Raw genomic sequence first — 230,686 nt, forward strand, 5'->3', positions numbered from 1 at the left:
AGCCTGCTTCCTGAAACGCACAAAGCAGCAGAGCAATTGCTCAACGACCTTCGTTGAACGGAGCGCCCGCCATTCGATTTGCCTTAGGGGTTGAATACGATGGGGGTGCCTTTCGTGGGTGGCAGCGATCCGACGAATCTGTGCCTTCTGTTCAGGCAGCGCTTGAAGACGCGCTCTCGAAGGTTGCAAATCAGCCGATTTCGGTGACCTGCTCAGGTCGAACAGATGCCGGCGTCCACGCACGTTGCCAAGTGGTTCATTTCGATTCGGACGTGCGGCGTGACGCGCGTGCTTGGCTGTTGGGCGCCACCGCAAACCTGCCAAGAAGCGTGGCCGTCGCTTGGTGCCAGCCGGTTGCGTCGGATTTCAATGCGCGATTTTCCGCAGTGCGTCGACGCTATCGCTATAGCTTGCTCAACCGACAGACGCGGCCGGGCTTCATGTCCCAGTATTTGGCTTGGGAATTGCATCCATTGGATGCAGACGCGATGCATTTGGCCGCGCAAGCACTTGTCGGCGAGCATGACTTCAGTAGCTTTCGTAGCTCGCAATGCGAAGCACCACATGCACGGCGATTTCTGTCGAATATTTCAGTGACGCGTGAAGGTGAGGTGTTGCACGTGGACGTTGAAGGCAATGCCTTCTTGCACCATATGGTGCGCAATATCGTGGGTGCGTTGTTAGAGGTCGGAAAGGGACGCAAGTCAGTGAACTGGCTCGGCGAGTTGCTGGACATGCGTGATCGGACGCAGGGCGGGGTCACAGCGCCCGCGTGTGGATTGGTGTTCATCGGGCCGCGCTATTCTGAAAATTGGAACTTGCCGGAAGAGGTCACCACGCGTGAGATCACTTTTTCGTACCCGAACGCTGTTTGACGGATTTATGCGTCCAGGCGACGTACGCCTGGCGGGCGAACTGGGCGCTGACGCCGTCTCTTTTCATTTTGGTCAAGACAGCGCACATGCCGTCCGTGTGGAGGCCGCGCGCAGCATGCGACAGGCCATCACGCCGCTGGTGGGCTCAGTGGCTTCCTTTTCCGACAATACGCAGCAAGAAGTTCGCGAGATCATCAAACAGCTCAGGCCGAACTTGGTCATCTTTTCCGGGCGTGAAGAGGATGCGTTTTGCCGTGCCTTCGGTATTCCATTTCTGAAGACCTTTGAGCAGGCGCTGTTGCCGCCTGGTACAGATGGCAAGCTCCTGCACGCCAGTTTCCCAAATGCCGCCGGGTTCGTATTTCGCGCCAGTGGTCCTCCGAGCAGTGCGTCACACTCCAGCTGGAAATGGCTGCCGCAAGAGCTGACGAAGCCCTTTCTGCTTTCCGGCGGGTTTAGAATCGACGAGTTATTCGAGGTCATCACTACGATCGAGCCGTGGGGCGTTGTCGTTTGTGACGAAATCGAAACGCAACATGGCTTCAAAGATGGCGAGTTGATGCGCGAGGTGGTCTTTGAATCACGCCGCGCAGATTGCCATGAAGTCCAAAACGCCTGTGAAAGTTCACTTCCGGATCTGAAAAAATGAGCGAAAACGAAACCACCCAAACCGAAACAAATGGACAAGAAGGCGTTGCATTGGATCCGCAATTCTTCACTGCGACGAATGCCTACTTGGAACTTGCCAACCAGCAAGGGCAGTCATTCGGTATGAAGCGCGTGAGTGCGGCCATTTTGTACGCGGCGGCGCGCTATAACTCGCACGCCTATATTGGTTATGAAACCAATCCTTCAGCCAACAAAGAGGCGTTCATCGAGTACATGCTTGATTTGTACCGCCGGATGTTGGAAGAAAATGTCGACAACCTGATCGAGAACATCGAGGCAGGTGCCACGGCCCCGCAGGCCTGAGCTCAATTGGACTTGCCCGACACGTCGGCTAGACTGTCGGGCTCTCTGGATCGAAGTATTCCATGTCCTGGCTGAAACGAATTACAACCACACGTATACGTACGGATGCAGGTGGCGAAGCCCGCAAGCGCAATGTCCCAGAAGGCCTTTGGGAAAAGTGCGATGAATGCGGTGCCGTCCTGTATGCCCGTGAATTGGAAGAAAACTTGCAGGTGTGCCCAAAGTGCGCGCATCACATGTCGATTCGCGCACGTGCGCGCCTGCACGCGTTCTTGGACGCGGGTCCGTTGAGGGAGATTGGCAGCGATCTGCAACCCGTTGATGTCCTGAAATTCAAAGATCAAAAGAAGTACGCAGACCGTATCAAAGCGGCGCAAAAGAGCTCAGGTGAATCTGAGGGGCTGATTGCGTACGCCGGCCATCTAAAACGCATGCCGATCGTGGCCAGCGCATTTGACTTCGGTTTTATGGCGGGTTCGATGGGTTCGGTTGTGGGCGAGCGTTTTGCATTGGGTGTGGAAGAGGCCATTCGCCTGAACGCACCGTTTGTCAATTTCGCAGCCAGCGGCGGCGCACGCATGCAAGAGAGCCTCTTCTCATTGATGCAAATGGCGAAGACCTCCGCAGCACTCGCACGTTTGCGCGCGCAGGGCCTGCCTTATATCTCTGTGTTAACGAATCCGACCACGGGCGGTGTCTCGGCGTCCTTGGCAATGTTGGGCGATATCAATATCGGTGAACCCAAAGCGCTGATCGGATTTGCGGGTCCTCGCGTGATCGAACAAACCATTCGCGAAAAGCTACCCGAAGGCTTCCAGCGCTCGGAATTTTTATTGGAGCACGGCGCCATCGATCAAATTTGCGATCGCCGTGAACTGCGTGACCGCATTGCGTCTCTTTTGGCCATGCTGGGCAATAAGCCGGCACCTGCTGAGGATGAGGAGACATTGGCTTGAACAGCCGCAAGTGGTTCGGTACAGATGGAATTCGTGGGCGCGTAGGCGCACATCCGATTGCTGCCGACTTCGTCTTGCAACTCGGCAATGCCTATGGACGCGTGCTGAGCGAGCAACATCACGCGCGCGGCAACTGGCGCAAGCCAGTGGTGGTCATCGGCAAAGACACACGCATCTCGAACTATATGTTCGAGGCGGCACTTGAGGCCGGCTTGGTCGCGGCAGGTGTTGACGTACAACTCATGGGTCCAATGCCGACACCTGCCGTATCGCATCTCACGCGTTCGCTACGCGCAGACGGCGGCATCGTTATTTCTGCATCACATAATCCGCATTTTGATAATGGGATCAAGTTCTTCAACGCAGACGGCGAAAAGATTGATGACGCGATGGAGCTCGCCATCGAAGCCGCGATTGAAACGCCGTTTGCCACGGTCGAATCCGAAAAGCTGGGCAAGGCCATCCGTACACGCGACGCGATTGGGCGTTATGTCGAAGCGTGCAAAAACTCGATCGCGAAGGGTGTGGACCTGTCAGGCATGCATGTGGTGATTGACGGCGCCAATGGTGCGAATTATCAAATCGGCCCGATGGTGTTTCGTGAGTTAGGCGCGCGCGTCGATGTACTGGGCGTGGAACCTGACGGCACCAATATCAATGCCGGTGTTGGCTCAACCCACCCGGAGGCCCTGGCTGAAAAAGTTGTGATGTTGGGCGCGGAACTCGGTATTGCCTTTGACGGCGACGGTGATCGCGTCGTTTTGGTTGATGGCTCAGGCGCAGTACGCGACGGTGACGACATCTTGTACGTGCTTGCGCGTCATTGGAAGCGCCAAGGTCGTTTGAGAGGGCCCGTCGTCGGAACCTTGATGACCAATTTCGGTTTCGAAAAAGCATTGGGCGAGCTGGGCATACCGTTCATGCGTTCCAACGTCGGTGACCGCTATGTCCTGCGAATGCTGCTTGAGAACCAAGGGGTTCTTGGCGGTGAAGCATCAGGTCACGTGCTTTGCTTGGATCGCTCGGCAACGGGTGATGGCATCATCGCCGCATTACAGGTCTTGGAAGCTTTGCGCGAATCGGGTGAAACACTCGTCGAAGCCTTGCACGGTTTGACGAAAGTGCCGCAGAAAACACGCAATGTCCGAATCGACAACGCAAAACAAGTTGTTGCGCGCGAAGAAGTCGTGGCGGCTCTTGCGCATGCCAGCAAACAAGTCGAGGGTAGGGGGCGTGCCTTCCTTCGACCTTCCGGCACCGAACCTGTTGTTCGCGTGACTGTGGAAGCGGACGACGCACGATTAGTCGAAGAAACCCTGCAAGCATTAGCCGCCATCGTCGAAAGTGCACATTGAGCAAGTCATGAGCCAGAGTCCGATTCCCACCTTTGATATCAGCGAATACACGGGCACAACGGATCCCGCTGCGCGCGCCGCATTCGTCAAAAAATTGGGCGATGCATACCGCGAGTGGGGTTTCGCGGGGATTCGCAATCATGGTATTGCCGCCGCCTCTATTGATGCGGCCTATGACGTATTCAAAGCCTTCTTTTCGCTGCCGGATGCAGTCAAACAGCAATACAAGGTGCCGGGTTCAGGCGGTGCACGCGGCTTTACGCCATTTGGTATTGAGACTGCAAAAGGCGCGACACATTTTGATTTGAAAGAGTTCTTTCATATCGGCCGTGAAATTCCGCGTGACTCGAAGTACGCCGAAATCATGCAGCCCAATGTGTGGCCTTCCGAGCTGCCCGAATTCAAAACGATCGGTTATGGCCTGTACGAATCCTTGGATTCGTTGGGCAATGTGGTGTTGGAAATCCTGGCGACTGATCTGGGTCTTGCGCCTGATTTCTTTGTCGAGCGTACTTACTCCGGCAACTCCATCTTGCGTCCGATTCACTACCCGCCGATTCCTGACGGCGATGTGCCGAATGTTCGTGCAGGTGAGCACGAAGACATCAACCTGATCACGTTGTTAGTGGGCGCGAGCGCCGAAGGTCTTGAAGTCAAATCACGAAAGGGCGAATGGGTTCCCTTTACGGCGGATGCTGACACCATCGTCGTGAATATCGGTGACATGTTGCAACGGATGACCAATCACGTCTATCCGTCGACCACGCATCGTGTCGTCAACCCGAAGGGTGCCAACGCGCGTGCACCGCGTTATTCGACGCCATTTTTCTTACATCTCAATCCGGATGCATCGGTGGGCGTGTTGCCTTCCACGATCACACCGGACAACCCGAGTCGGTATGCCGAAGCAATTACGGCGAATGAATACCTGATGGAACGGTTGCGCGAAATCAAACTCGTTTAAGGATCACTTTTATGCGTCAGAAAATTGTTGCCGGTAATTGGAAAATGAACGGCAATCTGGCTTCCGCGCACGCGCTGATGAAAGACCTGGCAGGCATGCCGGGGAACGTCCAAGCCATTGTCTTTCCGCCGTCGGTGTACTTGCCGGGTTTGATTCAGGCGTTTACGGGCGGAGCCATTGCGCTCGGCGCACAAGATGTCAGCGCGCATCAAAAAGGCGCGTATACGGGTGAAATTGCCCCGGACATGCTGTCGGATATCGGCGCGACACATACCTTGGTCGGCCACTCCGAACGTCGCGAATACCATGCCGAATCGAACGCGCAGGTCGCTGCGAAGTTTGCCGCGGCAAAGGCTGCCGGTATTGTGCCCGTGCTGTGTGTCGGTGAAACCTTGGCCCAGCGCGAAGCTGGCGAAACCGAATCGGTGATTCGCGATCAACTGAACGCCGTGATCGAACAGGTTGGCGTCGCGGGTCTGGACGGTGCGATCGTGGCCTATGAGCCGGTTTGGGCAATCGGCACCGGTAAAACCGCGTCACCCGAGCAAGCGCAGGCGGTTCACGCGTTCATTCGTGGCGAGATAGCTGCCTTGGATGGTAGAATCGCCGCCTCGCTCCCGATCCTGTACGGCGGTAGCGTGAAGGCCGACAACGCCGCCTTGCTGTTCTCACAGCCGGATGTCGACGGCGGCCTCGTCGGTGGCGCCTCTTTGGTGGCGCAAGATTTTCTAGGCATCGCGGCTGCTGCAGCTGCGTTGTAATGTTTGGATGACTGCTTAATGTTGATTCTTGTTCTCAATATCTTGTACGTGCTCATCGCTGTGTCGATGACCGTTCTGATTCTTCTGCAACGCGGTGCAGGTGCACAGGCAGGTTCGGGCTTCGGCGCGGGCGCCTCCGGCACTGTGTTCGGTTCGCAAGGTTCAGCGAGCTTCTTGTCGAAAAGCACGAAGTGGCTGGGTGTTAGCTTTTTCGTGCTTACGCTCTTGATGGCTTGGATGAATGTTAAACGTCCGACGGACAGCGTTAACGGCGCGCAAGGTAGCGTGATGGCGAATGCCCCCGTTGCCGCACCGGTCACGAATACGCCGGTAAAAACGGACAACGCAGTACCGCAAGCACCTGCGTCTTCAGCAACGCCTGTTCCGCAAGCACCTGCAACAGCAGCGCCTGCACAAAACACGACGCCAAACGCTGAAAATACAACGCAAACGCCTTCGCAAAAACCTTAATACGGTTTACACTTATGCGCTCGCATGGCGCGTCAAAACATCATGCGAAAAAGATTGCCCAGGTGGCGGAATTGGTAGACGCACTACCTTGAGGTGGTAGCGGCTTAGGTCGTGGGGGTTCGAGTCCCCCCTTGGGCACCACTCTATGGCGCTCCGGACACTATGTCCGGAGCCGCCACTCAAAGACAGAAGGGACCGACGGATCGTGCTCGCCGAATACCTGCCTACACTTTTGTTCTTAATTGTTGCGATCGGTATCGGCATTGCCCTGATCGTTCTCGGTAATCTTCTGGGGCCTAAAGCGCCTTCAGCTGAAAAACTGTCTCCTTACGAATGTGGCTTCTTGCCCTTTGAAGACGCGCGTCTGAAATTCGACGTCCGCTACTACTTGCTTGCCATTTTGTTCATCGTGTTCGATCTCGAAATTGCATTCGTTTTTCCGTGGGCATTGGTGTTCCGTGACCTTGGCATCTTCGGTTTGATCGAGATGGGCATCTTCCTGACGCTGTTGTTCATTGGCTTTATCTATGTTTGGAAGCGAGGAGCCCTGGAATGGGAGTGAGTCACACGCCGTTCTTCAATCCGTTGCCGGAAGGGCGCCTTGACGACTTGTTGCGTCCGGAAGGCGACAACCCTGTCATGCAACAAGGCTTTGTCACCACCAGCATGCACGCGCTTTGGAACTGGGCGCGCACGGGTTCGATGTGGCCGATGAGTTTTGGTCTCGCATGCTGCGCGGTTGAAATGATGCATTCGGGTGCGGCACGTTTGGATCTCGACCGTTTCGGTGTGGTGTTCCGTCCGAGCCCGCGTCAATCCGACGTCATGATTGTTGCCGGCACCTTGGTCAACAAAATGGCACCGGCTTTGCGCAAGGTGTACGACCAAATGCCTGAGCCGAAGTGGGTCATCTCGATGGGTAGCTGCGCCAACGGTGGCGGTTACTACCACTACTCGTATTCGGTTGTGCGCGGTTGTGATCGCGTTGTGCCTGTGGATATTTATGTGCCGGGCTGCCCGCCGACCGCAGAAGCGCTGATCTACGGCATTTTGCAACTCCAAAAGAAGATTCGGCGCGACACTGTTTGGGGCGAACGTAAAAATGCCGCCGACACTCGCATCGTTACGGCGCGTTGATCTGATATGACCCAGACCATTGAACAATTCGCACATGCACTGCGCACGGCATTTCCGGACGCGACCGTTGACGTTGCGCTTCCGCGCGGCGAAGTCACGCTGAGTGTGTCTGCCGCAGCCTGGTACAAGACCAACGAAGTGCTGAAAAACGACTTTGCGTTCGAGCAAGCCATGGACATCTGTGGTGTGGATCACCTCGGCTATGGCGAAGGCGAATGGGATACCGACGTTTCGTCGCAAGGCTTCAGCCGCGGCGTGGATGCGATGGGTCCCGGACGTTTCTCTTGGGGCGAGTTCCCGACGCATACGGACCTACATTCAGGTGAAGAAATGCCTGATGAAGTCCGCGCAAAGCGCTTCCAAGTCGTGCTGCAGTTGTTGTCGATTTCAAACAATCAACGTCTGACGGTTCAGTGCTTCTGTGAAGATGCGCGCATGCCGACCGTCGACTCACTCACATCGATTTGGCAGGGTCTCAATTGGTTTGAGCGTGAAGCTTTCGATTTGTTCGGCATCATTTTTGTCGGACACCCGGATTTGCGCCGAATCCTCACCGACTATGGTTTTGTCGGCCATCCGTTCCGCAAAGACTTCCCGCTGATCGGAAACGTGGAAGTGCGTTATGACGCAGAGAAGGAACGCGTCATTTACGAGCCAGTGACTTCAGTTGAACCCCGTGTCGGCGTTCCGCGCGTCATCCGTGACGATGCACGTACGGTCACCGCCATTGGCGAAAGCAAGGATCTCAAAATTGCATCGCGTATTGGGCCTGCCGGAGAAATGAAATGACCGCAAGTTCAATTCAATCGGGTCCCGCGGGCGTCGCGTTAGCCAGCAATGCAAAAGAAAAGATGCAAGAAATTCGCAACTACACGATGAACTTTGGCCCGCAACATCCGGCCGCTCACGGCGTGTTGCGTTTGATTCTCGAAATGGATGGTGAAATTGTCCAGCGTGCAGATCCGCACGTGGGGTTGCTCCATCGCGGTACTGAAAAGCTCGCGGAATCCAAGCCGTTCAATCATTCGATTGGCTACATGGACCGTCTCGACTACGTTTCGATGATGTGTAACGAGCATGCGTATGTCGGTGCCATTGAACAGCTGATGGGCATCACGCCGCCGGATCGTGCTTTGTACATCCGCACGATGTTCGACGAAATCACCCGCGTCTTGAATCACTTGATGTGGATCGGTTCCAACGCGCTCGATCTGGGTGCGATGGCCGTCTTCCTCTACGCATTCCGCGAACGCGAAGAATTGATGGACGCCTACGAGGCAGTGAGCGGCGCGCGCATGCACGCGACTTACTATCGTCCGGGCGGCGTCGCACGTGATCTTCCGGACACCATGCCGAAGTACCACGAATCGCCCTGGCGCAAGGGCAGCAAATTGAAGGCTTTCAACAAAGCGCGCGAAGGCAGCTTGTTGGATTATCTCGAAGATTTCACCAAGACTTTCCCAAGCCGCATCGACGAATACGAAACCTTGTTGACGGACAACCGTATTTGGAAACAACGCACAGTCGATATCGGCATTGTCACGCCAGAGCAAGCGTACCAATGGGGTATGTCGGGTGCCATGTTGCGGGGTAGTGGTATTGCATGGGATCTACGTAAGAAGCAGCCGTATGCCAAATATGCAGAAGTCGATTTCGACATTCCGGTTGGCAGCAATGGCGATTGCTATGACCGTTACTTGGTGCGTGTCGCAGAAATGCGTCAATCCAATCGCATCATTGCGCAATGTATTCAATGGCTGAAGGCCAACCCGGGCCCGGTGTTCGTTGACAACTACAAAGTTGCGCCGCCGCGTCGTGAAGAAATGAAAGACGACATGGAAGCATTGATTCACCACTTCAAGTTGTTCTCTGAAGGGTATTCGGTGCCGGAAGGTTCGACCTATTGTGCTGTCGAAGCGCCGAAGGGCGAATTCGGCGTCTACATGGTGTCTGACGGTGCGAACAAGCCGTTCCGCGTCAAATTGCGCGCGCCGGGTTTTGCACATTTGTCGTCCATGGACGCCATTGTCAAAGGCCACATGTTGGCCGACGTGGTGGCAATGATCGGTACCTATGATTTGGTGTTTGGTGAGGTGGACCGATGAAGGCCACAGGTAATTTTGAAAACGCGCGTCATGTCGACCCAATGGTCGCCCTGACCGACGCTACGCGCGCACATATTGATCACTGGCTGTCTAAGTTTCCGGCAGACCGCAAACGCTCTGCTTTGTTGCAAGGTATTTTTGCCGCGCAAGAACAGAACAACGGTTGGCTGACAGACGAGCTCATCGCTGCCGTTGCACGCTACCTCGGCTTGCCGCCGGTGTGGGCCTACGAAGTGGCGACCTTCTATTCGATGTTCGAAACACAACCTGTGGGCCGCAACAACGTGGCGTTCTGCACCAATATCAGCTGCTGGTTGAACGGCGCTGAAGACTTGGTCGCACATGCGGAAAAGGTCTTGGGCTGCAAGTTGGGTGAATCGACCGCAGACGGTCGTGTTTACCTCAAGCGCGAAGAAGAGTGCGTGGCCGCATGCTGCGGCGCGCCGGTTGTTGTCATTAACGGTCATTACCACGAGAAGTTGACGCCTGAAAAAGTCACGGCGTTGCTGGAAGGGTTGAATTAAGCATGGCGCACGCAAGTCACTATTCCGAAGGTTACGGCCCGGTCGGTCCGGCACCTGAAGAGCACAACGTCGTACGAACCACTTTGCATTTCGACAAACCGTGGGCGTATGAGAACTATTTAAAAACGGGCGGCTATAGCGCATTGCGCAAAGTGCTCGAAGACAAGATGGTGCCGTCTGACGTCGTTGAGATGGTCAAGCAGTCGGGTCTTCGCGGCCGCGGCGGCGCTGGCTTCCCGACCGGTCTGAAGTGGAGCTTTATGCCGAAGGGCGAAGGCCAGAAATACATGCTGTGCAACTCGGATGAATCCGAACCCGGCACCGCGAAAGACCGCGATATCCTGCGCTACAACCCGCATGCCGTCATCGAAGGTATGGCCATTGCGTGTTATGCAACGGGTTGCACTGTGGGCTACAACTACTTGCGCGGCGAGTTTCACCACGAGCCCTTCGAGCATTTTGAAGAAGCCTTGGCGGAAGCCTATAAGAATGGCTGGTTGGGCAAGAACATTTTGGGCAGCGGTATCGACATCGACATCTACGGTGTCTTGGGTGCCGGCGCCTATATTTGCGGCGAAGAAACCGCATTGATGGAATCGTTGGAAGGTAAGAAGGGTCAACCGCGTTTCAAACCGCCGTTCCCCGCGGGCTTTGGCTTGTACGGCAAACCGACCACGATCAATAACACTGAAACCTATGCATCGGTGCCGGCGATTATTCGCAATGGTGCCGAATGGTTTGCCAACTTGGGTAAGCCAAACAACGGCGGGCCGAAGATCTTCTCGGTGTCGGGTCATGTGAACGCCCCGGGCAACTTCGAAATTCGTTTGGGCACCACGTTTGCAGACTTGTTGAACATGGCCGGCGGCGTGCGCAATGGTCACAAGTTGAAGGGCGTGATTCCGGGCGGTTCATCGATGCCGGTCTTGCCGGCCGACACCATGATGGATATCACCATGGACTACGACGCGCTGCAAAAAGCGGGTTCGGGTTTGGGTTCGGGTGCCGTCATCGTGATGGACGAAACGACATGTATGGTGCGCGCTTGCCATCGCATTGCACGCTTCTACTTCAAAGAAAGCTGTGGTCAATGCACCCCGTGTCGCGAAGGAACGGGTTGGATGTACCGCTTGCTGTCTCGCATGGTCAATCACGAGGCCACGATGGATGACTTGCAAATGTTGAAGGCATCCGCAGGTCAAATCGAAGGACACACCATTTGCGCATTTGGTGAAGCCGCTGCCTGGCCGGTGCAGGGATTCTTGCGTCACTTCTGGCATGAATTCGAATACGCGATTGTGAACAAGCGTTTCTACGTCGATGACGAACGCGCAGGTACTTTGATCAAAGCGCAGGTGGCCGCATGAGCACGCCTCCGTCACCCGTGAATCCGAACTTGCCACCTGACCACGTCACCGTGTTCATCGATGGCCAAGAGTTGGCCGCGCCCAAGGGCTCGATGATCATCATGGCAGCGGATAAGGCCGGCATTCCTGTGCCGCGTTTCTGCTACCACGAAAAATTGCCGATCGCGGCGAACTGCCGTATGTGCATGGTCGACACCGAAATGGGTGGACGCATGGCACCGAAACCGTCGCCTGCGTGTGCCACGCCGGTCGCAGACGGCATGAAAATCTTTACCCGCAATGATCGCGCTTTGAAGTTCCAGCGTGACGTGATGGAGTTTTTGCTGATCAATCACCCGCTGGATTGCCCGATTTGCGATCAGGGCGGTGAGTGTGAGCTGCAAGACGTTTCGGTCGGCTATGGCCGTTCGGTCAGCCGCTATTCGGAACGCAAGCGTGTCGTTGCCGACGAAGACATGGGCCCGTTGGTCGCCACGGAAATGACGCGTTGTATCCAATGCACGCGGTGTATCCGTTTCACCGCTGACATCGCCGGCACCTACGAACTCGGTGGCATGCAACGCGGCGAGAACTTGCAAATCGGCACCTATGACGGCAAGCCTTTGACCACCGAACTTTCCGGCAACGTGATCGACGTGTGTCCGGTCGGTGCGCTCACCAACAAGGTGTTCCAATTCCGTGCGCGTCCGTGGGAATTGGTGGCGCGTGCGTCCATCGGTTATCACGATGCCATGGGCAGCAATTTGTTCTTGCATGCCAAGCGTGGCGAAGTGTTGCGTGCTGTACCGCGTGACAACGAACTGGTCAACGAATGCTGGCTTTCAGACCGCGATCGCTACTCGCATCAGGGTCTGTACGCCGAAGATCGCGCGACGTCACCCATGGTGAAAGACGCCAATGGCGAATGGCGCGACGTCAGCTGGGATCAGGCCTTCGAAGCAGCGGCTGCGATTCTTGAAAAACATGCGGGCGACGATCTGGGTGTGCTTGCGCATCCGTCGACCAGCAATGAAGAAGGCGAGCTGCTCGTTCGCATGGCGAATGCGCTCGGCACCGGCCACCTTGACCACCGCATTCAAGCGCGTGATCTCGGAGACGGTGCACAAGCAGAAGCGTTCGGTATGTCGATTGCAGACTTTGAATCCGCAGACCACATCGTGATCGTGGGTTCGAATATTCGGCATGAACTACCGCTGCTGCACCAACGTATCCGCAAGGCGGTTGCGCGCGGCGCCAAAGTCCATGTTGTGAATCCGGTGGACTTTGAATTCACCTTCGAAGTTGCACAGAAGTCGATTGTTGCGCCCTCTCGAATGGCCGCAGTCTTGTCAGGCTTGAATATTGAAGCCGCCAATATGCCGGTTGTTCTCCTGGGTCATGTGGCTGAAAGCAGCGCCTACGCCAGTGAGTTGCGCGCTGCAGCGCGCGCATTCGCTACGCGTACACATGCCAAGCTGTGTCGCGTTCCGCAGGGCGCAAACGCGGTCGGTCTGGCCCGTGCGGGTGTGTTGCCTTCAGGCAAAGACGCGCTGCAAATGTTGTTGGAGCCGCGAAAGGCGTATGTCATTTACGGCATCGAGCCCGGTCTGGATTTTGCAGATCCTGGTTTGGCGGGTAGGGCGCTCGGCCCCGCGAAAGTGATTTCGTTTAGTCATTACGCCTGTGCGTCAACGCGCGCAGCTGCTGATGTGATTCTGCCAATCGCGTTGTTGCCGGAGCTCGAAGCTACGTTGACCAACTTGCAAGGCGATGTGCAAGGCACAGAGCCGTCCGGCAAGTTGCCTGGCCTCGCGCGCGAAGGCTGGCGTGTATTGCGCGCCTTGGGCGGTGGTTTGGGTTGGCAGGGTTTCACGTTCAACGACTTGGCGGGTTTGCGCGCAGGCTTTGAAACACGTGCGACTTCGCTCAATTCAGGTGGCGCTTTGTCGAACGGTCAAGGGGGCCTTGAAGTGGCGACAACAGATGCGATTTACCGCGTCGATGCCGTCACCCGCCGTGCGCAAGCATTGCAAGCCCATCCGCTGACACGCGAAGCCGAAGTGACGATGAATCCAGTGACGGCAGCCGCCGCAGGTTTGGTGGAAGGCGCGATTGCAAAGCTGAGGACCGGCGCTGGCACGGCCGCACTGCCTGTGCGTCTGGATGCAGCCGTTGCGCAAGGTGTCGCATGGGTTGAACGCGGCTATGGCGCCACGACACCCTTGGCGACGTCGCATGCAGAGGTAGGTGCCGCATGATGCAGTTCATCGACCCGATCCGGGACTTGTTCTTGTCCTTCGGCACTGTTGGTTTGATCGCTTGGATCGTGCTGAAGATCCTGTTGATTGCCGTGCCTGTGATTATTGGCGTGGCAATGTATGTCGTTTGGGAGCGCAAGCTCATTGGCTGGATGCATGTGCGCCACGGGCCGATGTATGTCGGCATGGGCGTGTTTCAGGCATTCGCCGATGTTTTCAAACTTCTGTTCAAGGAAGTCTTGAGCCCGGCAAAATCCAATCGATTCTTGTTTGTATTGGCGCCACTGATTGGCCTCGCACCTGCGTTCGCGGCATGGGCTGTGGTGCCATTCGATACCAAGCTCGTATTGGCCAACGTCAATGCAGGCCTGATGTATTTGCTCGCCATGACCTCGTTAGGCGTGTACGGCACGATCTTGGCCGGTTGGGCTTCTAACTCGAAATATGCATTCTTGGGCGCAATGCGTTCGGCCGCGCAAGTGGTCAGCTATGAAATTGCCATGGGTTTTGCACTTGTCGGCGTGTTGATTGCCGCAGGCAGCTTGAACCTGACGGATATCGTCATGGCGCAATCCGGCAGCAAGGGTCCGTTTGATTGGTTCTGGTTGCCGTTGTTGCCGCTCTTCATCGTGTATTTCGTATCTGGCGTTGCCGAAACCAACCGCGCACCGTTCGACGTTGTGGAAGGCGAGTCGGAAATCGTTGCCGGTCACATGGTCGAATATTCCGGTGCACAGTTCGCGCTGTTCTTCTTGGCCGAATACGCCAACATGATTCTCGTGAGCTTCCTGACCGCATTGTTCTTCCTCGGGGGCTGGCTGAGTCCGTTCCAAGGCTTGTATGCGGGTCAGGTGCATTGGCTGGTCGACTGGATTTGGATGGGCGGCGCGCCGTGGTTGTTTGTGAAGGCGTTCTTCTTCATGAGTTGCTTCATTTGGTTCCGTGCTTCATTCCCACGTTACCGCTACGACCAAATCATGCGTTTGGGCTGGAAAGTGTTTATTCCGGTTGCCTTGGTTTGGATTTTCGTCACTGCACTGATGGCGTACTTCAACGTGTTTGTGCCGTTCAAGTGAGACTGACATGAACCGAATCATTTTCACGCTGAAAAGTCTATTTCTCATCGAGCTCTTCAAGGGCTTGTGGCTGACGCTTAAGTATCTGTTCCGTCCGAAGTACACGGTGATGTACCCGATGGAAAAGACGCCGCAGTCACCGCGTTTCCGTGGCATCCATGCTTTGCGCCGTTACCCCAATGGCGAAGAGCGCTGCATTGCCTGCAAATTGTGTGAAGCGGTATGCCCCGCACTTGCAATCACGATTGACTCTGCGCCGCGCGAAGACGGCACACGTCGCACCACGCGATATGACATCGATTTGTTCAAGTGCATCTTCTGCGGATTCTGCGAAGAAAGCTGCCCGGTGGATTCGATCGTCGAAACACACGTGTTCGAGTATCACTTCGACAAACGCGGTCAAAACATCTTGACCAAACCGACATTGCTCGCCATCGGTGACCGCCTCGAAGCGGAAATCGCAGAACGTCGCGCCATTGACGCGCCTTATCGCTGAGGAACGCATGGACTTTACGCTCATCGCTTTTTATGCATTTGCAGTGTTAGCTGCAGCCGCCGCGCTCGGCGTTATTTCGGTGCGCAATCCGGTTGTAGCTGCCTTGCTGCTCGTCTTGACGTTCTTCTCGGTCGCTTGCACCTGGATCATTGCGGGGGCCGAATTCCTCGGTGTTGCGCTGATCGTTGTCTACGTCGGTGCCGTGATGGTGTTGTTCTTGTTCGTGGTCATGATGTTGGATTTGAATGTCGCGCCCTTGCGCGAGGGATTCGTCAAGTTCTTGCCTGTCGGATTGGCCGTGGCTTTGATCATGCTCGCCGAAATGCTGACCTTGATTGGCGTGCGTTCAAACCTGGTGCCGTTCAAAGAAGTCGCAACAGACATGCCGAACGCAGTTTGGCTTGCCCGCACGCTGTTCACTGATTTCCTGCTGCCGTTCGAAGTAGCGGCGGTTATTTTGACGATGGCGGTCGTCGCTGCCGTGATGTTGACGCTGCGTCGTCGTCCGGGCATCAAGCACCAAGTGCCGTCTGATCAAGTGCGCGTGAAAGCAGAAGACCGCGTTCGCATGATCAAGATGCAGGCCAGCGAGAAGCGTGTGATTTCAGAAGATGCATCGACAGAGGAGGGTGCGCCATGACCGCACTAGGCTTGGGCCATTATCTGACATTGGCCGCCGTGCTGTTTTGCATCAGCGTGGGTGGCATCATCCTCAACCGTAAAAACGTCATCATTTTGCTGATGTCGATCGAGTTGATGCTGCTGTCGGTCAACATCAATTTCGTCGCATTTTCGCGTTATATGAACGATGCCGCAGGGCAAGGGTTCGTGTTTTTCATTTTGACGGTTGCAGCGGCGGAAACGGCTATCGGCCTCGCCATCCTTGTGACCTTGTTCCGTAATCGCCGCACGATCAACGTGGCTGAACTCGATACCTTGAAGGGCTGAACATGACGGGTACTGAAATCACGTTGTCGCAACCGGTTCTGGTCGCCATTGTTCTGGCGCCATTGTTGGGTTCGATCATCGCCGGCCTTTTCGGAAAGTTCGTCGGACGCACAGGCGCGCATGTGGCGACCATTGCGGGCGTTGCACTGAGCTGTGCCTTGTCTATTTCTGTCTTGTGGCAGTTGCAGCACGGCGCCGCAGTGTTCAACCAGAACCTCTACACCTGGTTCGACATTGGTGGCATTAGCGCACACGTCGGCTTCTTGGTCGACAACCTGACGGCGATGATGATGGTCGTCGTCACCTTTGTGTCGCTGTTGGTCCACATCTACACGATCGGTTACATGCACGAAGACGCGGGCTATCAACGCTTCTTCAGCTATATCTCGCTGTTTACGTTCTCGATGTTGATGCTCGTGATGAGCAACAACTTCCTGCAGCTCTTCTTCGGCTGGGAAGCCGTGGGCTTGGTGTCTTACTTGCTGATCGGTTTCTGGTTCAAGAAGCCGACCGCTGTGTTCGCCAACCTCAAGGCCTTCTTGGTCAACCGTGTGGGTGACTTCGGGTTCTTGCTGGGTATCGCGGGTGTCCTGTATTGGTTGGGCACGCTCGATTACGCACAGGCCTTTGCGAAGTCCGGGATGCTGACGAGCCAGGTGGAGATTTTTGCCGGTCACCCATGGTCGATGGCCACCGTGGTCTGTATTTGTCTCTTCATCGGTGCAATGGGTAAATCGGCACAAGTGCCCTTGCACGTGTGGTTGCCGGACTCGATGGAAGGTCCGACTCCGATCTCTGCATTGATCCACGCCGCGACGATGGTCACGGCAGGCATCTTCATGGTGGCGCGCATGTCGCCGCTGTTCGAGTTGTCGCAGACAGCACTGAACTTTGTACTCTTCATCGGCGCGACCACTGCGTTCTGGACGGGTTTGATCGGTATCGTTCAAAACGACATCAAGCGCGTCGTCGCTTATTCGACCTTGTCGCAGTTGGGTTACATGACGGTGGCCTTGGGTGTCAGCGCCTATTCGGCAGCTGTGTTCCATTTGATGACCCACGCCTTCTTCAAGGCGCTGTTGTTCTTGGCGGCAGGTAGCGTGATCATCGGCATGCACCACGAACAAGACATGCGCAAGATGGGCGGTCTCCGTAAGTACATGCCCATCACGTACTGGACCTCTTTGATCGGCACGCTGGCACTGGTCGGTACGCCGTTCTTCAGCGGTTTCTATTCGAAAGACACGATCATTGAAGCCGCCGCGGAGCATGCACACGTCAATGGCGGTGGCATTGCGCTCTACGGTTATTGGGCGGTTTTGCTTGGCGCATTCGTCACGTCGTTCTACAGCTTCCGTTTGCTCTACATGACCTTCTTCGGCAAGGAGCGCTTCCGCGATTCGCATGACGACCATCACGCGCATTCGGATGCTGCGCATCATGATGACCATCACGGCGCGCACGAACCGCACGAATCACCTTGGGTCGTCACGTTGCCGCTCATTTTGTTGGCCATTCCTTCGATCATCGTCGGTTTCTTCACGGTTGGCCCGATGTTGTATGGCACGGGTTTGAGTGGTCAGCACACTGGTCCGTCCTTCTTTGAAGGCATCATTCGTATGCCGGCCGAGGGCGCGATGGCGAAGTTGGGCGAAGAGTTTCACGGTGCTGTTGCGATGGCTCTGCATGGATTTACCGCAATGCCGTTCTTCTTGGCGCTAGGCGGTTTCCTGCTCGCCACGTTGATGTATGTGTGGAAGCCGGAACTGCCTGCGAAGGCTGCCAAGGTGTTCGCACTTCCGATTCGAATCCTCGAAGAGAAATACGGCTTCGACAAACTATGGATCAATGGTTTTGCTGGCGGCAGTGTCTGGCTCGGCAGAGTCTCGCGTTGGTTCGACAGTCAAGTCATCGACGAGCACGGCGTGAATGGTGCTGCGCGTGATGTCAAAGACTTGGCCACCCTTATCCGTCGCGGATCAACCGGTTATCTCTATCAATATGCGTTTGCCATGATTGTGGGCCTCATTCTCCTGTTTGCTTGGTTGATCAAGGAGGCCGCATGATGAATATGCCGCTTCTTAGTTTGCTTATTTGGTTGCCGATTCTCGGTGGCTTCGCAGTGTTTGCCTTTGGCGCGCGCGCGAACGCTGCGCGTTGGTGCGCGATCTTGGTGGCAGCTACGACGCTTGCGCTCAGCTTGCCGCTCTATGTCGGTTATGCGCAGGGCCTTGGCGGCATGCAGTTCATCGAGCAGCGTGCCTGGATTGATGCCTGGAACATTCAATACCACTTAGGTGTCGATGGCATTTCAATTGCCCTGATCATTCTGACCACGATCACGTCGTTGCTGGTGTTGATCGGTGCGTGGGGTTCGGTCGACAAGAAGGTCAATCAGTACTACGGACTGTTCTTGATTCTTGAAGGCCTCATGATCGGCGTATTCAGTGCGCTCGATGCCATCTTGTTCTACGTCTTCTTCGAAGGCATGTTGATCCCGATGTTCATCATCATCGGTATCTGGGGTGGACCGCGTCGCGTGTATGCGTCGATCAAGTTCTTCCTGTACACCTTCCTTGGCTCATTGTTCATGCTGTTGGCCTTGATCTACCTCTACATCAAGGGCGGTAGCTGGCAGTTGCAAGACATGTACGCATTGCCGCTGACGGCGACGGAACAAACGTGGTTGTTCTTTGGCTTCTTGGCAGCCTTCGCCGTCAAAGTGCCGATGTTCCCAGTGCACACATGGCTTCCGGACGCGCACGTTGAAGCGCCGACCGGTGGTTCCGTGGTGCTTGCGGCCATCATGCTGAAGATCGGCGGCTACGGCTTCCTACGTTTCAGTCTGCCGATTACGCCGGATGCGAGCCATGAGTGGGCTTGGTTGGTCATTGCGTTGTCCTTGATCGCAGTCATCTACGTCGGCTTGGTGGCATTGGTGCAAGACGATATGAAGAAGCTCATTGCTTATTCGTCGATCTCCCACATGGGTTTCGTGACGCTCGGTACCTTCATTGCGCTCAGCATGATTCGCGATCAATCCAATGTCGCGGGTGCACAACTTGCCGTGCAAGGCGCCATGGTTCAAATGATTTCCCACGGCTTCGTGTCAGGCGCGATGTTCTCGTGTGTCGGCGTCCTGTATGACCGTGTGCACAGTCGAATGATTCGCGACTACGGTGGGGTGGCTAACACCATGCCGTGGTTTGCGGGCCTTGTTGTGCTGTTCGCGATGGCGAACTCCGGCTTGCCGGGCACGAGTGGTTTCGTTGGCGAGTTCATGGTCATTCTGGCCAGCTTCCAACACAACCCGCTGATCGGCTTGGGTGCGGCGCTGACCTTGATCATCGGTGCGGGTTACACGCTGTGGCTCGTGAAACGCGTGATCTGGGGTGAAATCGGTAACGCCAACGTCGCTGCACTGAAAGACATCAACGCACGCGAAGTCACGGTGCTGGTCGCATTTGCGGCGGGTGTGCTGATTTTGGGCATCTGGCCAAAGCCGCTGACCGACCTGATGCAGCCCGCCATTGAACATCTCGTGACGCTGATCTCGAGCAGCAAGATTCCCGGACCGTAATGATGCAAACAAACCTTACAACCTTGAATCCCGCTGAACTGATGCCGCTGTTGCCAGAATTGGTTTTGGCAGGCGCTGCATTCGTCTTACTGATGCTGGACGTCTTCCTTGGACCCAAGCGTCAAGGGCTCGCGCACTGGCTGGGATTGATCGTCCTCTTGGTCGTCGCCGGTCTGGTTTTGTGTGGCGTCGGCGGGCAGGGCATCGTGTTGAACGATATGTTCATTCGCGACAACGCAGCGGATGTCATGAAAACCGTGATCTGCTGCGTGAGCGCACTGGCATTTGTTTACGCGTGGCCTTACCTCAAAGCGCGTGGTCTGTATCAGGGTGAAATTTCAATCCTGATGTTGCTTGCGACACTCGGCATGATGCTGATGGTGTCGGCCGGTAGCTTGGTGATGATCTACCTTGGCTTGGAAATGCTCGCGCTGAGTTCCTATGCATTGGTTGCATCGGACCGTGACAATGCCGTGGCCGCGGAAGGCGCGATGAAGTACTTCGTGCTGGGTGCGCTGGCGTCGGGTATGTTGTTGTTCGGTATGTCGCTCATCTATGGTGCTGCGCATTCGCTCAACTTGGCGGAGATTTACGCCGTCGCTGGTAGCAACAGCCAGCCGGGCCTGCTTTTGGCCGGCGCTGCATTGTCGATTGCGGGTATTGCCTTTAAGTTCGGTGCCGCACCGTTCCATATGTGGTTGCCGGACGTCTACGAATCCGCACCGACGCCGATCACTTTGTTCATCGGTTCCGCGCCGAAGATTGCGGCATTGGCGATGCTATGGCGCTTGCTCGAAACGGGTCTCGGCTCGATGGGCAACCAATGGCATGTGATGGTCGCGGGCCTGGCGGCATTGTCACTGATTGTCGGTAACTTGTTCGCCATCATGCAGACGAACTTGCGTCGTATGTTGGCCTACTCGACGATCTCGCATATGGGTTATGTCCTCACTGCGGTCGCGGGTGGCGGTTCGGAAGGGTACAGCTCAGCGCTGATTTACACGGTGTTCTATGCACTGATGACGACCGCGTCTTTCGGCTTGATCGCCTTGCTTGCACGTGATGGCTTCGAAGCGGACAAGATCGACGACTACCGTGGCTTGCTGCATCGTTCGCCGTTTACTGCCTTCATGATGCTGTGCGTGATGGCCTCCTTGGCAGGCATCCCGCCGTTCGTTGGCTTCTTCATCAAGTTGTCCGTGCTTCAAGCGGCCATCAATGGTGGATTCATGTGGCTGGCTCTGGTCGGTGTCGTGATGGCGGTTGTCGGTGCGTTCTATTACTTGCGCGTCATCAAAGTCATGATGTTTGACAGTGCAGAAGGCGCGCCTGAAATGAAGATCACACCTTCGCCCGCTTATGGCGTGATCATTGCGATCAATTGCGTTGGTCTGTTGGTAGCGAGCGTTTTCTACCAGCCGATCATGGCGTGGTGTGTAGGTGCCTTTGCATAATCGTTGCGCGCATTCATACGCTTGCGCGATTTTGGATTGGATGTTAAAGTCTCCAACTTGCTGCGGGGTGGAGCAGTCTGGCAGCTCGTCGGGCTCATAACCCGAAGGTCGTAGGTTCAAATCCTACCCCCGCTACCAAACATGCAGCATTTGGCACGGCAACCTCAGGGTTGCCGTTGCTTTATCAGCGACGCGTTGGGCGCGCTTGCCCGGGATTTTGGCGTTTGTTACAATCCTCGGGTGAATCCGGTATGCCTGTGCTAGGCATACCACCGAAATCCAGTTTCTTGGAGCGGGCCCATCGGGGCCTTTTTTGTTTTTTGAGGATTCGAAACCATGACACGATCGGATCAGTTGCAGACATTGCTCGCACCCACGGTGGAAGCATTGGGTCTGGAACTGTTGGGCATCGAGTACCTGCCGCAGCCCGGCGGGTCGCTGGTGCGCCTCTATATCGATGCCGATGCGAAAGGCGTTGCTGAAGGCAAGGGCGTCGGCATTGAAGAATGTGAAGCCGTCAGCCGCGAGGTTTCGGCACAATTGGACGTCGAAGACCCGATTACCGGGAACTACACCCTTGAAGTGTCGTCCCCAGGCCTTGAACGCCCCCTGTTCACGCCGGCGCATTTTGCGCGCTTCGTGGGCGAGAGTGCGAAGGTCGGGTTAAAGCTTCCGCAAGACGGTCGCCGTCGCTTTACCGGCCGAATTATTTCCGTCACCGGCGAAACCCTTCTGTTCGAAGTGGAAGGCGCGGGTGATTTTGAAGTGCAGCACGACAACATTGATAAAGCCAAACTTGCGCCCAATTGGGCAGCGCTGGGGTATGCACCCCAAGCGCCCAAAGGCGCAGCTAAACCCAAACAACCCAAACACAACGTCGGCAAGAAGCCGTCCAAGTCGGAGTAATAGATGAGCAAGGAACTTTTGCTGGTCGTCGAAGCAGTCGCAAACGAAAAAGGTGTGCCCGAGCGCGTGATTCTCGAAGCCATCGAGGCGGCACTCGCATCGGCCGCCAAGAAGCGCTACGTAGATCAAGACGTTTCCGTGCGCGTTGCCGTCAATCCGAAGGATGGCAGCTACGAAACCTTCCGTCGTTGGGAAGTCGTTGCCGATGACGTGGTCATGGAATCACCCGATCGCCAACTGCGCTTGATGGATGCCATCGACGAAAGCGAAGGCGCCGAAGTGGGTGATTACATTGAAGAGCCGATCGATAACGCAGAATTCGGCCGTATTGCTGCACAAGCCGCCAAGCAAGTGATTGTTCAACGCGTGCGCGAAGCTGAGCGCATGCAAGTCGTTGATGCCTGGAAAGACCGCGTCGGTGAATTGGTGACCGGTACCGTGAAGCGCGTCGAGCGCGGCAATATCTATGTGGATCTCGGCGGTAACGCTGAAGGCTTCATTGCCAAAGACAAAGGCATTCCGCGTGATGCCTTGCGTACCGGTGATCGCGTGCGCGGTTACTTGTACGACGTCCGTAGCGAACCGCGTGGTCCGCAGTTGTTTGTTAGCCGTGCCGCACCTGAATTCATGATGGAGCTTTTCCGCTTGGAAGTGCCGGAAGTCGGTCAGGGCTTGGTTGAAATCAAGGCGTGTGCACGTGATCCCGGCGATCGCGCCAAGATCGCTGTGCTTGCGCACGACACCCGCACCGACCCGATCGGCGCCTGTATCGGTATGCGCGGCTCGCGCGTACAAGCGGTCACCAACGAACTCAATGGTGAGCGCGTTGATATCGTCCTTTGGAGCGACAACGTCGCCCAGTTCGTCATCAATGCGATGGCCCCAGCTGAAGTGCAGTCGATCATCGTTGACGAAGACAAGCATTCAATGGATTTGGCAGTCACCGAAGAAAAGCTTGCGCAGGCCATTGGTCGTGGCGGTCAGAACGTCCGTTTGGCAAGCCGCTTGACCGGCTGGCAATTGAACGTGATGACGGCTGATCAAGTGCAAGCCAAGTCCGAAGCTGAACAAGCAACGGCACGTCAGTTGTTCATGGAAAAGCTCGAAGTTGACGAAGAAATCGCAGGCATCTTGGTCACCGAAGGCTTCAGCACAGTGGAAGAAATTGCCTATGTGCCGGTTGGCGAATTGTTGGCGATTGAAGGCTTCGACGAAGACATCGTGGAAGAATTGCGTGCCCGCGCACGTGATGCCTTGTTGAACGAAGCGCTTGCGGCCGAGGAAGGCTTGGAAGATGGTAGTCCGGCTGAAGATTTGTTGTCTTTGGAAGGCATGGACGAAGCCACCGCTTACGTGCTCGCATCACGCGGTGTACGCACACGCGACGACTTGGCCGAGCTTGCTGTGGACGAAATTACAGATATCGAGGACATGGATGAGACGCGCGCTGCTGCGCTGATCATGGAAGCCCGCAAACATTGGTTCGAATGAACATGTTCATCATGTTCTGATTACTCAATTCCGGCTGCCGTCAGGCGCCAACTAAAACGGAAAACGCATGTCGCAAAACACCACCATTCGCAAACTCGCCGAGTTGGTTAACAAGCCGGTTGAGACTTTGCTTGTGCAGCTTGCTGAAGCAGGCATGCCCTTTGATAGCGCAGATCAAGAAGTGTCCAGCGACCAGAAGACCAAACTTCTGGCGTACTTGAAAAAAACGCATGGACGCGGTGAAGCTTCCGGTGGTGCCAATGTGGCGCCGAAGAAGATCACATTGTCGCGCCGGAAAGTTGAGGAAATCACAGTCGGCGGCGGCAAGAACAAGTCGACCGTCGGCGTCGTCGTCCGCAAAAAGATTCAGCTCGGTCCGACCGCGGAAGCGAAAGCAGCGGGACCGGTGAGCGACGAGCAGGCAGAGATCCAACGCAAGCTCGATGAATCGAGGCAGCGCAATCTTGAAGAGCAACAGCGCCTGGCCGAAATGGACCGTGAGCGTCGCGAAGCAAAGATGGCAGAAGAGGCCAAGCTAGAAGAAGCCAAAGCCAAAGCTGACGCCGCTGCGGCGCAAGCTGCCTTGGAGGCTTCCGAAGCGCGTGGCAAACGCAGCGATAGCGAAGCACCGAGCGCAGCGCGACCGAAACCGGCGGCGACACGTCCGGCGCCTGCGAAGAAGTCGACACGCGACGATCGCACATCCACGCCGGCCAACAAGGCGCATCGTGGGCGTGGCGACAATGCCATGGTCTCGACGGTTGAAGACGATGACAGTGCAGCACGTTTCGCCGGCAAGTTGCACCTGACTGCGCAAGATCGCGCGCGTCGTGGTGGTGCGGCACGCGGTGGCAAACAAAAGGCACACCGTCCGGAGCAAGTGCGCACCGGCTCGGGCGACCATGGTTTCCAACGTCCTACCGCACCGATCGTGCGTGAAATCGCCTTGGGCGATGCCGTTACCGTGTCAGATCTTGCACAGAAGTTGGCTTTGAAGGGCGGCGACGTCGTCAAGGCTTTGTTCAAGATGGGCGTCATGGCGACGGTCAATCAATCGATCGATCACGACACGGCGGCTTTGGTGACTGAAGAACTGGGTCACGTCGCAACACGTGCTGCGGACAATGACGCTGAAAGTGATTTGCTGGCACATGTGGAAGACGTGAACGATGGTTCCCTGACCCCGCGTCCGCCGGTTGTCACCATCATGGGTCACGTCGATCACGGCAAAACCTCCTTGCTCGACTACATTCGCCGCACCAAGGTGGCTAATGGTGAAGCGGGTGGCATTACCCAGCACATTGGCGCCTATCACGTGGAAACGCCGAAAGGTGTGATCAGCTTCCTTGATACGCCAGGCCATGCTGCATTTACCTCTATGCGCGCACGTGGTGCGAAGCTGACAGATATCGTGGTGTTGGTTGTGGCTGCGGATGACGGCGTTATGCCGCAAACGATCGAAGCCATTCAACACGCACGTGCAGCCAAAGTGCCGTTGATCATTGCGATCAATAAGATGGACAAGAGCGATGCCAATCCGTCCAACGTCAAGAATGAACTCTTGACCCACGAAGTGGTGGCGGAAGATTTTGGTGGTGATACGCAGATGGTCGAGATCTCGGCCAAGACGGGCCAAGGCGTTGACGATTTGCTGGATGCCATTAGCCTGCAATCCGAAGTGCTTGAACTGACGGCAGTTGCAACAGGCCGCGCACAGGGCATCGTGATCGAATCGACGCTTGATAAGGGTCGGGGTCCGGTCGCCACCGTGTTGGTGCAACGTGGCGTCCTCGAGAAGGGCGACTACTTGGTCTGCGGCGTGCAGTATGGCCGTGTCCGCGCCTTGTTCGATGAGACAGGTAATAACGTCGCTGCGGCGGGTCCGTCCATTCCGGTGCAATTGCTCGGTCTGTCCGGCGTGCCGGATGCGGGTGATGATTTTGTCGTAGTAGCGGATGAGCGTCTTGCGAAAGACGTGGCACAGCAACGTGATGCAAAACGTCGCGAAACACGTTTGGTTGCGCAAGGTGGCAACCGCATGGAAGACATCATGGCGCAAATGGGCGAGGGCGCTTCGCAGCAAACGCTCAACCTCGTCGTCAAGGCCGACGTCCATGGCACCTTCCAAGCATTGCGCGAAGCATTGACGGGTCTGTCCAACAACCAAATTCGTATCAATGTGATCGGCGGCGGCGTAGGTGGTATCACCGATTCCGATGCGCAGTTGGCGGCCACTTCCAAGGCTGCGATCATCGGCTTCAACGTGCGTGCAGACGCAACCGCGAAGCGCACGATTGATACGCACGGATTGGATGTTCGTTACTTCTCGATCATCTACGACGTCATCGACCAAGTGAAGCAAATTGCCTCGGGTGTGTTGGGCAAGGAAATTCGCGAAGAGATCATCGGTACGGCAGCCGTGCAGCAAGTGTTCCGTCACTCGAAGTTCGGCTCCATTGCCGGCAGCGTGGTGATCGAAGGCGTGATTCGTCGCGGCAAGCCTGTGCGCGTGTTGCGCGACAGCACGGTGATCTTCGAAGGCGATTTGGATTCTTTGCGTCGCTTCCAAGAAAACGTCGACGAAGTGAAGCAGGGTACCGAATGCGGTATCGGCGTGAAGGGTTACGATCAAGTGCGTCCGGGTGACCAGATCGAATGCTTCGAACGCATTGAAGTGCAACGTACACTCTGATGGTCGGTCGCAAGTCCTTCCATCGAAGTGACCGCGTCGCGGCGCAATTGCGCCGTGACGTCGGCACCTTGGTGCACAACGCCATGCGCGAATACGGACTCCCTTCGGTCAGTGTTTCGGACGTAGAAGTCACGCGTGATCTCGCGCATGCGAAAGTATTTGTCACCGCGTTTGAAAAAGACTCTGCGCTTGAAACTTTGAAAGCACTGCAACAGCTTTCAAAAGAACTGCGCAAGTCGCTCGCGCACATGATGAAGTTGCGTCATGTGCCCGAACTGCATTTTTTCTATGATGAATCTCTGGATCGCGGCGAGCATATCGAGACACTCTTGAAGCAATTGCCGACCGCGGACCTGTCTGAAGAAGACGAAGGCACGGCGGACGGGGACGACACGTCCCATTGAGTAAATTGCTGGCGGTTTTGGCGCACGTTGCGTCTACAATCGGTGCATGACGCAGTCGCCGCGACGCCCACGCTTTCGACCATTGCACGGCATCTTGCTGTTAGACAAATCGCGTGGGCCAAGTTCGAATCAAGCCTTGCAGCGCGTCCGGCATTTGTTTCAAGCCGAGAAAGCGGGACACACCGGTTCATTGGATCCGTTGGCCACCGGTCTGCTACCTATTTGCTTTGGTGAGGCCACCAAGATTGCCGGCGGTTTGCTCGGTGCTCGCAAAGCCTACGAGACGGTTGCGCGCCTGGGCGTTGTGACCGACACCGATGATGCAGAAGGCGAAGTGCTTCGTACCTGCGAGGTGCCTCCTGTCACCCTCGATCAAATCCAAGCAGCACTGTCCGAATTGACCGGTCATTTGCAGCAAGTGCCTCCCATCTATTCCGCATTGAAGCGTGGGGGTGAGCCCCTCTATGTCAAAGCGCGGCGTGGCGAAAAGATCGAAATCGCGCCAAGAGCCGTCGATGTGCATGCTTTCGAATTAGTCGGAGCGGGTGACCTTCTGGAAAATGTGCCGCTGTTACGGCTTCATGTTGAGTGTGGCTCCGGTACCTACGTACGCAGCCTGGTGCGCGACTTGGGTGAAAAGTTGGGCTGTGGCGCACACGTTGCTGAATTGCGCAGGCTTTGGGTCGACCCCTTCCGTGAGCCGCGCATGTGGACCTTCGAAGCCCTGCAAGACATGGTGGAGCGTGGCGGACTACAGACGCTGGACGCCTGCCTGCTGCCGATCGAGACGGGGCTGACGGCATGGCTTGAAGTGTCCGTTCAGCCGTCGCAGGCCTTGGCTTTGGCGCGCGGCCAAGTTGTTCACGGTGCCTTTCCAAACCCTGGTGAAGTGGCGATCTTCGATCGAGCCGGCAAAGCCCTGGGCCTCGGGCTGGTGGACGAAACCGGTGCGCTTCGCCCAAAACGCCTGTTCATTTGGACGGCTCATTTAGCCAAGCCCGATCCGACATTAAGCGCAGGCATGTGACACGGGCGAACGCCTTGACGTACAATATGTCCGCCCATGCATAACGCATGGGCATTTCTTTCACGGCGATATGCACGGTGTCTGGCTGCCGAACCAGGTTCCTGTGATATGCGCATCTAAATAGGGTTAGTAAGGCAATGTCAATCGACACCAGCAAGATCATTGAAGACAACAAGCGTGGCGCCAACGACACCGGTTCGCCGGAAGTCCAAGTCGCGTTGCTCACCGCTCGCATCGAAATGCTGACCGGTCACTTCAAAGTGCACAAACAAGATCACCACAGCCGTCGCGGTTTGTTGAAACTCGTCAACACGCGTCGTAGCTTGCTCGACTATCTGCACCGCAAGGACGCAGAAAGGTACAAGGCTTTGATCCAGAAGTTGGGTCTGCGCCGCTAAGCCAATATCAACCGCGGCCTTATGGCCGCGGTTTTATTTTTGCAATACCAAAATTCGCACGGGCAGGGGCTCGGCGAAAACCATGAAACCAAGGATCAAACCATCGTGGCAAAAATCACCAAGAGCTTTCAGTACGGCGGTCGCACCGTCACCCTAGAAACCGGCGAAATCGCACGCCAAGCCGGCGGCGCCGTCATGGTTTCGGTGGATGGCACGGTTGTGCTCGCCACGGCAGTGTGTGCAAAGTCGGCTCGCGAAGGCCAAGACTTCTTCCCGCTGACCGTTGACTACCAAGAGAAGTTCTACGCAGGTGGTCGCATTCCGGGTGGCTTCTTCAAACGTGAAGGCCGTTCGACTGAAAAAGAAACCTTGATCTCGCGCTTGATCGATCGCCCGATCCGCCCGCTGTTCCCCGAAGAATATAAGAACGAAGTCCAGATCATTGTGACTTTGATGTCATTGAATCCGGAAGTGGAAGGTGACATCCCGGCATTGATTGGTGCCTCGGCTGCATTGTCTTTGTGTGGCTCGCCGTTCCAAGGCCCGATCGCTGCGGCCAAGGTCGGCTACGCAAACGGCCAATACATTCTCAACCCCAGCGTTGAACAACTGAAAACCTCTGAGCTCGAATTGGTGGTTGCAGGCACGCAAGACGCCGTATTGATGGTTGAATCGGAAGCCAAGGAATTGTCCGAAGACGTGATGCTCGGTGCTGTGATGTTTGGCCACCGCGAGTCGCAAGTCGTCATCAATGCCATCAAGGAAATGGTCGCCGAAGCCGGCGTCCAAGCCTCCGACTGGGCCGCACCGGCGAAGAACGAATCGCTGATCAGCGAACTCGCCAGCGCCATTGGTGATCGCATGAAGCATGCTTACTCGATCATCGAGAAAGCAGACCGTCGCTTGACGCTCAACTCGCTGCGCAAAGAAATCTCCGATCTGTTGAATCCGAAGGGCGAGGCCGCTGGCTGGACAGCCGGCGACGTTGGCAAAGAATTCGGCGAGCAGGAATACAGCACGATGCGTCAATCCGTGCTGCAAACCAAGAAGCGCATCGACGGTCGTGGTTTGACGGATGTCCGTCCGATCTCGGTCAAGGTCGGCGTGTTGCCGCGCGTGCACGGTTCGGCATTGTTCACCCGTGGCGAAACGCAGGCCTTGGTTGTGACCACGCTTGGTACGGCACGTGATGGCCAAATTATCGATGACGTCGCCGGTGAGTGGAAAGAGAACTTCATGTTCCACTACAACTTCCCGCCTTACTCGGTTGGTGAAACGGGTCGTTTCGGTGCGCCGAAGCGTCGCGAAATCGGTCACGGCCGATTGGCTAAGCGTGGCGTCCTCGCCATGATGCCGACGCTGGAAGCGTTCCCGTACACGGTTCGCGTCGTGTCTGAAATCACCGAATCGAACGGCTCGTCTTCGATGGCTTCGGTGTGTGGTTCCTCGCTCGCCTTGATGGACGCCGGCGTGCCGGTGAAACGTCCGGTGGCAGGTATCGCCATGGGCCTGGTCAAAGAAGGCACTGACTATGTCGTCTTGTCGGACATCCTGGGTGACGAAGATCACTTGGGCGACATGGATTTCAAGGTTGCCGGTTCAGAAGCAGGCGTGACCGCCTTGCAAATGGACATCAAGATTCAGGGCATCACCGAAGAAATCATGAAGGTTGCTTTGGCGCAAGCCAAGGACGGCCGTTTGCATATCCTCGGCGAAATGGCCAAGGCACTCACGACCGCGCGTTCGGAACTCTCCGAATTCGCACCGCGCTTGCTGACGATCAAGATCCACCCGGACAAGATCCGCGAAGTGATCGGTAAGGGCGGCGCCACGATTCAAGGCATCACCAAGGAAACCGGCACCCAGATCGATATCCAAGATGACGGTACGATCACCATCGCTTCGGTCAACAATGCCGCGGCAATGGCTGCCAAGACGCGCATTGAACAAATTACGAGCGATGTCGAGCCGGGTCGCGTCTACGAGGGCAAGGTTGCCAAGATCATGGACTTCGGTGCATTCGTTACGATCTTGCCGGGCAAAGACGGCCTGGTGCACGTTTCGCAAATCTCCAACGAACGCGTTGAAAAAGTCAGCGACAAGTTGAAAGAAGGCGATATCGTCAAGGTCAAGGTGTTGGAAGTCGACAAGCAAGGCCGTATTCGCCTGTCGATGAAGGCGCTCGATGAAGAGGCTGGCGAAGCGCCTGCTGCTGAGTAATCGAAAGCATTCAACTGTTCCGGAAAAGCGGGCCTACGGGCCCGTTTTTTTTCCTCTTGCATATATACAATAACGTTGTATATCCGTGGTGCGTCCAATGCTCGATAAGAAACAAGACGAAGTGCTCTCTGAATTCCGATGCCAGTTGGCCGGCTTTCTGCGGTTCAGTGAATCTGCAGCCAGAGAAGCAGGTCTGACGCCCGCACAGTATTTGCTGCTATTGCATCTCTGCGGCTTTCCGGATCGCGACTGGGCCACCATCGTTGAATTGGCCGATCGCCTACAAGCCAGTCATCAATCCACCGCGGCGTTGGTGAAACGATGCGAGGCGCAGGGCTGGGTCAAGAAGCGGGCAGGTCGCGGCGATGCACGTTTCGTCGAAGTGGCGCCGATGCCAAAGGCCAGACGTGCAGTCGCGCGTGTTGCAAGCCATCACGCAGAAGAGCTTGCGCAACTCGGCGCCGTCTTTGACGCGGCAACACGCGTGGCGGCGATGGATCGATCTAACGAAAAGAAGGGGCGTAAGCCATGAGAGGTCGAGATTTTGCAAGAAACGATCGCTTGCCATGGCTTGCTTTGTTCGCTGTTGTCATCGGCGTTCTAAGTACGATTGGTGCATGGGTCTTGCTGAGCATGATCCGCTTTTTTACACAGCTGTTCTTCTTTCAACGACTCAGTTTCGACGAGGTTTCGCCAGCAACCAATACGCTGGGCGCGTGGGTCATCCTTGTCCCCGCACTCGGCGGGTTGATTGTTGGGCTCATCGCACGCTACGGCAGTGAAAAGATTCGCGGCCATGGCATCCCTGAAGCTTTGGAAGCCATTCTGTTTGGTAAGAGCCGGATGTCGCCCAAGGTGGCCGTCCTGAAACCCTTGTCTTCCGGGATTGTGATTGGCAGTGGCGGCCCGTTTGGTGCTGAAGGGCCCGTCATCATGACCGGTGGTGCAGTGGCCTCCCTATTGGCGCAAGCGTTTCACTTGACTGCCGCCGAACGCAAAGCCTTATTGGTTGCGGGTGCATGCGCAGGTATGACGGCGGTGTTTGGTGCGCCTATTGCTGCGATTCTGTTGGCAGTAGAACTGCTCCTCTTTGAACTCCGACCGAGGAGTCTGCTCCCCGTCGCTGTTGCGTGTGCCGTGGCTGGATTCTTGCGCCCCCTCTGGGCACCGGCAGCGCCGCTGTTCCCAATGCAAACCCCACCGGTTGAAACGCTGGCCATCTTCTCGAGCATTGTGGCGGGCTTGGCCTCAGGCGGACTCTCGGCGCTGATGACCCGTCTGTTGTATTGGGTTGAAGACGGCTTCGAACGTCTACCTCTCCATTGGATGTGGTGGCCCGCCATCGGTGGTTTGGTGGTCGGCTTGGGCGGATGGCTGGAGCCGCGCGCGCTTGGCGTCGGCTATGACGTCATCGCCGATCTGTTGGCGCACCACTTGCTGCTCAGCACCGTGGTCGCGCTACTTGCGGTGAAGGCCATTATTTGGGCGGTCGCTTTAGGTTCGGGTACCTCAGGCGGCGTTCTGGCCCCCTTGCTGATGATTGGTGCCGGACTGGGCTACCTGATCGGCCCTTGGCTGCCAGGGGGCGATCCCCGCCTATGGGCTTTGGTATGTATGGCGGCCACATTGGGTGGAACCATGCGTGCGCCCTTGATGGCTATTCTCTTTGCCTTCGAACTGACCGGAAACAGTCATGCACTTCTGCCGCTAACCTTAGGCTGCGCTACAGCCTATGGGTTTTCGGTCCTGGTGATGCCGCGTTCAATTCTTACCGAAAAAATCGCACGCCGCGGACTGCACGTCTATCGAGAGTACGGGGTCGATCCTTTGGAACGTAGCTTTGTCGACGAGGTCATGACGCGAGACGTTGTCGCGATTCCGGCGGATATGCCTATTGAACGCGCACGGCAGACTTTCTTCGGCGCACATCAAGCCCATCGCGGCTATCCCGTCGTAGATGGCGAAACCTTAGTGGGTCTGATTCGACGTGATGACTTTAAAGATGCAACGGAAGGACACGTCCGTGATCTCCTGCACGGCGTGGGACCGGTTGCGCTGCTGGGGGAAACCTGTCGATCGGTCGCTGCGCGCATGGCGGCGACAGGCGTTGAGCGACTTCCCGTGATCGACGCGCAGGGCAGTCATGCATTGGTCGGCATCGTGAGCCGAAGCGACTTGTTAGATCCCGCGCGTGACACACACGAAGATGAAATGCCGCGCGAGCGTTTCTTTGGCGGATCTGGTGCTTAGTCGAAGTTGAACACGCCTTCTTGTGCGAAGGCGACACTCAGGGTGCCGGCGCCGATATTGATCAATCCAGTGAGACTCATCATGGATTCGAGCAGGGTGACGCCGTTGTTCAAACAGGCTTGCTTGAGGCTGGCATAGCCCGGCATGTTGCGCATTTCGTCCAAGTCGCCGCCATAGGCTAAGGACACGACGGGCGTAAGCAAGCCTTGGCCAACCGCGCGCGTTGCGTAGTTCAACATCTTTTCGCAGGCGGGTTCAAAGCCGCGAAGCTTTGCCACAGGCTTGGTCATACCGCGATTGGCATACAGCAATGGCTTGATATCGAGGGTCGTACCGAGTGCGGCGCTTAGCAGACTGACACTGCGATCGCCCTTGGCGCGGCCGCGGTTGCGAATGTAATAGAGATCCGGTGTCACCAAGAAACCATGCGTATTGGCAATCACACGGTCGATTCGATTACGAATCGCCTGCGTCGATGTGCCGTTATGACGCAATTGAATGGCTTCCCATGCAACAACGGCTTGTCCGGTAAATAGCGTGCCGGTATCCACCACACGCATATTGAAGGGCGTCGCAAAACCCGCGGCTTCGCGTGGCGCGTGGTATTCGCTAAGGATCTTGAAGCTTGCCTGCACACAGCGCTCGTAGATCGGGCTACGCGACGCCGTAATGGTCTGAACCATCACGTAGTCATAGTCGACGACGAGCTTGGTCAGGAACAATTCGGAAATCTGCTCAACCGTATAGGGAATGGTTTCGGCCTCGGCTGCATCTTTAGCGATCCCGCTATCCAAGAACTGTTGGCTAACCACGTCTTGGCGACTGTCGTTGATGACTTGTTCGCCAATTCGAACCGCAATTGGCAGCACGACGACGTTTTCTTGATCAATGATTGATTGCGGTAAATCGCAGCCCGCGTCGACAACGTATCCAATGCGCATGGTCAGGTACAAGCTCGGTGAACAGTTAGGTAAGCGTACCCTGTTTTGCGCATGAAAAACCCATATAAATACGGAGTTTTTGCATCCAGGTCGTCTCAGAAAAAGTCTGCTTTTGTGCTGCAGAGCGGCAATTTAGCCGTCGAATAATTGCGCGATGTAGCCGGGGTCGGAAGAGGCGTCCTCTTGAAATCCGGAGACACCCACGCCAACCAATCGAAACAGTGTCGACTCGGGTAGGGCGACGCGCTCGCAGAGTGATACAGCGCGCGCGTACAGTGCGTCTGCATCAACAGGGAAGGGATGTTCTGTCAGCGATCTCGTCAAGGTACGAAACTGCGCCGTTTTTAATTTCAAAACTACTGTGCGCGCATGTCGACCCGGATGACGCTGAAGTTCACGTTGGTAGGCTTGCCACGTTTTGATTGAGAGCGCGCGGATCGCGTCATTGCATGCACCCAAAGGCACATCGACCGCGAATGTGTCTTCACTGGAGATTTGCAGTGTCGGTCGTTCTGGCACGACTGCGCGATCATCGATGCCATGCGCCAATTCGTGCAACCTCTTGCCCCACTTTCCAAACTGCGCTTCGAGTAGTTGCGCATTTGCAGCACGAATATCGCCACACTTTTTGAAACCCAATTTCTGCAAGTGAGCATCCGTCACTTTTCCCACGCCGGGCAAACGCGCCAACGGAAGATCTGCAAGGAATGCCTCGACTTGGTGTGGTTTGACGACGAACAAACCATCCGGCTTGTTGATGTCACTCGCGATCTTCGCAATGAACTTATTCGGTGCGACACCCGCAGATGCGGTGAGTCGCGTTTCTTGTTTGATCTCTTCCCGGATTTGCGCCGCGATATGTGTGGCACTGCCAAGATCGCATTTGGGACGCGTGACATCGAGGTAAGCCTCGTCCAACGACAACGGTTCAATCAGATCCGTGTAGCGCGAAAAGATCTCACGAATCTGTTGCGAAACAACTTTGTATCGACTGAAGTCCGGTGGCACAAACACCGCGTCCGGGCACAACCGCTCAGCGCGCACGGCTGGCATGGCAGAGCGAACCCCAAACACCCGCGCCTCATAACTCGCCGCGCAGACCACGGAACGACTACCGCGCCAAGCCACAACAACGGGGCGCCCTTTGAGTTCCGGTGCGTCCCGTTGCTCGACCGATGCATAGAAGGCGTCCATGTCGACATGGATGATTTTCCTTTGCAACGGGGGTTCGGCAACGTGCATGGATGCAATTTTCGCAGGCACATGCACATTGCGCGAGGGATCCATTCAAATTTCGTCGAATGCCTTCAATTCATCCAAGTTCTTTTGTGCTTTGACCAAGGTGCCCCCGGTGACAGCATCTTCCATGGCGCGGCGGAGGCGCGGTCGCGCAGGGTCACGTGACCAGCGATGGAACCACGCAGTAGCCATCAAGCCTGCGACGCCGACTGCAACGGTGATCCACAGTGATCCACCCATACGTGCATAGAAGTCCACTTGGCCTCGCGTCAGCACATCGGCCAAGGTCGCCATAAAGGGAAGCCAGAACAACCACCAGGCCAGACCGACCACCATGCCACCGATCACATAGGCTTTTCGGCTGCGAGCAAGCTTCTCTTGGAGTTCGAGTACGGGCTGGCTTGCATTCAAACCTGCGAGCTGCCCAAACAAAATGCCGGCGGCAACGATGCAGGCAACACCATATGTATGCACGATGATGCCCGACCACATGAGCATGCTGCCGTCGCGGTGCTGCGTCCATCCAGCCACGCCGAGCGCGATCATCAGCACACCAAAGGCCATTTGGAACACCTGCCCCACATACAACGGCCATAAGGCGCGCTTGAAGTGGTTGGCTTTGCGCCTACGCAGTGCTGATTTCTCTTCCTTCTCGTCCTTTGCCAAGCGCGCGGTCAGTGCGTTCAACGCGTTCTTCAATTCGTCCAGTTGTAGATCTTGGTTGGCAATCATGATTCAGGTCTCCGATGCTGCAGAGAAAAGGGTTTTCAATCTCTGTTTGATGCGATTGAGTTTGGTGGCGACATTCGATTCGGACATGCCCAGCACTTCGCCAATGTCGCGGTGACTCAAGTCATCGAGGTGCATGATGAGCAGGGCGCGATTAAAGACGTCGAGTGCATCCAACGCGCGATTCAGGCGCTGCATGCTTTCATTCACGCGTTCGCTGTCTTCGGGCGCAGCGACGTCGTGCGCGGTCGGATCGAATGCGACGTGGTGCTTTTGTATGCGGGTCTTGCGACGAACTTCGGAGATCGCAACGTTGAGTGCGACGCGATACATCCAAGTCGAAAAGGAGCGCGTCGCGTCGTACATTGGCCATGCCGCCCAAAGTGAGGCCCGGATGTCCTGCGCGAGATCCGCGCGATCTTCCGGCGTCCAGGCATAGGTCGCGGTCACTTTGTGCAGAATGCCGATGTGCGTGTTCAGTAAGCCTAGGAAGGCGGCCTCTGAAGTGTCCGGTGGATCATGGGTGAGCGAAGCGCCTGTCATGCGTTGTGTCCAGTAGGTTTAAAGAGTGATTCGCTCGAGATCGCGAAATATCACAGCCCCGACGACCGGGCCGCGACGCGAACTTGGCTATCCTGTGCAGACTGGCGAATGGAGCCCACTATGCAGGACACCCCAAGTAAGCCCCGTCACTTCTCCATGTTCCGTGATTTTCATCTGGCGGACTGGTTCACGCTCGGGAACGCGTTCTGCGGCACAGGTGCTGTCTTCGCCGCGATGCGCTATCTGCAAGAGGGCAATGTGCGCGATCTCTTGATTGGCATGGCACTGATTCCCTTGGCCTTCATCTTGGATGCACTCGATGGTCGAATCGCGCGTTGGCGCAACGTCTCTTCATCTTTGGGACGCGAACTTGATTCGTTAGCGGACGTGATCTCTTTTGGTGTTGCGCCAGCCGCGCTGGCTTATGCCTGTGGCTTACAAGGGGGCTGGGATTGGGTGGTGTTGAGTTACTTCGTGTGCTGCGGTGTGAGTCGATTGGCGCGTTACAACGTCACTGCAGAGGCGCTCTCTGGCGCCGAAGGCAAGGTCAAATATTTTGAAGGCACGCCCATCCCTTCGAGCTTGGTGTTGGTTGTGATGCTAGCCGTTGCTGCATGGCAAGGGGCGATTGGCGACAACGTGTGGTTTGGCAAGATCGTTCTTGGTCCGTGGCAATTCCATCCGTTGGTGATCGCGTTCGCTGTGTCGGGCTCATTGATGGTGAGCAAGACCCTGCGCATTCCGAAACCTTGAGCTGGTTTGGGTCGTCCATCCAGTGTCATTATTCAAGTAATTCCAAGGAGTAATTAGCAATGAATCCGCAATGGCCCAACGATTTCGAAAGCCTCGGCCGCCACTATATGGAAGCGTGGCAAAACATGATGCGCGGCGCGATGTCCGGCCAAAATGTACCGCCAACCGGCTTTGCAGGCATGGGCGGTTGGCAGGATCCGTCTCAAGCATGGACGCGTGCGGCTTCTCAATTTGCAAACCCGGAGAGCATGGCGGCGATGCATCGCTTTAATGCACAGTCCAACGGCTGGTATGCACAGATGCACGAGTTGGCTGCGAAATTTGCCGATCAAGGCGCAACGGCCAAAGCGGTGGCAGAAGAGTGGCGCCGAATGCTGGAAAACAGTTCGGGGAATGTCATGGCGGATGCATTGAAGAACATGCAATCCGGCGGTAGTCAGGGTTTCGATGCGTGGTATTCGTCGGTGGAGCCGATGTTGAATGGCTGGAAGCGCGAATTTTCGGCATGGTTGAATGTGCCGACCTTCGGCCTTGCGCGAGAGCACCAAGAACGTCTGCAAAAGTTGATGCAGGCGCAAATGGACTATCAAGAAGCACTGTCCACACACAATGCGTTACTCGGCAATTCCGGTGAAACAGCGATGAAGTATTTCGAGGCCTTGCTCGAAAAGCAGGGCGTGACCGGCAAGCCGATCACCTCTGCACGCGGCCTATTTGATACTTGGGTCGACGCGGCAGAACAGGCCTATGCGAAGGTGGCACTCTCGCGTGAATATCGCACTGCCTACGCCAATATGGTCAACGCTCAGATGCGTTTGCGCGCGGGCGTGCAGCGCGAAATCGAACAGGCCTGTGACGCCTTAGGTATTCCGACGCGAACGGAAATGGATGCTGCCCATCGCAAAATCGCAGAGCTCGAACGTGCACTGAGGCGCGCGTCAACGTCTGCGAGAACGGAAGATGCCGAACGTAAAGTCGCGCCCAAGAAGTCAGCGGCCAAGAAAGCCCCTGCGGCGAAGAAGGCGGCCAAAAGGACAGCTGCGCGTAAAGCCCCGGCAAGCCGTAACTCAGCCAGGAAGCGCACATGAAAAACACGTCACCGATTGATATCACGGCGGAAGGCATCGCCGACGAAGTCGCGAATGTGCAGGCCAAGCTCGGTGCAAGTTTTGGCACTTTGCGAAACGTCGATAACTTCGACTACGGCGCATCAGACAAAGAAGAAGTTTGGCGCGACGGCAAAGTTGTTTTGTACCGCTACACGCCGGTGCGAAAGACACTCGCACGTATCCCGATTCTTGTCAGTTATGCCTTGGTCAATCGCCCCTACATGATCGACTTGCAAGACGATCGATCTTTGGTAAAGGGCTTACTTGAGCGCGGCGAAGACGTCTACGTGATCGATTGGGGCTATACAGATCGATCAGACAAGTTTCTGACCTTGGAGGACTATATCCAGCGCTTTTTGAATGGCGCTGTCGATTTCCTGCGCGAACGTCACAAGGTCAATGCGATCAATCTTTTAGGTATTTGTCAGGGTGGCGTTTTTTCTTTGTGCTATGCCGCGCTCAACCCTGCCAAGGTCAAGAACCTGATTACGATGGTGACGCCGGTCGACTTCCAAACCCCGGACAACATGCTGTCAAATTGGACGCAAGAATTGGATGTCGATTTGTTTGTCGACACCATGGGTAACATTCCTGCTGACGTCATGAACTATTCGTACCTGATGTTGAAGCCCTTCCGACTCAATATGCAGAAGTACGTTGGCTTGGTCGATATTCTCGACAATCCCAAAGCGGTGACTGACTTCCTGCGCATGGAAAAGTGGATTTTCGATTCACCAGACCAAGCGGGCGAAGCGTTCCGTCAATTCGTGAAGTTGTTCTATCAAGGCAATGGCTTTGTTAACAAAGACGTGGATATCGGCAATCGCCCGGTGGATCTCGATGATGTGACCATGCCAGTTCTGAACATCTATGCCGAGCAAGATCATTTGGTGCCGCCGGACGCGTCACGCAAAATGAAATCACTGCTCGGCACGCGTGACTACACCGAACTCAGCTTCAAAGGCGGGCATATCGGGATTTACGTCTCGAGCCGCGCGCAAAAGGAAGTGCCAGAGACGATCCATCATTGGTTGGCGAAGCGCGCCGTCTAGTTGCCATGGATACACGCCTCGTTTGGGCACTCAAATGTTTGGGTGGCATTTGGACGTTACCTAACACGGCCATTGGCTTGATATTGGGAAGTGCAGGTCTCCCATTTGGTGCGCACATGCACCTAAGCACACGCGAGTGTGCCTTGGTATTTCATGGCTGGCCATGGGGGCCGGGTGGTGCGATCACCTTTGGCAATGTCATCGTGCACACCGGCAATTCACTGGATTCGCCTTGCCTTACCTACGCGACGCGCGCGGGTCGTGCACAAGAGGCGCACATCCGCTTGGGTGATCACGAGCGCGCCCACGTCTTTCAGTACATGGTGTTGGGTGTGCTGTTCTTGCCGGTGTATGGATTGTGTGGGGGGGTCAGTGTGCGCAATCCATTTGAACGCGCCGCAGACCGATATGCCTTGACTGGCCGGGGTTGGTGGCCATTGGGTCGAATCCGCGTTTAAGTCGCCTGCGGCAGAATCTCTTCCACGCGTTCCGGTGGGCGACACAGTCGTGTGCCTAGTTCGGTACGCACAAACGGACGATTCAAAAGGCGAGGGTGGCTCGCCATTGCCGCGATCAGAGTTTCCGGATCCGCGTCCGCAAGGCCGAGCGCGTCGAACTCTGCCTCTTTGCTGCGGATGGCATCGATGGGGGTCAGGCCTGCCTCGGCAATGAGTGCGCGCAGGGTATTGGCATCGGGCGGCGTCGCCAAATAGTCGATGACCTCAATGTCCGCCCCATGCGCCTGGAGCCGCGCCAATGCGCCGCGGGAATTGCTGCATTGGGGGTTGTGGTAAATCGTCGCCTTCATTTTTTGCCCTTAAACGTGCCAATCCAGTCAGTTTGGGAAGGAAAGCTATGCAGGACAAGGGTTTCCATCGCTATACTTCAAGATCATCTATCTTCAATGTGTCAAATCGCTTGTTGTTTCAATGGCTTGCGTAACTTGGCTCATCTAACTTCTAACGTTTCGCATGCGGAGCGTTGACTGAGTGTTGAATGCGTCTTTCTACTATTAAGTTGGCTGGTTTCAAATCCTTCGTCGATCCGACGACCCTGCATCTGCCGGGAAACATGACCGGCGTGGTCGGACCCAACGGGTGCGGTAAATCCAACATCATCGACGCCGTGCGCTGGGTGATGGGCGAATCATCCGCCAGCCGTCTGCGTGGCGATAATGCAACCGATGTGATCTTCTCCGGTTCGACGGCACGAAAGCCTGTCTCTCAAGCCACGGTCGAATTGATCTTCGACAATTCCGATCACGCCATCACGGGTGAGTACGCGAGCTTCAACGAAATCTCGGTCAAACGCACGGTAGGCAGAGACGGCCAAAGCAGTTACTTCTTGAACGGCACACGCTGTCGTCGTCGCGACATTACGGACTTGTTCTTGGGCACCGGCTTGGGCCCGCGCAGCTATTCGATTATTGAACAAGGGATGATCTCCCAAATCATCGAAGCCAAACCGGAGGAACTGCGGGTTTACCTAGAAGAAGCTGCAGGCATTTCCAAATATAAAGAACGCCGCCGCGAAACTGAAAACCGCATCCGTCATACCCGCGAGAATCTGGATCGACTCGGGGACTTGCGTGAGGAAGTGGGTAAGCAACTCAATCATCTTGCGCGCCAAGCTAAGCAAGCAGAGCAATACACCGCGATCCAAACAGAAAAGAAGAACAAAGAAGCGGAATGGAAAGCTCTGCAGTTCAAGACATTGGATTTGCAGCTCTCAACGCAACGCAGCGCGCTGCTCGCGGACGAAACTCGACTGGAGCAACTCATCGCCGAACAACGCGAGGCAGAGCGTCAGATTGAAACCGGGCGCATTCGACACCAGGAAGCTGTTGACTTGCACGCCGCGGCGCAAGCTGAGGTCTATCGCGTCGGCGGACAGCTCGCCCGGTTGGAACAACAAATTCAGCACCAGGCTGAAATGCAGCAGCGCTTGCATTCCGCGCATACGGAAGCACAGGGGGCTTTGGGCGAGCTCATCGCGCATATCACCAATGACGCGTCAGCGCTCGAAAGCCTTCGCGAAGAATTGGCGGCGAATGAACCGGCTTTGGAAGCCCTGCGTGCGACTGACGAGCTGAAGCAAGCCGAATTGCGTGAAGTCGAATCGCAACTGAGCGATCTTCAACAACAATGGGATGTGCACCAAGCCGCGCAGGCCGAAGCGGCGCGCGCCGGTGATGTTGAACGCACGCGCGTGGATTATCTCGACCGGCAGGTGCTGGAAAGCGAGCGTCGTCGTGAACGCTTGAATGAAGAGCGTGGCAGTTTGGATCTCGACGCACTCGCAGCTGTGCTCGCAGAGCACCAAGCGCGACACGACGCTGAGAAAGCGTCGCTCGAAGACCTGCAGTCTGAGATGGAAGCTCGCAAAGAGACGGTGGCGAAGCTGCAAGAGCAACAACGCGAACATCAGAACACCTTGTCTGAGCTACGCAAGCGCATTCAGCAATCACGTGGCCGTCTTGCGTCGCTAGAAGCGCTGCAGCAATCTGCGCTTGGACAAGAACAAGGTGCGGCGCTGGCGTGGTTGCAAGCGAATCAGCTGGCTTCCGCTGCACGTGTGGGCGAACGACTGAACGTCGACGCGGGCTGGGAGAACGCAGTTGAAATTGCGCTTGGCCGCATGCTTGAAGCCGTATTGATTGATCGCCCGGAACATCTGATCGATGCACTGAGCGCGCTGACCGAAGGCCATGTCGCATTGGTTGACGCCGCCGAAGGGCGCGCCGAATTTGCCTCGACGTCTTTGGCAAACAAAGTACGCGGGCCGGGTGCGGTCTTGGAACTCTTGGCGAGCATTCATGCGGTCGAATCGTTGCAGGACGCAAAAAATCTGTTGCCCACGCTGCCCAAGGGTGCTGTTTGCATAACGCGTGCCGGTGAACGTGCGGGCAAGGGTTGGGTTCGCATCGAGCGCCGCTCAGGTGCGGAACAAGGTGCGCTACTGCGTGAGAGCGAAATTCAGGCACTGCGCACGAGCTTGGAAGAAGACGTTGCGCGCGAAGAAGCGTTGGAGCAACAGATTGCAGAAGCCAAGCAGCGCGCATTTGAAGCAGATCAGGCACGTGAAGAAAGCCAGCGTGCGCTCTATATCGCACATCGGAGCGTGTCCGAACTGGCCGGCGCCATGCAGGGCCAGAAGAGCCGCGTAGAAAACACCGGCAATCGCATCGCGGCGATTGATCAGGAGCTCGCCCAACTCGTACAAAGTCGAGGCGAAAGCGAGCAGCAAAGCAAAGCTTCGCGCGCGGCGCTGGAGACCGCTGTTGAGCGAATGGCCGAACTTGAGGCCACGCGTAAGCAATTGGAAGAAGCGCGTCGCGCCTTGAGTGCGAAGCGAGACGCCGCACGCGATGGCGCGCGCGCAGCGCGTGAAACCGCACATGCCTTGGCCCTGTCAGTGGAAACACAGCGGACGCGACTGAGTGCGTTGAGCCAAGCCTTGGAACGCATGGGCCAACAGCGTGGGCAATTGGACCAACGCTTGGATGAACTCTCGCAACAACTCAATGTTGATGTCGATCCCAGTGTCACGCTTGAAGCCGATCGCCAAGCGGTATTGCAAGCACGTGTGCAAGTGGAGCAGGCCTTGGCCGAAGCGCGCTCAGCCATGAATGGAATTGAGCATGAATTACGTGAGTTCGAACAAACGCGTCAACAACGTGAAGTTCAATCGACGCAGCAGCGCGAAAGCATCAGTGAACGCAAACTTGAACAACAAGCACTCTTGTTGGCCAGTGAACAACTGAAAACATTTGTTGTCGAAGCGGGCTTCAATCTGGAAGACGTTGTCAATCAACTGGATGACGCGGCAGATGCCGATGTTTGGGGCAAGCAGGTCGCGGAACTCGAAGGCCGTATGCGTCGTTTGGAACCCGTCAACCTTGCGGCGATTTCCGAACATGCAGAAGCGGCGCAAAGAAAAGAATATTTGGACGCGCAAGATACTGACTTGACCACCGCGCTCGATACCTTGGAAGAAGCGATCCGTAAGATCGATCGCGAAACGCGCGGCCGATTCAAAGACACGTTTGATCGTGTCAATGCCGGTGTACAGGAGCTCTATCCACGGTTGTTTGGCGGTGGCCATGCCTATCTCGAACTCACCGGTGAGGACTTGTTGGATACCGGCGTCGCCATCATGGCGCGTCCACCCGGCAAGCGCGTCTCGAACATTTCATTGCTGTCTGGCGGTGAGAAAGCCATGACTGCGGTGGCATTGGTCTTTGCAATCTTCAGGCTCAATCCAGCACCGTTCTGTCTGCTCGACGAAGTCGATGCACCGTTGGACGAGGCCAACGTGGGTCGATTCACGGCCATGGTCAATGAGATGAGTGAGCAGGTACAGTTCCTGTTTGTGACGCACAATAAGGCCACCATGGAAGCAGCGCGTCAGTTGGCGGGTGTCACCATGCGCGAGCCGGGTGTCAGTAGGCTTGTGTCGGTGGATCTTGCCGAAGCAACGCGTCTTGTGGGCGCCTAAGGGGACACAGCATGTCGGTAGATTGGTTGATCAGAATTTGCATCATCATCGCGGGCATCGTGCTCGCCGTCGCCATTGTCTGGCAGGGACGTCCGAAGCGCGCCAGGCAAGGCAAGCGATTGTTCGACCGCGCCGCAGACCGCAACGAACCTGGCATGGGCGAGGAAGCATTCGAGGAAAAGCAAGATGTCACCTTCGACGCGGAACGTCAGTCCGAGCTCTCTTTGTCGGGGGCTGAGAGCGAGTTGGGTAAACGCGCGGATGAAAGCTTCGACAAGATCGTGGCGATCTATGTCGCGGCCAAGGCGGGCCAAACGTTTCATGGCCCGGACATTGTTGTGGCTGCCGAGAAAACCGGTTTGACGTTCGGTCATATGAGCGTTTTCCACCGTTTGGTTGAGCGCCAACCGGAACGCGGTCCCGTGTTTAGCGTTGCGAATATCGTTAAACCCGGCAACTTCGACATGGCCGATATTCATGCACTTGAGACGCCGGCACTGGCGTTCTTCTTAACTTTGCCAGCGCCTGTCACTGCGTTGGAGGGTTGGGAAATGATGTTGCCGACCGCCACCCGAATTGCAGAGCTTCTGGATGGTGTTGTGTTGGATGAAGACCGCAATGCATTGGGTCGCCAGCGTATTCAACACATCCGCGAAGAGTTGCGCACCTACGATCGCCAGCGTGAAGCACCGCTGTTGCGTCCGAACAAGTGGTGAGTCAGGTCGTTTTATGAAAGACATCGCCGGCCGCGTCGAGGCGCTCCGTGCGCAGTTGGAAGAGGCAAATCACCGCTACTACGTGTTGGATGATCCATCGATCACTGACGCCGAATGGGATGCGCTGTTTCGCGAACTGCAAAGCTTGGAAGCAGCACACCCTGAGCTCGTGAGTCCGGAGTCGCCGACGCAACGCGTTGGCGCAAAGCCTTCTGGAAAGTTCGAAAGTGTGACCCACAGCATTCCGATGTTGTCTTTGGGGAATGCCTTCAGCGACGAAGAAGTCGAAGATTTCGTCAATCGCATTCGTAAAGAACTCGGTGTCGAAGCGCCCGTGTTCTCAATCGAACCGAAGTTCGATGGTTTGGCGATCAGCTTGCGTTACGAGCACGGTCGATTTGTACGCGGCGCGACCCGCGGCGACGGTCTCACTGGAGAGGATGTCACCGCAAACCTGCGTACGATCAAATCGCTGCCGCTCAGGCTGCGCGGTGAGGCGGTGCCCGCGGTGCTTGAAGTTCGTGGCGAGGTGGTCATGCCCAAAGCAGAGTTCGACGCCTACAACGCACGTGCATTGGCATCGGGGCAAAAAGTGCTGGCCAACCCGCGCAATGGTGCGGCTGGCTCTTTGCGTCAATTGGATCCTGCAGTGACTGCAAGCCGGCCCCTCGCGTTCTTCGCATATGCATTGGGTGAAGTTGAAGGCGCTGAAGCGTTGCCGACGAGGCATTCTGAAGTCCTGCAATGGTTGCGTTCGCTGGGCTTTCCGATCAGTGCAGAGGCCACCACGGGTGAGGGTCTGCAAGGCGTGCTGGATGCGTTCAAGTCGATGGGCGAACGACGCGATGCCTTGCCTTTCGATATCGATGGCGTGGTCTACAAGTTGGATCGCTTCGATCAACAACGCGAGATGGGCTTTGTGTCGCGTGCACCGCGATGGGCAATTGCGCATAAATTCCCGGCGCAAGAAGTGACCACGCGCGTCGAGTCCATCGAGGTCAATGTTGGGCGCACCGGCGCTGTGACGCCTTGGGCATTGATGCAACCGGTGCACGTCGGCGGCGTCACGGTGACGCGCGCCACGCTGCACAACGCAGACCAAATTGCGCGCCTGGATGTGCGCGCGGGCGATGCCGTCATTATTCGAAGAGCGGGCGACGTGATTCCGGAAGTCGTTCGCGTTGTAGAAGAAGCACGCCCCGTGGACGCTGCGGGCATGCCCATCCACCCGCCATTTGAGATGCCGACGAAATGCCCTGTGTGCGGCTCAGCCGTTGAGCGTGAGGAAGGCGAAGTAGTTGCGCGATGCACCGGCGGATTGTTTTGTCCGGCGCAGCGCGTCCAGGCCTTGTTTCACTTTGCAGGTCGACGTGCAATGGATATCGAGGGGCTTGGAGAAAAGATCGCAGAAGCCTTGGTGGAAACAGATCTCGTGCGCTCGCCTGCAGATCTCTATCGTTTGACGGTAGAGGATTTGCTAGACATGAAGCGTCGACTGGACACGCGTGAAGATGCGAAAGAAAGCCAAGCCACGCGATGGGCAGAAAATCTGATTGCATCCATCGATGCCAGCAAAAATACGCAATTGGAACGCCTGCTTTTCGGTCTTGGCATTCCAGACATCGGCGAAAGCACCGCGAAAACACTCGCACGTCACTTTGGCAGCCTTGAAGCCTTGCAGAACGCATCGCTTGAATCACTGATGGCCGTGAATGACATCGGCGCGATCATGGCGCAGCACATTCGCCATTTCTTTGATGAACCCCACAATCAGGAAGTGCTCGGTGCGCTCTTGGCACATGGCGTTTCATTCCCGGAAGGGGCACCACAGCGCGCGGTTGAAGGCCCTTTGCTGGGTAAAACCGTTGTTCTGACCGGGGGGTTGTCGGCGATGTCGCGAGATGAAGCTGGCGCAAAGTTGGAGCAATTGGGTGCGAAGGTCAGTGGCAGTGTGTCCAAGAAGACATCGATCGTCATCGCGGGCGAAAGTGCGGGCAGCAAACTGACGAAAGCCCAAGAATTGGGCGTCGAGATCTGGGACGAGACACAGCTCATGACTTTCTTGGCGGCGCATGAACGCGACGGGTGAGTGGCGACCTGGTGCAGACGTGGAGGCGTTGCGTTTGCGCGCTGCGCTCTACCGCCTTATTCGGGCGCACTTCCAAGAAACAGGTGCTTTGGAAGTTGAAACGCCGATCTTGTCGTCGGCGGGCACCACCGATGTGCACATCGAATCCTTTTCGACGCACTTCACAGGGCATGTAAGCGCGGGTCCATCGCAACGTTGGATGCGCACCTCTCCGGAGTTCGCGATGAAGCGACTCCTCGCTGCAGGGATCGGCGATTGCTATGAACTGGGCCGTGTCTTTCGCAATGGCGAAGCCGGCGGTCGACATAACCCTGAATTTACGATGCTCGAGTGGTATCGCGTCGGTTGGTCATTGCAAGCTCTGATCGATGAAACTGCGCAGTTGGTCATGGCCGGCATGGCGATGACGCATCAACCGCTATCGCGCGTGGATGTACGCTATCGCGATCTGTTTGAATCCGTCATCGGTATAGATCCCATGCGCGCAACAGACGAAGACATCATCCAAGCGGCATCGACCATCCGAATTGATCCGGCAGGCCTGACACGCGACGATTGGTTGGACCTGCTTTTTACCCATCGCATACAAAGCGCGTTTCCATCAACGCAGCTCACTGTGGTGCGCGACTATCCGCCCTCGCAATGCGCTTTGGCGAAGGTGTCTGAAGATGCGGATGGAGATGCTGTGGCGCAGCGATTTGAGCTGTATGTCGGCGCGCTCGAGCTCGCCAACGGCTATGACGAGTTAATCGACGCTGACGAACAAGCGCGTCGTCAGCAAGCGGATCAAGCGGTGCGTGGCGCGCGGGGTAGCGTCGGGCCGCCTTCGGATCAAAATCTCGTGGCTGCGCTCGCATCCGGTATGCCTGCATCGAGTGGGGTGGCCTTGGGCGTCGACCGTTGGATGATGGCAATGTCCAAGGTTCAAGCGATCGAATCCGTGATCGCGTTTAACTTCCAGCGTGCTTGAATCGCGTGGGTTGTCATCGCATTCATGATTGTGCGATAGATTGAAGCCATGAATTGTGGACTTGCCACCGCTTTGTCTTCGCTCGGCTGCTTGCTGGTTGCAGCGGCTTGGCCGTCGCCTGCCTATTCGGGCGACATCCGCAATCTGTTCCGCAAACCCGAAGCCGGCAAAGTGGTTCGCTGCGAATCGCGCGACATGGCCGCACAGTTTTGCAAAGCAGAGACTTCCGGTGGCGTCCAAGTCTTGCGGCAGCTCTCCAAGACGTCTTGCATCGAGAATAAGAATTGGCGAACCACGGGCGAGGGGATTGAAGTGAGCGGCGGGTGCCGTGCGGATTTCAATACCGGATCCGCGAAGCACGTCTATGGCAATCAAGTGATCTTGTGTGAATCGGTTGGGCGCCGCTGGAAGCTGTGCGCCGCCGATACGTCGAACGGTGTGAACCTGGTACGACAAGTGTCAGATGAGTCGCCCTGCATTCGAAATCAGTCGTGGGGCGTTCGTTCCGAGGGCGTGTGGGTCGCGTCCGGTTGTCGTGCTGAGTTCAGTGTCGGCGACCCGATTGTGCCGCCAGAGACGGGTGAGCCTGCACGCATCACGCGCTGCGATTCCGAGAACGGGATGCGCACGCGGTGTCGACTCAAGACAGGCAAAGGCGTGCGGCTGGTGCAACGCATCTCGTCTTCGCCCTGCACGTTTGGAAGTACTTGGGGATTTGATGAAAGTGAGATTTGGGTGCGACGCGGCTGTCGCGCCGAGTTCCAGATCGACGTTGAACCGCGCGACATTGAAGCCAAGCCGCAGATTCCTGCGGATGCACGTTTAGTGAAATGCGAATCAGAAGACAACCGCACGCATCGCTGCGACATCGCGCCACAGACCCAAGTGCAAATCAAAGAACAAGTGTCAAAGAAAGTGTGTGAAGAAGGAAAATCTTGGCGCGTTGAAAAAGACGCCATCGTTGTGAAATCGGGTTGCCGCGCCGTTTTCGCGGTTTGGTAGGATTGAACTTTTCAGGAGGCTTGAACAATGCGAATTCAACATCAATGTCTGCTTGCACTGGGCCTGTGCGCACTCGCGTCTTCGGCATATGCGCAACGCTACGGTGACAACGGTCGCGGGAACTATGACCGCGGCAACTACTACGGACAAGAGTTCGAATGCGCATCTGTGCGCAATGACTATCGGGAATGCGCGGTGCCTGGCCGTGGCTATGCCGTGATCGTTCGACAAATATCCAAGAACACGTGCGACGAAGGCCGCACTTGGGGTCAGCGAAACGGCACCGTCTGGGTTCAGAAGGGCTGCCGTGCACGTTTCAGAGTGCGTGCAGGCAATGGCCATTGGGGTGGCAATGGCAATGGCTGGGGCAATGGGAACGGTTGGGGCAACAATGCCACGCGTTCGTTCCTGTGTGAATCGATCGATGGCCGACGCAATTACTGCGATTCCAATTCACGCAGTCGCGCGACCTTCCGCCGTCAAATTTCCAAAGCCGCTTGTATCGAAGGTCGCACTTGGGGCATCGATCGTCGTGGCGTCTGGGTCGCGGGCGGCTGCCGCGCAGAGTTCGAGGTCCGCGGTCGATAATCGCGTCGATGTTTCGATCGGTCATTTAAGATGACGGCATGAATACCGTTGACTTTGACCGCTATGATCGCGTCCGTCCAATTCGTTGGACGGGCGAATCGCTTGAGTTGTTGGACCAGCGCGTCCTGCCGTTTGAAACGTTTTATCGTGACTTGCGAAGCTACGAAGCGGTCGCCGATGCGATTCGAGATTTAGTTGTACGGGGTGCACCCGCCATCGGGATTTCTGCAGCCTGGGGTGTGGTGTTGGCCGCACGCGCCATCGACGCCGCAACGGGTGCGGAAGCACTTGAACATCTGCAACCCGCCTTTGACAGGCTCAACCGTTCACGGCCGACAGCCGTGAATTTGGCATGGGCACTCAATCGCATGCGTGCCGTGTTGCCGCAAGCAGGTGCCAACTGGCGTACAGCGCTAGAAGCAGAAGCACATGCGATTGCGACCGAAGACCTCGCGGCAAATCGCGCCATGGGTGTCGCAGGCGCAGCATTGATGGATGTGGGGAGTGGGGTGCTGACGCATTGCAATACCGGTTCATTGGCGACCGCGGGATTCGGAACGGCGTTGGGCGTCATTCGTGCAGGTGTCGCAGAAGGACGCATTCAACAGGTCTTTGCCGGCGAAACGCGACCCTGGAACCAGGGTGCCCGCTTGACGGTCTGGGAGCTGCAAGAAGATGGCATTCACGCCACCTTGATTGCAGACGCCGCCGCTGCGCATCTCATGAAGACGGGTCAAGTGCAGTGGGTCGTGGTCGGCGCGGACCGAATCTGCGCGAATGGCGATACCGCGAACAAGATTGGGACCTATCAGCTGGCGATCTCGGCGCGCCATCATGGGGTCAAGGTGATGGTGGTCGCACCGTCTTCCACGGTCGATATGCAGACCGCGAGCGGTGATCTCATTGAGATTGAAGAACGTGACCCAAGGGAGTTGTTGCACGCTGTGGGGCAGCGCACGGTGGCTGAAGGGGTCGTCGCCTGGAATCCGGTTTTCGATGTCACGCCACATGCCCTCATTGATGCCATCGTCACCGAGCGCGGCGTGATCCTTGAACCCGACGAAAAAAAGATGCGCGCAACGTTTAAGTAATTGATTTTTGAGGTGAAATCGGTTGGCGTGAAGGCTCGGTTCATGTTAAAATTTCAGGCTGTTACGGGGAGAAATCTAACCCCGATCCCGCCTGAATTCGGAAGACTTGATGTCACAACAACCGATGGACCCGGCACGGGAGATTATCCCGGTCAATCTAGAAGACGAAATGCGCCGCAGCTACCTCGATTACGCCATGAGCGTGATCGTGGGACGTGCATTACCAGACGTACGCGATGGCTTGAAACCTGTACACAGACGCGTCTTGTTCGCGATGGACGAGCTCGGCGCGCATAGCAATCGCCCGTACTACAAATCGGCACGTATCGTCGGTGACGTCATCGGTAAATACCACCCGCACGGCGATGTATCGGTTTACGACACCTTGGTGCGAATGGCGCAACCGTTCTCGTTGCGCTACATGTTGGTGGATGGCCAAGGTAACTTCGGTTCTGTCGATGGTGACTCCGCCGCGGCCATGCGTTACACCGAAGCACGAATGGCCAAGCTCACCCATGAGCTGATGGCTGACATCGACAAAGAAACCGTCGATTTCCAACCCAACTACGACGAGAAGGAACAAGAGCCGACGGTGATGCCGACGCGCTTCCCGAACCTGCTCGTCAACGGTTCCGCAGGCATCGCGGTGGGTATGGCGACCAATATCCCGCCGCATAACCTGACCGAAGTGATCAACGGCTTGTTGGCCCTCATCGACAATCCGGAATTGGATGTCGAAGGTTTGATGGAATACATTCCAGGCCCGGATTTCCCGACCGCCGGCATCATCAATGGCGTGGGTGGCATCCACTTGGCATACAAGACCGGCCGCGGTCGTGTGCGCATGCGTTCACGCGCAACGATTGAAGTGGCCGAGAACGGCCGCGAAGCCATTGCAGTGACGGAGATTCCGTATCAGGTCAATAAGGCGCGCCTGATCGAGAAGATCGCTGAGCTCGTCAAAGAGAAGAAGCTCGAAGGCATCAGTGAGCTGCGCGACGAATCCGATAAAGACGGCATGCGCATCTACATTGAAGTGAAGCGCGGTGAGTCTGCGGACGTCGTGCTCAACAATTTGTATGCGCAAACGCAAATGGAATCGGTGTTCAGCATCAACATGGTTGCGTTGGTCGATGGTCGACCCAAGACCTTGGCGCTGAAAGAGATTCTTGAAGCCTTCTTGCGCCATCGTCGTGAAGTGGTCACGCGCCGCACCATTTTTGAACTGCGCAAAGCACGCGCGCGCGCCCACATCCTCGAAGGTTTGACGGTTGCGCTCGCAAACATCGACGAAATGATCGAGCTGATCAAGACCTCGGCCAATCCGGACGAAGCAAAGCAACGCATGCTTGCAAAGTTGTGGCAGGCAGGCATGGTGGGTGCCTTGTTGCAGTCAGCGGGCGCGGATGCATCGCGTCCCGAAGATTTACCGTCAGGCGTCGGCTTGTTGGATACCGGTTACCAATTGACCGAAATTCAAGCGCAGCAAATTCTCGATATGCGTCTGCATCGCCTCACCGGGCTCGAGCAGGAAAAGCTGACCGATGAATACCGTGAGTTGCTTGAAGTCATTCGTGGCTTGATCGAAATCCTCGAGAACCCCGACATTCTGATGAAAGTCATTCGGGAGGAACTCGAGAAAGTGCGCGCGGAATACGGTGATGAACGCCGCAGTGAAATCCGTGCAAGCGAAGAAGATCTCGACATTCTCGATCTCATTGCCCCGGAAGACGTGGTGGTGACCTTGTCGCATGCGGGTTACGCAAAGCGCCAACCGGCAACGACCTATCGTGCGCAACGCCGCGGCGGTAAGGGACGTAATGCGGCAGCGACCAAAGACGAAGATTTCATCGATCAACTGTGGCTTGTGAATACGCATGACACCTTGCTGACCTTTACCAGCAATGGACGTGTGTTCTGGTTGCCGGTGTATCAATTGCCGGACGCAGGTCCCCAGGCACGTGGTCGTCCAATCATCAATTGGATTTCGCTTGAAGAGAACGAACGCGTTCAAGCGGTCCTGCCTGTGCGTGCGTACGAAGAGGGCAAGTACGTCTTCTTCGCCACGCGCAATGGCACGGTGAAAAAGACCGCGCTGACGGAGTTCGCGTACAAATTGGCACGCGGCAAGATTGCGATCAATCTGGCAGAAGGCGATGCATTGGTGAATGCAGAGCTGTCAGATGGCACACGCGACATCATGTTGTTTGCATCGAACGGTAAGGCGATTCGATTTGCGGGCGATTCCGTGCGCCCCATGGGCCGTACCGCAACGGGTGTGCGCGGCATGAAGTTGGCAGCCGGTGAGCACGTGTGCAGCTTGATCGTCATAGATGGCGATGGTGACATCCTGACGGCCAGTGAAAACGGATTTGGCAAACGCACAGAAGAAAGTGCGTTCCCACGCAAAGGCCGGGGTACGCAAGGTGTCATCGCGCTTAAGACAACCGACCGCAATGGTTCATTGGTCGGCGCGATTCAGCTCAGCGATCATCACGATGTGTTGTTGATTTCCGATGGCGGCACCTTGGTGCGGACGCCTGCGTCTGACATTGCACAAGTGGGCCGCAACACCCAAGGTGTCACCTTGATGCGGATGCAAGAAGGCGAGAAGTTGCAGGCGATTGAACGCCTCGATGTCTCGCTGGAAGAAGCAGATTCGGAACCCGAAGCCTAATTAGCACACACCCACGCACCCCTTTTCGCCAGCGCGAAAAGGGGTGCGGATGCTTCAGCTTCCGACCCAGCCGTTCAGTAGATCGGCGAAGTCGTCTGCATGCTCTTCTTCTTGCGCGAGAATTTCCATCAGCATGCGCTTGGTGGTCGTGTCACGATCACCGATGTAGTTGATCATCTCGCGATAGCTGTCGATAGCGATACGCTCAGCGATCAAGTTTTCCTTGACCATATCTTTCAGGTTCGAGCCTTCTTTGTACTCGGCGTGCGAACGCTGGGTGAGGGTGTCCGGATTGAAATCCGGTGAGCCGCCCAATTGAACGATGCGCTCGGCAATCATGTCGGCGTGCGCTTGTTCTTGCTGCGCATGCTCGAGGAATTCGGCCTTGACGGAATCCGCCAACATGCCGGAAGCCGTGAAGTAGTGACGCAGATAGCGGAGCACGCAAACCCATTCGGTTGCGAGTGCTTCATTCAGTAGCTCAATCACCAACTTGCGGTCGGCACCATAGCTATCGGTCACTGCACCTTGATCAATATTTTTCCGCGCGTTCGCACGTAAAGTCGCGACATCGGTAAATGCTTCACTGGCGTAAGACACGTTCACTGAGCGGGCTGCGGTGGGCTTCGGGTCCGTCGCGCTAGCGCGTTTGGCTGTCGCTTTCTTTGCGGCGGATTTTTTGGCGACTGCTTTTTTTGCAACTGCTTTTTTTGCAACTGCCTTCTTAGTCACTTTCTTTGTAGCCATAAAGTTCGCTCCTCAATCCGATTAGGAAATATGGGTCAACATGTTCTCGGCGCTCGATACGCGCATTTCTCCGGGTGCCTCAACTTCCAGTGCCCGGACGACGCCGTTTTCCGCGTACAGTGCGAATCGCTTGCCGCGCGTGCCCATGCCGTAGGCACTGAAGTCGGAGTCCAAGCCCAAGGCTTTGACCAAGTCGCCATTGCCATCGGCGATCATCCGCATGCCGTCAGGCACGTTTCTTGATTGCGCCCAAGCTTGCATCACGAACTTGTCATTCACAGAGACGCAGGCGACATCAACGCCCTTGTCCTTGAAGGCTTGAAAGTGTTCCACATAGCCCGGCAAATGTTGCTCAGAGCAGGTGGGGGTGAATGCACCCGGGACGGTAAACAGCACCAGCTTTCGACCGGCGGCGAATTCGCCGAGCTCAGTCACTTCGGTTGCGGCGCCCGGCGCGTTTCCAACAAATTCCACACGCGTAGCCGGCAAGGTGTCACCCACAGAGATGGTCATAGCAATGTCCTATTGATCGAATCACAAGTCTATGCACGAGGCTGGAAAGGCCGCGTGTACAACGGCAAGCAATCGGCCGAGCGGATGTCATCGCATCAGCAAGGATTCACCTGCAACTGCCGCGGGACATTGGATAATGGTGCAGAAACGCCGGATCTGGACTGGATATGCAATTCAAGGACTATTACGCCATCTTGGGTGTTGAACCCAGCGCAGGTGAGGCCGAAATCAAGACGGCTTATCGTCGTTTGGCGCGCAAGTTTCACCCGGACGTGAGTAAAGAAGCGGGTGCAGAAGAACGTTTCAAAGAGGTCAATGAAGCCTATGAGGCGCTTCGTGATCCCGAGAAGCGTGCGCATTATGACCAGTTGAAATCGGCTGGATATCGACCGGGACAAGACGTTCCTCCGCCTGGGGCGGGCTATCGTGGCGGCGGTCAGGAAGGGTTCGACTTCGAAGAGATTTTCGCCGGGGGTGGTGCGGGTGGCGGATTCAGTGATTTCTTTGAACAGATGTTCGGGCGAGGTCGCGGACGCGGGGGTCCTTCGCAAGGTGCCAGACCCAGTGGTGACACGCGTGCGAAATTGAGCGTGCCATTGGAGGCGGTTTATAAAGGTGATTCCATTCGAATCAGCGTGGGCGAGAAAGCACTCGACATCAAGATTCCGAAAGGCATTCGACAAGGCCAAGTGATTCGACTGCCGGGCCAAGGCAGGAACGGTGGCAACTTGCTGCTTGAAGTGGAGTACGCGGCGCATCCCGACTTTGAAGTCGATGGGCGCAATATTCTCTACATCGTGCCGATCATGCCTTGGCAAGCAGCCCTAGGCGGCAATATCAGTGTGGCTACCTTAGGCGGTCACGTGGACCTCAAAATTCCGCCGGGCTCGGAAGCCGGCAAAAAGTTGCGCCTTCGCGGGCGAGGTTTGCCCGGTGCCACACCCGGTGATCAGATTGTGGAACTGGAAATCGTCGCACCTGTGCCGGTGACCGATGCACAAAGAGACGCATACGCGTCTCTTCAAAGTGCATTTTCAAGCTAAAAGGTGCGTTGAACTATCAGCCTGCCGGCGACAAGAATGCGTTAATTGAAGCTTGCAGCTCTGATTCGCTAAAAGGCTTTGTGACATAAGCCTTGGCGCCCTGGCGCATGCCCCACACTTTGTCGGTTTCCTGATCTTTAGTGGTCACCAAGATCACGGGAATATGCGCCGTAGTGGGTTCGCGTGAAATCGCACGCGTGGCTTGAAAGCCGTTCAAATTCGGCATGACCACGTCCATCAAAATCAAGTCAGGCAAGAGGTCTTTCGCTGCTTGAACACCAGCAGCGCCATCTTCAGCAGAGCTGACTTGATGGCCCATCTTCTCAAGAATGCGTTGCAAGCCTAAAACTTGCGAAGGTGAGTCGTCGACGATCAGGATGTGTGACATGCGGTTTTCCCAGAAACTTGGCTCAGTTTACAACGTGGATGCGTCAATTCGCACAAGCGTGCGTCCAATTGAACGACCCGCCAGCATACGCTCGAAGATGGGGTGGAGGCCATCCAGATCAACGGTCTCGGTCGCGATGCTATCCAGGTGCTCAGGCTTCCACTTGGAGGCCAAGTTTTCCCAAATGGCCTCTCGAATGGCGCGCTCAGTGCCTGCTGAAGCGACACCTAGCAGAGAAACACCGCGAATGATGAAAGGCATCACCGTGGTGGGCAGCTCCGCAGTGGCGGCCAGTCCCGCCGTCGCCACGTTTCCGTAAGGCACGGTCTGCGCCAACAGGCTGTTGAGCATCGGGCCGCCGACATTATCCAAAGCGCCACCGAAGCGTGCGGACTCCATCGGGCGTTTAGTCGCCAAGGCATCTCGACCCAAGACTTCGGTCGCACCCAGGCGCTTCAAATAATCGGCTTGGTCCGCTTTGCCGCTGATGGCGTGCACGGTAAAGCCCGCGCGCGAAAAAATTGCCAATGCCAGCGATCCGACACCCCCTGTGGCGCCCGTCACGGCAATGGGTCCGAGCTCGGGTGTTTGTCGGTTGTCTTGCATCCGGTAGAGCGCGAGCGCAGCCGTAAAGCCTGCTGTGCCCAGAATCATGCTTTGTTTGAGCGTCAAGCCTTTAGGGCAGGGGATGACCCATTTGGATTCCAATCGTGCGTATTCGGCATAACCCCCATCGCGGGTTTCGCTCAGGCCACATCCGGTGACCAGCACTTCGTCTCCTTCCTTGAACTTGGGATCGCGCGAAGCGACGACAGTGCCTGCGACATCAATGCCGCCGTTCAATGGAAATTGGCGCAAGATCTTGCCTTGGCCAGTACCCGCCAGTGCATCTTTGAAATTGATCGACGACCACGCCACTTTGATGTCGACTTCGCCATCGGTCAGATCGTCCAAGGTGACGGACTCAATGCCCGCGCGATAGCCCTGTTCGTCATCGCGAATTCTAAACGCCCTGAAAGTGCGCATGGTTTAGGTATCCTCCAGGTGCTTCAATTGACTTCGACGCTTTTCATCCAACCATTTGTCAGCATGCGCCGGTGTGTAGTTGGCGATCCAAGTAAACAAGTCATCCATGTCTTCACCATGCCATAGATCGTTGCGCTGGTCTTCGTGCAAGAAGCGCTCTTGAACAAGTGCGTCGATCATTGTCATGAGCGGTTGCCAAAACCCCTCTACACTCAAAAACGCACAGGGCTTTTCGCCAAGACCCAACTGCCGCCACGTGAGCATTTCAAACATTTCATCTAAGGTGCCGAAGCCACCTGGAAGTGCGATGAATGCATCCGCCATCTCAAACATGCGCATCTTTCGCGTGTGCATGCTATCGACGACGATCAGTTCAGTCAGGCCTTTGTGCGCGACTTCCCAATCCACAAGTTGCTGTGGAATCACACCATAGACCTCGCCACCTGCTGCAAGCGTCGCATCCGCGACTTGCCCCATCAAACCCACATTGCCGCCGCCATACACCAAGGCATAGCCTTGTTTTGCGATGCGCTCGCCCAACAAGCGCGCTGCGGTAGTGTAGGCGGGGCGGGCGCCCGTATTGGCACCGCAGTAGACACAGATCTTCTTCATTTCACACTCCAAATAACAGCGTTAAGGCACAACGCTCATAAACAAATAGACCGCAAGCAAGGTGATATGCACCATGCCGATAAGCTTGTTGGTCTTACCCGTTCGTAGAGAAATCGAAGTAATGAACAGACTGATGAGCAGGAGCATGGAGGATTTTTGATCAAGGCCTAGCTCAAGTGGCCAACCCATGATCAAAGCAAGTGCTGCAACCGTTGGGATCGTCAGACCGATACTTGCAATCGCAGAACCTGCAGCAAGATTCAGACTCGTTTGAACTCGGTCATTGAGGGCGGCGCGCACGGCAGCCACACCTTCGGGCAACAAGACGATCATGGCAATGAGAATGCCGACTACAGAGCGTGGGGCTGCGACGGCTTCAAGACCCAGTTCTAACGTGGGCGCGAGTTTCTTTGCCGAGATCACGACGACTGCCAGGCCAATCAGCAAAAGCACGAGGCTTGTGATCGTTTCGCCTTTGCTCGGCTTGTCGATATCGCCAACGGACTCATCTGCGGGTTTCCCTTCAACGAGTGGCAAGAAGTAGTCGCGGTGATCGATCGTTTGAAAGACCGTAAACGCGACAAAGAGCACCAAGGTCACAATGGCGACGAATAACAGTTGCGAGCTTGTGTACGTGGGACCTTGAGAACTGCTGGTGTAGTTCGGAAGGACCAAGGTCAAAGTGACGATGGCGGTCAAAGTAATCAGGGCCGCTGTGATGCTGTCAATTTGATACGTTTGCGTGTGATGCTTGCGACTACCGGCGAGCAAACTGAAGCCGATAATGCCGTTCAATATCAGCATCACGGCCGCGAATACGGTGTCTCTCGCCAGCGCAAATGTGCCGGAATTTTCGCCACCGGCGATCATCATTGAAACGATGAGTGCGACTTCAATCGCTGTCACAGCCAAGGCGAGCACCAATGTGCCATAGGGTTCGCCCACGCGATGCGCAATCACTTCCGCATGATGAACCGCGGCAATGACGCAAATGGTCAGGCACACGACCAGCAGTACGTTGATGAAGATCGAAGGAGACGCGACGATTCCGACAAGCAGAATCAGCAAGCCAATGATGGGTGAGCTCGTGGCCCAAAGTGGATTGTGCGTACTCGTGAACTTCATCGATAGGGTTTGCCTCTGTATAAGTCTGGTGTCGGATTGGGCCGAAACAAAAACGGCGCGCTAGCGCGCACCGTTTTCGAAAGCCCGCACGCGAAAGTCAATTAATTGGCTTTGTGAATCGCGCGCTTGGCCACCGCCATAGCGGCATCGTGTACCGCTTCTGACAAGCTCGGATGCGCATGGCAGATGCGTGCCAAATCATCAGCAGAACCCTTAAATTCCATGGTCAGGACACCTTCGTGTACCAATTCGGAGACATTGGGTCCAATCAAGTGCATGCCGAGCACTCGATCCGTTTCGGCATCCGCCAAGACTTTGACGAAACCGATCGGCTCAGCCATCGCAACCGCGCGGCCTACAGCGGCAAACGGGAAGCTGCCGGCCTTATAGGCGACGCCCTCCGCCTTGAGCTGTTCTTCGGTTTTGCCAACCCAAGCCAATTCCGGTTCGGTGTAGATCACCCAAGGAATCGTATCGAAGTTGACATGACCTGGCAGGCCTGCAATCAGTTCTGCAACTGCAATGCCTTCTTCAAAACCTTTGTGCGCAAGCATCGGGCCGCGAACACAATCACCAACGGCCCAAACGCCATCGACGCCGGTGTGGCAATGTGCGTCGACTTCGATCTGACCGCGATCGTTGAGCTTCACGCCCGTACCTTCTGCCAGCAAGTTCTTTGTGGCAGCGCGGCGACCGACGGCAACCAACAACTTATCGACGACCATCTCTTGGTCACCTTTGGCATCGGAGAAGGAGACATGCACGCCGTCCTTTTGCACTTCAATCTTGGTGCACTTCGTACCTAAGCGAATATCGAGGCCTTGCTTCTTGAACTCGCGTGCAGCGACCTTTGCGACTTCTTTGTCTGCTGCAGCCAAGAAGTCCGGCATCGCTTCAAACACGGTCACCTCAGAACCGAGGCGATTCCAAACACTGCCCAATTCCAGGCCGATGACACCGGCGCCAATCACACCGAGACGCTTCGGGACTTCCGTAAAGTCCAGTGCGCCTTCGTTGTCGACGATATTCTTGCCGTCGAATTTTGCAAACGGCAGCTCAATCGAATCGGAACCTGCGGCGAGAATAACGTTCGTGCCTTTCAATTCAACGACGCTACCGTCGTGTTGCTTGACGCTCACCACGTTGCCAGCATTCAAAGTGCCGAAGCCATAGAAGGCCGCGACTTTATTCGCCTTGAACAGTGCTGCAATGCCGCCGGTGAATTGCTTCACGATCTTGTCTTTGCGGCCGACCATTTGGCCAACATCCATCTTCTGATCTGCAAAGCTGATGCCATGCTCACTGAAGATATGACCCATATTCCAATACTGGCGACTTGAATCGAGCAAGGCCTTCGAAGGAATACACCCCACGCGGAGACAGGTACCACCCAGAGCGGGTTGTCCGTCTTTGCCGAGTGCAGCGTCAATACACGCTGTTTTCAAGCCCAATTGTGCAGCGCGAATGGCAGCATGATAGCCCGCAGGGCCGCCACCAATGACTACCACATCGAATTCTTGTTGCTCTGCCATGTGCAGTGTCCTGTTATTCAGTGCTTTAACGGTTGACGCGACTTACAAGCTGAGCAGCATGCGGCTCGGGTTTTCGAGTTGGTTCTTAATGTCGACCAAGAACAACACGGCTTCCTTACCGTCAATGATGCGGTGATCGTACGACAACGCGATGTACATCATCGGTGCCGCAATGACTTGACCGTTTTCGACAATGGCGCGTTCTTTGATCGCATGCATGCCGAGAATGGCCGATTGCGGCGGGTTGACGATCGGTGTCGAGAACAACGAGCCGAAGGTGCCGCCGTTGGTGATCGTGAAGGTGCCGCCTTGCAGGTCTTCAAGCTTCAGGCCACCTTCGCGTGCGGCCTTGGCGTAACCGGAGATGCCTTTCTCAATGTCGGCAAAACCCATGCGTTCGACGTTGCGGAGGACCGGCGTGACCAAGCCTTTGTCTGTCGACACAGCGACCGAAATATCGGCGTAGCCGTGATAGATCACGTCGTCGCCATCAACCGAGGCATTCACGACTGGATATTTTTCCAACGCGTTGGCGGCGGCCTTCGCGAAGAAGCTCATGAAACCGAGCTTGATACCATTGTCTTTCTCAAACTGTTCGCCGAGCTCTTTGCGCATCGCCATGACTTTGCTCAAGTTCACTTCGTTGAACGAGGTCAACATGGCGATGGAATTCTTCGATTCCATCAAGCGTTCTGCGATGCGCTTGCGAATGCGCGTCATCGGCACGCGTTCTTCCGGACGTGCGCCTTGCGTGCCGGCCAATTGGTTGTTGCTGATGCCTGCGGTCTTGCCACTGGCGTAGTTCACCAAATCTTCCTTGGTGACTGCACCGCGACGACCCGTGCCTTGCACGCCTGCAGCATCAATCCCTTTGCTTTCCGCGGTGAAGCGTGCGCCCGGCGGCAACTGTGCATTGGCGTTCGAAGCCGGTGCGGCTGGTGCGGCACTGACGGGGGCCGGTGCGGGAGCTGCTGCTGCAGGTGCTGCGGGTTGCGCAGCCTGAGCAGGCGCCGGTGACGGTGCAGCGGCAACTGCGCCTTCTTCAATCACGGCAATCACTTGTTGACTGGTGACGGTTGCGCCGCTTTCGAATTTGATTTCTTTCAACACGCCATCGGCCGGCGAGGGCACTTCAAGCACGACCTTGTCGGTTTCCAGATCCACAAGATTTTCGTCGCGGCTGACAGCATCACCCGGCTTCTTGTGCCAAGAGGCGATGGTGGCGTCCGAAACGGATTCGGGGAGAACCGGAACTTTGATTTCAATGGCCATGTGTGGCGTCCTGAGTCTGAAATGAGGTGAATTATTCGACGCCGAACCCGGGGTTCGGCGCATTAACGAGTGCATCCGCAATCAACTGTTGCTGTTCGATCACGTGGTCATTGGTATGACCTGTTGCGGGAGAAGGCGAACGACCGCGGCCTGCATACGTAATCGATTGGCCATTGGCCAAGCACGCACGCAGATGATGTTGGATCTGGAACCAAGCACCTTGGTTTTGCGGTTCTTCTTGACACCAAATCACATCTTGCGCGTTTTTGTACTTTTCAAGTTCGGCTTTCAGCATGTCGCGCGGGAACGGATACAACTGTTCGACACGGATCAATGCAACGTCCTTCTGGCCACGCTTGTTCACGTCTTCCAGCAGGTCGTAATAGACCTTGCCGGAACACAGAACGACGCGCTTCACTTGCGCAGCTACTGCGTTTGCATCCGGAATCAACAACTGGAATGTGCCTTCGGCCAATTCATCCAGCGTGGACACAGCCAACTTGTGGCGGAGCAATGACTTCGGCGTCATCACCACCAACGGTTTACGCGTGTCCATGCACAACTGACGGCGAATCATGTGGAAGGCTTGTGCGGGCGTCGTCGGCACACAGACCATCATGTTATTCAGTGCACACAGTTGCAGGAAGCGTTCGAGTCTGGCGGAACTATGCTCCGGACCTTGACCTTCATAACCATGCGGCAAGAAGAGCGAGAGACCACTCAGTCGACCCCACTTCGCTTCACCCGAGGCGATGAACTGATCGATCACGACTTGCGCACCGTTCGCGAAATCACCGAACTGCGCTTCCCAAATATCCAGGGTGTCAGGATCGGTTGTCGAATAGCCATATTCAAACGCCATGACCGCTTCTTCAGACAGCAAAGAATCGATGATGGTGGCGTCTTCGGGCTTCTCGACCAATTGGCGCAAGGGCAGGTAGTAGTTGTCAGTCTTTTGGTCATGCAAAACAGCATGACGATGGAAGAAGGTGCCGCGACCAGAGTCCTGGCCCACAAGACGCAATCGCTTGCCCTTCGAGAGCAAGGTCGCATAGGCAAGGTTCTCAGCAAAACCCCAGTCACCCGGCAGTTCGCCCGCAGCCATCTTGCGACGGTCTTCGTAAATCTTTTGCACGCGCGGATGCAGAGTTACTTCAGCCGGAATCGCGTTGATCTTTTCTGCCAATGCATCCAAGTCTTTGCGCGGGAAGCTTGTGTCGACTTTATCGGTGAGCTTGCCCTTCAACAGCGCCGCCCAATTCGGCGACATCGTATCCGTGGTGTTGGACACCACTTCTGCGGTGACTTCGCCCGCATCGAGTTTGTCGCGGTAAGCGTCCGACATGGCTTTGACGTCAGCGTCTGATAGAACGCCTTCCGCAACCAAGACCTTGCCGTACTTCTCGCGCACAGTCGGCATTGAACGGATTTTTTGGTACATCAACGGTTGCGTCGCTGCCGGCTCGTCGGCTTCGTTGTGACCGTTGCGGCGATAGCAGACCAAATCGACGACGACGTCTTTCTTGAATCGCTGACGGAATTCGAACGCCAAGTGCGTGATGAACAAACAGGCTTCCGGGTCATCGCCATTCACATGGAAGACCGGTGCTTCAACCATTTTTGCGACGTCGGTTGAGTACAGCGTCGAACGTGCGTCTTCTGTCGCCGAAGTCGTAAAGCCGACTTGGTTGTTGATGACGATATGTAAGGTGCCACCGACATTGAAGCCGCGTGCTTGCGACATCTGCAGCAATTCCATGCCGACACCCTGGCCTGCAAACGCGGCATCGCCGTGCAACAGGATGGGCATGACCCATTTGCGTTCAGTGTCATCACGACGCAACTGACGTGAGCGGACGCTACCCGCGACCACCGGATTGACGATCTCAAGGTGCGAGGGGTTGAACGCGAGAGCCACGTGGACAGGACCGCCGGGGCTCGCCAAGTTGGCGGAGAAACCCATGTGGTACTTGACGTCACCGGTGTGTGCGCCGTCGTGATCCGGGTGCTCAAACTTGCCTTCAAATTCGTTGAACAAGACGCGCGGCGGTTTGCCGAGCGTGTTGACGAGTACGTTCAAGCGGCCACGGTGGGCCATGCCGATCACGATGTCCTTCATGCCATCAGCGCCAGCGCCACGAATGGTGCTGTCCAGCATCGGAATCAGGGTGTCACCGCCTTCAAGTGAAAAGCGCTTTTGACCGACGTACTTCGTACCAAGGTAACGCTCCAAGCCTTCTGCGGCCGTGAGTCGCTCGAGGATGCGTTTTTTGTCGTCGGTCGACAGGGCGTAATTTCCGCCGGCAGCCTCAAGGCGATCGTAAATCCAACGGCGTTGTTCGATATCGGTGATGTGCATCAACTCCGCACCGATGGAGCCGGTATAGGTGGCCTTGAGCAATGCGAACAGGTCGCCCAACTTCATGCGGGTTTTGCCGCCCACGCCGCCGGTGCTGAATTCAACATTGGCGTCGGCTTCACTCAAACGGTGGAAGCCCAAGGTGAGATCGGGTGCGTCCGGCTTGACAAGGAGACCCAACGGATCGATATCCGCGCCCATATGACCACGCGAACGGAATGCCGTAATCAATCGACCAACGTTGCGCTCGCGTTCATCTCCCGAGCCAAAATTGCCGGAAATCGGCGCATTTGAGGCCTGCTTCGACGCTTTGCTTACGGTTTCAGCAATAACGGAATGCGGCACATCGCCCGCTTCACGGCCCTTACTTGCATCAAAATAGGCCTTCCAATCTGCGTCTACGCTATCCGGATTGACGAGATATTGCTCGTACATGTCCTCGATGAAGCTCGCATTGCTGCCCAGCTGCGAGGATTGTCCAAACCGCTTGATCAGGCTGTCCGCCATGGAATGTTGTACTCGTATGTCAATTACGTGTGTCAAGCCCTTGATTCATTAGGCATAAGCGCCAAAGTTGAATGGGGCTCGGAAGGGACTGTCAATTATAGGCGCATGTGACGGACGGGTGCATCAAATACCCAATGCGCGGAGTTCAGTACACGCACGGGCGCGGTCCCACACACGATTGAACTGCATCAAGATTTGCTGCGCGCGCGCCCGTGATTCGAAGGCAAATTCACCGCGATTTCGCGTCGTCAAATCCCATTTCATAACACCGCCGCGGTCAGTGACCACGACTTCGTGGTCGAGCTGCTCTTCTTCGGGGTCCGGTGTTCGAAGGGTCACGTGCGACGAAAGCCGCTGAGCAATGGCCATGAAGCGCGTATTGCCGGTGTTCAAGGCACTCGGCTCATCAATCAAAATGCGAATATTGCATTGGGCGCCGTCCGTCAAATACGCACGCAATGCTGAAATGACGATTGGATTTTCCCAAATCGAGGGTTCGAGATTACGTGTATGCACGGCCACATCGCGGCCGGCCGTGGCGATCAACCTGGCAATGGCTTCGGCTGCAGCTTCCGACTCGTCGAAACGATCAAACTGTGTCGAATCACTCATGGTCTTCCTCCAAGAGATAGTGACCTGCGTCCGCCAATGATTGCAGGATGGCGCGACCGGTGTCGCTGAGTGCGTCCACAAGCACCGCATCGAGATAGTCAGCGGCCGCAATCGCTGACGCGTCGCGCACACTGCACGAAAACGCCATGCCGTTCACGAAAAGTTGTGCGTTTTTACCTTGTCGCGTCCAGGCGGCGCGAGAGTACGCGTGGCGAATCCAGACATGCCCCTCGGCAATGGAGCGGACAATATCCAAACCGCTCGCGCTGTCCGCATCCGGTGCCATGTTTGCCGCGACGCGATACGCAGACATCACGCGACCAAACCACTCGGCGAACTGCGCACGATTCTCGAGTCGAAGTTTATGGATGGCTTCGACGGCGCGATCCAAAGCCGCATCGTCGATCTCGTAGGGATCCGACGGGACTTTCAAGCCCGCATCTTCATAACGGATGGATTCTGGCGCGTCATAGATCAGTGCGCCCGAGAGTTCGTCAATGAGTTCCGCGCTTGACGGGGCACGTAAGCCGACGGAAATCGTGACGCAGGCGTCTACACCGATGCCGTGATGTGGAACGCCTGGCGGTACGTACAGCATGTCGCCCGGATTTAAGACCCAATCTTGATTCGGAGCGAAGTGCTTCAGCAAGCGCAGTGGCACGTCTTCTCGATAGGTGTGATCGGGGTCTGGTCGCGTGTCGATCAACCAACGACGATGACCGACGCCTTGCAGCAAGAAGACATCGTAATTGTCGATATGGGCTCCAACCGATCCACCCGGTGCAGCAAAGGAGACCATGATGTCGTCCATGCGCCAACGGGGCAAAAACTCAAACGCATAAAGCAGCGCGCGAACGTCCGCATCCCATTTGTCGACGTCTTGCACCAGCAAGGTCCAATCTTTACGTGGCATGCCCGGGAATTCATCTTCTAAGAAGGGCCCATTGCGCACCTGCCACGTATCGCGCTTCGAATCGCGTGAAACAATTCTCGACAGCGCTGCGTCTTCGCAGGCGAGACCCGCAAGATCTTCAGCGGTGATCGGTGATTCGAAGTCCGGAAACGCGTTGCGAATCAGCAGTGGATGGCGCTGCCAATAGACATCGAGAAACTTTTGCGCGGGCATGCCGAGAATAGGGAAATCACGCGCATCCACTTCGATAGGGGGCGTTGTCTTGCGGGCCATAGCACGAGCTCGTTGCGTTTGAAGGCTTCATTCTAGGCGACTGCTGCAGCGTGCAGCATTCCACTGCTAGGATGGAGTCAATTCACGTCAGCAGGTGTGCGTATGGCTGTGGTGGTTGGGGCGTTGCGCGAGGGTGCGAGTCACGAACGACGGGTTGCATTGACGCCCGAAACCTGCAAAAAACTTGTTGCCTTGGGTGCAGAAGTCCTTTTTGAACCGGGCCTTGGTGACTCAGCTGCTTTCATTGATTCGGCCTATAGCGAAGCAGGCGCGACTGCGGCCGCTGCAGAAACGATCTTGCAGCGCGCAGATGCGTTGGTGTGCGTGCAATCGCCCAGCGCAGAGATTCTGCAAAAGGCGAAGCACGGCGCCGTGTTGGTCGGGATGCTCTATCCGGAAGCAGAGTCTGCGCGCGCGGATGCGATTCGCGCTCGGGGGTTGATGAGCTTTCCACTCGAGCGACTACCACGCACAACGCGTGCACAGTCGATGGATGTGCTGAGTTCGCAGGCGGGGATGGCCGGCTACAAAGCGGTGTTGATCGCAGCGCAACTTGCGCCGAAGTTCTTTCCGATGCTCACGACAGCCGCCGGCACCATTCGACCGTCGAAAGTGCTGATCGTGGGTGCGGGTGTTGCGGGTCTGCAGGCGGTAGCAACGGCGAAGCGATTGGGTGCACAGGTGGAAGGCTTCGACGTGCGTCCTGAAACACGTGAGCAGATCGAATCATTGGGCGGCAAGTTTTTGGACTTGGGCGTCAGTGCCGCAGGCGAGGGTGGCTATGCGCGCCAGCTGACAGAAGAAGAGCGTGCACTGCAACAACAGCGGCTGGGCGACCACCTTCGCGGTGTCGATGTCATTGTGTGTACCGCCGCGGTGCCGGGTCGTCCGGCGCCGAAGATCATCACCGAGACGATGGTCGATGGTATGAAGCCCGGCAGTGTCATCGTCGATTTGGCTGCGGAAACCGGTGGCAACTGCAGTCTGACGCGTCCGGGCGACACCTATTCGCACCAAGGGGTGACCATCGCGGGTCCGCGTGACCTCGCTTCGATGGGCGCGATCCATGCAAGCGAAATGTTTGCCAGAAACGTCTACAACTTCTTGGCCTTGATGTTGAAAGATGGCACGCTTCAATTGGATTGGGACGATGAGCTCATCCAAAAAACAGTGTGGCCGCAACGCGAATCCGGAGCGCACGCATGATCGATGCAATGTCCGCACTTTATATCTTCATGTTGGCAGCAATTGCAGGACACGTGATCATCTCTCGTGTGCCGAGCATCCTGCATACGCCGTTGATGTCGGGTAGCAACTTTATCCACGGCATCGTTCTGATTGGCGCGATGGTGATGCTGGGCCAAGCAGATACGACGCTCGAGAAAGTGATTGGGTTTGTTGCGGTGTTTTTAGGCGCCGGCAATGCTGCAGGCGGCTACGTCGTCACCGAGCGCATGCTGGAGATGTTCAAGCCGTCGTCCAAAGCGACTGACAAAAAGGCAGGTCGCTGATGGAAGTGATGACACTCATCAAGTTGAGCTACTTCGTCGCGGCGACCTTGTTCTTGCTGGGTCTTCAACGCATGAGTTCACCGAAAACTGCGCAGAGCGGTATTCAGTGGGCCGGTGTCGGCATGTTGATCGCAACAGTCGCAACCTTCTTTTTACCCGGCTTGCACAACATCGCCTTGATTCTGATCGCGATCGTATCGGGCGTTGCCTTGAATTGGTTTTGGGGAAAGAAAGTCGCCATTACCGACATGCCGCAAATGGTGGCGCTCTTCAATGGCATGGGCGGTGGCTCCGCAGCTGCGATTGGCGCCGCTGAGTTGGTATCGAAGAACAACGAGATGCGTCGTGTGTTAACGGCGGCTTCGACGCATGGTTTTGATTTTGCCGTCGTCAGCATGCCTTACCAAGCGCTCTTTGTGATTGCGCTCGCCGGTATTGGTGCCCTAATCGGGGCTGTGTCATTGACCGGTTCCATCATTGCGTGGGCCAAGTTGGACGGACGTCTCGACAAACGTTTTGCGTTCCCTGGGCAGCAATTCGTCAACGGCTTGGTGGCTATATGCGCCATTGCTTGCGGCGTATTGGCGGTCATGACTCTGCAGATGCCGTGGATCATTGCGTTCTTCGTATTGGCGCTCGCCTTGGGCGTACTCATGACATTGCCGATTGGCGGCGCAGACATGCCAGTGGTGATTTCGCTCTACAACGCATTCACCGGTTTGGCTGTGGCGTTGGAAGGCTTTGTGCTTGGAAACGATGCCTTGATCATCGCCGGTACGATGGTCGGCGCGGCCGGCATGATGTTGACGCGGCTGATGGCCAAAGCCATGAATCGATCCATTGTCAGCGTGCTGTTCTCGAACTTCGGGCCTTCAGGCGGCGAGGCCAAGGAAATTACCGGGAGTCAGAAACCGATTGAAGCTGCAGACGTCGCCGCGCTGATGGCTTATGCCGAACGTGTCGTGATTGTGCCGGGCTACGGCATGGCCGTTGCCCAAGCGCAGCACAAAATTTGGGAGCTCACGCAACGCTTGCAAGATCGTGGTGTCAAAGTGAAGTTCGCCATCCACCCGGTGGCAGGTCGTATGCCGGGACACATGAATGTCTTGCTGGCTGAAGCTGGTGTGCCCTACGACTTGATTGCCGATATGGATGACATCAATCCCGAGTTCGCCAACACGGATGTCTCTTTGGTGATCGGCGCGAACGACGTAGTGAACCCGGTCGCGAAAACAGATCCCGCTTCACCGATCTACGGGATGCCAATTTTGGACGTGGTGAACTCAAAGAACACGATCGTGATCAAGCGCGGCAAAGGCACAGGCTTTGCCGGCATCGAGAACGCGCTCTTCTATGCGGACAATACACGCATGCTGTATGGCGACGGCGCCGAAATGGCGAGCGCCTTGGTGAGCGAACTCAAGGCGCTAGACGGTGGCGGGCACTGACGGAAGTGAGTGCCAAACGCCGCTTAGATCTTGCGCGCGAGTTCCTCAGCGACACCGATGTAAGTGCCTGGCGTCATCGCTATTAGTGCCGCTTTCGCGTCGGCTGGCAGATCCAATGCATCCACAAATTCGCGCATCGAGGCTTTGTTGATGCCTTGGCCGCGCGTCAGCGCCTTCAATTGCTCATACGGGTTAGGCAAGCCATAACGACGCATCACGGTTTGCACGGCCTCGGCCAACACTTCCCACGACGCATCCAAATCGGCCGCCAAGCGTTCCGGATTCACTTCCAACTTGCCTAGGCCGCGCGACAAGGCGTCAAATCCGATCAGGCTATGCCCAAACGCGGTGCCCAAGGCACGCAGAACGGTTGAATCGGTCAGGTCACGTTGCCAGCGGCTAATCGGCAATTTGGCCGCAAAGTGTTCGTACAACGCATTGGCGATCCCGAAATTGCCTTCGGCGTTTTCGAAATCAATTGGGTTCACTTTATGCGGCATCGTCGAGCTGCCGACCTCACCTTCTTTCAGCTTTTGCTTGAAATAGCCTTGCGAGATGTAGCCCCAAATGTCGCGCGCAAGATCGATCAGAATCGTGTCGACACGCTTCATGACATCGGAAATTTCAGCGATGCCGTCATGCGGTTCGATTTGCGTGGTGTACGGCTGCCACGTCAGCCCCATCGACTCGACGAAGTTCTTCGAGAACGTGACCCAATCGATCGCGGGATAGCTCGCGACGTGGGCGTTGTAATTGCCGACGGCGCCATTGATTTTTCCGGGCATCGGCGTGGCCGCGAGTACGGCACGCTGACGGTCGAGTCTCGCCACAACGTTCGCGAATTCCTTACCCACCGTCGTCGGAGAGGCCGTCTGACCATGCGTACGAGACAGCATTGGCAGTGCCGCATGCGTGTGCGCCAGATCCCTGAGCGACGCAATAAGGCCGTCGAGCTTCGGCAACATCACGTGTTCGCGTGCATCGCGTAGCATCAAGGCATAGCTCAAATTGTTGATGTCCTCACTCGTGCAGGCGAAATGCACGAACTCGAGCGCGGGCGCCAATTCCGGATCGTCCTTGAGACGTTCCTTGATCAAATATTCCACCGCCTTCACGTCGTGATTGGTCGTCGCCTCGATGGCCTTTACGCGCGCAGCATCGGCGGTTGAAAGGCCGTCTGCAAAATCGCGCAAACGCTTGGTCGCAGCATCCGAGAAGGGGGCCAATTCGCTGATCCCGCCTTCTGCTGCGAGCGCGAGCAACCACTCGATCTCAACCTTGACGCGCGCCTTGATCAAACCGAATTCGGAAAAAATCGGGCGTAGCGCATCCACTTTCGACGCATAACGGCCGTCCAGCGGCGAAAGGGCAGTGAGGGCGTGTTGGCTCATGGGCGTGGTAACTGACGGCGGGATTCGCCCATTCTAAACGGTGCAAGGCGTAGGCTTGAACCCATCAGGATTGGAGTGGGTCATGGCGACAAGCAAAACAGGGCGTTCAAATGCACGCATTTTGTCGGACAGCATGGGGCAAATTGAAGTGCCGGCAGAGGCGCTTTGGGGTGCGCAAACGCAGCGTGCCGTTGAGAATTTTGATTTATCAGGTCAGCCCATGCACCCTGAGTTTATTCGCAGCTTGGGCATGTTGAAAGCGGTCGCCGCGCAAGCCAATGCCAAACTGAAGTCCCTGCCCATACGGACCGCTCAGGCGATCGAGCGCGCGGGCTTAGAAGTGGCCAGCGGCTACTTTGACGCGCATTTCCCGATCGACCGCTACCAAACCGGATCGGGCACGTCGACCAACATGAATGCCAATGAGGTGATCGCAAGCTTGGCTTCGCGCGCCATGGGTAAACCCGTGCATCCGAACGATCAGGTCAACATGGGCCAAAGTTCAAATGACATGATTCCCACGGCGATGCGCGTGTCGAGTGCGTTGATGGCCTCGAATGGCCTGTTGCCCGCACTCGTGCATCTGAGAAAAACAATCCTGCGCAAAGCGCGCGGCTACACGCGTGTCGCCAAGACCGGGCGGACCCACTTGATGGATGCCATGCCCCTGACCGTGGCACAAGAATTGAATGCGTGGGCAGCGCAAATTGCATCCGCCGAAGATCGCATCAAAGACAGCCTCGTGCGCGTCAAGCGCTTGCCTGTCGGCGGGACTGCCATAGGCACCGGTGTCAACGCACACCCACGCTTTGCCACGGAGTTCGTGCGCGCCTTGAATGCACACGGTTCGGTGAAGTTCGTGAGTGCCGGTAATAAGTTCGAAGGCATCGCGGCGCAGGACGATCTCGTTGAACTGTCGGGGCAATTGAATACCTTGGCCGTGGCGCTCATGAAGATTGCCAACGATTTGCGCTGGATGAACTCCGGACCTTTGGCCGGTCTCGCGGAAATCGAACTGGAAGCACTGCAACCCGGGAGCTCCATCATGCCGGGCAAGGTCAATCCGGTGATTCCAGAAGCCGTGGCAATGTGCTGTGCCCAAGTGATGGGTCTGCACACCGCGAACACTGTCGCGGGGCAGAGCGGCAACTTCCAACTCAATGTCATGTTGCCCTTGCTGGCCAACAATCTATTGGACGGCATTGCGTTGATGACCAACGCGGCCTACGCGATGGCGGATGACGCGATTGACTCTTTTGTGGTCAATAAAAAGAAGATTGATGAGGCGCTGGCAAGAAATCCGATCTTGGTGACGGCGCTGAACCCGGTCATCGGTTATGACCGCGCAGCGGCAATTGCAAAGCGCGCCTATAAAGAAGGGCGACCCGTGTTAGAGGTCGCCCTTGAAGACAGCGGATTGGATCGAGCGGCACTCACGCGCTTGCTCGATCCGCTCAAGCTTACGGGTCAGATCTAACGACTACATCATCCTTCCCGCAGTCGTCGATTTTGCCTTGCGTGATGTTCGCGTAAGGCTTGAACTCCGGCATGATGCTCGCCAAATCTTGCTGGGTCTTCATCATGGGGGTCAGGTTGCCACAAAGGATTTTGGCTTGCGCCTCCATTTCTTTGCCTTTGGCCTCCATCTGGGCTTCATAACGATTGCGTGCTTCTTCGCCACCGAGAATCATGCCGGGGATGCCGGAGATTGCTTCGTTGGCCAAGTCCGCACCTTGAACGCCCATGTTCATGCCGGCATTGGCAATGTCGATGATCTGATTGCGGTACTGCATCAATAGCGCACGTTGTTGTGGATTCGTGCTGACCGTCTTGCCTGCGATAAGCAAATCGCCCGTCGGGCTGATTTCGGCGGTTGGCAGGTTCGAATCCGACTTCACATGGACGCCGTTGATGTTGATATCGCTACCGCCATTGATGGAGATGTTTTCCTTCGCCATCTTTTCCCGGGCTTCAGCAATGGCCTTTGCAGCTTGTCGACCGAGCTCGCTTTGTGGAATGGCGTGGCCATTTGCGTCCACTTGTCCTGCCGTGCCTGGGGCGGTTGGCGGTGCGGGTGGTTGCGGCGGGCTCGGCGGTTGGCAGGCGCTCAACACGGTGAGCGCTGCAACGGTGGCGAGGCTGAGCAAAGTTTTGTTCATAGTCGTCTCCAAAGATGTCTTGATCAGCCTTCGTCGCGGAAGCGACGGAGGCGGATGGCGACGTAGATCATGGCAACACCTGCAACAGCGCCGATCCACAAGGACGGATTCATCAGCAAGTCTGTGCCTGAGGTTTGCAGCACAGCTTCACGCAAGTTGAAGTCCTTGTTGGGGGTGAAGTTGCCGGTACGCGCCAATTCAAACACGTGACTGCCGGGGAAAGCGCTGGTCAAGGTGCGTACTGCAATATGCTTCCAGTACCAGCTGTCAGACACGTTGAAGATGCGCAACAGGTTGAACCAGGAGATCAGGACACCGACGAACAACGGGATGCCGACGGCCCACAAGAAGGGCACACGCTTGGCCCAAGCTGACACCATCAACAACCAACCTGCAGTCGGCAAAGCCCAGAGTGCGTAAACCGGAATCCACAGCAGCATGCTGCCGACAATCGTCACGTAGTCCAAGTTGGCCAAGTACAGGACGAAGGGGTTCACACCGTTCAGTGCCAAGAAGCCGCAGAACATCAACATAGAGCCCAGCATCACCACGATCGCTGCAAGACCGGCAATCACAGGCGCAACGACCAATGCTGTCAGCACTTTGGAGATCACCGTTTCCGCATCAGAGACCGGCAACGATTTCCAAAACAAGACACTCTTGTCTTTGCGTTCTTCGAACATGGCGTTAACCAGGTAGAAGAAGACCACAAAGCCGAAAACAAAGATGGGCCATGTGGCAGACATCATGGTGAAGCCTGTCAATGCATCGCGCAGGTTCGAAAGCTCTTGTGCATTGGCCTGCGCAAGTTCACGCGCCCAATCAGACTTGGAAAAACCCGTGTCACCATTGATATGAATCATCTTGTTGTCGCGTTGCATGACGCTATGCAATGCACCGCCGCCAATCAATTGGAACAACAGGAAGATGCCGCCGGAAATGAGCGGTGCCCAAAAGAAACCGCCCTTATGTTCCCAGAACTCGCGCTTCAAGAGCAGTTTCAAGGTGTGGGTTTTGTGCGATTGCGAACGCACCAAGCTCGGATTTTTAATCATCGTGTTCATGCGTAGGTTCCTTTCATCGTTGCGACGAACAAGTCGGCAACACCGGGAGTCCGTGATTCACCTAAGGGATTCAATTGTTCGGCGGGCACGTTGTCGAACAACATCACCGTCTTGCCGAACGGCATCGCGCGTTCGCTGATCGGCTTGAGTGCGCGACCTGCATCCATCTTGTCGGCGTCGACCAAGACTTCAGTGAAGCGCTCAGACAGGTTTTCCATCGTGGCATCCAGCACGATCTTGCCTTCTTGGATGAAGATCAAATCAGTGAGGATGTGCTCGATTTCTTCCACTTGGTGCGTGGTGATGAGGATGGTCTTGTCTTCATCGAAGTAGTCTTCCAACAAGCGTTGGTAGAACTCGCGACGGTACAAAATATCCAAACCGAGTGTGGGTTCGTCGAGTACCAACAACTTGGCATCGATGGCCATGACCAATGCAAGGTGGAGCTGCACGATCATGCCTTTCGACATCTCTTTGACCTTCATTTTCGGGGTCAACTTGGTGTTTTCGATGAACTTGTTGAAGCGTGCGCGATCAAAACGCGGGTGCACACCTTCTACAAACTCAACAGCCTGGCCGACCGTGATCCAACGCGGAAGCACCGCCACGTCGGCGATGAAACACACGTCATTCATCAGGTCGTCGCGCTCGGTCATCGGGTCGCGACCCAAGACTTTGAGCTCGCCTTCATACGGCACGAGGCCGAGGATGGACTTTAACGCCGTGGTCTTGCCCGAACCGTTCGGACCGATCAGGCCGACAATGCGACCCTTCTCAATCTTGAAGTTCGCGTTGTCAACCGCGTTAACCCCTTTCTTATAAGACTTCTTGAGTCCCTTGGCTTGAATGACCTGACTCATGTTGCACCCCATTTTGACTTCGGATCGAGTAGTTCGCCCAGGTCAAGCCCGAGCAAGTGAATGCGTTCCAGAACAACCGGCCACTCTTCCTTGAGGAAGCGGTCGCGTTCGCTATTGCGCAGTTTAGTGTTGGCGCCGTCTGTGACATACATGCCGATACCGCGACGCTTTTCGACCATGCCGTCGTCCACCAGTTCTTGGTAGGCGCGAGAGACCGTGATCGGATTGAGTTGGTATTCGGCCGCGACTTGACGGACGGAAGGCAAGGCGTCACCCGGTTTGAGTTGACCTTCGAGCATCATTGCGATGACCTTTTCTTTAAGTTGGCGGTATATCGGGCTGCCATCGGCCCATTGAACGGGAGACATTTCGCTCAACCCCCTGAGGTGAATGAAAAGAACGGCATGGTGAGGTGATGCCGGGCGAGTGTTTGCTTGCGTGCTGTTTTTTGCTCGACGACCCCAGCGTTAGACACTGGGCGGGCTTCTGCCGAGCGATTACCCTCGGCCATGGCCGGGACGATCGCAGCGAAGACCGTTGCGACGAACAACAACAAGAAGGCGGGTTGGGTCAGAAGCTTGAGCGCCTTTCTAGCTGGGGTGTTCATGGAGCCATCCTGTTGGAGTGGTGTTGTATTGAACTATAACACCAACACTGAACATGTCAACACCGAGAACACCCAACTAAAGACATAGTCCATGCGTTCTCAGCTAAGTGATTGAATTAACGAGGAAAAGCGCGCGGCATCGACGTTTCCACCGCTGATAATCACGCCTACTTTGGCGTTTTTGGGCAGATTTAGCGTATGGGAAAGCAGGGCGCCGAGCCCTAAACAGCCCGTAGGTTCGACCCAAAGCTTCATCCGTTCAGCATGACATTGCATCGCACGGATCAAAGTGACGTCATCTACGGCTAGAACGTCGTCGACCAGGGCACGAATGATTGGAAAGGTGAGGGCACCGAGAGCCTGTGTTTGTGCGCCATCGGCAATGGTTTTTGGTGTGTCGATGCGTACGATTTCACCTGTGCGAAAACTTTGTTGCCCATCGTTACCTGCGAGTGGTTCGCAGCCATACACACGAATCGTTGATTGCATCTGTTTTGCAGCGATGGCCGTGCCGGACAACAAACCGCCGCCCCCTAACGGTGCACAAATGGCATCGAGATCTGGCACCTCTTCTAACAACTCCATTGCGGCGGTACCTTGCCCTGCGATGACATCTGGATGATCGAAGGGTGGTATGACCGTCATACCATTCGATGCAGAAATTTCATTGCATATGGCATCGCGATCTTGCGTGTAACGATCATAGAAAATGACTTCCGCACCGTAGCCGCGTGTTGCTGAGATTTTCATGGCAGGTGCGTCGAATGGCATTACAACTTTCGCAGGCATCTCCAACAAACGCGCGCTGCATGCGATGGCTTGCGCATGATTGCCGGAAGAGGCGGTGACTACGCCACGCTTGCGGGCGTCCGGGTCAAAGTGCGACAGCGCATTGTATGCACCGCGCATTTTGAAGGCGCCGACGCGCTGAAAGTTCTCGCACTTGAAGTAAACCTCAAAGCCCAACTGCGCATTGATCGCAGACGATGTGAGAACAGGCGTTCGTTGAATTGCGGATCGAATCCGTTCGGAAGCGGCAACGATGTCCTTGAATTCGACTGCATGCATCGATTGAAACCTTGTTATCTAGAGTGCGCTTTACGTGGCGTGGAAACATCAGGGTGCCATGCGAAGTAGTTTCGCATCATTGCCATCTTGCAACACCCAGAGGGCACCGTCCGGCGCTTGCGCGAGATCACGAATACGTTCGCCCATATCGATGCGTTCGACCTCGCGTGCTGTGCCGTTTTCTACGCGCACGCGTACGATGGCTTCAGACGACAAGCCGCTGATCAATGCATCGCCCGTCCAACTCGGAATCAGCTTGCCGGTGTAGAACATCAGACTTGAGGGTGAGATCACCGGTGTCCAAGTCATCAAAGGTGCTCTGAATTCCGGGCGCGTCTTGTGATCCGGGATCGAGCGTCCGCTGTAGTGGTCGCCGTCCGACACAATGGGATAGCCATAGTTCTTACCGCGTTCTATGACGTTGAACTCATCACCCCCACGCGGACCCATTTCATTCTCGTAGAGCTTTCCGTCCTTCGGATTGAAGGCCAAACCCAGAATGTTTCGATGGCCGAGTGTCCAAACTTGCTTTGCAATGTCACCCTGATCGGCGAAGGGATTGTCGTTCGGTACTGAACCGTCGTCATTCAATCGCAAGATCTTGCCGAGATTGGTGTTCATGTCTTGCGCGGGCGTGAACTTCTGCCGTTCGCCTGACGAAATAAACATCTTTCCGTCAGGCGAGAACAAGATGCGATGGCTGTAGTGACCTTCGCCGGAAACTTTAGGCACCTGCCGCCAAAGCACTTGACCACCTGTCAGCTTGCCATCGCCTTGCGCGTCGGTTTCAAGGGTGGCTCGGTAGACCACCGCACCGCGCGTATCGTCAGAACCTTTCTCTACAAAACTCAGATAGACGCTGTGGTTGTAAGCAAAACTGGGATGCAAGACGACGTCGCCTAATCCGCCTTGGCCGCCATAGGCGACGCTGGGCACACCAGAAACTGTGCCGACATGACCCGTCTTCGGATCGAACAATTTCAGCTGACCTCGTTTTTCCGTCACGAGTAGGCGGCCGTCGGGCAGAAATGCCATTGCCCACGGTTCGTCAAAGGTTGCGAGTTCCGAGCGCGTGAGCCGGGTTGAGCTATCTGCGCCATTTGTCTTCGATATCACGGGCGATGTGTCACTGGCTGCGCCGTTTTGGCACGCTGCAAGCAGCAGGCCCGACATCAAGACGGGAAGGGCGACAACGCGGAATTGACTGGGGTTCATGGCGTCTCTCCTTGAGCATCAGATAGTGCGAGACAAAGGGTTAAGCCGGTGTGCGCGTGATCTGTAATTGTGTCCGTTTTTAGCCCTGCCTAAGATGCGGTTTACCACTATCAATCTCAGGTCAGGAGACTTCACATGGGTGCAGGGCACGACCACGGCGGCGGCGAAATCAAATTCGAAAGACCTCTGTGGTTTGCATTTGTGCTGACAGCCGGCTTTTTGATTATTGAAGTCGTCGGCGCCTTTTGGTCCAACAGTTTGGCGCTCCTTTCTGATGCTGCGCATATGGGTACGGATGTGATCGCCTTGGCGATTTCGTTGTTTGCCGTGCGCATGAGTCGGCGCCCGGCAGACGCGAAGCGCACCTATGGTTACGCACGCATGGAAGCCATCGGTGCGTTGATCAACGGCGGCTTGCTGTTTGCCGTTGCAGGGTATGTGCTTTGGGAAGCAGTTGGGCGATTCATGTCGCCCCCTACCGTTGCTTCGAACGCCATGCTTTGGGTGGCTAGTGCGGGCTTGGTGGTGAACTTGATTTCGATGCGCTTGTTAAAGGCAGGGGCAGGGGAGAGCCTCAATATGAAAGGCGCTTACCTCGAAGTGTGGAGTGACATGCTTGGATCCGTGGGCGTCATCATCGGTGCCCTGGTGATCAAGTTCACGGGTTGGACGATCGTCGACCCCATCCTCGCCCTCTTGATCGGATTGTGGGTACTGCCGCGAACCTGGGTGCTCCTAAGGCAGTCCGGTCATATATTGATGCAGGGCGTCCCAGATGGCTTGGATTTGGATGCTGTACGGCTTGCGCTCACACAACATCCTGCGGTGACGGAAGTGCATGATCTGCACGCGTGGGCATTGGGATCGAAAGATGCTGTCTTGACTGCACATGTCGTCATGGAAACCAGTGCAGGGAGTCCAGATGCGTTGCGCGACGCACTTCAGACCCTCTTGCATGATCGGTTCGATATCGAACATGCCACCTTGCAGATTGAGGCTTCGCATTGTGGCGGCCACGATCTGCATCCCTGACATTCGATCGGAATTTGAACGGATTTCTAACGCACGTCAACACGCTTTTCCAGCATCATGGGCGCTATTCCCTCATGATCTAAACCTATGCTCGAGATGTTCTCTGATCCACAAATTTGGATCGCGCTCCTGACCTTGACGGCCTTGGAACTCGTCCTTGGTATCGACAACATCATTTTCATCTCCATTCTTTCGGGCCGTTTGCCCGAATCTCAACGCGATAAAGCGCGCAAAGTTGGCCTCGCGTTGGCCGCGATTACGCGTATTGGCTTGTTGTTCGCGATTAGCTGGATCATCGGACTGACAGATCCGGTGTTTAGTGTGGCAGGACATGAAGTCTCCTGGCGGGACATGATCTTGATTGGGGGTGGCTTGTTTCTAATTGGCAAAGCTACGCATGAGATCCACAACAAAGTGGAAGAGGCGGGCGCGCCACTGGAGCCGTTCTCGGCATCTGCGACCTTTGCCGGCGTCATTGCCCAGATCATGGTGCTCGACATCGTGTTCTCGTTGGATTCGATCATTACCGCGGTCGGCATGGTCGACGAACGCTGGGTGATGGTTACAGCGATTCTGATTTCGATTGCCTTCATGGTGGGCTTTGCCAAGCCGCTGAGTGACTTTGTTGAGCGTCATCCGACGGTCAAGATTTTGGCTTTGGCATTCCTGATGATGATTGGCTTGGTGCTGATCGCGGATGGCTTCGGCATGCACATTCCGAAGGGCTACGTGTATTCGGCGATGGCGTTCGCAGTGTTCGTTGAGCTGATCAATTTGTGGCTGCGCCGTCGCGAACGTAGCGCGGCGGGGAAGCGCACTGCTTTGGACAAATGAGCCAGCTAGGGCTGACTTAGCTAAGGTCTAAGATGAGAAAGGTTCTGGAATTCGTTGGTTTGACAAACATTCGGGATTGATGCTGTACGGGTTCTGGGATATTCATGATTTTACATAATATGCATTATGCGAACTTATGGGCAAGATTGCTGCATTGCACCAATCTTCTGCGCAGAGCATTTACGCGGTTTATCGCAGTCTGGCACGCCATCAGGAATGCCGACAATGAACCGTCCGCCCTGCTGGCCTAACGGTCACAAATGCCCTAACACCTGCGCCTATGCACTTTACCGCCGCGAGATCTTGAACCACGAGGATCTACAAGGCCACTGGAACGGCTGGAAGCTGCGCGGTCTGCACCTGGTCAACCCACACGGCGAACGCGTGCACGTCCAAGCATTGGACAGGCTCATGTATCGACACCAACGCCTAGAAGCTAGAACTCGCTTGGCGAAGGTGTCCAGAGAGCAAAAGCCGGTCATCGGGGATGGTGTGTAACCCGACGCGGTGAACCCTCGGGCTGCGCGAGAAGGCAATTGCGCCCAGGGTGTAAGGACCGAATCAAGAGAACGACGATAGCCCTATTCGGGCTATCTCTACGGGGGCACCCCGTAAGCCCCGTCAGCGCATTGGACCGAGCGAGGACCCGACGACTTGACCAGGTGGGTCACCAGCTGGCGCGTTCACGGTAGATGCGGAGGTAACCGGAATAGCCGCGGCCGCAGATCCTAATGCCTGGGAATTAGAGCCGGAAACCCTATTCATTTCAGACACTTGCGGCGTGTTAACTTTCGGCTCTTTAAACGGGTTGTAGACAGACCCGTTTTTTGCCATCACGGAACACACATCGAAACCGATCTCGTAACGTGTCCCCTGCTCCGTCAGACACGTACAAGACGCATCGCGATACTTGCCGACACCATCAAGACCAGGGCCTGAGCTCATGCAGTAGATCTCAGGCTTTGAGACCACAGCGCGAGCATCGTAGATAGGCGCCGACCAAGGAGCAGCTGCAAGACGCGGGATCCCGAGCTTTGCGTATTCCTCAGGGGTTGTCTCTTTAGTGATTAGCGAGGACGCCGCGCCCGCCTGCCCCGCTACGCTAGCGACAGTCGCGGCTCTTTCGGCTTTAATTTCAGCGATCTTGGTTTCAGCACGGTGTTTCGCAAACCACACACCAGCAGAAACCAATGCAGCCATAAGCGCGACGAGCTTGACCCAACGCGGGATCTGAATACCGCCGGTTGTATCAAGCGTGGTCGACGTATAGAAGTCGAAAATCTCTTTGTCACGAACCCACGTTGTTTTGTCATTGGACGACGCTTTAGTGTTGCCTTGGTATTCCGTCCAATGCTTAACGTCTGTCTTGCGTGACTTCCAGATTTTTTCGACGTGGTAATGATCCTCAACAAGGCCACGCAGAAACCAATGCAGTTGGAGAGGCTGCTGACATATGAGAATGAAATCAAAGCCTCGATGACGATGGCGAGCGAGAGCCTCGATGTGAGGTGGCACTTTAGAACCAGGTGCAGCACTCGGGAAAATCCCGTAGGCCTCGTCAAGAAAGAACACAGAGCCATCGGGATACGATTCCCACTCTTTTGGATCTGGTAATGCCTTAAAGCCGATTCGGTCGTAGTCAAGATCTTTGACGCCCCACGCGTAGATCTCGCGACCTTCTTTAAGCAACTCACGTGCTTTGGTGAGTGCGAGTGCTGTCTTGCCTGCACCAGGCTTGCCCGTATAAAAATAAATCATGCTGGTAACTTCTTCAAAAAAACCTTGGCGGCTGCGTTTGCAGCAAGCGCAGAAAGAATGATGGTGAACGCCTTATCTAGGCCAAGAGCGCCGAAGTAGGCAACGATGATTCCAGGCAACCCACCAACTTGCGCCTGCACTAGCGCTTTAAGTTGAGGAAGCACCAAATTGTTAGTAGCAAGGCCGATACCCATCGCCAACATCAACCGACCAACAAGGGTGGGCAAATAGCGTTTAGCCAGGTCAAGCAGCAGCGCACCAGCGGCAAAAAGAATCGCGGGCATAAATTAATCTCCTTTCTTGCCGGCAACGATGTAAACGCCGGCAATGGTGGCCAACACCAGAACGATTGCGTAGATGGCCCGGATGTAGTTGCACCACTCAGGCGGCGGATTAACCAATGCCTGAGCAAACTCGGACGACATACCACCCGTTCCACCCATAGCTGAAAGCGCGGGACAAGAACCGGAACCGCCTACGAAACCGCCTTGGTCTAGTTGAGAACCGTCATTGGGTCCGCTGCCCGTGCCATCGGCCCAGAACTTGCCATTGCCCTGGGAATCGTTAAAGACGTTAGACGCGTCTTTATTCATGTCCTCAACTTCCGTCCAATCAGGTTGGCCGTTGTCATTCGTGTCGGCGGAACAACGCGCAAGCCACGCCTGTTGAACTTGGGCGCATTGAATCGAATCACCAGAACAAGACGGAGCTACTTTGCAGTTTCCACCGCCACTAGCCTCGCCTTTATCTTTGTCCTTTGAATCGTCCTCACCCTGTCCGTTTTCTTCGGTCGGCTTGCCTTCGTTTTTTGTTCCGGCGTCAGCGCCCGAATTGGTGATGTACGTGGTGATGGTGGTGTTACTAATCGTCGTGGTGTTGTTAACCGTTGAGGAGTGCTCTACCGAAACGCTCCCCTGTTTGCTTGCTGTATCGCCATTTGGAAGCGCAATAGTCGGTGCGCCCTCAGTAGTGCCAGGCTTTTTGGTTTGCAAGATAGAGCCGTCAGTTTTTTGGCCCGTTTCCCCTGGCGTCCAACACAATTCACGACCTTCATGACCGGAAGGACAAACGCGGCCATCAGGCATCATGCAGGCAGTCTGATTGCCCAACTGCCGACAAACCTCTTTCGGCTTCTCTTTCTGCTTCTCGGGCGTCTCCGTGGGCGCAGAAGGCGCGACGCCACAGACATTGCCCGTGTATTCCCACGAGCCGGAGAACGTCGTTACATCGTTGTACAAGCCATTTGGTGACCAGAGCCGTGTTTTTCCCTTTTCGCTGCCGCCACTGAAACCCATTTCGCATGAACCAACACAGTCAGTCGTGCTGGTCTTAACCTTTTGACGCTTGCCAGGATCACCGACATAACCAGGATCGTTCGGATCTGAGTTGCGCTTGCTGCACTTCTCCGGCGTCATACATTGACCAGGGCGAAACGGATCAGGGGGCATGCCGTTGCATTGATCTAACTTTCCGAAATACCACTGGTTGCGGACGAACGAAAATTGATGGTTCGGCCCGTAGCTGTAATAGCCCCGCTCGGGGTGTGTCGTGTCAGTGTTTACCTTCTGGCACGAAGAATTCGGGTTAAACCCGATGCCATTTTGCGCGGCCATTTGCTGTTCTTTTGCAGCAGCCGCGACGCAGTAGTTTTTAGCTTGTACGTCAGAACAACCGGACTCAACGCTAGTACAGGCATTTGCATCGAATGCCGTTTGTGCGGACGCGGTATTCCACCACGTTGACACCACGCCAATTAGTACGGCAATGACCAAATAGACAATTTTGCGGACGGCAGCACGGCCCGCTTCACGTGCTAGCCAATTCACTTAATCATCAACCAAACGGCAGGAAGAAGTGCAAGAAGCACGAAGTAACCCATGAAATCTTCGATCATGACTGGTTATCTCGGAGAGCTTGCTCATCATGGCGCTCTTGTGCGGCCTGCAAAGCATCAAGTCGATCTGAATAACTTTGCTGTTGGTCTACACGGTCCAGATAGGCCCTGTAATCAGGCACAGACATGCCAGCAGATTTTGCGGCGCTGGCTTCGCCGATCGCCTCGTATTCCTTAGCCGTCTTTGATGACGTGCGATCAGGTTCAGCGGCTTTCTTTGAGCCTTTGATTAAGAAAATAATGCCGATAACCGCAAGCACAACGATGCCGATGGCGAGGAGCTCGCCCTTATCGACACCGGAAGAAAATCCAGACGAGAGAACCGTTGCAGACGTACCACCAGTGCCGGTGCCAGTACCGCCGCCAATCTCAATATCGCCACCACTCCCAGGCGTTTGATCGTCCATCGAAAAACCCTCAAAAAAAAGGGGCACGTTTGACGTGCCCCAATGGAACTACGGATTAGCCAGCGCGACGAGCGGAGCGGATCAAGAAGATCACACCGCAAACGCCAAGCACGATGCCGCCGATGACCATCAATTCCGACTTATCGACACCAGCCGAAAAAGCGGTGGAGAGGCCGGTCGATTGAGCCGACGCCATACCAGCAGCGGCGAGACCCGTAACGGCTGCGCCAGCTTTTGCAACGGCCAGTTTGGCCTTTTGGAACTTGTTCATTTGAAACCCTTTTTTTAAGTGGATGAAAGATGCCGACCTTGTTTAACGAGAAAACCGATAGCCCAACATCCGATGATGAGAACCGCGATTTCCGCGCCTTCTACTGCGCTTAGTTTCGGCAAGCCACTAGGCGCAGGCCCGTAGAAAGGAGCAGTGCAAAGCTGTTGTGTCGCGTCGTAGTCTTGCGGCTTACAAAACAACGTCAAAAGAACTGGATCAGACATAACAACTCTCTTTTGTCGCCCACCCCTACGGGATGGACGACTTTTTTAATTACTTGGAAGCAGGAGCCGGAGAAGCCTCACGAACGAGCTTCATTTCAGGGCGTCGTGCAAGTTTCAAACCGCCGAAGTCGTCAAGTGAAACTGCGGCTTCGAGGTCTAACTCATATTCCCCTGGCTTGTACGGATCGGATTTACCGATATCAATTCGACCCTTACCGCGAAAGATCGGATTTTCGTAAACGCAGTCTTGTGTCCGAATGACGCCAGAGCGGTCACCCTTAGACCATTGCTTTTCGTGAATTTGAGGCAGGATGGTTACTTTCATGTTGATGATTCCGAAGATGATTCAGTGGGATCGTTTGATACAAAGACGTCATCCCACGTTGGACGCCCTGTCTTTGCCCATCGAGGAACCTTTTCAGTTTCTAGGCGCTCAATAAGCTGAAGAAATGACTCCCGATCTGGTGCGAGGAGTCGAAGTTGATGGAACGTTGCGCCGTACATTCGGCGAGCGTGTCGCATGACCGATTTAATGCAGGCTTTTGACGCTTCGCCGGTAACCTCTAGGCGCTTCATGCAAGACGCAACGAAATCTAGGCACTCAAATGCGCCGCGCATATAAGCCATCGGGTCCGTGAGAATGTCGAGCGAGAGCTTTTTACGCGTAGAACTGCGGAACTGGAGCTCCCACCGAACCCACGGTGATTCGCGGTCGCCTAGTTGTTTGCCCTTCTCATAAACACGAAGCTGTTTCTCGCTGCTGCTATTCCCGACATAAAACGTGCAGCCTTTACCGCTGCCCTTGTCGTTGAACTCTTTTGCCTCTGGACGCTTCATTTCAGGGCCGAATTTGTAATCAAATTCGCCGAGGTCCCACATGCACTCAGCATGCTTCACTGAATTGACGCCAAGAAAATCATCGTAAGCAACGTCAACGCGTGTAAGTTGCGCTCCAACGCGTTCGAGCTTCGCTCGAAACGCGCACCACAGCTGCGCGTGGTCTGCGCTCGCGTTTCCACGCTGTTCAAAAAGTGAGCAGCCGAGACCGGTTAACTCAATGCGAACGGATGGCCTGCCCGTGTCCTTGCGTAACGTCAACGATCCGCCGAGCTCAATCATGCCGCATGGCTGGTCTTGCAAATTGCGGAGCATGTAGCGGTAGGCGTAAAACTTGCCTGGACCGGCGTCCCTCGAAAGCTGCATAGCGCAGCCCTCGAAGAAGTATTGGAAAACGTCTAAAGCGCAAGCGCGGACGTTGGCATCGGCGGGGACAAAAACGTATTGACTGCCAACAACGAGCTCGCCGTTTTCGTCCGCTTCAGAGCCTTTCGGCTTTGGCTTGGGGCCGAAACACTTCAAATGCTCGCCAATGGTCTCTAGATCCCGCCAGCTATACGTGTCCGACACTTCACGGAGCACATCGAACAGATCCACGCTTCCGGCTACCCAGTCGATACCAGCCCACGTTTTCATGCCTTCGGGAGAGTCGACTCCCCTGTTAGACAAGGGGAGTCCAGTCAACGCCGTTCCGGCGTCGCCTTGAATGCATCCCGTATGGGGTGAGGTGTTCAGGTTCGGGGCATCAAACACGGGAAAGCCCCTGCGCTGCTCGCAGCGCGGCACCTTCAGAGATGACCAGAAGCGCGGCGGCCTTCATATCGGAAGGGCGCACAGCGGCTAGGAACTCGTCTGGCAATGGGAACAATTGGGGGTTTGTCCAGCAGATCGAAGTTTCGAGTGCGGCCCACGCGCCGCGCTCCTGGTCAGTAGGGCGACTCAAAACCGAACACTCCGGCGAAATGCTCGTTCACGGCGACGACGCGCCACGCGATGTTCGATGTAGTCGTAGAGACGGACCGCACACTCAAGAACAAGCGCCACGACGAAAGCAGCCGTTACCGCGAGCAGCACGGCAACAACGGTCAAGTGCACGTTGATCCAGGGCGCGGTTGAAAGCGCGGTGTATAGCGGCGGCGGTGAAAACATCGGTAGATCCCCTGCCCGTGCCCGAAGGACCCAAGCCCCAACGGGCGTGGGGTCTTGGGTATGTCAAGCCATAGGCATAGACACGGGTCGAACTATGCCTAGGCCTTGAACATTGTCAAGGCCTAGAATCAGTCAAGACATAGGGGTACGGGCATGCCTATCTACGACGCTTGCGATAAACCACATGGGCCAGTTGAAATTGCTTACTGCAAAACTCGACAGGTCCCAGGGCTAGAACGCCGAACTGAAAACCACGACATGATGTTTTTTTGCACGTTAGGGAAAGAGATCAGCAAGGCGAATGGCGGCAAAGGTGACGTAAAGAAAATCATGATTTACGTCGATGGAAAACGAACGTACGGATGTGAGCAACTGACCAATGACAAGAACAAATGAACTGATCGACGCGTACAAAAAAAGCCTTGATTTGCCGTCTGATTACGCAGCGGCGAAGTCTCTGGGACTTCGCCCAAATAGAATTAGTAACTACAGATGTGGCGTGTCTCACGCCGACGATAAGACCGCGATTATTCTTGCCGATGCACTCGGATTAGATCGCCTTAAAACAATCGCGCAGATAAATAGTGATCGCGCAAGTAGTGCTAGAGATCGAACTTTTTGGAAGAACGTTGCGAAAGCAGCGAGCCTAGTTTTGCTGTTCAGTACAGGGCTGCACTCGCCCGCACATGCTTCAGAAATAAACGGGAACCCCTCTATGCATTATGCGAACTCTTAAGGCATTTGTCTTAAGGCACCTCGGGTGGATCTTCTGCACCAACCGGGCTCAGTAAACCTGTGACGTTCCTGCCCTTGCTCGGTTTTGTCACAGCTTCACTAAGCGCTCGGGATTGTCACGACTCCAATGATGCAAGCGAGAATCGCCTCGGCGTCACTTTTCCTGGTTTCGTTGTGCGATCTGAGCTTCGATCCTGGTGAGCTTGGCTTCGATCTTGCTGAGGCGCTTAAGCAGCTCGGCCTGAAAGGACCTCTGGGCCAATTGATTGCCTCCAAGGAAACGCCCCGTCACCAGCGTACAACCGCCCATTTACCGACCAACAATCGCCCTCGTTTTGTACATTCCCCGAAAAAACGGCCGGAAGAACGAACAGCCGCCGACAACGTGCCCGAAGTTCCCTGAAGTTGGTGCCTCGCAACTGCCCACTTAGCGGACGCAATCCCGTCTAAGATCTTTCCCCCCACTGGCTGGCCGCTGGTGCCGACAACAAAAGGTCCTGCGGCATCGTGATCACGACGACAACATGCCCCACTGTTGTGTTTTTTGGACGGGGTCAACCAAGTCCCGCAGCTTAGAAGTCGCTCCCAGTTGAGTGCGGCAGTCGCGACTCTCCGCCTAACATTCTCCAAGCTGCAGGCGTTATATCGGTGGCTGCAAGATACAGGGGCAGATTATAGCTGCCGAACATGCGCCTAAGGCGTCGCCAGTCTCTCCCCATGAAGAGCCACAGATAGTCTTCGTCGAATTGAAATTCCGAGCGAAATGGATAGGTCGGAGCATCAGTTCCCGCACCCTCTAGCAGGTCGAAGCCATCCAACGTAAGGATACGCGGCGGGGTCGTGTCCTCCCCTTTTGGTGGACCGTAAAAGCCGCACAAACGCTGAGTTACGCCATCCAAGCGCACTGCAGGGTCAGGGCGCAAATCGACAACTTCCATCTCGACGCGTTTACGGCCGGCGGCTCGTTTAATCGCGTCAATCACTGCCCCCGCAGAGGCGTCGTCTGGGCACGCCACGAATGCCGGTGTGCGAACGCTTGGAAACAAGTGGTGCACGTATTCGGAAGCTACCCGTTCTGCTAAGAGCTGGTGATCAAACGCCATCTCCACCCTAATGCACCTGTATATGTGACAAATCAAGATTTCGGGTTGGCGCTCGTTCGTAAATTGGCGCAACCTTCGCCGCATCAAGCCAATCAGGCGTGTCTCCTGGTTCGAAGGACGTTAGATCGATGCTGCGCTCAAAGTTTTCGACGCATCCATGGAGGTTCGTAATGACGGCCCGAGCAACCCGTTCGGCATCCTTCTGCGGCACGGCCACTGCGATCAGCAGGCCGCGTTCTTTGGATGTGTGCTCGTCCCCGATTTCTAATGCGTAGGCCGCGACGACGCTCGGCAACGTCGAGAAAATGGAATTCAGCTGATCGATCAAGCGTGATGGAACGTCCGTCGGCGGGGCGATGCGAAGTTGGCGATCGCCTGTTTCGAGCTGTTCCACAATGGCGACTTCGTCCCGATCGAGCAGTGCCGCGACTTCTTCCGGATACAGTAGGCAACTGATCGAATTCGGGTTCAGCAGCAAGATTCGGCCGCGCGTCAGTTCGAGCAGTTGCCGACCGGTCAGACCGACCAACGTCGCGTTGCCACCGGCGGCCGCCACGGCCTGAGCTTGATCGGTGAAGCACGGGAAGACCGTGACTCCCTGCGGCGTCGTGAACTGGATGAAGTGCAGACGCCCCCGTTTCGACTTGCGTGGCGCAAGCGCATATAGCGTCGCCCCAAGCAGTGCCCGAAAAAACGCAGGTTCCGTGGTCTTGTCGGCGATCGCCAGGTCCATCAAGCGATTTATTTCATCTTCCGGGATCACTGGTTGCGGCACCGTAGTATCTAAGAGTTCCTTAGTTTACTGCGGGGTTTGGGCGACCGTGCTGTTGGTGTGGCGCGCTGGGCGGGACGCTTGCCTTCGGCGGCGTGGGACGACGCGACCTGCCGTTTCGCATGACGCGCCTCCAGCCGCGCAAGTTGCTCTTCCAGCTGGGCACCGCACTCTTTGGTGTACCGCGTGAACACTTTCGGTGTACATCCGACGCACTCACGCCTGTACATCCAAATTTCTACCGTACAAGGGCTTGTGCACTCTTGCGACTTCCGTAGATTTCGGTGTGCACCGATCCCGCTGTCTGCCGCGGACAACTCCGCGGAAAGGTACCCTCACTGACATCTCAGTCGCGTGGCTGAATAGCTTCCGAGCTCTCGATCTGAGACATCTGACGACTGATCGACCGCTGTGGGCACCGCACTCTTATAGGCGGCGCCACCGCAGTCTTGGGGCACTTCACGCAGGTCACCGCTCTGCGGGGACCTTGGGGGGCGTGCCGGAGCCTCGACTCGGTCGTTTGCCCCGCGCAGTCTTCGCCTTTGACGACCCCTCATTCCGGCGCAAAGCCGCTTCCAGTGCAACGGGTAGATCACGGAGCTTGCCCAGTTGGTCGTCCAAAGCATCCGCCCGCGCACGCTGGATGCCGGATTCACGCTCCGCCGCCATCGCTTTCGAAGTGGCTGCCTCCGCCCGCTGGCCCAGCGACTTCTCGGCTTCCGCATGCGCCTTTTTGACGGCCGCCAGCTGATTCTTGAGCTCCTTGCCTTCTTGGCGGGCGCGATCGACCTCGGCGTGGGCGCGATCCTCCACCGTCCGCACGTGGTTCGCCAGGGATTCCCGCTCGGCCTGAGCGACCTCCTGATGTTCCTGAAGGCGCTGCTCAACCGCCTGGCGGACGGCCTCGGCCTCCACTGCCCGTGCGAGCGCAGCCTCTCGCTGCTGGGACACTTCCTCGATCTGCCCTTCGAGCCGACTGACCAGCCGTTGCAGTTCGGCCGCCTGGGTCGACGCCACGCGTTCGGCGTGCGCAGCCGTTTCCGCCTGCTCACGCAGAACCGCAGCCTCGCTGCCGAAAGCCTCGCGGTCCCGGTGGAGGCCGTCGCGCTCGTCTTGAAGGGCCGCACGGTCGGCCGCGAGGTCCTCGTCGGCACTGATTCGGGCGCTCTCCAGGGCTAGCGCCCACCACTCCGCCGTTAGGGCAGCGACCGCGTCCGGCGCGGCCGGGACCGCGAGTTTGGCCTGCTGCGCGTGCAATCGCTGGCCCAGCCCTTGCCACCAAGTCTCTAGCCACCGAGTGACGGTGTTTGGCGAGCCGGTGCCTAGGAGCGCGCGGATGCGCTCGACGGTCGGTCGCTCGCCGGCGCCAACGATTTCGTCGGCGGCGGTGTGGACGTCGGATTCGGTGATGCCTCGGGCCATGTCGTGCCTCCTACGCGGGCGCCCTGCCCCGTTGCTTCTGTACTGGTGATAAGTGATGATTATCGCTAGAACACGCCGCGTTTCATATCAGACAATACATACTATGAAACGAAATAGCACAATCCCCGCAAGCACCGCGACGGCCACCAGCCTGGTGCTGCCCGAACAGTTGGCGGAGCAAGCGGCCGATGCAGTGCGCGAACTGCTCGCCGAAGCGGCCGCCGCCAACACCACGCGCAGCTACGCCACGGCCCTGCGCTACTGGGCTGGCTGGCATCGGGGCCGCTACGGCGTGGATCTCACCTTACCGGTCGGCGAGGCCGTGGTGATCCAGTTTCTGGTCGATCACATCCAGCGCAAGAACAAGACCGGGCTGGTCAGCGAACTGCCGCCGGCCCTGGATGGGACCATGGTGGCCGCCGGGCTCAAGGCCAAAGTCGGGCCGCTGAAGCTCTCCACGGTGACCCAGCGCGTGGCCGTGCTGTCGACGGCACACAAGCTCAAGCGCCTGGCCAACCCGTGCGACTTGCCCAGCGTCAGGACGTTGCTCAGTCGAGCCCGGCGGGCGGCCGTGAAGCGAGGCGAGCGTGCCACCAAAAAGACGGCCATCACCCGCCCCGAGCTCGAGGCGATGCTGGCTACCTGCGATGACAGCCTGGAAGGCCTGCGCGACCGTGCCCTGCTCTGCTTCGGCTTTGCCAGTGGCGGGCGCAGGCGTAGCGAAATCGCGGCAGCCGACATGCGTGACCTGCGCAAGGTCGGCGAGGGCAGCTACATCTATCGGCTGGAGTACTCGAAGACGCAGCAGGCGGGGGTGACGGTAGATTCAACTCCGGACAAGCCGATCCTGGGACGCAGCGCCGAAGCTTTGGCGGCATGGCTTGAAGCAGCCCAGATCCGAGAAGGAGCGATCTTCCGCCGGATCTGGAAGGATCGGGTGGGCCCTGCCCTACTCCCCGGTTCGGTGGCGACGATCGTGAAGCGCCGGGCGGCCATGGCGGGGCTTGCGGGGGACTTTGGAGCGCATAGCTTACGGTCGGGGTTTGTGACCGAAGCTGGCAAGCAAGGGGTGCCTTTGCCGGCAGTGATGGCAATGACCGAGCACCGATCCGTGGCGAGCGTGATTGGATATTTTCAGACTGGCGCGGCCGAGGACAATCCAGCGGCACGGTTACTGAAGTAGTTCGGCGCAAACAGCAGCACACAGAACTGAGCGTTGCCATCGCGTCCGGAGCTATCGACTTCAGTCCAGCCCAAGCTCCTTCAGGGCTGCCCGGATGGGCTTTCGCACCTCTGCCGGGACCTGCTTCAGGTCGGCGCTCAGACCCTGAAGCACCTTTTCTCCGCCGCGCTCCCGGGCGATCCTTCCTAGGATGCGGACCGGATCACCGGCCCGTACGGCTGCGATAGCTATGTCGGAGATTCGCCATTCTGAATGGACGAAGGCGTCGGCCAGACGGCGTCGTGCGCTTTTGCACTTGTCCCAGTCGAGGAAGACGAACATGTAGCTCAGCAGGTCGAACGCGCTGTCCTCGGCGAGCGCCCGGTACACGGGCGGAAACGCCGCCGCGATCAGCGGCGACGCGGCCTCGCGTCGATCGCCGAGCGCGAATGGCAGGAGTATGGCTGAAGCCCTGACGAAGCCATTCGGAGTTACCGATCTGGATTCCCACAGCAGCTTCGCGGCGGCCTCAGCAGCCTCGGTGGATATGTCCAGCTGATGCCGCCCCGTCATGGCCCCCGCCATCTCCTCGACGCCGGCGAGAAGGGAGCCACGGGCGGCGACGGACGCGCGACCGAATGCAACGAAGTTGCGGGACGCCGCCGCCGGGGACACGCCCCGCTGCACTCCCACGCGCATTGCCCTGCCACCATTGAGCTTGGATCCTGCCGCCGACAGAAGTTGATCGAGTACGGCGGGCGAGACCTCGTTTGGTTCTTGAGGCAGTGCGAGTTCGATCGCCTTGCTGACCAGCTCTGCGCCGATGCCGCCCTGCAGGTTTGGGAGCAGCGCGACCACGAGGGCGACGTAGTCGTGACGCGGCATCGTCGCGTTGTAGGCGATGCGGGACAGCAACTCAGCGTCCGATCCGTCCGCCGCATTCAGCGAGGTGATGGTTCCGGTCAGCGTGTCCTCGTCGGCTAGCATGCCGCGCAACTGCTGCGAGTTCGCCTTGGTCAGCAGCGACCTGATCAACTCGATCCGCCGGCCCTGCTTCAGCGCGGGGGTTGTGAGCAGCCAATTCATATCCGCCGGGGTCTGACGCAACGTGGCCTCAACGAGCGCGTCGCCTCCGCCGCTCGCGCCCATCCGGATCACCGCGTCGCGGAGGACAGCTTCGGCTTGAAGCGCGCGTGCTCGTTCGATAAGGACGCTCCGCATTCCGGGCGAGCTAAGCCCGTTGACGGCATGGACGTGCGTGGCCTCCTTGACCAGGCCGTCGGCGTCGAGATCGTCGATGAGCAGCCGGGCGGGATCGACGTGGTGATCGTCGACCATGAGGTCAAGTAGTCGGCGCTTTGCTTCCGCCCGAACCTCGTCGTCGGCGGTACGGAGCGCCGTTGTCAGTACAGACGAAAAGATCGGGAACCTGCCTATGGTCCCTTCGGCCAGCTTTGCGCTGGCGAACAGCAGGTCGAGAAGATCTTCGCCATCGAGGCGGCTCAGCAGCTCGGCGACTTCGAGATCGAGCGATCGCGCGAGCCCGTCTGCCGCCGCGCTCACCAGCAGCGCCCTCTGAGGCTCGACATTAAGCGACGAGAGCACCTCCACGGTCTCGACCGGATGACGGGCGGCCAAGTCTACGGCTGCAGCCCGTATGGATTTCGCTACCGACATTGACGGGCGAAGGCCCTCGAGCTTCTGAATAAGGGCGCCAAGGTATCTCCAGGCGTCCTCTGCTCGCATGGTGGTGGCCGCCAGCGCCGCCGACTTAGCCAGCGCCGGCTCCAACTCGCGGATTAAGTCGACCTGTCTGACCTTACGCGTGTTGGCGATATCGAGCATGCCTAACGCCGCGGTGGGGGAACTGGGTAGCTTGCGACGAAGATCATCCCAAAGGAGCGAGACACGCAGAGCCGACTCACTGCCGGCGCCGTCCGATGACATCTCGCCAAGGACATCGAGGTTCTTGAGCGACGGCTTGGGAGAGCTGAGCACCCGAGCAATGATGAGCTCGGACCATGGATGGCGGGCTGTCCCCCGCTTCCGCCCGTCGATGCGGCGTCCCTCCCAGTCGCCGAACCGGGACCGGGCTTCCTTGGAAGCGAACACGAGATCGAAGCTGCGGCGGCCGATTGTCCTGGGAGAGCGGGCGAAGGTCGACATGCTGAAGGTACGGCGAAAACCCGGCCAGAGCGCAGTCGTCAATCGGAGCGCGAGCGGCTCCGGCTTGTCCGCGTCGAACACGACGATGGGGGCTCGCTCCTCGAGGAACATCGCCTCGATAAGCTCCGTGCCCTGCAGCGGATCGACTGGCGGAAGCAGGATCGAGCCGGCGGCGGTCGCCCTGCGCTCTGCCGGTTGGTTCGCTCCGGCCTCTGTGGCGACGGCAACGACGGCCGCCACGTCCTGCATCTCCTGCCAGTCAGCCATAGGCACCAAGACGCTACGGGTGCGGACGCAGCCAGCCCGCGGCGCCTCGAAGTCTTGCCAGGTCCTAGCGACCACGTAGTGCGTCTCGCTCGGCAGGGGGTACAGGGTCAGATAGGGCGCAAAGCGCTCACCCGGTGAAAGCGGACCGGCGACGTCGGACAGCCTATCGATCAGATCCTGGTCGGGCTTCGGTAGCCGGATGGTACTCGAGAGGAGCTGATGCCCCTGCCGATAGCCATGCAGCTGCTGATCGAATCCGTCCAACCTAGTCACCCATCGCCCAAGCGATGGGTAGCATCACGTCCTCGTCGCACCTCCAGCCACCCCCATCCTCGACAACAACCCAGCCCTGCTCCGAGATGTCACGCTCGAGGAACCTGTTACGGAATTCATCGTCATCCTCCAAGTCCCCGCCAACCACAGATAGCCCGAAGAGCTTCACGTTCAGACGACCCGTATCGGCCAGACGCCCGGCGAACAACGGAAACTCCCTTCTGAGATAAGCCATCGGCCCACTAGCGCGGGTCTGGGGATCGAGCAAGTCGTAGGCAGCCACGACAACGGCCACATGGGGGCGACCACCGTCGACACGGTTCGCCAGGCACAGATCGAGATATCGGAGGAGTTCGCACAGAAGCACCTGCGTCGGCAGGTCGGGCTCGGACGCCAGCGGGATGGTGTCCTGAGACTCCTCGTTCGGGAGGGGCTGTTCGGACTCAACGGGCTCCGCCATACCATCGTTTCCGCCGCCGACCTCTTCATCATCTGCGTGCAGACGCAGGATGTTGCGCGCAGTAACCCAGTCGAGCGGCTTAACGTTCTGATCGGATAGCGCCCGCACGAAGACGACGGCGCCTTCCGCTTCGTTCAGGACATCTAGCCATTCCCGCGAGATCTCGGACGTCGCCACCGTGCGTGTCCACAGCTCGCCCGAGATGTCCGGCACCATCAGTTCGCTCACTGCACCCTGGCCGTTCGCGTCCCGGACGCTAATCGAGAAGTCCGCGCGACCGACCTCAAGGTTCCGATCGGAGCGGGGCGCGAAGCTGCCCTGCATCAGATGCTCCACGGCTCCGTCAACATAAGCGATGTTGTCCGGCAGCCGCTCGGCCCGCAGCACGCCCTTGCGCTTCTTAAACGACGGCCAGAGGCGACCGACGTAGTTGGTCTTGCCCGAATCGGGGCCACCCAGAAGAACGATCGATCTCCGAGTCACGCGACACTCCTGAAGCAGCCAAGCGTCCTTGCACTTGGGCTTTGGTTGTCCGGCCAGAATTCCGGCACCGCCCGGCCGTGGTTCAGCGTCATGTCGATCAACGGCGCAATGCCCGAACCAGGCTCGACATCTCCGAAGGAGAAGGAGGCAATCGGTGCAAGCGCGATTTCCATCCCATGCCCGCGGCCCACCTCGCATATGCTCTCGTAGGCATCCGCCGGAAACTCCCCGATGTCCCGCCAGCTAGGGACTAGGATGACCCGTGGCCCGGGCGTCGGCAGAATCACTGATAAGCGCTCAACCAGCATCTCGGCCCGGTACGTTGCATATCCCTTAGTCTTGGGGTTAGCGAATGCGCGACCGTCGACCATCAACCAGATCACCGACGCCGATCCGAGGAACGCGAAGCGATCGCTGTCGGCCTTGTCGATTAGGGCCTTCGACCATTCTCCGGGAAGATCCGGCACCAACATGTCGAAGAAGCGATCGTCCTTCTGGCGGCGCAACCTGAGATGCAGGAAACCGGCCTGCCGGTCGTCGGCCATCTCGGTGTGGGTAGTGAGCTGTCCTGGCTCGTCGCCCTCTGTCCAGTGGCGGCTGCCGCGTGAGATCTGTTCGAATGCCATCAGAGTGGCGCTGTCGGCGAAGTCGTATCCTGCGAACCCACCCTTGGCGAGAAGAAGGTAAGCGCTCACAAGGCAGGCCGTTTTACCAGAGTCTGGCAGACCCAGGATGCCGACCATCGTCGTATGGCGCCGCGTCATAAGTGACGTCGCTTCCTCTAGACCCATCGTCAGGCTCGAAGGCAGTCGGGGAGTCTGATCCGGGCTCGCCAGCACTGCGCCGCCTAGATCGACGGAAGGCTGTCGTTCGGTCAAAGGATCCGGCCAATGAACGCCGTCGTCGACTTCGTCCTCTTCGACTCTGTTCGCTGCCTCTGCCGGATCCCTCCGGTTTGAGCACGTTTCAACGGGGCGGTTCAGCACACACGCTTCCGTCACGTTGAACGTGCATTCGCTCAGTCGGCATGGGCCCTGAACCATGATCAGCCGCCCCGCAGCTTTGCGACCTGTAGAATGCCGCTCTCGAGTAGAGCCCGCGCTCCCCATTCGCGTGCGTCGCGCTCGATCTCCGCGCCGCCACGGTTGACATCACCGCTCGCGATTGCAGCGAGTAGTGGGAAGCCAGTGGGCGACCGGCGGACGCAATCAGCATCTACCGATTTGGCCAGTGTCGCGCGATGATCGCCAAGCGCCGTCAATAAGGCAGTCAAAGTGGCGGGGCTTCCGGACGGCACTCCGCGCAGCACCACATTACGGTGGCCCGACGCTGGCAGGCGGCGCAGCTTCGAGGCACCGTCGATGCCGGCGACCACCGCGCGGACGAGTGGATCAGCGTCAGAGAGGCGACCGTCAAGCACCTCGCTCCAGTCTTCCATCATCCACCACAGGAATTCGAGCTCCTCGCGGTCCAGCTCAGCGTTCTCCCGCAGGGCTTTGACCAACGGTTCGGTCGCTTTCCTATAAGCGGCGTTCGCCCTCGAGCCCGTCGGCTGAGCCTCCGGCAAGGTGAGTGGTCCGATCTCCGGAACCGGCACTCGCTTGCGCGACTGTTCGGCGACCCGCATCGTCCTAGCCCGCGAGGCGACGAGTACCTCCTGACGGAGAACTTCGATGGGTTCCTCCAAAACAGAGGGCTGGAACGAGAGCGCCGACCAGAGGGCCGCCGCCAAGGTGTCGACAGCCGTCCAGCCGGACGCGTCTCGTTCGCGCGCGATGAGGTCCAGGGCCGAAACGAGTGTCACGACAATGATCTCGAGATCGTGGTCCTCGCGGACAAACGCGGCGCTTCCGGCGTTAACGATTGCCTGCTCTACCTCCGAGGCGAACTCGTCGCGCGCCCTCCCGTCGGCGACGCCATCGGCCAGCGCTGAGGCCAGCAGGATTGCCGACCAAGGGTCGTCGAGCGCAGTAATCCAGGACTGGATCGCCGCGACCGCCGCGTTGCGACGACTGACGTCCTCGTCCTTCGGGTCCGGCCAGAAGATCCTGACATACTTCGCCATCACACTCATTCATCTTCCCCCGATTTGTGTTCCAGTATCGCCGCGTCTATCGCAGCCGACAATTCGCCGAGACGCCCCTGTGCGACTAGCTTTGCGAAAAAGCGCTGTTCGATAGTGTGATCCAGACGGTCCGTCAGATCGGCGGGTATCACGTCGAGCTCGACTAGGATACGTCGGCGGCCGTCCTCCGGAAGATCGCGGAAGAAACGCAGACGGACCAAGCGAACGTCTTCGGTCATCGAAAAGTCTACCTCTGTCGACCCCGTGATTGGGTTGGCGACTGCGTGCGCCTGAGGTTGCTCATCCACGACGCCCTGTACTGGGGCGACCGGCGAAACTCCCCTGCGAAAGTAGGGAGATCCGAGCACATTTCGCTCTGACCTGCCTTCGAGGAAGCGGCTATCCCGCTCAAAGCGCTTCATCTCGAAGTTCCAAGTCCGCGGATTGATGGTCACCGCCAGCGCGTCGGACCCGTCGTCCCAATCGAAAGTCAGGATGTTGTACTTATACGTGTACTTCTCATCGATGTCGTCAGGCGCGGTCGCGCCGGCGGCCAACATCAGAAGATCGCACTCCTCCTCAACCGCCATAATGGTCAACGAAGGGAAGTGCTCGTGCCCAGAAATGATGACGCGGGCTCGTGACTTGAAGTAGCGGGCCGCCTCGTCCGAGTCTTGGAGCCAGTTGAGCGGGTGATGGACAAGCACTACCATTTCCTCGCCATCGATCGGCGTGAAAACGCGCTGCCGCGCACCGAGTATTAGCTTACCTTCGTCATCCTTCAGCGAACAGATGAGCGCGGAGTTTAGATAGACGAAACGGACAGTCCGCTCCGGTGCCACGGTGACAACCACGTCGGCTGAGTACGCACCGCCGACGTCTAGGTCGCAGCCGTAGCCGCTAGAAAAGTCCCGGTACGCTGCGAACCGCTCATAGAGCACTTCGCGCTGGACCTCGTCATCGAGGAGCATGTCCAGCATCTTGTCTCCATGCTCCCGAACTGCGTCGAGATGGAACTTCGTGATAGGGGTTATGGCGTTGCGATCAATGTCGTGGTTTCCAGGGACCATCTGAATATCGAGGCGGCTACAACCAACGCGTTCCGCTAGCCTGTCCAGCCACTTGCCGGCCTTCGCATACTCCTCGTACTTAGCAGCGTAGGCGATATCCCCGGTCACAATAATGCCTGTCGCGCTCTTGCCGAGTTTCGCGATCTCCGCGGCGGCGTCCTCAAGCAGCTGTTCCTTCGCATCGTCATTTATCGTGATGCGTCCGCCGTCCTTCTCTTGGCCGAAATGGATGTCCGACAAGTGCATGAAAATTGCTGTCATGCTGCCCCCTTTCGCTTATTATAGGCGCTTGATCAAGTCACGAGCATAAGGTCCGGTCGCGGCCCGAACTGGGGCGTTGCAAGAACGATCTTGGATGCAGTCGGCCGCTTGGACGCCGCCCCCCCTCGGGACGACGGCGTGGCCCCCCCACGAGGCCAGAGAGTCATCAGAGCGTGCCCAGGAGCTCGTCATCCAAGCGACCGACCAAACGTTCCTATCATTTGTAGCAATTGGGCAAGGCCAGACGGCAAGCCGCGGACGGTAAGGCACCGATCCGCGGGAGCCAATCAGTTGAAGCTACTGCTAGCTACCGTTCCCTACCCACGATAAATCCAACTAATCCCCTGCCCCGCCAACGTGAGGGTCGGCAGGGATTCGTGTAAAAAACAGCTAAAAGTGAGCTAACGTACTGTCGAGGTTGAAGTTTTGTGGCGCTCTACAGGATGCGCTCTTGCGCATAGAGCGGTAGATCTAGCACCAAGTCGCATTCCAAGGTGAGGTGCGCCGCTGATGTACTCGGGACCATTGTCGCAGCGGATCGACACGTACTGCACCCCGCGGTCGCTGTGGTGGATCAGCCCGCCCTGCATCGGTCGGCGCTCGTGCAGGGCCTGCTCCAGCGCGTCCAGGACGAAGTCGGTCCGGTCCGAGCCGGAGACCTTCCAGCCCACGATCCGGCGGGCGTACACGTCGATCACGAAGGCCACGTAGACGAACCCCGCCCAGGTCGAGACGTAGGTGAAATCGCTCACCCACAGCGCGTTGGGCCGCTCGGCGTGGAACTGCCGGTTCGCTACCTGGAAGACAAGTTCGTTGATATGAAGTTGTAGGAAACAGGACGGTCGTGCCAGCAGGATGCGTGCGGACATTGCCGAGTTCGCAACACCCCGTCGCCTGTAGCGCCCCTCAGAGTGTTGCATCGATCTATTAAATCCGCGGCCGGGAGCGCGCATAGGATTTCGACTAGGCCGGGGCGCAGTCAGCACTAGGGCCTGGTCAGCCCTAATGGATGGTCAACTCAACACTGCCTGAACGCCCCCTCGGCAAGCACGGGCATATTTTGACAAAAAGAGAATGATCGTTCATTATCTGTCAGCCAAGACCGGTCAAGAACCGGCGATTTCCCATTCCCGATCGAGCCTCCCCCATGCGCAAGACCCCGCTCCGACTGGTTCTCCTCCCCCTCGCCTTGTCCGTCGCGATCGCCGCCTGTGGCGGGGATCCCGCCCCGCCGCAACAGCAGGCAGGCGCGGTGACCGTGGTCACGCTGAAGTCCGAGCCCGTGACCCTGACCCGCGAACTGCCGGGGCGGACCGCCCCGTTCCTCGTCGCCGAGGTGCGGCCGCAGGTCAACGGCATCGTCAAACGCCGGCTGTTCACCGAGGGCGGCCTGGTCAACGCCGGGCAACCGCTGTACCAGCTCGACGACGCCTCGTACCGCGCCGACAGCAACAGCACCAAGGCGAATCTGGCCCGTGCCCAGGCGACCCTGGTCACGGCGCGACTGAACGCCAAGCGCACCTCCGAGCTGGCCAAGATCGACGCGGTCAGCAAGCAGGACGACGAAAACGCCACCGCCGCGCTGCGCCAGGCCGAGGCCGACGTCAAAGCCGCGCAGGCCGCCGTCGACGGCAGCGACGTGGTGCTCGGCTACGCCCGCATCACCGCACCCATCAGCGGCCGCATTGGCAAGTCATCGGTGACCCAGGGTGCGCTGGTCACCGCCAACCAGGCCGCCCCGCTGGCGACGGTGCAGCAACTCGACCCGATCTATGTCGACCTCACCCAGTCCAGCAGCGAACTGCTGGAGCTGCGCAAAGGGCTGGCCGCCGGCACGCTCGACAGCACCGACCAGCTGCCGGTGACGATCCTGCTGGAAGACGGCACCCCGTACTCGCACCTGGGCAAGCTGGCGTTCTCCGAAGTCACCGTCGACCCGTCCACCGGCAGCTACGCGCTGCGCGTGGTGGTCGACAACCCGGACCACCTGCTGCTGCCGGGCATGTACGTGCGCGCGGCGGTCGGCAATGGCGTGCGTCCGGACGCGATCCTCGTGCCGCAGCCCGGCATCGCCCGCGACCCCAAGGGCAATGCCACCGCGATGGTCGTCGGCAAGGACGGCAAGGTCGAGGTCCGCCAGGTCAAGGTCAGCCGCACCATCGGCGACAAGTGGCTGGTCGACAGTGGCCTGGCCGCCGGCGACAAGGTGATTGTCGAAGGCCTGCAGAAGATCAAGCCCGGCATGCCAGTGCTGGCCACCGAGGCAGCCCCAGCCGCCGCGGCCAAGCCGGGCGCCACCGCGTCGGCTGCCAGCCAGCCCTCCATCGCCAAGCCCGACGCAGCCAAGTTTGCCGTAGCCAAGCCTGAGGCAGCCAAGTCTGCCGCCCCGGCCACCGACGCCGCAGGGCAATAAGGGGACACCGACATGGCTCGTTTCTTCATCGATCGCCCGATCTTCGCTTGGGTCATCGCGATCATCATCATGCTCGCCGGCTCGCTGGCGATCTTCACCCTGCCGATCTCGCAGTACCCGACCATCGCGCCGCCGACGGTGACGATCGCCGCGACCTACCCCGGCGCCTCGGCCAAGGTGGTCCAGGACTCGGTGACGCAGATCATCGAGCAGAACATGAAGGGCCTCGACGGCCTGCTGTATTTCTCCTCGACCAGCGAAGGCAACGGCCGCGCCTCGGTCACGCTGACCTTCGAAAACGGCACCGACCCCGACACCGCCCAGGTGCAGGTCCAGAACAAGCTGCAATCGGCGATGCCGCTGCTGCCGCAGGAAGTGCAGCGGCAAGGCGTCAACGTCAGCAAGGCCAGCTCCGGCTTCCTGCAGGTGCTCGGCTTCGTGTCCGAAGACGGCAGCATGACCAAGGACGACATCTCCGACTATGTCGGCGTCAACCTGGTCGACCCGCTCAGCCGCGTCCCCGGCGTCGGCAACATCCAGGTCTTCGGCGCCAAGTACGCCATGCGGATCTGGCTGGACCCGAACAAGCTCGACACCTATCGCCTCACACCCGGTGACGTGACCGCCGCCGTGCAGGCGCAGAACGCGCAGGTCGCGGTCGGCTCGCTCGGCGGTGCGCCGTCGATCCAGGGCCAGCAGATCAACGCCACCATCACCGCGCAGGACCGCCTGCAGACGCCCGAGCAGTTCCGCAACATCGTCGTGCGCAGCAATGCCGACGGCTCGGTGCTCAAGCTGGGCGACGTGGCGCGGGTCGAGATCGGCGCGGAAAGCTACGACTTCATCACCCGCTACAACGGCCAGGCGGCCAGCGGCCTGGCGATCTCGCTGGCGACCGGCGCCAATGCCCTGGACACCGCTGCCGGCGTGAAAGCCACGCTCGACGAACTGTCGCCGTTCTTTCCCGCAGGCCTGAAGGCCGTCATCCCGTTCGACAGCACGCCGTTCGTGCGGGTGGCGATCAAGGGCGTGATCACGACCCTGCTCGAAGCGATCGTGCTGGTGTTCCTGGTGATGTACCTGTTCATGCAGAACTTCCGCGCCACCCTGATCCCGACGATCGCGGTGCCGGTGGTACTGCTGGGCACGTTCGGCATCCTCGCGGCGATGGGCTTCTCCATCAACATGCTGACCATGTTCGCGATGGTGCTGGCGATCGGCCTGCTGGTCGACGACGCCATCGTGGTGGTGGAAAACGTCGAACGCCTGATGAGCGAGGAAGGCCTGTCGCCGCTGGAGGCGACGCGCAAATCGATGGACCAGATCACCGGCGCGCTGGTGGGCATCGCCCTGGTGCTGTCGGCGGTGTTCGTGCCGATGGCCTTCATGTCCGGCTCGACCGGCATCATCTACCGGCAGTTCTCGGCGACGATCGTGTCGGCGATGGCGCTGTCGGTGCTGGTCGCGATCGTGCTGACCCCGGCGCTGTGCGCGACCATGCTCAAGCCGCTGAAGAAGGGCGAACACCACGGCAGCAAGGGTTTCTTCGGCTGGTTCAACCGAACCTTCGACAACGGCAGCAGCAACTACCAACGCGGCGTGCGCGGCATCCTCGGGCGCCCGAAGCGCTTCCTGGCGATCTTCACCGCGATGCTGCTGGTGATGGGCCTGCTGTTCATGCGCCTGCCCAGTTCGTTCCTGCCGGCCGAGGACCAGGGCGTGCTGTTCGCCCAGGTGCAGACGCCGGTCGGCTCGACCGAGGAGCGCACGATGCAGTCGATGGAGAAGCTCGAGCAGCACTTCCTGCAGAACGAGAAGGACACGGTCGAATCGGTGTTCAGCGTGCAGGGCTTCAGCTTCGGCGGCATGGGCCAGAACAACGGCATGGCGTTCGTGAGGCTCAAGGACTGGAGCGAGCGCGACTCGGAGGATCTGGGCATCAACGCCGTCGCCGGCCGCGCCATGATGTCACTGTCCAGCATCAAGGACGCTTTCGTCTTCGCCTTCGCGCCGCCGGCCATGCCTGAGCTCGGCACCGCCGCCGGCTTCACCTTCTACCTCAAGGACAACGCCGGCCACGGCCACGAGGCCCTGGTCGCGGCACGCAACCAGCTGCTCGGTGCGGCGGCGCAAAGCAAGTTGCTGACCAACGTGCGCCCGAACGGCCAGGAAGACACGCCGCAGTTGCGTCTGGATCTCGACCAGGAAAAGGCCGGCGCGCTCGGTCTTTCCACCGCCACCATCAACTCGACGTTGTCGGCGGCCTGGGGTGGGCAATACATCGATGACTTCATCGACCGCGGCCGCGTCAAGCGCGTGATGCTGCAGGCCGATGCGCCGTTCCGCATGGTGCCGGAGGACTTCAACCGCTGGTCGGTGCGCAACACCACCGGCGACATGGTGCCGTTCTCGGCGTTTGGCACGTCCAGCTGGGACTACGGCTCGCCGCGCCTGGAACGCTACAACGGCGTGCCGGCGGTGCAGATCCAGGGCGAGGCGGCAGCGGGCGAGAGTTCGGGCGAGGCCATGGCCGAGATCGAAAAGCTGGTCGCGGGCTTGCCGCAGGGCTTCGACATCGAATGGACCGGCCTGTCCTACCAGGAACGCCAAGCCGGTTCGCAGACGCCGCTGCTGTACACGCTGTCGCTGCTGATCGTGTTCCTGTGCCTGGCCGCTCTGTACGAAAGCTGGACGATCCCGACCGCCGTGTTGCTGGTGGCGCCGCTGGGCATCCTCGGCACCGTGCTGGCCGCGTCGATGCGTGGCATGGAGCGCGACGTCTACTTCCAGGTGGCGATGCTCACCACCGTCGGCCTGACCAGCAAGAACGCGATCCTGATCGTCGAGTTCGCCAAGGCCAACCTGGAAAGTGGCATGGACCTGATCAAGGCCACCATGACCGCCGTGCGCGACCGCCTGCGGCCGATCCTGATGACGTCGCTGGCGTTCGGCCTGGGCGTGCTGCCGCTGGCCATCTCCAGCGGTGCCGGCTCCGGCGCGCAGCGTGCGATCGGCACCGGCGTGCTCGGTGGCATGATCCTGGGCACGTTGCTGGGCCTGTTCTTCATCCCGCTGTTCTTCGTGGTGGTCGAACGCTTGTTCGTCCAGCGCAAGAAACACCCCATCGACGCAAGCACCGCAGCCCTGCCCGCTGCAGGTGCCACCGCAGGAGGCCATGGCCATGAGTAAGTCCGTACTGACCGCACTGGCGCTGGCGACGAGCTTGTTCGTCGCCGGTTGCGCCACCTTGGAACCGCGCGTGCCCGAAGCCGCGCCGGCGATCGCGGCCGACTGGCCGCTGCCGCCGACCACCGCGACGACGGCAGCGGCCGCGACCGCCGCGCCGGCAGCCGACACCGCCGCAGCCGTGGCCGACATCGGCTGGCGCGATTTCTTCGTCGACCCCAACCTTGAAGAACTCGTCGCCCGTTCGCTGGACCACAACCGCGACCTGCGCGTGGCCGTGCTCAACGTCGAGAAGGCGCGCGCGCAGTACCGCATCCAGCGTGCCGACCGCTTGCCCTCGCTCGGCGCCAACGTGACGATGGAGCGCAGCGGCGGCGACTTCCCGGTCAGCGAGAACTACAGCGCCGGCGTCGGCATCGCCGAGTTCGAGCTCGACCTGTTCGGTCGCGTGCGCAACCTCAGCCACGCCGCGCTGCAGCGTTACTTCGCCACCGAAGAAGCCCGCCGCAGCGCGCAACTGAGCCTGATCGCCGAGGTCGCCAACGTCTACCTGACGCTGGCCGCCGACCAGGAGCAGTTGCACGTCGCCCAGGCCACGCTCAAGACTCACGAAGCGTCGCATGCGCTGACCGAACAACGCCACGCGCTGGGCGCGGTGTCCGCCCTCGACCTTCATCAGTCGCGCACCCAGGTCGAGGCGGCGCGCGCCGAAACGGCCCGCTTTGCCGGCCAGGTCGCGCAGGACAGCAACGCGCTGAACCTGCTGGTCGGCGCGCAGGTGGAGCCCGAACTGCTGCCGACCGGCATCGATGCCCAGGTCACCGGCCTGGCGGCATTGCCGGCCGGCCTGCCGTCCGAAGTGCTGCTGCGCCGCCCGGACGTGCTCGCTGCCGAGCACCAGTTGCTGGCCGCCAACGCCAACATCGGCGCGGCGCGCGCGGCGTTCTTCCCGTCGATATCGCTGACCGGCAGCGTGGGCTCGGCCAGCGACGAACTGTCGGGCCTGTTCGGCAGCGCCAACAAGGCCTGGAGTTTCATCCCCAAGCTCAACCTGCCGATCTTCCAAGGCGGCCGCCTGCGCGCGAACCTGGGCGTGGCCAACGCCGACCGCGACATCGCGCTGGCGCAGTACGAGAAGTCGATCCAATCCGGCTTCCGCGAGGTCGCCGACGCGCTCGCGCTGACGACGACGCTGGGCGCACAACGCCAGGCCCAGGAAACCCTGGTCGAGGCAGCCACCCGCGCCGAGGAACTCTCCCGCGCGCGCTACGAGGCCGGCCGCGACAGCTATCTGGTCCTGCTCGACGCACAGCGCACGCTGTATGCCGCGCAGCAGACCCTGATCGCGATCCGCCTGGCGGAACAGGCCAACCGCGTCACCCTGTACAAGGTGCTGGGCGGAGGCTGGCACGAGCTCAGCGCATGAATGGCAAACCGAACACCACGAAAGCGCAGGCCCGCGCCGAGGCCCAGCGCGAGCGGATCCTGTCCGCCGCGCAGCAGTGCTTCATCGAGCACGGCTTCCATGCCGCCAGCATGGCCAGCATCGCCGAGACGGCGGAGGTGAGCGCCGGGTTGATCTACCGCTACTTCGCCAACAAGAACGCGATCATCCTGGCGATCGTCGATCGCCAGCTGGAGCTGCTGCGCAACGACATCCAGCTCAACCGCCAGGTCGACCTGGCCGCCGAGATGGCCGACAACTACGGCCGCACCCGCACCCTCGACAGCCGCGGCATGAATGCCGCGCTGCTGCTGGAGATGTCCGCCGAGGCCACCCGCGACCCGCAGATCGCCGCGGCGCTGGACCACTACGACACCACGCTGCGCGCCGCCCTGATCGACTGGCTGGTGCGCGGCAAGCAGACCGGCGGCCATGAGCTGCCGGCCGACGCCGCCCGGGCCCGCGCGTTGATCCTGCAGTGCCTGTTCGAAGGCCTGAAGCTGCGCGAGACGCGCGAGCCGCAACTAGACCGCACCCTGCTGACGGCGGCGCTGCAGGAGTTCGTGCCGCTGCTGCTGAAGCCGTAGCGCGACGAGCTTGTGGAGCGTTCCGGATGACCAGCCGATTGGCGTGACGGACGCAGGTACGAAGACGGACAGCCTGATTCGTGGGCTGGGAGCCGTGAAATCCGGGCCGACAGGTGCAGCCACGGCCGGCGTGGCGGCCTGAAGGCGCGGCCAGCATGCTGACCCGTACAAGCAATGCCGCGATTCTCCGCGCGGCCAAACGACTGTTCTCGGAGGCAGGATTCGACCGCACCGGCATGGATGCCATTGCCCCGGAAGCGAACGTCTCCAAGGCCACCATCTACGCCAAGTTCGGCAACAAAGAACGCCTGTTCAAGGCGACGCTACTCAACCTGATGCAGGACATGCCAACGCCTGCTGGCCTGATACTGCGGCGGACCGGCCCGCTGTCCGAGCGCCTGCACGAGATCGCATAGGACACGCTGCGCATCGCGACAGGTCCAGTAATAGGAGGAATCCATCGCACGCTGGCATTGCCGATGCAACAAATCGGCGCGGCTTGACTCCAGGCAGATCCGGAACGACTACTTCCATCCTTATAACGACGTCATGCAGGCCTTGCTGGAAGCCGACGCAGCGACCGAGAAACTGGTCATCCCAGATGTTGCTTGTTCTTCGTCGCACTTCTTCGGCGTGGTCGCGGGGCAGCCGACGATCCACATGCTGATCGCGGGCCAGCGGACGCTGTAGGAAAGCGAAATCTGCCGCTATGCCCACGCGGCGGTAGAACTGTTCCTCAGAGCAAACCTGCCGCGCTGATTCGGCTCGTCGATTGCAGCACCCTCAATGCAAAGCTCCTCTGGAGTTGCCAGGATTAAGGGCACCTCGAATAGCGTCTTTTCTAGCTGCATGACGGCGGACCTGGAGTGACAAGGGCTCGTTCGCCTTTCACATAACGCGTCTTGATGCCGTATCGCGGCGATTTTCGCCACGCCGACCGCTTTTCGGCAGCCCGCCGCCGTCATGCGGGCACAACTCCCTGGTGCTGCAGCCGCGCAAGCCGCATCAGGTCGTGGCCGGCCACCTTCAAGCCGATATCACCACCGTGGCGCGCGCCGGACCGATCATGCGCACGCATTTGCCGCCTTGCTGCGCCAGCCGCGCGAACGGGTGTTCACCGAACGCACGCGCCTTGGCGATGCGATGGTTACGGCCCTTCTGCGCCTCACACAGTGGCTGGCCGGCGTGAATGTCAGTACGATAGCCCTGGCGCTTGAGTTCGGCTTCACGCGTGCGATCGGCATAGGCGCTGTCGGCACGGATCGTCCGGCAGGTGCTGCCCGGGTCTAGGATCGTTTCACGCCACCGACGGCGGTTACATGGTATATTGACGACTGACTTTGGAGACTGATGATGAAGATGAAACTCGGATCCATGATGCTCGGCGCCTGCCTGGCCTTTCCCCTGGCGGTATCACCCGCCATGGCCGGCGATGCCAGCCCCGCGGCGAAGGCCGCCCAGCGCGACATCGCGCCGGTGCTGAAGGACGCCTACATGCCGGGGCGGTTCAGCGGCAAGACGCTGCTGATCACCGGCGGCGCCCGCGGCATCGGCCGCGCCACCGCCATCCGCGCCGCGCGCGAAGGCGCGAACGTGGTGATCGCCGACATCCTCGAAAAGGAGGGCCAGGCGACAGTCGCGGACATCCGGGCCCTGGGTGGCAAGGCCGAGTTCGTGCATACCGACGTGCGCAATAGCGCTGATTGCGACGCCATGGTGGCCGCGACCGTGCGCGCCTTCGGACGGCTGGACGGCGTGGTCAACGCCGCGGGCGTGATGGATGCGGTGCCGCCCGGCGACCCGGTCGACGTCGACGCGCAGCGCACGGAGCTGTTCGCGCCCATCCACGAGGCCACCGACGAGTATTGGCAGACGACCATGGCGGTCAACGCGACCGGCATGTTTCAGTCGATGCGCTCGGAACTGCGGCAGATGGTGCGCCAGGGCGAGGGCGGCGCGCTGGTCAACATCGGCTCGATCGCGGGACTGACGGGCCTAGCCGGCAATCCAGCCTACGTGGCCAGCAAACACGCGGTCACCGGACTCACCCGTAACGCGGCCATCGACTACGCGCCTTACGGCATCCGCGTGAACTCCGTGAACATGGCCGGCACGGCCACGGCCATGACCGATGCCGCCGCCAAGAAGGTCGCCGCGCTGCAGCGGAAGCGGCAACAACCGGCTGGATTTCCCAACATGGGCATGGCCAAGACGCAGAGCCTGCTGATGTATGCGGACTCACGCCATCGTATGGCGACTCCGGCCGAGCAGGCGAGCACGATCCTGTTCCTGCTGTCCCAGGATGCGTCTAACATCACCGGCGCGACGTGGGCGACGGATGGAGGCTGGACGGCGTACTAACGCATCCTGCCATTCGAGGAGTAGGCCTGCGCGGGCAGACGCTGCGTGCAGGTGCTCAGGCGTGGTGCCGCTCTCGCCCTGCGTTACCCAAAATGCTTTGTTGATCTAGATACCCCCCCCCAAGGCCCTGCGAGGGCATCGACGGCGGCAGGAGGACATTCGTGATGCGCATACGTGTTTCGAAGTTCGGCGGGCGCGCAATCCGCCTTGCATTGCTGACTCTTGCCTTAGTTTCCATCTCCATTGCCCCCGGACCAGCGATCGCACAGGGCCTGGTGGAATCCGAAAACAGGGTGATGATTGAGGCCATTCACATCCGCTTTACGGAACCCGGAAGCGACCCGGCGATCGATCGCCGGATCGAGGACAAGGTGCGGACTACGATCGCGATGTTTCCGCGAGAACGCTTCTCGCGGGAAATACTGGATTTCGCGATGTCTCGCGCACGCAGGATTCCGGAACTGTCGGACGCGGCTTACGACGTTACGTTCGGCGAAGCCGGCGGGGTGGTGATCGACGTGGCATTGACTCACCGCGCAGCTGCCTCCCCTGAACAGGTGCGCCTCCCTCGCTTTCCGACCTTGTACGACGCTTCCGGCGCATACCTCAAGGCGAAGGTCGAAGCGTTGGGCATGTACTACGCCAACAACGACGCCTGGTACGGGCGGCCCGATGCAATGCTCGCAGGCAATCCGCTGGTGGTCGGCGAACCGGCAGGTCGCGGCTACGACGCATGGGTGGAGAGCTACCTGCACGTCGGTTTGTACGGCATCGCGCCGATCAACGACACGCTCTTTGTCTACGGCGGCGGTAGCGCAATTTCCACCTTTTCGAAGGGGCAGGAATTGTTTACCGACAAAACCCGCAGTTACGGCGCCGTTGAGGACGCGTACGCGGGCCTCATCACCGGCCGAGCTTCCGAGGATGGCGATCGTTGGGTGCTCAATGTGAGCGTCGGCCGCCAGAAGTTCGCGCTCGGCGACGGATTCCTGATCGTCAACACGGCTGCAAACGGCGAGAACCGAGCCGCCCTGCAGGCCAATGCACGCTGGGCCGCGGACTTCGTCGGGCTGGTCCAGTTCCGTTACAACAATACGAAGGCCGAGCTGTTCCGCGTCGACCCGGACGAGCTGCCGATTCTCGATACGAAGACGGTCATTGCTGGCATCAACGTCGAAACCGAATGGCATCTGGGTTTGAAGACGGCTTTCAGCTATCTGGAAGTTCCGAGCTCGACCTTCGGCTACTTCCTTTCTGACGGGACGCGCTTATCGCGTGATGGCCTGCGGGTATACGACGTGCGCGCACGCTGGCAGCCCAGGCCCACAGGGGTGCCCGGCCCATTCGTCGCCGGGGAACTGGCGGTGCAGAACAACCGTCGCTTCTCGATGCATGCGGTAGCGTACCAGGGCGAACTCGGTTATGCGTTCGCCGATCGCACCTGGGCACCGACGCTCAGCTATCGATTCGCCCGGTTCTCCGGCGACGATGCCGATACCGAACGCTACGAGCGATGGGATCCGCTGCTGTCCGGGGGCAACGGCGAGCAATGGGTACAGGGCATCAACCACTTCAAGGTCGTCCAGGACTCCAACCTCGTGACGCATCGCCTGCAATTGCGATTGCGTCCCCGTCCGAAGTTTGAGTTGGTGCCGCAAGCGTGGGTGTTCCGAGCAGATTCTCCGCTGAACCTCGGAGGCAATCAGGCCCTTTCGTTCCTCCAATCACGAGACTACGGAACGGAGTTGAACATCACCGGAAAGGTGTTCTGGTCCAGGCATCTATACATGCATGGACACGTCGCCGTCACGTTTCCCGGACAGGCCATCAAGCACGCCCTCGGTGACAGCCAATCCAATTGGTGGAGCAGCATGCTCTTCATTCGCTACGCATACTGAAAGCGATCTCGCGAACCTTTAGGAGGAAGCCATGGGTCGAATGGATCTACTGAAAGGCATGACGATGGCCACTGCCGCTGCCCTGGCGACCGGTGCTGCCGCGGAAAGCGGGACATCCGCGAAGGAGCAAACGTCCACAGGGAAGGGTGGGTGTGAAGCCCGTCGCCCCGGATCTGACCTGCCCCCAGTCTTAGGGCCACGCGTTACTTTGTAGAGTCCAAGGTTGCGAGCTTAGCGCTCGTGTGGGGTTGAAGGGAGCCGTGCTCGCGAAGTTGAGCTGCGAACTCGGAAGGGGTGAGCTTGCCAAGGGAGCTGTGCGGGCGTACCTCGTTGTAGTCGCGTCGCCATGTGGAGATTGCGGCCTTGGCGTGATCCAGCGACACGAACCAGTTTTCGTTGAGGCATTCGTCGCGGAACTTGCCGTTGAAGCTTTCGACGTATGCGTTCTGCGTCGGTTTGCCGGGCTGGATCAGCATCAGCCGCACGCCGTTGGCCGTGGCCCATTGATCGAGTGCCCGACCAGTGAACTCAGGCCCTTGGTCGGTGCGAATGGCCGCCGGATAGCCACGGAAGCGACACACTGCCTCGAGGATATCGGCCACGCCCTGGCCATTGATGCGACGACCCACCGCGATCTCGACCGCTTCCTTGGTGCAGTCGTCGACCACGGTGAGGCACTTGATCGGCCGGCCATTGGCCAGTGCGTCAAACACGAAATCCATCGACCAGGTGTGGTTCGGTCCCGGCGGCACCTGTAGCGGCCTGCGCTCCACCGCGACGCGTTCACGCTTGCGGCGCTTGCGCACGGCAAGCCCCGCCGCCCGGTAAAGGCGATGCACGCGCTTGTGGTTGACCACGTAGCCCTCACGCTCGACGAGGATGTGCAGGCGACGGTAGCCGAAACGTCGACGCTCGCCGGCCAACTCCACCAAGCGCTCCTGAAGCCCGTCCTCTTTCCGCTGCGAAGCGTAATGCAGAACGCTGCGCGAGAGCCCCAGCAGGCGACATGCCCGCCGTTCCGACATCTGGACCTTGGCCCGCATGGCCGTGACGGCGTTGCGTCGTGCCTGCGGGCCTAGAATTTTCCCCGCGCGACAACCTTCAAACCTTCGATGTCGAGCATCGCCTCCGCCAGCATCTTCTTGAGCTTGGCATTTTCGGCCTCCAGCGACTTCAGACGCTTTGCATCGGGAACGTCCATCCCGCCGAACTTGCGGCGCCATAAGTAAAACGACGCGTCGCTGAAGCCGTGCTTGCGGCACAGATCCTTGATCGGTGCGCCGGCCGCCGCCTGCTTCAGGAAACCGATGATCTGCTCGTCGGTGAACCGCTTCTTCATATCCGTCCTCTCTTGGGAACGGACTCTACTTAAGTCAGACTGGTCCTGAAAACGGGGGGCAGGTCACATTGGGTGAGATCCAATCCCAACACTGATTCGGTTTAGTAACGGGCGTCATTCAGCACCCCCAACAGCCTTGCGTAAGCTCTGCTTAGGTTGCAGAACAACTACTTTTTTAGGGTCTTTTTTGAACTTTCGGTCACTGCCAAAGATGAATCTTCGCGTCAGTAATGCTTGTAACTCACCGACGCGAATGCGATCGCCTGAAGGACTTGCCAAGACACGACCACGCATCGACCAACCCGACCAAGGGCCATAAAAATCCTGAAACTGAAGGATGATGGCGTGCCATACAAACTCCTGAGCTTCTTTGTCAGTGAGCTTTACAGGTAGCTGAGTTTCGCGGCTCATGATTCACCGCCAGACGCATTGCCGAGATGCGCGAATTCCAGACGTAGGGGTGAGGTCAAGCTAAGGCCTTGCGTTTGCAAGTCCTTGAAATCCCTCACTTTTTTCTGACCTGTCTCGGTCAAGTGATTACCGGTTTTCACCGGTGGGACTGAGTCTGTGCAGCGGCCAATGCTCATGCTGCCCAGATAATCGTGCGAAGAAATCTGTTCGTTCGCCCGATGCGTGGTCTGAAAGCTGTCCATGACCCCGCCAGTGAACTTTAGCACCCTGTTGCCGGACGATGCAAGGCTCAATGCGGATGCACGCCCTTTACGGCGTTCTGCGGCTCTCCCTGCGCTCACCTCCTTCACCCCGTCGCCGTCGACCGTCGCTGCCGCTCCGTTCTCCGTCTTGGTGCTCGGTGGTGCGTGTGGTGCGTTCTCGGCCTTGTTGCGTCGCTTCCGCCCGCGAAGTGCCCCAAATCGAACAGCGTGACCGTGCGCAGCGGTTCCACGTCCGAAGGCGCCGCCCGATGGTCGGAATCCCTCTCGCATTGCGCGGAGAACTTGGAAAGCCGATTCGGGAACCCTGTAAACTCCAGATTCCCAGTTTCTAATGGTTCGAAGCGAGACTCCGAGATGATGCGCTGCCGCTTTTTGCGTAAGACCGACAGCCCGGCGTTCATTCGCAAATACATACGGTTTTATTCTTTTAGTATGCATTATGCGAACTCTTAAGGCATTTGTCTTAAGGCACCTCGGGTGGATCTTCTGCACCGCTATCCTCATTGTCTTGGTGAAAGTCACGCTGGAAGTCGTCTCTGCCGAGCCGATTTCCTTCGATCGAACCGTTCTAATCACGCTACGTGACTGGTTACCTTCAACGTGGATTCCGTTCTTCAAGACAGTCACGCTGACGGGCGCATTCGCATTCTTGGCGCCAATGACTGCGGCGATTGCTGCCGTGCTGTATCTGCGCGATTACAAGCGTGAGGCCGTTCAAATTGCCTTGAGCATGGCGACATCCGGCCTCGTGATTTATCTGGCGAAAGCTGTCGTGAAACGTGAGCGGCCTAATCTTTGGGACACGCAGTGGTACTGGGGTTCAAGCTTTCCGAGCGGACATACGCTGGGTGCAGCGGTCTTTGCGACTGCTTGCTGGCTGACAGTTTCACGGGTATCACCGCGCTATGCAACGCTTGCGGGCATCCTTTTGGGCATCTGGTTGGGCTTGGTCGGGCTCTCAAGGTTGGTCCTGGGTGTTCATTGGCCAACTGACGTGATCGCGGCGGCGTGTGCCGGGCTTTTGACCGCCTCTGCGATCAATTACGTCCTATTTCACGAAACCGAAGTCGCTAGATTGCGCAGAGAGAAACTTTAGGTACGCTGGGGCATGGATACACCAATGCCCCGCTCTACATTTGAAACTGAGCTGTCCGGACTTCGTCGGAAGTTCGACAGTGGTGCAACGCGCACTTACGAGTGGCGTCGACGTCAACTCAAGCAGTTGGATCGTTTGCTGCAGGAGAATTCGACTGCACTGAATACGGCACTGAAACAAGACTTAGGCAAATGTGCAGTTGAAGCACGATTGACTGAAACAGCTTTCTTGCGCGCTGAAATTGCACATGCACTGGGCCATCTAAAAACGTGGATGCGCCCGAAAAAGCGTGACATGCCGCTTTCACTCCAACCGGCACGTGCCAAATTGCAGGCCGAGCCTTTGGGTGTCGTTCTGATTATCGCGCCTTGGAATTATCCGGTGCAGCTTTTGTTGTCGCCATTGGCCAGTGCCTTGGCCGCGGGCAACACGGCGATCTTGAAACCCAGTGAGGTTGCGCCGCGCTGCAGCGCCATCATTGCAGAGCTCATTCCGAAGTACTTCAAGTCGGACGAGGTATTCGTTGTTGAAGGCGGCGTCGCAGAGACCACTGCCCTGCTCTCTCTGCAGTTCGATCATATTTTCTACACGGGCAATGGCCATGTTGCGCGCGTCGTTATGGAAGCGGCAGCACAGCATTTGACGCCTGTAACGCTTGAACTGGGCGGCAAGTGTCCGGCTTGGGTTGACCAAAGTGCGGATTTGCAAAGTACGGCAAGGCGGCTCGTTTGGGCAAAGTTTTTGAATGCGGGACAAACCTGCGTTGCCCCTGATCATATTCTTGCGACGCGCAGCACTCTGGAGGCATTGAAACCGCACTTGATTGCAGCGATCAAGGCGCAGTTCGGAGAGGACACCCTGCAAAGCCCGGACTATGGACGAATCATCAATGCAAGACATTTTGATCGCTTAATTGGGCTGTTAGCGAACGCCCAGGTGGTCAGTGGTGGCCAGCACGATATGCAACAACGTTTCATTGCCCCGACTTTAGTTGAGGGCATTGGTGATTCGCATCCATTGATGCAAGAAGAGATTTTTGGACCCATCTTGCCGCTGATTGAAGTGGTGGATTTAGACGCTGCGCTGAAGTCGATTCGGTCGCACGGCAAACCTTTAGCGGTGTACGCGTTCACCCGCGATTCGAATGTCAAAGACGTTTTGTTTCAGCACACCGCTTCAGGCGCGCTGGTATTCAACATGGCCGTTGGCCACTTAGGGGCACCGGATGTGCCGTTTGGTGGCGTTGGCAGCAGTGGTATGGGCAGTAGTCATGGCGAGGCGGGATTCCGCACTTTCAGCCATATGCGTTCGATTGTTTACAAACCGTTCTGGCCAGATACGCTGAGGCTCATCATGCCGCCCTATGGACGCGTGGTTGAACGCGTCATTCAACACTTGGTTGCGAAGGAATAATGCAGATGCACTTCAACATGACCGGCGGCGACGCGCTGATTACCGGTGCGGCGATGGGATTGGGACGCTTATTCGCGCTCCGTGCGGCACGCGAAGGTGCACGATGCGTGGTGTTGTGGGATATCGATGCGGCGAAGTTGGCGCAGGTGGCGGATGAAGTGCGCGCGCTTAATGTGCGTGCGATGCCTATGCAAGTGGATGTTTCAGATTCAGAGGCTGTGGCAGCTGCGGCACAGCATGTGATCGACACGCTGGGCGGATTGGACTTGCTTGTCAACAATGCGGGCGTGGTCCGGGGTAAACCATTCTGGGAGCACGATGTCTCTCGAGACATCAAGTTCACGGTGGACATCAACGCTGTCGCGCCGATGGTCATCACGCGTCAGTTTATCGAGCGCATGATGGTGAACGATGGAAAACCGCGCGCCATACTCAATATCGCATCTGCGGCTGCAACCGTATCCAACCCGCGCATGACGGTTTACGCCGCGTCCAAATGGGCGGTGTTGGGCTGGAGTGACTCCTTGCGCCTAGAGTTGGAGCAAGCAGGACATCGCTCGCTGAAGGTCACAACATTCTGCCCAACGTATATCGGTACAGGGATGTTCGCAGGTGCGAAAGGTCCGTTGTTCACGCCGATCTTGACCCCTGATGCCGCAGTGGGCGCTGCATGGCATGCAATGATCGTCGGTAAGCCGATCAAATACCTGCCTTGGACGACCACACTTGGCACGGTGTTGAAAGGGCTTTTGCCGCTGCCGTTGTGGGACTTCGTCGCAGGCCGAATCTTCGGTGTTTACAACACAATGGACCAATTCACCGGTCGCGCCGGTAAGAACGATTGAGTGCTTGATCGCCTAGCGCGCATTCTCCGGGAACGTTTTTTCGATACGTTGCATCCAATTCACAGGCACACACTGAAAGGAGCTGGCTGTGAACTTGAATCATGCACTGATTGCCTTTGCCATCGCGGCATTGGTCGGATTATATTTGGCGTCGCACGTTCTACGCGCGAAATTTGCGCCATGGGTGGCATCCTTGCTGCATGCGGCCTTCGGCGCAACGGGGCTCGTCGTGCTGATTGTCTTGTTCCTTCAAGGCTCGGCTACACAATCCATCTTGATCGGTTTCGGCGTGCTCGTTTTAGCGGCGCTTGGCGGATTCTTGCTTGCTTCGTTTCACCTTCGTAAGAAGATCGCACCTAAAGGCATCGTATTGGTACACGCGGGTGTCGCTGTCGCAGGCTTCCTCATCCTTCTAAGCCAAGTACTCTGAAGTGTATGCGCCATCCACTCCACCCCATGCTGGTGCACTTCCCGATTGCCTGCTGGTCTCTGGCGACCGCCGCTGATTTCGCGACCTTGGTGTTTGATATGCCACTTTGGCAATGGTCTGCTGGGCTCATTGCGGTGGGATGTCTGGTGAGTCTGCCGGCCATGATCGCGGGTTTTTATGAGTTCTCTCGAATCGCGGAAGGCCCTGCCCTCCGCGACGGGTATTGGCACATGGGTTTGATGTCCGTGGCCTTTCTACTGTTCGTCACCCGACTGTTGCTCAGAATGGATCACATGCAAGCGACCCCACCCAATGCTGTGTCCGGTGTATTGATGGCGTCAGGCTTCGTTGTTCTTGCACTCGGTGGTTGGTTGGGTGGACGCTTGGTGTATGGACACGGCGTAGGACGACATTGATATGGCGTTCAACACACCCATGGCACCGAACGTCGTTGCAACGCAGTTTGATGCAAGCAGCAAGAGCGATCACGAACTGGTCGCGCTGGCTGCAGCTGGGCATGCGGTGGCGTTTGAAGCCATCATGCGAAAAAACAATCGGCTGCTGTTTAGAACGGCACGTGCGATCGTCAAGAATGACAGCGAGGCTGAGGATGTCGTTCAAGAAGCCTATTTGCAGGCATGGCGCGCGTTGGCGAAGTTTCGTGTTGAGAGCAAGATTTCAACCTGGTTGGTTCGCATCACGGTGAACGAAGCTTTGGGGCGATTGCGACGCAAGCATCTCAATGTCATTCCGCTCGCGATTGCGATGAAGGATCCAAGTGTGTCGCACAGTGATTCACTGTCTGAGCGCACAGAGTTAGAACCCGAGAACAATGCAATACAAGACCAAATGCGTGCCTTGATTGAAAAACACATAGACGCCCTGCCCGATGCTTTTCGCGTGGTGTTCATCCTTAGGGCGATTGAAGAACTCAGCGTCGAAGAGGTTGCACAGTCCTTGGACATCCCGGAGGCCACGGTTAGAACACGCTACTTCCGTGCACGATCACTGTTGCGCGAAAGCATTGCACGACACACAGACACGGCACTGGCAAATGCCTTCGGCTTCGATGGCCTGCGCTGTGATCGATTGGTGGAAGGCGTTCTGACGCGTGCTGCGGACGAAGGACTTATAGCCCCAGCGCGTGAATGATTTTTTCGGCACAGTCTTCGACAGACGCGTCGACTGTGTTCAAGCGTAGCTCTGGTGACTCGGGTGCTTCGTAAGGCGAATCGATCCCCGTGAAATTCGGAATTTCGCCCGCGCGTGCCTTCGCGTAGAGACCCTTCACATCTCTAGATTCGGCGACTTCAAGTGAAGTATCGACATGCACTTCAATGAACTCGCCCGACTCAAAAAGCTCTCTTGCCATCCGTCGCTCTGAGCGGAAAGGCGAAATGAAACTGACCAAGACGATGAGTCCGGCATCTGTCATCAGCTTGGCGACTTCTGCGACGCGCCTAATGTTCTCAACGCGATCCACGTCGGTGAACCCCAGATCCTTGTTGAGCCCGTGGCGGACGTTATCGCCATCAAGAATGTAGGCATGCTTGCCGCGCGCCATCAGTTGCTTTTCCACCGCATTGGCAATCGTGGACTTGCCTGATCCGGACAGGCCCGTGAACCACACACACCTAGGATTTTGACCCAAACTGTTTGCGCGTGCGCGGCGATCCACTTCAATCGCTTGCCAATGAATGTTGTTTGCGCGTCGCAATGCAAACTCGATGCGACCTGCTGCAACAGTTTCATTCGTTTGACGGTCAATGAGAATGAACCCGCCCAAGACATGTGAGTCGTCGAACTTGGCAAAGGGGATCGGCGCCGTCAATGAAATATTGCAAGCACCGACTTGATTTACCTCAAGCTGCTTTGCCGCAAGTTCCGCTTGCGTGTCGACGTCAATCAAGTGTTTGACTTCGGTAATGGTGGCCATGACCTCGCGCGTGCCACACAGCAAGCGGTAGCTTCTACCCGGCAGCATCGAATTTGACGACAGCCAAAGCAGATGCGTAGAGAACTGATCGGACACTTCGAGCGGCCCTGTGGCGACACTCAACACATTGCCGCGACTGATGTCGATGTCTCGGTCCAATGTAACTGTGACGGCGTCACCTGCAGCTGCTTCCGCCACGCTGTCGAAGCCGCACAGCACGGAGGTGATGGTGGCACGTAGATTCGAGGGTTGAACGACAACCGCCTCCCCTGCCCTTACGCTGCCGGATGCCACGGTACCGCAATAGCCACGAAAATCTTGACCGGCGCGGTTTACATATTGAATCGGTAAATGGAATGGCTTTTCGCTTGAATTGGCCCGGGCGGGTTCGATGGATTCCAAAGTCTCGATCAAGGTCGGACCCGAATACCAAGTCATTGCACTTGATCGCGCAACCAAATTTTCGCCGCGCAGTGCCGACACTGGAATCGCGGTGACGGTGGAAATGCCAGCGGCATCTGCAATCGTCGCGTACGCATGACATATCCCCTCAAACACCGATTGGTCGTAGCCGACCAAGTCCATTTTGTTGACGGCAAGAATGACGTCGCGTACGCCGAACAAACCACAGATCCAAGTGTGTCGACGTGTTTGCGTGAGCACGCCTTTGCGAGCATCGACCAAGACGATGGCCGCCTGTGCGGTAGAGGCGCCCGTAGCCATATTGCGGGTGTACTGCTCGTGCCCCGGGCAATCTGCGACCACAAAGCTACGTGCAGGTGTTTGAAAGTAGCGGTATGCGACGTCGATTGTGATGCCTTGTTCGCGCTCCGCATCCAAGCCATCGAGCAAAGCCGCAAAATCGACATCGCCTTGCGCATTTGACGCAGCGCGCAGTTGGTCCTCAAGCACAACACCGGCGTCATTCAGAAGCCGTCCGATTAACGTGCTCTTTCCGTCGTCAACACTGCCGCAGGTGATGAAGCGAAGCTGCGTTTTGGAAAAGGGAGCGGATTGCATCAGAAATAGCCCTCGCGTTTCTTCTTTTCCATCGAGGCGCTGGGGTCATGGTCAATCACCCTGCCCTGTCTTTCCGAGAATCGTGAGGCGCGCATTTCGGCAATGATTTCGTCCAAGGTTTCTGCTTCGGATTCAATCGCGCCCGTCAACGGGTAACAGCCCAGGGTGCGGAAACGCACGCGCTTTTCTTCAATGCGTTCATCGGGACGTACGGCCAGACGATCATCGTCCACCATAATCCACGCGCCACCGCGCCGAATCACAGGGCGCGTTTTGGCAAAGTACAAAGCGGGGACCGGAATATTTTCGCGCCGGATGTATTCCCAAACGTCGATTTCGGTCCAGTTCGATAGGGGGAATACGCGAACGGATTCACCCTCATCGATGTGTGTGTTGAAAAGTTGCCAGAGTTCTGGACGCTGTTGCTTCGGATCCCAATGGTGATGGGCATTGCGGAAGCTAAAGATGCGTTCTTTCGCACGCGACTTTTCTTCATCACGTCTAGCACCACCGATGGCCGCATCGACCTTGTACAGGTTCAATGCTTGCTTGAGCGCATCGGTTTTCATGATTTCTGTGTGCTTGGCAGCGCCATGCGAGATTGGCCCGACACCCGCAGCAAGCCCGTCAGGGTTCATGTGAACGTGCAGTGGGATACCGGTTTCTTTGGCGCGCTGATCACGGAAGCTGATCATTTCGCGAAATTTCCAACCAGTATCCACATGCAAGAGCGGGATCGGTGAGCGAGCGGGCGCAAAGGCCTTTTCAAGCAGGTGCAGAAGCACGGAGCTATCTTTACCGATTGAATACAGCATGACCGGCCGATGAAATCCCGCGGCGACTTCGCGAAGGATATGAATGCTTTCGGCTTCGAGTTGATCCAGCGTGCTTTTCATGGATGTCGCGCGCACAGATCAGCCGCGACCGTAGGCGTCATCGAAGCGAACAATGTCGTCTTCACCCAAGTAGCTGCCGGATTGCACTTCGATTAACTCCAGTGGCACGACGCCAGGATTCTCAAGGCGATGCTTCACGCCCAAAGGAATGTAAGTACTTTGGTTCTCGGACAGCATGATGGTTTCGTCACCGCGCGTGACACGTCCCGTGCCACTGACAACAATCCAATGTTCGGCGCGGTGATGGTGCATTTGCAGACTGAGCTGCGCACCGGGTTTCACCGTGATGCGTTTGACTTGAAAGCGATCGCCAACATCAATTGAGTCGTAGTTGCCCCAAGGGCGATAGACCTTACGATGGGCGCTTGGCTCACTGCGACCCTCCGCTTTGAGCTGTGCGACGATGGCTTTGATTTCCTGGACTTTGTCTTTGTGCGCAACCAGTACGGCGTCCGCAGTATCCACGACCACGACATCTTCAATGCCTAACAATGTGACGAGGCGATGGTCGCTCCAGGCCAGCGTGTTTTTACATTGCTCAGCAATGACATCGCCGTGGTGCGCATTGCCTTCGTTGTCTTGTTCTGCCACTTCCCACAATGCAGACCAACTGCCGACGTCATTCCAACCGACGTCTATCGGTAAGACGGCTGCGCGGTCAGTGCGTTCCATGACGGCATAGTCGATAGAGTCCGAAGGTGAGCGTTCGAACGCGGCGCGGTCCAATCGCACGAAATCGGTCTCGCGACGTGCATTCGCCAATGCAGCGCGACAGGCGTCAAGCATCGCCGGTTGATGTTGTTGCAGGGCATCGATATACGCTGAGGCCTTGAACAGGAACATTCCACTGTTCCAAAAATATTGGCCGCTCGCCAGGTACGTCTGTGCTGTATCGGCATCCGGCTTTTCGACAAAGCGTTTCACCTTGCGCACGCCATCACCCGCTTCGGCTTGGATATAGCCATACCCGGTTTCAGGTGCGGTGGGCAGAATGCCGAATGTCACGAGCTGACCTTGCTCCGCTGCACGCGCTCCGTCGCGCAACGCATGTTGGAATGCGGCGACATCTGCAATGACGTGATCGGAAGGCAGCACCAACAACAACGGATCCGCACCATGCGACATGGCTTCCAACGAAGCAACGGCGATGGCAGGTGCGGTATTGCGCGCAGCGGGCTCAAGCAAGATCGTCGGACTGCTACAGCCCACCTCACGCAATTGCTCGGCCACCATGAATCGATGGTCTTCTCCGGCCACCACGATGGGGGGTGCGGTGGCGACGCCACTCACCCGATTCCAAGTCGCTTGGAGCATCGATTCTTGCCCGACAAGACTCAAGAATTGCTTGGGAAACCCTTCACGTGACAACGGCCACAATCGGGTTCCTGAGCCTCCGGAGAGGATGACTGGAATCATTGACACACCGATCTAAATAATTGATGCGCTCAGTATAGCTGGGCGTACGACGGCGCCCTACGCGCTAGCATCCAAGGCAGATTGGCGAGCGGCGCGCAAGGCGTCCAGCTTTTCTTTCAACTTGATTTCCAAGCCGCGTGTGACTGGCACGTAATACACGCGTTCTCCCATGGCGTCAGGAAAGCCCGACTGCGACAAGGCAACGCCACCTTCGACATCGTGGTCGTACTGATAGCCTTTGGAATAGCCCAAAGATTTCATTAACTTCGTAGGCGCGTTTCTCAAATGCATGGGCACATCCAAAGTACCGAGAGACTGTGCATCCGACACCGCCGATTTGTAAGCCACATAGCCGGCATTCGACTTGGCCGTGCTTGCAAGATAGATCACCACTTGCGCCAACGCCAATTCGCCTTCCGGTGAACCTAAACGGTCGTAGGCATCCCATGCATCTGTGGCCATCTGCAACGCGCGTGGATCGGCCAGGCCAATGTCTTCAACGGCCATGCGCGTCAATCGTCTTGCCAAATAGATTGGATCGCAGCCACCATCCAACATGCGCGCAAACCAATACAAGGCACCATCAGGATTGGAGCTACGTACGTTCTTATGCAGTGCCGAAATTTGATCGTGGAATTGCTCGCCACGCTTGTCGAATCGGCGGGTACGATCTGCGAGGACTTGCGCCAGGGTCGCCTCGGTAATCGTATTGCTTTCTTCTGATGCAATGGATGCGGCTATTTCTAGAAGCGTGAGTGCGCGACGCACGTCGCCATCCGATGCGACAGCGATGTCCGCGAGTCGATCTGCGGATACCTGAAGGGCGCTGTTGCCCAGGCCATGTGTCGTGTCTGCCAAGGCCTGCTCAAGCGCCGTGACAATATCTTCGACGGCGAGTGTTTCCATGACATGCACTCTGCATCTGGACAACAATGCAGAATTGAGCTCGAACGAAGGGTTCTCAGTCGTTGCGCCAACAAACGTGATGCTACCGCGCTCGATGAACGGCAAGAACGCATCTTGTTGGACCTTGTTGAAACGATGGACTTCATCTACGAACAACACAGTGCGGCGCCCGTTTTGAAAACGTGCCTCTGCTTCTTGTAGAACTTTACGGACTTCTGGCAAACCCGACATCACGGCAGATATCGAGACGAACTCGGCGTCTGCATACTGCGCGAGCAGCAAGGCCAAAGTGGTTTTGCCACAGCCGGGTGGACCCCACAACACCATCGAGTGGATACGCCCTGCTTCAATGGCGCGTCGGAGTGCGCTGCCCTCGCCCAGCAGTCGTTTTTGTCCGACCATGTCTGCCAATGCGCGCGGGCGCATGCGTTCCGCGAGCGGGCGTGCCTCGTCAGACATTGGAGAAAAAAGCGAATCAGGTTGCGTCATGCGATCACTATACAGCCGCACTGACGCAACCTCTTAGCCACTTTAGTTACGGTTGATCGTCCGTTCTAAGATCGTTGATGCTCGAAGATCCGGTACGAATACGCGCTTCAAAGTTACGCGTTTGCCAATTGCCGTCATTGATACTGACACCGTATTTTCCGCGCACGTAGTACTCATTCCGGGATGCAGGCTGTTGCTGATAGCTGATGTTTGTTTTCACCTGCACGCTTGAAACGCGTGATTGTCGGCGGATGTCTGCTTCGATGGCACGTTCAAGGGCATTGCGTGCCACGTTTGTCATGACGGTGCCTTGTGACCAATTGCCACCGGGCATGCCCCCGTTGCCTGAGGTGTATCGATAGTTGACGGTGCCCACGCGGTTGTAGTTATCGACAGTCGTGTCGAACTCGGCGGAATACGTACGATTCCCCCAGATGCTTTGCGCCAAACCGTTGACGGCTGTGCCGCCGCGAATGGGCGTGCTGCGGGCATTGATAATGCGTACGTCACTTAACCGGTTGTACTCGCCATTCGGGGGTCGCATTTGCGTGCGCAATGCACTTTCAATGGCGCGCTCTGTTTGATACGGAAGTCCGCTTTGACCGCCGCCATTGCCTGGATAGCCGTTCAAGGAGACCAAGCGGAACTCCGCGCGACACCCTTGCGTCACCGTGACATTGGCGACATTGATAAACATGGTTCGACCGTTGATGCAGGCGGCACTGCTGACTTGACGCACGAACTCGGCGCGATATCCATTGGGGATACTGCAGGTTTGTGAGCGACCGTTGGTCGAACCGCAGGTGCCGACATTGCCGTTGGGACCGTTTTGCTGGGTGTTCTGTCCACCCAGAATGGCGCCAATGATCTGTGCCCAGTCCACGCTTTGCGCGGATGCAGGAAGCGCCGAGAGTACACCTGACAGAAACACGCTAGTAGCGAGCCATTTGAATCGAGTATTCATTCCGACGCCCTCTTGGAAATTCGTTCGCGTTCTACTTATAGCCGTCGCCTGTGAGCGTCAAATCAACGCACGATGCCGGTGCGCGCTTCACTCGCCAACGACGTCAGTGCCTTTTGGCACAACAAACTTGAAGTTGCTTGCCGGCAGCGAAACGTTGCGCTCCCACTTTGCGAAGACCATCTTCGTGGTTTGTCCCAAGGCGTCTTTCAGATCGACCGCATACAACTGATTGTCCTTGAAACCGAGACGTGCACTTTCAATGTTGGCTTCACCTTTGTTCTTAGGTGTGAGCTCCAGCCACTCAATGCCGTTCTGCTTGGCGCCTTCGCGCACGTTGAACATGGCATCGAGTTTCTTGGGATCGGTGAGCACAGTGAGCGGGCTGTTTTGCTCTTCCGCACCCTGCGCACGTTTGGTGACTTGATTCAGATCGGGCTCGTGAATCCAAACAAATGTGCCATCCGCAATGATGAGCTGTTGATAGGGCTTCACGTATTCCCAGCGAAACAAATTCGGCTTCGACATAGAGACGCGACCCGAACTACTTGTCTTCAATCGACCTTTCGGATCGTAGACCTGCTGCGCAAAGCCACCGCGAACGGTTTTTAATCCTTGCGTGAACTGGTTGAGTTGCTCGCGCCCGCTTGCATAGGCTGCCATGGGCATCAACACGAATGCCACAGTGGCGGCGGTGAGTGCTTTCGTAAGCGTCATGCCTGTGCTCCGTTGAAACTGAGATCAAGTTTTACGGAAGCAAGCTGAATGCGGTTTCAAATGCGCATGCGAGCCTGAACGGCCGTTTCGGAAAGTTGCTTGCCTTAGCGCGTATCAATCACGCGGTGGCGGTGGCGCCAACACAGTGCGATCCCCATTATGTTCAGGCGGCGTCACGACGCCAGCGGCTTCCATCGCTTCGACCAATCGTGCGGCACGGTTGTAGCCAATCTTCAAGCGGCGTTGAACGCCTGAAATGGAGGCGCGTCGCGTTTCAGTAACGATGCGTACCGCTTCGTCGTACAGAGGGTCGCTTTCATCACCACCCGAGTTCGCTGCTTCCGGCAGTCCGCCCATGCCGACAGTGCTGCCGTCGTACATCGTCTGCACTTCTTCCAATACACCGTCGATGTAATCCGGCTGCGCCCCACCCGCCTTCAAGTGCTCGACCACGCGATGCACTTCTTCATCGCTTACAAACGCGCCGTGCACACGCTCAGGCAAAGAAGTACCTGGCGGCATATACAACATATCGCCGTGCCCCAACAGCGTTTCTGCACCCGATTGATCCAAGATGGTGCGGGAATCAATCTTGCTTGAAACTTGGAATGCGATGCGTGTGGGAATGTTTGCCTTAATCAAACCCGTGATGACGTCAACCGACGGGCGCTGCGTCGCCAAGATCAAATGGATACCCGCTGCCCGTGCCTTCTGCGCAAGACGTGCAATGAGTTCTTCGACCTTTTTGCCGACGATCATCATCATGTCGGCGAATTCGTCGATGAAAACCACGATATACGGCAGCGGTTCTAGTGCAGCAGGCGCTTCATCAGGCATGCCCGACGGTTTGAACAGCGGATCCATGATCGGCTGACCGGCATCGGCGGCGTCTTTCACTTTCTTGTTGAAGCCGGCCAAATTGCGGACGCCGACGGCGCTCATCAACTTGTAGCGGCGTTCCATTTCGCCGACGCACCAACGCAGTCCGTTGGCCGCTTCTTTCATGTCGGTGACAACAGGTGCCAGCAAATGCGGAATGCCTTGGTACACAGACAGTTCCAGCATCTTCGGGTCGATCATCAGCATGCGGACGTCTTTGGCACTGGCTTTGAATAACAAAGACAGCACCATGGCGTTCACTGCCACCGACTTACCTGAACCCGTTGTGCCTGCGACCAACAAGTGCGGCATGCGCGCAAGATCGGCGACGGTTGGATGTCCAGCGATGTCCTTGCCCAAGGCCAAGGTGAGGGGGCTACTGGCCTTGTCGTATTCCTTGGAACGCAGGAGCTCGCTCAGGTAAATCATTTCGCGACGGACGTTGGGAATTTCCAGGCCAATGACAGATTTACCTGGAATAACGTCCACCACGCGCACGGACTTCACCGAGAGGCCACGCGCGATGTCTTTGTCTAGCGACGCAATTTGGCTCACCTTGATGCCAGGTGCGGGCTCGATTTCGAAGCGCGTGATGACGGGGCCCGGATAGGCGCCCACAACCTGCGCATCAATGCGGAAGTCTTTCAGCTTGTATTCGATTTGACGCGAGAGGGTTTCAAGCGTTTCTTCGTCATAGCCCTTTGGCTGCGGCTTGGGATCGTCCAGCAAGGCCAGCGGTGGCACTGAGCCTGGATCACCGCCCGTGAACAGCGGAATCTGCTGGTCGCGTTTAGCACGCTCACTCTTTTCTACGATCGGTGCGGCCGGCGGTTCGATTTTGACTTTCTCGCGCTTGGCGCGAAGTTCCGTATCTTGCTTACGCGCTTCCTCGCGTACTTCGCGCATTTGCCGTGCTTCTTGCCATTGCACGGCTTGCAATTGTTTCGCACGGAACAGGCTTGGGATCTTGAGCACCCAGCCACCGATCCAATCCATGACCTTGAACCAAGACAGCCCCGTCGCGAGCGTCAGCGAAACCATCAAGAGCGTCAGCAGAAACAACATGCTGCCCACGGCGCCGAAACCCTTGGTCAAGGAACGGCCGACGAGTTCGCCAAGAATGCCCCCTGCCTGCGCCGAGAAGTGCTCGACACTCCCGATACGGACGTGCAGGATGCCCACCGCCGAAATGATGAACGCAAAGATCCCGATCAAGCGGAAGGCGGCGCCCACGTCAGGTTCACCGTCTCCGTCGCTGTCTGTCTTGAACAAGACCAGCCAACAGACGGCACCGAGTGCAATAGGAATGAACCAGGCGACGTAGCCGAACAGGAAGATGAGAATCGAGGACAGGTAGGCGCCAACTCGGCCACCGGCATTGTGCAGCTCACCGGTGACCCCCAAACTGCCGCCAGTGGACCAACCCGGGTCCGCTGACGAGTAGGTAAAGAGACTCGCGAACAAATACAGCAATACCGGCGCGATGGCGATCATAGAGAGATCGCGCATCATCTTCTGACGCCTCGGATTGGGTGGCGCAGCGACGCGTTCGGGTGCGGGCGTTGGACGCTTACGACGCGTCGGATTGCGCGATGCCACTTCCTGTATTACCTCAATTTGCTTCGATAAGTCATTGAGTTTGAATCAAAGCTTCATATCTAGCAAGGCCGGATGCACCAGCTTCCCACCTTCAACATTAATGCCTTTCACCAAGGCCTCGTTGTTGCGCCATTGACCCTCGGCCAACTTATTGACCCACGGCAGGATCGCCGCACAGATGGCTTGAGAGCTGGTTTGCGGTACGGCACCTGGCATATTGGTCACGCAGAAATGGGTCACGCCCTCTTCCACATAGGTCGGATCCTTCCAAGTTGTCGGACGCGAAGTCTCAAAGCAGCCCCCTTGATCAATCGCAATGTCGACCACGACGCTACCATCTTGCATGTCTTTCAACATGTCGCGTGTCATGACGTGCGGCGCCTTGGCACCTGTCACCAAAACCGCACCTACGACCAAATCGGCCTTGGCGACGGCCTGAGCGACTACATCGTGATACGGATACAGTGCGGTCACGTTGTTGCCCAGACGCATCATTTCTTCCATGCGATCCGTGCGCATTTCAAAGACGGTGACGTTGGCGCCACCTGCAGCAGCCAAGGCCGCAGCAGCGCCACCGGCCTTACCTGCACCGAAGACGACCACGTTGCCGCGTTCGGTCGAAGCCAAGCCGCCGAGTAACTTTCCCTTCCCGCCCATCGGCTGATGCAACAAATGTGTGCCCACTTGCACGCCGATCTTCCCAGCGATGACGGACATCGGGGCAAGAAGCGGCAAGTCGCCGTTCGGCAGTTCAACGGTTTCGAATGCGACGCCCGTCAAGCCGATGTCCAGCAATTGGCGGGTCAATTCGGGTTCTGCGGCCAAGTGCAAATAGCAGAACAGCAAATGGTCTTTGCGCAGGTGCTTAAGGTCGCCGGCAATCGGCTCTTTCACCTTGACGATCATTTCACCTTTGGCATAAAGCGCTTCGGCATCCGCTGCAATCTTGACGCCCAACTTTTCGTAGTCGGCGTCTTTGAACCCCGATTTGATCCCGGCATCCTTCTCAACCCAGACTTCGTGACCACGCTTGACGAGATCGCCTGCGGCTGCCGGCACTAGAGCAACACGGCCTTCAAGGGTCTTGGTTTCTTTGGGCACACCGATACGCATGAGAAGCTCCGTAGAGGAATCTGATCGATTCCATTAAAAGAATTGATGGCCCGCACAGGATCGCCGGAGCCGTTTTCGTCTGCATCCCCTAAACTATGGGCTGATGCATTCATAAGACAAAGTATATCCATGAGCACCCCTAAACATTGCCATTTGTTGATCCTGGGTTCCGGTCCGGCGGGCTGGTCCGCAGCGGTTTACGCGGCACGCGCCAATCTCAAGCCTGTCGTGATCACCGGCATGCAGATGGGCGGACAGCTGATGACCACGACGGAAGTCGACAACTGGCCGGGCGATGCACACGGTTTGATGGGGCCTGCATTGATGGAACGCTTGCAAGCTCACGCTGAACGTTTCGAAACAGAAGTTGTAATCGACGAGATTCATACCGCCGATTTGTCGAAGCGCCCGTTCCGATTGATTGGCGGCGCCGGTGAATACACCGCGGATGCGTTGGTCATCTCCACGGGCGCGACGGCCAAGTACCTGGGCATTCCAAGTGAAGAGGCGTTCAAAGGCCGCGGCGTGTCTGCCTGCGCAACCTGCGATGGCTTTTTCTACAAAGACAAAGATGTGGCCGTCATTGGTGGTGGGAATACCGCAGTCGAGGAAGCCCTCTACTTGTCCAACATCGCAAGCAAGGTGTACTTGATCCATCGGCGCGACACATTGCGCGCCGAGAAAATCATGCAAGACAAGCTCTTTGCAAAGATTGATGCCGGCAAGATCGTGCCTATTTGGCATCACACCGTGGATGAAGTCCTGGGTGACGAAATGGGCGTGACGGGCTTGCGCTTGGCGTCGGTCCAAGATGCTTCGAAGCAAGACATCGTGGTGCACGGCATGTTCGTCGCCATCGGTCATCACCCCAATACCCAGTTGTTTGAGGGTCAATTGGCCATGAACAACGGCTACATCGTGGTGAACTCTGGCATCAACGGCAATGCGACGATGACGACGATTCCCGGTGTTTTTGCAGCGGGCGACGTGGCTGACCAGCACTACCGTCAAGCGATTACCTCGGCGGGTTCGGGCTGCATGGCGGCGCTTGACGCAGAACGCTGGTTGGAAACCCAAAGCTGAGTGAGATCTGGCGCGACGCAACGTTGCGCTGATGGACGGCGTGCGAGGATGCCTGCATGAACTTGCTTGATCCTCGCACAGCGCGGGCGCGCGATTTGCGTCGTATGAAATTGATTGCGTTGGCCCTACTCCTGAGTTCGGTCGCGCTTTTGGTCTTGGCGCATGTGATGGGTCGCCAGGGCATGTGGGGTTGGGTCGGCGCTTACGCCGAAGCCTCCATGGTTGGGGCTTTGGCCGATTGGTTCGCGGTTGTCGCATTGTTTCGCCGCCCACTCGGACTCCCCATTCCGCACACGGCCATCATTCCTGAAAACAAGACGCGCATTGCAACGGCGCTGGCTGACTTTGTCGGCAACCATTTCCTCGCGCCCAAACAAATCGTGGCGCGGATTGAAGCATGGAACCCGGCATTGGCCCTCGGCGCGTTTTTCTCGCGACCCGCTCAGGTTCGAAATCTGTCACGGCAGTTGCAATCTTGGGTGCACGCCTCTTTAGGTGCGTTGGATGCCCCGGCGCTTGAACGCGCCTTGGTATCTATCGCGCGTGATCAACTCTCGAAATGGAATGCGGCCACAACGGCAGCACAACTCATCCGTGTACTCACTGAAGGTAATCATCATCAGCGCGTGTTGAATACAGGGCTGGTGCAGATCGGCAGGTGGGTTGATCAGACTGAAGTACGTGGCTATATCAGCGAAAAGCTCTCAGGCATGGCGCGTCGAGAGTTCCCGAAAATGACCTGGCTGGTCGACAAGGTGCATTCGACGGATGAGATTGCGGACGCACTCAGTGAGAAAGTGGCCAACGCCATCATTGATGAATTGCAGGCGGTCTTGAACGATCCGCAACACCCGCTGCGCGCTCGCTATGGACAGGAAGCGGCCAAGCTCTTGGCACGGCTTGAGGACGACGCCGAACTGCAAGGCAAAGTGGCTGACTTCAAGCAACAGCTGTTGGAAAGCGAATCCGTCAATGACTATGTGCGCCACGTGTGGCAGCGTATGCGCGATTGGCTGAAGGAGGACCTCGCGTCGCCAAACTCTGTGGCCATGGGGTATTTCGAATCATATGCAACACGCATTGGAGTGAACCTCAGAGACAACGTGCAGTGGCAAAACCTGGCGAACGCGCAAATCCTCATTGCTGCGGAACACCTCGCGGGTGCCTTACGAAAGGTAGCGCCGGACTACATCAAGGAGACCATCGAGTCTTGGGACACCCGCTTTCTCGTGAATGAAATCGAACAAAGTGTGGGCGTGGATCTTCAATTCATTCGATTCAACGGCACACTGATTGGTGGACTGGTCGGATTGGCACTGTACGGACTCTTGCAACTTCCCCTATTCAATTGAGGCGACCTATGCGCACTTTATATGTGGCAAATAAGAACTACTCGTCATGGTCGCTGCGGCCATGGATTCTCTTACGCGTCCTGGGGATCCCCTTTGAAGAGCGTTTGGTGCCATTTGGTTCGGGCTACGGGTTCTCACCCACACAACGCGTCCCTTGTTTGATTGAAGATGGCATAACGGTGTGGGACTCGCTCTCAATCGTGGAGTTCATTGCGGAAAGCCATGCCGAAGTTTGGCCTTCCGATCGTGCCGCCCGTGCGTGGGCGCGCAGTGCATGCGCAGAAATGCACTCGGGCTTTACCACGCTGCGAGAAGTGTGCGGGATGAACTGCGGTGTTCGAGTTGAACTGCATGAAATGCCCGAGGCACTCAAGACAGAGATCGCGCGGCTCGAAGCCTTATGGGCCGACGGCATTGAGAGATTCGGTGGGCCATGGTTGGCGGGTGAACATTTCACCGCTGCGGATGCGTTCTTTGCGCCTGTGGTCTATCGCATTCAAACCTACGGATTGGACGTGAATCGAACCACCAGAGCCTATGTTGATCGCATGCTGCACCTCCATGAAATGCGCGAATGGTACGAGGCTGGTTTGACTGAAACCTGGCGCCATGAAGCCCATGAAAAAGACATTTCGAAGTACGGGCGGGTGCTGGAGGATCTGCGCGCAGTTTGATTCGTGATCGATAACGCGCGTATCACCCAAGCCTTGCATGCCCGCATCGATGCCATCGATGCGACGGAGTGGAATGCTTTGATGCCGAACGACAATCCATTTGTCGCGCATGCGTTCTTGTCGACGCTCGAACACACGGGTTGCATCAGGTCGGACTTGGGCTGGCAATCTGCACATCTCACGCTGCACGAAGATGAAACACTGGTGGCGGCTGCACCGTGTTATGTCAAATACAACTCGCACGGAGAGTTTGTTTTTGACCATGCTTGGGCGCACGCCTATGCACAACACGGCGAAGCCTATTACCCCAAATTGCTGGTTGCATCGCCCTACTCTCCAGTGACAGGGCCGCGCTTGTTGGCCAAGTCAGCGCATTGGCGGGCTCAATTGCTCGAGACGCTTGTGTCGAGTGCGAGCCAACTAGACGTGTCTTCGGCCCATGTGAACTTTCATGCGCCGCACGAAACAGAAGCCTTTGATGATGCGTGGTGTATGCGCGAAGACGTGCAGTACATCTGGCGCAATCCCGGTGATTGGCGATCCTTTGAAGACTACCTCGCGGGCATGGACAGTAAGCATCGAAAGAACGTGCGCCAAGAGCGTAAGAAGCTTGCCGCGGCCGGCGTTCAATTTCGTTGGGTTCAAGGGCATGACGCTGAAGCGATCGATTGCCAGCGCATGTACGAACGCTACATCGGGACATTCGACCTGTATGGCAATACGCCCGCACTCACAGCATCGTTCTTCCGAGACATCGTGACGCGCATGCCTGAACAGACTGCCTTCTGTTTCGCTTCATTGGGCAAAGACGTCATCGCGGCTGCGTTCTATATGCAGTCTTCAAGCACGCTGTATGGACGTTACTGGGGCAGCACGCACGACTTGCCTGGATTGCACTTCGAAACCTGCTACTACCAAGGCATCGAACATTGCCTGCGCACGGGGCGCGCGACGTTTGAACCCGGTGCTGGCGGTGTACACAAAATCGCGCGTGGGTTCTTGCCGGAAGTCACGCGGAGTCACCATTGGATCAAGTCCCCCAACTTCAGGCGCGCCATTCAAAAGTGGTGTGATGAGGAACGTTCGGGCACTGCCCGTCACATTGCCGCCTTGATGCAAAGATCGCCGTTCAACAAGTGAATCGCCAAGTGACGCGGCATTGAAGGCAAAATGACGTATGCCAATCGCCCTGCCCTGTATGGATCCGATCTCGCCGGTGTTTCCACCGGTAGAGGACGCTTTGCGCGAGCCAAATGGCTTGTTGTGCATGGGTGGCAATCTTTCACCGGCGACGATACTCGACGCCTATCGGAGCGGGATATTCCCGTGGTTCTCGGGCGATGATCCGCTGCTGTGGTGGTCGCCCGATCCGCGCATGGTCTTTCAGACAGATGCCGTCCACCTCTCATCAAAGTTTCGGCGCACGCTGCGCAAGTCGAACTGGGAAGTGCGATTTGACGAAGATTTTGCAGCGGTCATAGCGACCTGCGCGTCTACGCCACGAGCCGGCCAACAAGGCACTTGGATCGTGCCTGAAATGATTCGCGCGTACACCTCGTTAAATCGCTTGGGCTTCGCGCACTCTGTAGAAGTTTTCGCTGATAACGAACGCATCGGTGGCCTATACGGGCTTGCCATTGGTCAAATGTTTTTCGGCGAAAGCATGTTCAGTCTTGTCGAAGGCGGGTCCAAGGTGGCCTTGGCTGGCTTGGCGCATGTTCTGAACGCAGCTGGCTGGCCCCTGATTGACTGTCAGGTGGAGAATCCGCATCTCGTTTTGATGGGTGGCATCAATCTGCCGAGAGCGGACTATCTCGCGCAGGTGGCGACCCAGTGCCGGAAGCCAGGCGTCATGGGCAGTTGGCGAGGGCAAATGCCCGTCGTGCCGGCTTCTGCACTCGCAACCCTACGCTAATCCGCGAATCGTGCGATAATCTCGCACTTTCCTGTGCCCGTTGGGCAAGAGTTATTGTTTTTATGGCGAAAGACGACGTCATCGAATTTGACGGAACCATTTCCGAAACGCTCCCGAACACCATGTTCCGCGTGAAGCTCGAGAATGGACACGAAATCATTGCGCACATCTCCGGACGCATGCGTAAGAACTACATCCGAATCCTGACAGGCGACAAGGTCAAAGTGGAAATGACCCCTTACGACCTGACCAAAGGGCGCATCACCTATCGCATGAAATAATTGCGATAAACGATTGATTAAAAAAGAAAAGGCGACCTTCAAGGTCGCCTTTTCTGTTGCCTGATGTCTCAGCTTTGATCGACATCCGCAGTCGCGGCCACCTTCGGTGCGGGCGTCTGCGGATCAACGCTCAGGACCAAACCTTCTTCATTGGCCGTGAGGGTCACCGAGCCACCTTGGATCAGTTGCCCGAACAAGAGCTCATCGGCCAGCGGGCGCTTCACCTTGTCTTGGATGAGGCGCGCCATCGGACGTGCACCCATCAGCGGGTCAAAGCCGTTCTGGGCAAGCCACTCACGCGCAGCCGGCGTCGAATTGAAGGCCACATGCTTCTCCAGCAGCAGCGCTTCAAGTTCAATCAAGAACTTGTCGACGACCCGCAGGATGTGGTCCATGCCCAAGGGTTGGAACTGAACCACTGAATCCAGACGATTGCGGAACTCGGGCGTAAAGCTCTTGCGCAGAATTTCCATTGCGTCAGTGCTGTGGTCTTGGCGCGTAAAACCAATCGATCGACGTGCTGCTTGCGCGGCGCCGGCGTTGGTGGTCATCACCAAAATCACATTGTGGAAGTTCGCTTCGCGGCCGTTCGTGTCTGTGAGCACACCGCGGTCCATGACCTGCAACAAGATGTTGAAGATGTCCGGATGCGCCTTTTCAATTTCGTCGAGTAACAGCACGCAATGCGGTGTTTTGACGATCTTTTCAGTCAACAAACCGCCCTGATCGAAGCCGACATAGCCCGGAGGCGCACCGATGAGACGGCTCACCGAATGCGGCTCCATGTATTCGCTCATATCGAATCGCACGAACTCGATGCCCAACTGTTGCGCCAATTGCTTGGTCACTTCTGTCTTGCCGACGCCGGTGGGGCCTGCAAACAAGAAACTCCCGATGGGTTTCTCTGGATTTCCGAGACCCGAGCGTGCCAGCTTGATGGAAGAAGCCAGCGTTTCGATCGCAGCATCTTGGCCAAAGATCACCATCTTCAAATTACGTTCGAGATGCTGCAGTACGTCCTTGTCGCTGGTCGTGACTTGTTTGGCCGGAATACGCGCCATCTTTGCAACGATGGTTTCGATTTCCTCAACGTCAATGACGGCCTTGCGCTTGTCTTCGGTGAGGACGCGTTGACGTGCGCCCGCCTCATCAATGACGTCGATGGCTTTGTCGGGCAACAGACGATCATTGATGTGCTTCACCGACAGGTCAACGGCCGCTTGAATCGAATCATCGGCATAACTCACGCTGTGGTGCGCTTCATACTTCGAACGCAAGCCACGCAGGATCTCCACGGCTTCCGACACAGTCGGTTCGACGATATCGATCTTCTGGAAACGCCTTGCCAGTGCGCGATCCTTTTCGAATACGCCACGATATTCCTGGTAGGTCGTGGAACCGATGCAGCGCAGATCACCTGAAGACAAGGCAGGTTTGATCAGATTACTGGCGTCCATCGTGCCGCCCGAAGACGAACCGGCGCCAATGATGGTGTGAATTTCGTCGATGAAGAGGATCGAGTTCGGCACCTTTTTCAAGGCCGCCAAAACGGCTTTGAGGCGCTTCTCGAAATCACCCCGGTACTTAGTGCCGGCGACCAAGCTGCCGAGATCCAGCGAAAAAATGATCGCGTCCTTAAGAACCTCAGGGACGTCGCCTTCAACGATTCGTTTGGCCAAGCCTTCTGCAATCGCGGTCTTACCGACGCCGGCTTCACCGACATATAAAGGATTGTTCTTGCGACGACGGCACAGCACTTGGATCGTGCGTTCAATCTCGTCTGCACGTCCGACCAAGGGGTCGATGCGCCCTTCGGTCGCGGCTTGGTTGAGGTTGGTTGCAAATTCGCCGAGCGGATCGCGTTCACCGGGCTCGCCACCGCCCTCGCCTTCGGACTGTTCGCCCTGGCCTTCTTGCGCACCTTCATCTTGTTTGGACATGCCGTGCGAGATGTAATTCACAACATCCAGACGCGTCACGCCTTGTTGGCTCAGCAAGTAAACGGCATGGGAATCTTTTTCACCGAAGATCGCCACCAAGACATTGGCACCGGTGACTTCTTGGCGTCCCGAGGATTGCACGTGGTAGACCGCGCGCTGCAATACGCGCTGGAAGCCCAGCGTAGGTTTGGAGTCCCGGCTTTCATCCCCTTCCGGCATGACTTCCACGGACGATTGGATCGCTAGATCCAACTGAGTGCGCAACTCTTCGACATTGACCTTGCAGGCCGTCAAGACCTCCAATGCCGCAGGATTGCTTAAAAGTTCGCGCAGCAAGTGCTCGACAGTAATGAGCTCATGCCGTTGTAAACGTGCATTCCGGTAGCACTGCGCGATGGTGTGTTCAAAGTCTTTGGAGAACATGTTTTGCCCCTAAAAGCGACTACCGGATGTTATGGGGTCGAAGCTAAGCTTTTTCCACCCTCGACAGCAAGGGGTGTTGGTGCACCTGAGCGTATTCATTCACCTGCGCCACCTTGGTTTCGGCAACGTCTCGAGAATACAGCCCGCACACGGCCGAACCTTCGGTATGGACGCGCAGCATGATTTGGGTCGCGACTTCGATGTTCATGTTGAAAAAGCGCATGAGCACGTCGATGACGAAATCCATCGGTGTGAAGTCGTCGTTCATCATCAAGACGGCGAAACGCGGTGGTGGCGCGGTCTCGGGCTTGCCGGTTTGCACGGCAATTTCATGTTCGGATTGGCGTTCTGTAGGCATGCGTCCATTATAGAAAAAAGCAGGCAGACAAGGCCCGCCAAGCGTGGAACAATGACGCTACATACTTTTGCAAGGCAACGCATGACTTATCGCGAAGGTCGTTTCTGGCAGCCCGATGTCACCGTGGCAACCATCGTCGTGCGCGACGGCACCTTCTTAATGGTGGAAGAAATGGCTTCGGGACGGTGTGTGATCAACCAACCGGCGGGACACTTGGAGCCTGACGAAAGCTTGTGTGAAGCCGCCTTGCGTGAGACGCGCGAAGAAACCGGTTGGGATGTTCGCTTGACGGGCTTTGTCGGCGCCTATCAATGGAAGGCAGAAGAAACCGGCCGCCATTACCTGCGATTTGCGTTCATGGCCGAACCGCTCGCGCTGGATGAAACGCGCACCTTGGATACCGGCATCGTGCAGGCACGCTGGATGTCATTGGCAGAATTGCATGCCGACGCAGCGCGGCACAGGAGTCCGTTGGTTCAAAAGGTCATTGACGATGCCATGGCTGGCCGAGTCTCGCCGCTCGATATGTTGGTGCATGTGTCGTGAGCCAAGCTGAGGTGATCGTCGGTGTATCCGGCGGTGTGGACTCATCTGTCGCTGCCCTCTTGTTGCAACAACAGGGCCTTCGAGTTGCCGGTCTCTTTATGCAGAACTGGGCCGATGATGGCAGCGGTTTCTGTCGCGCTGAAGATGATCGCAAAGATGCCGTCGCGGTGTGCGGAAAGCTGGGAATTCCGATTCATTTCCGTGATTTCTCCAACGAGTACATGGAAGGCGTCTTCAAACATTTTCTAGACGAGTACGCCGCGGGCAGAACGCCTAACCCGGACGTGCTCTGCAATCGCGAAGTGAAATTCAAGCACTTTCTAGATGCGGCGATGGCATTGGGTGCGACGCAAATTGCCACCGGACATTACGCGCGCGTTGTGCGCGAAGACGGCCGCGCCAAGCTGGCGCGCGCGGTGGACACGAGCAAAGACCAGTCCTACTTCTTGCACCAGTTGGGAGAGGCGCAGTTGGATGTCACGCGCTTCCCGCTCGGAGAAATCGAAAAGACGCGTGTGCGCGAAATGGCTCGGGCTGCGGCACTGCCAACGGCCGCAAAGAAGGACTCGACGGGCATTTGCTTTATTGGCGAGCGTGATTTTCGGGCATTTCTTTCGAACTACTTGCCGATGCAGGATGGCGAAATCAAAGATCCCGCGGGGGTCACGCTGGGCACGCATCACGGTGTGTACTTCCACACCTTGGGACAACGTGGTGGCTTGCAGTTAGGCGGTGTGCGCGGTCGTGAACAAGCGCCTTGGTACGTGGTGGCAAAAGACGTGTCTCGAAACGTGCTGGTTGTCGACCAAGGACATGATTCCGAGTGGATGATGAGCCAGCGTGTTGAGACCGAAGCGATGCATTGGATCTCGGGCACGGCACCGGCGCGTTCTTTAGAGTGCCTTGCACAGACACGTTATCGTCAAGCCGCACAGCACTGCAGAATTGATGTGAACGACGATGGCACGGTCACTGCACATTTCGCGGAACCACAACGTGCCGTTACGCCTGGGCAATCTTTGGTCTTATATGACGGCGACCTGTGCTTGGGCGGCGCCGTGATTGCGCAAATTGATGCGCCCATTCCTCCAGCATTAGGCCATTGACGGGTATCCTAGGGCACGTTTCGATGGGTGATGGAGTGTCCGGCACATGAGTATGGAATCACGCGTCTTGGCCTTGGGTGGCCTCGCGCAAGCGGTGCAAATCGTTCGCAAGATTGCAGACACCGGTCATTCCGACCATGCAGCTGTTCGCGCTTTGATGGGCAGCGTATTCGCGATTGACGCGCCCAACGTTGAAGCGGTTTATGGCAATCGCCATGAGATTCGCCAGGGTTTGCAGCGCCTGCAGAAGCAGTTGAGCGAAGGAAATACGGATCCGAACTTCACCCGACTGGCCATGTCTGTCATGGCGTTGGAGCGTACCTTCTCTCGCGATCATGAGGTGATGGAACAGGTCCATAAGGCGATTCTGGCGGTACCGCGACCAGACGCGCAGGACGGCAATGCATCGCCGGAAGTCATCAAAGCCTTTGCGCAGATTTATGCGACGCATATCAGTCCCTTGAAGCCGCGTGTCATGGTGCAAGGCAATCCGCACTACTTGGCGCAAGATCATGTGGTGGACGAAATTCGCGCCATTTTGTTGGCTGCTTTGCGCGCTGCGGTGCTGTGGCGCCAACTAGGCGGTTCAACCTTGGACTTCTTGTTTAAGCGCGGCGCGATGTCTGCCGTTCTCGCCGAGAAGTTATAAGCGCAAACATGGAGTGATAAAAAAACCCGCCTTTCGGCGGGTTTTTCGTCAGGGCGATTTATACGCTGGCTGCGACTTCTTGATACTCAGGCATCTGGTCGAAGTTCATGTAGCGGTAGATCGTATCGCCGCTTTCATTCACGACGCCGATGTCGGCGAGGTATTCAGCACGCGTCGGGATACGACCGAGACGTGAGCAGATAGCGGCCAACTCTGCCGAACCCAAGTAGACATTGCTGTTCTTGCCAAGACGATTCGGGAAGTTGCGCGTGCTGGTCGACATCACAGTCGCGCCTTCGCGGACTTGTGCTTGGTTACCCATGCACAAAGAACAGCCCGGCATTTCCATGCGTGCACCAGCGGCGCCAAAGGTGCCGTAGTGACCTTCTTCGGAGAGTTGTTGCGCGTCCATCTTCGTCGGCGGTGCCACCCACAAACGCGTTGGAATATCGCGCTTGCCTTCCAACAACTTCGCAGCGGCACGGAAGTGACCGATATTGGTCATGCACGAACCGATGAACACCTCATCGATGGAAGCGCCTGCCACATCTGACAAGGTCTTCGCATCGTCCGGATCGTTCGGACAGCACACGATCGGTTCTACGATCTCATCCAAGTTGATTTCAATCGTTGCGGCGTATTCCGCGTCTGAGTCGGCCTGGAGCAACTGCGGGTTATCCACCCACTGCTGCATCTTGTCGATACGACGTTGCAAGGAACGCGCGTCCGAATAGCCTTCTGCAATCATCCACTTCAGCAAGGTGATATTGCTGTTGAGGTATTCGATGATCGGCGCTTGGTCGAGTTTGACCGTGCAGGCCGCTGCGGAACGTTCTGCGGATGCATCGGCGAGTTCGAACGCCTGTTCGATCTTCAAGGTCGGGAGACCTTCAATTTCGAGAATTCTGCCCGAGAAAATATTCTTCTTGCCTTGCTTCGCGACAGTCAACAAGCCCTGCTTGATGGCGTACAAGGGGATTGCATGCACGAGATCACGCAAGGTGACACCCGGTTGCATCGTGCCCTTGAAGCGCACCAGAACCGATTCCGGCATGTCGAGCGGCATCACACCTGTGGCGGCGGCAAAGGCCACCAGACCCGAACCTGCGGGGAATGAAATGCCGACCGGGAAACGGGTATGAGAGTCGCCACCTGTGCCAACGGTGTCTGGCAGCAACATGCGATTGAGCCAGCTGTGAATGATGCCGTCGCCGGGACGCAAGGAGATGCCACCGCGGTTGCTGATGAAGTCAGGCAATGTGTGGTGCGTTTTAACGTCGACCGGTTTCGGGTAAGCCGCGGTGTGACAGAAGGACTGCATCACCAGATCCGCCGAGAATCCGAGACATGCCAGATCTTTCAGTTCATCACGCGTCATCGGGCCGGTCGTATCTTGCGAGCCCACCGAGGTCATACGCGGTTCGCAATAGGTACCTGGACGCACACCCTGCCCATCCGGCAGTCCACATGCGCGGCCAACCATTTTTTGCGCGAGGGTGAAGCCTTTACCTGAGTCTGCTTGGACTTGCGGCAAACGGAACAAGTCAGACGCCGGCAGGCCCAATGCTTCGCGTGCTTTTGCAGTGAGGCCGCGGCCAATGATCAACGGAATACGGCCACCGGCGCGCACTTCGTCAAACAACACTTCGCTCTTGACTTGGAATTCGGCAATGACGGCACCGTCTTTAAGGGCTTTGCCTTCATAGGGACGCAATTCGATCACGTCGCCCAAGTTCATTTGTGAGACGTCCAATTCAATTGGCAATGCGCCCGCGTCTTCCATCGTGTTGTAGAAGATGGGGGCAATTTTGGCGCCCAGACACACGCCACCAAAGCGCTTGTTCGGAATAAACGGAATGTCTTCGCCGGTCCACCACAACACGGAGTTCGTGGCGGATTTACGCGAAGAGCCGGTGCCCACGACGTCGCCGACGTAGGCGACCAAGTGACCCTTTTCTTTCAGGCTTTGAATGAGGTCGATCGGGCCGCGTTTACCGTCTTCTTCCGGCACAAACGGCGCGTCGTCGCGCTTGTTCTTGAGCATTGCCAAGCCGTGCATCGGGATGTCAGGACGGGTCGTCGCATCCGGTGCCGGTGAGAGGTCATCGGTATTGGTTTCACCGGGGACTTTGAACACTGTCACGGTGAGTGATTCGGGGACTTCCGGCTTGCTGGTGAACCATTCGGCGTCCGCCCAGCTTTGCAGCACAGACTTCGCATTGGCATTGCCGGCCTCTGCTTTGCTCTGCACGTCATGGAATGCATCAAACATCAGCAAGGTGTGTTTCAGTGCCTCTGCCGCGGTTTCACCCACTTCTGCGTCATCCAACAATTCGATGAGCGGCTGGATGTTGTAGCCACCCAGCATGGTGCCGAGCAGCTCAGTGGCACGCTTGCGAGAAATCAGCGGCGTGGACTCGCTGCCATGTGCAACGGCGGCAAGGTAGGAGGCCTTGACCATTGCGGCATCATCGACGCCTGCGGGGACGCGGTTTGTAATCAAGTCAACCAGCACTTCACCCTCGCCTGCCGGCGGATGCTTAATCAATTCGATCAAGTCAGCAGTTTGCTGCGCGCTCAATGGCAGCGGCGGAATACCGAGCGCGGCGCGTTCGGCAACATGTTGGCGATAAGTGCTAAGCATAGAAATGTCCTGCGTAAGTGCCCTGCGAAAAGCGCGGCGGGTCAGCCGATTATTTTACCTGAACAGGCCTCCCCGAGCAAGTCGTATGACACTAAAAAGCCCTTGAAAATCAAGGGCCAGCGCGCAGAATCACACTTTCTGTATGGGCGTTGGCACATACTTCTCTTTTCTACACGGGAGCCATCTGGATGGACAGCTTCAAGACGCAAACCCGACTCGAAGTAGGCGGCAAACACTACGCCTATCACAGCCTGCCGAAACTCGGCGAGCAATTCGATATCGCACACCTTCCCTACGCGATGAAAATCCTGCTGGAGAATCTGCTGCGTCACGAAGACGGTGGTGTGACCGTGGGCCCCGAACACATTGCTGCGGTTGCGCAATGGGTGCCTTCAAAAGTCCCGGATACAGAAATCGCCTTCATGCCCGCGCGTGTCGTGCTGCAGGATTTCACGGGTGTGCCGTGTGTTGTGGATTTGGCGGCGATGCGCGATGCCGTGACGGCGCTCGGCGGCAAGCCTGAGCAGATCAACCCACAAATTCCGTCGGAGCTCGTGATTGACCACTCCGTACAAGTTGACGTCTATGGCCGTGCCGACGCGCTCGACCTCAATGCCAAAATTGAATTCGAACGAAATCTTGAGCGCTACAGCTTCTTACGTTGGGGTCAAAAAGCGTTCACTGACTTCAAGGTGGTGCCTCCCGCCACCGGCATCGTTCACCAAGTCAATCTTGAACATTTGGCGCGCGTGGTCATGGCGCGAGAAATCGACGGCGAACTGCATGCATTTCCGGATACCGTGTTTGGTACAGATAGCCACACGACGATGATCAACGGCATTGGCGTGTTGGGCTGGGGCGTCGGCGGTATTGAGGCAGAAGCTGCCATGCTCGGCCAACCTTCGTCGATGTTGATTCCTCAAGTCGTAGGTTTCAAATTGACCGGCAAACTGCCTGAAGGCGCAACCGCCACAGACTTGGTGCTGACAGTCACGCAAATGTTGCGTGCGCATGGCGTCGTTGGAAAGTTCGTAGAGTTTTACGGCGATGGCTTGCAGCATTTGCCGCTTGCAGACCGTGCAACGATCGCCAACATGGCGCCCGAATATGGGGCCACCTGCGGCATTTTCCCGATCGATGCGGAAGCGCTCAGCTATATGCGTTTGTCGGGTCGGGATGAGGCGCATATTGCATTGGTTGAGACCTATGCCAAGGCACAAGGCCTCTGGCACGACGTCAATTCGCCGCACGCAGAATACAGCAGCACCTTGACACTCGACATGGCCACTGTGCTGCCTTCGCTAGCTGGCCCGAAGCGTCCGCAGGATCGCGTGTTGTTGAGCGAGCTGAAGCACAACTACAACGCGTGTGTGGGCCCGCTGACGGAACACCGCAACGTCACCAATTCGGCCATGAAGCGCATGGCCGCGGAAGGCGGCGATCAACCGCAGGCGCACGAACTCGCCGCAAAACCTGTGTCGCGTATCAAGTTGTCGGATGGCGTGCATGAGCTCAAAGATGGTTCTGTCGTGATCGCGGCCATTACCTCTTGTACGAATACTTCCAATCCGGCGGTGATGTTGGGTGCCGGTTTGTTGGCGCGCAATGCAGCGGCGAAAGGATTGAAAGCCGCACCATGGGTAAAGACTTCACTTGGCCCGGGTTCATTGGTGGTGACGGACTACTTGCGCAAAGCAGGTGTGTTGGATGATCTCGAACAGCTGGGTTTCTATGTAGTGGGTTACGGCTGCACGACCTGTATCGGTAACTCGGGCCCACTACCGCAAGCCGTGAGCGCTGGCATCGCGGAGCACGATTTGGTCGTGGCGTCGGTGTTGTCCGGCAATCGCAACTTTGAAGGGCGTGTGCATCCCGAAGTCAAGATGAATTACTTGGCGTCCCCGCCGTTGGTGGTTGCGTTCGCCATCGCCGGCACCGTCGATATCGATCTCAGCACTGAGCCACTCGGCAAAGGCAGTGACGGTAAAGACGTGTATTTGCGTGACATTTGGCCAAGCAATAAAGAGATTGGCGACATGATCGCAGCCACGGTCGGCCCGGAAATGTTCAAACAAAACTACGCGGATGTCTTCAAAGGTGATTCGCGCTGGAACACAGTGAACACGCCGGAAGGTCAGATTTTCGCTTGGGATGATCGTTCGACCTATATCAAGAACCCGCCCTACTTCGATGGCATGACCATGGAGGTCGGCACGATTGACGATTTGGCCGGTGCGCGGGTGATGGGCATCTTTGGTGACTCAATCACCACGGATCACATTTCACCGGCAGGCAATATCAAGAAGGAGTCACCCGCAGGTCGCTTCTTGATCGAACGCGGTGTGCAACCCGCGGACTTCAATAGCTATGGTTCGCGCCGCGGCAATGACGACGTGATGGTGCGTGGCACATTCGCCAATATCCGCATCAAGAACTTGATGTTGAATGGCGAAGAAGGCGGTAGCACCATTTACTTCAGCCCTGACGGCAAGTCGACGGAACACCTTGCTATCTATGACGCAGCCATGAAGTACAAGGCAGACAAGGTGCCGTTGGTGGTCTTTGCGGGCAAGGAATACGGCACGGGTTCTTCGCGCGACTGGGCGGCGAAAGGCACCAACCTGCTAGGTATCAAGGCTGTGATTGCAGAGAGCTTTGAACGTATCCACCGCTCCAACTTGGTGGGCATGGGTGTCTTGCCACTTCAATTTGCCCACGGTGAGAACGCACAAAGCCTGGGATTGGACGGCAGTGAACGGATCGATATCACGGGTCTCCGCAATGGCGAGTCAAAAACCGCAACGGTCACTGCGACTTCAGCAGATGGCAAGCAACGGTCTTTCGACGTCTCGGTATTGCTGTTGACGCCGAAGGAAGTCGAATACTTCAAGAACGGTGGCTTGCTTCAGTACGTTTTGCGTCAACTCGCATCGAAAGTGCACTGAATTTGCCATCTGGGTCACACTCGAGACGGCGCATGAGAATGCGCCGTTTCTATTTTCCGCATTGCACCATGCGCATCGCTTGCCCCAACGCCTCGGGCATGCTCCAATCAATGAATTGCCGCTAAACGCGCACTTTTTTTGACAGGTGAATTGATGAGCATTGATCGTCCTTGGTTGCAGAACTATCCGGCGCATGTGCCGCATACCATCGATCCGGACAAATACAGCTCAATCAATGACATGGTCAAAGGTTCGATCGCAAAGTTCGGCGATCACGAAGCCTTTGAATGTATGGGCAAGAGCATCACCTATGATGCCTTCGACAAAGCGGCTGATCATTTCGCTTCGTACTTGCAGAACACATTGGGCTTGAAGAAAGGCGATCGTGTTGCGGTGATGATGCCGAACTGCTTGCAGCAGCCGATTGCAACGTTCGGGATCCTGCGCGCAGGTCTAACCGTGGTAAACGTCAACCCGCTCTACACGGCGCGCGAACTCGAACACCAGATGAAAGACTCAGGTGCCGTCGCCATCGTCGTTGTCGACAATTTTGGTTCGGTTGTGTCAGAGGTCTTGGCAAACACCGCTTTGAAGCATGTCGTCACAACCGGTCTGGGTGACCTGCTCGGCGCAAAGGGTTTGATCGTCAACTTTGTGGTGAAGCACATCAAGAAGATGGTGCCGAGCTATCACATCGCTGGTGCGGTCCGTTTCAAAGATGCACTGGCAAAAGGCGCGCAACAGCCTTTGAAGCCGGTAGAAGTCGTCAATACGGATCTCGCGTTCTTGCAATACACCGGCGGTACGACGGGTGTGGCCAAAGGCGCCATGCTGACGCATCGCAACTTGATCTCGAACATGCTGCAAGCCAGTGCATGGGTTGCACCTTATGCCACCGTCGGCAAAGAATTGATCATCACTGCCCTGCCGCTGTATCACATCTTTGCATTGACAGCGAATGGCTTGGTGTTCTTCGAGCTCGGTTCAAAGAACGTCTTGATCACCAATCCGCGTGACATGCCGGGCTTCGTCAAAGAGCTGAAGAAGCACAAATTCACAGCCATTACCGGCGTGAACACCTTGTTCAATGGTTTGCTCAATGCGAAAGATTTCGACACTGTCGATTTTTCACATCTGCATTTGACCTTGGGTGGCGGCATGGCGGTTCAGCGCAGCGTCGCAGAACGCTGGAAGAAGGTCACCGGCTGCACCTTGGCAGAAGCCTATGGTCTGACTGAGACCTCGCCCGCCGTGTGTATCAATCCGTTGGACTTGAAGGAATACAACGGCTCAATCGGTTTGCCTGTGCCCTCGACGGATATTTGTATCCAGGATGACGACGGCAACATTCTGCCGAATGACGGCGCCGCCACTGGCGAGTTGTGTGTGAAAGGTCCGCAAGTGATGGCGGGTTATTGGCAACGCCCTGATGAAACCGCCAACGTCATGGACGCCGCTGGGTGGCTGCATACGGGTGACGTCGCCAGAATCGAATCCAACGGATATGCGTATATCGTTGATCGCAAGAAAGACATGATTCTCGTGTCTGGTTTCAACGTTTACCCGAATGAAATCGAAGACGTGCTTTCAGCGATGCCGGGCATTGCAGAAGTCGCAGCAGTGGGTGCGCCTGACGAGCATTCCGGTGAAACCGTGAAGGTTGTGATCGTCAAGAAGGATCCGTCGCTCACTGCCGAAGATGTCAAAGCCTTCGCGAAAGAGAATCTCACCGGCTATAAGCGTCCGCATATCGTTGAGTTCCGCGATGAGCTGCCGAAAACGAACGTGGGCAAGATCTTGCGCCGAGAACTTCGTTAAGCCAGTTGTTCAAAAGAACGCCGCTTGAAGAAGCGGCGTTTTTCTTTGTCTGAATAAGATCGCGATCAGTGTTCTGGTCGCATGTACGGGAACAGCAATACATCACGGATGGACGCGCGGTCGGTCAACAGCATCACCAGGCGGTCGATACCGATGCCGAGCCCGCCTGTCGGCGGCAACCCTACTTCGAGCGCACGAATGTAGTCGGCGTCGAAGTGCATGGCTTCGTCATCGCCTGCATCTTTCGCCTCAACTTGGGCCTTGAAACGCGCGGCCTGATCTTCAGGATCATTGAGTTCGGAGAATCCATTGGCGATTTCTTTGCCGCCAATGAAAAGTTCGAAGCGATCAGTGATGCCCGGCTCTGTATCTGACTCGCGTGCCAAAGGCGACACTTCCACCGGGTAATGCGTAATGAAGGTCGGCTGCAACAAACCGCCTTCAACCGTCTTCTCAAAGATTTCGAGGAGCAATTTGCCCCAACCGTAGCTCGGCTTCACGCCGACTTTGAGACGGGCGCAGTGCGCCGCCAAGGCGTCACGGTCACGGCAGTCCGCGACGCTGATCTCCGGATTGAGTTCGCGCACAGCTTCTTCGAGCTTCCACCGGCGGAACGGCTTGCCGAGATCAATCTCACGCGACTCCCACACCATCGCGGTCGTGCCCATGGCGTCTTGTGCGGCATGGCGAATCAGTGCTTCCGTCAAATCCATGACTTCTTCGTAGCCGACATAGGCTTCATAGAGTTCGAGCATGGTGAATTCGGGATTGTGTCGTGTGCTCACACCTTCGTTGCGGAAGTTGCGATTGATTTCGTAGACACGTTCAAAGCCGCCGACCACCAAACGCTTCAGATACAACTCTGGCGCAACACGCAAGTACAGATCAAGGTCTAGCGCATTGTGGTGCGTTGTAAATGGCTTTGCCGTTGCGCCACCAGCGATGTAATGCATCATCGGTGTCTCAACTTCCAGGAAGCGGCGATCGTCTAACCAACGACGCATCGATGCAATGATGCGTGAGCGCGCCACGAAAACTTCGCGCGACTCCGGCGTCACAATCAAGTCAACGTAGCGTTGACGGTAACGTTGCTCAACGTCTGCAAGGCCATGCCACTTGTCAGGTAAAGGACGCAGTGCTTTGGTCAGCAAGCGCAAAGACTCGACCTTGACCGACAGCTCGCCGGTCTTGGTGCGCATGAGTGAGCCTTCACCTGCGATGATGTCGCCGACATCCCAGGTTTTGAAGAGGTCATAGGTCTCGCCCAATTGCGTGGACTGCAGGAACATCTGGATGCGGCCCGTGACGTCCTGAATTTGCGCAAATGCGGCTTTGCCCATGACGCGCTTCGCCATCATGCGACCGGCAATGGCGACCTTGCGTCCCGTGGCTTCAAGCGCCTCGCCCGTCCACTTTTCGGCATCGGCATATTCATGCTGCAGATCACCGGCCTGCTCCCGACGACGGAAGTCATTCGGATAGGCGATGCCGTCGGCACGCATCTGATTCAATTTGCCGCGGCGCTCGGCAATCAGCGCATTTTCGTCAACGGGGGCTTGCGGTGTTTCGTTCATGTCCGGCTTTCCAACGCACAGGGTTCAAGTGGCAATACTTCGATCAGACCATATCCGAGCGTTTGGCGCCCGCATCGAGACCGGACTTCAAGCTCGCTTCAACGAACTCGTCCAAGTCACCGTCCAACACCTTTTGCGTATCAGTGCGTTCTACACCGGTGCGCAAATCCTTGATGCGGGATTGATCAAGCACATAGTTTCGGATCTGACTGCCCCAGCCCACATCCGCTTTGGTCGCTTCAAGCGCATCCCTTTCCGCGTTGCGCTTTTGCATTTCAAGCTCATACAACTTTGCGGCAAGCATCTTCATGGCGCGATCGCGGTTCGCGTGCTGACTGCGTTCGGTCTGGCATGCCACAACCGTATTGGTCGGAATGTGCGTGATACGCACCGCCGATTCCGTCTTATTCACGTGCTGACCACCCGCACCTGACGAGCGGTAAACGTCGGTGCGCAAGTCGGCGGGGTTGATGTCGATCTCGAATGAATCATCCACTTCCGGTGAAACGAACACACTGGTGAAACTCGTGTGTCGACGATTGTCGGAGTCGAATGGCGACTTGCGAACCAAACGGTGGACGCCAATCTCGGTCTTCAACCAACCATAGGCGAATTCGCCCTCTACGCGGAAGGTTGCCGACTTGATGCCAGCGACATCACCGCCGCTGACTTCAAGCAATTCAGTTTTCCAGCCGCGGGATTCGGCCCAACGCAAATACATGCGCAACAGAATTTCAGCCCAATCTTGCGCTTCGGTACCGCCCGCACCCGCTTGGATATCGACGAATGCGTTCGTCGAATCCATCTTGCCCGAGAACATGCGTTGGAATTCAAGTTGCTCGACGCCTTTTTCAAAGCGATCGACGTCGGCCACCACCGCCAGCGCAGTGTCTTCATCGGCTTCCATCTCAGCCAAGTCCAACAGTTCGCCGGCGCCGCCTAAACCCTCCTTGAGATCACGCAACCCATTGACGGTTTTGTCGAGCTGGGAGCGTTCGCGCCCTAGTGCTTGGGCGCGCTCGGAATCGTTCCAAATGTCGGGGTTTTCAAGTTCGCGTTCTACTTCTTCCAGGCGCTCACGCTTGGCATCGTAGTCAAAGAAACCCCCGAAGCGCGTCTAGGCGATCGATCAGATCGCTGATACGGGCTCGGATGGGATTGAGTTCAATCATGGGGCTGAATCAAATTAAATGACCCGCGATTCTATCATTTTCGGGCCTCGGACTGCCCGTTAAACAGGCCTTTGAAGCCACCTGAGGGCTTGGAGATGGCATACCAGTCCACCTTTCGCGTCAGGGTCATGATCGCGGCAAGCAACACGAACAGAAGCGCAGAGCCCATGATCAGCGCATTGTCTTCTGAGACCAACAAGCCGTATAGCACGCCGTACAAGGCACTCAGCAGAGCAGTGAAGCCCAATGCGGCCTTCCACCCTTGCAGGACGGCGGTGAGATACCAGGTGATCAGGCCCACGCATGCGATGGCTGCGCAGAGATAGGACTGACCAAAGCTGAAGTGTTCGCTCATAGACAGCAAGAGGAGATAGAAGATGGCGATCGCAAATCCGACGAGCAGATATTGAATCGGATGAATCGCCACGCGTTTCAAGCACTCGAAAAGGAAGAAGCCCGCAAATGTGACTGCGACAAAGAGCACGCCGTATTTGATTGCGCGCGCCGTACTCGAGTAGACGTTGACGGGATCAATAAACGTGACGCTGATGCGCCCAGGCACCTCCGTTTCAATGGTTGTGCTTTCAAGCAGGGGCATTCTTTGCGACAACGGCTTTCCGTCTGCGTAGTCATCCTGAACATTGGTGGACAACGCACTCACGCGCCAATGGGCTGAGAATCCTTTGGCAACCGGATCCTGCTCAGGCGACGCGCCTACGAATTTCGGCGCATCCCAAGCAGACTTGAGATCGACTTGGTTGTCATCGCCAATGGGTAGGAACGAAAAGCTCTGCGTGCCTCTCAAATCGATGGCGAGCGTCGTGGAAAATGCGATCGCATCGCCCGCTTTCGGGGTCTTGAGCAGCGCATGGATGCCATTGCCTGCACGAAAGCCGGCACCTGGCCGTACTTTCTGCGGGACACCATTCACGGCGAGTTTCGGGACGCCTTGTAAACCTCGTGGATCAGAAAACTCAACGCTGAGCCACGGCTGCGAAAATTCACGGCTGACATTGTCGTCATTTGGCGCCAAGTGTGTTTCAAAGCTTGCGTTCGCCGCGCCCTTCCAATCGAATACGCGCACGGCATGCATCCCTCGCATGCGCACGCCGACGGGTAGTTCGCCTTCAATGTGTAATTGACTGGGAAAGACGATCTGTTGTTTGTCAGTCCGTATGAACTTTGTTGTGCTTTTTCCGCTCGTATCGGTTTCGACGACTCGACGCGTTTCGACATAGGGCAATACCAAAACGGGGCCTGCAAAGGTTTGAGACTCGCCCACATTGGCTGCAATATCGTCGATCGCTTGTGCACGGTAGCTTTGTCGATCTTGGATGATGTCACCGATCAAGGCGAGCGCAATGACGATCACGATCGTCAGGCAGAAAATCATCACCGCTTTCAAAAATAGATGCATGTCAAAACGCCACTCTGGAGATAGCTCAGAATGACGACGACCTGTGCGCCGACGATGGCGGCAATGTGTGCTGAATGTGAAGTATTAGCGCGACACCGTCAGCGTCGCACGCGCGCCGGCCTCCGTGTTGACCAAGTGCGCTGTGCCGTTATGCAAGGCGGCAATGGCCGCTACGAATGAAAGCCCGATTCCACTGCTACGACTTCCGCCTGTGTGTCGTGGGAGTGAGTAGAAGCGTTCGAACACGCGTCCCAAGGCAAACTCAGGAATGCCGGGGCCGTGATCGTCAATTTGCACGGTCACCGATGCTTCGGATGCAATGAGTTCGCAGCGCACGTGTCCATTGACCGGCGAAAACTCAATGGCGTTATCCAACAGATTGATCAGCGCCTGACGCAGCAAAAAGGGATCGCCCATCACGGTGGTCTGCGTCGCGCCTACGACGTCGATCCGGACATTGGCAGCGGCGGCTTTGGTTTCCAAACTGGCGATGGCGTCTCTGAGCACAGAATGCACGTCGACAGGTTCGGGGCTATCCAACTGCCGTCGTTGTTCCACAGAGGCCAGCGCCAAGAGTTGTTCAACCATCTCAGCCATACGTGAGCTTTGGCTTTGGATGTGTCCGACAAACTTGCGATGGTCCGCGACATCGAGCGGCCCTTCAAGGATTTCTGCGGCAGCTTGAATGGATGCCAATGGACTCTTAAGTTCGTGGGTCAAAGTGTGGACGTATTCCTCCACATATTCTTTGCCGTCGAGTTCCGTGCGCATGTGTTCCAAGGCGCGGCCAAGCTCACCGAACTCCGCTGACGCTTTCGGCGCAGGCGCGTTCTTTCCAGCCGTGACTGCTTGTGCGTAGGCGCGCAAATGCCCCAACTGGCTCGACAACCACCAAGCCATCGCAATCCCAATCAAAAGGGCGACCCCTAACAAGACGATGCCCCACTTCAAAATCACGTTTCTGCTTTCAGTGATGAACGGCTGTAGCACGCGATTGGGCTTGCCAATACTCAATACACCGATGAGTTTGCCCTCGTGGCGAATGGGGGCGGCCACCCACATCACAGTCGACGCGGGATCATCGGCCTGTTCGCGCGTGGAGCGTGCGCCGTATTCACCTCGCAAGGTTCTCGCCACATCATTCCAGCGTGAATTGTCTCGGCCCAGATCCTTGCCTTGCGAATCAAAAACAACACTGCCCTTCGCATCGGTGACGGTAATGCGATACGCCACGCCCTGCTTTTTGTAGCCCCAAATATCAGCGTTGACACGCCTGTCTGACAGGCTGCGCATGCGGCGCGCAAACAGGCCATCCGCCATTTGACCTGTAGCCAAGTCCTCACTTGCGAGCTCTGCGAGACTGTTGGCAGTGTCGGCCAAGGTGTCTTCCGCCGTTTGACGCACCGCCGGCTTAATCTGCTCGAGAAAGACTTGGCCCAGCATGAAAGCGGCCATCGCCACAATCAAGAAATAGCCAAGCAGTACGCGCCACGCGATTTTCACTGCTGCACGTCCAATGAGTAGCCCAAGCCGCGATGCGTGCGGATCGGGGACTTGTCTGGCGCAATTTTTGAAAGTTTGGCGCGCAGCGTCTTGATGTGCGTGTCGATGGTTCGGTCACTGCTGTCGAAGGCTTCGGTCCACACGCGGTCCATCAACGCAGTGCGTGTCAACACTGCGCCAGGTCGTGCAAGCAAGGCGGAAAGCAATCCGTATTCGTAACGCGTAAGGGCCAAGGTTTGACCGTGATAGCGCACGCGTAGTCCCGCCACATCGTGAATGAAGTTGCCAGCGCCCTGCCCGTCGGATTCGGCATGGCCTTGAGCGGCCGCCCGTCGGAGAATCACTTTGGCCCGTGTCGCCACTTCTCTCGGTGAGAACGGCTTGCAGATATAGTCGTCCGCGCCGATCTCCAAGCCGACAATGCGATCCAACTCCTCGCCCCGTGCAGTGAGGAAGATGACCGGAATCTGGCTGTGCTGCCTAAGCTTCTTACACACACTGAAGCCATCGATATCGGGCAAGCCAATGTCCAAGATGGCAAGGTCAATACCACCCTGCTCGACCAAGTCCAGCGCCGCCTGCCCAAGCGCTGTGTGCACCGTGTTGAAGCCTTCCGCACGCAGCGCAAATATCACGGTGTCCGCAATGGCGGTCTCATCTTCAACGAGCAGGATGGTCGGCATCTGCACATCCTATTCGCAAAATGATGTGCAGCCAATGAAACGCCTTGGGCCGATCCTATTTCACTTCAAATGTCCCTACTGCAATCGTTTCCTTCTTATCCTTCAGACGCAAGGTGACGGTCTGATCTTTTTGCGCGGGCGTGCCGTAGTCGGTGGAGAACGTCAGCATCAGTGTGGTTTCCCCAGCGAGCACTTGTTGTCGGTCGCCGAAATAGTTGGCTTCGACCTTGTACACGCCCTTCTTGGGCAGGCGCAGCACAAATTCTTCAGGGCCATAGCCGCCGGTGAAATCCCGAGAGATACGCCCACCTTGGTACGAGGTTTTGTGTGCGTAGTAGACGCGTTCGCCATTCGGATCGGTGACCCACAAGTCCATATCGCTGTTATTGGCGTCCCAACTCAACACAGTGCGCAGGCCTACCGGATAGTGATGCAACAATCGCGCATCGAAACGCGATGTATCGATGCGCGCGGCGTGCTTGTTGATCAGCGTGTTGAGTTCGACCAGCGAAATCAAATCAATATCGGCAAAGCGCGAATCCCAGGTTCCGGTCACGACGGTGTAGAAGGCATCTGCTGCCCCTTGGTAGTCGTGTGTCGCTTGCAACGCGAGTGCGAGATCACGGTAGCTTTGTGGCTCATCGGGGGCGAGTTCAAGCACACGGCGCAGCAAGGGCACGGCTTCTTTCCACGCCTTCAGTTCTTGCATTCGATAGGCGAGCAGGCGCAGCAGGTGACGGTCTTCAATGGCAAGCTCTGCCAAGTTGCTCAGTACGCGTTTCGCCAAAACAACTTCGCCACGGTCTCGCAGTACATCGGCCGCGTCCATATAGAAGGCCGGGCTCTTTTGAAGAGACTGTCGCGCATCAAGATAGGTTGCATAAAGCATCGCCTTCGGCGCGCTGCGCAAACGCAATGCTTCGGGTGAATCCGATCGCCATGCTTGAATACGAATGCTTGCAGCGCCAGCCACGACGCCGGCAGTGCTGTTTGCAGAAACAGTGCCGGGTGCCATCAATGCGACGGGTGAAGGTGGCGGCGCAGATGCGGCAGCGGCTTCCGCCGCCCTAGTGCTACGGGCCATTGCACGCTGTTGACCTTGAACCTCAACCGCGTCTAGCGCGGCGACTGCGCGCGCTTCAGCGACTGCAGGCGTCGGCTTCGCAGTTGGCGGTGCGTCCTTCGGAAACACGGTCGTCCACCACTTGCCACGTTCTTCATAGCGCGTGTTGAGTGCATCCACTTGCGCTTGGCGCTTTGAAACCAATGCCTCACGTTGCAATTGCTTGATGCGCTGCCATTCCGCTAACAAGTCCGCCGGCGGTTGAATGTCATAGCGGGCATAGTCATCAGCAGTTTCGAGCACAATCAACGAACTCTCGGCGTTTGGGATCCCAAATCGCGCACCGAGTGCTTGCAGCTCGGAACTGTGAGAGGCGCGATCCGCTTCCAACGCATCCATCGTCCAACGTGCCCAGGTATAGGCCGCCATGCGACCTTCTGTCAGCTCGCCGACAATCGGCACAACCGTGGCATGCGCACCGCGTGCGTCACGCCAATGCACCGTCGCACGCGCGTTGGCGGATTGTCTTTCCACGGCGAAACGAATGCGACCTTCGGCATCCACAAAGGGTGTTTCAACAACAGCACCCTTGCCACCCGGCACATCGATGCGTTCAACCATTGCCGGCGTGCGCAACATGTCGTCAACGGCGGGCAAGTCAGCCGTCGAGTTAAGGGCGACGACAGCGCCACGATGTGCGGCCGTCCATGATCTCAAGCGGCTTGAATCTGCTGCGCCATTTGTCCATGCGTCCAGGCGCGCTGGCAAGGTCGGCACGCTGTCGACGCCCAGATTGAAGAGGCCATCGCCAACATAGAGATAGCGGTCTGCGCCCGCTATGGGTGCGATGGCAGAAGCACGCGTCGCGCCGTCGTAGGGCTGCTCGCGCAACACCGAGAGCAATTGCGCGCTCTGTCCGTTCTTGATGTCAAAGACGCGCGGTGCGGACGATGTGTCTCGCAATAGCTGCAAGGTGACACGCACGTTCGAAAGCTTGTTCAGCAGCCTGGACAATGCTGCGAGCTCCAAGTCATGGTCGCGTTCCAGTCCTGAAAGTGAGGCGTCCCAAATCAGCGCCAAATGCCGGATAGGTGCCTTTGCCGAATTTGCGTTGACCAGCTTGAGCTCTGCGAGTGCGAAGTCGCCCTGAGGTGCGCGCTGCAACAGCACAGTCGGTGCATCAGTGGCGGGCCATTCCAACACAACGCGACCGGCGCGATCCAGATCACGGGCATCCAGCACTGTTGATGTCCGTTTGTCTTGTGCCGACCAGTTCAATCGACGACCGAAATTCGCCAAGACGGCGCGTTCGTTTCCTGTCACCGACAACGGAATGCTTTTGACTTCACGTGCAAACGAAATAGTCAGTGGCAGCTGATAGGTCTTATCCACGCGCTTGAGCGACTGCGCAACCCACAAGCGGACAGTGCGCGTGCCATTGGCTGGAATGGGATAGATCCGCAAGCTGTAGTGATTGCCTGCTGTTTTCTCTAGTAATGCGGGATCCACATTACGCCGCTCGATCGCTTCGAAGACAGTGCGACCTTTGGCTTTTGGTACAGCGACGGCATCGCGCATTTCACCATTGACGTCCAGCGCAAAGCCCACCACTTGCTGGCCATCAGACAGCGGAAAATCCAAGTTACCTTCCAACACGCGTGCATTCGGATTCTGAAACACCAAGTCATATCGAATCCAGGCTTCACTGGCTGCCGTGCTGACATCAACAGTGACCGAGGTTAAGCGCACCGGTTGTGCCGCATTTTTCACTTGCAACACCGGTCGAACCTGGAGGTCTTCCTGTGCAGTAGCCCATGGCGCGGCCAGAAGGAACAGCATGGCGAGAACACCGCCACCCAACTTGAGATTCGCTCGCATGATCAAACTCCCCTGAGGATTTAATCGTACAACGCTTACGCCCCCCAAAAGGGGTTGATGATCAGCCGTCAGGATCCAAATGCTGCTTCAAACGTGCACGATAGGTTCGACTGCAAGGCAAACTGTCGCCCGTTTTGAGGTGGATCTTGGCATCCCCAGAGTCCAACGGTTCGATCGAGGCGACTTGGTCGACGTTCACCATATAGCTGCGATGTATTCGCACAAACCGACCCAGGTCGAGGCGCGACTCGAAACTACCCAAGGTGCTACGCAGAGGATAGTCACGGCCACGCATATGCAGGTTCACGTAATTGCCGGAAGCCTGCAACCATTCGATGTCGTTTGCCGCAACCAGAAACTCTTTGCCAAGCTTTCGGACAAGGAACCGCTGCGGGCGCTCGATGGGCTCCACCGGTGGGCCGTCGTCGGGCACCGAGAGCATGCTCGCTTCGCCTTTCAGGCGACGACGCACAAAACGGTAAGCCTCGATCGTCACGACCACACCTGCATACGAACGGACATCTTTCAGATATTCATAGGCAAACTCAAGGAGCCATGGGCTGAAATCATAGTGAAGTCCCTGCGTTGTGTAGATCGCTTTGCGGATCAGAACCATACCCGTCACATGAATGACGGACCACAGGACACTGCCGAGCACATGAATCGGCAGACTGCGCCGCCAGTTGTCGAAATGAATCGGGAACCGACGCGTCCACCAGACCATCGCAGGCACCAATAGCAAACTCATCAATGCACTGCTGCCTTCCCAAACCGCTGGCTGCCAGCCCGCGAAGCCCAACGCATATCGGTCCACGTCCATCGTTGCCGTGAGGGTGTTAGCGACGGCGCTGACAAGGTATTGGACCACCCAAAACCCGATCTCGAGCGAACGGAACCATTGTGGATGACGTTGGATGAAGGCGGGGCCGATGGCTTGCATCGCCGCATTATAGGGATTCAATGCATTGGGGCGGCCGCGATTCATCCCTCTGGACCCGCGATTGGACACATTGGCGCATCGGGTGGGCACCTAGTCGTAGCGGCCCGCCGAACTTCGCCGCATCGTGGCATCCATCTTCCCTTGCCATCCGTCAGCGACATGACCCCTTCGATTTCAGCACGCCGTTACGACCTAGATTGGTTACGCATCGGCGCATTCGCCTTGCTCGTCCCGTACCACGTCGGTATGTACTACACGACTTGGGATTGGCACATCAAGAGTCCGGCCATGTCGCATGCACTGGAACCCTTCATGTTACTGACTGCACCTTGGCGCTTGTCATTGCTGTTCTTCATAGCCGGTGTCGCGTTTGCCTACGCAATGCGCACCCGCGGCGGAGGGTTGGCATGGTCGCGCAGTAAGCGTTTGCTGATTCCACTCCTATTCGGCATGTTTGTCGTTGTCGTTCCACAGGTCTACTTGGAACTCAAGGAAAAGATGCCGGGCTTCGATATGCCAGCATGGGCTTTCTACCAGCGCTACTTGCAAGGTGGCGACATCTATTGTGTGAGACCACACGATTGCATCGATGCACCAACATGGAACCATCTTTGGTTCGTTGCCTATCTGTGGCTATACACCTTGCTCGCCTGCGGACTTGCGAAATGCATTCCCACTTCGGCGAAAGCGCATTGGGTGTCCCTGTCGGAAAAATACTTGGGCGGTTTGGCCACACTCCTCGTTCCGATGTGCCTATTGGTGCTTGCGCGCGTTTGGCTCTACCCCCTATTCGATTCGACACATGATCTTGACGACGATTGGTACAACCACGCTCAGTATGGCGTGGCATTCGTCACCGGCCTTGCGATCGCATTCAACGAGCGTGCTTGGCACACAATTTATGCGGCGCGGCGTTGGATGACGGTACTTTGGGCGATCTGCTACCTGACATTCTTGGCCTGCTTTCTTGTATTCGATTCTGATACCGGCAGCGTCCCGGCGCTCGCCTTGGCGACGCAACGTGCGCTTTGGGGTGTCATGACGTGGGCTGCGATATGTGCGATCACCGGTTACGCGATGAGATGGCGCCATACCGATAGTCGCTGGCGTGCTTGGCTGACAGAAGCGGTGTTCCCACTCTACATCCTGCACCAAACCGTCATCATTCTTTTGGCGTGGAATGTCCGATCGCTGCATTTGCCCTGGCTGATCGAATACGTCGCGCTGATCGCGCTCACCTTCTGTATCTGCTTCGCGGCATTCGGATTGATTCGGCGAGTTCCGTGGCTCCGTCCGTTTTTCGGTTTGCGCTTCAGGCTGGCTGGCGGTGTCGCACCATCAATTGCACGGCATCACCCCCGCGCCAATCATCCAGCACCAATTGATAGACAAGCCTGACCCGTTCGCCGGTTTCACGCTGCGGGGCGTTGAACTGGATCGCACTAAATACACAGCCGTCCTTGCGAACCTTCATTCTCAGGTGTTTTTCTTTCAGCCATCGCGATTCGAGCACTTCAAAAACATCATCAAACTGGGGTTCGGGATAGGCCTGGCCCCACACACCGCCGTCTCTCAAGGCAACTGCGGTGCCCGCACTCATTTCCTGCGGCGTCAGTGGGCCATCTGATTCGATGAACGCTTCGAGGATCGAAGGCGTCAGCCAAACTTGACCCACAGATTGCATGGCTCGGTTGAATTCATCGAAATGTGCGACCGGCAAGCTCAATCCGGCCGCCATGGCATGGCCACCGAACCGCTCGATCATCCCTGGATTTTTCGCATCGACCCATGCCAGCGCGTCACGCATGTGAAAGCCGGGAATCGAACGGGCCGAACCGCGAAGCATGTCGTCGTCATTACCAGAAGGCGCAAATGCAACCACCGGACGATGTGTCTTGTCCTTGAGTTTAGAGGCAACCAAGCCGATGACACCCGCATGCCAATCGGCGTCTTGCAAGCACAGCACGAGCGCGTCTTCGTCGTGCGCACGTTCGGCCAATACATCACCACTTGCGATCATCGCCTGCTGCAAGTCGCGTCGTTCGCGGTTGATGACATCCAAAGTTCCAGCGAGTTGCTCGGCAACTGCCCGCGAATCCGCCATCAAACATTCGATGCCGACACGCATGTCCTCCAAGCGACCCGCAGCATTGATTCGAGGCGCAATCGAAAAGCCGATATCCGCTGAGGTGAGCGAGGACAAGTCGCGTCCGGCCACGGCAGCAATCGCCGCGATGCCGGCGTGGACTTTACCTGCCCGGATCCGATTCAGTCCCGCTTGCACCAATGCTCGATTCAGTGGATCCAACCGAACCATGTCGGCGACAGTGCCGATCGCCACCAGATCCAATAACGCGGTGAGCTCGACCGACGGTAGCGCCATCCGGGACCGGAGTGCCAACAACACGTAGAACATTACCCCGACGCCCGCCAGGGCTTTTGACGGAAAAACGTCGTCTGGCTGATTCGGATTGACGATTGCATCGGCACAAGGCAAGCGATCACCAGGAAGATGGTGATCGGTGACAAGTACCTGCCAACCTGCATTTTTGGCCGCCCGCACACCATCGAAGCAAGCTATCCCGTGGTCCACGGTGACAATCAAATCCGGGCGCATCGGCCGGAGTTCGTCGACCAACGCAGGCGTCAGCCCATAGCCGTGGATCGCGCGATCAGGCACCGCGTAGCTCAAGTGTTTCGCGCCCAATAATCGCAATCCCCGCATAGCAACCGCGCATGCCGTTGCGCCGTCACAATCGAAATCAGCCGTCACCACAATGTGCCGATCTTCTTGAATTGCGGTTTGCAGCAGTGACACAGCTGGATCGATATCTTTCAACAACGAGAAATGGGGCATGACATCGAGTTTTGGCATCGCTTCAGAAAACGACGAGGACCCACGCGCCGCATGGATGCGTGTTAGTACCTTGGGCAACGCTGTCGGCCAGGCGCCTGTTTGCATGTGCGAATCAGGCACACTTCTACGCACAATCCTGATGGGTCTCTCGCGCTCTGCACTCATTCGCGCGCGGCACTGAGTTGCAATGGTCTTCGCCAAATGCGGTAACGCTGGGTTCGCGTGATTTCCAGGGCATCGAAGTCTTCGAAAAGGCATTGCACGTGCCGTGTGCCGGTCAGCACGTTGAGATTCGACTGAACCCGATCGACGGGAACACCGCGCAGATCCAGCACATCATCGTCTTGAAGGACGTCGGGGACATCTGTGAGTTCGATCGCAGACACACCTTGGTGCCTCGCGAGACCCGCGAGGATGGCATCGCGCGTAAAGACACGTCCCACTTGTATTGGGCGTTTGGGCGGCAATTCACCTTGCCCCCAGAACCACAGTGAGTTGATGGGCGCCAGACCCTGCGCAAGACGCACCTCGTTCCTCGGATGCTGATGCAGCAGAATTTGGGCCTCACTCATCAGTGTTTTCCAACGTCGATGCGTGCCTTCGAAATCCATGTGCGAAAACGCATCGTCGCCTAACGCATCAATGGGGCCACTAAATGGCGGAAGTGGCGTGCCGTTTGTCAGTCTCAAGTACCACCGATGTGGATTGGGGGCGTCGATCGGCATCCCTGCATCGCCAAACAAGGGCATCAATGTGGGCAAAAACGCTTGTACGTCTTCAGGCGTCATCGGCAAAGTTTCACCCACGCCTAGCAACTTGCCGCCATTGATATCGGCTTTGATCCATGCGGGATCTGCGCGCAGCCATGCAGCACTTTGCGAATCGGTTTCGGGGCGATCAATCATGCGCGTCAACGCAGCCGCCGGCCAATGTTGCGGATCTGCCAAGCCGAAGGTCTGTGCGAGCCAAGTATTGGCACGCAGACGCGATCGATTCGCTTGCCCCAAGCGTTTTGCCAGAGGCACTTCAATATGGGGCCATCTGCGGGCATCCGGCAGCAATACCCGGATCATGGCGGACTCAGCCTTCGTAATTGACGCTGACGATTTCGTACTCGTGCGTGCCGCCCGGCGCTTCGATCGTGATGGCGTCACCTTCGTGCTTGCCAATCAGCGCACGCGCGACCGGTGATGAAATGGCGATCAGCCCCTGTTTGATGTCCGCCTCGAGATCACCCACGATTTGATAGTTGCGGGTTTCGTCCGACGCCATCGACGCCAACTCGACCTTTGCACCGAACACAACTTTGTCGCCGGCATTCAACGTACTCACGTCGATGACCTGGGCATGCGAGAGCTCGGCTTCCAGATGTTTGATACGCCCTTCAATGAAGCCTTGTTGCTCACGTGCCGCATGATATTCGGCATTTTCCTTTAGATCGCCGTGTGCGCGCGCTTCAGAGATCGCTTCAATGACCGCGGGGCGTTTGACGGACTTCAATTCCTCGAGCTCCGCGCGCAGACGCACTGCGCCGGCCGAAGTAATCGGTGCTCTACTCATGCTTGCAACTCCTTATGCAGTTCTTGCAGCGACCACACGGGTCCGCTATTCCGATATTGAAGCGAATGCAGCAAGGCCTTGGCACCCGACACCGTGGTCGAGTATGTCACGCGATGTTGCAGGGCCTCGCGGCGAATTGAGAAGGAGTCGTTGATGGCTTGACGGCCTTCAGTGGTATTCACGATGTAGGTGATTTCGCCGTTCTTGATGAGATCCACCACATGCGGACGACCTTCGATCACCTTGTTGATCAACTCACATTCAAGATCGTTGGCCTGTAGCCATTTCGCCGTGCCGCGTGTCGCAACCAAGCTAAAGCCCATTCGAACCAGTTCATGTGCGATCGGCAGCAAGCGTTGCTTGTCGGGATCACGCACGGACAGGAATGCCTTGCCTTGCTTCGGCACTTGAATGTTGGCGGCTTCTTCTGCACGCGCGAACGCTGCACCGAAACTGCGACCAACACCCATCACTTCACCCGTGGAGCGCATTTCCGGCCCAAGGATCGGGTCGACGCCTTGGAACTTGGCGAATGGGAAAACCGCTTCCTTGACTGAGAAATAGTCAGGAATGATTTCTTCCGTCGTGCCCTGCTCTGCCAAAGTCTTACCGGCCATGCAGCGTGCAGCAATTTTTGCCAGCGGACGCCCGGTCGCTTTCGAAACAAATGGCACCGTACGCGAAGCGCGTGGATTGACTTCAAGCAAATAGATGACGTACTCACCGTCATCCTGCATTTGAATCGCGAACTGCGTGTTCATCAGGCCGACCACGTTCAGAGCTTTGGCTAATGCCACCACTTGCTCACGCAAGGGCGCTTGCACGCGTTGCGGCAAAGAGTACGGCGGCAATGAACAAGAGGAGTCGCCCGAATGCACGCCCGCCTCTTCGATGTGTTCCATGACACCGCCAATCAGCACGTGACCTTCGTGATCTGCAATGACATCGATGTCAACTTCAACGGCATTGTCGAGGAAACGATCAAGCAAGACTGGCGAATCGTTCGAGACTTTCACCGCTTCGCGCATATAGCGCTCAAGGTCTGCATCGGTGTGAACCACTTCCATCGCACGCCCACCCAAGACGTAGCTGGGACGCACCACCAGCGGGTAGCCGATATGACGCGCCAACGTCAGGGCCTCTTCTGCACTGCGTGCCGTGCGATTCGGCGGTTGATTCAAGCCCAATTGCTCGACCAATTGCTGGAAGCGCTCACGATCTTCCGCGAGGTCAATTGAATCGGGTGAGGTACCGATAATCGGCACACCATTGGCCTCAAGTGCACGTGCCAATTTCAGCGGCGTTTGCCCGCCGTATTGCACGATCACGCCCTTCGGCTTTTCCAGGTCGACGATATTCAATACGTCTTCCAAGGTCAGCGATTCGAAGTACAAGCGGTCTGAGGTGTCGTAGTCAGTGGAAACCGTTTCCGGGTTGCAATTGACCATGATGGTTTCATAGCCATCTTCGCGCAGCGCCAAAGCGGCATGCACGCAGCAATAGTCGAATTCAATCCCCTGCCCGATGCGATTCGGACCACCCCCCAACACCATGATCTTTTCACGGCTGCTCGGGTTCGCTTCGCATTCTTGTTCGTAAGTGGAATACAGGTAGGCCGTGTCAGTTGCAAATTCTCCGGCACAGCTGTCAACGCGCTTGTAAGCAGGTTTAACGCCCAATGCCTTACGCAGCACACGCACCGACTTTTCATCGGATTGCAGCAGTTGCGCAATGCGCAAATCTGCAAAGCCCATGCGTTTGACATGCAGCATGCCTTTTGCATCAAGTGCTGCCAGACCGTTGATCGCGATGTCTTTCTCGGTGGCGACAATTTCTTCGATTTGATCCAAGAACCACGGATCAACGAATGAAAGCGCATGCACTTCTTCAACACTCATGCCCGCGCGGAATGCATCTGCAATATGAAACAAACGTTCGGGACCGGGCTCACGCAGTTCTCTGCGCAAAGTGGCCAAATCGCTGTCGTCACTCAAGTCGAGCCCCGTGGGGTCGAATCCGGACTTGCCGGTCTCCAAGCCACGCAGTGCTTTCTGGACGGATTCTTGGAAGGTGCGGCCAAAGGCCATCACTTCGCCGACGGATTTCATTTGCGTGGTCAAACGCGCGTCAGCAGTGGGGAACTTTTCGAATGCAAAGCGCGGAATCTTCGTCACGACGTAGTCGATGGAAGGTTCGAACGATGCCGGTGTCAGACCCCCGGTAATATCGTTCTTCAATTCGTCGAGCGTGTAACCGACGGCGAGCTTTGCAGCGATCTTTGCAATCGGGAAACCGGTGGCTTTCGAAGCCAACGCCGACGAGCGCGACACGCGTGGATTCATTTCGATGACAACCACGCGTCCCGTTTCGGCATTGATGCCGAACTGCACGTTGGAACCACCGGTGTCTACACCGATCTTGCGCAGCACCGCAATACTGGCGTTGCGAAGTCGTTGGTATTCCTTGTCGGTCAGGGTTTGTGCCGGCGCGACCGTAATGCTGTCGCCGGTGTGCACACCCATCGGGTCCAAGTTCTCGATGCTGCAGACGATGATGCAATTGTCGGCGGTGTCACGCACCACTTCCATCTCGAACTCTTTCCAGCCAAGAACGGACTCTTCAACCAGAATCTCGCTGACGGGCGACAAATCGAGACCGCGCTTGGCGATTTCTTCAAACTCTTCTTTGTTGTAAGCAATACCGCCACCGGTACCGCCAAGCGTAAAACTGGGGCGAATGATGGTGGGATAGCCGACTTTGGTTTGGATCTCGACCGCTTGTTCGAACGTGCGGGCGACTTGCGCTTTCGGACATTCAAGTCCGATTTCGTCCATCGCCACGCGGAACAATTCGCGATCTTCCGCCATGCGAATCGCATCACGCGAAGCGCCAATGAGCTCAACGTTGTACTGCTCGAGTACGCCGTTGTCAGCCAAGTCCAACGCACAGTTCAAAGCCGTTTGACCGCCCATGGTGGGCAGCAGCGCATCCGGGCGCTCTTTGGCGATGATCTTCTCGACCGTCTGCCAATTGATGGGCTCGATATACACCGCATCCGCCATTTCGGGGTCGGTCATGATGGTCGCAGGATTGCTGTTGACCAGCACAACGCGATATCCCTCCTCGCGCAGCGCTTTACACGCTTGCGCACCCGAATAGTCAAACTCACAGGCCTGCCCGATCACGATCGGGCCGGCACCTATGATTAAGACGGTTTTGATGTCTGTACGTTTTGGCATGACTTCAGAGCTCGTCCATCTTTACTTTGCACACTTCCATGGCATTGACCAACATTGGTAGCATCATGGTCATACCTGCGTTTTCGCCGATTTCTTTGCCGTTCTTTTCGTCGGTACCGATCGCCGCTTCCATGCCCATCAATGCGCGCAGCGGCGAATTGGCTGGATCATTTGCAAGGCTCATCAAATCCAACATGGCACGCGGGCTGGCATCTTTCAGCAGCGACGTCATCTCCGTGTTTTCACCGTTCGTTGCACTGCGTGCGCCGGCCATCATGATTTTTGAGAAGAGCTTGGCGCCTTCCCCTTCCATCAGGGTCAAGTCGCTGCCGAATCGATCGGCATGCGTCGAGGCATACGTATCCACGCGTGTGGCCAGCACCTTGCGGTAGCCATCTTCTTTCAAGTTCGTGCGCATGCATGCCAACTTGGTTGCGTCGGGTTTGCGCGCCTTGGAAGAGGGCCAGTAAGGATCGTTCGCAGCCACGTCCATCATGATCTTGCCCACGGGCATGACCGTTGCAACAGCAGCGACCATGCGTTGCTTATAGGCGGCTTGTTCAGCAGCGCCCTTTGGCATCGCAATGGGCTTCGCTGCCGCGGGTGCCGCGGGCGGTGCCACCGTGGCAGGACGTGCCGGTGCGGGTGCGACGTCTTTTGTCACAGGCGCCTCTTTCTTCGCTTGCGCAAAGGCCGACGTGGAACCTGCCAGAACCAAACATGCAACGGTAAGTTTCAACACAGTTTTCATACTTTCCCCTTCCCCATGATGTCGATGAATTTGTCAAAAAGCGGTGCAACGTCGTGCGGACCCGGCGATGCTTCCGGGTGGCCTTGAAACGAAAACGCAGGTGCTTGCGTGAGTTCAATGCCCTGGTTCGTCCCATCGAACAAAGACCGATGCGTGACACGAATGCCTGCCGGCAATGTGGATTCGTCAATGCAGAACCCGTGGTTCTGCGACGTGATCATGACGCGATCCCCATCCAGATTGATCACCGGGTGATTTGCACCATGGTGGCCGTGCGGCATCTTCATGGTCTTGGCGCCCATGGCAAGCCCCAACAATTGGTGTCCGAGACAAATACCGAAGAGCGGCACTTTCTTTTCGACAAAGACTTTGATCGCATGAATGGCGTAGTCGCAAGGCTCCGGGTCGCCGGGGCCATTGGAGAGGAAGACACCATCCGGATGCATCGCCAATACGTCTGCCGCCGACGTTTGCGCAGGCACGACCGTGACATCGCAACCGCGTTCGGCGAGCATGCGTAGGATGTTCAACTTGACGCCAAAATCGTAGGCGACGACTTTGAATTTTTTCGGGGCTTGGACAAAGGCGCCTGAATCCAGATCGAGCTGGCCTTCAGCCCAAACGTAAGGTTTCGGCGTTGACACGACCTTGGCCAAATCCAAGCCCTTCAAGCCGCTGAACTTGCGTGCAGCTTCGATGGCTTGATCGGCATCGATCGCGCCGGACATCAGCGCGCCATTTTGCGCACCGGTTTCGCGCAGTTTGCGGGTCAATGCTCGGGTGTCGATATCGCTAATGGCCACAATGCCACGTGCCTTCAGCCACTCTGGCAAAGACACTTGGCTGCGCCAGCTGCTGGGCCGTCTCGGTACGTTGCGAACGATCAAACCGGCCGACCAGACCTGCGCCGCTTCGTCATCCAATGCGGTCATACCGGTGTTACCGATATGCGGATAGGTCAAAGTGACGATTTGCTGGGCATAGGACGGGTCGGTCAAGACTTCCTGGTAGCCGGTCATCGCGGTATTGAAAACCACCTCGCCGACTGAAATGCCCGCGGCACCAATGGAAATTCCTTGATAAACGGTTCCGTCTTCAAGGGCGAGTATGGCGGTATCTGACACGGGCAATCGCCTTTCTGTAGGTTGCACGTTTCTACCGAAACGCTCAGGGCGATCCGGTTTATTTCTGTGCGGGCGAGTGCAAATGATAGGGGTCCGGAACTTTTATGTCTATCAAAAGACGCGTATTGTTCACGCATGCAAGGCGCACCCGAACCTGAGAACACATCTGACGGGCCACCGAACAAGGGCTCAGTCCTGCTGGGCTTCGTTCTGTTTCTCGCCATTTTGGCGGCCAATGCCATCTTGAGCACCATGATTTATGCGGTGATCACGACCTTGGGCATGGGGTATAGCCGTGACGCGCTGTTTCTGCCTGCCCTGCCTGTGCTGATTTTCGTCGCCGCCTTGGTGATCTTGCTGGCCAAGCGCAAGACACGGACCGCGTGGGGGATGGCCGTCCCGTTCTTAATCACGGTCGGCCTGATCGCATTCGGTTTGGTTGCGACGTTCAGCAAGTTGGCGTCGCTGGGAATCCGTTAGTCGAGGCTATCTGCAATCTTGTACTGACCCGGCGCACGCGATTTCAGCCACTGGGCAGCGTGCAATGCGCCACGCGCGAAGATGTCTCTGTGTGTGGCTCGGTGCACCAATTCGATGCGTTCACCGATACTCGTGAATTGAACCAAATGTTCGCCGACGATATCGCCGGCACGCACACTTGCGTAGTGAACATCTGCGCCAGCGTCTGCGGCCGCTTTGCCTAAGGTCAGTGCGGTACCCGACGGCGCATCCTTCTTGTGCACGTGATGCGATTCAACGATGTCGCAGTTCCACCCAGGCAATTGCGCTGCTGCACGAGCGACAAGTGCTTCGAGCACCGCAACGCCCAAACTAAAATTTGATGCCCATAGCACAGGAATTTTTGCGGCGGTTGCCGTGATTGCGGCTTGCTGGTGTTCAGACAGACCCGTCGTGCCCGAAACAAGCGCGCGCCCTCGGTCTGCGCACAACTGAAGCGCCGTGTCGAAACCTTCCGGAAGACTGAAATCGATCAGCACATCGAAATCGGGGACCGCCGCAATTTCTTTGACCGAGTAGCACGCAATCTGATCCACAACACGCGCTTTCGGATCGCTACGCGTCACGAGCGCCACAATCTCAAACGCCGCATCAGCCAATGCGAGCCGATGGATCGCTTGTCCCATTCGGCCATTGGCACCCAACAGTACGATGCGAGTCTTTTCCATGCCGTTCACCCGACCATTCGGTCCCAGAATCCCTTGACGCCATCTATGAAGGTACTGTGTTTCGGTGAATGGCGTCGTGCGCCCTCGCCCACAAAGGTGGTTTCGAACTTCTCAAGCAGTTCGCGCTGTTCGGGGGTCAAGTTGACGGGCGTCTCGACGACGACACGGCAATACAGATCGCCCTCGCTGCGACTACGCACCGATTTCACGCCCTTACCGCGCAAACGGAAGACTTTTCCAGTTTGGGTTTCTGCGGGGACGCGGATTTCGGCTTCACCTCTTAGGGTCGGCACGCGCACTTCGTCTCCCAATGCAGCTTGGGAAATTCGTATCGGCACGTCGCAATGCAGGTCATCGCCGTCTCGCTCGAAAATGGCGTGCTGACGCACGCGCACTTCTACATAGAGGTCACCCGGCGGTGCGCCGGCAGGCCCTGCTTCACCCTCGCCACTCAAGCGAATGCGATCGCCTGTATCCACGCCGGCCGGCACTTTGACGTCCAGCGTTTTTTCATCGTGGATGCGCCCGTTGCCGTGGCAAGCGCCGCACGGCGTGACGATCACTTGGCCGCGACCATGACACTGCGGGCACGGCTGCTGCATCTGGAAAATACCGCGTTGCATGCGCACTTGGCCGATGCCGTTACAGCCGCTACACCGTTCGATCTTGCCGTCGCTGGAGCCTGAGCCTTTACACGTGCCGCATTCCAGCAATGTCGGAATTTCAATACGTTTTTCGACACCCGCTACGGCATCTTCGAGATCAAGCTCCATCACGTAGCCGATGTCAGCGCCTCGACGTGGACCGCGCTGACCGCCGCCGCCACCAAAGATGTTGCCGAAGATGTCGCCAAAAATATCGCCCACATCTTGGAAATGCGGTCCACCGCCGCCACCACCACCGCCCATGCCGTGCTCAAACGCCGCGTGGCCGTGGGCGTCATAGGCGCGTCGCTTCTGCTCGTTCGACAGAACGTCGTAGGCTTCTTTGCATTCTTTGAAGGCCACCTCGGCGGTCGCTTCGTTTCCGATATTTCTGTCTGGATGGTGCTTCCCGGCGGCGCGGCGATACGCCACTTTGATTTCTTCAACGGTCGCGGTGCGGGATACACCCAGCACTTCGTAGTAATCGCGCTTGCTCATGGAACCATCCAAACTCATTCAAATCTGATACGAAAACGGAAAAGCCGGCTGCCCGACTTTTCCGCTTCGGCGTTTCATCGAGACGACAGCTTACTTGTTGTCGTCTTCTTTGACTTCCGTGAACTCCGCGTCCACCACGTCATCAGCTGGGGCGGATTGGCCTGCAGCGGCATCAGCGCCGGGCTGCGGACCTGCATTCGCAGCAGCGAACAGGGATTGCGCGATTTCTTCCAAGGCCTTTGTCTTGGCTTCGATCTGCGCCTTGTCGTCACCCTTCATGGCGGATTCGACATCTGCAAGGGCCGTTTCTGCGCGACCGATCAGATCGCCCGGCAATTTGTCGCCGTTGTCCTTGATGGCGGTACGCACCGCATGCATCAAACCGTCGGCTTGGTTGCGTGCTGCGACCAATTCTTGGAAGCGAAGATCTTCTTCGCGATGGCTTTCTGCGTCTTGCACCATGCGTTGAATTTCTTCGTCCGACAATCCCGAACCCGACTTGATTTCGACCTTTTGTTCCTTGCCGGTCTTCTTGTCTTTGGCGGTCACGTGCACGATACCGTTGGCATCGATGTCAAAGCTGACTTCCACTTGCGGCATGCCGCGCGGCGCCGGCTCAATGCCGGTGAGATCGAAACGTGCCAACGACTTGTTGTACGCCGCTTGTTCGCGCTCGCCTTGCAGCACGTGCACTGTCACAGCCGATTGGTTGTCGTCGGCGGTACTGAAGGTTTGCGATGCCTTCGTCGGAATCGTGGTGTTCTTTTCAATGATCTTGGTGAACACACCGCCCAGGGTTTCAATACCCAAGGACAGCGGCGTCACGTCAAGCAAGAGGACGTCTTTCACGTCACCTGCCAACACGCCGCCTTGAATCGCGGCACCAATGGCCACTGCTTCGTCGGGGTTCACGTCCTTGCGCGGTTCTTTGCCGAAGAACTCGGTCACCGCAGCTTGCACCTTCGGCATGCGCGATTGACCACCGACCAGAATGACTTCAGCGATATCGCTTGTCTTCAAGCCGGCATCGTTCAATGCGACTTTGCAGGGTTCGATCGTACGCTTGACGAGTTCGTCTACCAACGCCTCAAGCTTCGAACGCGTCAGCTTGATGTTCAAATGCTTCGGACCCGATGCGTCGGCCGTCACATACGGCAAGTTGACGTCGGTTTGCTGCGACGACGACAGTTCGATCTTGGCGCGTTCTGCAGCATCCTTCAGGCGTTGCAATGCAAGCGGATCTTTACGCAAGTCGATCCCTTGTTCCTTTTGGAACTCTTCGACGAGATAGTCGATGACGCGCATGTCGAAATCTTCACCGCCGAGGAAGGTGTCACCGTTGGTGGCCAGCACTTCGAACTGCTTTTCACCGTCGACATCCGCGATTTCGATGATCGACACGTCGAACGTACCGCCGCCGAGATCGTACACGGCAATCTTGCGATCGCCACCGGCTTTATCCAGACCATAGGCCAAGGCTGCAGCGGTCGGTTCGTTGATGATGCGCTTGACGTCCAAGCCAGCGATGCGGCCCGCGTCTTTTGTTGCTTGACGTTGACTGTCGTTGAAGTACGCGGGCACGGTGATGACCGCTTCGGTGACCGTCTCGCCGAGGAAGGCTTCGGCGGTCTTCTTCATCTTTTCAAGCGTCTTTGCTGAGACTTCTTGCGGCGCCATGGTCTTGCCATCTGCCAAAGCGACCCAAGCATCACCATTGCTGTGCTCGACGATGGCATACGGGACCAAACCAAGATCTTTCTTGACTTCTGCGTCAGAAAATTTGCGGCCGATGAGGCGCTTCACTGCGTAGAACGTGTTTTTCGGATTGGTGACAGCCTGGCGTTTTGCCGACGCGCCCACCAAGACTTCGCCGTCTTTGGTCCAAGCGACGATTGAGGGTGTGGTGCGATCGCCTTCGCTGTTTTCAATAACGCGTGCCTTGCCACCGTCCATCACTGCAACGCAGGAGTTGGTGGTACCGAGGTCAATACCGATGATCTTAGCCATGTGTGTGAATCTCCAAAAATTTTAAATTTGTGTGCGAACCGGGCCGCTATGTTCGATAAATGGGGCCATGCGCCCCTACTTCAAGGCGCACCAAGTCAATCGGATTGCGCAACCACGACCATTGCCGGGCGCAGCAAGCGATCGTTCAGCAAATAGCCCTTTTGGAAGGCCTGCAGGATCGCACCGGGCGCCACGTCCGTGCTTGGCACCTGACTGACGGCATTGTGGTGTTCCGGATTGAACGCATCCCCAGGCACCGGCGCGACGACGACAAGGCCGTTGCGTTCCGCCACTGCATGCAGCTGTTTCAAAGTCAGTTCAAGGCCTTCACGCAGCGGACTGTTCTGGGTATCCGATGCCAAGCCGGCTTCAAGGCTGTCAAACACAGGCAGGAGGTCTACCAGCAAGCGTTCGTTGGCAAAGCGTCGTGCGTTGTCTATATCGCGTGCCAGGCGCTTACGTTGGTTTTCGAGGTCGGCGCGCTCAATGAGCGACTGCGCCTTCAGTTGTTCAATTTCACCTTGAAGCGCTTCAATCGGATCAAGGATCGAATCGACGTCGGTCGCTTCCGGTCCCATGCCATCAATGGCTTCATTCTGCGGCTGTTCTGGGGTTTCACTCATGTTGATATCCAATGTCTGCGCGTTGCTCTGCTGCACCTGACATGTGGACGATCACGGGAAGTTCAAGGGCTAGCGCCCGCCTAAACGCTCACCAAGCACCATTGCGGTCGCTTGGACCAGCGGAATCACGTTGGAATACGCCATTCGGCTAGGGCCGATCACGCCCAGAACGCCCAAGACGCGGCCGTCAGCGCTGGCATAGGGCGTTGAAACAACTGAGAGCGCATCCATCGGTGCCAGGCCGGTTTCCTCACCAATAAAAATGCGCACGCCCTCTGAATGCAGGGTGCGTTCCAAGAGCTGCAACATGTCGCGTTTGCGCTGGAAGGTCTCGAAGACCGCACGCAGCTGCGCCATGTCATTCAGATCTTGCACTGCCATCAAATTGATCTGGCCGGCCACATACACGTCGAGCGATGGCTGCTCATGCTCGCGCACCGCGATCTCCGCTAACTCCAATGCTCGCTGCATCCAATCTTGCACGTCGTCGCGCGCCTGACGCAGTTCGCCCACCAAGGTTCTGCGAATGCTTTGCAAGGGCAATCCGACGAAATTCCGGTTCAAATAATTGCTGATTTGCTCGAGCGTCTGGGCATCGATCGGTGATTCGGTACGGATGACACGGTTCTGCACCTCATGATCCGGGAATACGACAACCGCCAAGATTTCGTTCGGCGCAAGACCCACAAACTCGATATGCCGAAAAGATTCATTGCTGCGCTTAGGCGCACTCACCACACCGACGAAGTGACTCATGGCAGACAGCAAATCGCCTGCGCCGCTGAGGAGGTCTTGGGTAGGCACGTCCTTGGGCAGGCCTTCTCTGAGGCGCGCAAGATCGCGCTCCTGCAACGTGTCGATTTGGAGCAGCGAATCAACGAAGACACGATAGCCCTGCGCTGTCGGAATTCGGCCTGCAGACGTGTGCGGTGACACCAATAGCCCAATATCTTCCAGGTCACCCAAGATGTTTCGAATCGTGGCGGCACTGATATCCAGCCCTGCGGATTTGGCCAAGGTCTGTGAACCCACGGGCGATCCGTGATGAATGTACTGACCGATCAGTGCGCGCAACAACTGACGGGCGCGTGGATCGAGATCGGGTACCGCAGAATCGTTGGTCATAGATTGGATATTAGGCCTGTCGGTTTGCGATGCAAGCACACAGATCAGGATTCCCCGATGCGGAAATCAGGCGGCGGTCTCACTTTCCGCGACGACAGACTTTAGAATGCGAGCATGCTCATCAGTCTTAGCATCCGCGACTTTGCTGTTATTTCGAGCTCCGAATTGGAGTTCGCAAGTGGCATGACGGTGATTTCGGGTGAAACCGGTGCCGGCAAATCTTTGTTGGTGGATGCGCTCGGCTTCCTCTCTGGCGCACGCGCAGATTCCGGCATGGTGCGCCATGGCGCCGATCGCGCTGAACTGAGCGCCAGCTTCTCGCTGTCGGATGCCAACCTGGCCACGGCTTGGCTCAAACGCCAAGACATGGACGACGGTGACGAATGTTTGATCCGCCGCGTGCTTCGCGCAGACGGTGGCTCCAAGGCATGGATCAACGGCAGATCGGCCACACTGGGGCAATTGAGCGAGATCGCCTCTTTACTGGTGGAGATCCACGGGCAACACGCGCAACAACGCCTGTTGGTGAAAGCGGATCAACTGTCGATGTTGGATGAGTTGGGCGATTACCAAACGGTTCGCGACACCGTCAGTGCGCATGCGTCAGCTTGGCGGTCTGCGCATAAAGCGCTAGATGCGTTGACCTCCAATGGTGATGTTGAATATCGCAAGCAAACGCTCGCAGAGTCGTTGAATGAGTTGGACGACGCGGTGCTCGAGCCCGAGGCGCAAGAAGTACTCTTTGCACGGCACAAGCGAATGAGTCATAGCGCAGAGTTGATCGAAGCATGTCATGACATTGCGGTCGATCTTGAAGGCGATGAATCCCGTGCCGGGCTCTTGGCGAACTTGCATCGGGTCAAGTCTGAACTGACAAAAGTGTCGAGGTTCGAACCCAAGCTGGCAGAGATTGCGCAGCTGCTCGATACCGCAGCCATCCACACCGAAGAAGCCGCGCAGAATTTGGCCGTCATTCGTGACGATGTGGCATTGGATCCGCAAGCGATGGCGCAAGCCGAGCGTGATATGTCTCGGCTTCAAGACCTTGCCAGGAAATACCGGACGCGACCGGAATTGCTTTTGGAAACGCGCAATGCGCTGGCGGAAGAGTTGGACTCGTTGGCGAATGCAGAAACGACGCAGCGCGAACTCGAGATCGCGCTAGAGACGCATGCAAGCGCTTGGCAGGCGGCCGCTGCCGAACTCAGTAAAGCGCGGACGGGCATTGCTCGCCAGCTGAGTGAACGCATCAGTGGCTTGATGGCGACGCTCGGCATGGAAGGCGGCCAGTTTGAAGTTGCCATTGAGCCGACCGGAACGGCCCCACCCGACCCGCTCGGCGCGGAACGCATCGAATTTTTGGTTTCAGCCAATCCGGGCCAGCCCTTACGCCCCTTGCGCCGCGTGGCGTCGGGCGGCGAGCTATCGAGAATCGCACTGGCGATTCAAGTGGCCGCGATCGACGGTGACATTGCGCCGACCATGGTGTTCGACGAAGTGGACAGCGGCATCGGCGGCGCAGTAGCAGACGTTGTCGGTGGGCTCTTGAGCACCTTGTCTGCACGCTGTCAGGTGATGTGTGTCACCCATCTGCCACAAGTAGCGGCACATGGTGCCCACCACTACCGCGTCGACAAATCCAAATCAGAAGGCCTGACGCAAAGCGCACTCGAGATTTTGGACGAAGACGCGCGCATTGATGAACTTGCCCGGATGTTGGGCGGCAGCAAGAAGACCGCCGCGGTACACGCGGCGGCCAAAGCACTACGCAATGAGGCGATGAGCGCTTGATTTAGGTCTGTTTGCGCACGTACAAGACCAGGGCATGCCCTTCGATCTTGTATCCGTGCTTCGCGGCAATCTCGTGCTGAATGCGCTCAATTTCGTCAGATTCAAACTCGATGACCTTGCCGGTGTCCAAATCGACCATGTGGTCGTGATGGTCGCCGCGATCCAGTTCATAGACAGCCTGACCGCCTTCAAAGTTGTGCTTCAGCACCAAGCCGGCAGATTCGAATTGCGTCAGTACCCGATACACCGTGGCCAGGCCGATTTCTTCGCCGGCGTCAATCAGGCGGCGATAAATGTCTTCTGCGGTCATATGCCGCGGGCTGGCATTTTCCAAGAGCTCAAGGATGCGCAATCTAGGGTGCGTGGCCTTCAGGCCGGCATTTCGCAAATCGTTCGATTCCATTCCATGATCCTCATTCGTATCGCCTGAACGCAGTGTTCACGCACTTTCTGGCGCGTATCGTCACCGTGTATCATCGCCTAGTCTAATTCTTGTTTAGCCCAAACCCCATATGCGTACATTGCTCTTGACCGCCGCAGCCGTCGTAACACTTTCGGGTTGTTTGTATCGCCAGCCCGTTTACCAAGGCAATTTGGTCGAAGAATCCGCGGTCAAGCAACTGACAATCGGCATGAGCAAGGAACAGGTCATGTCGATGATGGGCTCGCCGTCTATCGCCGACCCCTTCCACAAGGACCGTTGGGACTACACCGCCACGCAACGCGTTGGCCGCACGGGCGACACAGAAATCAAGAATTTTGTCGTGTACTTCGAGAACGATGCAGTCACCAAGTGGGAAGGTGATTACTTCCCCGAACAAGATGATGCCTTGGCGAAGCGCGCCAACAAAGAATTTGGCCCCAACTTGCGCAAGAGCGACAAAGAGAAGAACGGCGGCCAATAAGTCGCAGCGTCACCACTTCTTATGTTTCACAGAGCGCGCTTCGGCGCGCTTTCTGCGTGCGTCCTTTGGATCGATCAAAAGTGGGCGCAGCAACTCCAATCGGTCGCCGTCCTCGAGGATCGCAAGGTCGTCGACCAACACGCCGTACACGGCCATACCACACGTGCCCTCGCCTAGCCCACTGGCTTTGCGTGCCTCAGCTGCCGTCGTGCCCACGGGCAATTGCAGCGAAACCGTTTCGAAACGGTCGGGCCAAGCGGCAATGACAGAAACTGTGATCACGGGTTCACGTGGCTGTTTGACGGTTCGCTGCGCGCACGAAATCATTGACCATCTGATCCGCCATCGCTTGCAGGCCCATCTTCACCCCAACGGCCATCAAAGGCGAGCTGGGCTCGAATTGAAGCTCCAAGGTCACTTTGCACGCGTTTTCAGCCAGCGGTTTGAAATGCCAGATGCCTTCTAAAGATTTGAAGGGCCCCTCCAGCAAATGCATGCTGATTTGCTTGGGACGATCGAGCGTATTTTCTGTCTTGAACCAAGTCTTGAACGCGGAAATGCCGATGTCGAGCTTGGCAACAACTCGGTTGGGCTCGCGCAGAATCACCTCGGCACCCTTGCACCAGCCGAATTGCCCCGGATACAGCTCGATGGCGTCGATCAAGTCGAACATTTGCTCCGCGGAATGCGAAACCAGGGCACTTCGTTCTATTCGGGTCGTCATGGATAGCTGCGCCGTACAGGTCGTTTAGGCGACAATGTACTGATGGCTAAGGCAAATGCAAAAGAGAAGAATAAAGGAAATGGCGGCACGATCGCGCTAAACAAGCGCGCGCGTCATGAATACCACCTGGAACAAAAGTTCGAGGCGGGTCTGTCCTTGCAAGGATGGGAATTGAAATCCATACGCGCCGGCCGCGCCAATATTGGTGAAAGCTATGCCATTGTCCGCAACGGTGAAATCTTCCTGTTCGGCGCCCAGATCACCCCGTTGCTCTCCGCGTCCACCCACGTGGTCGCTGATGACCGCCGCAATCGGAAGCTACTTTTGCATCGTCACGAAATCGACCAGTTGGTCGGACGGGTCCAGCGCGATGGCTACACCATTGTGCCCACCGCCCTGTATTGGAAGGGCAACAAGGTGAAAGCCGAAGTGGCGCTCGCCAAAGGCAAGCAAAACCACGACAAACGCGACGCCGAGAAAGAGCGCGACTGGAATCGCGAGAAGCAGCGCGTCATGCGTCGCCACAACAAAGACGCCTAAAGCCTGCTGCAACCGTCCGACTTAACTCACGTCTTCGGGCGGTAGATTGAAGACGAATCGCGCACCCTTGCCGACTTCGCCACGCGCACGGATTTCACCGCCGTGACGTTCGACAACGCGTTTCACCGAGGTCAAGCCAATACCGTGTCCTTCAAATTCACTCTCGGTATGCAGTCGCTGGAACGGCCGGAACAGGTTATGTGCAAAAGACTCAGAGAAGCCGGCGCCATTGTCTTCCACGAAGAAGCCGTACGGCAACTCCAAGGTGCGTCCGAAACGAATGACCGCACCTTGCTTGCCGCGCGTGAACTTCCATGCGTTTCCAATCAAGTTCTGCAAGAGATTGGAAATCAACGCAGGGTCACCATTGGCGAATAGCCCGGGTTCAATGTCGAAGTGGACACTGCGATTGGGCTCACCGCTTTCCAATCCAGATTGAATCTCAAAAGCAAGATCACTGATGTTGAAGTTACGGCGCTCCAGCTTGGATTGCGACAGACGCGCGACTTTCAACATGGCATCGATCAAATCGCTCATGCGCAATGCGGCTGTTCTGACGCGGCTCAGGTAGCCCTGCCCTGTTTCATCCAATTGCTTGGAATACTTGTCGCTCAGCACCTGACTAAACCCTTCAATGGCACGCAGCGGTGCGCGTAAGTCGTGAGATACCGTGTAGGCAAAGCTCTTCAGCTCATCGTTCAACTCGGTCAGCTCGCGCGTACGCGATTCGACACGCGATTCAAGCGTTCTATTTAAAGATTGGATGCGCGCTTCGTTGGTGATCCGATCGGTGATGTCGAGCACCTGCAGGATTTGCGCAACTTCCACAGCCTCATCTTGTGGAATGGTGGCGAAGATCAGTGACATATGTCTGATCTCTCCGTTCTTGCGGACCAATCGTCGGACTTCGCTCCACACGCCAGGTTCTTCAGGCGTGGTGCGGATTCTCACCGCACCCGGATCAAACAGGCCATCAATCGTTCGCTCAAAGAAGTCAGAAGCTTCTCCTCCCATCATTTGGCAGAACGCAGGATTCACTTGCAGAATGCGACCACGCGAATCCAAGAGGCATTTGCCGATGGCGGAGTGCGTCAGCGACGAGCGAAGCAAGGTTTCACTTCGGCGGTGCGCGGCGTTCATGTCTTGGGCAATGCCGTAGGCACGCAAACGTGTCAGAGCAAGTGCCAGGACGATCGCGGTTAGCGCGAGCGAAAGTGGAATCCCCACCAAGAGCACCAATAAATCGCGCGAAAACATATCGCCTTCGTTCGATTTCGCGTAAAGAGACGTCCGCCATGTTCTGCCTAGCACTTCTTCTTCAGCGGTCCAGACAGGGTGTGAAACGACCGGCTTTCCGCTGTCTTTGAACAGCACTTGCGGTGTCCCACTTCCCGTTTCTTCGACCACTAACAAGAAATTCCGGCTGAGCGGCTTCAACGCTTGTTGAATGATGGCCTCGGTATGGAACGGGATGTATGACCAACCCAACATTTCTGCGCGTCGCTCACTCAAGGTTTGCGGCTGCGCGTTTTTTCGATAGATCGGCAAGTACATGATGGCGGACGACACCGGCTTGCTGCCATCTTGACGCAGTTGCAACTTGGTCGTGAGCCATGCCTTGCCTGTCTCCATCGAGCGCTGCATGGCATCGTGCCGCAACGGCTCCGAATACATGTCGTAACCGTAGAACTTGGAGTTCACGGTCGTCTCCGGTGCCAGAAACACGATCGGGCCGTAATCGGCACGTACGCCTGATGGCCAAACCGTAAACAGCTCTCCGGAATCTTTGCGAATCTGCTCTTGCATCAAGACCAAATGCGATTGATCGAAATAGAGCGAAAGCCCAACGCCTACGACGCCGGGATACCGGTTGCCTATATCCAATGCACTGACATAGGTGGTCCACTGCTGTCGCTGGATTTGCACGATCGAGGCCAGTAGCGCAGCGCTGCCATGCAAGATGAGCTCAAACGAGCTCAAATGACCACGGATCATCAATGCAATTGCATCGGCTTCTTTCACGGCGGCAGCGCTGCGCATGGCATTGGATTGCCGATGCGCTTCCCGCCAAATAATGCCGGTCAACGACAAGCAGACCATCAGCACAAGCAGGCTGAGCAGCACGGCAATGCGGATCCGTGGACGTTGTAGATCAGGGTTGAGAGTGGCGTTTAAGACGCCGTCGCTATGGGAGGCCATGGACATATCCTGCCACGCCACTTCCTGAATGGATTTCATGTGTAGCGTCACTTGCAGTGACCGCCCTTGGTAATCGCAAGACGGGGCTATATAGTGGACGTGTCAGACGAGACGTTTTCCCGGGGGTGCATTGGCTTCGACGGGGGTTGCGAAATCGCTTGGCGCATGCCGAGGGGGTAGCTTTCCTCGCTAAACCAGCTGCAAACTATTAGTTGCCAACGACGACAACTACGCTCTCGCCGCTTAAGGCGTAAGCCCTGAACCCACTTGTGCCTGTGCTCGTGGATGTAGGGTCATTATCACAGGACCGGCCCAGGCGGCGACCCGCCAACTTGGGCTTAACTTTAGCGGGTGTGGATTGCGGTGCGCCTTGCTTGTTGAGTTGCCGCCGTCCGAGATCAATCAATAAGCTAAGCATGTAGTGCCGGGCGTGGAGTGCCTTCGGACGGCGGTTCGATTCCGCCCACCTCCACCAATATGCTGAGTAAAATCAGACACTTAACCCGCCTTCATGGCGGGTTTCTTGTTTGTACGGACCCGGGTACGGAAACTTGAAATGAAAAACCCCGACAGGATCACCCTGCCGGGGATTTCGAATACGTTGTTACCTTATTGCTTTTGGTTGCGGTAGCCCCGCGCAACCATGCATGAGTAATACAAACTTATGTTGGTTTGACCTCCTTGCTGCGCTTCTCGTGTGCACTCATAGTCATCCCTGTTGTACTGAGCCGAATCGCTGTGATCCGGATGTACCCAAGCAAAGGATGCGCAGCCGCTAAGAAGGATGACCGAAATACCCATGATTACAAATCGCATTGTTTCCCCTATTAGTTGAAAAGCTCTTTCAGTTTAACTTCTATGCGGATTTGCGGTAATGGAACAATTCTCTCAGGCCAAACTGGGCTTGAAATACAAACGTGGGGGCCGTGACAGCATCTGCCGTATGCAGCTTGTGGTCCACTCCCTTGTGCGCGGAGTGCAGGTTCACGGCCTCGGATGCGGGATATCAAAGCCATCCCGTCCGCAAAGCGGAAAGTAAGTACCGCACCTGCTGCTGTGGTTTTTCATGAATCCGGCACTCACAGCTAATCCGGAATTGGGCGGGGAATCAAAACAATGCGGGCCCGCTCCAATCACTCCCGCTAGATTGTTCCTTCCGCAATGTCTTTGGCCATCACCAGTGTTTCGCGGTTGCGTCCTTTCGGATTGATCACTGATTGGATATTCCACAGCTTGCCGTCATACAACAGGCGATGGTGCGGCCTCAAATCGGGTTGGTATCGCATGGTGAACTTCACCGTGTTTTCGGCTTGGATGGCGGCGGCGGCGAAGTATTCGCGCCCTACCAGCGGCTCGACTTTTGCCATCACCGTGGCAAACGTGGTCCATGTGCGCGTGATGTATCCCGTTTCAGGGTCTTGCGTTGAAACGTAGTCTTGCAATTCGACGCGCTTGGCTAATTCTCTGGCCGTGAAGCTCATATGTATAAAAGTCCTCGTTCGGTATACGAATTCGCCACCGGCACTTCGGCCATGCGCAGGGTTTCTTTTGTGTGGAATCATCCGGCACGCACCCCCGGCTCACGGCGATACGGACGCAACGCCCGCTCGACTTCGCCTTGGATTTGTGCGGCCTTCTCAGGCGGGAGCTCGTCCACCATCAGCATGGCGAGCGTGCAAATGCACTGCTTGATGACAGCGGGATGTTCCCCCTCGAACTCATCCAACGAAAAGCCAATGAACGTTTCCACCTGCTCTTGTGCGGCATCCATTGCCATTTGCAGGACGGGGTAGTTTTGATTGTCCTGAACTTCGCGCATGAAGGCGCGGAACTCGGTCAGTAGAATGACGACGTTACTCACGCTGCCACCTTCAATTCGGCCACCAGCCGTTCAATTTCAGTTGCAGGAATCAGGGTTCGCGAGCCCAGTTTCACGGGCTTGATACAGCCCTCACGGAACTGTTCGTATATCCAAGTGCGCCCCACACCGCTCAAAGCGCGGCGTGCCGTATCAATGTCGTATAGATAAACCGCCGGTTCCGGCGAAGGGTTCGACAACTGCTTTTTCATGTTTTGGGGTTCCAGTCTGAATACGCCGGAGTTGCGCCCCATGGTCATTCGTGTTCAAAATGCCCATGTCGGCGCGTCCTCGTCGGCTAGGAGATACACAAAGGACATGGCCCTGCCGGTTGCACCCGGTGGGGCCTCTTTGTTTGAGACCCCGCGTTCCGCGCCTTTGTGCGCGTGTGTACGAATAGCTGCACACATGAACTAGTTAAAGACGTGTTTCTCACCTCGTCAACGTTTCTTTTCCGATCATGAAAACATTCGAGATTTTCCCTATTCAGGTCATGCTTGATTGAGCAACAACCAAATGCCTGCGCCTATCCTGAGGGATCCAAAACTCAAAGCAAGCACTTCAACTTGGCGGTCCTATGTGCAGCTTTCGCACGTGTCCTCCCGCGTACTTGGGTGGACGCCTAAATTCTAGGCACGTTCAATCCACAAGTGTTAGGGAATACCGTGTGGATAACTTGGGGTTATTTTCCCCGCTTGATTTGCTTTCTCAGCTCGCCAACGTCTTGAGAAACTTCAATCCCCCAGCACGCCATCAAATCGGCAGCAAGCTCACAGCGTTTTAGCGTCTGCATTTCAGGTAGCTGCTTGCTGATCGCTGCGTCCACCTCAGCTAAAAGCCGGTCTCGGTGAAAGGTACGATTGGTCACCGTCTTTCGGGCCATACGCTCGATTTCTTGCGCCGCCACCATGCAATACACTTGCACCCGCGTCAGGTACTCCAAACCACTTTCAGCAAACGCAACATCTTTTGTGGCGCGATTGCCCAATGCAGAAACATGAGCGGCCAAGTTTGGCTCCATGTATCTAATGCGATCCGCAAGGTCTGCGGCGATATCGGCGGTCATTCGCGCTTGCGCGACTATTTCCGTTGGCGTTAGACGCGCCGCCAACCATGCGTTTGCCATTTGATAACGGCCAACGTGATCAATTAGCCCGCCAAGCAAAGCTAAGGCAACCTCACCTGGCACTCGATGCCGCTTTAACGTTGTTTTGGCAGTGTCATATCGAACCGTCCCCTCGCCCCACCAGTAGCCAGTCGCATCGTGCGCCCCTTTCTCTTTCGCACTTAGACGACGTAACGGCGCGGATTTCTCCGCGCTTGGCTTCATTGTCCTTTTCGTTGCCATGTCAGCGTGTTTCCAGTCCTTCCAGATACAGCAGGACGTCGGCAAAGTTGGCGACTTCGTACGATCCAATGGTTACTGGCCGCATGTCATAGGTGAAGGGAATCCCGTGCTCCTCGAATGCGTCCATTTGCTCGCGGACACGATTCATTTCCCCGAAGGCGTGAAGCCCGATTGCCAGCATGCGCCGAATATCGGGGATGTAGTCGGCGGCGATGGCGACTTCATGATCTTCCAGCGTCCGCACCGGCGGTGGCATAACATGCGCGTTCATGCGCTGTCTCCATTCGACATAGCTTGAACGGTGCCTTTTCTCGACTCCGATTTGTCCAAAAACTCCATTACTTCGATCATCTCGGCGGCCGTCGCGTTTAGAAGATTTCTAAGCATGATGTAAGTATTCCACGGCCCATCCCGCTTGCCGCCATCCTTGTCTGCCAATCCCTCAAGCACGTCTGCCACACCTTCGACGTTGATCAATATTTCATTAAGTTTGCGCTGCGCATCTAGAAGAGACATTGCCATGATTGAAACTCTCCTTTCAGTTGTGAAAGTCGTCGCCCGGCACTCCCCGGCGGCGCATTACCGGCGGTTGCCGGATTGGTTATACAAACTCCAGTTGTGCGAGTTTGTCGCGTGCGGCATCTTGCACCAGATGCCCATAATGTTTCTCGATCATTTGCAGCGACGTGCCGACTAGCTTGGCCACCGTCAATAGATCCATGCCACCCACGATGGCATCCGTAATCCAGCTATGACGTAACGTGTAAAGCACAGTCTTGTCCGGCACTTTGGCTTTGCTCACTGCTTCGCGGATTGGCGCGTGCCACGCCTTCGAGTCCCATGGCATGCCGTCTGATTGGGTGAACAAATACGCGTTGGGTAACTTCCCTCGGGCGAGCCGGTCAAACAGCTTTCGGGCTGCGGGTGAAAGCGGTATGGTCCGATCGTGCCCCTTTGAAGTAAACCTAATAGAGCCGGTTCGACCATCGTAGTGCTTGCGTAACGTCAGCGCTGGATCGCCCGGGCGGCATCCCGTCAAGATCAAGCATTCGACAATGTCCCGTAGGCTTTCATCGGCGGCTTCCATCAATGCGCGGCGCTGTGCACGATCCAAATAAAGGTCGCGCCTTCCGTCTGCGTCTTTCTCAGGCTTGATTTCCTGCCATTCCAAGGCGCGTTCGGCGGATACATACCGCTTGCGGACGGCACGGTTTAGAGCCGCTTTCAGGGTCGTCAACGTGCGTTTGAAAACAGACGGCGTAAGCGGCTTCACCTTGCGAGCACCTTTCACTGGCACAGGTTCAAATTCTCCCGCCATCATTCGTTGTCGCCATGCTTCCAAATGGCGTTCCCGAATCTGCGATAACTTGATCTTCCCTAGCGGGTCATTCAAGACACACCGCTGGAAACGTTGAAGTGCATCTTGTGCTGCATCCTCGCGTGATTCCGACTTCAACCCCTCCACATAGTCGATGCATGCCTCACCGACTGTTTCCACGTCGCTGGATTTCACGCCCGCCTCGACCGACATGGACCAGCGGCGGGCTTCACGCTTGGCGGTCTCATAGTCATTCGTGGTCGTGACCGGACCCAACGCCATATAGACCTGTTTGCCGTCCTCATTCCGAAAACGGGCGATCCAGTTTCCACCCTGATCTAGCTTGCGGAATCCAACAAACAATCCACGTTCGACGAACCCGTAAAAAATCGACACGCGCTTGCGGACTGCGGACTTCCAATGGGCCAGAAATCTGGCTCGTCCAGACGGCTCTCGGTACCGACACGTTGCAAACAGTCGGTACTTCTCGATAACTACCCGACGAATCGGAACATCTCAGCTCGCCCTGATGTTGCCCCTGCTTGCTGAAGCAGCTTGGAAGTTCTGGTTGCAATATTGCCCCCCAATCGCTGTGGAAGGTAGCTCACTGGGCAAGTGCAATTGGAGGGGGATCGCACGTAGGGCCGTGTGACCCCCATCCTGCAGCGTGACCTGGTTGGGTCAGGGCCGGGTTGTCATGCAGGCAGTTTGGCTGCAAGCAGTTCGACCTTCTCGATATTGGGCGGAGAACTGAGCAAGGTCGCGGCGTTGGCCATCAAGGCCGCGGCGATCTGGCCGTTCAGATGTGCTTGGCGACCTGCCTCATCGGCAAAGGCATCGAACACACCGAACGTCGAAGGGCCAAACTTCAATGCGAACCAGGCCGTGGTGCCGGACTCGGCGTTGGCGAGCGGCAGTGCGCTGGCCAGGAAGTCGGCAAGCGCAGCCTCCTGGCCGGGTTTGGCTTCGAGGCGAACAAACAGGGCGAGCTTGGTCATGATGTATTCCTTTGGGTAAATGGGTTAGGTGAAGGGATCAACGAGAGTGCAGTCTAAGTCTTCAAGACAGACATCTCTATTGGCAATAATGCCAACATTGATATCATTGCTGCCATGAAACTCCACATCCTTGTTTGTGATGGCGTGTTTGATCTGGGGCTTGCGGCGCTCACCGACACAGTGGGCTTAGCCAATGCGATGGCGGGCTCGCTGCCACAGGCTCCCGCGCACATAGAGCTCACGCTGGTGGGCGTGCGGCGTCGCATCCGAACTGCGCAAGGCTTGACGGTCCCCGTGGTCACTGCGCGTGGTGTGCCGGAACCAGACGTCGTGCTCGTGCCCGCGTTTGGCGACAAGATGCCTGACACGCTCTCGGCTCGGCTCACACGCCCCGATGTGCCCGACGCGGTCGCGGCGCTACAGCAGTGGTCCACCACTGGCGCGCACCTAGGTGCCGCTTGCTCCGGTAGCTTCTTGCTTGCAGAGAGCAGCCTGCTTGATGGGCATCGTGCGACGACGTCATGGTGGCTGGGGCCGATGTTTCGGCAGCGCTATCCGAACGTCACGCTGGACGAGTCACGCATGATCGTGAACTCGACACGCTTCACCACCGCGGGTGCCGCTTTGGCCCACGTCGACTTGGCCTTGCGCATCATCCGGGAGCGCAGTCCGGCGCTGGCGGCCCTGGTGGCACGCTATCTGCTGGTCGAGGCACGCAGTTCGCAAGCCGAGTTCGTTATTCCCGACCACCTTGCGCATGCCGACCCGATGGTGGAGCGCTTCGAGTGCTGGGCCAGAAGTCAGCTCGCGAAGGGGTTCTCGCTGGCCGAGGCGGCCAGCGCCGCGGGCACAAGCGAGCGCACCTTGGCGCGGCGGCTGCAAAGCGTTTTGGGCAAGACACCGTTGTCGTATTTCCAGGACCTGCGCGTGGAGCATGCCGTGCATCTCTTGCGCACCGGAAACGCGAGCGTCGACCAGGTCGCCGCACAGGTCGGGTACTCGGATGGGGTGACCCTGCGGGCCCTGTTGCGCCGTAAGCTGGGCCGGGGTGTCAGGGAGTTGCGACGCGGTGGATGACCAGAGACGTTTGGCGTATGTACGGCTGGAGACCGCCGGGAAACTGACGTAGGCCAAACGGCATATTTGGACCTGACAAAACTACTGCCCGCCACGGCGCGCAAGCTCCAGCAGGAAGTTGCATACTGGCCGCATTGTTCGGCTTGCTGAAATAGGACTTGGCAAAGCGCATCGTCACCGTCCACACAGATCACCTCACGGGGAGCAAGTACTTTCTGTTGGTTGTCGCGTCGCTCACCTTTTTATTGATTTTCGGTTTGGGTGAGGTGTTGGCGTCATCGATGCACCGTGCGTCGAATTCGACGCGCGACGTCGAAACGATGACAAACGCTTCCACCGCGCGCACTTTGATCGAACGCGAGCTGAACGCCATTACCACGCTACAAAATGGCCTAGCGGGCTACTTAGCCGTGCGTCATGCACAGTTGCAAGAAAAGGAAGTCGACGAAGTTCTTGGCGTTCTAAAAAAGTCGGCGCCGCATTTGCGCAACATCGGTATCGCAGAAAGCTATCGAATGCGCTACATGTACCCGATGGCCGGGAACGAGCAAGCACTCGGTATGGACTACCGAAACGAACCTGATCAATGGCCAGTCATTCAGCAAATCGTTGCAACGGGTATGCCCGCCATTGTTGGTCCGATCGACTTGGTGCAAGGTGGGCGCGGATTAATCTATCGAGCCCCGCTCACCGTGAACGATCGCTACTGGGGTTTGATGTCAGCCGTCATTGACTCGGACAGCTTGTTCAAAGTTGTGTCGGAGGCAGCACGTACAGATGATTTCAACTACGCCTTGAGAAGTAAATCCGTGATGGGTCTTGAGTCCAAACCCATCGTCGGCGATCAAACCTTGTTTGACCATGCAGGTTCGGTCATTTTGACGGTCGATGTGCCAGGCGGCACATGGCAACTTGCCGTGGAACGACGCAAGGCCGACACCACGTTTGTTGAACGCGCAATGCGACTTTTCAGCATCATTTTGGGTTTGCTGATTTCCGGCACGTTGTATTTGCTGCTGAGGCACCGCGGCGAACTTGCGCGTCTCGTTCGCTATGACGCATTAACGGGCTTGCCCAATCGTCGTTTCTTGGAAGAACGCCACGCAGTGGTCAATGCGCGATTCAAACGCGGCAACACCTTCCCCTGCGCTTTACTGTTCGTGGATTTGGACAACTTCAAGGAAGTCAACGATCACCATGGACACCGCTCCGGTGACTCGGTGCTTCAAACCATCGCCAATCGCATGCGACGCATTACCCGCGCAGACGACATCGTTGTCCGCTGGGGCGGTGACGAGTTCGTTGCGCTCGTTGAAGGCATCAAACCAGAAGATATGGATGCCTTCGTTAATCGCCTGCACGACATCATCGAAGATCCGTTGCAGTTGGGCGAGCACACAGTTCAAGTCGGCGCATCTGTCGGCATTGCGACTTACCCGCCGGACGGTGCGACGTTGGAAGAACTACTTAAGACTGCAGATGCGCAGATGTATGACGACAAGGCGTCGCGCAAAAACGACAGCGCGCACGCCTAAACAACACGCCGCTATTCGGTGATCAGACCACGTTGGTGCGCCAGCTTCCGTAGTTCGAAATCCGACGCCAACGACAATTTGTTCCAGATATTGTTGCGGTGCGAATACACCGTCTTATTGCTGACGTTCAATGTCGCGGCCACGCGTGAAACGGAATGACCACGCGCGAGCAGAAGAAAGACGTTGGCTTCTTTCGTCGTGAGCTCCGGCAGGCCATTGGATTCGGGGCGCTTGCCGCTCTGGCTCATCATGCGCACATCCATGCTGACGTATGTCTCGCCGCGTTGAACTTGCTTCAGCGCTTCCACCAACTCTTCAAACCCAGAGCGCTTGGTGACATAGGCGCGTGCACCCGAATTCATTGCATCCTGAACGTACAACGTGCCTTCGTGCATGCTCATCACAACGACCGGCAGGTCCGGCCGCTTGCCAAGCACTTGGCGCAACACAACCAAACCATCGCCATCCGGCAAAGACAAGTCCAGCACCATGACGTCAAATTGAAGATGCAACATCAGGTCCGCAAGCGCTGCCACACTGCCCGCTTCGCCCACCACCTTCCAGCCCGGCTCCATCTCGAGCAATTGTTTGAAACCCGTACGTACAACCTGATGGTCGTCGACCAAAAATATTCTGAGCATAATGTCACCAAAGGTCAGGTAAACCTTACATGGATTTGAAGCGGAAGTGGCTGGAACGCGATTCGGAACGGATACTCCTTGCGGGGTATCCGTTGTTGATTCTATTGGCAACACTCACCTCCGGTCCTTATGCCAACCTGCTGGCAGGTGTACGCTGCGGTGCGCTGTGGTCGGTCCGTGTCAAACACTGGTGGCTATTGGCGGTCATCGAATGGAGCGTTGTCGGTGGTCTGTGGCGCTATCGAGGCAATTTTCCGGCGTCACTGCCTGAGTGGATGGACCTGTTCGCACCGTTTGTGATGTTCGGGATTGCGCACGTGATGGTCTTCTTTTTTATCCGTCCGAGCACGGCAATTGATTCAATGCGAGCTTTGATTGGCCGACTCTTTGCAGCAGTGATAGCTGTTGGGCTGGCTTCTTTTGCCTTCGTCAATCTGCGCAACCTCGCTGATGACCGAAACATGCAAGGGTTCGCGGTTGCATTGTTTGAAGACAGGGTCGGCACCGGTCTTGGCATGATCAGCATCGGCTTGTTGATCGTGACGTTTGCGCAGCGCAAGTTTCTCGCCGGTCGCGACTTCACGACACGAACGGTGGGCGTTGCCATCTTGCCCGCGTGCATGTTGTTCTCATTGATGCAAATCGACCCGTCCGACGCACACGTCGATCCTGTGATGATTTCGATTTTGCCGCTGCTCGTGGTGTCGCACTATTACGGCGTCCGCATTGCTGTGCTGGCATTCAATGTCTTTGCGGCATGCGCGCTACTCCAACATGGCGAACTCCCCGAGTTTTGGCAATCCGGACGCGTCGAGACCTTTCTTACCATTCTGGGATTCGGCGTCGTCGTCATAGGCGGTTCGTCAGATTTAACCCGGTTGCAGCACGAAAACCTCACGCATTCTGTCGCAGCAGAAACAGAACGCTCTTCAAAAATGAGTGACGTTGCATTGCGCCTCACCCATCAAGAGGAGAAGGACCGCCAGCGCATTGCGCAGGATCTGCACGATCAGCTCGGGCAAGACCTGACCGCAATCGCAACCTATGTGCAAATCGCCAGCAAGCGCACCGAGGACCTCGGCACACTTCAATACTTGAAAACCGTATCGTCGTTGGTGGACGACGCCCATTGGCATTTGCGCGCAATCAACGACAAGTTGCACCCGATTGCACTCAGTCGATTTGGCCTCACCCGCGCACTTGAAAGTGGCCCGGTGATCGAGTTGTTGACTGAACAGGGTTTTGAGTACGACTTCCGTTCAACAGAGGTCGACCGTCATTTACCGGAGAAAATAGAGATTGCGCTGTACCGGATTTGTCAGGAAGCGATCACCAATGCGATCAAGCACGGGAAGAATCGCTGGCTGAGCGTCACATTGGCTCAACACACTATCTCGCCCGACCGTGCACAGCTGGACTTGCGCATTCTTGATGACGAGGGTGAGATCGATGCAAGCAACAGCACGGGCTATGGTTTGCAGGGGATTCGCGACCGAGCGCATTCAATCGGTGCAAGCTGCGAGTTCAATGCCGAAAATGGCACGCCGCGCTTCCACTTGACCGTCGAGTTCGAACCGGTGAAAGCTCAGGCGTGATCCGGGGCCTTTGCATCAATTTGCAGCGCGTGGATATCGGTTTCCATCAAGTCGCCCAACGCGGCATAGACAGCGCGATGTTTTTGTAGGGCACTCATCCCTTCAAAATGCGCACTGACGATTCGCACTTTGAAGTGCCCTCGCCCATCCTTGGCGCCAGCATGCCCGGCATGTCGGTGGCTGTCGTCCTTAATCTCCAAGGCTTCGGGCGCAAAGGCCTGCGCCAGCGCTTCACGAATCCGCGCAACGCGGGTCGCTGCGTCCGTCATGGCAAGACCTTGATGAACGGCCGAACCTCGGTACGTTCAAAGACGCCGCCCAGCGCATAGGGGTCCTCAGCAAGCCAAGCCCGAGCCGCCTCAATGCTCTCGAACTCGGCAATGAGCAGGCTCCCGATGAAGCCCGCGGGGCCCGGCTCCGGGCTATCAATCGCCGGCATGGGTCCAATGACCATCAAGCGGCCTTCCGCCAGCAACTGCCGCGCACGCACGAGATGCGCTTCTCTCAGCGCCGGTCGCTTGGCCAAACCATCGGGTGCATCAAAGCCTTCGAGGATGTACCACATGCAAGCACCCACCTATCCAAAAGTTGACATTCTAGAGCAGCCCACGCCTAGACTTTCCACCGCTGTGCCAGTACCCTAAACGCAAGCAGGTGCCTACGCCGTTGAAGCGCGTCAAGCCCAGCGCCGTATTTGCCTTCCTTTTGAATGACACACGTACTCATGCCATGCCGGCATGTAGACGTCATGGCCTGTTGCCAAAACATGACCGAACAAACCGACGCACCCTCGTCCGAAACGAGTGCCGAGCAGAAACCGCCGAATTCGAGCCCCCAGCAGCAAGAAATGCCGCTGGCGCATGTGCTTGGGCAACCGGTCTTGCAGATCCCCCAAGATCTCTATATCCCGCCGGATGCACTTGAAGTCATCTTGGATGCGTTCGAAGGTCCACTCGATCTCCTGCTCTATCTGATTCGCCGCCAGAATCTGGACATCCTCGATATTCCGGTCGCCGAAATCACGCGCCAGTACGTCGATTACATCCAAGCCATGCACGAGATGCGCTTCGAGCTGGCCGCTGAGTACTTGGTCATGGCAGCGATTCTTGCCGAGATCAAATCGCGCTTGCTGCTGCCGCGTCCGCCGAACGAAGAAGGCCTGGAAGAAGATCCGCGTGCGGATTTGGTCCGCCGTCTGCAAGAGTACGAACGGTATAAGCAAGCTGCCGAAGACATCGATGCGCTGCCGCGTCAGGAACGTGACACGGCAACGGTCTCAGCGCACGTGCCGGAGCGCGCAGAAGTCCGATTGCCGCCACCGGTCGATATCCGTGAGATGCTGCTGGCGCTCCACGATGTCCTCAAGCGTGCAGACCTCTACAGCCACCATGCCATCAAACGCGATGCGCTGAGCGTGCGGCAAAAGATGGGCGAACTGCTTGAAGCCCTGTCTGACGGCACCTTTCATCGGTTCGAATCACTCTTCAATGTTGAAGAAGGTCGACTGGGCATCGTCGTGACATTCCTGAGCTTGCTGACGCTCGCGAAAGAACAACTCATTGAAATCATGCAAGACGCCCCGAACCCGCCGGGCGGCGATGCACCTCACCTTGCGCCGATTTACGTCAAATCGCTCGCATCCGCAGATACACCGGCTGACATTCCCGCGAGTGAGTTCGACGTGGAAGAAGACGCAAGCCCGACGCACAGGAACTAAATCCATGCAGGAAACCTTGGTAAAACGCATTGTTGAAGCCGCGCTGTTGGCCGCGAGCCAACCTTTGACGGTGGTCCAGCTCAACGCGCTGTTCCCGCTGGATGAGCCGGCGCCGGAAGGCAGCGTTCAGGCCGCGTTGGTTTCGCTTCAAGCAGACTGCGCAGAACGGGGTGTCGAATTGGTGGAGGTGGCCTCGGGTTGGCGCTTCCAAGTTCAAGCAGATGTGCATGCATGGGTGGCACGTCTCTGGACGGAGCGGCAAACCAAGTACACACGGGCGACGCTCGAAACCTTGGCATTGATTGCCTATCGGCAACCCATTACGCGCGGCGAGATCGAACAGATCCGCGGTGTGGCCACGAACAGCAACATCATCAAAGCGTTGGAAGAGCGTGAGTGGATCCGAGTCGTCGGCCATCGCGATGTTCCGGGCAAGCCCGAGTTGTTGGGCACGACACGCATGTTTTTGGATTACTTCGGTCTGAAGAAACTGGATGAACTTCCCGCTTTGTCAGAACTGAAAGATTTTGCGGACCTAGAACCCCAATTGCCGTTTGATCCAGATCTAGCACCCATCACCACACAAATCGATCCAGCCGACGCAGATATTGAAGTCGATGCAAGCATTGACCCGGCCCAGGACGAACCCTCATTAGAAGCAACAGAAGCCCTCGCCGATGACGGCGACAGCACCCGGAGTGAATCATGAACGAACGCAGCAAACTTTCCCTCAAAGGCGCCTCAGCTGACGCCGCCCCCAAGCTTGAAGAACGCTTGCACAAAGTGCTCGCGCAAGCCGGGCTTGGCTCGCGTCGCGCACTTGAGCAACGCATTTCATCCGGTGTTGTGATGGTCAACGGCGAACCTGCAACGCTTGGCATGAGCGTCAAAGGGGGCGACAAAATTGAACTCGATGGCCGCAGCTTCGTTGCGACTGCATTGACTGAACCCGCGCGTGTGCTGATTTACAATAAGCCCGAAGGCGAAGTGACCACGCGCGAAGACCCTGAAGGTCGCCCCACCATTTTCGAAGCCCTGCCGGCCTTGAAAGGTGCGCGTTGGATTGCTATTGGCCGCTTGGACATCAATACCACCGGCTTGCTCTTGCTCACCACCGACGGTGAGTTGGCCAACTCGATGATGCATCCGTCGCACGAAGTCGATCGCGAATACGTGTGTCGTGTGCGTCCACCGGAAGGTGAAGAAGAGGTCTCTGACAAGTTGGTTGATCGCTTGCGCCGCGGTGTTGCGCTTGAAGATGGCCCGGCCAAATTCGACGACATCGAACGCATTGGTGGTACGGATTCGCACGATTGGTTTCGCGTTCTGTTGAAGGAAGGTCGCAATCGCGAAGTACGCCGTCTGTGGGAATCGCAAGGTTGCATGGTGTCGCGCTTGAAGCGCATTCGCTATGGCAAGATCCAATTGCCGCAACCCTTGTTGCGCGGACAGTCGCAAGAATTGTCGGAAGCCCAAGTTGAAACCTTGCGTAAAGAGTTGGGCTTGGATGCGGGCGCGCCCTCGGCATTGACCCTGCAACCGGTGATTGGCCAACGTCGCGCTTCGAAAACGGTGCATACATTTGAACGCAAGTCATCCGGTTATGTCGGCGGGCACAGTGCCGCTGACGAAGGCCGTGAACTGCGTCGCTTCGACAACATGCGCGAAGATCGCCGCGGCGGTCGTGGCAATGCGAAACCGCGTGGTGGTTTGACAGTCAGCGGTGATGCTGCAGCAAAACAAAGCCAAGGCCGCTTCAAGATCAAGGGCGGTGAGCGTCAACCAGGCCAACGGATGCGTCCCGGTGAAAACCGTGGCAGCAATCCGGCAGCCATGCGCACTTGGTATGTCCCCGATGGCGTAGAAACCGGCCCGACCGGTCATCGAAACGCAGATGGCTTTAAGCCGAAGCGTCCCGCTGGCCCACGTCCGGGCGGTCCTCGCCCTGCCGGCGCGGGTGCAGGCGGTCCGCGTCGTGGTGGCCCAGGTGCTGCTGCGGGTCCGGCTCGCGGCGCGGGTGCAGGTGCACGCAGTCCGTATGGTGCACGTGGCGCCTCGGGTGATGCCGCACCTTCGCGTCCGAAGTACCCCTTTGGTCATCCGGGCAATGCGCCGAGCTTCCCGTCAGATCACGCCAACCCAGGCAGTTTCAATCCCTATGGTGACCGCCCACGCAGTGCCCGCCCAAGCGGCCCGCGTCCGGCCGGGGGTCGTCCAGGCGCCCCGAACGCAGGCAAGCCCGGTGGTCGACCAGGGCCGGGCCGCCCAGGTGGCGGACGCCCTGGCGGTGGACGCCCGGGTGGCGGCGGCAATCGTGGCCCGCGAGGCGGCGGCTTCTAATCCTGCTTAGGGATGACTCCGAATACGCAGCGGCGTTTGCGCCGCTTAAGCCGCCTCGCGCTATTTTTGCTCTTGAGCGTTCTGGCGCTCTTTGTATTTGCCTGGGTGCTTGTACGCGTCGACCCCGCCTTTGGCGCGAGACCGGCAGGCGCAAGACAGGCGCGCATAGAACGCAGCCCGCAATGGCATGTGGATCGCTTCCAGAATCCGAATCGGATGTGGAGCGACACCAATGCGCTGACCATCCTCGGCATGCTGAAAAAGGTCCCTTCGCAAGCACCAACCGCGGGCGTGCCCTATGTCCACGACACCGCACAGCGTCTCGCTATTGCACCGCGCAGTGGATTACGCATCACTTGGTTCGGACATTCTTGGTCGCTGGTGGAAATCGACGGCATCCGCGTCTTGATCGACCCGATTGCCAGTGTGCGTGCCTCGCCTTTCCAGTTCCTTGGACCTGAAAGGTGGTTTGCGCCGCCCATGCCACTGTCGCAATTGGCCAACGTGGATGTCGTGCTGGTGTCGCACGACCACTATGACCATCTCGATATGGCATCGATCAAAACACTCGCAAAAGGTCCAACACGTTTCGTCGTGCCCTTAGGCGTCGGTGCGCATCTCGAACGCTGGGGTGTAGACCCTGCGCGAATTACCGAACTCGATTGGTGGGAAGGCGCACAGGTCGACGCAGTGACCATTCATTCGACGCCGGCAAGGCACGCATCCGGGCGCGTCAATCCACAACGCAATCGCACACTTTGGAGTGGTTACGCAATTGCGGGGCCGAAGCATCGTGTGTGGTATTCCGGCGACACGGGTTTGACGGATCAATTCAAGGAAGTCGGAAAACGCTACGGCCCGTTCGATGTCACGATGATTGAAAGTGGTCAATACGACGCACGTTGGCCTGATTGGCACATTGGCCCGGAACAAGCGATCCAAGCGCATCTTTGGGCGCGCGGAAAGTACATGATGCCCGTGCACTGGGGGCTCTTTAAATTGGCACGCCATGGTTGGACCGAACCTGCGGAGCGCGTGCTCGCAGCAGGCCACTGCGCCAATGTCGCGGTCATAACACCGCAGCCTGGCATGCCCTTCGAACCCGGTCTCGATACGTCTACGCGTTGGTGGCCCGATGCTGCTTGGGTCGGCGCGCGTGTGACACCCATCGTTGCTTCGCGCAATGGATCCAAGGCGGATCTGTATCCGCCACTTGCCTGTGCTCAGTCGACCGAGTAAACGTCCGCATCATTGAGTGCCGGAAACCGTGCGCGATGAAGGGCCAATTCTTTGCCATCCAAGACGGCGTCGATGACGCCTTCGTCGTCGCGCAAGCTCACAACTGCTTTCCCAAGATAGTCGATAACCGCACTGTCACCCGAGTAATGAAGGCCGTTACCGTCGTTACCGACGCGGTTCACACCCACGACATAACAGAGGTTCTCAATCGCGCGTGCACGCAGTAAGGTCTGCCATGGATAGTCTCTGACTGACGGCCAATTCGCGACGTAGATGAGAAGATCGTAGAGCGGCTGGTTGTCTTCATCCAACCCGTTGCGAGAAAACACGGGGAAGCGCAAGTCATAGCACACCAAGGGGCAGATTCTCCAACCGCGCCACTCGACAATTAATCGGTCTCGGCCTGCCGCATACCGCTCGTGCTCATGCGCAAAGGTAAACAAATGTCGCTTGTCGTAGCTGCGAATCTCGCCATCGGGCGTCGCAAACAACATTCGATTGAATACCCGCCCATCCTCTGCAATCTGCACGCTGCCGCACAGCGCGGCGTCCAACTGTTTAGCCTGCGCTTGCATCCACGCGACGGTCTTGCCATGCATGTCCTCGGCGCCTTGCACGGCATCATTCGAGAACCCTGACGTAAACGTTTCGGGTAACACGATCAAATCCGTCTTACCGCGCAGATGGCCGATCAACTGTTGATAGTGTTGGCGATTGCCTTCGGGATCGTGCCAACGTGTATCGCCTTGAACAAGGTGCACACGCAAAGGGGACGTTTGACTCATTCTCAGTTCCGCGCAGTGGACTTATCTGGAATGAATTTCAACACATTCCCATTGATGCAGTAGCGTTTTCCGGTCGGCGGCGGTCCGTCATCGAACACATGGCCCAAATGAATGCCCGAACTGGCACTCTTGACCTCGGTGCGCACCATACCCTCACTCGTATCCTGCGACAGCACCAAAGCACCTGGCACAGGATTGAAGAAGCTCGGCCAACCCGTGCCGCTGTGGAATTTCGTATCGCTTCTAAACAACGCGGCGCCGGTAATCGGGTCGACATAGGTGCCCGGTCGTGTCTCATCGAGCTCAGAACCCAAATTGGGCGGTTCGGTACCCTTTTCAAACGCAATCTTTTTTTGCGCATCTGAAAGGCTTTGATAACCGAGCCATTGCCAGAATTTTTGCGGCCCGCCTGTATAGCCGGTATAGCGCGACACTTCCTTACCGTGTTTGAAATACACAATCGTGGGCGTCGCAAACAACGGCTTGTTCAATGTCCACCCTTGTGGCGCATTCGTTCCCCAAGTTTGAACAAAGGGCACGTCCGACTTCCAACCCGCCAAGACCTCTTTGTCAAACGCCTTGCAAAACACGCAAGTCTCCGCTTCATAGATGACGAGTTGCCCATTGGCATCGAGTGACGCACCGGTGGGCACTGCGTAGCGCGGGTCACGCGACGCGTCTTCTCCAGCGAGCGCGAATTTGACGCCGGTTCCACCGAGACCGCAGTAGCCGTTCGGATTCTTTTTCAAGTAGTCCTGATGCACTTCTTCGGCGCGGTTGTAGTTGCGAAGCGGCAAGATCTCGGTCGTGATGTCACCGTAGCCTTCGCGCCTCAGTGCGACTTGATATGTCTCTTTGGTTTGCTCGGCCAATGCGCGTTGCGCGTCGTTCGTAAAATAGATCGCACTACGATAGTTGCTACCGAGATCGTTGCCTTGCCCACCGACTTGCGTTGGGTCATGGTTCTCCCAAAATGCAGCGAGAATCTGCGCCAAGTCGGTGCGCGTCGCGTCATACGTTACTTTGACGACTTCGGCATGATTGCGCGCTTTGGAACGCCCTGACCGCAAAGCCGCCTCTGTATCGAGCACATCTTGGTAACGCACTTTGGCCGCATCACCGCCTGCGTAACCCACTTCCACCTTGAGCACACCCGGCACTTCGCCCATGCGCTTCTCTGCGCCCCAGAAGCAACCCATACCCAAATAGATGGACTCGGTCTGTGCGGGATTGATCGCCGCCTGCGCATCCATGAGTGTGATGCGCGGCTTCTGCAGAAGGAAGAACGCCACGCAGGCCGTGATCAACACGGCCACGAGTGCCGCCCAGTACATCTCGGATTGAATAAGTCTTTTCATTCGAGAAAGGTACGCCTTTGTACCTGAGCGTAGGTTGAGCGGTTACAGCGTTTTCAGCCGCGCCATTGCCTCAGCGACGGTTTCTGGATTCTTCGCAAAGCACAAGCGCAGCAAACGCTGACCTTTCGGCGGCGTTGCATAAAACGGCGACAAAGGAATGCCCGTAACGCCCTTCTCGATCGTCAACCATTCACTGAACGCCATGTCGTCCAGATCACTGATATCCGAGTAATCGACCAATTGGAAATAGCCACCCGGCACAGGCAAGGCTTTTAGTTTTGTTTCTGACAATTGCTGACGAAACGCATCACGCTTTTCTTGATAGAAGTCACCCAGGGATTGATAGTGCGCCGGATCTTTTTCAATCATTTCAGCGAACGCGATTTGCGCGGGATGAAACGTACAGAACGTGTTGTATTGATGGACTTTGCGGAACTCAAGCGTCAACGCCGGGGGCGCAACGCAATAGCCCACTTTCCAGCCGGTGCAATGATAGGTTTTGCCAAAGCTGGAAATGACGAAAGTGCGATCTCGAAGCTCCGGATACAGCAAGGCTGATTCATGCCGGGCGCCATCAAAAACGATGTGTTCATACACCTCGTCGCTCAGCAAGTACAAATTGTGCGAAACCACGATGTCCGCAACTTCACGCATGTCATCTGCAGTCAACATCGCACCGGACGGATTGTGCGGACTGTTGATCATCAACAGTCGCGTGTTTGGCGTGATCGCTTCACGCACACGTGTCCAGTCGGGTGCAAAGGTTTTCGCGTCGAGCGGCACGTGCACTGCGATCGCGCCAGCCATGTCGATGGCGGGTTCATAGCAGTCGTAGCACGGGTCCAGCACGATCACTTCTTCACCCGCCCGAACAACCGCAAGCACGGCATTCAAGATCGCCTCACTTGCGCCGCTGGTGACCGTGATCTCCGTGTCAGGGTTCGGCCGGACGCCATAGCAGGCATCCGTTTTATGGGCGATTGCCAGACGCAAGGCCGGTGCGCCGGACATCATCGCGTACTGGTTTTGGCCATCACGCATGGCGCGTGACAGCGCGTCCACGAGCAGCGGCGGCACATCGAAATCCGGGAATCCCTGCCCCAAATTGACGGCAGAATGCTTGGCCGCCAAGGTGGACATTGTTGTGAAGATCGTGGTGCCGACCTTAGGCAGCTTTGTAACCGGTTGCATTCTTTCAATTCCGTGCCGTGAAGGTCCCAGTTTAGGCCACAAAGTTTGCTATCGTGACCTCCATGAGGCCTGCCAGCGCGATCATGGAACAGCCGGATTCAACGATGACCGAAGCGCTTGTCAAAGCGTTCTTAGATACGGTGTACATTGCCGAATGCCGCAGCGGGCAAGTTGAAATCGCCATCGGGCATTTGGCTGCACGACTAGAAGCAGAAGTTCAGGGCAAGTGTTTTGCCTTCATTACCGCGTGGAATCCGATGGGGTGTCGTCGCGATGATGAAGAAAACAACGCGGCCAACCGTGAACTGGTCAGTTTGATTGACAGCCATCGCGTCGAACGCATTCCGATGCACGCAGTGTCTCCTGACAACGCATGGTTTGAAGCCGGTTGGTTGCTGTCCGACGTTTCCCGCGTCACGCTCGATCAATGGGCGCGGCGATTCGAACAGCTAGGCTCTCTGTGGTGGCAACGCGGCCACGCGGTGAAGATGCGCATCTATCATCCGAAAATGCCGAGTTGCAACAACGCGTTCATCGACTGGATAGAATGACGTAACGCCTTCATTGGCTCTGTTGCCTGATTCGTGACCTCACCTGCTGCCCTGCCCCTTTTGCACGCCGTCGATCTCAAGTTCACGCGTGATGCAACGACCATCTTCGAGCGCCTCGACTTTCAAGTCGACCGTGCAGAAGCACTCTTGGTCCAAGGGGGCAACGGCACAGGCAAGACCACCTTACTCAGAGTGTTGGCAGGCCTGTTGGTACCGGATGAGGGCGAAGTGTTGTTGGCGGGCAAAACGGTTCGTTCCGGCCGGGGTCATGCCGATATCGCCTACTTAGGTCACCTCCCCGCATTAAAGGGCGATTTGACTGCAACCGAAAATCTCGAGCTGTCACGTGGTTTGCAAGGCCGCCATCCCGACCGTGAGATTGAAAACGCATTGTCTCGCGTCGGACTCGACGGCTTCGATGATCAATTGGCGCGTCATTTGTCCGCGGGTCAACGCAAGCGTTTGATGCTGGCACGGGTTTGGCTATCACCGGCCACACTTTGGCTACTGGATGAGCCATACGCCAATCTGGACTTGCAAGGGATCGCATTGGTTAACGACTTGATCGCCGAACACGTGTCGAACCATGGGGCCGTTTTGGTAACGACACACGGGGCCTATGCGGCGCCCCCCGTGCGTACGCGTGTATTGATGTTGGGGCGCGAGGCATGAACTTGCGCGCTATGAATGCCTTGCTTGTGCGCGATCTGCGTTTGCTGTGGCGCCGACGTGGCGACGCATTCCAACCGGTGCTGTTTGCACTGCTCATCGTTGTTCTGTTTGCGCTGGCTTCAGATGGCAAGCCGGAGCACCAAGCCAGAATTGCAGCTGCGGTGATTTGGGTCTCCGCGCTGCTGTCTGGCTTACTCGCCTTGGACACCTTGTTCAGAGCAGACGCTGAAGACGGCGCATTGGAACAATGGGTGCTGTCGCCTACGCCGCTGCCGATGTTGGTTGCGACGCGCATTGGCAGCCATTGGTTGACCACTGCACTGCCCGTTATCATCGCCGTGCCGTTTCTTGGCGAGCTGCTCCATCTGCCGCGAGAATCGCTGCGCCCGCTATTGATATCACTGCTTTTGGGCACGCCATTGCTGAGTTTGTTGGGCGCTGTTGTGGCGGCGCTCACCGTCGGTCTACGACGTGCCGGTATCCTGCTGTCATTGCTCGCGTTGCCGTTGTACGTTCCGGTTCTAGTGTTTGGTGCCGGGAGTGTTTCTGCGGCTGCGCAAGGGTTTGATCCGGTCGGTGCGTGGTTATGGCTTGCGGCGGGTTTAGTGGCGGGTGTCGTACTTGCACCGTGGGTTGCAGCGGCTGCAATCCGACTCGGTATTCGGTGAATTTTTTGGAAGCTTTGTGTCGATGAAAAAACTAACTTTTCTTGCATTTACGATGGTGTCGGCGCTTGCAATGGCGAGCTGTGATAGCGGCCTCAAAGTCGTCGATGCGGGCGCGCATGCCGCCGAACCCGCAAAAGAAGACCCAAGCAACACAAGCGCAAACATCAGCATGCCGCCTGAAAATCCGCCGGACGATGTGGCACCTACGGCAGGTGAATCCGTGGCCGTCGATGCGCCGCCAATTCCTGCGGGACCTGCAGTCGACCCTTCGCGCTGCGATGCGACGATCAGCGCAGGTGACACGCTCGCGTTCGACAAGTCGACGATCGACATTCCGACCGGATGCGAAACATTCACGCTGACTCTGCATCACACGGGGCAGTACCCGGTGACCGTCATGGGACACAACGTCGTGATTGCCAAGATGGCGGACATCGACGCCGTCGCAAAGAACAGCTTAGGTGCGGGCCCCTACCGTCAGTACGTCGAACCGAGCGATAAGCGCGTCATCACGCGCAGCAAAGTGATCGGCGGCGGCAAATCGGTTGAACTGAAGATCGACGTTGCCAAATTGCGGGCTGCAGGTGGCGGCTTCGGCTATTTCTGTAGCTTCCCGGGCCATGCGGGCGGCATGCGAGGCCAAATCAATCTGGTGCAACCTGCGGCGTAAGGGCTGGTAAAATGGTGCTTTCCATGCGTTGAAGGGCTTTTCTTCACGCAGGCTGATTCGGAATGAAATGAATCCATTAGTCCTTTGGTTCCACAAACTCGGTTCACCCCCCTACTTCGACGTGTTTGCCAAGCGGTGGGCGCCTTGGTGCCACCTGCTGGGTTTCCTATTGATGGCAGTGGGCGTTTACCAAGGCCTGTTCGTGGTGCCTGCCGACTATCAGCAAAGCGATAGCGCACGGATTTTGTACATCCATGTACCGGCAGCTTGGATGAGCATCGGTGTGTATTTGGGTATGGCGGTCTATGCAGCCATTGCGCAAATTTGGCGTATCAAGTTGTGCGAAATTCTGGCCATGGCATGCGCGCCGATTGGCGCCGGTTACACCATCGTCACCTTGATCACAGGTTCCATTTGGGGCAAACCCATGTGGGGTACTTGGTGGACGTGGGACCCGAGACTCACGACCGAACTCATCTTGCTCTTCATGTACTTCGGCGTGATGGGTTTGTACGCAGCGATTGAAGATCGTCGACAAGCCGCAAGAACGGCTGGCTTCTTAGCGATGGTCGGTGTTGTGTTGCTGCCCATCATTCGCTATTCGGTGAACTGGTGGGACTCTCTGCACCAAGGTCAAACTGTGAGCGTGTTTGGCCAATCAAAACTCGACGCCAGTATGGCTGCGCCTTTGTGGTGGGTTGTTATTGGTATTCATGTGTGGTTTGTGGGTTCTTTGCTGTTGCGCGCACGCGCAGAAAACCTGGAGCGCGAATCCGGTAAAGCCTGGGTGGCGCAAACGATGGAGCCCAAGCCATGAAGTACGCCGAATACGTCATTGCTGCATACGCCATCTTTTTTCTCTTTTTGGCTTGGGACTTTCTCGCGCCTTTGATTCGAATTCGTAAAGCGATTCGCGCCGCCAAGTTACGAAGCAAGCGCGAATCTTCCCGCCACACCTCTTCTGGAACATCATGAATCCTGTTCGACGTAAACGACTCGCGCTTGTGCTGCTTCTGGTTTTGGCAGCGGCGATTGTCGTGGCGCTCGGTGCGTTCGCACTACAACGTAACGTGTCTTACCTCTACACACCGAGCGAAGTGCTGAAAGGTGAAGCCGGCGAACACGCGCGTTTTCGCTTGGGCGGCATGGTCGCAGCGGGATCTTTCAAACGCCCGAGCGGTTCACTCGAAGCCCATTTTGACGTCGATGATGGCGACGCCCGATTGCCTGTGGTTTATACCGGCATTCTTCCGGATCTGTTCCGAGAAAAGCAGGCCGTTGTGGCGACAGGCAGCATGAAAGACGGCGTTTTCGTTGCTGAGGAAGTGTTGGCCAAGCACGACGAAACTTACATGCCGAAGGAAGTTGCCGACAAGATGGGTGCCGCGCATAAAAAGCACGACGTCAAGGACGCACCGAAACCTGCTGAAGGTAAATCGCCATGAATTCAAAACGCTGGCTACCGTTTGCCATTTTCTTGGCGCTGGCTGCACTCTTGGCCGCTGGCGTTTGGATGAGCAAGCGCGCAGATCGCGACGCTTTGCCCTCGCCCTTGATTGGCAAGAAAGCCCCTGAGTTCGCTCTGAAGAACTTGTTCAATCCAGAGCAAGTGGTGACCCTGAAAGACCTCAAGGGTGCGCCCTTCGTTTTGAATGTGTGGGGCAGCTGGTGTGTCGCATGTCGTGAAGAACATCCCGCGTTGTCGGCGTTTGCCGAAACCAAGCGTGTGCGTGTGATCGGCTACAACTGGAAGGACGAGCCCGAAGACGCCAAGCGTTGGCTCGAACAGTTGGGCAATCCCTTCTTCCTCGTGTTGTCAGATATGGAAGGCAAGACGGCAATTGATTTGGGCGTCTATGGCGCGCCTGAAACTTACCTCATCGACGCAAAAGGCTACGTGCGTTGGAAGCATGTGGGTCCGCTCAATGACACGCTGATTCACAATGAACTTCTCCCTGCGTTGGCGCGGGCCGAGCAAGACGCACGCTGAAGATGGCAGAATTCCCGCCTCCCGCAACGCAAACGTTTGAGTTGCCCTCACCGTTTGCGCTTCATCGCGGCGGCGAGTTGCATCAAGCGCGCATGGCCTATGAAACATGGGGCACGCTAAACGACGCGAAGTCCAACGCGGTTTTGATCCTGACCGGCCTATCGCCCAGCGCGCATGCCGCGTCATCGCCGGCAGATCCGTTGCCCGGCTGGTGGGAGCCCGTTATCGGACCAGGCAAGGCCATCGACACGGACCACTGGTTCGTCGTGTGCGTCAATCATTTGGGCTCATGCAAAGGGTCGACAGGCGCTGCGTCGATTGATCCCGCGACGGGCGAACCCTATCGCCTGACTTTTCCTGATCTGTCCGTAGAAGACATGGGGAACGCTGCAGTTGCGCTCATGCAGGGCCTGGGTGTCACGCAACTTGCATGTTTGGTGGGTTGCTCAATGGGCGCGATGGCCGCCTTGGCTGTGCTTGTACAGCACCCTGACTACGCCCGCACGCACATCAATGCCTGTGGTGCTGCACGTGCATTGCCTTTCTCGATTGCGGTTCGTTCGTTACAACGCGAGGCGATTCGACTCGATCCGGATTGGCAGGCAGGCCAGTACACGGATGCCGACTACCCCGATACGGGGATGCGCTTGGCCAGAAAGCTTGGTGTCATCACATATCGCTCTTCTTTGGAATGGAACGGGCGCTTTGGCCGCGTTCGCATGGATGAGATCGATACCAACACGCCCTTCTCCGCGGAGTTTGTGGTCGAGTCTTATTTGGACGCGCATGCGGATCGATTTGCACGGTATTTCGATCCCAATTGCTACCTCTATCTGGGTCGCGCTATGGATTGGTTCGACATCGGTGAGCATGCGCTCGACCCGCATCCTCAGGTGCATTGCGAAGAAAATATCGTGGCCGCGCTGTCACGCACGCATGTTCAGAAGGCATTGGTGCTTGGCGCGGTCACGGACATGCTGTTCCCGATTCCGCAGCAGGAAGAGATTGCGGCGGGCCTGATGGCGTCTGGTGCAGCTGTCGAGTTCCATGCCGTCCCGTCTGAACAAGGCCATGACGCATTTTTGGTGGATCACGAAAGATTTGGCGCCTTGATGGGTGCGTTTTTGAAAGAGATCATGTAATATCTCCCTTCCCTGTTCGCAGGGACGTTTCGATGCCGGTGTGGCGGAATGGTAGACGCGGTGGACTCAAAATCCACTGGCAGAGATGTCGTGTAGGTTCGAGTCCTATCGCCGGTACCATCGAGACTTACCCCTTAAAAAAGGGTTGAATAAAAGGCACCCATTGGGTGCCTTTTGTATGTGTGGCGCTACGTTCCGCCGTGGGTTTGTCTCGCTTATCGAACTGCGTCGATGGCAGCCAGGAGCGTCGCGTTTTGTTCTGCGGTACCAACGGTGATGCGCAGGCAGTCTGGCAATCCATAGCCACCCATAGGCCGCAATACGACATTGTGCGCACGCAGTGCTTCATCGATGCGCGTTGCTGCTTCACCGAAGCGCACGAGCAGAAAGTTGGTCTGTGAAGGAAACACAAACAGGCCGCGTGCGCGCAGCAATTCCGCGAGACGTTCGCGTTCAATCTTGTTTTGGCTGACGCTCCGTTCAAGGGCGTTCTGGTCTCTTAGAGAGGCTTCGGCGGCGGCGAGTCCCAAAAGATTGACGTTGAAACTTTCACGAATGCGCTCAAGCCAACCGATCAATTCTGTTTGCGCGATGCCGTAGCCAATACGTAGGCCGGCAAGTCCATGTGCCTTGCTGAAAGTACGCATGACGATCAAGTTGGGATATTTCTGCACTAAAGGAATGGCGGATGCCCATTCGGGTGCATCGACAAATTCCGCATAGGCCTCATCAATCGCCACAACGGTGTCGGTGGGAATACGCGACAGAAACGATGCCAATGCATCGATGCCGAACCACGTGCCGGTCGGATTATTGGGATTGGCGAGGTAGACGAGATGCGTTTCGGCACGAATAGCAGCGGCGATCGCGTCGAGATCGTGACCACCGGCCATCTCGTTGTCGAAAGGCAGTGCATCGGCAGCCTCAAAGCGTGCACCCACTGCGGCGGCGGCGATTGCGTACACAGCAAAACCGTATTGCGACGCCACCACATGCGTGTCCGGACCCGCAAACACTTGCGCAAGTTGCATCAATAGTTCGTGTGAACCGTTGCCGAGCACAATCTGGTCGGCTGCGATGCTGTATTGCTCGGCGAGTGCGCGTTTAAGATCGCCCCCTCGCGGGTCTGGGTACAGTGCCAATTCGTCGATATGGCGAATGATGGCGTCGCGTGCACCCGGACTGGGGCCGTAGGGATTCTCGTTCGAGCAGAGTTCCACCAGTGTTTGATTGGCCGCATTTCGCAATGCGACGAGATCGTGGCCGGGGTCATAGGTCCGCAGAACCCGAATAGATGGCTGAACGCGATGCGCGAGCATGTCAGTGGCGCACCGCTGTCAGAGCACCGCGACCGGGTATGAGCCCAGTACGCGTACTTCGCCCGCAGCGCTATTGATTTCAGCAAGCGCGTCCTTGAGCGGCGATTCATCGCGGTGCCCGCCTACGTCGATAAAGAAGGCGTACTCCCATAGTCGAGAATGCGCAGGCCTCGATTCAATTCGGTTCATGCTGATGCCGTGACGCGCCAGCGGTTCCAGAATGCCGTACAGCGCGCCCGGACGATCGTGGATAAACACAAGCAGTGAGGTGCGATCGTGCCCCGATGGCGGAAACAACGAACGCCCGATCACCAAGAACCGTGTGGTGTTGTCGTCGCGATCTTCGATCGGGCCCGCGATGGATTTGAGTCCGTACACATGCCCCGCGGACTCCCCGGCGATGGCTGCCGCATCGTCGGCATTGCGTGCGCGTCTTGCGGCTTCGGCATTGCTCGACACCGGAATGCGTTCGGCATTTGGCAGATTTTGACGCAGCCAACTACGGCACTGTGCGAGCGACATCGGATGCGAATACACGCGCTCGATGTCCTCCATGCGCCCGGTGCGCGAGAGTAGATGTTGATGCACGCGCACTTCGACTTCACCGCAGATCGTGAGTGGCGATGTCAGAAACATGTCTAGCGTGGATTGGATCGTGCCTTGCCCCGAGTTTTCGACGGGGACAACGCCGAAGTCGGCATGTTCTGCAGCGACTTCTTGAAATACTTCTTCGATACTCGCCAATGGCAGACCCCGTGAGGACTGACCGAAGTGTTTGTGCACGGCCTGCTGCGAGAACGTCCCTTCCGGGCCGAGATACCCGACTTTCAACGGTTCTTGCTGCGCGAGACAGGCTGACATGATTTCGCGGAAAACACGTACGAGCACTTCGTCGCTGAGTGGCCCTTCATTGCGATCGATCACCCGGCGCAGGACCTGCGCTTCGCGCTCAGGACGGTAGTAATCGACTGCCGCGGCGAGATCGCCTTTGGCCTGTCCCACTTGTCGGGCATAGCGCGCCCGCTCAAGGATGAGCTGCTCAATCGTGTTGTCGATACCGTCGATGCGCACTCGCAACGCGGCGAGGTCTGTGGGGGATGGTTGATCAGCCATTGCTAAAACAGAATTCCTGTGCGAAGTGAATCAACGCACGCGCGCCGACAAGTCACCTCGATTTAATCACAGAAATCCACCCAATTTTTGCACCGCACCATTTAACGGTACCTGTCACCGTTATTTCAAATTAACGGGGACGGGTACCGTTAATTAGGAGGGTGGTTAGGAGGGGGGAGACGTGGGCGGTGGCGGCGTGGACGTTGGCCAGGACGTCTTCCATGGTGATGATTTCGTCGGGGGTTGGGCCGCAGCCGGCGGCCCAGTTGGCGACGATGCCGAGGCATGCGTATTCCAAGCCCAGTTCGCGTGCGAGACCGGCTTCGGGCATGCCCGTCATGCCGACGAGGTCACAGCCATCGCGACGCATGCGTGCAATTTCTGCACGTGTCTCGAGGCGCGGGCCTTGCGTCGCGCCGTAGCAGCCGTGATCGACCAAAGGCACGCCCGCTTGCGCAGCGGCGGCGATCAATGCCTGCCGGAGGGTCGGTGTGTAGGGGTCGCCGAAGTCGACATGCAATACGTCGGTGCCCGGCTCCTCACTCAAGGTCGAGATACGGCCCCAGGTGTAGTCGATGAGTTGATCAGCGCACGCCAAAACGCGTGGGCCAAATGCATCGGTGATGCCACCCACCGTATTTAACGCAATGACCTGTTTCGCGCCCAACGCTTTTAGTGCGGTCAAATTCGCACGGTAGTTGATCTTATGCGGGGGAATGGAATGCCCTTCCCCGTGTCGGGCAAGGAAGCCCACACGTTTGCCGGCCATGTCGCCCACGCGAATCGGTCCGGAGGGTTTGCCGTAAGGCGTGACCGGTTGATGCGCTTCTGCATTGCTGAGCTCGGCCAGCGCGTACACGCCGGTACCGCCAATGATTGCGATATCAAACAAGTCGTTCATGGCGACACTCCAAACCTAAGTGCGAAGCGCGAAAATCGCGCGTAGATTGCGTCCTTGCTCGTGATAGTCCATGCCATAACCAAACACATAGGCGTCAGGCACTTCCAGGCCGACAAAGTCTGCATCAATGCCCTCAACACACCGGTCATGCACTTTGATCGCCGCAACAGCAATCAACACATCTGCAGCGCCTTGGTCTTCACACCAGCGCTTCACCGCCAACATCGTGTGCCCTTCGTCGAGAATATCGTCGACCAACAAGACACGACGATCTCTCAATGGCGTATTGGGTCGATGCAACCACGCCAAGCGAGAACCCCCGGAGGTTTCACCGCGATAGCGGGTTGCATGCAGATAGTCGAATTCGACATCCAAGCCTTCGTCGCCCAAAGCCATTGCCAAATCGGCGGCAAATGGCATGCCACCATTCATGACCGTGACAAACAAAGGGGCCTGCGCGTCATCGCGATATTCGTCTGCGATGTCGATGGCCATCGACTTCACGGCGTCAGAAATCGATGCCGCGTCATGAATGACATCAGCACGCGCCAATGCGTCAGACAAACTTGGACGCGTCATGCTCAAGCCACACCTCCGAGCGATTGTTGAAGCGCAGATTGCGCCTCGCTATATCGCGTGTCTGCCAACAAACCTTCCCATGCATGCGATCCACGACCCAGCAAACCCGCGATCGCCATCGTATTGAGTGCCCTACCCTCAACTGCAACCAAAGCTTCTTCGACCAGTTCGGGATGACACACAAGCACGGCATCGCATCCTGCATCCAGATGGGCTTCGACACGCTTTTTAACGCCACCCACGCCATGCGCACCGGCCATGCCAATGTCGTCAGAAAATACAACGCCACGAAAACCCATGTCTTGTCGCAACACGTTTTGAATCCAGTACGGCGAATAGCCCGCGGGCTCTGGCGCAACTTTGGGATATATCACGTGCGCCATCATCACAGCATCCGCGCCGGCATCGATGCCGACAGCAAATGGCAACAGGTCACTACTTTGGATGTCTTCCAAACTCCGATCGTCCACCGCATGTTCGAAATGGGTGTCCTCAAGAATCGAGCCGTGACCGGGGAAATGTTTCAGCGTGGCAGCCATGCCTGCAGCATGCATCCCATCGATATAGGCACGCGTGAAGTCGGACACGACAATCGGATCTGCTGAGAAGGCGCGATTGCCAATGGCGCGGTTGCCTTTCCCGAGATCAACGACCGGCGCAAAGCTGAGATCGATTTGCGACGCAAGAATCTCACTGGCCATCAACCATGCATGCTCTTTCGCCAGCGCAATAGCAGCAGCGCGGTCTTTGGCGTGCAATGTGCCGAAGCCTTCGAGCGGCGGCAGTGCGCTATACCCTTCTCGAAAACGTTGAACGCGGCCACCCTCTTGATCCACACAAATCAATTGCGGACGTGGCGAAGCCTCACGAATCGCCAAAGCCAATTCGGCGACCTGCGCCTTTGAGGCAAAGTTACGCGTGAATAAGATGACGCCCGCGCACGCGGGATGCTGAAGCCATTCGCGCTCGTGCGAAGTCAATTCTTTACCGGCAACACCAATGACGAGCATCTAAGACCCTTTAGCTTTCGTTGGATGCGTTCGGCCTGTCTTCCCATTCGGAATACGGGCGTTCTGCAAGCATCAGATTGTAGTAGCGCGCCTCGTCGGTGACTTCACGTCCGAGCCAGTCCGGCGTTTCGAATGTCGTATCCAAGCTCGGCAACTCGAGTTCGGCCACGATCAACCCCGCATTAACGCCCTCGAATTCGTCGATTTCCCAACAAAGCGCACCTTGCGGAATATAGTGCCGCGTTTTCTGCACCAAATTGCCAACGCACAGCGCAAGTAAGGCTTCTGCGTCGGCAACCGGCAAGTCGTACTCGAATTCTTGACGTTGCGGCCCGGCCTCTCTCGACTTCATGTTCAGTTTGGCGATATCCCCTTCAAGGCGTAGCCGCACCGACACGTTTTGATGCCCTTGTGTAATGGAAGCTGCATCATTCAAGTAGCCCTGTGCCATGCGTTTGCTTTCTGTCACTTGTGCGCGCCAGGCATCTGACTTCAACAAAAACTTACGTTCGATCTCGATGCCCATCAGCGGCCCTTCTCGAACACAGCAATGGATTCGACGTGCGCCGTGTGCGGGAACATATCCATCACACCTGCTTTGGTGAGCGTCCAGCCTGCTTCGTTCACCAACCAACCGGCATCGCGTGCCAATGAGCCCGGATGGCAGCTCACATACACAATCCGTTTGAGCCCATCGAGCGGCAACTGCTTCAGCACACTTTCTGCGCCGGCACGTGCGGGATCAAGCAATAGACGATCAAAGGTCTGCTTGATCCACGCCTGATTCTGCAAAGGTTCGGACAAGTCGGCCGCATGGAACTGTACGTTTGAAAGGCCATTGCGCGTGGCGTTGTCGCGCGCCCGCTGAACGAGACCCGCATCCCCTTCAACGCCCACGACTACTTCGGCCACACGCGCAAGCGGCAGCGTGAAGTTACCGAGGCCGCAGAACAAATCCAAGATGCGCTCACCTGCCTCAGGCGCCAAAAGGCCAAGTGCGTGCGCAATCATTTTTTCGTTCAAGCCGCGATTGACTTGAATGAAATCCAAGGGCTTGAACTCAAGCTCAACATCCCACGACTTCAATGCGTACACGAGCCTCGACGTGTCGGGCCAAAGCGGATGCACGCTGGCTACACCGCCGGGCTGCAAATAAATTGCAAAATTGTGCGCTTCACCAAAGCGCTTCAATTTCTCGATGTCGCCTTCGCTCAAGGCTTGCAAATGACGAAACACCAAGGCAATCGTGTCGTCGCCCGCGATGAACTCAACCTGCGGAATATCGCCACGCGCATCGAGTTGATCGATCATTTCCGCCAAGGCACCGACCTTCATTCCGATTTCCGGGATGACCGTATGACAGCTTTGAATGTCTGCAACGAAGCGTGGATCAAGTTCTCGAAAACCAACGAGGGTCTTGCCCTTCTTCAGCACATGTCGAACAGAAAAGCGGCCTTTGCGACGGTAGCCCCAGCTTGTATCCACAAGTGGCGCGAGCACTTCTTGCGGCGTCACGTGACCAATGCGTTGCAAGTTGTCCAGAAGCTCTTGCTGCTTCAATCCGATCTGCTTGTCAGCATCAAGATGTTGCAACACGCAGCCACTGCACACGCCGAAATGCGGGCACTTCGGTGAAACGCGGTCAGGCGATGCGGACAGAATCTCCACAGCACGACCCTCGTCGTACTGCCGCGACCTGCCGGATTGTTCGACCATCACGGTCTCGCCTGGTAAGGCGCCCGACACAAACATCGCCTTTCCCGCGTGCGCGCCATCTTCTCTGCGCGCAACCCCGCGGCCATCGTGGCTCATGCCAGTAATCCGGACTGGGAAAGGTGTTTTGTCTATTCGGTTTCGAGCCACGTTTCAAGCACTTTGAGTCAAAGCGCTATTGTCTCAGACCCACCTTTCCCGTGCCTAGTAAAGGCTATTTTTGTTTCCAGTCGCCGCCTGATTGGTACCACCAGCCGCTGCGTGCACTGTCGATCCATTGACGCGCGAAAACCTCCCGAATTTGCGCCTCCCATTCGGGATGATCGTTGGCGACTGCCACTTCGCGATACAGCGCCTTGCGGTCGCGATTGTCATCGGCCACCGCAGCATTCACGGCAACACGGTCTTTTAGCGCAAGCTTGTCTGCGTTACGCACCACGACCATGCCATCGGCACTGAAACCGAGCGCCCCGGCATCGAAACCCGCGCGCAATGTGGCATCAAAGCGCGACGACATCCGGCTTTGAATTGCTTGGATGGCAGGCGTTCGAATTGTGATGTCCGGCTTTGATTGCGCGTAGGCACTACCGATACCGATCACAGACCACAGGTCGACGCGCCGCTGCATGTTGAGCATTGCGGACATACCGCCTGATTTCGGCGTCGCTTTCACCGCAGGTGCAGCGTCTGCACCGATGACACCCTCGACGAACTCTTTCGCAGCTTCTTTTGCTTCCGCCGCCGGGAAGTACACATTGATCGTGACGCATGCGGTCAAAACGATCGCAGGTGCGGTGGCCAAGAACCCTTTGTTTTTCATGTGCCCCTCTCCTTCAGTGTTCAAAAACAGGTTTGACATCGCCTTCGGCGACTGCCTTCAGACGTTCAACCAGTACAGGCCAATCTACGCGTCGGTTGTGACCCACAACGGTGAGCCGTGGAATGCCGGCACCTTGCAAGATAGTAAAACTGTTGGAACCTGAACCTGATCTGGCATCGCCTTCAAGGCCCGACATCAAACACACGCTGTTCACCAACCGACATTGAATCCCAATGCGGCTGTAACCGAAGTCTTTGAACAGCGCGAGCGCCTTTGCTTGCAATCCACTGGTGGCGGCCGTGCCACCGACACTCGAAATATTTTGTACAGCGCGTTGACTGATACGTTGCTTCACGCCAGGCACTTTCACCGTATATAAAGCCGAATCAAAGCGCACCGGCGACCAAGCGATCAAGCGCAAGTCATGAATTTGTCCGCTGAGTTTGCCGCTGATGCTGCCGAAGCCCAAGACTTCAGTCAGTCGCAGCAAATCCAATTTATCCAAATCCAAGTCGGTCACCAATGTCGGCGCGGTGCCGAAAGGACGTTCGATGGACAATGCAGAGAATGCGACTGAGCCTTCAAACACGTCCAAGTTCAATCCGCCATCCAGCGTCAGGATGTCGTTTTCGTAGACAGCGTTTGGAATCGTGCCGTTCAAGCGACCTCGGAATGCAGGCAACCCAATCGCTTGCGAAAACGCGCCAAAGTCCACATTTTCAACGCCCAATGAAAACTGCAAACCAAAACTACGCGTGGCTTGCGGCGGCCGAATCAGCAGTGTGTCGAATCGCAAACGGCCATCAAACACGGGAATAGCAGCCGGCGCACGCAGCGACAATTCACCGTTGCGACTGATAAACGGCAGATCGCCGGCGCCGAATTGCAGCCCGTACAGCGATGCGTGTTGCCAACGCAAACGGCTTTCTACGGGATCACTTTGCGAAATGGCAATTTGACCCTGCAAACCGGCCACGTCCAAGCGCTCGCCGGGCTGCCGAATGTTGAGGTCATTCAACTTGATCGCGTAGCTGATAGCTTCGGCACCGTGATTCCAAACACGACCATTCAACCCGCCCGTCAACTCAACATCTGTGAAGCCCAAAGGCGCCAGCCACCCCGACAAATAGCGATCACGCAAAGCACGCGCATCCGCACTTTGGAACTGCACATCGAGATTCTCAGCGCCCTTGGCTGTCCAGTCCAAATGACCCGTGGCACTGAGCGTCGCGCCATCCGCCCAGGCGAACTGAGGAATATGCCAACCCGCAGGATTAGACCTTGCAGAAATGTTGAAACGACCCGGCGTGTTTTGAATCGAGAGAAACGTGGTACCGACGAGCATGTCGCCCAAGGCCGTTCCCGACAGCGACACCAACGAAGTGTTATTTCGACGCTCGAAGTTCAGCCTGCCATCAATACTGACGTTCTCGGCGATCAAGCCACCGTCTCGCGTGTGGAGCTTTGCATGCGTAAGTGCCAGTGGCCCTTGAACCGTTAGACCGCCACTTGCAGGCGAACGTATCGATAGCTTGCCGTTCAAGGCACCTGTATCGATCTGACCGTCTTCCCAGCTTTGCCGAATAAACGCACGCGCCCATTCAACGGGCAGCGATGCCAATTCAACTTCTGTCAACTCAGGTGTCTTCGATCGGCGTTGCAAGCGAATTGCGCTTTCACCTTGCTTGAGTTCAAGATCCAAACCGACGGGCTGAAAATCCACTGAGAAATTCGCAGCTGCGTGCCCTGGCATCGAGATGGGGCCAGCACAGCGCCAAGTGCGCCATGCCTCACGGGAAAGCGTGCAGCGCCAATGCACGGCCTTGTAATCCGCCGCCACAGACGGCGCACGCAGGCGATCCACGCGCATGTCCAATTGCCCCTGCGGCAGGTTCGGATCCCAGCGGACGCGCATATCGACGCCATCGAGCTTCACAACCGAGGTGTGAATTCGCTGCACTTTGACGTGCGCCGAGCGCGCATAAATCGGATTTGCAGAAAAACCCGACAGAGCGCCACACAGCAGGGTGGCTAAAATGCGTTGCATCAGGAGAGAGTACTTATGTCGACGGAATCCGGGATGAAGCCACGCTTTCTATTGGTGGAAGACGACCCGCCTACGCGAATCTACTTGCGAGAGATCGCAACGATGCTACCTGCGAAGGTCGACGTCGCCTCGACCTGTGCCCAAGCGGCTCGGATGGCACGCAAGCGCAGCTATGACTTGTGGTTGTTTGATGCCAACTTGCCTGACGGCAGTGGTGCCGGGTTGTATCAGCAATTGCTGGCCGATCCCGAGGTCGGCAAACGCGCCCCGGTTGCAATCGCGCACACCGCAGAAATCGACATGGACTATCTCGACAAACTGTGTGCGTGTGGATTCAAAGAAGTCGTGCGCAAGCCCATCACCCCTGCCGGTTGGTTGGGGGCACTCCGTCGTGGTTTGGGCCTGCAAGCCGCATCCATTGAAGACCTTGAAGAATGGGATGACGACCACGCCATACGCGCATTGGGCGACTTCTCCAACGTCGACAAGTTGAGAACACTGTTTGTCAGCGAGCTGCCAGAGATGCAATCGAAGGCGCGTGTGGCGGTACAAGAAGGCGACGACACCGCACTGCGTGATGTCTTGCATCGACTCAAAGCCAGTTGTTCTTTGGTCGGCGCGAAACGACTGCTGGAATCCGTGCGCACGCTTTCAGCAGACCGCTCCTGCCCCAAAGCCTTTGCCGCCATGGACGAAGCCTTTGAGGTGACCTTGGCCACCTTCAGGACGACTGGATCTGCCTAAGCTCTGCCAGCATGTCCCAAGACTTGAGTCCCTTTCCGCCCAATTGATGCAAGATCAGTGCGCGCATCAAGCGGCGAATCGCATTGGACGTGTGCGTGTCCGGTTGCGCATCTGACGCGAGTGCAACCAGCGCTTCACCTGAAATCACCAAGCCGTCGTCCGCCGAATATTTGTCCGCGGCACGCGGTACAAAGCCACGCTCGAAGTCGAAGCGATAGTGCATCGTGTTCTCGATAAACGCGCCGAGGGCATCATGTGCCCAATCCGGGGCAAGCCCTAGCGCATCTAACAGGTCGCGTTCGAAGCGGCGGAGCGTCCAGGCAATCGGCGCACCGGCAGAGAGCAATGCGCGTGTGCGTCCGAAACTTACAAAGAGCTCAGGTTGCGCGTCGAACCTCGGTGCAAGACGCAGCGTCAATTCGTTTTGATAGAACGCGGCCAATAAGCGTTCGCCCGCCAAACTGATGCCACTATCGAGCGCCTCCGCTTGAATCAATCGCGCCAGCTCACCGCGTTGCTCTGCATCGAAACGAATGTACTGGCCCGGCGCCAGAGCCGCTTTCAGTGCGTGTTTCTTCGGACCGCGTACGCCGCGCGCTAACAGGCCTAGCCGACCATGGTGCGGCGTCAAGACTTCCACCAGCACACTCGTCTCGCGATAAGCCCGCGCATGAAGCACGTAGGCGGGCTCTCCGCTATAGCGCACGCTCAGTCCTGATAACCCAGTGCGCGCAATGCGGCTTCGTCATCTGACCAGCCCGCACGCACGCGAACAAAGGTCTGCAGGAAGACCTTGCGATCAAACGTACGCTCCATCTGGATCCGCGCCTTGGTGCCGATTTCGCGAATGCGTTGACCGCCCTGCCCGATCACGATGGCCTTCTGACTGTCGCGTTCCACAAGAATCACCGCACCGATGCGAAACATCGCGCCGTCTTCTTCAAACTGCTCGATTTCCACGGCCGTTGCGTACGGCAACTCCGCGCCCAGTTGCCGCATCAATTGTTCGCGCACAAATTCCGCTGCCATGAAACGCATGCTGCGATCTGTGATGTCGTCTTCGCTGTAGAGCGCGTCTTGCTCAGGCACGAGGCTGATCAAGGTTTCCACGAGCGCATCCAAGCCTTTTCGCTTCAACGCCGAAATCGGATGCACGCTGTGGAAACTGCGGCCTTCCGAGGCTTCAGCCAAGAAAGGCAAAATATCGGCCTTGTCGCGCGCACGATCCGTCTTATTCACGATCAAAACGACCGGCACACCGGCACTTTTCAGCGCGTCGTATGCCAAGGTGTCTTCGCTGTCCCACTTGCCCGATTCGACCACCAGAACCGCTGCATCCACGCCTTCCAATGCACCGCGCGCTGCACGATTCAGCACGCGGCTCATTGCTTTGTTTTGCGCGGCATGCAAACCCGGGGTATCCACCAAGACAAGTTGACCGGTTTCGAAGCTGGCAATGCCCAGCATGCGATGGCGTGTTGTTTGCGGTCGATCAGAGGTGATTGAAACTTTCGTTCCCACCAGCGCATTGATCAAAGTGGATTTGCCCACGTTCGGGCGGCCAATCACGGCGACATGGCCGGCACGGTAGCTGTTGGATTTCATCCGCCCATTGTCGCCGAAGCGCGAAGCTTGCGCTTCAACTCTTGATCAATTGGCTCAGCACGCGTTCCGCAGCGCGCGTTTCGGCTTGGCGCCTGGATTTCCCGCTGTCTTCTCCGAAAAGGCCGTCATCCAGCTGGCAGCGCACGAAAAAGGTACGTGCGTGCTCTTCACCCGTTTCGGACATCAGGGTATAGACAGGCAGGCTGCGCTGGCGCGCCTGCAACCATTCTTGCAGCAGCGTCTTGGCGTCTTTGCCAATGTCGCCTTTCGGATCCAAGGCGGCGATTCGCGGATCGAACCAAGGCAATACCACCTGCTTGCACGTCTCGATGCCGGCATCGAGATAAATCGCGCCGATGATGGCCTCTAGGGCGTCCGACAGAATCGACTCACGCCTGAATCCGCCGCTGCGAATTTCACCCGGCCCCATCAGCAAGCGATCGCCCAATGACAAGGTGCGCGCGATGGCCGCCAACGACGACTCACGTACTAGATCAGCTCGCATCCGGGTGAGCGCGCCTTCGTCTGCAGCAGGCCACTTCTTGAACAGCGCCTCGGCCACTAGGAAATTCACAATCGAATCGCCTAGAAATTCCAGGCGTTCGTTGTGCTCAGCACCCGCACTTCGATGCTTCAATGCACGCGTCAGCAAATTCGCGTCTTTGAACGTATGTCCGATCAAATCAATTTGCTGCATACGGTGCATCTCGAACTGTTAGATCAGTTCGAGGGTTCCTTGATTTCGAAGTTCGTCACCAGGTCAATGTTTGCGACCAACGGGATACGGCGTTCGTAGCTGTATTCCATCGCGCGCTCGCCATTTTCTGGGCGCAGCTGGATATCTTTGGGGTTGACCGCTTCGATGTCATTGACCTCAAAGCGCTTCTTAAGGGCTTCGCGAATGCTCGAAGCGTCGGAGCCGACACTGCTGTCTTGCGCCACTGACTTCATCGATTGCTTGACCTTCCCGTATTCGAGATAGGCGGGCAAAAGCTTCATCACCATCCAGGCGATGAACCCAAACACCATCAGAAAAACCAGAAAACCGGTCAATGACAGACCTTGTTGTGAACGACGCATTGCAGCTCCCCTCTACGAAATTGGTTGGTGCGACCTCGTATTAAGGTACACGGGTTCCGATACGTTTGAAATTGCTGAAGTTCATCCAGACGAACATGGCGCGCCCACGGAGGTTCGCCTCCGGCAGCATGCCCCAGAAGCGGCCATCCAGACTGTTGTCCCGGTTGTCACCCATCACGAAGTAATGGCCCTCGGGCACGATGACGTCTTGATCACCCATGGCGCCATTCAGCAATGAATCGCGCGAAATCAGGATCGGGTGCGGTGCGTGGCCCGGCAAGGCTTCAATGCGCAATTCCGAAGGAATCATCATGCCGCTTTGATCGGCCTCGAGCACTTGCTTCGTTGTGTAGCTCACGGGCTCGCCATTCACTTGCAGAATGCCCATGTGATAGTTGATCTTGTCGCCCGGCAGACCAATGACGCGCTTGACGTAATCGACACCCTTTTCCGGATCGGTTTCATCGCGACCCGGAAACTTGAAGACCACAACATCGCCCCGCTTCGGTTCGCCGAGGGCCAACACCTTCGTGTTGGTGATCGGCAGGCGCAAGCCGTACGAGAATTTGTTGACCAAGATGAAATCGCCAATCTGCAGCGACGGAATCATCGAGCCCGAAGGAATGCGGAACGGTTCTGCGACGAAGGTCCGTAGCAACAGGACGAGCGCCAAGACCGGAAAGAAGCTGCGCGCAGTTTCAACCACCCACGGCTCTTTCTCGTCAGCCAGCAGATCGCTGCGTGTGCTGCGGCGCTTACGCCATACAAACTTGTCGAGCGCCCAGACGATCCCGGTAGCCAGAGTCAGTACAACCAAAATGGTTTCAAACCAGCGCATGCGATTCTTCCGTAGAGATTATTTGTTGTCGACCTGCAGAACCGCCAAGAAGGCCTCTTGCGGAATTTCCACACGACCGACTTGCTTCATGCGTTTCTTGCCTTCTTTTTGCTTTTCCAACAGCTTCTTCTTACGCGAGGCGTCACCACCGTAGCACTTCGCCAACACGTTCTTACGCAACGCCTTCACTGTCGTGCGTGCAATCACTTGCGACCCGATGGCGGCTTGAATCGCAACGTCGAACATTTGACGCGGGATCAAATCCTTCATCTTCTCTGTGAGTTCGCGACCACGGCGATCTGCATATTGCCTGTGCACGATGATCGATAACGCGTCGACCTTGTCGCCGTTGATCAATGTATCCACGCGCACGAAAGGACCCGCTTCAAAGCGCACGAAGTGATACTCGAGCGACGCATAACCGCGGCTGACAGATTTCAGTTTGTCGAAGAAGTCCAACACCACTTCTGCCATCGGCAATTCATAGGCGATTTGAACTTGTCCACCCATGTAATTCATGCCGATCTGCGAACCGCGCTTCTCTTCGCACAATTTGATCACCGCACCGACGTAATCCGGCGGCGTCAAGATATTGGCGCGGATAATCGGCTCGCGAATTTCATCGACGGTGTTCACCGGAGGTAGCTTCGCCGGATTGTCCAGCGGCATGACAGTGCCATCGGTCTTGAGGACTTCATACACAACCGTCGGCGCCGTGGAAATCAGATTCAGGTCGTACTCGCGCTCCAAGCGCTCTTGCACGATTTCCATGTGCAGCATACCGAGGAAGCCGCAGCGGAAACCGAAGCCCATTGCCTCTGAGGACTCAGGTTCAAAGCGGAGTGCGGCGTCGTTCAAACGCAGCTTATCAAGAGCCTCGCGAAGGTCCGGGTAGTCTTCCGAGTCAACTGGAAACAGGCCCGCGAAAACGCGCGGTTGCATTTCCTGAAAGCCGGGCAAGGGTTCGGACGCAGGATCACCCACCAGCGTGAGCGTGTCACCCACCGGTGCGCCATGCACGTCTTTGATCGAAGCCGTCACCCAGCCCACTTCGCCTGCAGAAAGCTTCTTCAAGACTTTCCGCTTCGGGGTGAACACACCCACGTTGTCCACTTGGTGCGTGCGACCGGTGCTCATGACCAGCAACTTATCGCCGGGCTTGATTTCGCCTTGCATCACGCGGACCAGTGACACCACACCGAGGTAATTGTCGAACCAAGAGTCGATGATGAGGGCTTGAAGTTTGTCGGTATTGCGCGGCACAGGCGGCGGAATACGCTTAACAATGGCTTCCAAAACGTCTTTGACGTTCAAGCCTGTTTTCGCAGAGATCGACACGGCGTCTTCGGCATCGATACCAATGACGGCTTCAATTTCTTTTTTGACGCGATCGATATCAGCCGTCGGCAAATCGATCTTGTTCAACACCGGCACGACTTCCAAGCCTTGTTCAACGGCCGTGTAGCAATTGGCGACCGATTGCGCTTCAACGCCTTGCGCGGCGTCGACGACCAAGAGTGCGCCTTCGCAGGCAGCCAGCGAACGGCTCACTTCGTAGCTGAAGTCAACGTGGCCAGGCGTATCGATGAAGTTCAGTTGATAGATCTGGCCGTCGTCTGCGGTGTACGGCAATGACACCGACTGCGCCTTGATGGTGATACCGCGCTCGCGCTCAATCGGATTGGAGTCGAGCACCTGCGCTTCCATTTCGCGTGCTTCTAGGCCGCCACACAATTGGATGATGCGGTCGGCCAACGTGGACTTGCCATGGTCCACGTGGGCGATGATGGAAAAATTGCGGATATTCCGCATTGCAGCTGGGACTTCAGACGACATGAGGGTGCGCGAGTGGCCGGATGGCTTTTCAAGACAATAAGCCGGACATTATCGCACGGGCATTCCGTCCCAACCCGCTCAATTACTGCGTCACCTCGGGCTGGATCGTCACAAATGCAGGGCTGCCGTTGCGTGACACGCGCAACATGATCGGGCCATCCACACCCGCGGCCGCGACCGCGGCTTTGAGCGCCTGTGGCGTCCCCACGGGGGTTCGACCGACCGCCAGCACGATGTCACCGCGTCGCATGCCCGCTTCTGTTGCGGGGCCACGTACGGACAGCACGCCAACGCCCTCGCCCGCTTTCAGGCCGAGTTGCTTGCGATCGTCCGCATCCAAAGCCGCGAGTTCGAGCCCGAGCTTGGATTCTTTCGGTGCCGCCTCACGCTGATTGGGGGCGGCCTTTCCGCCAAAACGCGTCTCGGTCGTCGTCACTTCCGTCAACGCGCCAAGCTTCACCGGCACCTTGATGTCTTTGCCATTGCGCCAAATCGCGAGCTGCACTTCGGTACCGGGCTGTTTAGCGCCTACGATCGGCGCAAGATCGCTGGCGCTGTTCAAGGTGGTGCCGTCGATACCGCGTACGACGTCCATGGATTGAACGCCGGCTTTCGCAGCGGCCCCACCGACTTCGACGTCGGACACCAAGGCACCGCGCGTGTCGGGCAGGCCGAGCGCACGTGCGCTCTCAGGGCTCACTTCTTGTAATCGCAGGCCAAGTTTGCCGCGCTGCACTTTGCCCGTCGCCTTCAATTGTTTGACGGCGGCCATCGCGGTATCAATCGGAATCGCAAAGCTCACACCTTGATAGCCACCCGAATTCGAAAATATCTGCGAATTGATACCGATGACCTGCCCTTGCGCGTTCATCAAGGGTCCGCCCGAGTTACCGCGGTTAATTGCAACGTCGGTTTGAATGAAGGGCACGTAGCTTTGACCCGTACCACGATCGGTACGACCCACGGCGCTCACGATGCCCGCAGTCACGGAATGATCAAGTCCGAAGGGCGAGCCCATCGCGAATGCCCATTGGCCAGGCTTCACTTGGCTCGAATCGCCGAGCGGGATGGTGGGCAGTCCGCTTGCATCGACCTTCAGCAGCGCGACATCGGATTGCGGATCACTCCCGACCACACGTGCATTGAGCACGCGTCCGTCAGAAAATTTGACGCGTACCTGCGATGCACCTTCGACCACATGATGGTTCGTCAATACATCGCCATTCGACGAAATAACGAATCCGGTACCAATCGATGTGCCACCGCGTTGTTGGGGCATGCCCGGAAACGGCATCATGCCGGGACCGAAAAACCGGCGAAACTCTTCCGGCAAATTGTCCATGCCTTGTGCAACAGGTTTGGCCTTGATCGTGGCTTCGATGTTCACCACGGCTGGTCCAACTTGCTCGACCAAGCGCGTGAAGTCTGGCAGGCCCGACACCAAATTCTGTGTCGACTGCTGCTGCGCGCGTGCCTGCTCAATCAAGAAAGGCGACGCACCGAACACGGCCAATGAAACAGCCAAAACCAACCCATGCTTGCGAATGGACATCAAAATTTCTCCTGCAAATCGTGATCAGCGCAACGCGATTTATTGCGAGCGCATCAGGGGTGTTGTGTATCGGAACCCGACGTCTGTTGGAACCTGGACGCACCGCCCGAACTGAAACTTGCGTTAAAGGCACCGCTATCGATGCCCGGAATGACAGAACGCGGCCAGCCCGGATGCGCAGCGGGATCTACGCCCAAAACGCCTTGCTCTGACTCGCCACGCAACACGCGTTCCACATCTTCAGAACGGTTGATTGCTTTGGGCACCGCTGCAATCGCCGCGCCTTGTCGCGCTGTGTTGCGCAGACGCGTCGTCGAAGTGGCTATCGCGGCCTTATCTGCTGCCACTTTTGCAGCAGCGGCGTTCGCGTTCGCAATCAATGCATCAGCGTCTTCAGGTACGCGCCACGGTTTGACACGCGTTGCATTTGCAACCGCGAGTGTCGGCGTGTTCGACGATTGCACCGGCGTTGAGGTTGCCACTTGCGTGTTCGAATCCACCGGCACGTCAACGCGCGACGGCAGTGACACCGCAGGCGCTTCAGTCACGACATCCGTTGGTGGTGCAGCATCGCTTGCCACGACAGCATCGGGCGCGCTATTCAAACTGGGTCGAACTGCCAAAGCAACAATGCCCAATGCGGCCGCCACTGCTAATCCACTAAACACACGTTTGTTGCGCGCAAAGAAGGCAGGCGCAACTGTCGAACGCGATTGTGCCGCAGCCTCTGTGGCAATTTGCTCACGAATCGATGCACGCAAATCCGTTTGGATCGCGGGCTTCGAAGCGGCGCGCAACACATCACCGGCGAATTGCCAACGACCCAGTTGCGCGGCCAGTTCCGGATCATGTTCTAAACGACGCGCCAAGAATTTGTCGGCATCTGCACTGCTTTCTCCATCAAGCAGTGCAGACAAGGCTTCACGTGGATCGATCGAGGATTGCATTATTCAGCTCCCTTCCCTGTAGCGGCCCACGGTGCCAGCGCAGTATTCATGGCATCGCGTGCGCGAAAAATTCGAGAGCGCACCGTGCCCACCGGGCAGTGCATGCGCAATGCGATTTCGTCATAGCTCAAGCCTTCGACTTCGCGCAAAGTGATGGCTTCGCGCAACTCTGCTGGGAGCGACTCAATCGCAGTCAGTACGGCTTGCTGCATTTCTGACTGGATTGCTCTGCGTTCCGGCGTGTCTTGGTCGCGTAACTGGTACGCCGACTCGAATCGCTCAGCGTCACTGAACTCGACACCTTCGAGGGGAACGCGTCGGTTGTGGAACGCCAGATGGTTTTTTGCGGTATTCACGGCGATTCGATAGAGCCAAGTTGAAAATTGGGCATCGCCACGGAATCCAGGCAGCGCACGAAACGCGCGCATAAACGCGTCCTGTGCGACATCCTGACACTCACTCCAGTCACGAATGAATCGTCCTATCAGCGATACGACCCGTGACTGATGCTTGAGCACCAGGGCGTCAAATGCTTGCATGTCGCCCGCCTGTACGCGTTTGACCAGCAGCGCATCGTCCGCCTGAACCGCCGAAGCGGGTTGTTCCAAATCAGGCATCGAAGCCGATCTCCTGTCTCAGCCTCTGATGTCCGAGGCTTGTGACCCGCAAGTTTTATGAAAGTTCCCAGTGATCAACATACGAATACGAAAATGCTGTATTCGACATCACCATCGCCCAGTTAAGATGATAAACAGCTGAATCCAAGGTTTCACACTATGTCTAATAACACCCGCTTTGATGGCCTGAAACTGTCACATTGGAAGACCGAAATTCGTCCCGACGATGTCGTGATTGTGCGGTTTGATCGTGCCGATGCGTCGGTCAATGCCTTTTCCCAAGCAAGCTTGGTTGAGCTCGACACCTTGATCGAGCGACTGCGAATCGACCCGCCCAAGGGTGTGGTATTTGCATCAGGCAAGTCCAACGGCTTCATCGCAGGTGCCGATATTAGCGAGTTCCAGTCATTTGACGCACTAGGAACGGTCGACACGGCCATTCGTCGCGGTCAGACCACGTTCCAAAAGATCTCTGTGCTGCCTTTTCCGACGGTCGCTGCGATTCATGGTTTCTGCATGGGCGGCGGCACCGAACTCGCGCTCGCCTGTGACGCGCGTATTGCGTCCAATGCCAGTTCAACGCGCATTGGCTTGCCAGAAGTGTTGTTGGGCATCTTCCCGGGCTGGGGTGGCAGCGTTCGCCTCCCGAGATTGATTGGTGCACCCGCCGCGTTTGACTTGATGCTCACAGGCCGTAGCGTGACCGGCAAAGCGGCACTCGCAATGGGCCTCGTTGACAAGGTCGTGGACGTCGCTGTTCTAGAAGACACCGCCGTTGAATACACAAAGCGTCAAATACAGCGTCCTGCGAAGCAACGCTTCATCGCATGGGCCACCAACCTCTGGCTAGTCCGCCAAGCCTTGGCGCCCGTGCTCGAAAAACAAGTGGCGCGCAAAGCACCTAAAGCGCACTATCCCGCGCCTTATGCCTTGATCAATAGCTGGCGCACACCCATGGGTGGCGGTATTCCGAAAGCGCTGAATTCAGAACGCAAAGGCGTGGTCAAACTTTCTGCGACCCCTACTGCACGTAATTTGATTCGCGTCTATTTCTTGCAAGAACGCATGAAATCATTGGGCAACGGCGAGTCTGGCATTAGCCATGTGCATGTCGTCGGTGCCGGCGTGATGGGTGGCGACATCGCTTCGCTCGCCGCGTACAAAGGCTTCAATGTGAGTTTGCAGGACCGCGAACAGCGCTTTATTGACGCGGCGCTCGGCAGAGCTGCGACGTTCTTCGAAAAGAAAGTGAAAGACTCGGCAAAGCGCACCGATGTGATCCAACGCTTGAAAGGTGATCTCAATGGCGACGCAATTGCTTCCGCTGATCTCATCATTGAGGCCATCATTGAAAATCCTGAAGCGAAACGCGCGCTCTACGAAACGGTCGAGCCCAAACTGAAAAGCACTGCACTTTTGACCAGCAACACCTCGTCCATTCCCTTGGTGGAACTGCGCGAGCATATCGATCGTCCCGCCCAGTTCGCGGGTTTGCATTACTTCAATCCGGTCGCACAAATGCCTTTGGTCGAAATCGTGCAGCACGATCAGATGGCGCCTGAAACGCAAGCCAGGCTCGCTGCGTTCTGTCGCAAGCTCGACAAGTTCCCAGTGCCCGTCGCAGGTACGCCCGGCTTCTTGGTTAACCGCGTGCTATTCCCTTACATGCTCGAAGCCATGCGTGCCTACTCGGAAGGCATCCCGGGTCCGGTGATCGACAAGGCGGCGAAAAAGTTCGGCATGCCGATGGGACCTATCGAACTTATCGATACGGTTGGCCTCGACGTTGCCGCAGGTGTCGGCGCCGAACTCGCCCCCTTCTTGCACTTGGATATCCCAGAGCAGTTCTCTACGCCGCCAGAACAAGGCAAGCGTGGCAAGAAAGATGGCCAAGGCATCTACACGTGGAAAGACGGCAAGCCTGTGCGCCCGGAAGTCCCGAAGGATTACAAGGCGCCCGATGATTTGGAGGATCGCTTGATTCTGCCGTTCGTCAACGAAGCGGTGGCTTGTCTGCACGATGGCGTGGTGTCCGATGCGGATTTGCTCGACGCCGGCATCATCTTCGGCACTGGCTTCGCGCCGTTCAGAGGCGGCCCCATCAACTATGTGCGCGAAACAGGCGTTGACGTCTTGTTGGCAAAGTTGAAGTCGCTTGAAAGCAGCCACGGTGCACGCTTTGCACCGCGCCCGGGTTGGGACAATCCGATCTTGCGCACACCGTAAGTTGCGCGCTTAAGGCTTACAGGGTTGCGGTCGGCGATTCGGATTCCCGACCCGCAAGCAAGTTCTCGATTTGGCCGCGCAAGGTCGCGGCCTCATTGGTGTCGTCAAACTGCAATCCGATTCCTTCGACACGGCTCTCTTGCGCGCGCGCAGGTGTGTACCAGCACACATGACAGGCAACCGCATGTCGCTCGGTCGAGCTCGGCAACGTCACCACCAAGAACACCGGATCGCCCAAGGAATAACGCTTGGTGGTCTTAAGAAACAGGCCGCCGTGCTTCACGAAAGGCATATAGGCGGCATACACCTCATCAATCGTGGTCAGCGCCAATGTTTGGATGGCCTGGCGTGCGCCACCGGCTCCGGGCAGATTCATGCGTGTCGCTCCTTGTTCAATGGCACCATCCTCCTGCACCAATCTACCAATAATTCGGTCAGTATGAGATTGGGTCGAATCGGTGTACGCAATAATGCACGTGATCGGTTCGCCGCGTCGAACCAAGCGGCCAAAGCGCGTGACTCGTTCGATGGCGGGAGTGCAGCTGCGCGGTCAACCGCTAACTCGGCGGCGAATCGCAAACACAGTGCCGGATCTTCGAGCATCCACGCCTCTGCAACTTCGGACGGCAAGGTCCTGGACTGCGCCAGTGCATCGAGGTCTTTTTGAATGCGTGCACGCAAGGCCATACCCCCGTTCTGCAACCAATCCAACGCCAGCACGGGATGACCCTTGGCTGCTTTGAGCGCAGTTTCCGCGTCGACGTCAGATGTGCCAGATGTGCTGAGCCAGGCAAGGGCATCCGCATGCGATGGCATCGGCATTTCAACTTTTTGGCATCGGCTGCGAATAGTTTGCGGCAAGTGCCCCGGATTGGACGAAAGTAGCCACAAGAAGCGATCCGGCATCGGCTCTTCCAAGGTTTTCAAAAGCGCGTTTGCACCGGCACGATTGATCAGATCGGCGGGATCCACAATCACGATTTGTGCGCCCCCCATTTGTGGCGTGAGCGCAAGCGAAGCACTGACTGCGCGTAACTGGTCGATCACAATCTCGGTGCGAAGCTTCGTGTTCTCCTTGTTCATTTCCAAGGCGACGATGCGTAAATCCGGGTGTGTGCCCGCCAGTCGCAATCTGCACGTACGGCATTCACCGCATGCGTTACCCGCGCTGCGATTGCTGCACAAGATATAGGCTGCGAGCGCGTCAGCGACGCGTCGTTTACCGATGTCCACGGCACCGGTCAACAGTGTGGCGTGTCCCAACTGACCGCGATCAAATGCGCCCCTGAGTGATTCATAGGCGTCGCGCTGCCAGCTAGTCAGTACGTCGGTCATGCGTGGTCTTTCATGTACGCGCGCAAATGACGCACCGCTTCGTCTGCCACGTCGCCAGGCGATTGTGTTGCGTCGATCACTCTGAATCGCTGTGGGTCGGCCTCGGCGCGTGTGCGATACGCCGCACGCACATGCTCGAAGAAAATATCTTTCTCGCGTTCGATGCGATCAGGCGCGCCGCGACCACTGGCGCGTGCGCGTCCAACATCGACCGGCACGTCGAGCAACAACGTCAATCCCGGCACGATGCCAACGAAGCGTCGTTCAAGCTGCGCAATGATGTCCGTATCAATACCGCGTGCCGCGCCCTGATAGGCATAACTTGCATCCGTAAAGCGATCGCTCAACACCCAAGCGCCGGCCGCCAAAGCAGGTGCAATGACGCGTTGCACATGTTGGGCACGCGAGGCGAACATCAACAAGAGTTCTGTGTCCGCGGTGGGTCCATCTTCCGTTCGGTTCAACAGCAATTGCCGAATGTCTTCTGCCAGCGGCGAACCACCTGGCTCGCGTGTGCACACGACGGACACACCCGTTTCATTCAGGACGGACGCCAAGGCGGCCAACACGGTGGATTTACCTGCGCCTTCCCCACCCTCGAGGCTGATCAAATGCGACGCAGACGTCAAACCAACATCATTCATTGTGTTTTTGTCGGACCTGATTTCGCGGCAGGTGCGGTCGTCGGTGCGGCATCGACCTGCGGATTCGAAGTCGCTGTACCCGTCATCGGTCCTTTGGCGTTTCCAGCGCGATAGCGCGCGAGGTATTCACGCACATTGGCCTGATGCTCGCCATACGTCGATGCAAACAAACTCCGACCGCTGCCATCGCCAGCAGCGACGAAGAAGATGGCTTCGCCGGCGGCAGGACGCGTGACGGCGGCCAATGCGTCTTTGCCCGGCATGGCAATCGGCGTGGGCGGTAAACCTTGGCGGGTGTAAGTGTTATAGGGCGTGTCTTTCTGCAAATCGGCTTTGCGGATATTGCCCTTGTAGCCAGCACCCATGCCATAGATGACGGTTGGATCCGTCTCAAGACGCATGCCCTTTTGCAATCGACGCACAAACACGCCTGCGATCATCGGGCGCTCTGCGGCCAAACCTGTTTCCTTTTCTACGATGGAGGCCAAGATCAAGGCATCGTCGCGTGTTTTGAAGGGCAGATTCTCGATGCGAGATTTCCACGCCTCATTGAGCGCCACGTCCATCGCCTTGTACGCCTGTTTCAAGACGGCCAAATCGGTATCACCGGTGTTGTAACGGTAGGTCTCGGGCAAGAAACGGCCTTCTGCAAATTGGCCTTCATGGCCCAAGGCTTTCATCAGCGCCGCATCATCCATGTCTTGAATGGTTTTCACCAATGGCTCGGCCTTGGCCAGCGCCGCACGCAAGTCGCGGATATTCCAACCTTCAATGATGGTGAAACGGTAGCTCACCACTTTGCCATCGCGAATATCGATCAAGAGTTGCGAAGGCGACATGCCGGGCTTCAAAGCGTACTCACCGGCCTGCAGTTTGCCGGCTGCGCCGACTTGCCTCGCCAAGACTTGCCATTCGATATCGAAGCCTGTGGTAATGCCCAGTGCTCTGAGACTCCGCAGCAATTGCGGCATGCCGTTACCGCGTTCAACCACCACGCGTTGCGCCGTCGCCGGACCTGTCATCGGTGCACGCGCAAAGCTCGCGTAATGTTGCCAAACCATGGCAATGGCAACGAGCGCCACCAACACGGTGACAAACAAAAGGCCCTTGATTCCCTTGCCGCGCGTTACCGGTGCTTTCGTTGCCATGCTTGAATCATCTTGAAGTTGGCTTTAAGGATACCGTCAACCATGACCGAGTGCCTTCAACATCCCGCGCGCCTTGGCGCGGGTTTCATCCAGCTCTTTTTCGGGTACAGAATCCATGACGATGCCCGCACCTGTCCTGAATCGCAACGTACGGGCCTGCAGATCGAGCTCAGCGCTTCGGATCAAAATATTCAGGTCCATATCGCCGTCGCGATTGATCCATCCAACGCTGCCGGTGTAGGCACCCCGCCCTTCGCCTTCAAGTTCCGCGATGATCTGCATGCAGCGCACTTTCGGGCAGCCCGTAATCGTGCCTCCCGGAAAGACCGCACGAATCACATCAATGGGCGATGCTTCGGGGCGCTTTTTGCCGCGCACATTGCTGACGATATGGTGCACATGCGCAAATGATTCGACGACCATGAGTTCGTTGACTTCAACCGTGCCACCGCAACTGACGCGACCTAAATCGTTGCGAATCAAGTCCACCAACATGACGTGCTCTGCACGCTCTTTCGGATGACCGACCAGCTCGCGCACACGCGCGGCATCCGGATCTTCGGCTGTTCGCGGACGTGTGCCAGCAATCGGTCTTGCTTCAACAACATCGCCGTGCACGCTGACCAATCGCTCCGGTGATGCGCTGACAACCGCCCATTGCGGACGCGCAAAAATAGCGGAGAACGGCGAAGGATTATTACGGCGCAAGGCCGCATGCAGTGATGCGGCTTCGACGGGTTGGTCGAACGCGACATCCCAGGCGCGCGAAAGATTGACTTGAAACACATCGCCCGCGCGCAAGTAGTCCAACACGCGACGAACGCCTTCAAGGAATGCAGACGCATCTGCTTCTCGAATCGTGGACGAAGGGAGAATTGGCTCCGCAGTGTCTTCGACTGCGGCGCGCGCTACATCGGCGTGCATCAGGTCGAGTAAGTCCGCGCACCCAGGTTCCGCAATCAACCAAGTCGTGTTCGTTTGGTGATCAAAGGCAATCGCAGCACGCGTGCGCAAAGCACACGCCCGCACGCCCTTTGAATGGGACAGCGGCATCTTGACCACCGATTCAATCTCTTGCGTGAGCTCATAGCCGAGGTACACGCACCAGCCGCCTCTGAAGGGCGGCAATGCATCATCGTATTGAAGTCGCGGCGACTGCTCAGCGTGAAACGCATCTTCGAACGCTTCAAGGAAGCCGCCCGTCAATGCCGCGCCGTTCAACTGCTGCGTCTGACCTGCATGCGAGGTTTCGATGCCCTCACCTTCACACAGAAACAAATAATCCCAACGCGCATTCGTTCGTGCCGTGTGGTCCAGCGCATTGGCAGACGATTCCATCAACACCGGATAGCGTTGCGGCTGCAATGAATGCAGCCGCAAGAGATCGATGTGTCCAGTCAACCGCCGTGTGAGCGGCACCTCAGACATGCTTAGATTCGCTTCAACACCAAGGTGCCATTGGTTCCACCGAAGCCGAACGAGTTCGACATCGCAATCTCAACCTGTTTATTGCGCGCAGTGTGCGGGACGAAATCCAGATCGCAACCTTCAGACGGCGTGTCCAGATTGATCGTCGGCGGAATCACACCTGTGTAAAGCGCCATGGCTGAGTAGATCGCTTCCACACCACCCGCAGCACCCAAGAGGTGGCCCGTCATCGATTTGGTCGACGACACCATCACCGACTTCGCAGAATCGCCCATGGCCGTTTTAATGGCCAAGGTTTCACCTAGGTCACCTGCAGGCGTCGACGTGCCGTGTGCATTGATATAGCCGATATCTGATGCATTGATGCCAGCATCCTTCATCGCGGCCACCATGCAGCGCGCCGGGCCGTCACCGTTTTCACTCGGTGCGGTCATGTGATACGCATCGCCGCTCATACCAAAGCCCGTGATTTCGCAATAAATGCGCGCACCACGTGCCTTTGCACGTTCGTACTCTTCGATGACGACAATTCCTGCACCATCACCAATCACAAACCCGTCGCGGCCTTCATCCCATGGGCGGGACGCGCGTGTCGGATCATCATTTCGCGTTGAGAGTGCTTTCATGGCGCAGAAGCCTGCAACTGCCGTCGGTGTGATGGCGTACTCAGCACCACCGCAGATCATTGCGTCGGCATCGCCGTACTGAATCATGCGCGCAGCCAAACCGATGTTATGTGTCGCGGTCGTACACGCCGTCACGGCAGCAATGTTCGGACCCTTGGCACCGGTGAGAATTGAAACCTGACCCGAGACCATATTGATAATCGTGCTGGGCACGTAGAACGGCGAAACTTTTCGCGGTCCGCCTGCAGCGTACTTCAACGTGGTTTCTTCGATACCGTGCAATCCGCCGATGCCTGCGCCAATCGCCACACCGATGCGTTCTGCCGCTTCACCTTCAATCACCAAGCCGGCATCTTCAATCGCCATGAGTGATGCGGCCACGCCGTAATGCACGAAAGGATCCATCTTTTTGACGTCTTTCGCGGGGACCCACACTGAGGGATCGAATCCTTTGACTTCGCCTGCAATGCGCGTTGCGAATTGTGATGCATCAAAGTGGGTAATTTCGGCGATGCCCGAACGGCCATTGCTGATGGCATCCCAGTTGGTCTTCAAGTCGAGGCCCACGGGCGAGAGAATCCCCATGCCAGTCACAACGACGCGACGCTTTGCCATAAATCCTGCCTTCTTCCAATCTTAGTTTCTGTTTTGCGACCAAAAAGGTCCAGATACGCGTGAGGCCGCACAAAGCGGCCCCAAGCGGTCAATCAATTACGACACTTAGGCCTTGACGTGCGCCTTAACGTAATCAACCGCCTGTTGAACCGTCGTGATCTTTTCAGCTTCTTCGTCCGGAATCTCGCATTCGAATTCTTCTTCGAGTGCCATGACGAGTTCGACCGTGTCCAACGAGTCAGCGCCCAAGTCGTCGACGAACGAGGAATTGGTGTTGACGTCTTCGGCCTTCACGCCAAGTTGTTCGACAACGATCTTCTTGACGCGCTCTTCAATGTTGCTCATGTGTTGCTACTCCGAGGAGAAATAAATGTGAGAAAGACAAAGTGTAGTGCAAAACCACCAAACGACGCGATTCGCAGGCGAATGGTTATGGGGCCGTTCTATGGCCCCGCCTGCCCTCAGGGCATGTACATCCCGCCATTCACGTGCAGGGTTTCGCCGGTGATGTAGGTGGCGTCCGGACCGGCCAAAAAGGCTACTGCGCGTGCAATATCTGCCGGTGCGCCCAAGCGGCCCAGGGCGATTTGCTCGGCCATGGCGGCCTTGGCATCCTCGGGCAAGTCGCGGGTCATGTCGGTTTCAATGAAACCGGGGGCCACGACGTTCACCGTGATGCCGCGCGACCCGATTTCTTTGGCCAAAGATTTACTGAACGCAATGATGCCGGCCTTAGCCGCGGCGTAGTTTGCTTGCCCTGCGTTACCCGTGACACCGATGACCGAAGCGATATTGATGATGCGCCCTTTACGCGCCTTCATCATGCTGCGCATCACGGCCTTACTGCTACGAAACACGGAAGACAGATTGGTATCCAAGACCGCTTGCCAATCGTCATCCTTCATGCGCATTAACAAGTTGTCACGGGTGATGCCCGCGTTGTTCACCAAAATGCCGATGCCACCGAATTCAGATTGCAGTGCGTCGATCAAAGCCTCGACAGCACCTGGCTCAGTGACATTCAACACCCTGCCTTCACCACCTACGGCCTTCATGCGCTCGCTGATCGCGGCTGCACCGGATTCACTGGTGGCGGTACCAATAACCTTCGCGCCACGCGCGGCCAATTCGTCGGCGATCGCAGCACCAATGCCGCGGGTTGCGCCGGTGACCAATGCAATTTCGCCTTCCAAGGGTTTCATAGTCATGCGTTCCAAGCCTCGATGGCGGAGTTCAATTCTTCTGGTGTACCGACGGCACGTGCGTCAGCTTCTTTGTGGATGCGTTTGATCAGGCCAGACAATACTTTGCCGGGGCCACATTCAACAAAACGGCTTGTACCGTTTCCGACCAAGGCTTCGACGCATTGCGTCCATTGCACGGGCATGTAGAGCTGGCGCACCAATGCGTCCTGAATGGCTTCGACTGAATCACTGATGCTTGCATCTACATTTCGAACAACCGGCGTACTCGGCATCTGCCAAGACAATCCACGCAAGGTCTCTGACAAACGGTTGGCTGCTTCGCGCATCAACGGGGTATGCGAAGGCACGCTCACGGGGAGCTTCACCGTCTTGCGAACGCCGTTGGCGTTCAACCACGCGATGGCGCGATCTACGGCATCAGCATCACCCCCAATCACGATCTGACCGGGTGAGTTGAAGTTTGCCGGCACCACAACTTGTGTGCCTGACGATTGTTTGCACGCCTCTTCGATCACGCTGTCTTCGGCGCCGAGCACGGCCGCCATCGCACCCGTGCCCTCCGGCGCGGCTTCTTGCATCAGCTGGCCGCGAATGCGAACAAGGTGCGCTCCGTCTTTCAAAGAGAGCGCGCCCGCAGCAACTAATGCCGTGTACTCACCCAAGCTATGGCCGGAGAAATAGGCAGGTGCAGCGCCGCCTTGCGCCTGCCATACGCGCCACACAGCGATACCCGCAGCGAGCAAGGCCGGCTGTGTGTATTCCGTGCGATTCAACTGTTGCTCTGGGCCTTGTTGGGACAGTGCCCATAGATCTACGCCAGCACCTTCAGAGGCTTCTTCAAAGCTCTGCTTGATCGAGGGAAACACATCCGACAATCCGGCCAACATGCCGACGGATTGGGCGCCCTGCCCTGGGAATACAACTGCAATGCCTGCTTGCGACATTCAAGACTTCCAATATGCGAAACGCCCATGATAATGGGCGTCTGTAGGCATCGTCTGTACGAAACGGTATGCGGTCAACCGCGGGATCAATAGCGAAGTAGCACGGAGCCCCAAGTGAAACCGCCCCCAAATGCTTCCAAGAGCACCAGTTGTCCGCGTTGAACCTTGCCGGATTGAACCGCTTCGTCCAATG

The 230,686-nt window shown here is 57.1% G+C and carries 219 protein-coding genes, 3 tRNA genes, 1 other RNA gene and 2 pseudogenes (2 of these 225 running past the window's edge); 108 read left to right on the top strand and 117 right to left on the bottom strand.

Annotated features, from left to right (window positions below; genetic code table 11):
• From G7069_RS08355 to G7069_RS08520, 34 genes are all read left to right on the top strand, one after another.
• On the top strand, nt 1-57 hold the end of the coding sequence (locus G7069_RS08355; RefSeq protein WP_166296369.1) for a FimV/HubP family polar landmark protein. It extends 1,596 nt beyond the left edge of the window; the window shows 57 of its 1,653 coding nt (coding positions 1,597-1,653); the start codon falls outside the window, past its left edge; the stop codon is at nt 55-57.
• Nucleotides 58-71: 14 nt separating this feature from the next.
• Nucleotides 72-875, top strand: a complete 804-nt coding sequence (truA, locus tag G7069_RS08360; RefSeq protein WP_166297666.1) for a tRNA pseudouridine(38-40) synthase TruA — start codon at nt 72-74, stop codon at nt 873-875.
• Nucleotides 876-882: 7 nt separating this feature from the next.
• Nucleotides 883-1,524, top strand: a complete 642-nt coding sequence (locus tag G7069_RS08365) for an N-(5'-phosphoribosyl)anthranilate isomerase (RefSeq protein WP_166296372.1) — start codon at nt 883-885, stop codon at nt 1,522-1,524.
• A complete protein-coding gene (locus tag G7069_RS08370; protein WP_166296375.1) occupies nt 1,521-1,847 on the top strand; it encodes a DUF3144 domain-containing protein in 327 nt (108 codons plus the stop codon). Before G7069_RS08365 ends, G7069_RS08370 begins: the two co-directional genes overlap by 4 nt.
• A 62-nt stretch (nt 1,848-1,909) precedes the next feature.
• Nucleotides 1,910-2,803 carry an acetyl-CoA carboxylase, carboxyltransferase subunit beta gene (gene accD / locus G7069_RS08375; RefSeq protein ID WP_166296378.1) on the top strand — a complete coding sequence of 298 codons (894 nt, stop codon included), beginning with the start codon at nt 1,910-1,912 and terminating at the stop codon, nt 2,801-2,803.
• Nucleotides 2,800-4,158 carry a phosphoglucosamine mutase gene (glmM, locus tag G7069_RS08380; protein ID WP_166296381.1) on the top strand — a complete coding sequence of 453 codons (1,359 nt, stop codon included), beginning with the start codon at nt 2,800-2,802 and terminating at the stop codon, nt 4,156-4,158. The genes accD and glmM overlap by 4 nt, the downstream gene beginning before the upstream one ends.
• 7 nt (nt 4,159-4,165) lie before the next feature.
• A complete protein-coding gene (locus G7069_RS08385; RefSeq protein WP_166296384.1) occupies nt 4,166-5,122 on the top strand; it encodes an isopenicillin N synthase family oxygenase in 957 nt (318 codons plus the stop codon).
• 11 nt (nt 5,123-5,133) lie between these two features.
• A complete protein-coding gene (gene tpiA / locus G7069_RS08390) occupies nt 5,134-5,883 on the top strand; it encodes a triose-phosphate isomerase (RefSeq protein ID WP_166296387.1) in 750 nt (249 codons plus the stop codon).
• An 18-nt stretch (nt 5,884-5,901) separates the two neighbouring features.
• On the top strand, nt 5,902-6,354 hold the full coding sequence (gene secG / locus G7069_RS10770) for a preprotein translocase subunit SecG (RefSeq protein ID WP_166296390.1): 453 nt from the start codon (nt 5,902-5,904) through the stop codon (nt 6,352-6,354).
• 56 nt (nt 6,355-6,410) lie between these two features.
• Nucleotides 6,411-6,495 (top strand) — tRNA-Leu (locus G7069_RS08400).
• Nucleotides 6,496-6,559: 64 nt separating this feature from the next.
• A complete protein-coding gene (locus tag G7069_RS08405) occupies nt 6,560-6,916 on the top strand; it encodes an NADH-quinone oxidoreductase subunit A (protein WP_166296393.1) in 357 nt (118 codons plus the stop codon).
• Nucleotides 6,907-7,491, top strand: coding sequence for an NADH-quinone oxidoreductase subunit B (locus tag G7069_RS08410; RefSeq protein ID WP_166296396.1), 585 nt, complete (start codon nt 6,907-6,909; stop codon nt 7,489-7,491). The genes G7069_RS08405 and G7069_RS08410 overlap by 10 nt, the downstream gene beginning before the upstream one ends.
• 6 nt (nt 7,492-7,497) lie before the next feature.
• Nucleotides 7,498-8,280: an NADH-quinone oxidoreductase subunit C gene (locus G7069_RS08415; RefSeq protein ID WP_166296399.1), complete on the top strand. Its 783-nt coding sequence runs from the start codon at nt 7,498-7,500 to the stop codon at nt 8,278-8,280.
• A 62-nt stretch (nt 8,281-8,342) separates the two neighbouring features.
• Nucleotides 8,343-9,596: an NADH-quinone oxidoreductase subunit D gene (locus G7069_RS08420; protein ID WP_240912669.1), complete on the top strand. Its 1,254-nt coding sequence runs from the start codon at nt 8,343-8,345 to the stop codon at nt 9,594-9,596.
• Nucleotides 9,593-10,120, top strand: a complete 528-nt coding sequence (gene nuoE / locus G7069_RS08425; RefSeq protein ID WP_166296405.1) for an NADH-quinone oxidoreductase subunit NuoE — start codon at nt 9,593-9,595, stop codon at nt 10,118-10,120. The genes G7069_RS08420 and nuoE overlap by 4 nt, the downstream gene beginning before the upstream one ends.
• Before the next feature lie 2 nt (nt 10,121-10,122).
• Entirely contained in the window at nt 10,123-11,487 is a 1,365-nt protein-coding gene (nuoF, locus tag G7069_RS08430) for an NADH-quinone oxidoreductase subunit NuoF (RefSeq protein ID WP_166296408.1), read from the top strand.
• Complete coding sequence (nuoG, locus tag G7069_RS08435) at nt 11,484-13,724, top strand: NADH-quinone oxidoreductase subunit NuoG (RefSeq protein WP_166296411.1); 2,241 nt, start codon at nt 11,484-11,486, stop codon at nt 13,722-13,724. Before nuoF ends, nuoG begins: the two co-directional genes overlap by 4 nt.
• Nucleotides 13,721-14,800, top strand: coding sequence for an NADH-quinone oxidoreductase subunit NuoH (gene nuoH, locus G7069_RS08440; RefSeq protein ID WP_166296414.1), 1,080 nt, complete (start codon nt 13,721-13,723; stop codon nt 14,798-14,800). Before nuoG ends, nuoH begins: the two co-directional genes overlap by 4 nt.
• Nucleotides 14,801-14,807: 7 nt before the next feature.
• Nucleotides 14,808-15,296, top strand: a complete 489-nt coding sequence (nuoI, locus tag G7069_RS08445; protein WP_166296417.1) for an NADH-quinone oxidoreductase subunit NuoI — start codon at nt 14,808-14,810, stop codon at nt 15,294-15,296.
• Between the two features lie 7 nt (nt 15,297-15,303).
• On the top strand, nt 15,304-15,936 hold the full coding sequence (locus G7069_RS08450) for an NADH-quinone oxidoreductase subunit J (RefSeq protein WP_166296420.1): 633 nt from the start codon (nt 15,304-15,306) through the stop codon (nt 15,934-15,936).
• Nucleotides 15,933-16,244 (top strand): NADH-quinone oxidoreductase subunit NuoK, encoded by a 312-nt coding sequence (gene nuoK, locus G7069_RS08455; protein WP_166296423.1) that lies wholly within the window; start codon nt 15,933-15,935, stop codon nt 16,242-16,244. Before G7069_RS08450 ends, nuoK begins: the two co-directional genes overlap by 4 nt.
• A gap of 2 nt (nt 16,245-16,246) precedes the next feature.
• Nucleotides 16,247-18,310, top strand: coding sequence for an NADH-quinone oxidoreductase subunit L (gene nuoL / locus G7069_RS08460; RefSeq protein ID WP_166296426.1), 2,064 nt, complete (start codon nt 16,247-16,249; stop codon nt 18,308-18,310).
• Nucleotides 18,307-19,824 carry an NADH-quinone oxidoreductase subunit M gene (locus G7069_RS08465; protein ID WP_166296429.1) on the top strand — a complete coding sequence of 506 codons (1,518 nt, stop codon included), beginning with the start codon at nt 18,307-18,309 and terminating at the stop codon, nt 19,822-19,824. The genes nuoL and G7069_RS08465 overlap by 4 nt, the downstream gene beginning before the upstream one ends.
• Nucleotides 19,824-21,278, top strand: coding sequence for an NADH-quinone oxidoreductase subunit NuoN (gene nuoN, locus G7069_RS08470; protein ID WP_240912539.1), 1,455 nt, complete (start codon nt 19,824-19,826; stop codon nt 21,276-21,278). The genes G7069_RS08465 and nuoN overlap by 1 nt, the downstream gene beginning before the upstream one ends.
• 61 nt (nt 21,279-21,339) lie before the next feature.
• Nucleotides 21,340-21,416 (top strand) — tRNA-Met (locus G7069_RS08475).
• A 198-nt stretch (nt 21,417-21,614) separates the two neighbouring features.
• Nucleotides 21,615-22,184 carry a ribosome maturation factor RimP gene (rimP, locus tag G7069_RS08480; protein WP_166296435.1) on the top strand — a complete coding sequence of 190 codons (570 nt, stop codon included), beginning with the start codon at nt 21,615-21,617 and terminating at the stop codon, nt 22,182-22,184.
• A 3-nt stretch (nt 22,185-22,187) separates the two neighbouring features.
• Complete coding sequence (gene nusA / locus G7069_RS08485) at nt 22,188-23,675, top strand: transcription termination factor NusA (RefSeq protein ID WP_166296438.1); 1,488 nt, start codon at nt 22,188-22,190, stop codon at nt 23,673-23,675.
• Between the two features lie 67 nt (nt 23,676-23,742).
• Nucleotides 23,743-26,367: a translation initiation factor IF-2 gene (gene infB / locus G7069_RS08490; protein WP_166296441.1), complete on the top strand. Its 2,625-nt coding sequence runs from the start codon at nt 23,743-23,745 to the stop codon at nt 26,365-26,367.
• Entirely contained in the window at nt 26,367-26,771 is a 405-nt protein-coding gene (gene rbfA, locus G7069_RS08495; protein ID WP_166296444.1) for a 30S ribosome-binding factor RbfA, read from the top strand. The genes infB and rbfA overlap by 1 nt, the downstream gene beginning before the upstream one ends.
• Before the next feature lie 46 nt (nt 26,772-26,817).
• Nucleotides 26,818-27,798: a tRNA pseudouridine(55) synthase TruB gene (gene truB, locus G7069_RS08500; protein WP_166296447.1), complete on the top strand. Its 981-nt coding sequence runs from the start codon at nt 26,818-26,820 to the stop codon at nt 27,796-27,798.
• Between the two features lie 137 nt (nt 27,799-27,935).
• Nucleotides 27,936-28,196, top strand: coding sequence for a 30S ribosomal protein S15 (rpsO, locus tag G7069_RS08505; RefSeq protein ID WP_166296450.1), 261 nt, complete (start codon nt 27,936-27,938; stop codon nt 28,194-28,196).
• 105 nt (nt 28,197-28,301) lie between these two features.
• Nucleotides 28,302-30,416 carry a polyribonucleotide nucleotidyltransferase gene (gene pnp / locus G7069_RS08510; RefSeq protein ID WP_166296453.1) on the top strand — a complete coding sequence of 705 codons (2,115 nt, stop codon included), beginning with the start codon at nt 28,302-28,304 and terminating at the stop codon, nt 30,414-30,416.
• A 97-nt stretch (nt 30,417-30,513) separates the two neighbouring features.
• Nucleotides 30,514-30,948, top strand: a complete 435-nt coding sequence (locus G7069_RS08515; protein WP_166296456.1) for a MarR family winged helix-turn-helix transcriptional regulator — start codon at nt 30,514-30,516, stop codon at nt 30,946-30,948.
• Entirely contained in the window at nt 30,945-32,666 is a 1,722-nt protein-coding gene (locus tag G7069_RS08520; protein ID WP_166296477.1) for a chloride channel protein, read from the top strand. The genes G7069_RS08515 and G7069_RS08520 overlap by 4 nt, the downstream gene beginning before the upstream one ends.
• Here G7069_RS08520 and G7069_RS08525 read toward each other — a convergent pair.
• The 4 genes from G7069_RS08525 to G7069_RS08540 all read right to left on the bottom strand — a co-directional run bounded on the left by G7069_RS08525 (nt 32,663) and on the right by G7069_RS08540 (nt 36,118).
• A complete protein-coding gene (locus tag G7069_RS08525) occupies nt 32,663-33,607 on the bottom strand; it encodes a DegV family protein (protein WP_166296480.1) in 945 nt (314 codons plus the stop codon). The genes G7069_RS08520 and G7069_RS08525 overlap by 4 nt on opposite strands.
• A 132-nt stretch (nt 33,608-33,739) precedes the next feature.
• Complete coding sequence (gene dinB, locus G7069_RS08530; RefSeq protein WP_240912670.1) at nt 33,740-34,849, bottom strand: DNA polymerase IV; 1,110 nt, start codon at nt 34,847-34,849, stop codon at nt 33,740-33,742.
• A 45-nt stretch (nt 34,850-34,894) separates the two neighbouring features.
• On the bottom strand, nt 34,895-35,578 hold the full coding sequence (locus G7069_RS08535) for a hypothetical protein (protein ID WP_166296504.1): 684 nt from the start codon (nt 35,576-35,578) through the stop codon (nt 34,895-34,897).
• Nucleotides 35,579-35,581: 3 nt separating this feature from the next.
• Nucleotides 35,582-36,118 (bottom strand): sigma-70 family RNA polymerase sigma factor, encoded by a 537-nt coding sequence (locus G7069_RS08540; RefSeq protein ID WP_166296507.1) that lies wholly within the window; start codon nt 36,116-36,118, stop codon nt 35,582-35,584.
• A gap of 120 nt (nt 36,119-36,238) precedes the next feature.
• Here G7069_RS08540 and pssA point away from each other — a divergent pair, with 120 nt between their 5' ends.
• Genes pssA through G7069_RS08560 form a run of 4 tightly spaced genes read left to right on the top strand, consistent with a single transcriptional unit; the run spans nt 36,239 to nt 39,490 of the window.
• Nucleotides 36,239-36,871, top strand: coding sequence for a CDP-diacylglycerol--serine O-phosphatidyltransferase (gene pssA, locus G7069_RS08545; RefSeq protein ID WP_240912541.1), 633 nt, complete (start codon nt 36,239-36,241; stop codon nt 36,869-36,871).
• A 59-nt stretch (nt 36,872-36,930) separates the two neighbouring features.
• A complete protein-coding gene (gene phaE, locus G7069_RS08550; protein WP_166296510.1) occupies nt 36,931-37,959 on the top strand; it encodes a class III poly(R)-hydroxyalkanoic acid synthase subunit PhaE in 1,029 nt (342 codons plus the stop codon).
• Nucleotides 37,956-39,032, top strand: coding sequence for a class III poly(R)-hydroxyalkanoic acid synthase subunit PhaC (gene phaC / locus G7069_RS08555; protein ID WP_166296513.1), 1,077 nt, complete (start codon nt 37,956-37,958; stop codon nt 39,030-39,032). The genes phaE and phaC overlap by 4 nt, the downstream gene beginning before the upstream one ends.
• Before the next feature lie 5 nt (nt 39,033-39,037).
• Nucleotides 39,038-39,490: a hypothetical protein gene (locus G7069_RS08560; protein ID WP_166296516.1), complete on the top strand. Its 453-nt coding sequence runs from the start codon at nt 39,038-39,040 to the stop codon at nt 39,488-39,490.
• Here the strand turns inward: G7069_RS08560 and arsC are convergent.
• Nucleotides 39,487-39,840, bottom strand: coding sequence for an arsenate reductase (glutaredoxin) (gene arsC / locus G7069_RS08565; protein ID WP_166296519.1), 354 nt, complete (start codon nt 39,838-39,840; stop codon nt 39,487-39,489). The genes G7069_RS08560 and arsC overlap by 4 nt on opposite strands.
• A gap of 188 nt (nt 39,841-40,028) precedes the next feature.
• Between arsC and smc the strand changes: the two genes are divergently transcribed.
• The 8 genes from smc to gyrA all read left to right on the top strand — a co-directional run bounded on the left by smc (nt 40,029) and on the right by gyrA (nt 52,662).
• Nucleotides 40,029-43,529, top strand: a complete 3,501-nt coding sequence (smc, locus tag G7069_RS08570) for a chromosome segregation protein SMC (protein ID WP_166296522.1) — start codon at nt 40,029-40,031, stop codon at nt 43,527-43,529.
• A gap of 11 nt (nt 43,530-43,540) precedes the next feature.
• The gene (gene zipA, locus G7069_RS08575; RefSeq protein ID WP_166296525.1) at nt 43,541-44,245 is read left to right on the top strand and encodes a cell division protein ZipA; all 705 of its coding nucleotides are present in this window, start codon (nt 43,541-43,543) and stop codon (nt 44,243-44,245) included.
• Nucleotides 44,246-44,258: 13 nt separating this feature from the next.
• Nucleotides 44,259-46,334, top strand: a complete 2,076-nt coding sequence (ligA, locus tag G7069_RS08580; RefSeq protein ID WP_166296528.1) for an NAD-dependent DNA ligase LigA — start codon at nt 44,259-44,261, stop codon at nt 46,332-46,334.
• Nucleotides 46,318-47,304: an EF-P lysine aminoacylase EpmA gene (gene epmA, locus G7069_RS08585; protein ID WP_166296531.1), complete on the top strand. Its 987-nt coding sequence runs from the start codon at nt 46,318-46,320 to the stop codon at nt 47,302-47,304. The genes ligA and epmA overlap by 17 nt, the downstream gene beginning before the upstream one ends.
• A gap of 48 nt (nt 47,305-47,352) precedes the next feature.
• Complete coding sequence (locus tag G7069_RS08590) at nt 47,353-48,306, top strand: DUF3011 domain-containing protein (RefSeq protein ID WP_166296534.1); 954 nt, start codon at nt 47,353-47,355, stop codon at nt 48,304-48,306.
• A 27-nt stretch (nt 48,307-48,333) separates the two neighbouring features.
• On the top strand, nt 48,334-48,894 hold the full coding sequence (locus G7069_RS08595) for a DUF3011 domain-containing protein (RefSeq protein ID WP_166296537.1): 561 nt from the start codon (nt 48,334-48,336) through the stop codon (nt 48,892-48,894).
• 38 nt (nt 48,895-48,932) lie between these two features.
• Nucleotides 48,933-49,985 (top strand): S-methyl-5-thioribose-1-phosphate isomerase, encoded by a 1,053-nt coding sequence (gene mtnA / locus G7069_RS08600; RefSeq protein ID WP_166296540.1) that lies wholly within the window; start codon nt 48,933-48,935, stop codon nt 49,983-49,985.
• A gap of 124 nt (nt 49,986-50,109) precedes the next feature.
• Complete coding sequence (gene gyrA / locus G7069_RS08605) at nt 50,110-52,662, top strand: DNA gyrase subunit A (RefSeq protein WP_166297670.1); 2,553 nt, start codon at nt 50,110-50,112, stop codon at nt 52,660-52,662.
• 54 nt (nt 52,663-52,716) lie between these two features.
• Here the strand turns inward: gyrA and G7069_RS08610 are convergent, their stop codons facing one another.
• Nucleotides 52,717-53,409: a ferritin-like domain-containing protein gene (locus G7069_RS08610; RefSeq protein ID WP_166296543.1), complete on the bottom strand. Its 693-nt coding sequence runs from the start codon at nt 53,407-53,409 to the stop codon at nt 52,717-52,719.
• A 21-nt stretch (nt 53,410-53,430) separates the two neighbouring features.
• Nucleotides 53,431-53,922: a peroxiredoxin gene (locus G7069_RS08615; protein ID WP_166296546.1), complete on the bottom strand. Its 492-nt coding sequence runs from the start codon at nt 53,920-53,922 to the stop codon at nt 53,431-53,433.
• 167 nt (nt 53,923-54,089) lie between these two features.
• Between G7069_RS08615 and G7069_RS08620 the strand changes: the two genes are divergently transcribed.
• Entirely contained in the window at nt 54,090-54,965 is an 876-nt protein-coding gene (locus G7069_RS08620) for a DnaJ C-terminal domain-containing protein (protein ID WP_166296549.1), read from the top strand.
• A gap of 16 nt (nt 54,966-54,981) precedes the next feature.
• Here the strand turns inward: G7069_RS08620 and G7069_RS08625 are convergent, their stop codons facing one another.
• The 9 genes from G7069_RS08625 to G7069_RS08665 all read right to left on the bottom strand — a co-directional run bounded on the left by G7069_RS08625 (nt 54,982) and on the right by G7069_RS08665 (nt 65,584).
• Complete coding sequence (locus G7069_RS08625) at nt 54,982-55,353, bottom strand: response regulator (RefSeq protein WP_166296552.1); 372 nt, start codon at nt 55,351-55,353, stop codon at nt 54,982-54,984.
• A 27-nt stretch (nt 55,354-55,380) separates the two neighbouring features.
• Nucleotides 55,381-56,379 carry a YhdH/YhfP family quinone oxidoreductase gene (locus G7069_RS08630; protein ID WP_166296555.1) on the bottom strand — a complete coding sequence of 333 codons (999 nt, stop codon included), beginning with the start codon at nt 56,377-56,379 and terminating at the stop codon, nt 55,381-55,383.
• A 3-nt stretch (nt 56,380-56,382) separates the two neighbouring features.
• The gene (locus tag G7069_RS08635; protein ID WP_166296558.1) at nt 56,383-56,991 is read right to left on the bottom strand and encodes a TIGR00730 family Rossman fold protein; all 609 of its coding nucleotides are present in this window, start codon (nt 56,989-56,991) and stop codon (nt 56,383-56,385) included.
• A gap of 21 nt (nt 56,992-57,012) precedes the next feature.
• A complete protein-coding gene (locus G7069_RS08640) occupies nt 57,013-58,116 on the bottom strand; it encodes an ionic transporter y4hA (RefSeq protein ID WP_166296561.1) in 1,104 nt (367 codons plus the stop codon).
• Nucleotides 58,117-58,217: 101 nt separating this feature from the next.
• Nucleotides 58,218-59,648 (bottom strand): dihydrolipoyl dehydrogenase, encoded by a 1,431-nt coding sequence (lpdA, locus tag G7069_RS08645; protein WP_166296564.1) that lies wholly within the window; start codon nt 59,646-59,648, stop codon nt 58,218-58,220.
• Between the two features lie 42 nt (nt 59,649-59,690).
• Nucleotides 59,691-60,920 (bottom strand): dihydrolipoyllysine-residue succinyltransferase, encoded by a 1,230-nt coding sequence (gene sucB / locus G7069_RS08650; RefSeq protein ID WP_166296567.1) that lies wholly within the window; start codon nt 60,918-60,920, stop codon nt 59,691-59,693.
• A gap of 31 nt (nt 60,921-60,951) precedes the next feature.
• A complete protein-coding gene (locus G7069_RS08655) occupies nt 60,952-63,786 on the bottom strand; it encodes a 2-oxoglutarate dehydrogenase E1 component (protein ID WP_166296570.1) in 2,835 nt (944 codons plus the stop codon).
• Nucleotides 63,787-63,909: 123 nt separating this feature from the next.
• Nucleotides 63,910-64,398, bottom strand: a complete 489-nt coding sequence (locus G7069_RS08660) for a hypothetical protein (protein ID WP_166296573.1) — start codon at nt 64,396-64,398, stop codon at nt 63,910-63,912.
• Nucleotides 64,391-65,584, bottom strand: coding sequence for a cupin domain-containing protein (locus tag G7069_RS08665; protein ID WP_166296576.1), 1,194 nt, complete (start codon nt 65,582-65,584; stop codon nt 64,391-64,393). The genes G7069_RS08660 and G7069_RS08665 overlap by 8 nt, the downstream gene beginning before the upstream one ends.
• Before the next feature lie 102 nt (nt 65,585-65,686).
• On the opposite strand from G7069_RS08665, the gene G7069_RS08670 reads away from it, so the two are divergent.
• From G7069_RS08670 to G7069_RS08680, 3 genes are read left to right on the top strand one after another with little or no spacing between them, the layout of a single operon-like run.
• Nucleotides 65,687-66,790: an NAD(P) transhydrogenase subunit alpha gene (locus tag G7069_RS08670; RefSeq protein WP_166296579.1), complete on the top strand. Its 1,104-nt coding sequence runs from the start codon at nt 65,687-65,689 to the stop codon at nt 66,788-66,790.
• An 8-nt stretch (nt 66,791-66,798) separates the two neighbouring features.
• On the top strand, nt 66,799-67,095 hold the full coding sequence (locus tag G7069_RS08675; RefSeq protein WP_240912543.1) for an NAD(P) transhydrogenase subunit alpha: 297 nt from the start codon (nt 66,799-66,801) through the stop codon (nt 67,093-67,095).
• Nucleotides 67,095-68,543 (top strand): NAD(P)(+) transhydrogenase (Re/Si-specific) subunit beta, encoded by a 1,449-nt coding sequence (locus G7069_RS08680; protein WP_166296585.1) that lies wholly within the window; start codon nt 67,095-67,097, stop codon nt 68,541-68,543. Before G7069_RS08675 ends, G7069_RS08680 begins: the two co-directional genes overlap by 1 nt.
• Nucleotides 68,544-68,566: 23 nt before the next feature.
• On the opposite strand, the gene purB is transcribed toward G7069_RS08680, so the two are convergent.
• Nucleotides 68,567-69,934 (bottom strand): adenylosuccinate lyase, encoded by a 1,368-nt coding sequence (purB, locus tag G7069_RS08685; RefSeq protein WP_166296588.1) that lies wholly within the window; start codon nt 69,932-69,934, stop codon nt 68,567-68,569.
• Nucleotides 69,935-70,016: 82 nt separating this feature from the next.
• On the opposite strand from purB, the gene G7069_RS08690 reads away from it, so the two are divergent.
• Nucleotides 70,017-71,411: a class II fumarate hydratase gene (locus G7069_RS08690; RefSeq protein ID WP_240912545.1), complete on the top strand. Its 1,395-nt coding sequence runs from the start codon at nt 70,017-70,019 to the stop codon at nt 71,409-71,411.
• Here G7069_RS08690 and G7069_RS08695 read toward each other — a convergent pair.
• From G7069_RS08695 to G7069_RS08725, 7 genes are all read right to left on the bottom strand, one after another.
• Nucleotides 71,395-72,093 carry a YggN family protein gene (locus tag G7069_RS08695; protein ID WP_166296591.1) on the bottom strand — a complete coding sequence of 233 codons (699 nt, stop codon included), beginning with the start codon at nt 72,091-72,093 and terminating at the stop codon, nt 71,395-71,397. The genes G7069_RS08690 and G7069_RS08695 overlap by 17 nt on opposite strands.
• Nucleotides 72,094-72,116: 23 nt before the next feature.
• A complete protein-coding gene (locus G7069_RS08700; RefSeq protein WP_166296594.1) occupies nt 72,117-73,157 on the bottom strand; it encodes a hypothetical protein in 1,041 nt (346 codons plus the stop codon).
• Nucleotides 73,154-74,017: an ABC transporter ATP-binding protein gene (locus tag G7069_RS08705; protein ID WP_166296597.1), complete on the bottom strand. Its 864-nt coding sequence runs from the start codon at nt 74,015-74,017 to the stop codon at nt 73,154-73,156. Before G7069_RS08705 ends, G7069_RS08700 begins: the two co-directional genes overlap by 4 nt.
• Entirely contained in the window at nt 74,014-74,385 is a 372-nt protein-coding gene (locus G7069_RS08710; protein WP_166296600.1) for a GntR family transcriptional regulator, read from the bottom strand. The genes G7069_RS08705 and G7069_RS08710 overlap by 4 nt, the downstream gene beginning before the upstream one ends.
• Nucleotides 74,386-74,390: 5 nt before the next feature.
• The gene (locus tag G7069_RS08715; protein WP_166296603.1) at nt 74,391-74,624 is read right to left on the bottom strand and encodes a hypothetical protein; all 234 of its coding nucleotides are present in this window, start codon (nt 74,622-74,624) and stop codon (nt 74,391-74,393) included.
• Nucleotides 74,625-74,723: 99 nt separating this feature from the next.
• On the bottom strand, nt 74,724-75,692 hold the full coding sequence (locus tag G7069_RS08720; RefSeq protein ID WP_166296606.1) for a threo-3-hydroxy-L-aspartate ammonia-lyase: 969 nt from the start codon (nt 75,690-75,692) through the stop codon (nt 74,724-74,726).
• A gap of 48 nt (nt 75,693-75,740) precedes the next feature.
• The gene (locus G7069_RS08725) at nt 75,741-76,907 is read right to left on the bottom strand and encodes a PQQ-dependent sugar dehydrogenase (protein WP_240912546.1); all 1,167 of its coding nucleotides are present in this window, start codon (nt 76,905-76,907) and stop codon (nt 75,741-75,743) included.
• A 135-nt stretch (nt 76,908-77,042) separates the two neighbouring features.
• Between G7069_RS08725 and G7069_RS08730 the strand changes: the two genes are divergently transcribed.
• Both G7069_RS08730 and G7069_RS08735 read left to right on the top strand, forming a co-directional pair.
• Nucleotides 77,043-77,939: a cation diffusion facilitator family transporter gene (locus G7069_RS08730; RefSeq protein ID WP_166296609.1), complete on the top strand. Its 897-nt coding sequence runs from the start codon at nt 77,043-77,045 to the stop codon at nt 77,937-77,939.
• Nucleotides 77,940-78,026: 87 nt separating this feature from the next.
• Nucleotides 78,027-78,773 carry a TerC family protein gene (locus G7069_RS08735; RefSeq protein ID WP_166296612.1) on the top strand — a complete coding sequence of 249 codons (747 nt, stop codon included), beginning with the start codon at nt 78,027-78,029 and terminating at the stop codon, nt 78,771-78,773.
• 621 nt (nt 78,774-79,394) lie between these two features.
• Here the strand turns inward: G7069_RS08735 and G7069_RS08740 are convergent.
• The 8 genes from G7069_RS08740 to G7069_RS10630 all read right to left on the bottom strand — a co-directional run bounded on the left by G7069_RS08740 (nt 79,395) and on the right by G7069_RS10630 (nt 85,313).
• Nucleotides 79,395-80,531: a zonular occludens toxin domain-containing protein gene (locus G7069_RS08740; RefSeq protein ID WP_166296615.1), complete on the bottom strand. Its 1,137-nt coding sequence runs from the start codon at nt 80,529-80,531 to the stop codon at nt 79,395-79,397.
• Nucleotides 80,528-80,815, bottom strand: a complete 288-nt coding sequence (locus G7069_RS08745) for a DUF2523 family protein (protein WP_166296618.1) — start codon at nt 80,813-80,815, stop codon at nt 80,528-80,530. Before G7069_RS08745 ends, G7069_RS08740 begins: the two co-directional genes overlap by 4 nt.
• A gap of 3 nt (nt 80,816-80,818) precedes the next feature.
• The gene (locus G7069_RS08750) at nt 80,819-82,357 is read right to left on the bottom strand and encodes a hypothetical protein (RefSeq protein ID WP_166296621.1); all 1,539 of its coding nucleotides are present in this window, start codon (nt 82,355-82,357) and stop codon (nt 80,819-80,821) included.
• A 64-nt stretch (nt 82,358-82,421) separates the two neighbouring features.
• Entirely contained in the window at nt 82,422-82,832 is a 411-nt protein-coding gene (locus tag G7069_RS08755; RefSeq protein ID WP_166296624.1) for a hypothetical protein, read from the bottom strand.
• A gap of 55 nt (nt 82,833-82,887) precedes the next feature.
• A complete protein-coding gene (locus G7069_RS08760; protein WP_166296627.1) occupies nt 82,888-83,103 on the bottom strand; it encodes a hypothetical protein in 216 nt (71 codons plus the stop codon).
• Nucleotides 83,104-83,376: 273 nt separating this feature from the next.
• On the bottom strand, nt 83,377-83,652 hold the full coding sequence (locus G7069_RS08765; RefSeq protein ID WP_166296629.1) for a hypothetical protein: 276 nt from the start codon (nt 83,650-83,652) through the stop codon (nt 83,377-83,379).
• Complete coding sequence (locus tag G7069_RS08770; RefSeq protein WP_166296632.1) at nt 83,649-84,917, bottom strand: replication initiation factor domain-containing protein; 1,269 nt, start codon at nt 84,915-84,917, stop codon at nt 83,649-83,651. The genes G7069_RS08765 and G7069_RS08770 overlap by 4 nt, the downstream gene beginning before the upstream one ends.
• 186 nt (nt 84,918-85,103) lie before the next feature.
• Complete coding sequence (locus G7069_RS10630; protein WP_205758707.1) at nt 85,104-85,313, bottom strand: hypothetical protein; 210 nt, start codon at nt 85,311-85,313, stop codon at nt 85,104-85,106.
• A gap of 153 nt (nt 85,314-85,466) precedes the next feature.
• Between G7069_RS10630 and G7069_RS08775 the strand changes: the two genes are divergently transcribed.
• Entirely contained in the window at nt 85,467-85,709 is a 243-nt protein-coding gene (locus G7069_RS08775; protein ID WP_166296635.1) for a hypothetical protein, read from the top strand.
• A gap of 466 nt (nt 85,710-86,175) precedes the next feature.
• A complete protein-coding gene (locus G7069_RS08780; RefSeq protein ID WP_166296638.1) occupies nt 86,176-86,451 on the top strand; it encodes a hypothetical protein in 276 nt (91 codons plus the stop codon).
• Between the two features lie 707 nt (nt 86,452-87,158).
• On the opposite strand, the gene G7069_RS08785 is transcribed toward G7069_RS08780, so the two are convergent.
• Nucleotides 87,159-87,914, bottom strand: coding sequence for an enhanced serine sensitivity protein SseB C-terminal domain-containing protein (locus G7069_RS08785; RefSeq protein WP_166296641.1), 756 nt, complete (start codon nt 87,912-87,914; stop codon nt 87,159-87,161).
• A 477-nt stretch (nt 87,915-88,391) separates the two neighbouring features.
• Nucleotides 88,392-89,345, bottom strand: coding sequence for a DNA-binding protein (locus G7069_RS08790; RefSeq protein WP_166296644.1), 954 nt, complete (start codon nt 89,343-89,345; stop codon nt 88,392-88,394).
• A 103-nt stretch (nt 89,346-89,448) separates the two neighbouring features.
• Between G7069_RS08790 and G7069_RS08795 the strand changes: the two genes are divergently transcribed.
• On the top strand, nt 89,449-90,528 hold the full coding sequence (locus tag G7069_RS08795; protein ID WP_166296647.1) for a site-specific integrase: 1,080 nt from the start codon (nt 89,449-89,451) through the stop codon (nt 90,526-90,528).
• A gap of 60 nt (nt 90,529-90,588) precedes the next feature.
• On the opposite strand, the gene G7069_RS08800 is transcribed toward G7069_RS08795, so the two are convergent.
• The 6 genes and pseudogenes from G7069_RS08800 to G7069_RS08825 all read right to left on the bottom strand — a co-directional run.
• Complete coding sequence (locus G7069_RS08800) at nt 90,589-93,204, bottom strand: hypothetical protein (RefSeq protein WP_166296650.1); 2,616 nt, start codon at nt 93,202-93,204, stop codon at nt 90,589-90,591.
• 1 nt (nt 93,205) lies between these two features.
• Complete coding sequence (locus tag G7069_RS08805; protein ID WP_166296653.1) at nt 93,206-94,156, bottom strand: hypothetical protein; 951 nt, start codon at nt 94,154-94,156, stop codon at nt 93,206-93,208.
• The gene (locus G7069_RS08810; protein ID WP_166296656.1) at nt 94,153-94,947 is read right to left on the bottom strand and encodes a hypothetical protein; all 795 of its coding nucleotides are present in this window, start codon (nt 94,945-94,947) and stop codon (nt 94,153-94,155) included. The genes G7069_RS08805 and G7069_RS08810 overlap by 4 nt, the downstream gene beginning before the upstream one ends.
• 254 nt (nt 94,948-95,201) lie before the next feature.
• Nucleotides 95,202-96,221 carry a GTPase-associated system all-helical protein GASH gene (locus G7069_RS08815; RefSeq protein WP_205758708.1) on the bottom strand — a complete coding sequence of 340 codons (1,020 nt, stop codon included), beginning with the start codon at nt 96,219-96,221 and terminating at the stop codon, nt 95,202-95,204.
• A 5-nt stretch (nt 96,222-96,226) separates the two neighbouring features.
• Nucleotides 96,227-97,552, bottom strand: coding sequence for a metallophosphoesterase (locus G7069_RS08820; protein ID WP_166296662.1), 1,326 nt, complete (start codon nt 97,550-97,552; stop codon nt 96,227-96,229).
• 533 nt (nt 97,553-98,085) lie between these two features.
• A pseudogene (locus G7069_RS08825) lies at nt 98,086-98,343 on the bottom strand (DDE-type integrase/transposase/recombinase); the annotation flags it as partial.
• A 356-nt stretch (nt 98,344-98,699) separates the two neighbouring features.
• On the opposite strand from G7069_RS08825, the gene G7069_RS08830 reads away from it, so the two are divergent.
• The 9 genes from G7069_RS08830 (at nt 98,700) to G7069_RS08870 (ending at nt 109,441) form a co-directional block, all read left to right on the top strand.
• On the top strand, nt 98,700-99,965 hold the full coding sequence (locus G7069_RS08830; RefSeq protein ID WP_166296665.1) for an efflux RND transporter periplasmic adaptor subunit: 1,266 nt from the start codon (nt 98,700-98,702) through the stop codon (nt 99,963-99,965).
• 12 nt (nt 99,966-99,977) lie between these two features.
• The gene (locus G7069_RS08835) at nt 99,978-103,154 is read left to right on the top strand and encodes an efflux RND transporter permease subunit (protein WP_166296668.1); all 3,177 of its coding nucleotides are present in this window, start codon (nt 99,978-99,980) and stop codon (nt 103,152-103,154) included.
• Nucleotides 103,147-104,577, top strand: a complete 1,431-nt coding sequence (locus G7069_RS08840; protein WP_166296671.1) for an efflux transporter outer membrane subunit — start codon at nt 103,147-103,149, stop codon at nt 104,575-104,577. Before G7069_RS08835 ends, G7069_RS08840 begins: the two co-directional genes overlap by 8 nt.
• Entirely contained in the window at nt 104,574-105,182 is a 609-nt protein-coding gene (locus G7069_RS08845) for a TetR/AcrR family transcriptional regulator (protein ID WP_166296674.1), read from the top strand. The genes G7069_RS08840 and G7069_RS08845 overlap by 4 nt, the downstream gene beginning before the upstream one ends.
• Nucleotides 105,183-105,337: 155 nt before the next feature.
• A complete protein-coding gene (locus G7069_RS08850) occupies nt 105,338-105,598 on the top strand; it encodes a helix-turn-helix domain-containing protein (RefSeq protein ID WP_166296677.1) in 261 nt (86 codons plus the stop codon).
• A gap of 133 nt (nt 105,599-105,731) precedes the next feature.
• Nucleotides 105,732-105,872: a hypothetical protein gene (locus G7069_RS08855; protein ID WP_166296680.1), complete on the top strand. Its 141-nt coding sequence runs from the start codon at nt 105,732-105,734 to the stop codon at nt 105,870-105,872.
• 273 nt (nt 105,873-106,145) lie between these two features.
• On the top strand, nt 106,146-106,472 hold the full coding sequence (locus G7069_RS08860; RefSeq protein WP_166296683.1) for a hypothetical protein: 327 nt from the start codon (nt 106,146-106,148) through the stop codon (nt 106,470-106,472).
• Nucleotides 106,473-106,532: 60 nt separating this feature from the next.
• Nucleotides 106,533-107,543, top strand: a complete 1,011-nt coding sequence (locus tag G7069_RS08865; RefSeq protein ID WP_205758709.1) for an SDR family NAD(P)-dependent oxidoreductase — start codon at nt 106,533-106,535, stop codon at nt 107,541-107,543.
• Nucleotides 107,544-107,707: 164 nt separating this feature from the next.
• The gene (locus G7069_RS08870) at nt 107,708-109,441 is read left to right on the top strand and encodes an alginate export family protein (protein WP_166296686.1); all 1,734 of its coding nucleotides are present in this window, start codon (nt 107,708-107,710) and stop codon (nt 109,439-109,441) included.
• Between the two features lie 203 nt (nt 109,442-109,644).
• Here G7069_RS08870 and G7069_RS08875 read toward each other — a convergent pair.
• Nucleotides 109,645-110,780 (bottom strand): IS3 family transposase gene (locus tag G7069_RS08875; protein ID WP_166296689.1). Its coding sequence is split into 2 segments (ribosomal slippage): nt 109,645-110,522 and nt 110,522-110,780, totalling 1,137 coding nucleotides; the frame shifts between segments, so codons are not numbered across the junction.
• A 114-nt stretch (nt 110,781-110,894) separates the two neighbouring features.
• Nucleotides 110,895-111,191, bottom strand: a complete 297-nt coding sequence (locus tag G7069_RS08880; RefSeq protein ID WP_166296692.1) for a hypothetical protein — start codon at nt 111,189-111,191, stop codon at nt 110,895-110,897.
• A gap of 240 nt (nt 111,192-111,431) precedes the next feature.
• On the opposite strand from G7069_RS08880, the gene G7069_RS10705 reads away from it, so the two are divergent.
• From G7069_RS10705 to G7069_RS08915, 7 genes are all read left to right on the top strand, one after another.
• On the top strand, nt 111,432-111,665 hold the full coding sequence (locus G7069_RS10705; RefSeq protein WP_240912548.1) for a hypothetical protein: 234 nt from the start codon (nt 111,432-111,434) through the stop codon (nt 111,663-111,665).
• Between the two features lie 228 nt (nt 111,666-111,893).
• Nucleotides 111,894-112,550, top strand: coding sequence for a phosphatase PAP2 family protein (locus G7069_RS08890; protein WP_166296698.1), 657 nt, complete (start codon nt 111,894-111,896; stop codon nt 112,548-112,550).
• 24 nt (nt 112,551-112,574) lie between these two features.
• Nucleotides 112,575-113,963: an aldehyde dehydrogenase family protein gene (locus G7069_RS08895; RefSeq protein WP_166296701.1), complete on the top strand. Its 1,389-nt coding sequence runs from the start codon at nt 112,575-112,577 to the stop codon at nt 113,961-113,963.
• 5 nt (nt 113,964-113,968) lie between these two features.
• Nucleotides 113,969-114,808 (top strand): SDR family NAD(P)-dependent oxidoreductase, encoded by an 840-nt coding sequence (locus G7069_RS08900; protein ID WP_166296704.1) that lies wholly within the window; start codon nt 113,969-113,971, stop codon nt 114,806-114,808.
• Between the two features lie 88 nt (nt 114,809-114,896).
• On the top strand, nt 114,897-115,238 hold the full coding sequence (locus tag G7069_RS08905) for a hypothetical protein (protein WP_205758710.1): 342 nt from the start codon (nt 114,897-114,899) through the stop codon (nt 115,236-115,238).
• A 5-nt stretch (nt 115,239-115,243) separates the two neighbouring features.
• Nucleotides 115,244-115,654: a DUF2231 domain-containing protein gene (locus tag G7069_RS08910; protein WP_166296707.1), complete on the top strand. Its 411-nt coding sequence runs from the start codon at nt 115,244-115,246 to the stop codon at nt 115,652-115,654.
• A 1-nt stretch (nt 115,655) separates the two neighbouring features.
• A complete protein-coding gene (locus G7069_RS08915; RefSeq protein WP_205758711.1) occupies nt 115,656-116,390 on the top strand; it encodes an RNA polymerase sigma factor in 735 nt (244 codons plus the stop codon).
• On the opposite strand, the gene cysC is transcribed toward G7069_RS08915, so the two are convergent.
• From cysC to ald, 8 genes are all read right to left on the bottom strand, one after another.
• On the bottom strand, nt 116,368-118,194 hold the full coding sequence (cysC, locus tag G7069_RS08920; RefSeq protein ID WP_166296710.1) for an adenylyl-sulfate kinase: 1,827 nt from the start codon (nt 118,192-118,194) through the stop codon (nt 116,368-116,370). The genes G7069_RS08915 and cysC overlap by 23 nt on opposite strands.
• On the bottom strand, nt 118,194-119,090 hold the full coding sequence (gene cysD, locus G7069_RS08925) for a sulfate adenylyltransferase subunit CysD (RefSeq protein WP_166296713.1): 897 nt from the start codon (nt 119,088-119,090) through the stop codon (nt 118,194-118,196). The genes cysC and cysD overlap by 1 nt, the downstream gene beginning before the upstream one ends.
• Before the next feature lie 18 nt (nt 119,091-119,108).
• Nucleotides 119,109-120,506, bottom strand: a complete 1,398-nt coding sequence (locus tag G7069_RS08930) for a mannose-1-phosphate guanylyltransferase/mannose-6-phosphate isomerase (protein WP_166296716.1) — start codon at nt 120,504-120,506, stop codon at nt 119,109-119,111.
• Nucleotides 120,507-120,563: 57 nt separating this feature from the next.
• Nucleotides 120,564-121,871 carry a replication-associated recombination protein A gene (locus G7069_RS08935; RefSeq protein ID WP_205758712.1) on the bottom strand — a complete coding sequence of 436 codons (1,308 nt, stop codon included), beginning with the start codon at nt 121,869-121,871 and terminating at the stop codon, nt 120,564-120,566.
• Nucleotides 121,872-121,947: 76 nt separating this feature from the next.
• Nucleotides 121,948-122,865 (bottom strand): DUF3011 domain-containing protein, encoded by a 918-nt coding sequence (locus G7069_RS08940; protein ID WP_166296722.1) that lies wholly within the window; start codon nt 122,863-122,865, stop codon nt 121,948-121,950.
• A gap of 87 nt (nt 122,866-122,952) precedes the next feature.
• Nucleotides 122,953-123,579 (bottom strand): outer membrane lipoprotein chaperone LolA, encoded by a 627-nt coding sequence (gene lolA / locus G7069_RS08945; RefSeq protein ID WP_166296725.1) that lies wholly within the window; start codon nt 123,577-123,579, stop codon nt 122,953-122,955.
• A 114-nt stretch (nt 123,580-123,693) separates the two neighbouring features.
• Nucleotides 123,694-126,057: a DNA translocase FtsK gene (locus G7069_RS08950; RefSeq protein ID WP_240912555.1), complete on the bottom strand. Its 2,364-nt coding sequence runs from the start codon at nt 126,055-126,057 to the stop codon at nt 123,694-123,696.
• 45 nt (nt 126,058-126,102) lie between these two features.
• Nucleotides 126,103-127,170 carry an alanine dehydrogenase gene (gene ald / locus G7069_RS08955; protein WP_166296728.1) on the bottom strand — a complete coding sequence of 356 codons (1,068 nt, stop codon included), beginning with the start codon at nt 127,168-127,170 and terminating at the stop codon, nt 126,103-126,105.
• A gap of 129 nt (nt 127,171-127,299) precedes the next feature.
• Between ald and trxB the strand changes: the two genes are divergently transcribed.
• The 6 genes from trxB (at nt 127,300) to infA (ending at nt 132,475) form a co-directional block, all read left to right on the top strand.
• The gene (gene trxB / locus G7069_RS08960) at nt 127,300-128,253 is read left to right on the top strand and encodes a thioredoxin-disulfide reductase (RefSeq protein ID WP_166296731.1); all 954 of its coding nucleotides are present in this window, start codon (nt 127,300-127,302) and stop codon (nt 128,251-128,253) included.
• A 56-nt stretch (nt 128,254-128,309) separates the two neighbouring features.
• Nucleotides 128,310-129,605: a DUF445 domain-containing protein gene (locus tag G7069_RS08965; RefSeq protein ID WP_166296734.1), complete on the top strand. Its 1,296-nt coding sequence runs from the start codon at nt 128,310-128,312 to the stop codon at nt 129,603-129,605.
• Between the two features lie 8 nt (nt 129,606-129,613).
• The gene (locus G7069_RS08970; protein WP_166296737.1) at nt 129,614-130,279 is read left to right on the top strand and encodes a glutathione S-transferase family protein; all 666 of its coding nucleotides are present in this window, start codon (nt 129,614-129,616) and stop codon (nt 130,277-130,279) included.
• A 3-nt stretch (nt 130,280-130,282) separates the two neighbouring features.
• The gene (locus G7069_RS08975) at nt 130,283-131,419 is read left to right on the top strand and encodes a GNAT family N-acetyltransferase (RefSeq protein WP_240912556.1); all 1,137 of its coding nucleotides are present in this window, start codon (nt 130,283-130,285) and stop codon (nt 131,417-131,419) included.
• A 37-nt stretch (nt 131,420-131,456) separates the two neighbouring features.
• On the top strand, nt 131,457-132,194 hold the full coding sequence (gene aat / locus G7069_RS08980; RefSeq protein WP_166296740.1) for a leucyl/phenylalanyl-tRNA--protein transferase: 738 nt from the start codon (nt 131,457-131,459) through the stop codon (nt 132,192-132,194).
• A gap of 62 nt (nt 132,195-132,256) precedes the next feature.
• On the top strand, nt 132,257-132,475 hold the full coding sequence (infA, locus tag G7069_RS08985) for a translation initiation factor IF-1 (RefSeq protein WP_166296743.1): 219 nt from the start codon (nt 132,257-132,259) through the stop codon (nt 132,473-132,475).
• 68 nt (nt 132,476-132,543) lie between these two features.
• Here the strand turns inward: infA and clpA are convergent, their stop codons facing one another.
• Both clpA and clpS read right to left on the bottom strand, forming a co-directional pair.
• A complete protein-coding gene (gene clpA / locus G7069_RS08990) occupies nt 132,544-134,838 on the bottom strand; it encodes an ATP-dependent Clp protease ATP-binding subunit ClpA (protein WP_166296746.1) in 2,295 nt (764 codons plus the stop codon).
• Between the two features lie 43 nt (nt 134,839-134,881).
• Nucleotides 134,882-135,196 carry an ATP-dependent Clp protease adapter ClpS gene (clpS, locus tag G7069_RS08995; RefSeq protein ID WP_166296749.1) on the bottom strand — a complete coding sequence of 105 codons (315 nt, stop codon included), beginning with the start codon at nt 135,194-135,196 and terminating at the stop codon, nt 134,882-134,884.
• A gap of 81 nt (nt 135,197-135,277) precedes the next feature.
• Here clpS and G7069_RS09000 point away from each other — a divergent pair, with 81 nt between their 5' ends.
• Genes G7069_RS09000 through hflD form a run of 3 tightly spaced genes read left to right on the top strand, consistent with a single transcriptional unit; the run spans nt 135,278 to nt 137,497 of the window.
• Nucleotides 135,278-135,742: an NUDIX hydrolase gene (locus G7069_RS09000; RefSeq protein ID WP_166296752.1), complete on the top strand. Its 465-nt coding sequence runs from the start codon at nt 135,278-135,280 to the stop codon at nt 135,740-135,742.
• The gene (gene mnmA, locus G7069_RS09005) at nt 135,739-136,848 is read left to right on the top strand and encodes a tRNA 2-thiouridine(34) synthase MnmA (RefSeq protein ID WP_166296755.1); all 1,110 of its coding nucleotides are present in this window, start codon (nt 135,739-135,741) and stop codon (nt 136,846-136,848) included. Before G7069_RS09000 ends, mnmA begins: the two co-directional genes overlap by 4 nt.
• Nucleotides 136,849-136,894: 46 nt before the next feature.
• Complete coding sequence (gene hflD / locus G7069_RS09010) at nt 136,895-137,497, top strand: high frequency lysogenization protein HflD (RefSeq protein ID WP_240912557.1); 603 nt, start codon at nt 136,895-136,897, stop codon at nt 137,495-137,497.
• A gap of 58 nt (nt 137,498-137,555) precedes the next feature.
• On the opposite strand, the gene acnB is transcribed toward hflD, so the two are convergent.
• Nucleotides 137,556-140,141: a bifunctional aconitate hydratase 2/2-methylisocitrate dehydratase gene (gene acnB, locus G7069_RS09015; RefSeq protein ID WP_166296758.1), complete on the bottom strand. Its 2,586-nt coding sequence runs from the start codon at nt 140,139-140,141 to the stop codon at nt 137,556-137,558.
• Between the two features lie 188 nt (nt 140,142-140,329).
• Between acnB and acnA the strand changes: the two genes are divergently transcribed.
• Nucleotides 140,330-143,086 (top strand): aconitate hydratase AcnA, encoded by a 2,757-nt coding sequence (acnA, locus tag G7069_RS09020; protein ID WP_166296761.1) that lies wholly within the window; start codon nt 140,330-140,332, stop codon nt 143,084-143,086.
• A 153-nt stretch (nt 143,087-143,239) separates the two neighbouring features.
• On the top strand, nt 143,240-144,904 hold the full coding sequence (locus G7069_RS09025; RefSeq protein WP_166296764.1) for an AMP-binding protein: 1,665 nt from the start codon (nt 143,240-143,242) through the stop codon (nt 144,902-144,904).
• A 65-nt stretch (nt 144,905-144,969) separates the two neighbouring features.
• On the opposite strand, the gene lysS is transcribed toward G7069_RS09025, so the two are convergent.
• From lysS to G7069_RS09060, 7 genes are all read right to left on the bottom strand, one after another.
• The gene (gene lysS / locus G7069_RS09030) at nt 144,970-146,478 is read right to left on the bottom strand and encodes a lysine--tRNA ligase (RefSeq protein ID WP_166296767.1); all 1,509 of its coding nucleotides are present in this window, start codon (nt 146,476-146,478) and stop codon (nt 144,970-144,972) included.
• A gap of 43 nt (nt 146,479-146,521) precedes the next feature.
• Nucleotides 146,522-147,650, bottom strand: a protein-coding gene (prfB, locus tag G7069_RS09035) for a peptide chain release factor 2 (protein WP_166296769.1) whose coding sequence is annotated in 2 segments (ribosomal slippage) — nt 146,522-147,574 and nt 147,576-147,650 — 1,128 coding nt in all. Because the reading frame shifts where the segments join, the coding sequence is not laid out codon by codon here.
• A gap of 34 nt (nt 147,651-147,684) precedes the next feature.
• Complete coding sequence (creD, locus tag G7069_RS09040; protein ID WP_166296771.1) at nt 147,685-149,067, bottom strand: cell envelope integrity protein CreD; 1,383 nt, start codon at nt 149,065-149,067, stop codon at nt 147,685-147,687.
• An 84-nt stretch (nt 149,068-149,151) separates the two neighbouring features.
• Nucleotides 149,152-150,570 (bottom strand): two-component system sensor histidine kinase CreC, encoded by a 1,419-nt coding sequence (gene creC / locus G7069_RS09045; protein ID WP_166296773.1) that lies wholly within the window; start codon nt 150,568-150,570, stop codon nt 149,152-149,154.
• The gene (gene creB / locus G7069_RS09050; RefSeq protein ID WP_305055009.1) at nt 150,567-151,253 is read right to left on the bottom strand and encodes a two-component system response regulator CreB; all 687 of its coding nucleotides are present in this window, start codon (nt 151,251-151,253) and stop codon (nt 150,567-150,569) included. Before creB ends, creC begins: the two co-directional genes overlap by 4 nt.
• A 55-nt stretch (nt 151,254-151,308) precedes the next feature.
• Nucleotides 151,309-154,194 carry a DUF2135 domain-containing protein gene (locus G7069_RS09055; RefSeq protein WP_166296777.1) on the bottom strand — a complete coding sequence of 962 codons (2,886 nt, stop codon included), beginning with the start codon at nt 154,192-154,194 and terminating at the stop codon, nt 151,309-151,311.
• 61 nt (nt 154,195-154,255) lie between these two features.
• A complete protein-coding gene (locus G7069_RS09060) occupies nt 154,256-155,179 on the bottom strand; it encodes a LytTR family DNA-binding domain-containing protein (RefSeq protein ID WP_343162586.1) in 924 nt (307 codons plus the stop codon).
• A 114-nt stretch (nt 155,180-155,293) separates the two neighbouring features.
• Here G7069_RS09060 and G7069_RS09065 point away from each other — a divergent pair, with 114 nt between their 5' ends.
• Nucleotides 155,294-156,532 carry an acyltransferase gene (locus G7069_RS09065; protein ID WP_166296779.1) on the top strand — a complete coding sequence of 413 codons (1,239 nt, stop codon included), beginning with the start codon at nt 155,294-155,296 and terminating at the stop codon, nt 156,530-156,532.
• On the opposite strand, the gene recJ is transcribed toward G7069_RS09065, so the two are convergent.
• The 6 genes from recJ to carA are packed head-to-tail and all read right to left on the bottom strand — an operon-like array spanning nt 156,447 to nt 164,665.
• Nucleotides 156,447-158,096, bottom strand: a complete 1,650-nt coding sequence (gene recJ / locus G7069_RS09070) for a single-stranded-DNA-specific exonuclease RecJ (RefSeq protein ID WP_240912558.1) — start codon at nt 158,094-158,096, stop codon at nt 156,447-156,449. The two genes, G7069_RS09065 and recJ, sit on opposite strands and share 86 nt — an antisense overlap.
• A 56-nt stretch (nt 158,097-158,152) precedes the next feature.
• The gene (locus tag G7069_RS09075) at nt 158,153-159,064 is read right to left on the bottom strand and encodes a phosphoglycerate mutase (RefSeq protein WP_166296783.1); all 912 of its coding nucleotides are present in this window, start codon (nt 159,062-159,064) and stop codon (nt 158,153-158,155) included.
• A gap of 7 nt (nt 159,065-159,071) precedes the next feature.
• Nucleotides 159,072-159,551 (bottom strand): transcription elongation factor GreA, encoded by a 480-nt coding sequence (greA, locus tag G7069_RS09080; RefSeq protein ID WP_166296785.1) that lies wholly within the window; start codon nt 159,549-159,551, stop codon nt 159,072-159,074.
• Nucleotides 159,548-162,790 (bottom strand): carbamoyl-phosphate synthase large subunit, encoded by a 3,243-nt coding sequence (gene carB, locus G7069_RS09085; RefSeq protein ID WP_166296798.1) that lies wholly within the window; start codon nt 162,788-162,790, stop codon nt 159,548-159,550. The genes greA and carB overlap by 4 nt, the downstream gene beginning before the upstream one ends.
• A gap of 4 nt (nt 162,791-162,794) precedes the next feature.
• Entirely contained in the window at nt 162,795-163,541 is a 747-nt protein-coding gene (locus tag G7069_RS09090) for a hypothetical protein (RefSeq protein ID WP_166296800.1), read from the bottom strand.
• Nucleotides 163,538-164,665, bottom strand: coding sequence for a glutamine-hydrolyzing carbamoyl-phosphate synthase small subunit (gene carA, locus G7069_RS09095; RefSeq protein WP_166296813.1), 1,128 nt, complete (start codon nt 164,663-164,665; stop codon nt 163,538-163,540). Before carA ends, G7069_RS09090 begins: the two co-directional genes overlap by 4 nt.
• Nucleotides 164,666-164,800: 135 nt before the next feature.
• Here carA and G7069_RS09100 point away from each other — a divergent pair, with 135 nt between their 5' ends.
• The gene (locus tag G7069_RS09100) at nt 164,801-165,145 is read left to right on the top strand and encodes a hypothetical protein (protein WP_166296815.1); all 345 of its coding nucleotides are present in this window, start codon (nt 164,801-164,803) and stop codon (nt 165,143-165,145) included.
• Here the strand turns inward: G7069_RS09100 and dapB are convergent.
• The 5 genes from dapB to hrcA all read right to left on the bottom strand — a co-directional run bounded on the left by dapB (nt 165,142) and on the right by hrcA (nt 170,749).
• Nucleotides 165,142-165,852, bottom strand: coding sequence for a 4-hydroxy-tetrahydrodipicolinate reductase (dapB, locus tag G7069_RS09105; protein ID WP_166296817.1), 711 nt, complete (start codon nt 165,850-165,852; stop codon nt 165,142-165,144). The genes G7069_RS09100 and dapB overlap by 4 nt on opposite strands.
• 5 nt (nt 165,853-165,857) lie before the next feature.
• Nucleotides 165,858-166,994: a molecular chaperone DnaJ gene (gene dnaJ, locus G7069_RS09110; protein WP_166296820.1), complete on the bottom strand. Its 1,137-nt coding sequence runs from the start codon at nt 166,992-166,994 to the stop codon at nt 165,858-165,860.
• 90 nt (nt 166,995-167,084) lie between these two features.
• Entirely contained in the window at nt 167,085-169,001 is a 1,917-nt protein-coding gene (dnaK, locus tag G7069_RS09115; RefSeq protein WP_166296822.1) for a molecular chaperone DnaK, read from the bottom strand.
• Between the two features lie 95 nt (nt 169,002-169,096).
• Nucleotides 169,097-169,579 (bottom strand): nucleotide exchange factor GrpE, encoded by a 483-nt coding sequence (gene grpE, locus G7069_RS09120; protein ID WP_240912671.1) that lies wholly within the window; start codon nt 169,577-169,579, stop codon nt 169,097-169,099.
• A gap of 114 nt (nt 169,580-169,693) precedes the next feature.
• A complete protein-coding gene (gene hrcA / locus G7069_RS09125) occupies nt 169,694-170,749 on the bottom strand; it encodes a heat-inducible transcriptional repressor HrcA (protein WP_166296827.1) in 1,056 nt (351 codons plus the stop codon).
• Nucleotides 170,750-170,863: 114 nt separating this feature from the next.
• On the opposite strand from hrcA, the gene recN reads away from it, so the two are divergent.
• Nucleotides 170,864-172,540, top strand: coding sequence for a DNA repair protein RecN (recN, locus tag G7069_RS09130; RefSeq protein WP_166296829.1), 1,677 nt, complete (start codon nt 170,864-170,866; stop codon nt 172,538-172,540).
• A 1-nt stretch (nt 172,541) separates the two neighbouring features.
• Here recN and fur read toward each other — a convergent pair whose 3' ends face one another.
• Nucleotides 172,542-172,943, bottom strand: a complete 402-nt coding sequence (gene fur, locus G7069_RS09135) for a ferric iron uptake transcriptional regulator (RefSeq protein WP_166296831.1) — start codon at nt 172,941-172,943, stop codon at nt 172,542-172,544.
• Nucleotides 172,944-173,052: 109 nt separating this feature from the next.
• On the opposite strand from fur, the gene bamE reads away from it, so the two are divergent.
• A complete protein-coding gene (gene bamE, locus G7069_RS09140) occupies nt 173,053-173,445 on the top strand; it encodes an outer membrane protein assembly factor BamE (RefSeq protein ID WP_166296833.1) in 393 nt (130 codons plus the stop codon).
• A gap of 9 nt (nt 173,446-173,454) precedes the next feature.
• Here the strand turns inward: bamE and G7069_RS09145 are convergent, their stop codons facing one another.
• Entirely contained in the window at nt 173,455-173,724 is a 270-nt protein-coding gene (locus G7069_RS09145) for an RnfH family protein (RefSeq protein ID WP_166297691.1), read from the bottom strand.
• Nucleotides 173,725-173,731: 7 nt separating this feature from the next.
• A complete protein-coding gene (locus G7069_RS09150; RefSeq protein WP_166296835.1) occupies nt 173,732-174,169 on the bottom strand; it encodes a type II toxin-antitoxin system RatA family toxin in 438 nt (145 codons plus the stop codon).
• 42 nt (nt 174,170-174,211) lie between these two features.
• Here G7069_RS09150 and smpB point away from each other — a divergent pair, with 42 nt between their 5' ends.
• Nucleotides 174,212-174,709, top strand: a complete 498-nt coding sequence (gene smpB / locus G7069_RS09155) for an SsrA-binding protein SmpB (protein WP_166296837.1) — start codon at nt 174,212-174,214, stop codon at nt 174,707-174,709.
• Between the two features lie 21 nt (nt 174,710-174,730).
• On the opposite strand, the gene G7069_RS09160 is transcribed toward smpB, so the two are convergent.
• Nucleotides 174,731-176,908 (bottom strand): CHASE domain-containing protein, encoded by a 2,178-nt coding sequence (locus G7069_RS09160; RefSeq protein WP_166296839.1) that lies wholly within the window; start codon nt 176,906-176,908, stop codon nt 174,731-174,733.
• Nucleotides 176,909-177,029: 121 nt separating this feature from the next.
• Here G7069_RS09160 and ssrA point away from each other — a divergent pair.
• Nucleotides 177,030-177,383, top strand: a transfer-messenger RNA (tmRNA) gene (gene ssrA, locus G7069_RS09165).
• A 667-nt stretch (nt 177,384-178,050) separates the two neighbouring features.
• Here ssrA and G7069_RS09170 read toward each other — a convergent pair.
• The 8 genes from G7069_RS09170 to G7069_RS09205 form a co-directional block, all read right to left on the bottom strand.
• On the bottom strand, nt 178,051-178,389 hold the full coding sequence (locus tag G7069_RS09170; RefSeq protein WP_166296841.1) for a phage head closure protein: 339 nt from the start codon (nt 178,387-178,389) through the stop codon (nt 178,051-178,053).
• A 77-nt stretch (nt 178,390-178,466) separates the two neighbouring features.
• Nucleotides 178,467-178,769, bottom strand: a complete 303-nt coding sequence (locus tag G7069_RS09175) for a phage gp6-like head-tail connector protein (RefSeq protein ID WP_166296843.1) — start codon at nt 178,767-178,769, stop codon at nt 178,467-178,469.
• Nucleotides 178,766-178,978, bottom strand: a complete 213-nt coding sequence (locus tag G7069_RS09180; RefSeq protein ID WP_166296845.1) for a helix-turn-helix domain-containing protein — start codon at nt 178,976-178,978, stop codon at nt 178,766-178,768. The genes G7069_RS09175 and G7069_RS09180 overlap by 4 nt, the downstream gene beginning before the upstream one ends.
• A gap of 470 nt (nt 178,979-179,448) precedes the next feature.
• A complete protein-coding gene (locus tag G7069_RS09185) occupies nt 179,449-180,114 on the bottom strand; it encodes a hypothetical protein (protein WP_166296847.1) in 666 nt (221 codons plus the stop codon).
• A 1-nt stretch (nt 180,115) separates the two neighbouring features.
• Nucleotides 180,116-180,385 carry a hypothetical protein gene (locus G7069_RS09190; RefSeq protein WP_166296849.1) on the bottom strand — a complete coding sequence of 90 codons (270 nt, stop codon included), beginning with the start codon at nt 180,383-180,385 and terminating at the stop codon, nt 180,116-180,118.
• Nucleotides 180,382-180,636, bottom strand: a complete 255-nt coding sequence (locus tag G7069_RS09195; protein WP_166296851.1) for a hypothetical protein — start codon at nt 180,634-180,636, stop codon at nt 180,382-180,384. The genes G7069_RS09190 and G7069_RS09195 overlap by 4 nt, the downstream gene beginning before the upstream one ends.
• 79 nt (nt 180,637-180,715) lie before the next feature.
• The gene (locus G7069_RS09200; RefSeq protein ID WP_166296853.1) at nt 180,716-181,828 is read right to left on the bottom strand and encodes a tyrosine-type recombinase/integrase; all 1,113 of its coding nucleotides are present in this window, start codon (nt 181,826-181,828) and stop codon (nt 180,716-180,718) included.
• Between the two features lie 299 nt (nt 181,829-182,127).
• Nucleotides 182,128-182,430, bottom strand: a complete 303-nt coding sequence (locus G7069_RS09205) for an antibiotic biosynthesis monooxygenase (RefSeq protein WP_007182542.1) — start codon at nt 182,428-182,430, stop codon at nt 182,128-182,130.
• A 114-nt stretch (nt 182,431-182,544) separates the two neighbouring features.
• On the opposite strand from G7069_RS09205, the gene G7069_RS09210 reads away from it, so the two are divergent.
• The gene (locus G7069_RS09210; RefSeq protein ID WP_166296855.1) at nt 182,545-183,507 is read left to right on the top strand and encodes a helix-turn-helix domain-containing protein; all 963 of its coding nucleotides are present in this window, start codon (nt 182,545-182,547) and stop codon (nt 183,505-183,507) included.
• Nucleotides 183,508-183,665: 158 nt separating this feature from the next.
• The gene (locus G7069_RS09215) at nt 183,666-185,042 is read left to right on the top strand and encodes a diguanylate cyclase (RefSeq protein WP_166296857.1); all 1,377 of its coding nucleotides are present in this window, start codon (nt 183,666-183,668) and stop codon (nt 185,040-185,042) included.
• 11 nt (nt 185,043-185,053) lie between these two features.
• On the opposite strand, the gene G7069_RS09220 is transcribed toward G7069_RS09215, so the two are convergent.
• Complete coding sequence (locus G7069_RS09220) at nt 185,054-185,683, bottom strand: response regulator transcription factor (RefSeq protein ID WP_166296859.1); 630 nt, start codon at nt 185,681-185,683, stop codon at nt 185,054-185,056.
• A gap of 29 nt (nt 185,684-185,712) precedes the next feature.
• On the opposite strand from G7069_RS09220, the gene G7069_RS09225 reads away from it, so the two are divergent.
• On the top strand, nt 185,713-187,278 hold the full coding sequence (locus tag G7069_RS09225; RefSeq protein WP_166296861.1) for a histidine kinase: 1,566 nt from the start codon (nt 185,713-185,715) through the stop codon (nt 187,276-187,278).
• On the opposite strand, the gene G7069_RS09230 is transcribed toward G7069_RS09225, so the two are convergent.
• Together G7069_RS09230 and G7069_RS09235 are read right to left on the bottom strand one after the other, a co-directional pair.
• The gene (locus tag G7069_RS09230; protein WP_166296863.1) at nt 187,269-187,547 is read right to left on the bottom strand and encodes a BolA family protein; all 279 of its coding nucleotides are present in this window, start codon (nt 187,545-187,547) and stop codon (nt 187,269-187,271) included. The genes G7069_RS09225 and G7069_RS09230 overlap by 10 nt on opposite strands.
• Entirely contained in the window at nt 187,544-187,843 is a 300-nt protein-coding gene (locus G7069_RS09235; RefSeq protein ID WP_166296865.1) for a YciI family protein, read from the bottom strand. The genes G7069_RS09230 and G7069_RS09235 overlap by 4 nt, the downstream gene beginning before the upstream one ends.
• A gap of 282 nt (nt 187,844-188,125) precedes the next feature.
• On the opposite strand from G7069_RS09235, the gene G7069_RS09240 reads away from it, so the two are divergent.
• The 4 genes and pseudogenes from G7069_RS09240 (at nt 188,126) to G7069_RS09255 (ending at nt 192,574) form a co-directional block, all read left to right on the top strand.
• The gene (locus G7069_RS09240; protein ID WP_240912672.1) at nt 188,126-188,995 is read left to right on the top strand and encodes a ScpA family protein; all 870 of its coding nucleotides are present in this window, start codon (nt 188,126-188,128) and stop codon (nt 188,993-188,995) included.
• A gap of 4 nt (nt 188,996-188,999) precedes the next feature.
• Nucleotides 189,000-189,548, top strand: a pseudogene (gene scpB / locus G7069_RS09245) (SMC-Scp complex subunit ScpB); the annotation flags it as partial.
• Between the two features lie 152 nt (nt 189,549-189,700).
• Nucleotides 189,701-191,335 (top strand): pseudouridine synthase, encoded by a 1,635-nt coding sequence (locus G7069_RS09250; RefSeq protein ID WP_166296871.1) that lies wholly within the window; start codon nt 189,701-189,703, stop codon nt 191,333-191,335.
• 12 nt (nt 191,336-191,347) lie between these two features.
• Nucleotides 191,348-192,574 (top strand): MBL fold metallo-hydrolase, encoded by a 1,227-nt coding sequence (locus G7069_RS09255; protein ID WP_166296873.1) that lies wholly within the window; start codon nt 191,348-191,350, stop codon nt 192,572-192,574.
• Here the strand turns inward: G7069_RS09255 and G7069_RS09260 are convergent.
• The 3 genes from G7069_RS09260 to G7069_RS09270 are packed head-to-tail and all read right to left on the bottom strand — an operon-like array spanning nt 192,559 to nt 195,908.
• A complete protein-coding gene (locus G7069_RS09260; protein WP_166296875.1) occupies nt 192,559-193,359 on the bottom strand; it encodes an amidohydrolase in 801 nt (266 codons plus the stop codon). The two genes, G7069_RS09255 and G7069_RS09260, sit on opposite strands and share 16 nt — an antisense overlap.
• Before the next feature lie 2 nt (nt 193,360-193,361).
• Nucleotides 193,362-194,717, bottom strand: coding sequence for a peptide-methionine (S)-S-oxide reductase MsrA (gene msrA, locus G7069_RS10775; protein ID WP_205758713.1), 1,356 nt, complete (start codon nt 194,715-194,717; stop codon nt 193,362-193,364).
• A 42-nt stretch (nt 194,718-194,759) separates the two neighbouring features.
• Nucleotides 194,760-195,908: a pyridoxal phosphate-dependent aminotransferase gene (locus G7069_RS09270; RefSeq protein WP_166296877.1), complete on the bottom strand. Its 1,149-nt coding sequence runs from the start codon at nt 195,906-195,908 to the stop codon at nt 194,760-194,762.
• A 104-nt stretch (nt 195,909-196,012) separates the two neighbouring features.
• On the opposite strand from G7069_RS09270, the gene G7069_RS09275 reads away from it, so the two are divergent.
• From G7069_RS09275 to G7069_RS09320, 10 genes are all read left to right on the top strand, one after another.
• Complete coding sequence (locus G7069_RS09275; RefSeq protein WP_166296879.1) at nt 196,013-196,459, top strand: DUF3293 domain-containing protein; 447 nt, start codon at nt 196,013-196,015, stop codon at nt 196,457-196,459.
• A 33-nt stretch (nt 196,460-196,492) separates the two neighbouring features.
• On the top strand, nt 196,493-197,131 hold the full coding sequence (gene ccmA, locus G7069_RS09280; RefSeq protein WP_166296881.1) for a heme ABC exporter ATP-binding protein CcmA: 639 nt from the start codon (nt 196,493-196,495) through the stop codon (nt 197,129-197,131).
• Nucleotides 197,128-197,799 (top strand): heme exporter protein CcmB, encoded by a 672-nt coding sequence (ccmB, locus tag G7069_RS09285; protein ID WP_166296883.1) that lies wholly within the window; start codon nt 197,128-197,130, stop codon nt 197,797-197,799. The genes ccmA and ccmB overlap by 4 nt, the downstream gene beginning before the upstream one ends.
• Nucleotides 197,800-197,821: 22 nt before the next feature.
• On the top strand, nt 197,822-198,469 hold the full coding sequence (azu, locus tag G7069_RS09290; RefSeq protein ID WP_166296885.1) for an azurin: 648 nt from the start codon (nt 197,822-197,824) through the stop codon (nt 198,467-198,469).
• A 67-nt stretch (nt 198,470-198,536) separates the two neighbouring features.
• The gene (locus G7069_RS09295; protein ID WP_166296887.1) at nt 198,537-199,286 is read left to right on the top strand and encodes a heme ABC transporter permease; all 750 of its coding nucleotides are present in this window, start codon (nt 198,537-198,539) and stop codon (nt 199,284-199,286) included.
• Nucleotides 199,283-199,444, top strand: coding sequence for a heme exporter protein CcmD (gene ccmD / locus G7069_RS09300; protein WP_166296889.1), 162 nt, complete (start codon nt 199,283-199,285; stop codon nt 199,442-199,444). The genes G7069_RS09295 and ccmD overlap by 4 nt, the downstream gene beginning before the upstream one ends.
• Nucleotides 199,441-199,914 carry a cytochrome c maturation protein CcmE gene (ccmE, locus tag G7069_RS09305; RefSeq protein ID WP_166296891.1) on the top strand — a complete coding sequence of 158 codons (474 nt, stop codon included), beginning with the start codon at nt 199,441-199,443 and terminating at the stop codon, nt 199,912-199,914. Before ccmD ends, ccmE begins: the two co-directional genes overlap by 4 nt.
• Nucleotides 199,911-200,459, top strand: coding sequence for a DsbE family thiol:disulfide interchange protein (locus G7069_RS09310; RefSeq protein WP_166296893.1), 549 nt, complete (start codon nt 199,911-199,913; stop codon nt 200,457-200,459). The genes ccmE and G7069_RS09310 overlap by 4 nt, the downstream gene beginning before the upstream one ends.
• A 2-nt stretch (nt 200,460-200,461) precedes the next feature.
• Complete coding sequence (locus G7069_RS09315; protein WP_166296895.1) at nt 200,462-201,601, top strand: homoserine O-acetyltransferase; 1,140 nt, start codon at nt 200,462-200,464, stop codon at nt 201,599-201,601.
• A 34-nt stretch (nt 201,602-201,635) separates the two neighbouring features.
• A tRNA-Leu gene (locus G7069_RS09320) sits at nt 201,636-201,721 on the top strand.
• Between the two features lie 95 nt (nt 201,722-201,816).
• Here the strand turns inward: G7069_RS09320 and hisC are convergent.
• The 9 genes from hisC to G7069_RS09365 all read right to left on the bottom strand — a co-directional run bounded on the left by hisC (nt 201,817) and on the right by G7069_RS09365 (nt 211,103).
• Nucleotides 201,817-202,920 (bottom strand): histidinol-phosphate transaminase, encoded by a 1,104-nt coding sequence (gene hisC, locus G7069_RS09325; protein WP_166296897.1) that lies wholly within the window; start codon nt 202,918-202,920, stop codon nt 201,817-201,819.
• A gap of 18 nt (nt 202,921-202,938) precedes the next feature.
• Complete coding sequence (gene pheA, locus G7069_RS09330; RefSeq protein WP_166296899.1) at nt 202,939-204,033, bottom strand: prephenate dehydratase; 1,095 nt, start codon at nt 204,031-204,033, stop codon at nt 202,939-202,941.
• Between the two features lie 130 nt (nt 204,034-204,163).
• Nucleotides 204,164-204,934, bottom strand: a complete 771-nt coding sequence (locus G7069_RS09335) for an S-methyl-5'-thioinosine phosphorylase (protein WP_166296901.1) — start codon at nt 204,932-204,934, stop codon at nt 204,164-204,166.
• A gap of 15 nt (nt 204,935-204,949) precedes the next feature.
• Nucleotides 204,950-205,513 (bottom strand): hypoxanthine-guanine phosphoribosyltransferase, encoded by a 564-nt coding sequence (locus tag G7069_RS09340; RefSeq protein ID WP_166296903.1) that lies wholly within the window; start codon nt 205,511-205,513, stop codon nt 204,950-204,952.
• Between the two features lie 2 nt (nt 205,514-205,515).
• Nucleotides 205,516-206,523 carry a beta-N-acetylhexosaminidase gene (gene nagZ / locus G7069_RS09345; RefSeq protein ID WP_166296905.1) on the bottom strand — a complete coding sequence of 336 codons (1,008 nt, stop codon included), beginning with the start codon at nt 206,521-206,523 and terminating at the stop codon, nt 205,516-205,518.
• Nucleotides 206,524-206,533: 10 nt separating this feature from the next.
• On the bottom strand, nt 206,534-207,049 hold the full coding sequence (locus tag G7069_RS09350; protein WP_166296907.1) for a CYTH domain-containing protein: 516 nt from the start codon (nt 207,047-207,049) through the stop codon (nt 206,534-206,536).
• Entirely contained in the window at nt 207,049-208,386 is a 1,338-nt protein-coding gene (gene rlmD / locus G7069_RS09355; protein ID WP_166296918.1) for a 23S rRNA (uracil(1939)-C(5))-methyltransferase RlmD, read from the bottom strand. Before rlmD ends, G7069_RS09350 begins: the two co-directional genes overlap by 1 nt.
• Before the next feature lie 64 nt (nt 208,387-208,450).
• Nucleotides 208,451-209,056, bottom strand: coding sequence for a DUF1318 domain-containing protein (locus tag G7069_RS09360; RefSeq protein WP_166296920.1), 606 nt, complete (start codon nt 209,054-209,056; stop codon nt 208,451-208,453).
• A 13-nt stretch (nt 209,057-209,069) separates the two neighbouring features.
• Complete coding sequence (locus G7069_RS09365; protein WP_166296922.1) at nt 209,070-211,103, bottom strand: hypothetical protein; 2,034 nt, start codon at nt 211,101-211,103, stop codon at nt 209,070-209,072.
• Nucleotides 211,104-211,118: 15 nt separating this feature from the next.
• On the opposite strand from G7069_RS09365, the gene G7069_RS09370 reads away from it, so the two are divergent.
• Nucleotides 211,119-211,847, top strand: coding sequence for a response regulator (locus tag G7069_RS09370; RefSeq protein ID WP_166296924.1), 729 nt, complete (start codon nt 211,119-211,121; stop codon nt 211,845-211,847).
• On the opposite strand, the gene recO is transcribed toward G7069_RS09370, so the two are convergent.
• The 9 genes from recO to rpoE form a co-directional block, all read right to left on the bottom strand.
• Nucleotides 211,825-212,553 (bottom strand): DNA repair protein RecO, encoded by a 729-nt coding sequence (recO, locus tag G7069_RS09375; protein WP_166296926.1) that lies wholly within the window; start codon nt 212,551-212,553, stop codon nt 211,825-211,827. The two genes, G7069_RS09370 and recO, sit on opposite strands and share 23 nt — an antisense overlap.
• 2 nt (nt 212,554-212,555) lie before the next feature.
• Complete coding sequence (gene era / locus G7069_RS09380; RefSeq protein ID WP_166296928.1) at nt 212,556-213,452, bottom strand: GTPase Era; 897 nt, start codon at nt 213,450-213,452, stop codon at nt 212,556-212,558.
• Between the two features lie 34 nt (nt 213,453-213,486).
• Nucleotides 213,487-214,149, bottom strand: coding sequence for a ribonuclease III (rnc, locus tag G7069_RS09385; protein ID WP_240912563.1), 663 nt, complete (start codon nt 214,147-214,149; stop codon nt 213,487-213,489).
• A gap of 23 nt (nt 214,150-214,172) precedes the next feature.
• Nucleotides 214,173-214,532, bottom strand: a complete 360-nt coding sequence (locus G7069_RS09390; RefSeq protein ID WP_166296932.1) for a DUF4845 domain-containing protein — start codon at nt 214,530-214,532, stop codon at nt 214,173-214,175.
• Between the two features lie 40 nt (nt 214,533-214,572).
• Nucleotides 214,573-215,370, bottom strand: a complete 798-nt coding sequence (lepB, locus tag G7069_RS09395) for a signal peptidase I (protein ID WP_166296934.1) — start codon at nt 215,368-215,370, stop codon at nt 214,573-214,575.
• Nucleotides 215,371-215,388: 18 nt separating this feature from the next.
• Nucleotides 215,389-217,206: a translation elongation factor 4 gene (gene lepA / locus G7069_RS09400; RefSeq protein WP_205758714.1), complete on the bottom strand. Its 1,818-nt coding sequence runs from the start codon at nt 217,204-217,206 to the stop codon at nt 215,389-215,391.
• 82 nt (nt 217,207-217,288) lie between these two features.
• Complete coding sequence (locus tag G7069_RS09405; RefSeq protein WP_240912571.1) at nt 217,289-218,758, bottom strand: Do family serine endopeptidase; 1,470 nt, start codon at nt 218,756-218,758, stop codon at nt 217,289-217,291.
• A 53-nt stretch (nt 218,759-218,811) separates the two neighbouring features.
• A complete protein-coding gene (locus tag G7069_RS09410) occupies nt 218,812-219,705 on the bottom strand; it encodes a sigma-E factor negative regulatory protein (protein ID WP_166296936.1) in 894 nt (297 codons plus the stop codon).
• Nucleotides 219,705-220,322 (bottom strand): RNA polymerase sigma factor RpoE, encoded by a 618-nt coding sequence (gene rpoE / locus G7069_RS09415; RefSeq protein ID WP_166296938.1) that lies wholly within the window; start codon nt 220,320-220,322, stop codon nt 219,705-219,707. The genes G7069_RS09410 and rpoE overlap by 1 nt, the downstream gene beginning before the upstream one ends.
• Nucleotides 220,323-220,481: 159 nt before the next feature.
• Here rpoE and G7069_RS09420 point away from each other — a divergent pair, with 159 nt between their 5' ends.
• A complete protein-coding gene (locus G7069_RS09420; protein ID WP_166296940.1) occupies nt 220,482-222,548 on the top strand; it encodes a 3-hydroxyacyl-CoA dehydrogenase NAD-binding domain-containing protein in 2,067 nt (688 codons plus the stop codon).
• A 16-nt stretch (nt 222,549-222,564) separates the two neighbouring features.
• On the opposite strand, the gene G7069_RS09425 is transcribed toward G7069_RS09420, so the two are convergent.
• The 10 genes from G7069_RS09425 to G7069_RS09470 form a co-directional block, all read right to left on the bottom strand.
• A complete protein-coding gene (locus G7069_RS09425) occupies nt 222,565-222,924 on the bottom strand; it encodes a PilZ domain-containing protein (protein ID WP_166296942.1) in 360 nt (119 codons plus the stop codon).
• Nucleotides 222,921-223,883 (bottom strand): DNA polymerase III subunit delta', encoded by a 963-nt coding sequence (gene holB / locus G7069_RS09430; protein ID WP_166296944.1) that lies wholly within the window; start codon nt 223,881-223,883, stop codon nt 222,921-222,923. Before holB ends, G7069_RS09425 begins: the two co-directional genes overlap by 4 nt.
• On the bottom strand, nt 223,880-224,527 hold the full coding sequence (tmk, locus tag G7069_RS09435) for a dTMP kinase (RefSeq protein WP_166296946.1): 648 nt from the start codon (nt 224,525-224,527) through the stop codon (nt 223,880-223,882). Before tmk ends, holB begins: the two co-directional genes overlap by 4 nt.
• Nucleotides 224,524-225,675 carry an endolytic transglycosylase MltG gene (gene mltG / locus G7069_RS09440; RefSeq protein WP_166296948.1) on the bottom strand — a complete coding sequence of 384 codons (1,152 nt, stop codon included), beginning with the start codon at nt 225,673-225,675 and terminating at the stop codon, nt 224,524-224,526. Before mltG ends, tmk begins: the two co-directional genes overlap by 4 nt.
• A gap of 36 nt (nt 225,676-225,711) precedes the next feature.
• The gene (locus tag G7069_RS09445) at nt 225,712-227,094 is read right to left on the bottom strand and encodes an aminodeoxychorismate synthase component I (RefSeq protein ID WP_166297699.1); all 1,383 of its coding nucleotides are present in this window, start codon (nt 227,092-227,094) and stop codon (nt 225,712-225,714) included.
• Between the two features lie 11 nt (nt 227,095-227,105).
• Nucleotides 227,106-228,344, bottom strand: coding sequence for a beta-ketoacyl-ACP synthase II (gene fabF / locus G7069_RS09450; protein ID WP_166296950.1), 1,239 nt, complete (start codon nt 228,342-228,344; stop codon nt 227,106-227,108).
• Between the two features lie 105 nt (nt 228,345-228,449).
• Complete coding sequence (gene acpP / locus G7069_RS09455) at nt 228,450-228,689, bottom strand: acyl carrier protein (protein ID WP_166296952.1); 240 nt, start codon at nt 228,687-228,689, stop codon at nt 228,450-228,452.
• 116 nt (nt 228,690-228,805) lie between these two features.
• Entirely contained in the window at nt 228,806-229,552 is a 747-nt protein-coding gene (gene fabG, locus G7069_RS09460; protein WP_166296954.1) for a 3-oxoacyl-ACP reductase FabG, read from the bottom strand.
• Entirely contained in the window at nt 229,549-230,493 is a 945-nt protein-coding gene (gene fabD / locus G7069_RS09465) for an ACP S-malonyltransferase (RefSeq protein ID WP_166296956.1), read from the bottom strand. The genes fabG and fabD overlap by 4 nt, the downstream gene beginning before the upstream one ends.
• Nucleotides 230,494-230,579: 86 nt before the next feature.
• A protein-coding gene (locus G7069_RS09470) for a beta-ketoacyl-ACP synthase III (protein WP_305055010.1) crosses the window boundary here: on the bottom strand, nt 230,580-230,686 show its end. Its footprint extends 877 nt past the window's final position; only the last 107 of its 984 coding nucleotides appear in the window; its start codon lies beyond the right edge, outside the window; its stop codon occupies nt 230,580-230,582.

The sequence above is a fragment of the Lysobacter sp. HDW10 genome (genome assembly GCF_011300685.1).
In the GTDB taxonomy this organism is placed as follows: domain Bacteria; phylum Pseudomonadota; class Gammaproteobacteria; order Xanthomonadales; family Xanthomonadaceae; genus Solilutibacter.

Bases quoted from the DNA above. Each gene is read 5' to 3' on its own strand.
- G7069_RS09000 (WP_166296752.1), top strand. From the start codon at position 135,278: ATGACTTATCGCGAAGGTCGTTTCTGGCAGCCCGATGTCACCGTGGCA.
- nuoH (WP_166296414.1), top strand. From the start codon at position 13,721: ATGATGCAGTTCATCGACCCGATCCGGGACTTGTTCTTGTCCTTCGGC.
- infB (WP_166296441.1), top strand. From the start codon at position 23,743: ATGTCGCAAAACACCACCATTCGCAAACTCGCCGAGTTGGTTAACAAG.
- G7069_RS09075 (WP_166296783.1), bottom strand. From the start codon at position 159,064: ATGATCCGGGTATTGCTGCCGGATGCCCGCAGATGGCCCCATATTGAA.
- G7069_RS08520 (WP_166296477.1), top strand. From the start codon at position 30,945: ATGAGAGGTCGAGATTTTGCAAGAAACGATCGCTTGCCATGGCTTGCT.
- acpP (WP_166296952.1), bottom strand. From the start codon at position 228,689: ATGAGCAACATTGAAGAGCGCGTCAAGAAGATCGTTGTCGAACAACTT.
- G7069_RS09340 (WP_166296903.1), bottom strand. From the start codon at position 205,513: ATGACGCGTCCAAGTTTGTCTGACGCATTGGCGCGTGCTGATGTCATT.
- G7069_RS08615 (WP_166296546.1), bottom strand. From the start codon at position 53,922: ATGACCATCTCTGTGGGTGACACCTTGCCGGCTACGCGTGTGGAATTT.
- msrA (WP_205758713.1), bottom strand. From the start codon at position 194,717: ATGAAAAGACTTATTCAATCCGAGATGTACTGGGCGGCACTCGTGGCC.
- G7069_RS08680 (WP_166296585.1), top strand. From the start codon at position 67,095: ATGGAAGTGATGACACTCATCAAGTTGAGCTACTTCGTCGCGGCGACC.
- cysC (WP_166296710.1), bottom strand. From the start codon at position 118,194: ATGCAATCCGCTCCCTTTTCCAAAACGCAGCTTCGCTTCATCACCTGC.
- G7069_RS08695 (WP_166296591.1), bottom strand. From the start codon at position 72,093: ATGAACAAAACTTTGCTCAGCCTCGCCACCGTTGCAGCGCTCACCGTG.
- G7069_RS08915 (WP_205758711.1), top strand. From the start codon at position 115,656: ATGGCGTTCAACACACCCATGGCACCGAACGTCGTTGCAACGCAGTTT.
- hisC (WP_166296897.1), bottom strand. From the start codon at position 202,920: ATGCTCGCGCATCGCGTTCAGCCATCTATTCGGGTTCTGCGGACCTAT.
- clpA (WP_166296746.1), bottom strand. From the start codon at position 134,838: ATGTTCTCCAAAGACTTTGAACACACCATCGCGCAGTGCTACCGGAAT.
- G7069_RS08820 (WP_166296662.1), bottom strand. From the start codon at position 97,552: ATGACAGCAATTTTCATGCACTTGTCGGACATCCATTTCGGCCAAGAG.
- aat (WP_166296740.1), top strand. From the start codon at position 131,457: ATGCCAATCGCCCTGCCCTGTATGGATCCGATCTCGCCGGTGTTTCCA.
- G7069_RS08660 (WP_166296573.1), bottom strand. From the start codon at position 64,398: ATGAGTGATTCGACACAGTTTGATCGTTTCGACGAGTCGGAAGCTGCA.
- G7069_RS08665 (WP_166296576.1), bottom strand. From the start codon at position 65,584: ATGGCCCGCAAGACAACGCCCCCTATCGAAGTGGATGCGCGTGATTTC.
- G7069_RS09190 (WP_166296849.1), bottom strand. From the start codon at position 180,385: ATGAACGCGCATGTTATGCCACCGCCGGTGCGGACGCTGGAAGATCAT.
- recJ (WP_240912558.1), bottom strand. From the start codon at position 158,096: ATGCAAACAGGCGCCTGGCCGACAGCGTTGCCCAAGGTACTAACACGC.
- G7069_RS09180 (WP_166296845.1), bottom strand. From the start codon at position 178,978: ATGAAAAAGCAGTTGTCGAACCCTTCGCCGGAACCGGCGGTTTATCTA.
- nuoF (WP_166296408.1), top strand. From the start codon at position 10,123: ATGGCGCACGCAAGTCACTATTCCGAAGGTTACGGCCCGGTCGGTCCG.
- G7069_RS09210 (WP_166296855.1), top strand. From the start codon at position 182,545: ATGAAACTCCACATCCTTGTTTGTGATGGCGTGTTTGATCTGGGGCTT.
- G7069_RS08590 (WP_166296534.1), top strand. From the start codon at position 47,353: ATGAATTGTGGACTTGCCACCGCTTTGTCTTCGCTCGGCTGCTTGCTG.
- G7069_RS08840 (WP_166296671.1), top strand. From the start codon at position 103,147: ATGAGTAAGTCCGTACTGACCGCACTGGCGCTGGCGACGAGCTTGTTC.
- fur (WP_166296831.1), bottom strand. From the start codon at position 172,943: ATGGAATCGAACGATTTGCGAAATGCCGGCCTGAAGGCCACGCACCCT.
- purB (WP_166296588.1), bottom strand. From the start codon at position 69,934: ATGAGCCAACACGCCCTCACTGCCCTTTCGCCGCTGGACGGCCGTTAT.
- arsC (WP_166296519.1), bottom strand. From the start codon at position 39,840: ATGAAGGCGACGATTTACCACAACCCCCAATGCAGCAATTCCCGCGGC.
- G7069_RS08895 (WP_166296701.1), top strand. From the start codon at position 112,575: ATGCCCCGCTCTACATTTGAAACTGAGCTGTCCGGACTTCGTCGGAAG.
- G7069_RS08450 (WP_166296420.1), top strand. From the start codon at position 15,304: ATGGACTTTACGCTCATCGCTTTTTATGCATTTGCAGTGTTAGCTGCA.
- G7069_RS08795 (WP_166296647.1), top strand. From the start codon at position 89,449: ATGAAACGAAATAGCACAATCCCCGCAAGCACCGCGACGGCCACCAGC.
- gyrA (WP_166297670.1), top strand. From the start codon at position 50,110: ATGGACCCGGCACGGGAGATTATCCCGGTCAATCTAGAAGACGAAATG.
- smc (WP_166296522.1), top strand. From the start codon at position 40,029: ATGCGTCTTTCTACTATTAAGTTGGCTGGTTTCAAATCCTTCGTCGAT.
- G7069_RS09235 (WP_166296865.1), bottom strand. From the start codon at position 187,843: ATGTGGTACATCCTCGAAGGCTTTGATGCACCCGATGGTTTGGCCAAG.
- G7069_RS08880 (WP_166296692.1), bottom strand. From the start codon at position 111,191: ATGAGCCGCGAAACTCAGCTACCTGTAAAGCTCACTGACAAAGAAGCT.
- nuoK (WP_166296423.1), top strand. From the start codon at position 15,933: ATGACCGCACTAGGCTTGGGCCATTATCTGACATTGGCCGCCGTGCTG.
- G7069_RS09150 (WP_166296835.1), bottom strand. From the start codon at position 174,169: ATGACGACCCGAATAGAACGAAGTGCCCTGGTTTCGCATTCCGCGGAG.
- G7069_RS08365 (WP_166296372.1), top strand. From the start codon at position 883: ATGCGTCCAGGCGACGTACGCCTGGCGGGCGAACTGGGCGCTGACGCC.
- G7069_RS09220 (WP_166296859.1), bottom strand. From the start codon at position 185,683: ATGCTCAGAATATTTTTGGTCGACGACCATCAGGTTGTACGTACGGGT.
- fabF (WP_166296950.1), bottom strand. From the start codon at position 228,344: ATGGCAAAGCGTCGCGTCGTTGTGACTGGCATGGGGATTCTCTCGCCC.
- phaC (WP_166296513.1), top strand. From the start codon at position 37,956: ATGAAAAACACGTCACCGATTGATATCACGGCGGAAGGCATCGCCGAC.
- dnaK (WP_166296822.1), bottom strand. From the start codon at position 169,001: ATGGCTAAGATCATCGGTATTGACCTCGGTACCACCAACTCCTGCGTT.
- acnA (WP_166296761.1), top strand. From the start codon at position 140,330: ATGGACAGCTTCAAGACGCAAACCCGACTCGAAGTAGGCGGCAAACAC.
- G7069_RS09250 (WP_166296871.1), top strand. From the start codon at position 189,701: ATGAACGAACGCAGCAAACTTTCCCTCAAAGGCGCCTCAGCTGACGCC.
- hrcA (WP_166296827.1), bottom strand. From the start codon at position 170,749: ATGACCAACGATTCTGCGGTACCCGATCTCGATCCACGCGCCCGTCAG.
- G7069_RS08935 (WP_205758712.1), bottom strand. From the start codon at position 121,871: ATGTCTGACGAGGCACGCCCGCTCGCGGAACGCATGCGCCCGCGCGCA.
- G7069_RS09255 (WP_166296873.1), top strand. From the start codon at position 191,348: ATGACTCCGAATACGCAGCGGCGTTTGCGCCGCTTAAGCCGCCTCGCG.
- G7069_RS08860 (WP_166296683.1), top strand. From the start codon at position 106,146: ATGCGGGCACAACTCCCTGGTGCTGCAGCCGCGCAAGCCGCATCAGGT.
- lepB (WP_166296934.1), bottom strand. From the start codon at position 215,370: ATGCGCTGGTTTGAAACCATTTTGGTTGTACTGACTCTGGCTACCGGG.
- G7069_RS09160 (WP_166296839.1), bottom strand. From the start codon at position 176,908: ATGGCCTCCCATAGCGACGGCGTCTTAAACGCCACTCTCAACCCTGAT.
- era (WP_166296928.1), bottom strand. From the start codon at position 213,452: ATGAAATCCAACAGCTACCGTGCCGGCCATGTCGCCGTGATTGGCCGC.
- nagZ (WP_166296905.1), bottom strand. From the start codon at position 206,523: ATGCTCGTCATTGGTGTTGCCGGTAAAGAATTGACTTCGCACGAGCGC.
- creB (WP_305055009.1), bottom strand. From the start codon at position 151,253: ATGCCGACCATCCTGCTCGTTGAAGATGAGACCGCCATTGCGGACACC.
- G7069_RS09025 (WP_166296764.1), top strand. From the start codon at position 143,240: ATGAGCATTGATCGTCCTTGGTTGCAGAACTATCCGGCGCATGTGCCG.
- G7069_RS08560 (WP_166296516.1), top strand. From the start codon at position 39,038: ATGGATACACGCCTCGTTTGGGCACTCAAATGTTTGGGTGGCATTTGG.
- zipA (WP_166296525.1), top strand. From the start codon at position 43,541: ATGTCGGTAGATTGGTTGATCAGAATTTGCATCATCATCGCGGGCATC.
- G7069_RS08890 (WP_166296698.1), top strand. From the start codon at position 111,894: ATGCGAACTCTTAAGGCATTTGTCTTAAGGCACCTCGGGTGGATCTTC.
- G7069_RS08620 (WP_166296549.1), top strand. From the start codon at position 54,090: ATGCAATTCAAGGACTATTACGCCATCTTGGGTGTTGAACCCAGCGCA.
- G7069_RS08700 (WP_166296594.1), bottom strand. From the start codon at position 73,157: ATGAACACGATGATTAAAAATCCGAGCTTGGTGCGTTCGCAATCGCAC.
- G7069_RS09295 (WP_166296887.1), top strand. From the start codon at position 198,537: ATGAATCCATTAGTCCTTTGGTTCCACAAACTCGGTTCACCCCCCTAC.
- G7069_RS09230 (WP_166296863.1), bottom strand. From the start codon at position 187,547: ATGACGGACGCAGCGACCCGCGTTGCGCGGATTCGTGAAGCGCTGGCG.
- G7069_RS09170 (WP_166296841.1), bottom strand. From the start codon at position 178,389: ATGAGCTTCACGGCCAGAGAATTAGCCAAGCGCGTCGAATTGCAAGAC.
- bamE (WP_166296833.1), top strand. From the start codon at position 173,053: ATGCGTACATTGCTCTTGACCGCCGCAGCCGTCGTAACACTTTCGGGT.
- G7069_RS08865 (WP_205758709.1), top strand. From the start codon at position 106,533: ATGATGAAGATGAAACTCGGATCCATGATGCTCGGCGCCTGCCTGGCC.
- G7069_RS08845 (WP_166296674.1), top strand. From the start codon at position 104,574: ATGAATGGCAAACCGAACACCACGAAAGCGCAGGCCCGCGCCGAGGCC.
- epmA (WP_166296531.1), top strand. From the start codon at position 46,318: ATGAACGCGACGGGTGAGTGGCGACCTGGTGCAGACGTGGAGGCGTTG.
- G7069_RS08535 (WP_166296504.1), bottom strand. From the start codon at position 35,578: ATGATTGCCAACCAAGATCTACAACTGGACGAATTGAAGAACGCGTTG.
- G7069_RS08715 (WP_166296603.1), bottom strand. From the start codon at position 74,624: ATGAACACCCCAGCTAGAAAGGCGCTCAAGCTTCTGACCCAACCCGCC.
- rpsO (WP_166296450.1), top strand. From the start codon at position 27,936: ATGTCAATCGACACCAGCAAGATCATTGAAGACAACAAGCGTGGCGCC.
- lolA (WP_166296725.1), bottom strand. From the start codon at position 123,579: ATGACGCTTACGAAAGCACTCACCGCCGCCACTGTGGCATTCGTGTTG.
- trxB (WP_166296731.1), top strand. From the start codon at position 127,300: ATGAGCACCCCTAAACATTGCCATTTGTTGATCCTGGGTTCCGGTCCG.
- ccmE (WP_166296891.1), top strand. From the start codon at position 199,441: ATGAATCCTGTTCGACGTAAACGACTCGCGCTTGTGCTGCTTCTGGTT.
- G7069_RS09425 (WP_166296942.1), bottom strand. From the start codon at position 222,924: ATGAATCTGCCCGGAGCCGGTGGCGCACGCCAGGCCATCCAAACATTG.
- G7069_RS09185 (WP_166296847.1), bottom strand. From the start codon at position 180,114: ATGGCAACGAAAAGGACAATGAAGCCAAGCGCGGAGAAATCCGCGCCG.
- G7069_RS08940 (WP_166296722.1), bottom strand. From the start codon at position 122,865: ATGAATACTCGATTCAAATGGCTCGCTACTAGCGTGTTTCTGTCAGGT.
- nuoE (WP_166296405.1), top strand. From the start codon at position 9,593: ATGAAGGCCACAGGTAATTTTGAAAACGCGCGTCATGTCGACCCAATG.
- holB (WP_166296944.1), bottom strand. From the start codon at position 223,883: ATGACCGACGTACTGACTAGCTGGCAGCGCGACGCCTATGAATCACTC.
- rbfA (WP_166296444.1), top strand. From the start codon at position 26,367: ATGGTCGGTCGCAAGTCCTTCCATCGAAGTGACCGCGTCGCGGCGCAA.
- G7069_RS09195 (WP_166296851.1), bottom strand. From the start codon at position 180,636: ATGGCAATGTCTCTTCTAGATGCGCAGCGCAAACTTAATGAAATATTG.
- G7069_RS09405 (WP_240912571.1), bottom strand. From the start codon at position 218,758: ATGTCCATTCGCAAGCATGGGTTGGTTTTGGCTGTTTCATTGGCCGTG.
- azu (WP_166296885.1), top strand. From the start codon at position 197,822: ATGAAAAAACTAACTTTTCTTGCATTTACGATGGTGTCGGCGCTTGCA.
- G7069_RS08710 (WP_166296600.1), bottom strand. From the start codon at position 74,385: ATGTCTCCCGTTCAATGGGCCGATGGCAGCCCGATATACCGCCAACTT.
- G7069_RS08740 (WP_166296615.1), bottom strand. From the start codon at position 80,531: ATGATTTATTTTTATACGGGCAAGCCTGGTGCAGGCAAGACAGCACTC.
- nusA (WP_166296438.1), top strand. From the start codon at position 22,188: ATGAGCAAGGAACTTTTGCTGGTCGTCGAAGCAGTCGCAAACGAAAAA.
- fabG (WP_166296954.1), bottom strand. From the start codon at position 229,552: ATGACTATGAAACCCTTGGAAGGCGAAATTGCATTGGTCACCGGCGCA.
- G7069_RS09370 (WP_166296924.1), top strand. From the start codon at position 211,119: ATGTCGACGGAATCCGGGATGAAGCCACGCTTTCTATTGGTGGAAGAC.
- G7069_RS08690 (WP_240912545.1), top strand. From the start codon at position 70,017: ATGGCGACAAGCAAAACAGGGCGTTCAAATGCACGCATTTTGTCGGAC.
- G7069_RS08675 (WP_240912543.1), top strand. From the start codon at position 66,799: ATGTCCGCACTTTATATCTTCATGTTGGCAGCAATTGCAGGACACGTG.
- acnB (WP_166296758.1), bottom strand. From the start codon at position 140,141: ATGCTTAGCACTTATCGCCAACATGTTGCCGAACGCGCCGCGCTCGGT.
- G7069_RS08755 (WP_166296624.1), bottom strand. From the start codon at position 82,832: ATGGACGATCAAACGCCTGGGAGTGGTGGCGATATTGAGATTGGCGGC.
- carB (WP_166296798.1), bottom strand. From the start codon at position 162,790: ATGCCAAAACGTACAGACATCAAAACCGTCTTAATCATAGGTGCCGGC.
- G7069_RS09065 (WP_166296779.1), top strand. From the start codon at position 155,294: ATGACCCCTTCGATTTCAGCACGCCGTTACGACCTAGATTGGTTACGC.
- G7069_RS08640 (WP_166296561.1), bottom strand. From the start codon at position 58,116: ATGAAGTTCACGAGTACGCACAATCCACTTTGGGCCACGAGCTCACCC.
- G7069_RS09225 (WP_166296861.1), top strand. From the start codon at position 185,713: ATGGATTTGAAGCGGAAGTGGCTGGAACGCGATTCGGAACGGATACTC.
- mltG (WP_166296948.1), bottom strand. From the start codon at position 225,675: ATGGCAACGAAAGCACCGGTAACGCGCGGCAAGGGAATCAAGGGCCTT.
- phaE (WP_166296510.1), top strand. From the start codon at position 36,931: ATGAATCCGCAATGGCCCAACGATTTCGAAAGCCTCGGCCGCCACTAT.
- G7069_RS09410 (WP_166296936.1), bottom strand. From the start codon at position 219,705: ATGCAATCCTCGATCGATCCACGTGAAGCCTTGTCTGCACTGCTTGAT.
- G7069_RS08655 (WP_166296570.1), bottom strand. From the start codon at position 63,786: ATGGCGGACAGCCTGATCAAGCGGTTTGGACAATCCTCGCAGCTGGGC.
- clpS (WP_166296749.1), bottom strand. From the start codon at position 135,196: ATGCCTACAGAACGCCAATCCGAACATGAAATTGCCGTGCAAACCGGC.
- nuoI (WP_166296417.1), top strand. From the start codon at position 14,808: ATGAACCGAATCATTTTCACGCTGAAAAGTCTATTTCTCATCGAGCTC.
- ald (WP_166296728.1), bottom strand. From the start codon at position 127,170: ATGCGTATCGGTGTGCCCAAAGAAACCAAGACCCTTGAAGGCCGTGTT.
- G7069_RS08385 (WP_166296384.1), top strand. From the start codon at position 4,166: ATGAGCCAGAGTCCGATTCCCACCTTTGATATCAGCGAATACACGGGC.
- hflD (WP_240912557.1), top strand. From the start codon at position 136,895: ATGAGTATGGAATCACGCGTCTTGGCCTTGGGTGGCCTCGCGCAAGCG.
- secG (WP_166296390.1), top strand. From the start codon at position 5,902: ATGTTGATTCTTGTTCTCAATATCTTGTACGTGCTCATCGCTGTGTCG.
- G7069_RS08830 (WP_166296665.1), top strand. From the start codon at position 98,700: ATGCGCAAGACCCCGCTCCGACTGGTTCTCCTCCCCCTCGCCTTGTCC.
- lysS (WP_166296767.1), bottom strand. From the start codon at position 146,478: ATGAACGAAACACCGCAAGCCCCCGTTGACGAAAATGCGCTGATTGCC.
- G7069_RS10705 (WP_240912548.1), top strand. From the start codon at position 111,432: ATGACCCCGCCAGTGAACTTTAGCACCCTGTTGCCGGACGATGCAAGG.
- G7069_RS08525 (WP_166296480.1), bottom strand. From the start codon at position 33,607: ATGCGCATTGGATACGTTGTCGACGCGGGCTGCGATTTACCGCAATCA.
- G7069_RS08870 (WP_166296686.1), top strand. From the start codon at position 107,708: ATGCGCATACGTGTTTCGAAGTTCGGCGGGCGCGCAATCCGCCTTGCA.
- ccmB (WP_166296883.1), top strand. From the start codon at position 197,128: ATGAACTTGCGCGCTATGAATGCCTTGCTTGTGCGCGATCTGCGTTTG.
- G7069_RS08855 (WP_166296680.1), top strand. From the start codon at position 105,732: ATGCAGGCCTTGCTGGAAGCCGACGCAGCGACCGAGAAACTGGTCATC.
- G7069_RS08760 (WP_166296627.1), bottom strand. From the start codon at position 83,103: ATGAACAAGTTCCAAAAGGCCAAACTGGCCGTTGCAAAAGCTGGCGCA.
- truB (WP_166296447.1), top strand. From the start codon at position 26,818: ATGACGCAGTCGCCGCGACGCCCACGCTTTCGACCATTGCACGGCATC.
- nuoN (WP_240912539.1), top strand. From the start codon at position 19,824: ATGATGCAAACAAACCTTACAACCTTGAATCCCGCTGAACTGATGCCG.
- G7069_RS08730 (WP_166296609.1), top strand. From the start codon at position 77,043: ATGGGTGCAGGGCACGACCACGGCGGCGGCGAAATCAAATTCGAAAGA.
- G7069_RS09390 (WP_166296932.1), bottom strand. From the start codon at position 214,532: ATGCGTCGTTCACAACAAGGTCTGTCATTGACCGGTTTTCTGGTTTTT.
- G7069_RS08465 (WP_166296429.1), top strand. From the start codon at position 18,307: ATGATGAATATGCCGCTTCTTAGTTTGCTTATTTGGTTGCCGATTCTC.
- G7069_RS08410 (WP_166296396.1), top strand. From the start codon at position 6,907: ATGGGAGTGAGTCACACGCCGTTCTTCAATCCGTTGCCGGAAGGGCGC.
- G7069_RS09060 (WP_343162586.1), bottom strand. From the start codon at position 155,179: ATGAATCGCGGCCGCCCCAATGCATTGAATCCCTATAATGCGGCGATG.
- fabD (WP_166296956.1), bottom strand. From the start codon at position 230,493: ATGTCGCAAGCAGGCATTGCAGTTGTATTCCCAGGGCAGGGCGCCCAA.
- recN (WP_166296829.1), top strand. From the start codon at position 170,864: ATGCTCATCAGTCTTAGCATCCGCGACTTTGCTGTTATTTCGAGCTCC.
- G7069_RS08670 (WP_166296579.1), top strand. From the start codon at position 65,687: ATGGCTGTGGTGGTTGGGGCGTTGCGCGAGGGTGCGAGTCACGAACGA.
- G7069_RS09335 (WP_166296901.1), bottom strand. From the start codon at position 204,934: ATGAACGACTTGTTTGATATCGCAATCATTGGCGGTACCGGCGTGTAC.
- rnc (WP_240912563.1), bottom strand. From the start codon at position 214,149: ATGCAGCAAATTGATTTGATCGGACATACGTTCAAAGACGCGAATTTG.
- G7069_RS08720 (WP_166296606.1), bottom strand. From the start codon at position 75,692: ATGCATGCAGTCGAATTCAAGGACATCGTTGCCGCTTCCGAACGGATT.
- rpoE (WP_166296938.1), bottom strand. From the start codon at position 220,322: ATGCCTGATTTGGAACAACCCGCTTCGGCGGTTCAGGCGGACGATGCG.
- dnaJ (WP_166296820.1), bottom strand. From the start codon at position 166,994: ATGAGCAAGCGCGATTACTACGAAGTGCTGGGTGTATCCCGCACCGCG.
- G7069_RS09275 (WP_166296879.1), top strand. From the start codon at position 196,013: ATGACCGAAGCGCTTGTCAAAGCGTTCTTAGATACGGTGTACATTGCC.
- G7069_RS09205 (WP_007182542.1), bottom strand. From the start codon at position 182,430: ATGACCAAGCTCGCCCTGTTTGTTCGCCTCGAAGCCAAACCCGGCCAG.
- G7069_RS09420 (WP_166296940.1), top strand. From the start codon at position 220,482: ATGTCTAATAACACCCGCTTTGATGGCCTGAAACTGTCACATTGGAAG.
- G7069_RS08610 (WP_166296543.1), bottom strand. From the start codon at position 53,409: ATGGCTACAAAGAAAGTGACTAAGAAGGCAGTTGCAAAAAAAGCAGTT.
- G7069_RS08775 (WP_166296635.1), top strand. From the start codon at position 85,467: ATGCCTATCTACGACGCTTGCGATAAACCACATGGGCCAGTTGAAATT.
- infA (WP_166296743.1), top strand. From the start codon at position 132,257: ATGGCGAAAGACGACGTCATCGAATTTGACGGAACCATTTCCGAAACG.
- creD (WP_166296771.1), bottom strand. From the start codon at position 149,067: ATGCATCTATTTTTGAAAGCGGTGATGATTTTCTGCCTGACGATCGTG.
- pheA (WP_166296899.1), bottom strand. From the start codon at position 204,033: ATGGCTGATCAACCATCCCCCACAGACCTCGCCGCGTTGCGAGTGCGC.
- lepA (WP_205758714.1), bottom strand. From the start codon at position 217,206: ATGTCGTCTGAAGTCCCAGCTGCAATGCGGAATATCCGCAATTTTTCC.
- G7069_RS08745 (WP_166296618.1), bottom strand. From the start codon at position 80,815: ATGCCCGCGATTCTTTTTGCCGCTGGTGCGCTGCTGCTTGACCTGGCT.
- G7069_RS08780 (WP_166296638.1), top strand. From the start codon at position 86,176: ATGATGCAAGCGAGAATCGCCTCGGCGTCACTTTTCCTGGTTTCGTTG.
- G7069_RS08930 (WP_166296716.1), bottom strand. From the start codon at position 120,506: ATGATTCCAGTCATCCTCTCCGGAGGCTCAGGAACCCGATTGTGGCCG.
- G7069_RS09055 (WP_166296777.1), bottom strand. From the start codon at position 154,194: ATGCGAGCGAATCTCAAGTTGGGTGGCGGTGTTCTCGCCATGCTGTTC.
- mtnA (WP_166296540.1), top strand. From the start codon at position 48,933: ATGAATACCGTTGACTTTGACCGCTATGATCGCGTCCGTCCAATTCGT.
- G7069_RS08540 (WP_166296507.1), bottom strand. From the start codon at position 36,118: ATGACAGGCGCTTCGCTCACCCATGATCCACCGGACACTTCAGAGGCC.
- G7069_RS08815 (WP_205758708.1), bottom strand. From the start codon at position 96,221: ATGGCGAAGTATGTCAGGATCTTCTGGCCGGACCCGAAGGACGAGGAC.
- G7069_RS08725 (WP_240912546.1), bottom strand. From the start codon at position 76,907: ATGAACCCCAGTCAATTCCGCGTTGTCGCCCTTCCCGTCTTGATGTCG.
- G7069_RS08835 (WP_166296668.1), top strand. From the start codon at position 99,978: ATGGCTCGTTTCTTCATCGATCGCCCGATCTTCGCTTGGGTCATCGCG.
- accD (WP_166296378.1), top strand. From the start codon at position 1,910: ATGTCCTGGCTGAAACGAATTACAACCACACGTATACGTACGGATGCA.
- G7069_RS08370 (WP_166296375.1), top strand. From the start codon at position 1,521: ATGAGCGAAAACGAAACCACCCAAACCGAAACAAATGGACAAGAAGGC.
- sucB (WP_166296567.1), bottom strand. From the start codon at position 60,920: ATGGCCATTGAAATCAAAGTTCCGGTTCTCCCCGAATCCGTTTCGGAC.
- G7069_RS08635 (WP_166296558.1), bottom strand. From the start codon at position 56,991: ATGAAGAAGATCTGTGTCTACTGCGGTGCCAATACGGGCGCCCGCCCC.
- G7069_RS08595 (WP_166296537.1), top strand. From the start codon at position 48,334: ATGCGAATTCAACATCAATGTCTGCTTGCACTGGGCCTGTGCGCACTC.
- G7069_RS08735 (WP_166296612.1), top strand. From the start codon at position 78,027: ATGCTCGAGATGTTCTCTGATCCACAAATTTGGATCGCGCTCCTGACC.
- G7069_RS09260 (WP_166296875.1), bottom strand. From the start codon at position 193,359: ATGAGTCAAACGTCCCCTTTGCGTGTGCACCTTGTTCAAGGCGATACA.
- cysD (WP_166296713.1), bottom strand. From the start codon at position 119,090: ATGAAAAGCACGCTGGATCAACTCGAAGCCGAAAGCATTCATATCCTT.
- G7069_RS08415 (WP_166296399.1), top strand. From the start codon at position 7,498: ATGACCCAGACCATTGAACAATTCGCACATGCACTGCGCACGGCATTT.
- nuoG (WP_166296411.1), top strand. From the start codon at position 11,484: ATGAGCACGCCTCCGTCACCCGTGAATCCGAACTTGCCACCTGACCAC.
- G7069_RS08790 (WP_166296644.1), bottom strand. From the start codon at position 89,345: ATGGCCCGAGGCATCACCGAATCCGACGTCCACACCGCCGCCGACGAA.
- smpB (WP_166296837.1), top strand. From the start codon at position 174,212: ATGGCTAAGGCAAATGCAAAAGAGAAGAATAAAGGAAATGGCGGCACG.
- ligA (WP_166296528.1), top strand. From the start codon at position 44,259: ATGAAAGACATCGCCGGCCGCGTCGAGGCGCTCCGTGCGCAGTTGGAA.
- G7069_RS08630 (WP_166296555.1), bottom strand. From the start codon at position 56,379: ATGCGCACTTTCAGGGCGTTTAGAATTCGCGATGACGAACAGGGCTAT.
- G7069_RS08765 (WP_166296629.1), bottom strand. From the start codon at position 83,652: ATGAAAGTAACCATCCTGCCTCAAATTCACGAAAAGCAATGGTCTAAG.
- greA (WP_166296785.1), bottom strand. From the start codon at position 159,551: ATGAGTAGAGCACCGATTACTTCGGCCGGCGCAGTGCGTCTGCGCGCG.
- G7069_RS09240 (WP_240912672.1), top strand. From the start codon at position 188,126: ATGCCGCTGGCGCATGTGCTTGGGCAACCGGTCTTGCAGATCCCCCAA.
- G7069_RS09100 (WP_166296815.1), top strand. From the start codon at position 164,801: ATGCAAGGCGCACCCGAACCTGAGAACACATCTGACGGGCCACCGAAC.
- nuoL (WP_166296426.1), top strand. From the start codon at position 16,247: ATGACGGGTACTGAAATCACGTTGTCGCAACCGGTTCTGGTCGCCATT.
- ccmD (WP_166296889.1), top strand. From the start codon at position 199,283: ATGAAGTACGCCGAATACGTCATTGCTGCATACGCCATCTTTTTTCTC.
- G7069_RS08515 (WP_166296456.1), top strand. From the start codon at position 30,514: ATGCTCGATAAGAAACAAGACGAAGTGCTCTCTGAATTCCGATGCCAG.
- G7069_RS08900 (WP_166296704.1), top strand. From the start codon at position 113,969: ATGCACTTCAACATGACCGGCGGCGACGCGCTGATTACCGGTGCGGCG.
- G7069_RS08910 (WP_166296707.1), top strand. From the start codon at position 115,244: ATGCGCCATCCACTCCACCCCATGCTGGTGCACTTCCCGATTGCCTGC.
- G7069_RS08850 (WP_166296677.1), top strand. From the start codon at position 105,338: ATGCTGACCCGTACAAGCAATGCCGCGATTCTCCGCGCGGCCAAACGA.
- G7069_RS08705 (WP_166296597.1), bottom strand. From the start codon at position 74,017: ATGAGTCAGGTCATTCAAGCCAAGGGACTCAAGAAGTCTTATAAGAAA.
- G7069_RS09310 (WP_166296893.1), top strand. From the start codon at position 199,911: ATGAATTCAAAACGCTGGCTACCGTTTGCCATTTTCTTGGCGCTGGCT.
- G7069_RS09315 (WP_166296895.1), top strand. From the start codon at position 200,462: ATGGCAGAATTCCCGCCTCCCGCAACGCAAACGTTTGAGTTGCCCTCA.
- G7069_RS09090 (WP_166296800.1), bottom strand. From the start codon at position 163,541: ATGAAAACTGTGTTGAAACTTACCGTTGCATGTTTGGTTCTGGCAGGT.
- pssA (WP_240912541.1), top strand. From the start codon at position 36,239: ATGCAGGACACCCCAAGTAAGCCCCGTCACTTCTCCATGTTCCGTGAT.
- G7069_RS08420 (WP_240912669.1), top strand. From the start codon at position 8,343: ATGCAAGAAATTCGCAACTACACGATGAACTTTGGCCCGCAACATCCG.
- tmk (WP_166296946.1), bottom strand. From the start codon at position 224,527: ATGAATGATGTTGGTTTGACGTCTGCGTCGCATTTGATCAGCCTCGAG.
- grpE (WP_240912671.1), bottom strand. From the start codon at position 169,579: ATGGGACCGGAAGCGACCGACGTCGATTCGATCCTTGATCCGATTGAA.
- G7069_RS10630 (WP_205758707.1), bottom strand. From the start codon at position 85,313: ATGTTTTCACCGCCGCCGCTATACACCGCGCTTTCAACCGCGCCCTGG.
- G7069_RS09360 (WP_166296920.1), bottom strand. From the start codon at position 209,056: ATGAAAAACAAAGGGTTCTTGGCCACCGCACCTGCGATCGTTTTGACC.
- tpiA (WP_166296387.1), top strand. From the start codon at position 5,134: ATGCGTCAGAAAATTGTTGCCGGTAATTGGAAAATGAACGGCAATCTG.
- G7069_RS09350 (WP_166296907.1), bottom strand. From the start codon at position 207,049: ATGGGCATCGAGATCGAACGTAAGTTTTTGTTGAAGTCAGATGCCTGG.
- dapB (WP_166296817.1), bottom strand. From the start codon at position 165,852: ATGGAAAAGACTCGCATCGTACTGTTGGGTGCCAATGGCCGAATGGGA.
- G7069_RS08965 (WP_166296734.1), top strand. From the start codon at position 128,310: ATGAACTTGCTTGATCCTCGCACAGCGCGGGCGCGCGATTTGCGTCGT.
- G7069_RS09365 (WP_166296922.1), bottom strand. From the start codon at position 211,103: ATGCAACGCATTTTAGCCACCCTGCTGTGTGGCGCTCTGTCGGGTTTT.
- G7069_RS08810 (WP_166296656.1), bottom strand. From the start codon at position 94,947: ATGGGTCTAGAGGAAGCGACGTCACTTATGACGCGGCGCCATACGACG.
- lpdA (WP_166296564.1), bottom strand. From the start codon at position 59,648: ATGGCAGAGCAACAAGAATTCGATGTGGTAGTCATTGGTGGCGGCCCT.
- G7069_RS08625 (WP_166296552.1), bottom strand. From the start codon at position 55,353: ATGTCACACATCCTGATCGTCGACGACTCACCTTCGCAAGTTTTAGGC.
- rimP (WP_166296435.1), top strand. From the start codon at position 21,615: ATGACACGATCGGATCAGTTGCAGACATTGCTCGCACCCACGGTGGAA.
- G7069_RS08970 (WP_166296737.1), top strand. From the start codon at position 129,614: ATGCGCACTTTATATGTGGCAAATAAGAACTACTCGTCATGGTCGCTG.
- G7069_RS09270 (WP_166296877.1), bottom strand. From the start codon at position 195,908: ATGCAACCGGTTACAAAGCTGCCTAAGGTCGGCACCACGATCTTCACA.
- dinB (WP_240912670.1), bottom strand. From the start codon at position 34,849: ATGCACGTTGCCGAACCCCCGTTGCAAAGGAAAATCATCCATGTCGAC.